This is a genomic window from Pseudomonas sp. Root569, assembly GCF_001427465.1.
In the GTDB taxonomy this organism is placed as follows: Bacteria; Pseudomonadota; Gammaproteobacteria; order Pseudomonadales; family Pseudomonadaceae; genus Aquipseudomonas; species Aquipseudomonas synxantha.
This window is the reverse complement of the sequence record NZ_LMGQ01000024.1, coordinates 1-181,076: the sequence shown is the minus strand read 5'-3', so window position 1 is coordinate 181,076 and position 181,076 is coordinate 1. Positions and strand designations below refer to the sequence as shown.

Below are 181,076 nucleotides of genomic sequence, written 5' to 3'. Positions count from 1 at the left end.
GAATTTGGTGCCCAGGAGAAGACTCGAACTTCCACGACCTTGCGATCACCAGCACCTGAAGCTGGCGTGTCTACCAATTTCACCACCTGGGCATTATCTGACAACGTTGCCGTCGTCGATGGCGCGCACTATACGGAGCGATATTTACGCTGTAAACCCCTGCCATGAAAAAAGCCTGGAAAATTTCGCCAGTGGTCGTGCAAGGTGCGCGCCGGGGGTCGCAAAGGGCTTTTAAACGCTTGTTGATACCTGAAATTTCCCGTTTCAATACGCGTATGCCAAACTAACCCGCATATAGACAAGGTGAAAACTCTCTAATGGCCGATTGGCAGTCCCTCGATCCCGAGGCCGCTCGTGAAGCGGAAAAATATGAAAACCCTATTCCTAGCCGCGAACTGATCCTGGCGCACCTCGCCGATCGTGGTTCGCCTGCTAGCCGCGAGCAGTTGGTCGAAGAATTCGGTCTGACCACCGAAGACCAGCTCGAAGCCCTGCGCCGCCGCCTGCGCGCCATGGAGCGCGACGCGCAACTGATCTACACCCGCCGCGGCACCTACGCGCCGGTGGACAAGCTCGACCTGATCCTTGGCCGCATCGCCGGCCACCGTGACGGATTTGGCTTCCTGATCCCGGACGATGGCAGCGACGACCTGTTCATGAGCCCCGCGCAAATGCGCCTGGTGTTCGACGGCGATCGTGCCCTGGCGCGGGTTTCCGGCCTGGACCGTCGCGGTCGCCGTGAAGGCGTGATCGTCGAAGTGGTGTCCCGTGCCCACGAGTCCATCGTCGGCCGTTACTTCGAAGAAGGCGGCATCGGCTTTGTGGTACCGGATAACCCGAAGGTCCAGCAGGAAGTGCTGATCACGCCAGGCCGCAATGGCGCCGCCAAGGTCGGCCAGTTCGTCGAGGTGAAGATCACCCATTGGCCGACTGCACGCTTCCAGCCCCAGGGCGATATCGTTGAAGTGGTCGGCAACTACATGGCGCCGGGCATGGAAATCGACGTCGCGCTGCGCACCTACGATATTCCTCACGTCTGGCCTGATGCGGTGCTCAAGGAAGCCGCCAAGCTCAAGCCGGAAGTCGAAGACAAAGACAAAGAAAAACGCATCGACCTGCGTCACCTGCCGTTCGTCACCATTGACGGCGAAGATGCCCGCGACTTCGACGATGCGGTCTACTGCGAAGCCAAGCCGGGCAAGCTGCGCCTGTTCTCCGGCGGCTGGAAGCTGTTCGTCGCGATTGCCGACGTCTCCAGCTACGTGAAGATCGGTTCGGCCCTGGATAACGAAGCCCAGGTGCGCGGCAACTCCGTGTACTTCCCTGAGCGCGTGATCCCGATGCTGCCTGAGCAGCTGTCCAACGGCCTGTGCTCCCTGAACCCGAAAGTCGACCGCTTGGCCATGGTGTGCGAGATGACCATCTCGAAAACCGGCGAGATGACCGACTATCAATTCTACGAAGCGGTGATCCACTCCCAGGCACGCCTGACCTACAACAAAGTCAGCACCATCCTGGAAACACCGAAGACCAGCGAAGCCAAGGCCCTGCGCAGCGAATACGCCGACGTGGTGCCGCACCTCAAGCAGTTGTACGCGCTGTACAAGGTCTTGCTGGGCGCCCGCCATACCCGTGGCGCGATCGATTTTGAAACCCAGGAAACCCGAATTGTCTTCGGTTCCGAGCGCAAGATCGCCGCAATCACGCCGACCACCCGTAACGACGCGCACAAGCTGATCGAGGAATGCATGCTGGCGGCCAACGTGGCCACTGCCGAGTTCCTGAAGAAGCATGAAATTCCAGCGTTGTACCGGGTGCACGACGGTCCGCCGCCGGAGCGCCTGGAAAAGCTGCGTGCGTTCCTCGGTGAGCTTGGCCTGTCCCTGCACAAAGGCAAGGACGGCCCGACGCCGAAGGATTACCAGGCGCTGCTGGCCAGCATCAAGGACCGTCCGGATTACCACGTGATCCAGACCGTGATGCTGCGTTCCCTGAGTCAGGCGGTATACAGCGCCGACAACCAGGGCCATTTCGGCTTGAATTACGAGGCGTACACCCACTTCACCTCGCCGATTCGTCGCTACCCGGACCTGCTCACGCATCGGGCGATCCGCAGCGTGATCCACTCCAAGCAGAACACCCCGCACGTCAAGCGCGCCGGTGCCATGACCATTCCGAAGGCACGGATCTATCCGTACGACGAAGCGGCCCTGGAACAACTGGGCGAGCAGTGCTCCATGAGTGAGCGCCGCGCCGACGAAGCCACCCGCGACGTGGTGAACTGGCTCAAGTGCGAGTTCATGAAGGATCGGGTTGGCGAGACGTTCCCGGGTGTGATCACCGCCGTGACCGGTTTTGGCCTGTTCGTCGAGCTGACCGACATCTACGTCGAGGGCCTGGTGCACGTCACCGCCTTGCCGGGTGACTACTACCACTTCGACCCTGTGCATCACCGCCTGGCGGGCGAGCGCACCGGGCGCAGCTTCCGCCTGGGCGATACCGTGGAAGTGCAGGTCATGCGCGTCGATCTCGACGAGCGCAAGATCGACTTCGGCATGCCTGACAAGCCCGCAGAGCCGACTGGCCGTAAGAAACGTGGCAGCGAAACCGCGGCGCCGACTGCCAAGGGCAAAGGGGCTCCTGCGAAAGCGGCAGTCGCCGAACCTGCACCGGCCAAGGCCGGTCGTCGTTCATCTGCCAAGGACAAGGCTCCAGAAGCCTACCGCCCAAGTGATGCCGCGGCGAAAAATGCCGAGTTGCGCAAGAGTCGCGAGTTGAAGCAGCAGTTGCTCAACGAAGCCAAAAGCGGTGGTAAAGCGGCGCCTGGGGGAAAGTCCCAAGGGGCGGAAAAACCGTCGAGCAAGCCGAGTAAACACCGTAAAGGCCCGCCCAAAGCGGGTTCGGCCCCCGCGAAGAGCGGCGGGTCGCGCAAACCTAGGGCCAAGTCATGAGTCTGGAAAAAATCTACGGCGTGCACGCCGTAGAAGCACTGCTGCGTCACCATCCCAAGCGCGTCAAGCAGGTGTGGTTGGCCGAAGGCCGCAGCGAGCCGCGTGTACAGGCGCTTGTCGAGCTGGCCACGCAAAACAAGGTGGCCATCGGCCAGGCCGAGCGTCGTGAAATGGACGTCTGGGTCGAAGGCGTACACCAGGGCGTGGTGGCGGACGTCAGCCCAAGCCAGGTCTGGGGCGAAGCGATGCTCGACGAGTTGCTCGACCGTACCGAAGGCGCGCCACTGCTGCTGGTGCTGGACGGCGTGACCGACCCGCACAACCTCGGCGCCTGCCTGCGTTCGGCGGACGCTGCCGGTGCGCTGGCGGTGATCGTGCCCAAGGACAAGTCAGCGACCCTTACGCCAGTCGTGCGTAAAGTCGCCTGCGGCGCGGCGGAAGTGATTCCGCTGGTGGCCGTGACCAACCTGGCGCGTACCCTGGAGAAACTCCAGCAGCGTGGCTTGTGGGTCGTGGGTACGGCAGGCGAGGCCGAGGTCAGCATTTATGACCAGGACCTTACCGGCCCGACCATCCTGATCATGGGCGCCGAAGGTAAAGGCATGCGTCGCCTGACCCGTGAGCATTGCGATTACCTGGTGCATTTGCCGATGGCCGGTAGTGTCAGCAGTCTTAACGTATCGGTAGCGACGGGTGTTTGCTTGTTTGAAGCTCAGCGCCAGCGCGGTGCCAAGGTCAAGGCCAAGAAGTAATTCTGAGCCTGGCACAGAATCAAAATGTGGGAGGGGGCTTGCTCCCGATTGCGGTGTATCAGTCAGCTGATGTTTGGCTGACACACTGCTATCGGGAGCAAGCTCCCTCCCACATTGGCTTCCGGTGTCAGTAACCATTGTTCAAATAATCACCAATCACCTTGCGCCGCTTCTCCCCCTTCTCTACAATTGCGCCCCTTGCCTTCCTGGCAGGCACGCATGTGCCTCCCCTGCGGCAAGATCCATAAGTGTCATTCACTCCTTGTCTGACCGTTTTTGAGCGGCAGGCTACAACCCGTAAGGAGCATTCATGCGTCATTACGAAATCATCTTTTTGGTCCACCCGGATCAAAGCGAGCAAGTCGGCGGCATGGTTGAGCGTTACACCAAGCTGATCGAAGAAGACGGCGGCAAAATCCACCGTCTGGAAGATTGGGGCCGTCGTCAACTGGCCTACGCAATCAACAATGTTCACAAGGCTCACTACGTGATGCTGAACGTTGAGTGCACTGGCAAGGCCCTGGCCGAGCTGGAAGACAACTTCCGCTACAACGATGCAGTGATCCGTAACCTGGTCATCCGTCGCGAAGAAGCCGTTACCGGCCAATCCGAGATGCTCAAGGCTGAAGAGAACCGCAGTGAGCGCCGTGAGCGTCGCGACCGTCCTGAGCACGAAGGCGCTGATAGCGCTGATAGTGATGACAGCGACAACAGCGATAACGCTGACGAGTAATCCACGGACCTTTTAAGGAGCCTATCAAATGGCACGTTTCTTCCGTCGTCGTAAATTCTGCCGCTTCACCGCTGAAGACGTGAAAGAGATCGATTACAAAGATCTCAACACTCTGAAAGCCTACGTATCCGAGACCGGCAAAATCGTTCCAAGCCGTATCACCGGTACCAAAGCACGTTATCAGCGTCAGCTGGCCACCGCTATCAAGCGCGCCCGCTTCCTGGCCCTGCTGGCCTACACCGACAGCCACGGCCGCTGAGACCGGGCAGTCGACAAGTAGTAAGGGATTGAATGCATGCGCGCCTTAGCTGAGTTCATCATGCGCGGTCGTGTGCAGGCCACTCTGGTAGTGGCTGGCTGTGCGGCATTGCCGTTGCTTTATTGGTTGGGTGCTGCCGCGGGTTGCCTTGTGCTGCTGCGGCGCGGTTTGAAGGACGCCCTTGGCGTTCTTGCCCTGGGTTTGTTGCCGGCCTTGATCTGGTGGCTGCAAATGGGTGATCCACGGGTACTTCTGGTACTGCTGGGGTCATCGAGCCTTGCGTTGGTTCTGCGCGCAAGTGAGTCCTGGGTCCGCACGCTGCTGGTCAGCGTGGCATTGGGGTTGGTGTACTCAGTGATGCTTGGCGCGGCTTTCCGCCCGCAAATCGAGGCGCTGTCGCAGGAAATCGTCAAGATCCTGCCGCTGGCCCTCGGGGATCTCTACCAGCAGTTGTCGGTAGATGAGCGAGCGCGGTTTGCGTCACTGATTGCCCCGGTCCTGACCGGCCTGATTGCGGCATTGTTGCAGGTCGTCAGCGTGCTGAGCCTGATTCTTGGGCGTTATTGGCAGGCGTTGTTGTACAACCCGGGTGGTTTTGGTCGCGAGTTTCGCAGTATCAGAATCCCAGCGGGGCCGGCGATGTTGCTGCTGGCGTGCATGGTTGTCGGGCCGAACTTCGGCCCACAGATGGCCTTGCTGGCGCCGATTTGCAGCGTACCGCTGGTGTTTGCCGGGCTGGCCCTGATCCATGGGCTGGTTGCGCGCAAGCGCCTGGCCAGGTTCTGGCTGGTGGGGTTGTACGTCACGCTGTTGCTGTTCATGCAGCTGATCTATCCGTTACTCGTGGTCTTGGCCATTGTCGACGGCCTGATTGATTTTCGCGGTCGTCTGGCATCGAAAGACGCCGATAACGCGAACGGTGAAGGTTAAAAGTTAGAGGATTTTCACATGCAACTGATCCTTCTGGAAAAAGTCGCCAACCTGGGCAACCTGGGCGACAAAGTGAACGTTAAGGCCGGCTACGGTCGTAACTACCTGCTGCCATACGGCAAAGCCACCGCTGCAACCGCTGCCAACCTGGCTGCGTTTGAAGAGCGTCGCGCTGAGCTGGAAAAAGCCGCAGCAGACAAAAAAGCTTCGGCCGAAACTCGCGCTGCCCAACTGGCTGAGCTGGAAGTGACTATCACTGCCACCGCCGGTGACGAAGGCAAGCTGTTCGGTTCGATCGGCACCCACGACATCGCTGATGCACTGACCGCCTCCGGCGTTGAAGTGCAGAAGAGCGAAGTTCGTCTGCCGAACGGCACCATCCGCAACGTAGGCGAATTCGACGTAGCCGTGCACCTGCACGCCGAAGTTGAAGCCACCGTACGCGTTGTCGTGGTAGCAGCTTAAGTCGCACCTAACTGACTGGCACCTCGCGTGTCAGCCGGTTAACATCGGGCACGATCCTGTTTACAGGTCGTGCCTTTTGTTTTTCTACACACCCCCAAATTTCAAGTGGCCATGAACGAAATCTCCGCTCCTGAGCAATACGATCTGCAAACCGCTGCCCTGAAGGTGCCGCCGCATTCCATCGAGGCCGAACAGGCCGTGCTCGGTGGCTTGATGCTGGACAACAACGCCTGGGAACGCGTGCTGGATCAAGTCTCGGACGGCGACTTCTATCGTCATGACCACCGCCTGATCTTCCGCGCCATCGCCAAGCTGGCCGACCAGAACTCACCGATCGACGTGGTGACCCTGGCCGAGCAGTTGGACAAGGAAGGCCAAACCTCCCAGGTTGGCGGCCTGGGCTACCTCGGTGAACTGGCGAAAAACACCCCGTCCGTCGCCAACATCAAAGCTTATGCGCAGATCGTCCGCGAGCGCGCCACCCTGCGCCAGTTGATCGGCATCAGTACCGAGATCGCCGACAGCGCCTTTAACCCCGAAGGCCGCACCGCCGCCGAGATTCTTGACGAGGCCGAGCGCCAGATCTTCCAGATCGCCGAGGCACGGCCCAAGACCGGTGGCCCGGTCAGCGTCAACGACCTGTTGACCAAGGCCATCGACCGCATCGACACCTTGTTCAACACCGATGCCGCCATTACCGGTATTTCCACCGGCTACACCGACCTCGACGAAAAGACCAGCGGCCTGCAGCCGTCCGACTTGATCATCGTCGCCGGCCGTCCGTCCATGGGTAAAACCACCTTTGCGATGAACCTGGTGGAAAACGCCGTACTGCGCAGCGACAAGGCGGTGCTGGTGTACTCCCTCGAGATGCCAGGCGAATCGCTGATCATGCGTATGCTTTCGTCCCTGGGGCGCATCGACCAGACCAAGGTGCGTTCCGGCCAATTGGAAGACGACGACTGGCCGCGCCTGACCTCGGCGGTCAACCTGCTCAACGACCGCAAGCTGTTCATCGATGACACCGCCGGTATCAGCCCATCCGAGATGCGTGCGCGTACCCGCCGCCTGGTGCGTGAACACGGCGACATCGCGCTGATCATGATTGACTACCTGCAGTTGATGCAGATCCCGGGTTCCAGCGGTGACAACCGCACCAACGAAATTTCCGAAATCTCCCGGTCCCTCAAAGCCCTGGCCAAGGAATTCAACTGCCCGGTGGTGGCGCTGTCCCAGCTCAACCGCTCCCTGGAACAACGGCCCAACAAGCGCCCGGTAAACTCCGACTTGCGCGAATCCGGAGCGATCGAGCAGGACGCCGACGTGATCATGTTCGTGTACCGCGACGAGGTGTATCACCCCGAGACCGAGCACAAAGGCATCGCCGAGATCATCATCGGCAAGCAGCGTAACGGGCCCATCGGCTTTATCCGCCTGGCGTTCATTGGTAAGTACACCCGTTTCGAGAACCTGGCACCGGGCAGCTACAACTTCGACGACGATGAGTAGCCCGCCGTCAATTTGCCTTGCTGAACAGCTGTTTGATCATTTTTTCGTCATAACCGTAGTCCCAGCGTAACTCCGTGCCGGCTGCCAAATCCTCGGTGGCAAAGAAGGCGCTCAGGCGCAGGCGCATCCGCGACTGGTCGGCGGTCAGCACATCGACGATAAACCTGGCGTCTTCGACGTTGTAGCCGGTCTTGGCTTGCCTGACCGGTGTACCGTTGCTGTACTCGAACATCGTGTTAATCCGCGACAGTACGTTATCGCCGGAAAAACTGAGAAAGGCGCTGACCATTTTCGGTGTCTGCGTGCTGCCTACTTGCGCGCCAGGCTGCGCCCATGTGTGCACATCCAGCAAATAGGGATCGCGACGCTGTTGGGCGATTCGCGAGGGCACCAGCTCGCCGCCGTACACCCCCAGCGCTTCGCCCTTGGCAATCGCCTTGGTGGTCACCACTGTGGACTGGCCGAGCAGGCTGGCTTCTTCGGGAAACTTCTGATGTGCGGCGGTGAAGGGCGTTACCGTTAATTTTTCGTCATATAACGCCGCGACTTTCTCAAAGCCTTCCCACTCAATGAACGGCATGATCAGGGCCTTGCTGTAGGCCTTGCCGCTTCTCGTGCGGCCGGTGGCCTGGATCGATTTGATCCGCAGCGGCTGTCCCTCGGTATCGCGCAAGGGGTAGCGGCCATTGTTGGCGCGTTCGAAACTGCCGAGATGATTGGCACTTTGCTGGTAGCTGGCGGATGAGCGCATGTGCTGCAATTCGTCCGCCGTATACACGATGGCGCCTTCGTCGGCCGACTCATAGTCAGTGGCGGGTTCGGCGGATACAAAGGTTTCGCTGGAGTCGCTTGGCGCCGTGCCTTCGAAGTCAGGCCTTGGCACGCCACCGAATGGCGTGGCGACGGTGCCGTCCAGTTCCCAGCCGCTCTCGCTGTGCTTGCGCAGATACGGCTGGTACGCCCTGAAGTGGCTGCGTGCGTCGATCAGTCGCCAACCACTGTCATCGGCCTGCACCCGGTAGTATCGGGCGTTATCCAGGATGTAATAGCGGTAGCTGCCGTCGGGCAGGACGGGCGCCTGATAGATGCCGTCCGCCCTCAGCGTGAGCCCCGCAGGCGGGGCTGGGTCGGCAAATGCGGGTTCGATGCGGTGCCGCTTGGGAAACGAATCGCTGCGTTTGAACGGTGCACGCTTAGCGATTAAACCCTGCGCCATACTTTTTTGGCTGGATTTACGCATGGCCTCCTTGAGGGTGCTTTCCTGGGCTTGGCGCAGCACGGCGTCGAGCTCTGTGGGCGGCAGTACATGGCTGATGGCAGTGGGCAGGTCACTGGGTTCGGCCAGCGTCCGGCCCTGGCTATCCCGTGGGCGATAGTGCTGGCCTTCACGGATGATCAGCAAGCGCTGGCTGGCGTCGCCTGTGCCGCTGCTGCATAACAGCGGGCCGCTGGTGCCGATGTCGCGCACTTCCAGGCGGCGGGAGAGGGGCCAACCGGGCAATTGTTCCAGGGCTGCGAGCATCATTTCCGGCGTTTGCGGCGTGGACATTGACTCCAGGTGCAGGCTGGCGAGCAGCCGGCTGGCCTCGGCTTGTTGCAGGTACTGGTCGGCTTCCCAGTGTTGTTGCCGGGTCAGGCTTTTCTCACGCAGTAACCTGCCACGCTGTTCGGGGCTGAGTACCGAGGCCATTTCTTCGACCTGGCTTGCCGGCAAGTCCGGGACCAGCTTACCGATCTCCTGCTCGACGCCGCTGCCGGGTTGCTTCAAGGTCTGCTCCAGCCAAGTAAACAGACGGTGCGAATGTTCAGGTACCGTTTGGCTCAAACGCTGGGCAAGGTTCTCGACATGGGTCCGGTGCGGGGCGGGCTCAGCGGGCAGCAGCTCGTTGAATTCGGTTGTGGGCAGTGCGCTCTCCAGGCAATACAGCAACTCACCTTTCCTGAAACGCGCCAGCGGTACCTTGATGGCTTGTGTGCCACCGCCCAGGCTGATCAAGGTCTTGCCCTGCTCATCGACAATATTCACCATCCGTCCGCTGGGCCATTCGGGGAGTGAGCAGACCTCATGGAGCTGGATATAAGGTGTGCAGGGCGTAAGCGTCGAACCTTCGGCGCGATCGGCGTCGAAACTGTTGATCTCCTCTTCCAGGTTGAACTGCTTGAGTGTTTCGCGCAGCTGCGGTGGTGGGCGCAGCGATTCCTGGTGCGCCCGGCGCAGGGTGCTGCTGTCGGCCCCCCCACCAGCAGCAGTGGCTCGACCTGGGCCTGGGTGATGTTGGCGGCGTCTGGCCCAAGGCGTTTGATCAGCTTGAGGTCGTCCCAGGCCCGTGGTGTCTCGTGGGCATGCCGCCAACCACCGGTGCCGTTACCGTGCAGTGGTGGGGTGTAGGCGTCGGGATCGCTGGGATGCTGCAGTTGCCATTGCTGGCTGCCCGGGTCGCGCTTGACCGCATGCAGGCGGTCGTCGAGTTTCACATAGGCTTGCCCTGCGTGGTTATACACACCCTCGGCATCGGCGGGTAACCCGCCGGGCAAGGTGCTCTCCAGATGACGGTAAGGCGCAAGGTCCGGGTTCCACAGGCGTTCACGTCCGCCGCGCAGCCTGACCTTGACCAAACCGGCGGAAAACCCCACCGCCTTGACCGCGCCAGCGGTGATGACGGCGGTAGTGGCCGCGTCCACCACATCCATCAGGTCCTCGAGGGCTTCGTCGCTGTCGCCCCGGCTCCAGGCGGCAAACCCGTTATAGACAGTGCCGAGCAACTGCGCCGCACTGACCGCCAGTAAGACCTCGCCGACGATCGGCACGAATGAAGCGGCAAAGAACAGCACCGACTTTCCCAGCTCCAAATAGGACTGCAAGCGCTTTTGCCGGCTGGCCAGGTCCGCATCCGCGGTGGGCACTACCAGTGCGCGTGCGTCTTGTTTGATTTGCTCGATGCGATGGCGGGTAATGGCCAGGAACACATGGCCGCGGATGGCGCTATACGTCATGGGTTTTGCCAGGCTGGCCGGTATCAGTCTGCCGGTAGCCCCTACGGAGAACCAGTCTCGCCAGGCGGGTCGCACCTCGAGCAGGGTTTCTCGGTGACGCAAGGGCACCAAGTGCTTGAAAAACGCCAGGTAGGCGGGCGTGTTGCTCAGCCGATCAGCCAGTTGCTGGTTCAAGTCTTCTGCGTCCGTGTGCAAGCGCAAGGGGGCCGCCGGATCCTCCGGTACGTAGAGCAACTGTTGCGGGTTTTCACTGCCCCATTCGAACACCAGCACGTTGGGCAGCACGACCGCATTGAGGGTGAGGTGACTGCAGCGCACCTGCGGATGGCTGCCGTCGCGCACCAGCGCGAGCAACTGCTCATAGCGTTCTTGGGTAAGCACATTGTTCAGCCGCGCCACGTGCAGTGACACCGCGAGGCTATGCCTTTCTTTTTCGACAAACAGCCTGCGCACGTACGAGGTCATGGTCAGGGTATGGGTGGGGCCCAGTACCTGTTCGACGTGGTACTGGTAATACCGGCCAATATCCAGGTCGCGGCACAGTTTGGCCAATTGCTGCGGCGTCACGGAGCTAAGCTTGCGGTCACCTCCGGCTTGGGTATAGATACCCGAGCCGGCCTCGATGCCCTTGCCTTCGGCCTCGTCTGCTTCGAAGTTTTGTAGCGCCACCTCCAACAGGCTCTGCTCCGTGGTGCCTGCGGCCGTCTTGACCAGGCCCAGCACGTGGTGGTGCTTCCATTTGCGCACCAGGAGCGCGGACTCATTGATCCGCTGGCCGGGAAACTTGCGTTGCAGGGCTTGCCTGAGCATGGGCCGCGCATAGGCTTCCGGGCTTTTGAGGCTGCGCAGATATTCCTTGAAATCATGCCTGGCCTGATTGCTCTTGAGCAGGCTTTCGCGCAGCGCCTTGCGTATCTCCTCGGGCGCCAGTGTCAGCCAGGCCGGCAGTTGGGCGCGGATAAAGCCTGCGTGAGTCGAAAACGCAGGTGTGGGATTGCTGGTCATCAGGGGCTCCAAATGCATCGTTATTTGGGGCCAGCCTATCCACGGTTTTCGCCGCTGGAGGTTATCTACTTGTTACCCGTGCGTGCGCAAAAGCTGGGCGCCTGGCGGGGTAGGAGACGGCCAGGATTAAAGCCGACCATTGCCGTCGGAATTGGTCAAAATTTGTGCTATATTCCGCGCCCGCGATTTTTCATCTCAACACCGGTCACCGTCATGCAAACAGCCAAGCCGTTATTTGACTATCCCAAGTACTGGGCCGAATGTTTCGGTCCTGCGCCATTCCTGCCGATGAGCAGGGAGGAGATGGATCAGCTTGGCTGGGATTCCTGCGACATCATCATCGTCACCGGTGATGCCTACGTTGACCATCCGTCGTTCGGCATGGCAATCATCGGCCGGCTGCTGGAGGCCCAGGGCTTCCGCGTCGGGATCATTGCCCAGCCGAACTGGCAGTCCAAAGACGATTTCATGAAGCTCGGCGAGCCGAACCTGTTCTTCGGTGTCGCGGCCGGCAACATGGACTCGATGATCAACCGCTACACCGCCGACAAGAAAATCCGCTCCGACGACGCCTACACCCCCGGTGGCATGGCCGGCAAACGCCCGGACCGCGCCAGCCTGGTGTACAGCCAGCGTTGCAAGGAAGCCTACAAGAACGTACCGATCGTACTGGGCGGCATCGAAGCCTCCCTGCGCCGCATCGCCCACTACGACTACTGGCAGGACCGTGTGCGCAACTCGATCCTGATCGACGCCACCGCCGATATCCTGCTGTACGGCAACGCCGAGCGCGCCATCGTCGAGGTGGCCCAGCGCCTGTCGTGGGGCCACAAGATCGAAGACATCACCGATGTGCGCGGCACCGCGTTCATTCGCCGCGACACACCGGCGGGCTGGTACGAAGTGGACTCCACGCGCATCGACCGTCCGGGCAAGGTCGACAAGATCATCAACCCGTATGTGAATACCCAAGACACCCAGGCCTGCGCCATCGAGCAAGAGAAAGGCCCGGTGGACGATCCGGAAGAAGCCAAGGTCGTGCAGATCCTGGCCAGCCCGCGCATGACCCGCGACAAGACCGTTATCCGCCTGCCATCGGTGGAAAAAGTCCGCGGCGACGCTGTGCTCTACGCCCACGCCAACCGGGTGTTGCACCTGGAAACCAACCCAGGCAATGCCCGCGCTCTGGTGCAGAAGCATGGTGAAGTGGATGTGTGGTTCAACCCGCCGCCCATTCCGATGACCACCGAAGAAATGGACTACGTGTTTGGCATGCCTTACGCCCGCGTACCGCACCCGGCGTACGGCAAGGAGAAAATCCCGGCCTACGACATGATCCGCTTCTCGGTGAACATCATGCGTGGCTGCTTCGGCGGCTGCACCTTCTGCTCGATCACCGAGCACGAAGGCCGCATCATCCAGAACCGTTCCGAAGAGTCGATCATCCGCGAGATCGAAGAGATCCGCGACAAGGTCCCGGGTTTCACCGGTGTGATTTCCGACCTCGGCGGCCCGACCGCGAACATGTACCGCATAGCCTGCAAGAGCCCGGAAATCGAATCCGCGTGCCGCAAGCCATCCTGCGTGTTCCCTGGCATCTGCCCGAACCTGAACACCGACCACTCGTCGTTGATCCAGCTGTATCGCAGCGCCCGTGCTTTGCCGGGTGTGAAGAAGATCCTGATCGCTTCCGGCCTGCGCTACGACCTGGCCGTCGAGTCGCCTGAATATGTCAAAGAGCTGGTGACCCACCACGTGGGTGGCTACTTGAAGATCGCCCCGGAACACACCGAGGAAGGTCCGCTCAACCAGATGATGAAGCCGGGCATTGGCAGCTATGACAAGTTCAAGCGCATGTTCGAGAAGTACACCAAGGAAGCGGGCAAGGAGCAGTACCTGATCCCGTACTTCATCGCCGCCCACCCGGGCACCACCGATGAAGACATGATGAACCTGGCCCTGTGGCTCAAGGGCAACGGCTTCCGTGCCGACCAGGTGCAGGCGTTCTACCCCTCGCCAATGGCTACCGCCACGGCGATGTACCACTCGGGCAAGAACCCGCTGCGCAAGGTCACCTACAAGAGCGACGCGGTGACCATCGTCAAGAGCGAAGAGCAGCGCCGTCTGCACAAGGCGTTCCTGCGCTACCACGACCCGAAGGGCTGGCCGATGCTGCGTGAAGCGCTGACCCGCATGGGCCGTGCCGACCTGATCGGGCCGGGCAAGGACCAGTTGATCCCGCTGCACCAGCCGGCTACCGACAGCTACCAGAGCGCCCGTCGCAAGAACTCGACGCCGGCCGGCAGCCACAAGGTCGCCAAGGAAACCACGACCAAAATCCTCACCCAGCACACCGGCCTGCCACCCCGTGGCAGCGACGGCAGCAACCCGTGGGACAAGCGTGAGCAAGCCAAGGCAGCGGCCCAGGCGCGTAACAAGCAAGCGGCGAAGGAACGCACCGATGCGGCCAAGGGCAAAGGCGGCAAGCCTGCGCGCAAGCCGGTGGTACCGCGTTGATCGCTGCTTGAACCTACAAAACGCCAGCTTCGTGCTGGCGTTTTGCTTTCTGGTCGGTGGTGAGTCTGTTTGGTAAGGTGGCGCCCATTAGATCGCTATCGGGAGCAAGCCCCCCTCCCACATTTTGAATGTATTCACACATTAAAGTGTGGGAGGGGGCTTGCTCCCGATAGCGTCAGTCCAGTCTCCACCCTTTCAAGGAAGAACACCCCATGGGCAACCCCCTGGCCGGCATCGGCATGGACTCCAACCGCTCCCAGTTCATGGCGCGCCAGCGCATCGAAAGCCAGATCAACCTGCCGCGGCTGTTTGCGGCCATTGACGCCGATCCAGGTATCGTTGGCGCAGGCGTCGTATACATCGACGCCGACTTCAACGTCATTACCCTGCGCGAATTCAAGCCCATCTGCAGCATCAAGCCCAAGCGCATCATTTTGCGTGAAGCGCAGAAGTACATTGCGCCAACGCAGTTTGCTCAACATGTCGTGAACAATCCTCGAGAATCGCGACTGATTGGCGAAGCCGTGAATACCGGAATCTCCTGTTTTGGGGCTGTCATTAGTTGGGCTGCGATCGCCAGTGGAACAATTCTGGTGCCTTTCAGTGCCGGCGCCAGTTCCGTCATCGTCGTGGTGGGGTATGCGGCTGCCGGCGCAAGTTCGCTTCAGTGTTTCAACGGTATTGCCCGGACAGCGCTGGAGGTCGCCAAGCCTGAGGTAAAGGATTGGCTCGACAGTGAGGGCTGGTACCAGAATGCTTCCATTGTGCTGGACGCAGTATCACTGGTAGGCGTGAGCGCTTCGGCCCTGACGACGGTCAAGCTGGTCAGGGCCGCCAAAGCATCGACGGGCAAGAGTCTGCGTGACGTGCTTCGCGGGTTGAATCGCCAGGAAAGAGCCAAGCTCACGAAAGAGCTACTCAGCATCAACCATCCCAGCTTGACTGCGAAGATGCTCAAATTGAAGCAGGCGTCGGGTGAACTCACCAAGCGTTTCACCCCTACGCAGCTCAAGCACAGCACCACTACCCAGATCAAAGACGTCCTGGGCGCAAGCATAGGGTTTGGCGGGAGTGCGTACTCCGGAAACGTCAATACCATAGCGATAGGGTTGTACGAGGAAATAAACGAATGAACGAGTTAATGACGCTACGCGACTTTTTCAGGCAATACTTTCTGACGTTTATGGGCGGCGTATTTGCTGCGTATTTTTCTTTGGCGTTGGCTGTGGCGCTGGCGTTCGTCACTTATTTTCGTGATGTGCCGCTGGCTCAAGTGGGGCTCAAGATCATGTTGGTCGGGGCGCTGCTCATTCTGTTGACGGTCCATAGTAACTTTATGATGTTGCGGGGCCGACCCTCCTGGGTGTGGGTAATGGTCGGTATCTATGTCGCCTGTCTACTGTTTGTCGTTCCGATGGTTCAATTCCGGCCTCACAAAGTTCTTTATGGGTTGGCGCTGTTATTCCCATTGCTCGGATTATTGACACTTAATAGCAAGGTTCAACGAGAGATGCGCACGAAACTCGTGGAAATCCGTCGCATTCGGCAGTCTGTCAAATCAACCCTCAGATCGAGTAGTCGCATGTGAAGGAGCCGCCTTCGTTAAACAGATTCCTGGCGCGCTATTTACCCGTATTCATGGGGACGATTTTCATGGCGATCTTCTCCGGCTCAGCCGCGGTTTCCATGGCTGGCGTGGCCTATTTGCGCTGTTGGGGTTACTGCTGCTCAACAGCAAACGCCACCGCGAAATGCGCAAAAAACTGTCCGAGATACGCCATCTGATACGCCATCTGCGCCAAACCGCAATCGCAAAGCGCAAAGCCCGTTGATTGGGTAGATTCACCATCCATCCTCACACTGACGCCACAAATGTGTGCGGCTCTTGCACCGTGGTACGTATGTTGGCGCCGTTTTGGTGCTGTACTGCACCGGGTCCCACGATAAAGCGCAATGACCGCCGCCCTGGCATAAGTCTTGCGCGCGTTGTGCTTATGCCCTGGCTCGCAGGAGGCCGCCGTGTCGATTCATGTTGCGTTGCACCACGTTACGCACTACCGCTACGACCGCGCTGTCGAACTCGGCCCCCAGATCGTGCGTTTGCGCCCGGCAGCCCATAGCCGTACGCGGATCTTGTCCTACGCGTTGAAAGTGCTGCCCGAGCAGCATTTTATTAATTGGCAGCAAGACCCCCAGGGCAATTACCTGGCGCGTCTGGTCTTTCCGGAAAAGACGGACGAACTGCGCATCGAAGTCGACCTGGTCGCCGAGATGGCGGTGTTCAACCCGTTCGATTTTTTCCTTGAACCGTATGCCGAAAAAATCCCGTTCAGCTACGCCGCCGATGAGCAACGCGAACTGGCGCCGTACCTGGAAACTTTGCCGCTGACGCCAAGATTCGCCGCGTACCTGGCCGGTATCGACCGTACGCCATTACCTGCGGTGGATTTCCTGGTTGGGCTGAACCAGCGCCTGGCCGCCGATATCGGCTACCTGATCCGCATGGAGCCGGGCGTGCAAACCCCGGAATTCACCCTGGAAAACGCCTCCGGCTCCTGCCGCGACTCGGCCTGGCTGCTGGTGCAATTGCTGCGCAACCTGGGGCTGGCGGCGCGGTTTGTCTCTGGTTACCTGATCCAGCTCACCGCCGACGTTAAGGCCCTCGACGGCCCTTCGGGCACCGAAGTCGATTTCACCGACCTGCATGCCTGGTGTGAAGTGTATTTGCCCGGCGCCGGCTGGATCGGCCTTGACGCGACTTCCGGGCTGTTCGCCGGTGAAGGGCATATCCCGTTGGCCTGTAGCCCCGATCCATCTTCTGCCGCGCCGATCAGCGGGTTGGTGGAGCCATGCGAGTGCGAATTTGCCCACGAGATGTCGGTGGAACGCATCTGGGAAGCACCACGGGTGACCCAGCCCTACACCGAAGAGCAATGGCTGGCGATCCAGGCCCTGGGCCGACAGATCGACGCTGACCTGCTCAAGCACGACGTGCGCCTGACCATGGGCGGCGAGCCGACCTTCGTCTCTATCGACGACCCTGACGGCGCCGAATGGAACACGGCCGCCCTGGGGCCGGACAAGCGTCGCCTGTCCGCCGAGCTGTTCCAACGCCTGCGCCGGCACTATGCGCCCACGGGCCTGGTGCATTTCGGCCAGGGCAAGTGGTACCCCGGCGAGCAACTGCCGCGTTGGTCGCTTAACTGTTACTGGCGCCGAGATGGAGTGCCGATCTGGCACAACAGTGCGTTGATCGCCGATGAACAAGAGGATTATGGTGCTGACGGCGCGATGGCAGGGCGCTTCCTGGCCAGCATCGCCGAACGCCTGAAACTGCCGGCGCGCTTTGTGTTCCCGGCCTTTGAAGACAACGTCTACTACCTATGGCGCGAGGGCGCGTTGCCGCATAACGTCAGCGCCCAGGACCCGCGCTTGAGCGACGAACTGGAGCGCGAACGCCTGCGCAAAGTCTTCGCTCAGGGCCTGGGTAACGTCATCGGCCACGTGCTGCCCCTGGCGCGCACCGCGGCCAATGACCGCTGGCAGAGTGGTCGCTGGTACCTGCGCGATAATCACTGCCGCCTGGTGCCGGGCGATTCGCCGCTGGGCTATCGCCTGCCTTTGGCTTCCCAACCGTGGGTGACGGCGGCGGAGTATCCGTTCGTGCACCCGACCGACCCTAATCAGGATCAACCTGACCTGCCGACCACCGAACAACTGCATAGCCACGGCGAGCCGGCCCCGAGCGATGAGCGTGTGCCGAAGGTCGATGAGTCCGCTGACTGGCTGACCCGCACCGCGCTGTGCGCCGAGGCGCGGGAAGGGCGCCTGTACCTGTTTATGCCGCCGCTGGAACGCGTCGAGGATTACCTGGAACTGGTGGCCGCCATCGAGGCCACCGCCGAAGAGTTGCATTGCCCGGTGCTGCTGGAAGGTTACGAGCCGCCCGCGGATACGCGTTTGAGCAACTTGCGGGTCACGCCGGACCCTGGTGTGATCGAAGTTAACGTACAGCCGTCCGCCACCTGGGACGAGTTGGTGGAGCGCACCGAATTCCTCTATGAAGAGGCCCGGCAAACCCGGCTGACCACCGAGAAATTCATGATCGACGGGCGCCACACCGGCACCGGTGGCGGCAACCATTTTGTGCTGGGCGGCGCGACGCCCAAGGACTCACCCTTCCTGCGCCGCCCTGACCTGCTGCGCAGCCTGATCAGCTACTGGCATAACCACCCGTCGCTGTCCTACTTGTTCTCCGGTCTGTTCATCGGCCCGACCTCCCAGGCGCCAAGGGTGGACGAGGCACGCAACGATGCGCTGTATGAACTGGAAATCGCCTTCGCGCAGATGCCTGCACCGGGCGAGGAATGCCCGCCGTGGTTAGTGGATCGCCTGCTGCGCAACTTGCTGATCGATGTGACCGGCAACACCCATCGCGCCGAATTCTGTATCGACAAACTCTACTCCCCCGACGGCGCCACCGGCCGCCTGGGCTTGCTCGAATTACGCGCCTTTGAAATGCCGCCCCATGCACGCATGAGCCTGACCCAGCAGTTGCTACTGCGCGCGCTGGTCGCACGGTTCTGGCGCGAGCCTTACGCGCCGCCGAAACTGGCGCGCTGGGGCACCGAGTTGCATGACCGTTTCCTGTTGCCGCATTTTATCGAGCAAGACTTTGCCGACGTGATCGTCGAACTGAATGCGGCCGGCTACCCGTTGCGTGCCGAATGGTTCGCGGCGCACCTGGAGTTCCGCTTTCCCAAGGTGGGCGACTATGCCGTCAGCGGTATCGAACTGGAACTGCGCCAGGCCTTGGAGCCCTGGCATGTGCTGGGCGAAGAGGGCGCGGTGGGCGGTACGGTACGCTACGTGGATTCGTCCCTGGAGCGCCTGCAAGTGAAGTTGACTGGCCTGCCAGCGCAACGCTACCTGCTGACCTGCAATGGCATCCCGGTGCCGCTGCAACCGACCGGCCGCGTCGGCGAGTTTGTCGCTGGCGTGCGCTACCGCGCCTGGCAACCGGCCAACTGCCTGCAACCGACCATCGCGGTGCATGCACCCTTGGTATTCGACCTGCTCGACACCTGGATGCAGCGCTCGCTGGGCGGCTGCCAATACCACGTGGCGCATCCGGGTGGACGCAATTACGACAGCTTGCCGGTGAATGCCAACGAGGCAGAGAGCCGGCGGATGGCGCGGTTTTTCCGCTTGGGGCATAGCCCGGGCAAGCGACCGGTGCCGGTTGTAGAGGTGAACGATGAAATGCCAATGACCCTGGATTTACGCCGTTTTCCAACAAATAAGGAATGAATGCGAGCCAACTGTGGAAGGGGGCTTGCTCCCGATAGCAGAGTGCAGTCAGCACATTTGTCACTGATGCACCGCCATCGGGAGCAAGCCCCCTCCCACATTGGATCGTAGTGAATTTGAGTTAACCTGACTTCCCTTGCCCCTGCCGAGCGTTCCATGTCCGATTTGCTCGACCGTTACCCGCTCACCGCGGGCACCTACCACGAACTGCTGGACGCCAGCGGCGCGGTGCGTGCCCATTGGCAGCGTTTGCTCGATCACCTGCAACGCAGCACGCCCACGCAACTGGCCCAGCGCCAGGCGCTGCTGACCCGGCAAATCCAGGAAAACGGTGTGACTTACAACGTCTACGCCGACCCCAAGGGCGCTGATCGCCCCTGGGAGCTGGACCTGCTGCCCCATGTGCTGGCCGCCGATGAGTGGCGGCAGCTGTCGGCCGGCATTGCCCAGCGTGCGCGCTTGCTCAACGCGGTGCTGGCCGACCTGTATGGCCCGCAGCGCCTGATCAAGGAAGGCTTGCTGCCCGCTGAACTGGTGTTCGGGCATAACAACTTCCTGTGGCCATGCCAGGGCATCCAGCCGCCCGACGGTGCATTCCTGCACTTGTACGCCGTGGACCTGGCGCGCACTCCGGATGGCCGCTGGTGGGTCACCGCCGACCGTACCCAAGCACCGTCGGGCGCCGGCTACGCCCTGGAAAACCGCACCATCGTGTCCCGCGCGTTCCCGGACTTGTACCGTGATTTGCAGGTGCAGCACCTCACCGGTTTCTTTCGCACGCTCCAGGAAACCCTGGCCCGCCAGGCACCGGGCGACGACCAGCCACCGCTGATCGTGCTGCTCACGCCGGGCCGTTTCAACGAGAGCTATTTCGAACACCTGTACCTGGCGCGCCAACTCGGCTACCCGTTGGTAGAAGGCGGCGATCTCACCGTGCGCGACAGCACAGTGTTCCTGAAAACCCTCAGCGGCCTGCGTCGGGTCCACGCGATCATGCGCCGCCTCGACGACGATTTCTGCGACCCGCTGGAGCTGCGTACCGACTCGGCCCTTGGCGTGCCTGGCCTGCTCGACGCCGTGCGCCAAGGCAACGTGCTGGTGGCCAATGCCCTGGGTAGCGGCGTGTTGGAGTCCCCAGGCTTGCTGGGTTTCTTGCCAAAGATCAACGAATTCCTGTTCGATGAAGCGCTGATCCTGCCGTCCATTGCCACCTGGTGGTGCGGTGAAGCGCCGGTGCTGGCCGAAGCCCTGGAAAAACTCCCGGAGCTGCTGATCAGGCCGGCATTTGCTTCGCAAAGTTTCGCCCCGGTGTTTGGTCGCGACTTGAACGATGAGCAACGCCAGGCCCTGGCCGAGCGTATGTGTGCTCGGCCTTACGCCTACGTTGCCCAGGAGCTGGCGCAGTTGTCCCAGGCGCCGGTGTGGCATACCGAGGAAGACCATCTGCAACACCGCGCCATCGGCATGCGCGTGTACGCGGTGGCCAGTGATGAGGGATATCGCGTGCTGCCCGGTGGCCTGACCCGTGTGGCCGCCGAGGCCGATGCCGAAGTGGTATCGATGCAGCGCGGCGGCGCCAGCAAGGACACCTGGGTGCTGGGTGAACGTGCCAGCGTCGGCGAACAGTGGCGTGCCCAGCGTGCGATTGGCGCCCACGACCTGGTACGTCGCGACCCTTATTTGCCGTCGCGGGTGGTGGAAAACCTGTTCTGGTTTGGCCGCTATTGCGAACGCTGCGATGACAGTGCGCGCTGGCTGCGCATCGTGCTGGCGCGTTATGTGGATGGCGATGATCCGTTGGCGTTGCAGGCAGCGGTCGAACTGGGAGAAAGCCTGCGCCTGCTGCCGGAGGAGGGGGAGCTGCCCGAGCGCCTGCTCGCCGCCTTGCTCGGTGATGATTGGCCTTCGAGCCTGCGCGCCAACTTGCAGCGCTTGCAGTGGGCGGCGTCCCAGGTACGCGGCAAGCTGTCCCGGGAAAACTGGCAGGCGCTGGTGGAGCTGCAACGCGAAGCCATGGAGCTGGAAAGCCAAACCCCTGATTTTGGCGAGCTGCTGGATTTCCTCAACCGCCTGGTGATGTCCCTGGCGGCGCTGTCCGGGTTTGCCCTGGACGACATGACCCGTGATGAAGGCTGGCGTTTCTTGATGATGGGCCGGCGTATCGAGCGCCTGCAGTTTCTCAGCAGCAGCCTGGCAGCGTTCCTGCGTGGTGTGGCGGTGTTCGATCAGGCCGGGCTGGAGTGGTTGCTGGAACTGGGCAACAGCAGCATCACCTATCGCTCGCGCTACCTGGCGGTACCACAGTTGATCCCGGTGCTCGACCTGTTGTTGCTCGATGAGCAGAACCCCCATGCGGTGCTGTTCCAGTTGAAACTGGTGAGCCGCACCCTGCGTCGCCTCAATGATGATTTCGGTGTGCCGCGGGAAACCGGCCTGGCGCCGTTGGTGGAGCGCCTGGCGCGCTTCGACCTGGGCTGCCTGGAGAACCCGTTGTTCGGCGAGGCCAGCGTGCGTGCTGCGCTGGACGGCCTGGCCGACCTGTTGCAAAGGGTCGCCGATGAAAGTGGGCAAGTGTCCGATCGCCTGGCGCTGCGCCATTTTGCCCATGTGGACGATGTCAGCCAGCAGACGGTGTCGGTGTGATGAGCGCGCGTTATCAGATTTTCCACGATACCCATTACCACTACGACAGCCCGGTGTCCCTGGCCCAGCAACTGGCGCATTTATGGCCACGACCGTGTGCCTGGCAACGTTGTACCTGGCAACAGCTGGAGATCAGCCCGCAGCCGTCTTCGCGTCGCGATGAGCTGGATGTGTTCGGCAACCCGATCACCCGCCTGGCGTTCGAACGGCCCCATGATGAATTGCTGGTGAATGCGGCGCTGACCGTGGAAGTGCTGGCGCGGCCTGCGCTGGATTTCCAGCAATCGCCGGCCTGGGACCAGACTCGCGACAGCTTGACCTACAGCAGCCAGCCCATGGCAGAGCAACTGATCGAAGCCTGTCGATATCGCTTCGAATCGCCCTACGTGCATTTGAAGAAAACCTTCGTCGAGTTCTCCGAAAGCTGCTTCCCGCCCGGCGAGCCCTTGCTGCTGGGCACACAGGCGTTGATGCAGAAGATTTTCAGCGAGTTCACTTTCGATGCCGAAGCCACTCAGGTCGCCACGCCGCTGGTGGAGGTGTTGGAGCGGCGGCGAGGGGTGTGTCAGGACTTCGCCCACTTGATGCTCGCCTGCCTGCGCTCGCGCGGGCTGGCGGCACGCTATATCAGCGGTTACCTGCTGACCCAGCCACCGCCCGGCCAGCCACGGTTGATCGGCGCCGACGCGTCCCATGCCTGGGTCTCGGTGTTTTGCCCGGAGTCAGGCTGGGTGGATTTTGATCCGACGAATAATGTACAGCCGGCACTGGAGCACATCACCCTGGCCTGGGGCCGGGATTTCTCTGATGTGTCGCCGTTGCGGGGGGTGATTCTGGGGGGAGGTAGCCATGACCCGGAGGTGCGGGTGACGGTGATGCCGTTGTAGGAGCGAGCTTGCTCGCGAAGAACCTGAGGGCGCCGCGGTGAGTCAGGCACTCCGCGTTATCGTTAACGCCTTTCGCGAGCAAGCTCGCTCCTACAGTAATGCTTATTCCGCCGGGTCTTTCGGGGTTTCGGTCTCGTCAGTCGCCACTTCACCTTCCGCATCCGGGTTCAGTGCGCCTGCTTCTTCGTCTGCAGCGGCTTTCTTGCGTTGCAGTTTTTCCTCTTTCTTCTGTTCCTTGGCCAAGTCTCTCTGACGTTTGGCGAAGGAGTAATTAGGTTTGGCCATGGGCGATCCTCTAGGGTCGAAGGTGAGGGTGGGCGGCGCGCAGCTGCCTTGGGTCGTCATGGTAGCAGCTTCAAGGTGCCTTTCGCCTTCACTTACCGCAGGCGTAGGCGGCCAGCAGGCCGTTGAACAGGTGATTGAGGTGCATGGCGCGGACTCCAGTGGGCAATGGAGCGATCTTAGGCAGCCTGCGGTACTTTGGCTGGTTGATTGTGTTGATCAAGCTGATAGCCTAAAGTTGTATACAATCTGTTGATGCAGATCATAAGAACTTAAGCCTGCTTGAGGCACCCTTGTCGCAATACGCGTTTTCTAACCCTGCCTTGGAGATTCACATGTTTGCCAAACTCGTTGCTGTTTCCCTGCTGACTCTGGCGAGCGGCCAGTTGCTTGCCGCAGAGTGCAAGGTCACCGTCGACTCTACCGACCAGATGTCCTTCAACACCAAAGAAATCACCATCGACAAGAGCTGCAAGCAGTTCACCGTTGAGTTGACACACTCCGGCAACCTGCCGAAGAACGTCATGGGGCATAACTGGGTGCTGACCACTGAAGCCAACATGCAGCCTGTGGCTACTGACGGAATGGCTGCGGGTATCGATAAGGATTATCTGAAGGCCGGTGATGACCGCATCATCGCCCACACCAAGATCATTGGCGCTGGCGAGAAAGACTCGGTGACCTTCGACGTCTCCAAGCTCAAGGCCGATGAGAAGTACAACTTCTTCTGCTCGTTCCCTGGCCACATTTCGATGATGAAAGGCACTGTGACCGTCAAGTAATCAAGCGTTCACTCTTCCTGTAGGAGCGAGCTTGCTCGCGAAAAACGTAATGACACCACGTCCATTCAGAATGGGCGCGTTATCGTTGACGATCTTCGCGAGCAAGCTCGCTCCTACCTGTTTCAAGGCGCAAACGGCATCACCCGCTTGTGCTCCGTCTTGCGGTACGTCTCGCAGATAATCCTGAACGCCTCTTCACGCACGGGCTCACCGTGCAGGAACGCATCGATTTCGGCATAGGTCACCCCGTGTGACGCTTCGTCCGGCTTACCCGGCGACAGGTCTTCCAGGTCGGCGGTCGGGACTTTCTCCACCAACGATTCCGGCGCGCCAAAGTGCCGGGCAATCGCACGCACCTGGTTCTTCACCAGCCCGCTCAACGGGGCCAGATCGCAGGCGCCGTCACCGAACTTGGTGAAAAAGCCCATCACCGCTTCCGCCGCGTGATCAGTGCCGATCACTAAGCCGCCGGCTGCGCCGGCGATGGTGTACTGCGCCACCATGCGCATGCGCGCCTTGGTGTTGCCCAGTACGAAGTCGCGGGACACCGCTGCCTTGCCTTCAAACGCCGCGACTTCATTGGCCAGGGCTTTCACTGCCGGGCCGATATTCACGGTGTGGCGTTCGTCCGGCTCGATGAATTCCACCGCGGCCTGGGCGTCGTGTTCGTCGAACTGGGTGTCGTAGGGCAGGCGCACGGCGATAAAACGATAAGCCTCGTCGCCGCTGCTGGCGCGCAGTTCCTGCACCGCCCGTTGGGCCAGCAGGCCGGCGGTCAGGGAGTCGACGCCGCCGCTGATGCCCAGCACCAGGGTTTTGAGCCCGGAATTGCGCAGGCAGTCCTGGATAAAGGCTACGCGTCGGGCGATCTCGGCTTCAAGGCTGGCCTGGTCGTTGAACGGCGCTTGGACCTTGAGCTGCTGCGCAATCTCACGCTGTACGGCTTGCATGATTCACTCCTTGCTGGAAAGGGCAGGTACTTTGAAAACGTGACGCAAATAGGCGACAAAATTCGGGTCGGTGCAATGGGTCTTGCCCGCTTCATCGGAGATCTTGGCGACGGGCTGGCCATTGCAGGCGGTCATTTTAAGCACGATGCTCATCGGTTCCACCCCTGGAATATCGCAGGTCAGGTTGGTGCCGATGCCAAAGCTGACATTAATGCGGCCACGCAGCGCACGGAAAATCTCCAGGGCCTTGGGCAGCGTCAGGCTGTCGGAGAACACCAGAGTCTTGCTCATCGGTTCGATGCCAAGCTTGTGGTAGTGGGCGATGGCTTTTTCCGCCCACTGGATGGGGTCGCCGGAGTCGTGGCGCAACCCGTCGAACAGCTTGGCAAAGTACAAATCAAAGTCGCCGAGGAAGGCGTCTGTGGTAATGCAGTCGGTCAGGGCAATACCCAGCAGGCCACGGTATTCACGCACCCAGCAATCGAGGGCGGCGATCTGGCTGTCGATCAGGCGCGGGCCGAGTTGCTGGTGGGCCATGATCCATTCGTGGGCCATGGTGCCCAGGGGCTTCATATCGAACTCGCGGGCCAGGTGTACGTTGCTGGTGCCGACAAAGCGCCCGGGGAAATCGTGCTTGAGCACGCTGACCACTTCCTCCTGCACGCGGTAAGAGAAGCGTCGGCGCGTACCGAAGTCGGCCACTTGCAGTTCCGAGAGCTCGTCGCTGCTGGCATTCGCCGTCAGCCAATCGAACTTGCGGTACAGCTGCTCGCGCGCCTGTTCAAGGATCACGGTCTGGTAGCGGTAGCGGTTACGCACTTCGCTGACGATGGCCAGCATCGGCACTTCAAACAGGATCACATGCAGCCACGGCCCGCGCAGGCGGATAAACAACTCGCCGTTCTCGATACCGGTCTGTACGTAGCGCAGGTTGAAGCGGAACAGCCCGAGAAAACGCAGGAAGTCCGGCTTCATGAAGCTGATACGTTCAAGGAAACCCAACTGGTCGGGGCTCAGGCTCAGCTCGGCGAGGCGCTCGATCTGGTAGCGGATCTCCGCCAGGTATGGGCGCAGGTCTTCGCTGTTACGGCAGCGGAACTCCCATTCAACTTCCACGTTGGGGTAGTTGTGCAGCACCGCCTGCATCATGGTCAGCTTGTAGAAGTCGGTGTCGAGCAAGTTCTGCACGATGCGATCGGCAAACACACTCTCGCTCATAACGGGAATCTCCAGACGGGTCGGCGATGGGCGCCGACCTTTACGCACAATTAAAGAAGGGGGCTAGTGGCGCATAGACGTGGGTCGGTTTGCCAGTGATTTTTTTGCCAGGGCCACCGGCGCCATCGAGAGCAAGCCCCCTCCCACAGGTTGAAATGCGTTTCAAATGTGGGAGGGGGCTTGCCCCCGATGGCGGTATTCCAGGCACTAAATAACCTGCTCAAGCATCCATTTCACAAACTCCCTGACCTTCGGCACCTCCGCCGAATGCTCAGGATAAGCCAGGTAATACGCATCCTGGCTCGGCATTGCATGCTGCCAGGGAATCACCAGCTTGCCCTCGACCAGTTCCTCCTCCACCAGAAAGCGCGGTAGCAACGCCACGCCACAACCCACCTGCGCGGCGCGGATGCACATATAGAAGGTGTCGAAACGCGGCCCGTGGTAGCTGTGCTCGGTATGCATGCCCTGGCTGGCAAACCAGTCATGCCAGCCCTGGGGCCGCGAGGCGTTTTGCAGCAGCACCAGGTTGCTCAATTGCGTGGGGTCGGTGAAGGGCAGTGCGGGCAGGCTGTCGGGCGCACAGACAGGTACCAGCTCTTCGCTGAACAGCTTCAAACTCTCGGTGCCGGGGCGCGAACCCTGGCCGAAGTAGAAGGCCATGTCGGCCTTGCCTTGCAGCAACTCGTCAGGTTCCTGCTCGTTGCACAGGTCCAGGTGAATCTGCGGGTGGCGCAGGCGCCAACCCTTGAGGCGCGGCACCAGCCAGCGCGCGCCGAAGGTGTAGGGCGTGGATACCCGCAGCACTTCGGTCTCGCCGCCGTAGGAGCGCAGGTAATGGGTAGACATCTCCACCTGGGTGAGGATCTTGCGCACTTCCACCAAGTACAGATCACCCGCCGGGGTCATCTGCAAGCGGCGACGCACTCGGCGAAACAGCAGGTGTTGCAGCAGCTCTTCCAACTGTGCCACCTGTTTGCTCACCGCGCTTTGCGTAAGGTTCAGCTCCTCGGCTGCACGGGTAAAGCTCAGGTGGCGGGTGGCGGCTTCGAAACACTGCAGGGCGGTGATCGAGGGCAAATGTCTTTTGTTCAGCACGGCATGCCTCTTTTTATTCTTTGCATGAATAAACGGAATGATATCTCGCCTAATCGTCGTTTGTTGGCAAGTCTTGGGCCAGCTACAAATAAGCGCTGGATCGCCGTGTCGGTGGCGGCGCGAATTTTCTGTTTGAGATTGAAGGAGTGACCCATGGTTGCCGCATTGCTTGATCGTCTCGGGGTAAACCCGGCGCTGTACCAATCGGGCAAGCAGCCCGTGCATTCGCCGATCGATGGTAGCCAGATCGGCAGTGTGCACTGGGAAGGCGCCGCCGAGGTGGAGCAACAGGTCAGTCGCGCCGAGCATGCATTCGAGGCCTGGCGCAAGGTGCCGGCGCCGCGACGCGGCGAGCTGGTACGCCAGTTCGGCGACGTGCTGCGCCAATACAAGGCCGACCTCGGCGAACTGGTGTCATGGGAAGCCGGCAAGATTACCCAGGAAGGCTTGGGCGAAGTACAGGAGATGATTGACATCTGCGACTTCGCCGTCGGCCTGTCGCGCCAGCTGTATGGCTTGACCATCGCCTCCGAGCGCCCCGGCCACCATATGCGTGAAACCTGGCACCCGCTGGGCGTGGTCGGTGTGATCAGCGCCTTCAATTTTCCGGTGGCCGTGTGGGCGTGGAATACCACCCTGGCCCTGGTGTGCGGTAACGCGGTGATCTGGAAACCCTCGGAAAAGACCCCGCTCACTGCACTGGCCTGCCAGGCACTGTTCGAGCGCGTGTTGAAGACATTCGACGGTGCCCCCGAGTACCTCAGCCAGGTGATCATTGGCGGTCGCGACGCCGGCGCCGCGCTGGTGGATGACCCGCGCGTCGCCCTGATCAGTGCCACTGGCAGCACGCGCATGGGCCGTGAAGTGGCGCCGAAAGTCGCCGCCCGCTTCGCCCGCAGCATCCTCGAGTTGGGCGGCAACAACGCCATGATCCTCGGCCCGAGCGCCGACCTGGACATGGCCGTGCGCGCCATCCTGTTCAGCGCCGTCGGCACTGCCGGCCAGCGCTGCACCACCCTGCGCCGTCTGATTGCCCATGAGTCGGTCAAGGACGAAATTGTCACTCGCCTCAAGGCCGCCTACGCCAAGGTGCGCATCGGCCACCCGCTGGAAGGCAACCTGATCGGCCCGCTGATCGACAAGCAGGGCTTCGACAACATGCAGGATGCCCTTGAGCAAGCCTTGAGCGAAGGCGGCAAGGTGTTCGGCGGCAAGCGCCAGCTGCAAGACCAATTCCCCAACGCCTATTACGTGTCACCGGCCATCGTGGAAATGCCCGAGCAGAGCGACGTGGTGTGTACCGAGACGTTCGCGCCGATTCTCTACGTGGTCGGCTACACCGATTTCGCCGAAGCCTTGCGCTTGAACAACGCCGTGCCCCAGGGCTTGTCGTCATGCATCTTCACCACCGATGTGCGCGAAGCCGAGCAATTCATGTCGGCCGTGGGCAGCGATTGCGGCATTGCCAACGTCAACATCGGCCCGAGCGGCGCGGAGATTGGTGGCGCGTTTGGCGGTGAGAAAGAGACCGGCGGCGGCCGCGAGTCGGGGTCGGATGCATGGCGCGGGTATATGCGCCGGCAGACCAATACCGTGAACTACTCGCTGGAGCTGCCGTTGGCGCAGGGCATCACATTCGACTAAGTCCTCAAGTCGAAGTGAGGTCAAAATGTGGGAGGGGGCTTGCTCCCGATTGCGGTGGATCAGTTGTACATCTGCTGACTGACACGCCGCCATCGGGAGCAAGCCCCCTCCCACATTTGATTGGGCTCATAACTTAAAAAACTAGCTGTTTGTTAGGTCCTCTACGGAGTCTGGCAATGTCTTTACGCGAAACATGCTTATGGGAACAACTCACCCCCAGCCGACCGGATCGCGCCGCGCTCAAGGGCGCGGTCAAGGTGGATGTATGCGTGATCGGCGCCGGCATCACCGGCTTGTCGGCCGCTATTCACTTGCTGGAGCAGGGCAAAAGCGTTGCCGTGCTTGAAGCACATCGCACCGGCCATGGTGGCTCGGGGCGCAACGTCGGGCTGGTGAATGCCGGCATGTGGATCCCACCGGACGAGATCGAAGCCGGTTTCGGAACGGCGGTGGGCAGCCAGCTCAATCGCATGTTGGGCGCGGCGCCGTCCCTGGTGTTCGGCCTGGTCGACAAGTACCGCATCGATTGCCAATTGCGCCGCGAGGGCACTTTGCACATGGCCCACAATGCCCGTGGCGAGGCGGATTTGCGCAGCCGTGAAGAGCAGTGGAAACGCCGTGGTGCTCCGGTTGAGTTACTGACCGGGCAAGCATGCGAGCAAGCCACCGGGACCAAGAAAATCGCTGCCGCGTTGCTGGATCGGCGCGCCGGCACCTTGAACCCCATGGCTTACACGACGGGCTTGGCGAATGCCGCCGTGGTGCTGGGCGGGCAGCTGTTCGACCATTCACCGGTCACCCAGCTGGAGCGCCAAGGTGCCGATTGGTCAGTGCAGACCGCCGAGGGCGCGGTGCAGGCCGCACAGGTGGTGATCGCCTCCAACGCCTACACCGAGGGCGAATGGACCGAGTTGCGGCGCAATTTCTTCCCCGGCTATTACTACCAAGTGGCGTCGACGCCGTTGACCGACGATGCCGCCCAGCAGATCCTCCCCGGCGGCCAGGGCTCATGGGACACGCGCCAGGTACTGAGTAGCATCCGTCGTGATGCCGATGGCCGCCTGTTGCTTGGCAGCCTGGGCAACGGCAACCAGAAACCAGCCTGGTTCCTCAAGGCGTGGGCTGATCGGGTGCAGCAGCACTACTTCCCCTACCTCAAATCGGTGCAGTGGGAATGCACCTGGACCGGTTGCATCGCCTTCACGCCAGACCATCTGATGCGCCTGTTCGAGCCGGCGCCAGGGCTGGTGGCGGTCACCGGCTATAACGGCCGTGGCGTGACCACCGGCAGCGTGGTGGGCAAGGCGTTTGCCGACTATCTGTGTCACCAGGATCCCCAGGCCCTGCCGATCCCGTTTGCGCCCATGCAACCCTTGACCGGGGCAAGCCTGCGCAGCTGCTTGTATGAAGCTGGATTCTCGCTGTATCACGCCGGGCAATGCCTGAGGATCGTGATCTGATCAGCGAAATACCGCTCAAAAGCCTGCATTTTCTTAGCAGGCTACCCATCTGTATTGGTGCAAGGCGTAGCAATCACGCACTGTAAATGTGCAGTTCCGTTACGCACGTTGTTACAGCAGTAGGAACTGTCGTTTATCCCTCTGGTTGCAGCTGCGACCTGGCAGGGTTGTACTTTTTTGGCTCGTTGGTTGCACCTATCGGTGCTAGACGGTTGCACGTCCTGGCAAAAGGCGTCGAAACGCCTGTAATAACAATGACACCGTGTCTTTTTGAAGAATAAAAACGTAATGGCACGCGGCTTGCTCTGAGCTTTCGGTGAAAGGTTTGAATGCAAGTTGTCGTGCCAAAAATCAAAAATATCGGAGCACCACTCATGTCCCAGACGTTTTACAAGAAAGGTTTTCTGGCCCTCGCCGTTGCAGCGGCGCTGGGTGTTTCTACGTTTGTTCAAGCCGATGTGAAGATTGGTGTGGCGGGCCCGATGACGGGCGCCAACGCCGCTTTCGGTGAGCAGTACATGAAGGGTGCCCAGGCGGCAGCCGACGTTATCAACAAGGCCGGCGGCATCAACGGCGAGCAGATCAAGCTGATTGCCGGCGATGACGCCTGTGAACCCAAGCAAGCCGTGGCCGTTGCCAACCGCCTCGCGGACCAGGACAAAGTCATCGGCGTGGTCGGGCACTTCTGCTCCTCGAACACTATTCCGGCATCTGAGGTCTACGACGAAGCCGGCATCATCGCCATCACCCCGGGCTCCACCAACCCTCAAGTCACCGAGCGCGGCTTGAGTGCGATGTTCCGCATGTGCGGGCGTGATGACCAGCAAGGCATCGTCGCCGGCGACTACATCGTCGACGTGCTCAAGGGCAAGAAAGTCGCGGTGATCAACGACAAGGACACCTACGGCAAGGGCCTGGCCGACGCTACCGCTGCGCAGTTGACCAAGCGTGGCGTCAAGCCGGTGCTGGAAGAGGGCCTGACCCGTGGCGAGAAAGACTTCAGCGCCCTGGTCACCAAGATCCGTTCCCTGGGCGCCGACGTGGTGTACTTCGGCGGCTTGCATCCGGAAGCCGGTCCGTTGGTGCGCCAGATCCGTGAAGCCGGTTTGAAAGACGTCAAGTTCATGTCCGATGACGGCGTGGTGACCGATGAACTGGTGGCGACTGCCGGTGGTGCGCAGTACGTCGATGGCGTGTACATGACCTTCGGCGCCGATCCGCGCCTGCTGCCGGACAGCAAGACCGTGGTGGAAGAATTCCGCAAAAACGGCACCGAGCCCGAAGGCTACACGCTGTACGCCTACGCCTCGATCCAGGCCCTGGCTGCCGGCTTCAACGGTGCCAAGTCCAACAAGGGCGAAGACGCTGCCAAGTGGCTCAAGGCCAACCCGGTTAAAACCGTCATGGGCGAAAAAGCCTGGGATGCCAAGGGCGACCTGAAAGTCTCTGACTACGTGGTTTACCAGTGGGACAAGGACGGCAAATACCATCAGTTGGAAAAGCAGAAGTAAGCCTGAGCACCACAGTGCCAATGTGGGAGGGGGCTTGCTCCCGATAGCGCAGTGTCAGCCAATACATGCATGACTGACCCACCGCAATCGGGAGCAAGCCCCCTCCCACAGGAGAGTGGCGTTGTTATTGAGATCTGTTTTTTCCTCCAGAAGCGCCGCACACCCACTGGTGTGCAGGTGCTCACCGCGTGAGATTGCGTTATGGATGGTATTTTCCTGCAGCAACTGGTCAACGGCCTGACCCTCGGGTCGGTCTATGGCCTGATCGCCATCGGCTACACAATGGTCTATGGCATCATTGGCATGATCAACTTCGCCCACGGCGAGGTTTATATGATTTCCGCTTACCTCGCGGCGATCAGTCTGGCACTGCTGGCTTACTTCGGCATCGAATCCTTCCCGCTGCTCATTCTCGGCACCTTGATCTTCACCGTGGTCGTCACCGGCGTTTATGGTTGGGTGATTGAGCGTGTCGCCTATAAGCCGCTGCGTAACTCCACTCGACTGGCCCCGCTGATCAGCGCCATCGGTATCTCACTGATCTTGCAGAACTACGCCCAGATCGCCCAGGGCGCCAAGCAACAAGGCATCCCGACCCTGCTGGCCGGCGCCTGGCGCGTCGATATCGGCACTGGCTTCGTGCAACTGACCTACACCAAAGTGTTCATTCTCGTGGCGGCGTTCGCCGGCATGGCATTGCTCACCTACATCATCAAATACACCAAGCTGGGCCGCATGTGCCGCGCCACCCAGCAAGACCGCAAGATGGCCTCGATCCTGGGCATCAACACCGACCGGGTGATCTCCTACGTGTTCGTCATCGGCGCGGCCATGGCCGCCCTGGCCGGCGTGCTCATCACCCTCAACTACGGCACCTTCGACTTCTATGCCGGCTTCATCATCGGCATCAAGGCATTTACCGCAGCGGTACTCGGCGGCATCGGCTCCCTGCCTGGGGCGATGCTCGGCGGGATCATCCTCGGTATCTCTGAGTCGCTGTTCTCGGGGTTGATCAACTCTGACTACAAAGACGTGTTCAGTTTCTCCCTGCTGGTGGTGATTCTGATTTTCCGTCCCCAGGGCCTGCTTGGTCGCCCACTTGTGGCGAAGGTGTAAACATGTCTGCTGCCAAATCCATTGATATCAAGAAAAGTGTGGTCGATACGGTCCTCGCCGGGCTGATTTCGCTGATCGTGTTCGGCCCCATCGTCGGCGTGGTGCTCGACGGCTACAGCTTCAACCTGGAGCCGATGCGCGTTGCCACATTGGTCGCCATTGTGATGGCCGGACGTTTTGCCTTGAGCCTGTTCCTGCAAACCCCCAAGGGTGTGAAGATTCTGCAGGGCTTCGAAAGCAGCGGCTCGGGTGTGCACGTGCTGCCACCGGACTACAAGTCGCGGTTGCGCTGGATCATCCCCGCGTTGATCGTGATCGCCATCGTGTTCCCGATCTTCGCCAACAAATACCTGCTCACCGTGGTTATCCTCGGGCTGATCTACGTGTTGCTCGGCCTGGGGCTGAACATCGTGGTGGGCCTGGCCGGCTTGCTCGACCTGGGCTACGTGGCGTTCTACGCCATCGGTGCCTATGGCTTGGCGCTGGGTTATCAATACCTCGGCCTGGGCTTCTGGACGGTGCTGCCATTGGCGGCCATTGCGGCGGCATTGGCGGGGTGCATACTCGGCTTCCCGGTGCTACGAATGCACGGTGACTACCTGGCCATCGTGACCCTGGGTTTTGGTGAAATCATTCGCCTGGTGCTCAACAACTGGCTGTCGTTCACCGGCGGCCCCAATGGTATGCCAGTACCTTCTCCAACCTTCCTGGGCCTGGAGTTCGGCAAGCGAGCGAAGGATGGCGGCGTCCCGTTCCACGAGTTCTTTGGCATCGATTACAACCCCAACATCAAGTTCATGTTCATCTACATTGTGCTGTTCCTGGTGGTGCTGGCGGTGCTGTACATCAAGCATCGCCTGACCCGCATGCCGGTGGGCCGCGCCTGGGAAGCCTTGCGCGAAGATGAAATCGCCTGCCGCTCCATGGGCCTGAACCATGTGCTGGTCAAGCTCTCGGCGTTCACCATCGGCGCATCCACCGCCGGGTTGGCCGGGGTGTTTTTTGCCAGCTACCAGGGCTTCGTCAACCCGTCGTCGTTTACCTTCTTCGAGTCGGCATTGATCCTCGCCATTGTGGTGCTAGGCGGCATGGGCTCGACGGTGGGCGTGGTGATCGCGGCGTTCGTACTGACTGTTGCGCCTGAACTGCTGCGCAGCTTCTCCGAGTACCGCGTCCTGCTGTTTGGCGTGCTGATGGTGGTGATGATGATCTGGCGACCCCGTGGCTTGATTCGAATCAGCCGTACCGGTGTGACGCCACGTAAGGGGGTAGCACCATGAGTAAGGAAGTTGTGCTGTCCGTGGAACACCTGATGATGCACTTCGGTGGCATCAAGGCCTTGAGCGATGTGAGCCTCAAGGTCGAACGCAACTCGATCTTCGCTCTGATCGGCCCCAACGGCGCCGGCAAGACCACGGTGTTCAACTGCCTCACCGGCTTCTACAAAGCCAGCGGCGGCAAGATCGAACTCAATGTGCGAGGCCAGCAGACCAACGTGATCCAGTTGCTCGGCGAGCGCTTCAAGGCGGTGGACTTCGTGTCGCCGAAAAGCTTCCTCAGCCGCGTGTACTACAAGATGTTCGGCGGCACCCACCTGGTAAACCGCGCCGGCCTGGCACGGACCTTCCAGAACATTCGCCTGTTCAAGGAAATGTCGGTGCTGGAAAATCTGCTGGTGGCCCAACACATGTGGGTCAACCGCAATATGCTGGCCGGCATCCTCAACACCAAGGGCTACCGCAAGGCCGAAAGCGATGCCCTCGACCATGCCTTCTATTGGCTGGAAGTGGTCGACCTGGTGGACTGTGCCAACCGCCTGGCCGGCGAGCTCTCCTACGGCCAGCAGCGCCGCCTGGAAATTGCTCGCGCCATGTGCACGCGGCCGCAGATCATCTGCCTGGACGAACCCGCTGCGGGTCTCAATCCCCAGGAAACCGAAGCCCTCAGCGCGATGATTCGCCTGCTGCGCGACGAACACGACCTCACGGTGGTGCTGATCGAACACGACATGGGCATGGTGATGAGTATTTCCGACCACATCGTGGTACTGGACCACGGCAACGTTATCGCCGAAGGCGGCCCGGAGGCGATCCGCAACGACCCGAAAGTGATTGCCGCCTACCTGGGCGCGGACGAAGAGGAGCTGGTATGAGTGCGCCTATCCTCGAAATGAAGGATCTGGACGTGTATTACGGCCCGATCCAGGCCCTGAAAAAAGTCTCGCTGTACATCAACGAAGGCGAAACCGTCAGCCTGATCGGCTCCAACGGCGCGGGTAAATCCACGCTGCTGATGTCGATCTTTGGCCAGCCACGGGCCGAGTCGGGGCAGATCCTCTACAACGGCGTCGATATTACCCACAAGTCGTCCCACTACATCGCTTCCAACGGCATTGCGCAGTCGCCGGAAGGGCGGCGGGTGTTCCCCGACATGACCGTCGAGGAAAACCTGCTGATGGGCACCATCCCCATTGGCGACAAGTTTGCCGGCGAGGACATGCAACGCATGTTCGAGCTGTTCCCACGCCTCAAGGAGCGGCGCAACCAGCGGGCCATGACCATGTCTGGCGGCGAACAGCAAATGCTCGCCATCGCCCGTGCATTGATGAGTAGGCCCAAGCTGTTGCTGCTGGATGAGCCGAGCCTGGGATTGGCGCCGATTGTAGTGAAGCAGATCTTCTCAACCCTGCGTGAACTGGCCTCCACCGGGATGACCATCTTCCTGGTGGAGCAGAACGCCAACCATGCGCTGCGCTTGTCGGATCGGGCGTATGTGATGGTCAATGGTGAGATTCGCCTCACGGGCACCGGTAAAGAGCTGCTGGTGAATGAGGAAGTTCGCAACGCTTACCTAGGCGGTCACTAACTGTTACTCAGTACCCTGTGGGAGGGGGCTTGCTCCCGATAGCGGTGTGTCAGTTTAAGAAGTGCTGACTGACAAATCGCTATCGGAGCAAGCCCCCTCCCACATTTGATTGTGGGGTCCATAAGGCCTTTCTCCAAATTGTGGAAAACAAATCCAGCGACCCTCCAAAGCGCGACATATAGCCGCCGCAAATCCCTGTTTTGTCACAGTTTTGACTTGTCCCCATCCACTGTGGAACCGGCTGTGGGTAACGTGGGAGTAGCTGGCTGAAAGCCTTTAAAAACGTGGCTTACAGCCTCGTGGTTGTTTTTTGATCAGTCGGTTTTTTGCGGCCGTCCGAGGGTTTTGTCAACCTGTTTAAAGACACAGGTATATGACCGGAATGTGACCGTCCAGCCTGTGGATAAGTCTGTGACTAAACTCTGGAAAGACCCCCGAAGGGGCCGGAATGACTGGCCTGGAGCCATCGTTATGCTTTGCCGCATATGTCAGCGGCTACATACGCTTGCATCCAGGTCAAGCAAAAAACTTTCCAGACCTGCCTGAAAGCCTTGTATACAGCGGCTTCAAGCAGTTTGCACTTGCCCCCAAAGACTGTGGGCGCAGTTGTGGATAACCTGCGCGCATATGGCTGCAAGCCACGGTTTATAAGGCTCTACTCGATATGGTTAAAAAATGATCAGTCATGCATGAAGGTGTGTGCATAGCGGTTGCCGCAAGGGCGGCGTAAGGGCATTCTGCTGGCTGCTTTTTTCCCCGATGCCCGCAAGGAGAACACCATGTCCGACACGCTATTTATCACTGGCGCCACTTCAGGTTTCGGCGAAGCCTGTGCTCGTCGTTTTGCCGAAGCCGGCTGGAAACTGGTGCTCACCGGTCGCCGTGCCGAGCGCTTGAGTGCGTTGGTTGAAGAGCTTTCCAAGCAGACCGAAGTGCATGGCCTGGTGGTAGATGTGCGTGACCGCAAGGGCATGGAAGACGCCATTGCCAACCTGCCACCGTCGTTCGCCAAGCTGCGCGGGCTGATCAACAACGCCGGCCTGGCCGTGGGTACCGACCCTGCGCCCAAGTGCAACCTCGACGATTGGGAAACCATGGTCGACACCAATATCAAAGGCCTGCTGACCACTACCAATCTGTTGCTGCCGCGCCTGATCGCCCATGGTCGCGGCGCCGGGATCATCAACCTGGGTTCTATCGCCGGCAACTATCCTTACCCGGGCAGCCACGTATATGGCGGCTCCAAGGCGTTCGTGAAACAGTTCTCGCTGAACCTGCGTTGCGACCTGCAAGGCACCGGTGTACGCGTAACCAACATCGAGCCGGGGCTGTGTGAGAGCGAGTTCTCCCTGGTACGGTTTGGCGGTGACCAAGCGCGTTATGACGCCACCTATGCAGGTGCCGAGCCGATTCAGCCGCAGGATATTGCCGATACGATTTTCTGGGTGATGAATACGCCGGCGCACGTGAATATCAACCGCTTGGAGCTGATGCCGGTGAGCCAGACCTGGGCTGGGTTTGCGATTGAGCGTGGGACTAAGTAAGGCTTTAGACCGCGTCGCTGCCATCGGGGGCAAGTCGAATCGTCGCACCGCCCCTCCCACACTTGAATGGGTTAACAAATCAAGATCTATGAACCCGATCCAATGTGGGAGGGGGCTTGCCCCCGATGGCGTCAAATCGGCCAAAACAGGACATAAGGTACACTCCGCTCCTGAAAGCCCTCCGCACTGTGCGGTTTAAAGGTTTTGACAGGAGGAAATGTGAGTAACCGAGGTGAGCAGGCACTGCTCAAACAATCGACGATCCTGATGTTCGCTGTAGCGATCGCCGGGATTGTCACGGGTGTGATATCCGGCGCCCAATCCATTCTGTTCGACGGCTTTTTCTCGCTGATCGCCACCGCCATCAAGGTGCTGATGCTGATCACGGCCAAGCTGATCGCCAAGAAAAGCAACGAGCGTTTCCAGTTCGGCTATTGGCACCTGGAGCCGATGGTGCTGTTGATCGAAGGCAGTTTCCTGCTGTTGATCGCCATCTACGCGTTCCTCAATGGTGTGTTCGGCATTATCAATGGCGGGCGCGAGATCGAGTTGGGGTTGGTGATCGTTTATGCGGCGGTGTTTACCGTCGTGGAGTTCGCCTACTTCTTCTATGTGCGCTACCGCAACCGCAGGCTCAAATCATCGCTGATCCAGTTCGACAACATCAGTTGGCTGGTAGACGCGATGCTCTCGGTGGGCTTGCTGATCAGCTTCCTTGCCGCGCTGTTGCTCAAGTCCCAGGGTTATGGCGAGTGGGCGGTGTATGTCGACCCGTTGATCCTGATCCTGCTGGCCCTGAGTATGCTGGCGCCAGCATTCAAGATCCTGCGCCCGGCGTTGCGCGAGGTATTGGGAATCGCCCCGGACCATCTGGACGACAAAGTGCGCGAAGTAATGGACGCGGCGCAGGCCAAGCACGGTTTCGACGATTACGTGTCCTACGTGCAGAAGCACGGGCGGGCGCGGTTTATCGAGATTCATGTGGTATTGCCGGCGGATTACCCGGTGGATAAGGTTGCGACGTTGGATGGGCTGCGCGAAGAGATATCCACAGGGCTGGGCACGCCGGATGCGGCGCGTTGGCTGACGATCAGTTTTACGGGCGACCGCAAGTGGATTGCGTGAGGTCAGTCAGACCGAGTTGAGGCCATCGGGAGCAAGCCCCCTCCCACATTAGACCGAGTTCCCACATGAAAACGCGGACAAAGGTGGGAGGGGGCTTGCCCCCGATGAGGCCCTGAAGGTCACCCAAGCTGCTTGATCAAACCCTGGTAGCAGGTCGCCAAGTGATACGGCGTAGTCGACGGCATATCCCGTCGGCTCACGGAGCCCTGGGCATCCAGGCATTCATGCCAGCCCTTGGCATGCAGAAAATGCTCTTGCAGCGCCAGCAATTGGCGCTGCAGCACCGCCTCACTGCCTGGTCGTAACGTCAGCGCACGCAAGTACTCGGCCTGAGCCCAGATACGTTGGGTGCCGTCGCGCACCGTGCCATCCAGCGCAAGCATGCCACTGACCGCACCGCTCGATTTATCCACACCCATTTCTTCGGCATAGGCAAACGCCCGTGTCAGTGACGCATGCAGCGGTGTGCCGCGCAGCACCTCTGACGATTCCAGCAAAAAGAACCATTCGAACTGGTGCCCTGGCTCAAACCAGTTATCCACAGCCCCCAACGGTTTTTCCATCATCACGCCATGCTCGCGGTCGATGAAGCGTTGCTGCATGGCCGTCGCCAACGCCAGCAGGGCCGCCTGGACGTCGGCATCCTCACGCACTGCGAGAGTCGCAAGGAAGCCTTCGGCCAGGTGCATTAACGGGTTCTGCAATGGCCCTGAACCCAGCGAGGCCCAGTTACGCTCCAGCACTGCCTCATACAGGCCATCGCCCGTGGCAAAGCGCTGGGCGACGACTTCCAAGGCGGCATTGAGCACCGATTCCACCAGCGGTTCACGCACCTTGGCCCAGTAATGGGCGCAGGCAAAGATGATGAAGGCATGGGTGTAGAGGTCTTTGCGTTTGTCCTGCGGTTGGCCGGCGGGGTCGATGCTGTAGAACCAGCCACCGTGCTCGGCATCGTGGAAGTGCCGTTGCAGGGAGCGGAACAGCGCCGCTGCACGCTCTTCGGCAAAGGCCGCGCCGGGCTCACCGATCAGGTTGGCGAACAGGTACAACTGCCGGGCACAGGCCATGGCGCGGTAGCGTTGCGGGGGCAGCGGCTGGTGATCGGCGTCCAGCGCCTCGAAGGGCAGTGCCAGGTCGGCATTCCAGCCTGGGCCTTGCCAGAGGGGCACGATCAGGTCGTGGAAGTGCGTGAGCACGGTGTTCAGGGAAGGGGGGGAAGCGATGGGCATTGGCTGGCGTCGTCACGGCAGGGGTGTAGGCGCGCATGGTAGCAGGCTTGGCAACTGTGGTGTCTGCACCAGCGCTATCGGGGGCTTGCCCCCGATGGCGCCTTCAGCCGCGCCGCAAATCACCCCGCCAACAACCAAACCCCAGTTGCCGCCGAAGCCGCCCCGGCCACTCGCACCAAGGGCGCCGCCGCAACCGGCAGAAAGCGCACCACCGCATAACCTGCGGCATGCAACACCGCAGTCGCCCCCACAAACCCAGCGGCATACGCCCAAGGGCTGGTCATGTCCGGCAATTCCAAACCATGGGCTACACCATGGAACAACGCAAACAACGCCGTGGCACCCACGGCCACAAAAAGCGGCGGCCGCACTGCCAACGCTACAGCCAGGCCCAACGCCAGCACCGACGCCGCAATCCCGCTCTCCAGCGCCGGCAATTGCAGCCCTTCAAAACCCAGCACGCCGCCAATCAACATGGTGCCAACGAAAGCACAAGGCAGCGCCCAGCGTGCGTTGCCTTTTTGCTGCGCCGCCCATAGACCGACCGCTACCATGGCCAGCAAGTGATCGAGGCCACCCAACGGGTGGCTGATGCCGGCCACCAGGCCATTGTCGCCGTGGCCAGGATGGGCGAAGGCCAGGGCAGGGACGAGCAGCAGCGTGGCCGCGGCGAAGAGTTTGTTGAGGCTCATGGACAGGTTCCTTATAGGTTGATCAGGCGGCGGTCAGCAGGCCCTGGCGTTCGATAAAGGCGACGATTTCTTCCAGGCCGACCCCGGTTTTCTGGTTGCTGAACACAAAGGGCTTACCGTTGCGCATGCGCTGGGTGTCGCTGTTCATCAATTCCAGCGAGGCGCCCACCAGCGGGGCCAGGTCGATCTTGTTGATCACCAGCAAGTCGGATTTGCAAATTCCGGGCCCGCCCTTGCGTGGCAGCTTGTCGCCAGCGGACACATCGATCACATAGATGGTCAGGTCCGACAGTTCCGGGCTGAAAGTGGCCGACAGGTTGTCACCGCCGGACTCCACCAGGATCAGGTCCAGGCCCGGGAAGCGGCGGTTGAGCTGGTCGACGGCCTCCAGGTTGATCGAGGCGTCTTCGCGAATCGCCGTGTGCGGGCAACCACCGGTTTCCACGCCGATGATGCGCTCGGGCGCCAGGGCCTGGTTGCGCACCAGGAAGTCGGCGTCTTCGCGGGTGTAGATGTCGTTGGTGACCACCGCCAGGTTGTAGCGATCACGCAGGGCCAGGCACAGGGCCAGGGTCAGGGCGGTCTTGCCGGAGCCCACCGGGCCGCCGATGCCGACGCGCAGGGGTTGGGTGTTCATATCTGATTCTCCAAAAAAACTAGGAACGGAACAGGCGGCTGTATTGGCGCTCGTGGGCCATGCACGCCAGGGACAGGCCAAAGGCGGCGCTGCCCAAATGCTTGGGGTCGATGCGCTCGGCGTTTTGCTGGGCTTGTTGCAGCAGCGGCAACAGTTCGCTGGTCAGGCGTTGTGCGGCTTGCTGGCCGAGGGGCAGGGTTTTCATCAACACCGCCAGTTGGTTTTCCAGCCAGCTCCACAGCCAGGCGGCGAGGGCGTCCTCGGGGCTGATATTCCAGGCGCGGGCGGCGAGGGCCCAGCCGAGGGCCAGGTGCGGTTCGTCGCGTTGTGCAAGGAACTCACGGGCGGCGCTGTCCAGTTCCGGCAAGCCGTTGAGCAGTTGTTGCAAGGAATAGCCCATTTGCCGGCTCTCCTGATAAAGCTCGCGGGTCTCGCGGCTGGCACGGTGTTCTTCACACAGCTGCGCCAGCCTCGCCCATTCCTGATCGACAGCCGCGCGGCAGTGAGCGAGCAGCAGTGGCGCTTCGAAACGTGCCAGGTTGAGCAGCAATTGGTCGCTGATCCAGCGCCGGGCACTCGCGGCGTCCTGTACGCGGCCATTGTCCACGGCCATTTCCAGGCCTTGGGAATAGCTGTAGCCGCCAATCGGCAATTGCGGACTGGCCAGGCGCAACAGCGCCCAGGCTGGGTTCATGCGCGCACGCCGAACTGGTGCAGCTTGGGCGCGTAGTTGAAGTCTTCGTCGCCATGCCGCGAATGATGATGGCCACCGCCGTACGCACCATGTTCCGGCTGGAACGGCGCTTCGATGGTCTGCGCGTCGGCACCCAGCTGTTCAAGCATGGCCTTGAGCACGTAGTCATCGAGCAGACGCAGCCAGCCGTCGCCGACTTGCAGGGCCACATGGCGGTTACCCAGGTGGTAGGCCGCACGGGTCAGTTCAAACGCGTTGCGGCAAGTGACGTGCAGCAGCTGTTCAGGTCTGGCGCGAACGCGTACGACACGTCCGTCTTCGGCTTGTAGGAATTCGCCATCGTGCAGCGGCGGCTGACCACGCTCCAGAAACAGGCCGACGTCTTCACCCTCGGCACTGAAACAGCGCAGGCGGCTTTTGCTGCGGGCTTCGAAGTTCAGCAGCAACTCGGCGGCCCAGAGGGCTTGCGGGGCGATTCGGCGGTGTATCACCAGCATCAGGAGGCTTCCAGCTATGAGCGATGGATGAGCTAGAGCAAGGGGCTTGCCAATCCGCAGATTGAGTAGGAATTCCCTGTAGGTAGGCATGGGCATGCTGCCCAATAGGGCGTCAGGGAGTTCTCCAAGTGTATCGATTTGGTGCGTGACGGGATTTATAGCACCGGTGAGGGGCGTTTTACGTTTAAGTCGGTGCGGACTTTGATGAAGTTTCTTTCATCATTTTCTTGTTGGTGTTTTTTCGGATTTGTCCTACGCGTTATCAGGATTTGGAGTTCATGACATTACTCGCGGCTTATTTAGGCTGTGCGCCGTGTTTAATTCCACCGCGACGTTCATCATGTTTAGATCAATTTTATTCGTATGCCTTGCCAGTCTGACCTTTGTCATTTCATCGGCCTCGGCCAGTCTTCAACCACGCGCTACTCTCGGTACTTCCCTGCAGGCCATCAAGCCTGCGTCCATCGACGGCGTGATCGATCGCGCCCATGAGTTGTTGGGCACGCCTTATAAATGGGGCGGCACGTCGGCGGAACAAGGCTTCGATTGCAGCAGCTTCCTGGTGTATCTGTTCAAGACTGAAGCCAATGTGCTGATACCCCGCACTACCGCGGCCATGCACCGGTCCTCGGCGGCGACTATCAAGCGCAATGCCTTGAAGCCTGGGGATGCAGTATTTTTCAAAGGCAACGGGCGTGGCCAGGTCAGCCATGTCGGCCTGTATATTGGTGAAGGCAAATTCATCCATTCGCCGCGCACCGGCAAAAAGATCCGTATCGATTCACTGAGCAACAGCTATTGGAATAAAAACTACACCACTGCCAAGCGCTTCCACACGGCGGGCTGACCGGCTTATTCGGTGCTGCCCAGCCCCTGCCAATGCTTGAGGCCGATAAAGATAAAGCGAAGTTGCTGGGTTATTTTCGCCTGGGGCGTGAGGTGGGGCGGCAGGGCATGGGCCGGTGGGTCGATGATGTCGGGCAGGGTGGCGAACACACTTTTGACGATCAGGTCGGCCATTACATGCAAACCCTCTGGGTCCAGGTGCTGCAACTTCGGCATCAGCGTCAGGTCGGCCGCCAGGTCGCGGGTGATGTCTTCGCGCAGGGCCGCGATGGCTTGGCGTACCGCCAGGCAACCGCCGTACTGTTCACGGGCCAGGAACAGGAATTGTGAGCGGTTGGCCGAGACCACATCGAGAAAGATCCGTACGGAGGCATCGATAATGCCACCCATCACGAACTCGTTATGGCGCACCAGGCGAATCGTGGCGCGGAAGGTCTGGCCGACTTCACTGACCAACACCAGCCCCAACTGGTCCATGTCGGCAAAATGGCGATAGAAACCGGTAGGCACGATACCGGCGGTCTTGGCCACTTCGCGCAGGCTCAGGCTGCCAAACCCACGGCCACACTCCATCAGATGGCGGGCTGCGTCCATTAAGGCGAGGCGGGTCTGTTGCTTCTGTTCGGCACGGGGCAGCATGAGCGAATGGGCTTTGTCGGCGAGTACAGCGACGCACTCTAGCAAAAGCGCTTTGCCGGCGTCGAACTTGGCGGGGGCGAGGCGTGACGCGGTCTATATAAAAGCAAAAGCCCGATCGGCGGATCGGGCTTTTTTCTGGGCCACCACGGGCTTAGCTCTGTGCTTGATGCAGTTCTTGCAGACGGTCGGCACCGCCTTCAGCAACACCTTCGGTGTAGGCGCGTTTGTTGGCTTGTTCAGCACCGCCTTCTACCAAGCCTTTTTCTTGCAGACGGTTATAGCCATTTTCAGCCACGGCACCTTTGGCATAGTCGCGGTTTTCGTCTTCTTGCGAACCGCTGCGGGCCACGGTCTGGCTGGTTTGCACGGATTGGGCTTTATTTTGTGGGGTGGCCTGTTCGGCAGCTGGCAGGGCAAAAGCGCTGGAAGCCAGGACAGATAACAGGACGGTAGCGAGTAATTGGCGTTTCATGGTGGTTGCTCCTCGGAAGGGCGTTAAAGTGGGTACAGGGCTAATGCTACTCTTGATAAGTCGATATAAAAGTTCATAAACACAATGGTAATAATCAACAGAATTGATTGTTCCCTGCGGAGGCTCTAGATCGAGCCTCTCAAGCACGCGGTTTTGCACCGAGGTGGGTATTTTCGACACGAACATGGGTAACAATGGTGCGCCAGTGATGATCGAAATCTGTCTGTTCGATCAGGAAAGTGGCTTTTTGCGACTAAATTACGCGTCGGGTTAAACCCCCGGGCGGTTTGCCAGTCGTAGTCTTATAGGCTGCTCTAGAGGGGTAGCTCTGCCAGTCGTATTCAGGAGTCCTGTGCAATGACGCGCACTCGTAAAATCGTCGCTTGGAGCTGCGCCAGCTTCGTTCTGTTAATTGCCATCGTGGTGCTGATCCTGGTGTTCTTCGACTGGAATCGCATCAAACCGCCACTCAATGCCAAGGTCTCCGAAGAACTGCATCGCCCGTTCGCTATCAACGGCAACCTCGCGGTGGTGTGGCAGCGTGAGCCCGATGAAGGCGGCTGGCGCGCCTGGGTGCCGTGGCCCCATGTGATTGCCGAAGACTTGACCCTGGGCAACCCCGACTGGTCGAAACAACCGCAGATGGTCACGCTCAAGAAGGTCGAGCTGCGTATTTCGCCCCTTGCCTTGCTGGTGCAGCGCGTGGTGATCCCGCGCATCGACCTCACCGAACCGAGTGCCCAGTTGCAGCGCCTGGCCGACGGCCGCGCCAACTGGACCTTCAAGTTCGATCCGAAGGACCCCGACGCCGAACCCTCCAGCTGGGTAGTGGATATCGGTGCCATCGGCTTCGACAAGGGCCATGTGACCCTCGACGATCAAACCCTCAAGACCCAGCTCGATGTGATCATCGACCCGTTGGGCAAACCGATCCCTTTCGGCGAGATCGTCGGCGATGCCGATGCGAAGAAGGCCTTGGAAAAAGGCTCGGCACCCCAGGACTACGCGTTCGGCCTCAAGGTCAAAGGCCAATACCACGGCCAGCAGCTCGCCGGTACCGGCAAGATCGGCGGCCTTCTGGCTTTGCAGGACGCGGCCAAACCGTTCCCTCTGCAAGCCCAGGTGAAAGTCGCCGACACCAGCATCGCCCTGGCCGGCACCCTGACCGACCCGCTGAACCTCGGCGCCCTGGACCTGCGCCTGAAACTCTCGGGCAGCAGCCTGGGCAACCTGTACCCGCTGACCGGCGTCACGCTGCCGGACTCGCCGGCCTACTCCACCGATGGCCACCTGATCGCCAAGCTGCATGAAGCCAGCGGCGCCTCATTCCGCTACGAAAAATTCAATGGCAAGATCGGCAACAGCGATATCCACGGCGACCTGGCCTATGTCGCCAGCCAGCCGCGGCCCAAGCTCAGCGGCGCGCTGGTGTCCAACCAGTTACTCATGGATGACCTGGCGCCCTTGATCGGCGCTGATTCCAATGCCAAGCAAAAGGCTCGAGGCGGGGAGAGCAAGCAACCGGCGACCAAGGTGTTGCCGGTGGAAGAGTTCCGCACCGAGCGCTGGAGTGCCATGGATGCCGATGTGGAGTTCACCGGCAAGCGCATCGTGCACAGCGCCGACCTGCCCTTCACCGACCTCTATACGCACCTGGTGCTCAACGACGGCCAACTGAGCCTCGAACCGCTGCGCTTCGGCGTGGCCGGTGGCAAGCTCGATGCGCAGATTCGCTTGAACGGCCGCACCACGCCGATGGAAGGCCGCGCCAAGTTGACGGCGCGTAACTTCAAGCTCAAGCAGTTGTTCCCGACCTTCGAACCGATGAAAACCAGCTTCGGTGAACTCAACGGCGACGCCGATATATCCGGACGTGGTAATTCCGTGGCCGCGCTGCTGGGCACCTCAAACGGTGACCTGAAGATGCTGATCAACGACGGCGCCATCAGCCGAGGCCTGATGGAAATCGCCGGGCTCAATGTGGGCAACTACGTGGTGGGCCGCCTGTTCGGCGACAAGGAAGTGAAGATCAACTGCGCGGCGGCGGACTTCGGCATCAAGACGGGGTTGGCGACCACGCGGTTGTTTGTGTTCGATACCGAGAACGCCATCATCTACATTGATGGCACCGCGAACATGGCCACGGAGCAGTTGGACCTGACCATCACGCCGGAGTCCAAGGGCTTTCGCTTGTTTTCGCTGCGCTCGCCGCTGTACGTCAATGGGCCGTTTATCAAGCCCAATGCTGGCGTGAAAGCCATTCCCCTGGCCCTGCGCGGCGCCGGCATGGTGGCCCTGGGCGTTATTGCCGGCCCGGCTGCCGGGTTGCTGGCGCTGGTGGCACCGAGCGGCGATGAGCCGAATCAGTGCGCACCACTGCTGCAACAGATGAAAGAGGGCAAAGCGCCGAAAACCGTGAAATAACTGACTACACCTGAAACCAAATGTGGGAGGGGGCTCGCCCCCGATAGCAGCGGTTCAGTCAATATCTAATTCGACTGACACTCCGCTATCGGGAGCAAGCCCCCTCCCACAGGGGGACTGCTGTGTTGCTGATTACAGGTCCTGCAGAATATCCGCCATGTCATCGGCGTGTTCTTCTTCCTGGGCCAGGATGTCTTCGAAGATACGGCGGGTGGTCGGATCCTTATCACCGATGTACTGGATGATTTCACGGTAGCTGTCCACCGCGATACGTTCGGCCACCAGGTCCTCGTAGACCATCTCTTTGAGCGAGTTGCCTGCCACGTATTGGGCGTGGGAGTTCTTCGACAGCAGGTCGGGGTTGAACTCCGGCTCGCCGCCCAGTTGCACAATGCGCTCGGCCAGTTTATCGGCGTGCTCGGCTTCCTGGGTGGCATGTTCGAGGAACTCATCGGCGGCGACGCTGGCTTTCAGGCCGCTGGCCATGAAGTAGTGACGCTTGTAGCGCAACACGCAGACCAGCTCAGTGGCCAGCGACTCGTTGAGCAGGCGGATGATCTCCTGACGGTCGGCGTCGTAGCCTTCGGTCACGGCACCGTTTTCGACATTCTGGCGGGCGCGGCTGCGCAGGGTCGCAATGTCAGTCAAGTGTGCTTCAGTCATTTCAATCTCCTGGGGCTAATCCGGTTGTACGCCACGCTCTGCCGGCGTGATCGCTATAGGTTGTGAGTCCCGGGCCAGGCGAAAAGTTTTATCGGATTTAACAGGATGTGTCATGAGTGGCGCTGACCGGCGTGGTCCAGCGCTCCGAGAGGATCACCCCACCCAAGGTCAGCAAGCCGCCCACCAAGTGATACGGCGCCAACTCTTCCTTGAGGACTACCGCTGCAATCAGTGCGGTAATCAACGGCAGTAGATTGAAGAACAGCGTGGTACGGCTCGGCCCAAGCGTCTTCACCGAGTGCATCCACGCCAGCGGCGCCAGCATCGAGGCCAGCAGGCAGGCGTACAGCACCAGCGGAATATTCGCCCAGCCCAGGCCCGTCTTGGCCGAGAACAGATACAGCGGGAACAGCACCACCACCGCCACCAGCACCTGTAGATACAAGAGCACCAACGGTGGCAGGCGCAACTGCCATTTTTTCAGCAGGGTGCTGTAGACCGCGTAGGCCAGCGTGGCGACGAGCATCATGCCGTCGCCCAGGTTGACCCCGTGTTGCAGCAGCGCACCGAGGCTACCGGACGACACCACCACCACTACGCCGGCGAATGACAGCACTGCGCCGGTCAGCGCGCCATAGGTCAGGCGTTGGCCCAGGCTGATAATGGCGGCAGTCAGGGCCATCAGCGGCATCAGCGACAGGATGATGCCCATATTGGTGGCGCTGGTCAGCGTGGCCGCGTAATAGGCCAGGCTTTGATACACCGCCATGCCCAGCACGCCGAGGATGAAGATCTTGCCCAGGTTCGGACGGATGAGCGCCCAGTTGGCAACGACCGGCTTGAGCATGAATGGGGTGAACAGCAGCGCGGCGAACAGCCAGCGGTAAAAGCCGATTTCAGCCGGGAAGATCGAGCCCACGGCCAATTTGTTGACCACGGTGTTGCCGGCCCAGATAAGGATGGCCAGCAGCGGATACGCGTATTGCATCGAAATAATCCAGTGTGTTGACGAGGCGGGATTATCCCCTGTCTGGATCGAAGCCTATACTGCGAACCAGACAACCGACCTCTGAATCCAGACAACATGCCCAGACATACCGTACGCCTCGCGGATTTCGCCAGCCTGCCCAGCCCTGTGTACTTCCGCTACTCCGAGTTCGCCCCGGATACCGAGTGCACCCCGCACCGGCATGGCTGGGGCTCGCTGGACTATTCGGCCAATGGCGTGATGCGCATGGAGGTCGCCGGCAACCGTTTTATGTCGCCACCGCAGTACGCGGTATGGATCCCACCGGATACCGAGCACAGCTCCTATAACGCCCAGGCGATCGTGTATCGCTCGGTGGGCTTGGCGCCGACGCTCTGCGAGCAACTGCCGCAAACCCCATGCACCCTGGCGATCAGCGACATTCTCAAGGCTATCCTCAGCGATTTTGCCCAGCGTGACGTGAATATCCCGCAAACGGACGCCGATATTCGCCTGGCCCAGGTGCTGGTGGACCAGCTCAAACAGGCGCCGATTCACGACGGCTTCTTGCCCTACGCTCGCCACCCAGGGCTGCTCGGTGTCCTGGAAGGCATGCAAGCGCAACCGAGCGACAATCGCCCGCTGGTGCAATGGGCGGAGCAAGTGCATGTCAGCGAGCGCACCCTGGCGCGCCAGTTTGTGCGCGAACTGGGCATGAGCTTTGGCGAATGGCGCCAGCGCTTGCGCTACCTGGCGGCCATTGAAGCGCTGGACAGTGAACGCAGCGTGCAGCATGTGGCGTTTGATTTGGGTTACAGCACCGCCTCGGCGTTTATCGCCATGTTCCAGCGTCACGCCGGTTGCACGCCGGAGCAGTACCGGCGTTCGAACATACGTGGTCGCTGAAGTTGTAACAGGTTTTGACTACACTGGCAGGTAGGCCGTGCCCGTCGGCACGGTAACAGGGAGAAAACTCCATGAAGATGCTGCGTATTCCGTTGTTGATGATGGGCCTGCTGCTGTGTTCCCAGGGCTTTGCCGCTACCGCCCAGCAGAACAAAATGACCACCTGCAATGCCGAGGCCACCACCAAGACGCTTAAAGGCGATGAGCGCAAGGCCTTCATGAAGACCTGCCTGTCCGCCCCTGCCGCCAACGACGCCAAGACCCTGACGCCGCAGCAGCAGAAGATGAAAGATTGTAATGCGTCGGCTAAAACCAAAGCGTTGACCGGCGATGCGCGTAAAACATTCATGAGCACCTGCCTCAAAGGTTAATCACGATTTCGCAGGCGCCGCAAAACAAATGTGGGAGGGGGCTTGCTCCCGATAGCGGCAGGTCAGCTACAGATAAGTTGACTGACATAATGCAATCGGGGGCAAGCCCCCTCCCACACTGATCGCATTCGCAACCAACCTCCTCGCTTGATTGCCGCAAGGCTGGCAGACTGCCCATCCTTTAACGCCGTTCGTTTTGAGGCTGTATGCCAACGTTTTCTCAGCGTCATGTGTTGTTGCTGTCCAGCTACATCATCATTTTCGGCGGGTTGCTGCTGGTGCTGCCGCTCAAATTGCTGCCCAGCCTGCTGGCCGGCCTGTTGGTCTATGAACTGGTCAACATGCTCACCCCGCAACTGCAACGCCTGATCGAAGGCCGGCGTGCGCGTTGGCTGGCGGTGGCCTTGCTGGGTACCCTGATCGTCAGCGTGCTGACCCTGATCTTCGCCGGCGCCATCAGCTTCCTGCTCCACGAAGCGGAAAACCCCGGGGCGTCCCTCGACAAATTCATGGGCGTGGTCGACCGCGCACGCGGCCAATTGCCGCCGTTTATCGACGCCTACCTGCCCGCCAGCGCCGCCGAGTTCCGCGTCGCCATCGGCGATTGGCTGAGCAAGCACCTGAGCGAACTGCAGTTGGTGGGCAAAGACGCTGCGCACATGTTCGTCACCTTGCTGATCGGCATGGTCCTCGGCGCCATCATCGCGCTGCAGCGCGTGCCGGACCTGACCAAACGCAAACCCTTGGCCGCCGCGTTGTTCGACCGCCTGCACCTGCTGGTCCAGGCGTTTCGCAACATCGTCTTCGCCCAGATCAAGATCGCTGCGCTCAATACCGCTTTCACTGCGATTTTCCTCGCGGTGGTGCTGCCGTTGTGCGGCATCCACTTGCCGTTGACCAAGACCCTGATCGTGCTGACCTTCCTGCTCGGCCTGTTGCCGGTGATCGGCAACCTGATGTCGAACACCCTGATCACCATCGTTGCGCTGTCGCTGTCGATCTGGGTGGCGGTGGCGGCGTTGGGGTATCTGATCGTGATCCACAAGGTCGAGTACTTCCTCAACGCACGCATCGTTGGCGGGCAGATCAGTGCCAAGTCGTGGGAGTTGTTGTTGGCGATGCTGGTGTTTGAGGCGGCGTTTGGTTTGCCGGGGGTGGTGGCGGGGCCGATTTATTATGCCTACCTCAAGAGCGAATTGAAGCTTGGCGGCATGGTTTGAGGCCGGGTACTGGGGCAAATAGCCGATTGCGATAAACCTTATGCCGAAGATGTCTTGAAACTGTAAGTTCTCACAGTGGTGCTTTGCACCTGCTTGGATGAGGCTAACTCCCGAGGTAGGTTGTCTGAACCAGGGAGGGTGACGCGTGAGCAAGCACATTGTAATTGTCGGTGGCGGCGTTGGCGGCACGATGCTCGCCAACCAGTTGGTCACCAAGCTCTATCCGGAAATCCTGCGCGGCGAGGTATGCATTACCTTGCTGTCGAACTCGCCCGATCATTTCTATAAGCCTGCATTCATGTACGTGGCCTTCAATCAGTTCTTCGACGAAGAGTTGAAGCGCCCCGAACGTTCATTGCTGCGCCCGGAAATCGACTTCCGGGTTGATGAGGTCACGCGCTTCGACTTTGCCAGCCAGCACCTGCATACCCGCAGTGGCAAGCGCTACGGCTACGATTTCCTGGTGATCGCCACCGGTTGCGTGCCTGCACCCGAACGTATCGAGGGTCTCAAGGAGGCGGGTGACCATTTCTACCAGTACGCGGCGGCCCGGCAGTTGGCCGAGCGCCTGAATACGATTGAGCGCGGGCGGATTTTCATCAGCGTGTCTTTTCCAAAGACGCCAAACGTACCTCACCAATGCGGCATCGCCCCGGTGGAAACTACCCTGATGCTGGACGACTTGCTGCGGCGTCGAGGTGTGCGCGACAAAGTTGAAATCATTTACACCTACCCCAGCGTCGCCCAGCTCTTGCGCAATTGCCTGTTCATGCAGCGTCCGGTCGGGGAGGCGCTGCCGGGTATTTTCGAGCAGAGGAATATCCGTTTCCAGCGCGACTTCACCTTGGGCAGGGTCGACCCCGAGCGTCGTATCGCCTATTCCGAAGAGGGTGAGGAGCAGCCGTTCGATATCCTCATGGCGACCCCGCCGATTCGTGCCGTGGATGTGGTGCTCGAGAGTGGCGCCTCCCAGGCTGCAAATGATGAAGGCTGGCTGCCGACTAATCATGAAACGCTGCAGGTCTATGGGTTGCAGGGGGTGTATGTCATCGGGGATACGGTCGACTTGCCCATCAGCAAGGCCGGAGGCGCCTGTCATAACCAGGCGCCGGTGATCGCCAATAACATCACCGCCGAGATTCGCCTGGGCGCTCCCAACTCGGTATACGAAGGGCGCGTGCAGGCGGTGGCGCAGATGGGGCTGAATGCCGGGATGCCGCTGTGGTACGACTACGCCCACGACGTTCTGCCAACTCCGCCGAGCAAGCTCGGCGGCCTGCTGCGCACTGGCTTCAATCGTGGCCTGTACTGGGCCGTGGCGCGCGGAATGCTTTGATCTGACACACGGAGGTTCTAATCGTCATGGATGTTGCTGATACGTTGCCCGGGCATAACGCCGGGCTTGAGGCGTTGCTTACCAAGCTACAACCGCTGCTGGACAGTGGCCGTATGGACAATGTTGTCGATGTGCTGGCGTTGGTGTCCGACCTGGTGGACATGCTCGATGGCGCCATGGTGGAGAAACTGGCGCTGCTGTTTGAACAGGCCACGGCTGTGTCCTGGAACGTCGGCAACGCGGCGCGCATGGCCACGGCGCAGACCCAGGCTGAAGAGACTCCGCCCAGCCTCTATGGCTTGCTGTCGTTGCTGCGTGAGCCAGACACCCGGCGCGGTGTGGCACTGGTACTCAGGACATTGAACGTCCTCGGGCGACAATTGTGAGCTGATACAGGCTAACTTGCCTGCCTGAGCCTTACGCCCTAACTGACCTAATGGATTAAGTCATGATCAACAAACCTAAGCCGTCAACGGCAGGGCCTTCTACAACTCGGTGGGATCCACAGGCCTATCTTCAATTCGCCCGCCTGCGCGAGCGCCCGGTGCTGTCGCTGGAGCGTTACTACCGCTTGCTGTCGCCGCTGACCACCGGCCTGGATATCTGGGAGACCGAGCATCTACAGGTCGTCGAGGGCCAGTCGTCGATTTTTGACTGGGTCAAGGTCTCAGCGCTGCGGCCTGTGCTGCTGGCATTGAATGAGCAGGAGCGACGACGATTCCTGGAGCAATACCTGGCGCGAGTGCACCAGCGTTACCCGCCGGAGAGGGATGGGCATACGCTGTTTCCGTTCAAACGGATCTTCATTCTTGCGACGGTATAGCCAACCCACGCTTCGAAGGTGGGGAAGTGATCGTACGTCCTCAATGCCCGCATAGCTGGGCGGGACGGTTTAGCGAGTGGAGTTATAAAAATGATCGCCAAACCGTCTAAGAAACTGTCAGCTTTCACAGGTTGCAGACAGGACAGGAGCTTTTATCTTTTCTTGAGCGCCAATGAGAAGTAAGGAAAATCATGGGGTTTTCCTGCTTTTCAATTAATTGAAAAGGAAAAGGTGAACCTATGAGCAATCCAAAAGTTTATTTCGACATGAGTATTGATGGTGCTTCCGTTGGGAGGATTGTCATGGAACTCTTCACTGACGTTGTTCCGAATACCGCCGAGAATTTTCGAGCCTTGTGTACGGGTGAGAAAGGGTTTGGGTACTCGGGGTCGAAGTTTCACCGGGTAATCCCAGGGTTCATGCTTCAAGGTGGGGACTTTACCCGAGGCGATGGATTCGGAGGAAAGTCGATCTACGGTGAGAAATTCGCAGATGAAAATTTTAAGTTGAACCACGACGGGCCAGGCATGTTGTCCATGGCCAACGATGGCCCGAATACCAATGGTAGCCAATTTTTTATTACCACCGCTGCGACTTCTCGCCTTAACGGCAAGCATGTGGTGTTTGGTAAGGTCGTTGAAGGTATGAATGTAGTTCAGTCGATAGAATCGGTGCCGACGCTGGGCCGCGACATACCTCAAAAGGACGTTAGGATTTACGCTTGCGGTCAACTGTGACAAGCAGGGCGACGGACTAATACGCGTCATCACGCAAATCCTGCAAGGTTGGATACAACATTCATCTGGTAGGGTGGTGGTACAAGATATTGGGTGTACGCAGGCCAAAATGTGGGAGGGGCGGTGCGACGATTCGACTTGCCCCCGATTGCGGTATGTCAGTCAGCTTATCTGTAGCAGAACCGCCGCTATCGAGGGCAAGTCGAATCGTCGCACCGCCCCTCCCACATTGGGTTTGCAGCGCCTGCGAGATTGGGGCAGGTCAGTTGCCGTAGCGCTTGCTGGCCTCGATCGCCAAACCGCTGCCGATACTCCCGAAGATATTGCCTTCCACATGCCGCGCATTCGGCAGCATTGCCGAGATGCTGTGGCGCAGTGCCGGGATGCCGCTGGAACCACCGGTAAAGAACACCGTATCCACCTGGGCCACGTCTACCGAAGCATCGGTGAGCAACTGGGTCACGCTGTTGCGCACACGCTCGAGCAGGCCGTCGATGGCGGATTCGAACAAGGTGCGACTCAGGTCCACGCTCAAGCCCGGCTCGACCCGATCCAACAGCACATGGCGGCTGTCTTCGTGGGTCAGTTGGATCTTGGTTTCTTCCACTTCCATCGCCAACCAATGCCCGGCGCGCTGTTCGATCAGCTTGAACAGGCGGTCGATGCCGCCGGTGTCTTCGATGTCGTAGCGCATGCTGCCCAGGGCCAGCTGGGATTTCTGCGAGTACACCGAGTTGATGGTGTGCCAGGTGGCCAGGTTCATGTGGTGGCTGGTGGGCATGTAGGCACCGCTTTTCATGCGGCTGCCATAGCCGAACAGCGGCATTATGCCGGCCAGGGACAGTTGCTTGTCGAAGTCGGTGCCGCCGATGTGCACGCCGCCGGTGGCGAGGATGTCGCTCTGGCGGTTGTCGTTGTGACGGCGGTCCGGGGACAGGCGCACCAGAGAGAAGTCGGAGGTACCGCCGCCGATGTCGACAATGAGTACCAGCTCTTCTTTCTCGATGGTGGACTCGTAGTCGAACGCCGCCGCAATCGGTTCGTACTGGAACGAGATGTCCTTGAAGCCGATCTTGCGCGCCACGTCCACCAGGGTGTTCTCGGCTTCCTGGTCGGCCATCGGGTCGTCATCGACGAAGAACACCGGGCGGCCCAGTACCACTTCCTCGAACTCACGGCCGGCTGTAGCCTCGGCGCGGCTCTTGAGCTGGCCGATAAACAGCGCCAGCAGGTCGGTAAACGGCATGGCCGTGCCCAATACGCTGGTGTCGTGCTTGATCAACTTGGAGCCCAGCAGGCTCTTGAGCGAGCGCATCAGCCGGCCTTCGTAGTTTTCCAGGTATTCGTGCAGGGCCAGGCGGCCATACACCGGGCGACGCTCCTCGAAGTTGAAGAACACCACCGACGGCAAGGTGATCTTGTCGTCCTCCAGCGCGATAAGCGTCTCCTCGCCGGGGCGGATCCAGCCGACGGTGGAGTTGGACGTGCCGAAGTCGATACCGCAGGCACGGGCTGGGGATGGGTTTTTCATGTCTATCGGGTTCCGGTTGAAAAACGGCCGCGCAGTGTATGTCAGTCGCAGGCGCTTGCGTAGGCCGACTATCCGTTAAATCACGCTTGAAAGTGCGGGATTTGCCCCCACATCTGGTGCATACGGCTGATGCCGATAACACTTTGACGTACCCCCAGGTCACCACCCTCCACAGGTGCAAACCAGCGCACGTGGTGCCCCGGGCAGTGCGATCTCGATAAAGGATGGTGAACCGCCGATGGATTTCAAAGATTACTACAAGATTCTGGGTGTAGAGCCGACGGCCGATGATAAGGAAATCAAGGCCGCCTATCGCAAGCTCGCACGCAAATATCACCCCGATGTCAGCAAGGAAAAAGACGCCGAAGCGAAATTCAAGGACGCGTCCGAAGCCTATGAGGCGCTTAAAAGTGCTGACAAGCGCGCCGAGTACGACGAGCTGCGCAAATACGGCCAGCACGGCCAACCGTTCCAGGGGCCACCGGGCTGGCAGAGCCGTGGTGGGTTCGCCGGTGGCGGCGCGGGTACCGAGGACTTTTCCGATTTCTTCAGCTCGATCTTCGGTGGTCGTGGCGACGCTTTCGGTGGCGGCCAGCGCCGTCCTGCGGGGCGCAAGGGCCAGGACGTGGAGATGCAACTGACGGTGCACCTCGAGGAAACGCTGTCCACCGAGTCCAAGCAGATCAACTTCCAGGTGCCGCAATACGACGCCTCGGGCCGTCACGTCAGCAACACCACCAAAAGCCTGAATGTGAAGATCCCCGCCGGCGTGGCCGACGGCGAGCGCATCCGCCTCAAAGGGCAGGGCGCACCGGGCATTGGTGGGGGCGCCAATGGCGACCTGTACCTGATCATCAAGTTTGCGCCGCACCCCAAGTTTGAAGTGGACGGCGAAAACCTGATCATCCATTTGCCCCTGGCGCCTTGGGAACTGGCATTGGGCGCGGAAGTCGCAGTGCCGACGCTCACCGGCAAGATTAACCTCAAGGTGCCCGCCGGCAGCCAGAACGGCCAGCGCATGCGCGCCAAGGGCCATGGCTTGTCGAACAAGGCCGGGCAGCGCGGTTATCTGTTCGTGCAGCTCAAGGCGGTCATGCCCAAGACCAGCGACGAAGAGGTCAAGGCATTGTGGCAAGCGCTGGCGCAGAAGGCCGCGTTCAACCCGCGTGAGCATTTTTGAGCGGCGATACATAGCTAGGGCTTGCCAGGCCGGGCGATTCGATAGGTTGGTGTTTTCGCAACCCGTCATGGATGGCCCGCTATGTCAGAGCAACCCGTCACGCCTCCCCCCGAAGGTATGTTCAACGTTGACCTTCGGGGTGTGCACTACGACTTCCTCAAGGAACGTGTGCCCGCCTGGTTCAACCAGGCCACTGCCCAGCGTCAGCAAGAGCTCGCCGATCACGAACTGGAACTGCCCGGCTGGTACTTGATTGCCACGGCCCAGCAAAAGGCCGACCTGGCCGACAACCATCGTCGCTATCGCGAGACCTTGAACCAGGTAGAAGAGCACCTGGGCGAGATCGAGGATGTACTGGCCTTTGCCGAACAGCCGCTCAAGGACGCGATCAAGACCCGCTTCAAAATGGAACTGGACGTCAGGAACGTCTACTTCGCACGCAAGTACGGGTTCAAAAGTCGCGACGACTTGTACGGCGCCTTTGTCTTCGATCAGCAAGGTGACCCGGCGCAGCGCTATGAATACCGCGGCGTTTCCCTGCTGGAAGCGGCCCTGGCCAACTTCGCGCCTGACGAAGAGCGGGCCGGTGCCTGCGCCGATTGCCAGGTGATTACCACCTGGGGGGGCTTCGACAGCGACATCATCCCGACCCCCAGCGTGATCCAGGCGCATGCCCTGGCCATCCCAGGCCATGAATTTGCCCGACTGTGCCGCAGCCTGGACTTAGGCAAGCGGTATCAGCAACACATCAAAGACATCGTCCAACCCACGGACGACACCCAGCGCAGCGCGCTTGAACGCCAGCTGGAAGAGCATCACCGCCAGCAGTTGGCGTTGAGTGCCGAGGTGGCGGTGCAAACGCGGGAGTGGGGGATCGGTGCCGACGCCTATCGCATGCTCAAACACGTCATCACCGACCCCGGCAGCGCCAGGCTTGACGGTAAACCGGTGACGTTTGCGGCGCTGAAGATCTTTGGCTGCGTATTGGTCGGGCCCTTGCTGATCGGCCCTGGACGCAAAGACAGTGATCGGGTCGAGCGGCTGGTAGTGTTCATCCCCAACGACCCCCAGCAGCCGCTCAAGGAATATGCCTCCAGCGGCGATTTCATGGCTGACCTGCGGACCCGCTTGCACAGCCTTTCCTACCGGCGTTTTTTCAGCCGCTTCGTGCCGCAGCGCGAACAGGGCATGTTCTTTCAACAGTTCGATCGGTTGTACAAGCCCGCCAACGGCAATGGCGCGGCCGGTGACTACCCATTGGCCGCCAAGCCGGCGCGCTTACCTCTGGATGAGCTGGCGATCGGCGCAAGCCTGTGGCAAGCGTTGCGCGACGCCCATGTGCGCAAGATCCTCGCCGATGCCCGCGCCGTAGCGGTGCCCACCGGTGACGAAGACCGCCAGGCCCGCCTCGACCGGCTGGCCAGCTACCTGGATGCCGTGATCAGCGCGTTCAACCTCGCGGCCTTTGTGGTGCCGGGTCTGGGGCCGACCATGCTCGCGGTGGCGGTGCTGCAGATGTGCGCCGAAGGGTTCGAAGGGATCGAGGCTTACGAGCAAGGCGACCTGAAGACGATGTGGGCACACTTTTCCAGCGTGGCCCTCAATGCGGTCTTTATCGGCACCGGGGCCAAGGTACTGCCCGAGGTCAAGCTGTCGAGTGTGGTCGACAACCTCAAGCCGGTCACCCTGCCCACCGGTAAACAGGTGCTGTGGAACCCCGATCTGACCCCCTACAAGATATCGGTCCAATTGCCCGCAGACACCCAGCCTGACGCCCTTGGCCTCTACCACCATAATGGGCAGGCGTTGTTGCCCCATGAAGGTGATCACTATCAGGTCCGCCAGGAACCGGAGACAGGGCGATACCGCATCCAGCACCCTAGCCGCCCCGGCGCCTATGAACCACTGCTGGAGCACAACCACGCCGGGGCCTGGAGCCATGAAGTCGAGGAGCCGCTGACCTGGGACCTGCCGACCCTGATCCGTCGCCTCGGCCTGCAACAGCGCGGGTTCGACAGCGATACTCTGGAGCAGGCGCGCCTTGCCAGTGGCGTCGAGGAAGACACCTTACGGCAAAGCTTCGTCGAGCATGAACCGGTGCCATTGGTGCTCGAAGACACCCTCCAACACTTCAAGGCCCATCAACACCTGAGCACCTTCGTCGAGCAAATGCGCAGCAGCGAGCCGGCACTGCAGGCCCAGGCTGACCCGGTGCTGCAACTGCAGATCATGCGGCGTGGCGGCATGTTGCCGGTGGATATCGCGCTGCGGGTGGTGAGCGATGGCGCCAGGGTGGTATGGGAGGAACCGCTCTGGGCAGGTGCGTCCCGGCACGTGGTCGTGGTCACTGAAAACCAGTTGGCCGGTGGTCAATTGCTCAAGGAAGTCCTGCACACCCTGCAAGGCGTCGACCCGAACCTGGAGACGATCCCCGGCAGCCCTGAAGAGTCGTTGGCCGTGCGGGCCGACAAGGTGCGGGAGTCCATTGCCACTATCGTCGATACATTCAAGGGTTCGCTGGTGGAAGAACGCTACAAAGCGCTGACCGCGAGCGATGACCCTGACGTGAGACTGGTCCAGGGTACTTACCCGAAGCTGCCGACGTCGATAGCCGCCGAGTTGCTCACCAGCCTGACCGATGAGCAATTGCAGGCGTTTCGCAACAGCGGGATTTTGCCCGAGGCGCAGCGCGAACAGGCGCGTTGGTTCGAGCAGGAAATTCGCGTTTCGAGGGCCTATGAAGGGCTGCACCTGGACAGCCTGACCGACCTCGACAGCCAGCGCCTGGCCCTGCGCACCCTGGAGACCTTGCCCGGCTGGCGGCGGGGCACGCGGGTCGAACTACGTCAGTATTCAGCCGAAGGCAGCCTGCTCGACGCCATCGGCTCGCCGGACTCGACGCAGCGCAAGACCCTGGTGCTCAAGGCCAACGGCGTGTTCGACGCACCCATGCCGAGGGATTTCTACACCGCGACCTGGGCCCAATTGTCCAGCGTGGAGCGCCAGGCCCTGGGCTTCACTGAGGCCTTGCAAATGAAAGCCGCAATCCGGCATGCGCCGCTGCCGCGCCAGCCGTTGCGCACGGTGTTGCTGGAGCACCCGCTGCGCAAGCCGACCGTTGAGCCGGGGTTGCGCCTGCTCGGTGGCGGGCGCGGTTTTCGCCGGCTGCTGGAGCGTATGACGGGGCCTTCGCAAGCCTCGGCAAAAGCCCGGGCCAAAGTGTTATTCCCCTCCATGGGCGATGACGAACTGAACACGTTTATCCAGTCGTTGGGCAGTGATGTGCGCGGCGGGCTGGCTCGGCACAAAGTCCAACTACAGACGCTGCAGAAGGAGCTGGCAACGTGGGTGCAAGCCAATGCATCGTCGGCGACCGCGCATGATCAAACCCCGGCCTATCGCGTATCCCAGGAGATTGAGAGGGCCTGGCGTCGCATGGGGTCTGGCACCCTGCGCCTGCTGATGAGGGATCTGGAACTGCCGCCATTGAGCGCTGACTTCAGCCATGTGCAGAGGCTTGACCTGTATGGGGTCAAGTGGTCAAGTCATGGGGATACCTTCCTTCAAACATTTACCGGGCTCAAAGACCTGAGCGTTCGCAAAAGTGGCCTCACCGAGTTGCCCGCTGCCATCGGCAACATGCCCGACCTGACCTCGCTGGACCTGAGTGCCAACAACATTCGCCTCACCGCTCAAAGTGCTCGGATGCTCAGTGGCCTGGGCAAGCTTGAAACGCTGCGGCTCACTGGCAACCGCTTGGGCATTGCCCCGGATTTCAGTGCGATGCCGCGCTTGAAGCAACTGAACCTCAGGGGCGCGCAACTGGAGCAGTGGCCTGCGGGCCTGACCGCGTGCCCCGAGCTGGAGGTGGTCGATTTGAGCCATAACCAGTTGCGTGAGGTGCCCGTGCAATACCTCAACCCGGCTCCCGAGCAGCTTGAAGAGACTGCCCGAGTCAACGGGGTCACCTTGCTTGAGGGCAACCCATTCCCGCCCGGTTACTGGAAGCAATTCGATAACTATTGGAAACGCCTGGCGGAGGCTCGATCGCCAGTGGTGACAAGCGCTCGTGAAGGCGCGTTTGACAGTGGCAACCCCAGGCTTGCAAAGGTGCGGCGTATGTATCCGAACAAGCGCACGCACGAAGCCAGGGCGTGGATGTGGCTGCTGGGCGAGGAAGCCGATGTGACGCTGGCCAGGCTTGAAGGGGAATTCAATACCCTGGAGCGACAGTTGAACGCCTGGACGTTTTCGGGCGGCGCAGAACGCCAGCGCTACGTGCGGGCAGGCGAGCGGCGAGCCAACACCGAAAACCTGGATGATCGTTTCCAGGCTCAGCAACGGATCCTCGCCTGCTGGCGTGGGGAGACCCCGCAAAAGCTCAGCAATGACGGACAACCGATTGGCTTGGAGCTGGACTTGAGTAGGTTGACACTGCCGAGCTTGCCGGACCTGGACGTGGATTTCAGCCAGGTAGGCTCGCTAAAGCTGAGCAACATGCAACTCAGTGCGTCGCCGGAAGGGTTCCTGGCGCGCTTCCGGCATCTGCGCTGGCTGGACCTGTCCAGCAACCAGTTGCGCGAACTGCCGCCGGCCCTGGGTGAAATGCCCAACCTGACCCGCCTGTTCCTGAATAACAACCAGATCCGCCTGACGCCCGACACGGCGCAGATACTGTCTGAACGGGTGACGTTGCGTGCGATATGGCTGCACGACAATGCGTTGGGCATTGCGCCGGACTTCAGCCGCATAACCGATTTGCGCACCCTCAGCATGAACCACGCAGGTCTTGAACATTGGCCCGCCGGCTTGGCGCAGCAGCCGGACCTGGGCCAGGTGGACCTGAGAAACAACAACATTACGACCATCCCAGCCTCGGTCACCGTACCGGCAATGGAGCGGGTCAATAATGTCACCACGGTGTCCGGTAACCCTTTGACTGAGGACACTCTGCGGCAGGTGAGGGATTACAGCCAGCAACTGGGCGGGCGGCGCAATCTTCTGGTGTACACGGCATTGGTCACCCGGGTGCCAATCGGCCCTGACTTGGCCACCCGCCAGGCATTTGGGCGCTGGGTCCAAGACCTGCCTGCCACACAGCTGCCGGCCAGAATGGCTCAATGGGTCAGGCTCGGCCGCGAGGAAGGGGCGCACCCATTCTTCGACATCCTCAACCGCCTGGAACCTGCGGGCGCTGGCCACGCCGACCTGCAACGGCGGGTCTGGGAGGTGATTGACAGCGTCACTGAAAATACCGCGCAATCGGACAGCCACCGCAAGGAAGTGTTCGACCGGGCTGGCGCGCCGGGTTGCTGTGACCTGGCGGCGTTCTCCTTTAGCAACCTGGAAACCCTCACGCTGGTCTACAGAGCCCGTGCCCAGGCCGCAGGGCAGATGCAAGCGGCACAGCTGGCAAGCCTCTCCAAGGGCCTGTTGCGTCTGCACGAAGTTGACAAGATCGCTTCTGCGGATATCCAGCGCAGCGAGGCTATCGTCAATGATCCCTCGATGTCGATGACCGATAAGTTGCCCCATACCCAACGCCTGGCCGAAGAGGTGGAGATCCGGCTGGCCTATCGCTTCGGCCTCAAGGACCGGTTGCAATTGCCGGGGCAGCCGCAGAAGGTCAGGTTCACCAGTATGGGCGGGGTTACCCCGGCGATGCTGGATGCCGCCTACGAAAAAGTCATCGCCCTGGACAACTCCGCCGAGGAGTTCCAGGCCCTGTTGTCCCGTGAGTTCTGGCAGGACTATGTGACGCATAAATACAGGGCGCAATTTGACCGGCTCAGCGAGCCCTACCAGCAGCAGTTGGCTGCCCTGCATGATCAGAGGGTGGCCGAGGCATTGTCCGACGCCCTGTATGAGGCCAGGGCCGATGAACTACAGGCTCGGCTGGTGATCGAGGAAAGCGGGTTGATCGAGACTCTGAGCCGGCGGGAAATCGCTGAGGCGTTGTTGCCCCGTGGTCCGCTCGAAGGGTTGGTCGAGCCCGGCGTTGGCCCTGCCGCCGGGTTGCAGCTCAACCAGGCGCAAGCCATTGATCTGGACGGCAAGCAATACTTTATCGCGAGCATGCCCGATGCCCGGGATGGCGAGTACTACGTATTGTGGGTGCAGGCAGCGCAGAATCCATTTGCCCTGGTCAGCAGCGGTATCGTTGCCAAGCCCGATCTCGACGGCGTGTGGAAGCGCAGGGGCTCGGCGGGTGGCATGCGCTCCGGCAGCTCCAGCGATGAGCTTGAAGAGGCCTCCGAGTCCATGCCGGTGGAGCCCTACACCGCGCTCGAACTGAGTGCCATGAAGCGCGAAGTGCATTTCACCCAACTGCGCAACGTACCCGGCAGTTATGACCGCGTTAACAACGGCAGGTACCCGCTGAGGAACCTGCAAGGCAAACCGATGCGTATCCGAAAACTGCAGAGAGAAGTCGTGACCGACTCGGGCGTCAAGTACAGCTCAGAGCAGATCAAGCCTTACATCCAGTTTGAAGGCTACGAAAAGGTGGCAGCGCGTTATGACGAGAAGCTGCAGCGGCGCGTGTTCACTGCCCAGGACATGCAAGTGCCCGAGGAAAAAGTGCTGATCGGACAGTCCATGGTGATGGCCAACCGGCGTATTGCCAAAGGTGAAATCCTCGGCGTCTACGGCGGCACCGTGCTGCCCTCTCAGGTCGCAAGCCCAGGTGGGCAGACCTATATCATGCTTGCAGGCGCCAGGCCGACCCCTGGAAAACTCGGCATGGAGCCGATCGAAATCTCGGGGGATAACATCCTCTCCAGGATCAATACCCACTTTGAATATGACGCCAACGGCAAGCCCGTACGCCAGGCCGCCAGCGGCTACAACGTTGAAGGGGTAGGGTTCGACGTCGAAGTGGAGGAGGGGCAGGGTGCCAAGAGCACCAGGAGCACTATGATCCTGACGGCGATATTTGCCATTGAAGATATCCCGGCGGGCGTCGAGCTGCGCATGGATTACCAATACAGCGAAGGCATGATCGCGACGTTGTTTGCGTAGTCTCCACTCCCTGCAGGCGCGAGCTTGCCCGCGCCTGCAGGGGCGGGTTCAAAACAGGAAGTAACGCTGGGCCATCGGCAGTACATCCGCCGGCTCGCACCACAGCAACTGGCCGTCGGCCTTGACCTGATAGGTCTGTGGGTCAACCTCGATCTCGGGCAGGTAGTCGTTGTGGATCAAGTCGGTTTTCTGCACATCGCGACAGCCCTTGACCACCGCAATCTGCTTCTTCAGGCCCAGGGCCTCGGGCAACCCGGCGTCCTGGGCGGCCTGGCTGATAAAGGTCAGGCTGGTGGCGTGCAACGCGCTGCCGAAGCTGGCGAACATCGGGCGGTAGTGCACCGGTTGCGGCGTGGGGATCGAGGCGTTGGCGTCGCCCATGAGGCTTGAGGCAATCGCACCGCCCTTGAGGATCAACGTCGGCTTGATGCCGAAGAACGCCGGGCGCCACAGTACCAGGTCGGCCCACTTGCCCACTTCGATGGAACCGACGATATGGCTGATGCCGTGGGTGATTGCCGGGTTGATGGTGTACTTGGCGATGTAGCGCTTGGCGCGGAAATTGTCGTTGCCGGGACCATCGCCGGGCAGGGCGCCGCGCTGTTTTTTCATCTTGTCGGCGGTCTGCCAGGTGCGCGTGATCACTTCACCGACGCGGCCCATGGCCTGGCTGTCGGAGCTGATCATCGAGAACGCGCCGAGGTCGTGCAGGATGTCTTCGGCGGCGATGGTCTCGCGGCGGATGCGGCTTTCGGCGAAGGCCACGTCTTCGGCAATGCTCGGGTCCAGATGATGGCAGACCATCAGCATGTCCAGGTGTTCATCGATGGTGTTGCGCGTGAACGGCCGCGTCGGGTTGGTAGAGCTGGGCAGCACGTTGGGGTAACCGCAGGCCTTGATGATGTCCGGCGCATGACCGCCACCGGCGCCTTCGGTGTGGTAGGTGTGGATGGTGCGGCCCTTGAGGGCAGCGAGGGTGGTCTCGACAAAGCCGGACTCGTTGAGGGTGTCGCTGTGGATCGCCACCTGCACATCGTATTGGTCGGCCACGCTCAGGCAGTTATCAATGCTAGCCGGCGTCGTGCCCCAGTCCTCATGCAGCTTCAAACCAATGGCGCCGGCCTTGACCTGCTCGATCAGCGGCTCGGGCAAGCTGGCGTTGCCCTTGCCGGTGAAGCCTATGTTCATCGGGAACGAATCGCTGGCTTGCAGCATGCGCGCCAGATGCCATGGGCCGGAGGTGCAAGTGGTGGCATTGGTGCCGGTGGCCGGCCCGGTGCCGCCGCCGATCATGGTGGTGACGCCGCTGGTCAGCGCTTCTTCGATCTGCTGCGGGCAGATGAAATGCACATGGGAGTCAATGCCGCCGGCGGTCAGGATCATGCCTTCGCCGGCAATCACCTCGGTGCTGGCGCCGATGGCCATGGTCACGCCGGGCTGGATATCCGGGTTGCCGGCCTTGCCGATCGCATGGATGCGGCCGTTCTTGAGGCCGACGTCAGCCTTGACGATGCCCCAGTGGTCGATGATCAATGCGTTGGTGATCAGGGTGTCCACCACCTCATGGGCGAGCAACTGGCTCTGGCCCTGGCCGTCGCGGATCACTTTGCCGCCGCCGAATTTGACTTCTTCGCCGTAGACGGTGAAGTCCTGTTCCACTTCGATGAACAGGTCGGTGTCGGCCAGGCGGACCTTGTCACCGACGGTGGGGCCGTACATGTCGGCGTAGGCTTGGCGGCTGATTTTCATGTGTGGTTGCCCTGATAAAGATGTGTTGAATGTGCGATCGCTATCGGGGGCAAGCCCCCTCCCACACTTGGAATGCATTCCCCTGTGGGAGGGGGCTTGCCCCCGATGATGCCCTAAAGGTCACCCATGACCCGCCCTGCAAACCCAAATACCCGCCGCCCCCCGCTTAAATCCACCAACTCCACCTCCCGCCGTTGCCCCGGCTCAAACCGCACTGCCGTGCCCGCCGGAATATTCAGGCGCATGCCACGGCTTGCGGCACGGTCAAACTCCAGCGCGTCATTGGTCTCGAAAAAATGGTAATGCGAACCCACCTGAATCGGTCGGTCACCGCTGTTGGCCACGTCGAGGGTAAGGGTACGGCGGCCGACATTCAGTTCGATGTCGCCCGGCTGGATCTGGTATTCGCCAGGAATCATGCAGGTTGCCCCAGGGTCTTGAAGTAGATGGCGGTCGGGCTGTAGCGCCCGTCCGGGCTTTGGCAGTAGTCGGGCAGCTCACCGACCTTGGTGTAGCGCAGCGACTGGTAGAAGGCTTCGGCGCCGGAGCCGGCCTCGGTGTCCAGGTACAGCAGGCCGCGCTTGTGCTGGCGTGCGGCGAGCTCCAGGGTGTTCATCAATTGCTGGCCCAGGCCGTGGCGGCGTGCGCTGCTGTGCACCAGCAGCTTTTGCACTTCAGCGCGGTTGAGGCCATTGGCTTTTTGGCACAGCGCCAACTGCACGCTGGCGATCACCTGCTCGTCACGCACCACCACCCACAGCAGCAGGCTGGCGTCTTCGATGCTGGCTTGCACGCCGCTCAAATAGGTGCGGGCCTGGGCTTCGTCGAAGTCGTCCATGAAGCCCACCGAAGCGCCATGCTGCACCGCATCCAGCAACAGCTCGATCAAGCCCAGGCGGTAATGGGCAAAACTTTCAGCATTGACTCGACGCAGTTGTGCAGCGTTCATCGATCTTACTCCTTGGGCGGTTCGGCGCCCGGGTTCAAGGTCAGTTGCATAAAGGTCAGGTCCAGCCAGCGGCCGAACTTAATGCCCACTTGCGGCATATGCCCGGTAGTGATGAAACCCAGGCGCTCATGCAGGTGGATGGACGCCTGGTTGCCGCTTTCGATGGCTGCGACCATTACGTGCTTGCCGCCGCTGCGCGCACGCTCGACCAGCGCTTGCATCAAGCGTGGGCCAAGGCCCTTGCCACGTTGATCGTTGCGCACGTACACCGAGTGTTCGACGCTGTAGCGAAAGCCTTCGAAAGGCCGCCAGTCGCCGAAGGAGGCGTAGCCGATGACTTCGTCGTGTTCCACCGCCACCAGGATCGGATACTGCTGGGCCTGGCGCGCACTGAACCAGGCTTGGCGGTTGGCCAGGTCCACCGGTTGTTCGTTCCAGATCGCCGTGGTGTTGAGCACGGCGTCGTTGTAGATGTCGCGGATCGCCGGCAGGTCGTGTTCGGTTGCATCACGAATCATCGCAGTGCCTCACGCAATGGGCTGGTGGACGGTGACCAGCTTGGTGCCGTCGGGAAAGGTGGCCTCCACCTGGATATCCGGAATCATCTCCGGGATGCCTTCCATCACCTGTTCGCGGCTGAGCAGCGTGGTGCCGTAGTGCATCAGGTCGGCTACCGTGCGGCCATCGCGGGCGCCTTCCATCAGGGCGGCGGAGATGTAGGCGATGGTTTCCGGGTAGTTGAGCTTCACCCCGCGTGCCAGGCGGCGCTCGGCGACGAGGCCTGCGGTGAAGATCAGCAGTTTGTCTTTTTCCCGTGGGGTCAGGTCCATGGTTCAAGGTCCTTCAAAGAATGCATTCTTGAATTTGACAGAGATCAAGTGTGGGAGGGGGCTTGCTCCCGATGGCGGGGTGTCAGGCATACATCTGTGACTGGCCCACCGCCATCGGGAGCAAGCCCCCTCCCACATTTTGATCTTCATGTGCTCCAGATTCTTGGTGATATTGCTTCTCTGCCGAGTATGGCCGGGCGCAGCAATCGCCATAGATCTATCAACCACCCTCGCGCCAGCAGTGCTTCACTGGCCAGGCAGCGGGCGACCAGCAAGCCCGGCAATTGGGTCAAATCGCCGCGCACTGCGTGGGGCAGCGAGCGGCAACGCTCAAGCAATTCAGGCTCAACCTCACCCGTCACCAGCAATGTGGCAAACACCGGCTGCCCATTCAGCCCGATAGGCGAATCCAGCAGCCCATCGGCGCCCACGATGCGCTGGCGCTCATGCCAGAGCAACTGCCCGTCGCGGCGAATATCCAGGTGTGATTGAAAGTGGCCGAGGTCGAACCGTTCGCCGCTGGCCGGGCGCCCCAGGGCGACCACATCCCAATAGAACAACCGCGCATCGCCCAAGAGCTCGATGCGCGTAGTGAGTTCGGCCTGGGCGGCGCTGAACACGATGGTTTCCTGGGGCAGCCATTCCAGCGTCGCGCCGGCCTCGACGGTCAACTCGACTTGCTGAAACGCCGGGCCGCTGGCGCGGTACCACTTGGCGGCGCCGGGGCTGGTCAGTTGCGCCCAGGCCCCAGTGCCGACATGGGCGCTGATGTCCAGGCGATCACCGCCGGCAATTCCGCCGGGCGGGTGCACGATGATGTGCTGGCACACCCCGGGGCCTTCGGCGTACAGGTGCTTTTGCACCCGCAGCGGGCCAAGGTGGCGGCGCAATACCGGGCGGGTGGTGTCGCCGAAACGTGCATAGCCGAGTTCCAGCTCGGCGTGCCAGCTGGGGGTGAACAGGGCAGGGGATATGGGCAGGTTCATGGCTGGTTGCTTATCGTCAGGAGGCTACAGATTAGATGGTTACCAGCCCACGCACACCTTCGCTTTCCATATTTTCACCGCGGCCTTGCTGCACGATTTCACCTCGGGACATCACCAGATACTGGTCCGCCAGCTCGGCGGCGAAGTCGTAGAACTGCTCCACCAGCAGGATCGCTATATCGCCGCGTTCCGCGAGCTTCTTTATCACCGCGCCGATTTCCTTGATCACCGACGGTTGGATGCCTTCGGTGGGCTCATCGAGGATCAGCAGGCGCGGGCGGCTGGCCAGGGCGCGACCAATCGCCAATTGCTGTTGCTGGCCGCCGGACAGATCGCCGCCACGGCGATGCTTCATTTGCAGCAACACCGGGAACAGCTCGTAGATGAAGGCGGGCACTTCCTTGGCTTCGGCGCCGGGGAAGCGCGACAGGCCCATCAGCAGGTTTTCTTCCACCGTCAGTCGGCCGAAAATCTCCCGACCCTGGGGCACATAAGCGATGCCAGCATGCACACGCTGGTGAGGCTTGAGTGTGGTGATGGCCTTGCCTTCCCAGGTCACCGCGCCTTCCTTGGCCGGCAGCAAACCCATCAGGCACTTGAGCAGGGTGGTCTTGCCCACGCCGTTACGCCCGAGCAGGCAGGTGACTTCGCCGATCTTCACGTCGAAGGACAGCCCGCGCAGGATGTGGCTACCGCCGTAGTACTGGTGCAGCTTGTCGACTTGCAGCATTCTCAAAACCTCCTCAATCCCCTGTAGGAGCGAGCTTGCTCGCGAAAAACCTGAGGGCGCCACGTGCATTCAGGATGCCCGCGTTAGCGTTAACGATCTTCGCGAGCAAGCTCGCTCCTACAGGAAAACCATCTTAGCGACCGAGGTAGACCTCGATCACCCGCTCATTTTCCTGCACCTGTTCCAGCGACCCTTCGGCCAATACGCTGCCCTGGTGCAACACGGTGACGTGGTCGGCAATCGAGCCCACAAAGCCCATGTCATGCTCCACCACCATCAAAGAATGCTTGCCCGCCAGGCGCTTGAACAACTCGGCGGTGAACTCGGTTTCGGCGTCGGTCATGCCCGCCACCGGTTCGTCCAGCAGCAACAGTTGTGGGTCTTGCATCAGCAGCATGCCGATTTCCAGGAACTGCTTCTGGCCGTGGGACAGCAAGCCGGCGGGCCGCTGCACCGAGGTGGTGAGGCGGATGGTCTCGAGTATTTCGTCGATACGGTCCTTCTGCTCGCCGCTCAGGCGTGCGCGCAGGCTGGCCCAGACCGACTTGTCGGCCTTCTGCGCCAGCTCGAGGTTTTCGAACACGCTGAGGGCTTCGAACACCGTAGGTTTCTGGAACTTGCGGCCGATGCCGGCCTGGGCGATCTGCACTTCGCTCATGCTGGTCAGGTCCAGGGTTTCGCCGAACCAGGCCTTGCCGTGGCTGGGCCGGGTCTTGCCGGTGATCACGTCCATCAGCGTGGTCTTGCCCGCGCCGTTGGGGCCGATGATGCAGCGCAATTCACCGACGCCGATGTAGAGATTCAGGTCATTGAGGGCCTTGAAACCGTCGAAGCTGACGCTGATGTCTTCCAGGGTCAGGATGGTGCCGTGGCGGGTGTTGAGCCCTTTGCCTGCCGCCTGGCCGATACCGATCGCATCGCGGCCGCTGCCGGCATCGAAAATAGGTTCAAGCATGACGTTCCTCATTTTTTCAGCAGGCCGATAACGCCCTTGGGCAGGTACAGGGTGACGATGATGAACAGCGCACCGAGGAAGAACAGCCAGTACTCCGGGAAGGCTACGGTGAACCAGCTCTTCATGCCATTGACCACGCCCGCGCCGAGCAACGGCCCGATCAGCGTGCCGCGCCCGCCCAAGGCCACCCACACGGCGGCTTCGATGGAATTGGTCGGCGACATTTCGCTGGGGTTGATGATGCCCACCTGCGGCACATACAGCGCGCCGGCAAGCCCGCACAACACCGCACTCAACACCCATACGAACAGCTTGAAGCCACGTGGGTCGTAACCACAGAACATCAGGCGGTTCTCGGCATCACGCAGCGCCGTCAGCACCCGGCCGAACTTGCTTTGCGCCAGGCGCCAGCCGATGTACAGGCTCGCCACCAGCAACAGCACTGTCGCCACGAACAACACCGCCCGCGTAGCGGGTTCGGTGATGCCAAACCCGAGGATGCTGCGGAAATTGGTAAAGCCGTTATTGCCGCCAAACCCGGTCTCGTTGCGAAAGAACAACAGCATCCCGGCAAAGGTAAGGGCCTGGGTCATGATCGAGAAATACACGCCCTTGATCCGCGAACGGAAGGCGAAGAACCCGAACACCAGCGCCAGCAATCCAGGCGCCAAGACCACCAGGCACAAGGCCCAGAGGAAGTGGTCGGTGCCGGCCCAGTACCAGGGCAATTCGGTCCAGGACAAAAAGGTCATGAACGCCGGCAACTGATCCCCTGACGCCTGGCGCATCAGGTACATGCCCATGGCATAGCCGCCCAGGGCAAAGAACAAACCGTGACCCAGGGACAGCATGCCGGCGTAGCCCCATACCAGGTCCAAAGCCAGGGCGACGATGGCATAGCAGAGGATCTTGCCCACCAGCGTCAGGGTGTAGGCGGAAACATGCAAGGTACTGTCCGCCGGCAGCAGCGACAGCAGCGGCAATGCCAGCAGCACGCTGAGGATCACCACGCCGACGGCAATCGTCACCTTGGGGCCGGCCTTTTGCGTGGCCGTGAGCATCAATGGCTGATTCATCAGTCGATCACCCGTCCTTTCAGTGCGAAGAGTCCTTGCGGGCGTTTCTGGATAAACAGAATGATCAGCGCGAGGATCAGGATCTTGCCGAGCACGGCGCCGATCTGCGGTTCGAGAATCTTGTTGGCAATACCCAGGCCGAACGCCGCCATGACGCTACCGGCCAGTTGGCCGACACCGCCGAGCACCACCACCAGGAACGAGTCGATGATGTAGCCCTGGCCCAGGTCCGGGCCGACGTTGCCGATCTGGCTCAGCGCCACGCCACCAAGGCCCGCGATGCCGGAGCCGAGGCCAAAGGCGAGCATGTCCACCCGTCCGGTGGGCACGCCGCAGCAGGCGGCCATGTTGCGGTTCTGGGTGACGGCGCGCACGTTCAGGCCCAGGCGCGTCTTGTTCAGCAGCAGCCAGGTGAGCACTACCACGAACAGCGCGAAGGCGATGATAACGATGCGGTTGTACGGCAGCACCAAGTTGGGCAGTACCTGGATGCCCCCGGACAACCAGGCAGGGTTGGACACTTCGACGTTCTGCGCGCCGAACACCAGGCGCACCAGTTGGATCAGCATCAGGCTGATGCCCCAGGTGGCGAGCAGGGTTTCCAGCGGTCGGCCATACAGGTGGCGAATCACTGTGCGCTCCAGAAACATGCCGATGGCGGCGGTGACGAAGAACGCCACCGGCAGCGCGATCAACGGGTAGAACTCGATAGCAGCAGGCACATAGCGCTGCATCATCAGCTGCACCACATACGTCGAATAGGCGCCGAGCATCAGCATCTCGCCATGGGCCATATTGATCACCCCGAGCAGACCGAAGGTGATCGCCAAGCCCAGCGCCGCCAGCAACAGGATCGACCCCAGGGACATGCCGCTGAACGCCTGGCCGAGGATCTCGCCCATCATCAGTTTGCGCTTGACCTGGGCCAGGCTGGTTTCGGCGGCGGTGTGCACGGCGGCGTCGGCTTCCACCCCTGGCGCGAGCAGCGCTTCAAGACGGGTGCGGGCCAGCGGGTCGCCGGTGCTGCCGAGCAAGCGCACGGCAGCCAGACGCACCACCGGGTCACTGTCCACCAGTTGCAGGTTGGCCAGGGCCAGGCTCAGGGCGGTGTGCACACCCTCATCGGTCTCGGCGGCGACCTGCTGGTCGAGGAATTTCAACTGCGCAGGTACGGCGCTTTTTTGCAGGGTACGGGCTGCTGCCAGGCGCACCTTGGGGTCGGCGGCGAGCAACTGCTGGCTGGCCTGGACGTTATTGATCAAGCCGCGCAGGCGGTTGTTCAGGCGTACGGTCCTGGTCTCGCCGTTGAGCGTGAGCTGGCCTTGTTGCAGGGCGTCCACCAGCTCGATGCGCGCCGGGTCGGGCTGGGCGGCCCAGTCCTGGAGCAGCTTGGCTTGTTGCGTCGGGTTGGCGGCGAGGAAGTCTTCTGCGTCGCCTGCATATGCCGCCAAAGGCAGCAACAGCAGCAATGCCAACAAGCAGCGTGGGAGGGCAGTAGGCATAACACAATGTCCTAGTCATGCGCGGTCAACACTGTGGGAGGGGGCTTGCTCCCGATGGCGGTGCGTCAGGCAATGCATGTATCACTGACCCGCCGCTATCGGGAGCAAGCCCACTCCCACATTTTTGATCTGTGGTGGGCTTTAGTTGCTCTTCACGGCATAGTCCGGCTTTTTGTCATTGCCCGGAATGTAGGGGCTCCACGGCTGCGCCCGAATCGGCGCTTCGGTTTGCCACACCACCGAGAACTGCCCGTCGGCCTGGATCTCACCGATCATCACCGGCTTGTGCAGGTGGTGGTTGGTCTTGTCCATGGTCAGGGTGAAGCCCGACGGTGCGGCGAAGGTCTGGCCGCCCAGGGCTTCACGCACTTTGTCGACGTCGGTGGACTTGGCTTGTTCTGCGGCCTGGGCCCACATATGGATGCCTACGTAGGTGGCTTCCATCGGGTCGTTGGTCACGGCTTTGTCCGCCCCCGGGAGGTTGTGTTTCTTGGCGTAGGCTTTCCAATCGGCGACGAACTTCTGGTTCACCGGGTTTTCCACGGACTGGAAGTAGTTCCACGCCGCAAGGTTGCCCACCAGCGGCTTGGTGTCGATGCCGCGCAGTTCTTCTTCGCCCACCGAAAACGCCACCACCGGTACGTCGGTGGCCTTCAGGCCCTGGTTGGCCAGCTCCTTGTAGAACGGCACGTTGGAGTCGCCATTGACGGTGGAGACCACCGCGGTCTTGCCGCCAGCGGAGAACTTCTTGATGTTGGCAACGATGGTCTGGTAGTCGGCATGGCCGAACGGGGTGTAGACCTCTTCGATGTCTTTGTCGGCCACGCCCTTGGCATGCAGGAACGCTCGCAGGATCTTGTTGGTGGTGCGTGGGTACACATAGTCGGTGCCGAGCAGGAAGAAACGCTTGGCGCCGCCGCCTTCTTCGCTCATCAGGTACTCCACCGCCGGGATCGCCTGCTGGTTCGGTGCCGCACCGGTATAGAACACGTTGGGCGACATCTCTTCGCCTTCGTACTGCACCGGGTAGAACAGCAGGCCGTTGAGTTCCTCGAACACCGGCAATACCGATTTACGCGACACCGAGGTCCAGCAGCCGAACACCACGGCCACCTTGTCCTGGGTCAGCAGTTGCCGGCCTTTCTCGGCGAACAGCGGCCAGTTGGAGGCAGGGTCCACCACCACCGGTTCGAGCATCTTGCCGTTCACACCGCCCTTGGCGTTGATCTCGTCGATGGTCATCAGCGCCATGTCTTTAAGCGAGGTTTCGGAAATCGCCATGGTCCCGGACAACGAGTGCAGGATGCCGACCTTGATGGTCTCGGCGGCCTGTACGGTCCAGGTCAAGCCCATGGCAACCAGGGATGCCGACAAAGTAAAAGCCTTGATCAAGCTACGACGCTGCATGGTGCGATCTCCGTAAACCGATATTTTTATGAGGGCAGATACACAGGACTTTGCAAAGGCTGTGCCTGCGGCGCAAACCACCGGTGTCGTTGATCGATTGCTGCGGGCGTTGGCAAGGGCGTGCACTAGCTTGGCGCCGCAATACCCGCAAAGTGCATGCAGAGCGCTAAAACGGGGCATGGAGATAGATATGCAGCGCAAGCACCGTGCAGGGATGTTCCAGCATGAGGGTTCAGGTAAGGCGTACGCGATGCGCCTTCGCTCCTTTTTCGCGAGAGCTTTTATGGACAAGACCCCCGGTACAGCAGCCCACCCGTCAACCCAGGCCGTTCATTTGCCGCCTCTGAGCCCGCCTTTTATCAGTGCAGACGACGCCGTCTACTGGGCGCACCGTCAAATCCTCCATGGCCTGGAATGGGAATTCGGTGGTGTGATTTTGAAAGACAAAGAAGGTTATTTCCGCGCGACCGCCCCCAAACACGGTGAAGCGTTCATTTTCCGTTTCGAGGAGGTGCTGCCGGCAGACAAGGTTGGTTACCCTATCGCACCCGCTGGGTTCGAGGTGGTTGCGATTTATCACTCTCATGCTGCGCGGCATGGTCAAGTGCGCGCAACGGGGTTGACAGATGCCGAGACGCGCTTCCTCCTGGGTTCGTTCCTCCCCGAGGAAATGCTGTTTAACCTCAACCTGGGCGCGGGGGTGCCGGTGCATTATTTGTCGGGGCCGGACGGGTCTCTGATCAAGTATGTCTGCAGCGGTAGTGCCACCGAACATGCGTTGTTTGAGCGATTGTTGGAAGACATCCAGGGCACCGCGCGCGACGAATATGTACATACGTTAAGCCAGGAAAGTGCCGCTGCGGGCGAGCTGTGGGTGGTGGTGCCCAATCAAGAGTGGGGAGGCGTACGGGGCCGGGTCAAGCCTGGGTGGGAGATAGGTACTGCCGTGACCTCAAGGGTTGAGGCGTTACCTTTGTGTACCCGAGTGTTTGCACTGGCCGACAAAGCGGCCATGGCTGCTTTGGACAACCGCGCGCCAGCCGGGGCGGTGACCCATGGGTTTATTCTCAAAAGTACCCAGGGCTATGTGGCCACTTGGCCGGAGCCGGCAACTCCACCGTGGTTCTCGCCAGCTGTACTCTTTCCTGTCGATGATAACGGCAGTCTCAGGCTGCCTGAGCATTGCGCTCTACAAGGTGCCTACGTCGTGGTGCCAGACAAGGTGGGAGGGCTATCCAGCGTGCCCGAGCCCTGGTTATACAAGTCGATGTTTTCGGCGTTGCAACTGGCGGTGGGGATCGGGCAGCTAAAGGTCAATGCCGACTTGGGCGACCAGCATTCGCCGATGGACCTGTATTTCAAAACCAGCGACCGCGCCGTATTGCGTTACCGGCTTAGCGGGTCGGCCCAGGAGGCGACGCTGTTTACCGAGCCTGCACCTGGCCGCTTCAGTGATGACGGCAGCGAGCAGCGCATGGCCTCCGGTGCCCTGGCCTCGCGCGATTATGTCCTGCGCGTTGCCCAGGCCGGCCAGTTGGCGGTGATCCGCACCAGCCAGGTCTGGGACGAAAAAACCACGCTGACCCAGGACTGGCAACCGTATTCGATCAGGCAACAGCCATTGAGCCCGGCGTTTGTCACGGCGGACGATGCGGCGCGGTATGCCCATGCGCAAGTGGACTACGGACGCTTGAGCAACTACGCCGCATTGATCCTGCAGCGGGCCGACCAGCGCTTTATCGTCACGCAGCCTGTAAGTACTCAGCGGCCGCGTTTTGCCTTGGATGCGGTCTATCCGTTGGATGAGCACGGTGCTCTGATCATGCTGACCCCAGGCTGTCGACTGCACGCGTTGTTCTGCTCCAGGGCTATGTCCGAGGCGCCGCAGGGCCTGAGTGCCAGCGAGGCCCAGGTTGCGCAGCAGATGTACATGGACACCGATATCCATGCCTTGCTCTCGAACCGCCAGGCGGTAGCTTGCGGGTACCTGTCTGGCTCGGTCGACAGCCTGCTGGCCTACACCACGCAAGACCTGCAGACCTATACCGAACGTGAGTTGCTGGAGCGGGTGACACCCGTGCAGGGCCACAGCCCGGTGGCCCGCGCCTTGTCGGGCGGTGAGCTGTTGCCCAGCGCCTTCGTGCGTGAACAAGCCTATCCCGGGCGACTGCGTGTTGTGGTTGCCGGACGCCTGTGGGGCGCCGTGGGACCCTTGCCCGAGGATTGGCAACCGGGTGACACCGTCGATATCACGCGACTGCCGCAAACCCCTTTGCTCAGTCAGGTTTTTGCCTCGGCGGTGGACGCCGTGCGTAATGCCCACAAGAGCATCCTGGATCGCTATGGTCGTCCCCCCAGCGGCCTGGGAGTGGTGCTAAGGCATCGCTCACTGGCGCAGTACGTGACCACACAACAGGTTGCCCCGCAATGGCTCGATCAACTGCTGCATACCTGCCGCTTTGCCGAGTCGCTGCAACAGGCTGGGTTTGAAGTCGACAGCTTTTACCTGTCCAGCGTGCGTGTGCCTGATTCGGCAACCGCTTCGGGAGGCTGGCTGGCGCGGCACTTTATCGGCCCTGGGGATTTGCAGGCGGCCATTTACGACAACGTTGGGGCCAGGCGCTTGCCGCTGGCGCAGCGATTAACGCTGCACATTGCGACACTTGAAGGCGCCTTGCTGGCGTATGACGCAGGTTCCGATGACCGGCTGTTCGGTGCCGATGCGCAAGCCGGCCAGGCGTCGTTCAAGCGCCGCCTCGACAGTGACGAGCTGTCCACCACCGATTTTGTCCGGCACGTTGCGAGCGCGGGCGCGTTACGCGTGGTCGATGCCAGTGAGTGCTGGGACCAACCCGGTCAGATTAACCCCAGTTGGGCGCCATTCTCTGGCATGACGCGTCGGCGCCTGAGCCCGGCGTTTTCCTGTGCCGATGATGCGGCGCGGTATGCCTCCACTCGCTTGGGCGACCGGCGTGACCAGGTGTATGGCGGGCTGATCCTGCGCTCGACCGCAGGCCTGTTTGTCGCCACCGAGCCTTTGGTGGTGCATGTGGAAAACTTTGACGTGCAGTGGGTCCGCTCCAGGGAGCTGGTGGATAAAGGGCTGTTTCTGGGGGGCAGTACCGTGGTCGCCTTTTATCATAGTTGCAGCGCGTATGAGCCGCAGTTTCCGACCACGGATACGCAATGGAATGTCTACCGCAACATGTACTCCACGGCGTTTGTGGCGGATGTGCTCAGGGACCCGTCGCAGCAGGCGGCGTCGCCGCGCACTGATTATCTGTTGTGCAACGATGGCGCGCTGCTGCGTTATCGCTTCACCGGCAATGCAGCGCAAAAGGCGTTGGCGGCTGAGCTCAACGTGGCTCCCGCTGAAGCACCATGGCACCTGTATAACCCGATCGAAGAGCAGATTCGGGCCGGCATCTTGCAACCGGCCGAATGGGTCAATCGTCTGGCCTACGCCGGGGAGTTGGCCGTCTTGCAGGGCAGCCAACTGTGGGGTAACCCGCGACCTGTGGTGTCGTTTTTACCCTATGAGGTGCGGTTGGACTTGTCGTCCGGCAGCCCTGTGCAAGCGGATACCGGCTTGACCCCCTTGTTCACCCAGGCGGCGGACGCCGTGCGTTACGTGCATCGCCTGAGCCAGGAGCGGGAGCAGCACACGTGCGGGTTTATTTTCAAGGCGGCAAGTCATGCGCATTTCATGGCGAGCCTGCCGATGTCCATGGAGGCTGCCGCCGGGTTCTCGCTCAATCGTGTATTGCTCGATGGGCAGCAGCCCCAGGGGTTTGTAGTCAACGGCCTGTATTTGCGCGCGCGCATTGAGCCGCAGGCCAAAGGGCCAAGCTCGGTACACAGTGGCTTGCGGCCCCAGGACTTGGCGGCAGGGGCGGCGACTGCAGCCCGCTATGGTCATGTACCGCTCTATGTCCTATGTGCCGACGGCACGCTTTTGCAACTCGATGGCTCAAGGCCCGCAAGCGAGCGGGATTCTGTTGAGGCGACCCTGCGCAGGGCGACCCCTGTGCCGGCTTCCAATGATCATCGTCTGGCGTTAAGCCCAGTCTTTGTGCATTCCGACGATGCCGCCCGTTACACCCAGCGTCTGGTCGGGCCGTACCAGGGCGATGATTTCCTTGGGGCGATTCTTGAGGATCTGCAACGCCGCGCCTATGTGGCCGTCGAACCTCTGCCAGACAACGACCCCGACGCGGTGCCCAGCGCCGAGGAACGCTTGTTCTGGAAAGTCAGCAGGGCCTCGACCAGTGACCATGAAGTTCCGCTGCCTGAGTACCCCGAAGGCCATCGGGTGGTGATGACTCACCAGTTGTACAAATCCGACTTTGCCCAAGGCAAGGAGGACGCCGCCACGTCTCTGGGCGTCAACTTCATTTCCTGGAGCTACATCCATCGCTACACCCGGGGCCTGAGGGGCTATTTCGACATTCAGAACTATTACCTCTCGACCCGCGATGGTGCATTGCTCAGGTATACCCCGGACTACAGCGTCGATTCGCAGGAGGAGACGATGGTCCACCAGTTCAATCACATAGGTGTTTATGACGCCCGCGAGATGCTGCGGCTGATGGCACCCTACAAGACCTTGAATGTGGTGCTTGCCGGTCATTTCTGGAGGCGCAAAGGGCTGATCGGCGATGAGCTTGCGGCACCGGTCGCCAAGGCTTCACCTACGGTGCAGGATGCGCCGCCGGGGGACGGTTTTCATCGGGAGAAGGATGAGTTTTAACCGCAATAGTTGAGACTGGACAGCCTGTCGGCGGTATCGGTTTTTAAACCATGCGATAACTATGTTGTGCCTGTGCGTCTTGCTGACGGTTGAAAATTTCCAGCTTTCATTCAACCGTTTTCAGGGAGATCCGCCATGACGGATAGCACGCAATCAGCTGATCCACCGGCACCGCCGCCGCCGACGCTTACCTCTCTCAGCGCAGCTTTTATCAGTGCCGACGACGCCGCGTACTGGGTGCATGAGCAAATAGGCCGTCAGCGCGACAGAGAATATGGCGGGGTGATTCTCAAGCACAAGAACCGTTATTTCGCGACCACACCACAGCCGGGTAAGGCCTCGTCATTTACCCTGAACGAGGTCTTCGATACGGCAAATGACGGCACGCTTATCTTGCCGCCGAGTTATACGTGCACGGCAATCTATCATTCCCATCCGCTTGATTACGCGGCGTATGAGGGCACGCACTTTACCGCTGATGAGCGCACGCTCCTGCTCGGGTTTTTTTCGCCTCCCGACATGAAAGTCATGATTGGCTTTCGTCACATCGCCGGCACCCATTATTTGTCCGGGCCCGAAGGCTCGCTGCTCAAGTACGTGGCCAGTGGTTCGCCCAAGGAGCTGGCGTTTTTAAAGCGCTTGGACGATGGCGACCCCAGGGATATGGATGTGCACGAAGACGTCATCCCACAGTTGGCCGAAGCGGGCGAGTTTTCAGTCCTGGTGGCCAACGCCGTTTGGGGCGGTGTACGCGGGCGTGTCGACAAAGACTGGCGCATGGGGGACCGTTTGGTCGGGGGGCAGGCACTGCACCCGTTGTTTACGTCGGTATTCCCAGGTCGGGACCTGGAAAAGCTGCTGCCGGTGAATACCGCCGCGTCGGCCCAGCCCGTGTTCGGGTATGTACTCAAGGCCATCGGCAAGGACGAATACATCGCCCCTGTTCCCGCCTGGGAACAGCAACGTCTCGTGGCACCCGAAGCGTTGTTTATGAAACGCGCCGAGGGCCGCGTACGCCTGCCGTCCAACTTTCGGATTGATAGGGTTTATTGTCGGATACAGCCGAAAGAAACGTGGCAGCATCGGTATTTTTTCACCCCCTCACTGTTGGCTGCCACCCTTGCCCAGTGGCGTGCCGACCCTGCGTTATACGACTCGCACCGGCGTCTGACGCTGATGTTGCGAAGTGCCGATGACGCGTTATTGTCCTACACCTTTTCCGGTTCTGAGGCAGAAGCCCAGTTCCTTTCTGATGCCGGGGACGTGGTTGAAACGCGAATGAAAGAGGCCAGGTTTACCCCTGCCCAGTTTGTCGAGAAAATGGCCAGTTTGGGTGAGTTGACCGTGGTGCAGGCCGGGACAGTATGGAAACGGGCGGGACGGTTCGCTGTTGAACCCCCGGCTGCTGAAACGCTGCCACTAAGCTTGAGCCCGGCCTTTATCAGTGCCGACGACGCCGCTTGCTGGGCACACGCAGCCATCGGCCAGCGTCGCGACGTCGAGTACGGCGGCGTCATTCTCAAGCGCGGCGGCCGCTATTACGCTACCGATCCTGTGGCGGACCAACGCAACAGCTTTGATCATGGGCTAGTGTTGGCCAAGGACGATGAAGGCCACTTCATCGCCCCTGACGATTATGTCGCCGAGGCCTTCTACCATTCCCATCCTGCCGATGCCGCGCAAATCCAGGGTATGTTTCCCAGCTTCACGGCTGACCAGGTGCAGCTGTTCAACAACTACTATTCGGTGGCGGACCAACTCTTCAGCTTCAGGCAGCGGGCGTTTGCCAAGACTCACTATTTTTCCGGGCCGGATAACGTGTTGCTCAAATATGTCAGCAGCGGTTCTGCGACGGAAAAAAAACTGGAGCAGCAGTTGCGTGATGGGACGCTTGAGCCCAGCAGCGATTTCGAACATCTGATCTGGAAACTGGCCGAGGCCGGCGAACTCTGGGTGGTGATCGCGAACCCTGTGTGGGGCGGCGTTCGCGGCCGCATCAACCACGGCTGGCGGATCAGGACGGCGGCGATGACCGGGCAACAACTGCCGTTTTTCACCGCGGTGTTTCCAACCCCTGAAGCGGCCGTGTTGCGTGCACTGTTGCTCTCCGGTGCGACCGACCAAGGCACCAAGGTAGGGTTCGTGCTCAAGCACAGCCGTGAGGAGGCCTACGTTGCGACCTTGGCGTTGCCCAAGCGTCACCCGCTGTTCTCGCTCGACGGGGTGTTTCCTAAAGGCCCCGACGGCAAACTTCGATTGCCTTCCCACTACCGGCTGGAGGCCATCTACTTCACCAGTTTTTACGAGACCCATGAAGTCGCGGCGCGGGAAAAGTGGCTGGCCAGTACTTTCTTTACACCGGCGCAGGTGGTGGCGGCGACCCGTCAGGCGCGGGCGACCCTGGAGTTACAGAACACGGGCCGTGGATTGTCCCTGTATATGCAAGCCTCGGACGGTGCCCTGCTGGCATTCAAGGTGCCCGAGGCCACACCCGCCAGTGAGTTGGTCCGGCAGGGCAGCGGTGGCGAGTTGAACGACAACGGTGCACAGGCCGCGCTGCTCAGCGGCACCCTGAGCCCGCGCGACTATGTGCGCAGGGTCATTGCGGCAACCGAACTGTCGGTGGTGCAGGCCGGTGGCTTGTGGCGCAAGGTGGGCAGTGTGGATAACCGCTCCGACCTGTTGACGTCGTTCTACACGGCGACCTTGAGTCGCTCGTTTCTCTCGGCACGGGATGCGGCAGTGTATGCCCATGAGCAAATTGGTAACTGGCGTGATCGCTACTACGGTGGTTATGTGCTCAAGGGGGAAGACGGACGTTTTGTCATTACCGAACCCATCGCCAGCGCCGCCAACCCCTTTGCCTTTACGTTGTTTTTTCCTCTGGGCCACGCCGGGCCGTTGATCCCACCGGAACCCTATGTGCTGTATGCGCGCTACGGCTCGCACCTGGCGCTGTCTATGGCTGACCCGGTGGCGGTGGCACAGCGCGGCTGGACTCGCGATGAAGCGCAGATCAACCAGCAAGTGTTCAGCACTGCCGAAATCTACTCGATCATCCCGGCTGGCCGGCCCGCGTATCTGTCGGGGGCGCAGGACTGTCTGTTGGAATACACCCCGAACAACTCGTCCCAGGAAATGTTGCTGTTGGCCAACCTCAGCCCGCAGGCCGGTGAAGACAGCCTCGGTAAACGCCTCGACAGTGGGCGTATCAAACCTGCCGATTGGGTCTGGCGCCTGGCCGAGGCGGGAGACTTCAGGATTATTCAAGGCAATGCGTTGTGGGGGCCGCGCTCGGTGGTCTACAACGACTGGACGCCCAACTATACCTACGCCCCTCGATCGGGCCCACCTGACTACGTCACCTACGGTGCGGTGTTTGCCAGCGCCGATGAGGCCGCGCGCAACCTGCATGGGCGCGTGCACGGGCGCAATTTCGCCTATTCGGCCTGCTTTGCGTTCATCCTCAAGCACAAGGACCAGGAACAGTACATTGCGAGTGAGGTCGTGGGTGTCGCCGCTCAGACCAAGCTGTTCAATCTCAATCGCTTGTTTGAGCTCAAGGATGGCGGCGGCTATCGGCTGCCCGACGGGTTTGAAGTGCACGGGCTGTTTCGCTCGCAGCAGTGGTCGCCTTCCGGGTTGAACACGTCGAACGCATGGCTGACGCTGTTTTTTGTCACGCCGGATGTGCTGTATAGCGCGCTCTATGCCGCTGATCGAGCGGGTGCGAAAAAACCGTCGATGTATTTTTCGACTCTTGATGGTGCGTTGTTGCGGTATGTGCCCGCGCCCCTTGATGTAAGCAGCGGCGGCCCGGCAGATACGTTATTGACCCAGGCGCAGGAACTGTTGAACTCAGGTCGCAAGCTCCCCCTGGATTTCCTCAGGGAGTGGGCGCTCAAAGGCATGCTTGATGTGGTGCGTACCAGTCAGTATTGGGATAAAAAAGGCTTGGTCTCCATCACATGGAGCGGTTACGAAACTTTGATGCCGCGGCGTTTGAGCCCCTCCTTCGCCAATGCCGATGATGCGGCCCGCCACGCTGCGGCGAGGCTCGATAATGGCTATCGTCGGGCTTATGGCGGCGTGGTCCTCAGGCTGGTCAATGGGCTGTTCGCAGCGACGGAACCCCTGGCGCTGCCGCCCCAGGGGTTTGCGCTGAATTGGATCTACCCTGGGCAGGCGGTCGCGGCGGGGTTGTATCCGGGAGGCAGTACGATTGTGGCGCGGTATCGGTCCCTGGTGGATCAGGAGTTACCGCTGCTGCTGTCCGCGACTCAAAAAGCCATCTACCAAACCATGATACCGAGTGCAGTGCTGGGATCCTTCTTGCACCGTGAGCGCCATCTCAACCGGGAGTACGTATTCGGCGCAAGGGGCTCGATCCTCAGTTACCAACTGTCCAGCGCCGCCGAGGAGTCGTTACTCATGCAGCGTCTGGCACCCCTGAATCCGGTGAGGGCGGATTACGGCGATAACCTCATCGAACAGCAAATACGCAGCGGGGCACTCTTGCCGCAGGACTTTGTGACTGAGGTGGCAAAGGCTGGTCAATTGCGTGTGGTAGAGGGGGGTCGGGTATGGGGGCCGCCAAGAACGATCATGGCGAGATTTTTACCGAATCAACTTCAAGTCAACGCCAGGGATATTCGCGCGGTGTTCCTCGATCCGCCCTGCGGTCCCCTCTTCACCCAGGCGTACGATGCTGTCCGTTACGCCCAGCGTTTGGGCAAACCGCACACAGACGTGGCGTTCGGTTACGTACTGAAGTCAGTGAACAAGCCGCTGTACATGACAACCTTGGCGCTGGTTCGAGAAAACTTTGCCGACTTCAGGCAGGTATTTGTCGACGGGAAATTGCCTCAGGGTTATGTGATTGATGGCCTGTATCTTTACGCTTCCAACGTTGCCATCGCCCCTGCGGATGATGAAATGGCGCACAGTTTCTTCCCACCCCATCGCATCGCCAGCGCGCTCAACTTCCTCACTTATGCACGCAACGGTAATATTTTGCCGCTTTATTTGTTGTGTGGTGACGGTGCGTTGCTCAAGTATGTGTTTCCCAAAAGTGCGCCATTGTATCCGGTGACCGGTGAGGCACATCTGGATCGCACGAAGCTGCTTGAAGGTACTCTCAAAGTGCGCGATTACGTGCGCCGCCTGGCGAGTGCCGGAGAGCTGGATATCCGAGTCACCAGTGAAATCTGGGGCAAGGCAGAGCGGGTCACTGGCGATTGGGAACCGAAGAAAGCCCCCCATGTGTTTGCCGATGCCCCCTATTTTCATTCGTTTTGCGGGCCGCTGTTTCTTTACCCCGATGACGCTGCCCGTTATGCCCAGAGCTTGGTGGCACCGTTCAAGGCCAAGCAGTACCTGGGCGCGGTATTGACGCCGGAGAGTACGCAGGGGTATGTGGCGATCGATCCGGTGGAGGACCAGGATGCAGGCGGTATAACGACCCTGGTGCGGTTATTCCGCGGCGCTCATGCCGGGTTGGAAGTACCTGTGACCAATGTACTGAGCACCTACAAGATTGCCGCTGTGCAGTTCTTCTATCAGTCCATCCGTTCAGCTTCCAGCTTTGAACAGATAGACCAAGCGCTTTTGCACAACTTCGTTTCCAAGGACGACCTGCGCAACGCTGTGTCGGTGATCAAGAATAATGTTCCCGATGCCAAGAGTTGTTATCTCTCCTGCCGGGGCGGTGCTTTGCTCAAATATGTACCGGCCTTTACCCAAGCTGAAACCACGCTGCTCAGCCCGGGTTTACCGCCGGACCCGAAAGTGCTGATCAGTCGGCTGAGGGCCCAAGGCAGTCTCTCTGTGCTGGTCACCGATTTTTTCTGGTCGCGGGCGGGCGTGCTGGGTGAGCACTGGAGCGTTAACGAGGAGCGGGTAGAGTCACAAATCGACGAGTTCTGGTATGCACGGGAAAAAGATGAGCTCTGATTTCAGCGCCTGCGCATCAGACCGATAAAAAACAGCCCGCCGATCGCTGCCGTCGCCACGCCAATCGGCAGGTCTTCAGGGGCGATCAGGGTGCGTGCCGCGACGTCGACCCACACCAGGAACACACTGCCCAGCAGTACACACACGGGTAGCAAGCGCCGATGCTCGGCACCCACCAGGCGCCGGGCGATGTGCGGCACCATCAGGCCGACAAAGCCGATGGAGCCGCTGATCGATACCAGTACGCCGGTCATCAGCGACGCGATCAGGAACACCTTGAGCCGCACGTTGCGTGCGTTCAGGCCCAGGGTCACGGCGGTCTGTTCGCCAGCCATCAAGGCATTGAGCGGGCGGGCCATACCCAGCAGCAGGGCCAGCCCCATGACTACCGTGGCGGCGGGAATCGACAGCAATTCCCAGCGTGCCAGACCCAGGCCGCCGAGCATCCAGAACATCACCGCCGAGGCGGCGCGGTGGTCGCCCATGAACAGCAGCAGGTTGGCCATCGCCATCATCACAAACGACACCGCTACACCGCACAACAGCAGGCGATCACTGTCCAGTCGGCCGTTGCGACTGGCCACCGCCAGCACCACCAACATGCTCAGCAGTGCACCGACGAACGCGGCAATGGGCAAGGTCAACAGGCCGATGATCTCACCCACATGCAGCACCACGATCACCGCGCCGAGGGTGGCGCCGGAGGTCACGCCGAGCAGGTGCGGGTCGGCCAGCGGGTTGCGCGTGACCGCCTGCAACACCGCGCCGATCAACGCCAGCCCGGCGCCCACCAGCGCCCCCAGCAGCATGCGCGGCACACGAATCAGCCACACGATATGTTCCTGGCCCATGCTCCAGTCTACGGCACCCATACCGAACGCCTTGTTCAGCAGAATCCGCCACACCATGTCCACCGGAACCCGCGCCGAGCCGAACCCCAGAGAGACTACGCAGGAGACCAGCAACAACGCGCCAAGGGCGCCCAATAACAGCAGGTAGCGACGGGTAATCATTCGCCGTGGAACCCCTTGGCCAGAGCTTTGACCGCCAGCACATTGTCGATACCTGGCGTGGCCTGCACGTAGGGGATCACGATAAAGCGCTGGTGTTTGATCGCGTCCACCGCTTGCAGGGCCGGGTTGTTCAGCAGGAACTGCTTTTTCTGCTCGGCAGTGATTTGGCTGTAGTCGACGATCACGATCACCTGCGGGTTGCGCTCCACCACGGTTTCCCAGTTGACCCGGGTCCAGCTGGCGTCGATGTCATCGAGGATATTGCGCCCGCCAGCGGCGTCGATCAGCGCTTGTGGCATGCCCAGGCGGCCCGAGGTCATGGCGCGGTCTTCGCCGCTGTCATACAGGAACACTCGTGGCTTATCGGCAGGCAGGTTTTTTCGCACCTGCGCCACCTGTGCCTGCATCTGCGCGATCAAGGTATTGGCGCGCTCCTGCACGTCGAAAATCCTTCCCAGGTTGCGCAGGTCGTTATAGGTATCGTCCAGGCTCGCAGCCGGGCGCTTCATCACGAACGCGCATGACTCGGTCAGCTCATACACATTGATGCCCAAGGGTTGCAGGGTGTGCGGCGTGAGATCGCCGCCCACGCGCATGCCGTAGTCCCAGCCGGCGAAGAAGAAATCCACGTTGGCGTCGAGCAGGGTTTCCACCGACGGGTACTTGCTTGCCAGTTCCGGCAGGCCGTCGAGTATGGCTGCCATTTCCGGTGGCACCGACTTCCAGCCGCTGACGCCGCTGTAGCCGGCCATGCGTGGCTTGAGCCCCAGGGCGAGCATCATCTGGGTCATGTTGATGTCGTGACTGACCGCGTGTTGCGGGGCTTGCTGGAAGGTCACGTTGCGGTTGCAGCTCTGGATGGTCAGCGGGTAACGGGTGGCTTCGGCGAACGCTGGGGCAGTGGCGAACAGCAGGGTGAGCGACAGCAGGGCGCGCAAGATCATGGTTGGGTTATCCAGGTGATTCGGGGGTAGCCGGACAAGGGGTGAGTGTCGATCAAGGCTTCGACGCCAAACACCTCGCGCAGCAAGGCGCTGGTCAGCACGTCGTGGGGCGTGCCGGTGGCGACGATGCGCCCGTGGTTGATCACGTATAGACGATCACAGAAGGCCGCCGCCAGGTTCAGGTCGTGAATGCTCGCCAGGGTGCCGATGTCCAGGCGCTTGACGAGTTTTAACAGCTCCAGCTGGTAGCGTGGGTCGAGGTGGTTGGTGGGTTCATCCAGGATCAACAGTTGGGGCTGCTGGGCCAGGGCGCGGGCGAGGATGACGCGCTGTTTTTCGCCGCCCGAGAGGGTGACGAAGGCATGGTCTGCGAAATCCAGCATGCCGACCGATTCCAGCGCGTGCCGGATCAGTTGCCCGTCGTGCAACGTGTCGCTGTCAAACAACCCCTTGTGGGGCGTGCGGCCCATGGCGACCACTTCATCCACCCGCAAGCCGAAGGCGTCAGGGAATTCCTGCAGCACTACGGCGATACGTTGTGCGCACCACTTTGCGCTTTGCTTCCAGACGTTCTGGTGTTCAAGCGACACATCGCCATGCTCCGGCCGGGTGAACCGGTAGGCGCAGCGCAGCAGGCTGGTCTTGCCACTGCCGTTAGGCCCGATCAGCCCGACAAACTCCCCGGCAGCGACGCGCAGGCTGGCGTCACGCAGTTGGAACTGGTGATGGCAGTGATCGTGACCGGGAGGGGTCCAGCCCAGTTCGCTGAGGGTGAGTGAGGTCATCAGTATTCTCAAGTCCACCATAGATCAACATGTGGGAGGGGCTTGCCCCCTTCCACATGGGGTTTGTGTTTTATTCAGTCAGAAGGTGTAGTCAGCGGTGACGAAGAACGAGCGCGGTTCACCCAGGATCCACTGCTGCCCATCGTTGTACTGGCTGGCCGCATACGTGCGATCGAACAGGTTATTGAGTTGCAGGCCCAAGGTGGTATTGCGCATGGCCTTCCACGACAGCGTGGCATCCACCACGGTGTAGCTCGGCAGCTCATTCTGGTTGGCCATGTCGGCATAGCGCGCGTCGACGTAACGTACACCGGCACCGGCACGAACGTTGTCGGTCACGGCCTTGCTCAGCCACAGGTTGGCGGTGCGGCGCGGCACGTCCACCGGGCGATTGCCATCACGGGAAACCGGCACACCGCCGACGTCCTGCTCGAAGTCGTCATACTGCGCCCGCACGATGGCGGCGTTGGCTTGCAGTTGCCAGGCGCCGGGCAGTTGCAGGTCGAGGCTGGCTTCCAGGCCGTCGGAGGATTGTTGACCAACTTGCTGCTTGACGTTCGGCTCGCCCGGCACGTCAGTCAGCAGTTTCTTCTTGACGATGTGGTAAGCCGCCAGGGTCCATTCACCGCGTGCGTCCCAGAACGCTTGTTTGATACCGATCTCGGTCTGCCTGGCAGTGGACAGGTCAAACTGCTGCTGGCTCGGGCTCAGGGAAATCAACCCGCCGACGCCATCGGTGCTGGTGGCGTACTGGCCGTAGACCGAGGTATCCGGGGTGATGGCGTAGACCAGGCCGGCTTTCCAGTTATTGCCGGTGAGGGTCTTGTCGGATTGGCTGCCGGTACGCAGATCGTCGCGGTCGATGTGTGCGTAGTCGCGGCGGATGCCGGTGATCAGCGCGAGTTTATCCGTGAGCTGCAGGCGGTTTTCCGCAAAGCCGGCGACCGTCTTGGTAGTGGTGGCGAACACCGGTTTGAACGGGTCCTGGCTGGCAAACGGCGCAGGCGTGGGGTGATGCAGGTCGATGGGCTGGCCGTTTTCCAACACGTCATTGAACGGCGTATTGCTCGCCAGGCGGAAGCGGATGCGGTTGTATTCCACGCCCGCCACAGTCTGGCTTTCGAGGCCGAACAGGCTGTGCTTGAAGGTGAAGGTCTGTCGATCACCCACCTGTTCCTGATTGTGCTTGATGCCGAAGTTGCCGCTGCGGGTCAACTGGCCGTTGGCGAAGTTGTAGTTCTCGGCGTTCTGCCAGCGACGCTGGTTTTTCAGGTAGTAAAGCTCGTTGGTGGCGCTGAGGTTATCACTCAGTTGCCACTCGCTGGTCAGGCGCGTCCATTGATCGTTGTAGTGCTGGGTGTCGTTGCTGACGTTGTAGTTCTTGTCGCGCAGGCCCTTGTGCAGTTGGCCGTTAATCAATGGCGTGCCGAAGTAGTTTTGCGGGTGCTGGTCGCCGTAGTCGCTGGCCAGGGTGAAACTCAGGTTGTCGGCTGGCTGCCAGCGCAGGGCGCCGCTGATGAAGTCGCTGCTGGACTCGCCACGGTCGATAAAACCGTTGCTGCGCAGGCGGTTGAGGTTCAGGCGGTAGCTTAAGGTGTCGGTCAGCGAACCGCCGCTGTCAAGGGCCTGCTGCTGGCGGTCGTAACTGCCGTAGCCGAGGCGGATATGGTTTTCGATCTCGCCTGCGAAGGGTTTTTTCGAGATCGTATTGACCACCGCGCCGGTAGCCCCTTCGCCGTAGAGCACCGAGGCCGGGCCGCGCAGTACGTCCACCCGTTCCACGGCCCAGGTATCCACCGGGAAGGTCGAGGTGCCCATACCGGTGTACATGCGGTTGCCGTCGTAGAGCTGCATCACCGAGCTTTGGCCGGTAAAGCCACGGGCCTGCAGCGTGGTGCCGCCATCCCCTGGCGTGCCGGTGCGGCTGATACCGGTGGCGCGAGAGATAGCGTCTTGCACGCTGGCATCGCCCCGTTCGCGGATCTGCGTGCCGGTCTGGCTTTCCACGCTGCCGGGGGTTTGCAGTGCCGTCAGGTTCAGGCGCGATCCGGTGGTGGTTGGCGTGTTCAGGTCGACACGTTCGTCATCCACCGCCGGCGCGGTGATGGGGCTGGCGGGCAGGGTCAGGGCTTGGGCGTTGGCATGCAGGGCGAGCAGGCACAGGCCGCTCGCAAGGTAGTTGTTCATCGGTCGATCAATCGCTTCTTGGCAGGTACTCGCCGCAGGGCGCGGCGAGTAACGATAGCGCAGAAAATGTTATAAGTTAACACTTGTTGGCTGCGGGACGAAAGTCCGCAAGACTACAGAAGCCTTGTGGGACGGGCATCTCGCCTATTTCATGCTGAACCTGAGGCAGATTCACCTTGGCCAAAAAAGCGCGACAGCACCAGGCGATCCAAGACCCACACCAGAATCAACGACGCCCCCACCAGCGGGAAAACGATCGCCAGCCCGAGCATGATCACCATCGCGGTCTTCCACTTAGGCAAGTCATGACGCAGTGGCGGCACACCCAGCCCGCCCTGTGGCCGGCGCTTCCACCAGATCACCACGCCGCTGACAGCACTGAGCAGGATCATCAGGCAGATCAGCAGCACGATCAGTTGGTTGACCCAGCCGAACATCTTGCCTTCATGCAACATCACCCCGGTCTCGGTGGCGCGAGCGACCAGGTTGTAGTGTTGCCAACGCACATCGGCGAGGACCTTGCCGGTGTACTGGTCGATATGCAGGGTGGCGTCATTGCGCGGGTCGTTGGCGAACACCGCGACGGTGAACACGCCGGTGGCGGTGGTCGGGAAGGTGATGCTGTAGCCGGGCTCGACCTTGTGTGCGTTGGCCAGGTCGACCACCTGTTGCAGGCGTACGGTCGGTGCGGCAGGGCCCGAGTGCATGGCGCCATGGTTCATGTGTTCGGCGTGGTCGCCGGACATCGGCATCGGCGTGTTTTCCATGGCCCAGGGCACGGTTTGTTGGCTGGCGCTGTTGAGCATGCGCGCCTGCTGGTCGGATTGCGGCACGTCGGCCCACATCGCCGCCGGAAAAGTGTTCCACAGCGCAGCATATTGCTTGCCCCAGAAGCCGGTCCAGGTCATGCCGCTGAGCAGCATCACCAGCAAGAAAGCCGCGCCCCAGAAGCCGACGACAGCGTGCAGGTCGCGCCAGAGCAGTCGGCCCCGACTTTGCAAACGAGGCCACAGCACACCGGCCGATGACTTGCCGCGTGGCCACCATAGGTACAGGCCGGAAACCACGAGCATCACGCCCCAGCCGGCGGCGAGTTCGATCAGGCGGTCACCGAGGGTGCCGATCATCAGCTCGCCATGCAGGGCGCGGGCGATGGCTTGCAGGTTGTATTGGGCGTCCTGTTCACCGAGTACGTTGCCGCGATAGGGGTCGATGAACAGCGTGACTTCGCGCCCGTTTTTTTGCATGACGAACTGCGCGCTGCTGTTAGCGTCGACCGGGGGCAGGTACTTGCTGATCGCCGCCTGAGGGTTAGCGGCCCTGGCCCGTTGCAGCAGCTCGTCGGCACTCAACGCGTGTTCTGCGGCAGGCACGTTGAGCAGGTCGGCGTACATCAGCGGGTCGAGCTGGGGCTTGAACAGGTAGATGATGCCGGTCAGGGCCAGCAGCACCATGAAAGGGGCGACGAAGAGGCCGGCGTAGAAGTGCCAGCGCCAGGCCAGGTTGTAGAAGGAGATCTTTGGTGTGCTCATCAGGGGCTCCGCAAGGCTTTGGTTTTTTTGTGTCAGTTACACCGCCATCGGGGGCAAGTCGAATCGTCGCACCGCCCCTCCCACATCTGACTGTATTCACAAATCAGAGGGTGGGAGGGGGCTTGCCCTCGATGCTTTTAGAAGCTCATATCCACCTTGGTCCAGAGCGTACGCCCCGGCTCCTTGATGGCCTGCGGGTCGTTGGCCGGGTAGCCGAAGCCGGCATTACCGGCCAGGTTCAAATGCTCGGCGTAGGCTTTGCCGAACAGGTTGTCGACGCCCGTGCTGACCTTGAAGTTTTTATTGATGCGGTATGCGGCGTTCAGCGAGAACACGCCAAAGCCACCGCTCTTGTCGTAGTCCTTGCCGACCACGTTGCCCTTGTTCTGGTCGATGCGGGTTTGCGCCGCCACCACGCGCCATAAAGCTCCGGCACTCCAGTTGTCTTCGCTGTAGGTCAGGCCCAAACGTGCATCCAGCGGCGGCATCTGCGGCAGGGGCTTGCCATCGCTGCTGTTTTTGCCCCAGGCGTAGGCGAGACTGGCGTCGGCTTTCCAGTGAGTGGTCAGCTTGTAGGCCGCGCCCAATTCGCCGCCCATGATGCGCGCGTCGACATTGCGCGCCTGGGAGGTGGTGCCCATCATGCCGGGCCGGTAATCGAACAGAATGAAGTCGCGCACCTGACCAACATAACCCGAGGCCCAGGCTTCGAGATCGGCGGTTTTGTACTGCGCGCCGAAATCCAGCTGGGTGGTTTTCTCGGGCTTCACGCCGTCGAAGGCATTCGCCGAGCCGGCCGTACCAGTGTTGGGGGAAAACAATTCCCAGTAATCCGGGAAGCGTTCGGCGTGGCCCAGGCCGGCATAGACCGTGGTGGGCGTGTCCGCCAGGTCATGTTCGTAGCGCACGAAGCCCGATGGCAGGGTGTCGGCGCGGGTGTCGTCGGCGGTCGGATTGGGGCGCGACATCATCCCCGAGCCGGCGCGTTGACGAAAATCCTTGGCCGAGGCGCGGTCCAGGCGCGCGCCGGTGATCAGGCGGTCATTGTCGGCGGCGTACCAGGTCAGTTCGCCGAACACGCCGTAGTTGTGGAAGTTGGCGTCTTTGTTGCGCGGCAGATCCTTATAGGTGTCGATGCCCATGCTGCTGCGTGCACGGTGTTCGTTGGTCTGTGCATCCAGGCCGCCGATCAGTTGCACATCGGCCCAGCGCCAGGTCGCCTTGATGCGCGCACCGAGGGTGCGGCGGTCGACGTTGGACGCCATGGGACCTGCCATCATGCCGGTGCCCGAGGGGACGCGCAGGCTGTAGTTGTCCATCACATGGTCGGCATAGTTGTAGTAGACCTGGGCCTCGACCTTATCCAGCACCTCGCCGATATTGGACTTCTCGAAACGCAGCCCGAGGCTTTCGCGCAGGAACTGCGAGCCATCCATGCCGCGGCCGGCGTAGCGTGCCTCACCATCGCCACGGCCAGCAGTGAGCTCCAGCAAAGTGTCGGCGTCAGGGGTGAAGCCCACGGCCACATCGCCGTTCCATTTGTCGTAGCGCGAGGCGACGGTGTCGTTATTGCCGTCCTTGTAGTCGTCGGCATGGGCCTGGTTGCCGATCACCCGCACGTAGCCCAATGGCCCACCGGCAGCGGCATCGATGACCTTGTCGAAACGCCCGTTGGAGCCCGCCAGCACACTGGCGTTGACCCGCGTACCCAGCTCGCCGAATTGCTCCGGCTCACGGTCGAACAGGATGGTGCCGGCTGACGCACCCGGGCCCCAGAGCACGGTTTGCGGGCCTTTGATCACGGTCAGCTTGTCGTAGGTTTCCGGCGAAATGTACGAGGTGGGTGCATCCATCCGCCCCGGGCAGGCGCCAAGCATCATGCTGCCGTTGGTAAGGATATTCAGGCGCGAGCCGAACATGCCGCGCAGCACCGGGTCGCCGTTGGTGCCGCCGTTGCGTACCAGGGCGAAGCCGGGGATGGTCTTGAGGTAGTCGCCGCCATCGCTGGCAGGCACCGGTTGGCGTGGGTCTTTGGGGTTGGTGACAACAGTGAGTGGCGAGCTGGGGGCGATCGCAGTGATTACCGTGGGGCTCAGCTCGTGTTCGTGCGCATGGGCGCAGGGGGTAAGCAGTGCGCCGCACAGAACGGCGAAAACAGGAGCAGCGCCCAAACGGGTGTCAACAGAAAACCTGGACATGACAAATTCCATCAATCAATCGTAAACAACACGGCCAGCAGCCTGCGGCTGTCTGTCTAGAGTCGGCCGGGGTGAAGTAACGCTGTGAAAGTGTTTACGCAGTGATGGGTGGCGCGCGGCTGCGGGCGCCGGGGAAGATGCTCTGCCGGGCATGTCCCAGGCGGGTGGCGGGGGTGAGGGCATTGGCCGGCGGCGGGGTGCCGAGGCTGACGTAGGACACGCTGCCGGGCAGGGCCGGGCAGCTGAAGAGCAGGCTGCAATAGCCGCACTTTTCCCAGAGTACGTGGTGCTCGTCGGGTGCTTTGCTGGGCTTGGGCTCGCCGTGGCACTCGGGCATGTCCATGGACATACCGGCGTGATGATCCATCGGCATCGCTTGGGAAATCAGCGGACCGATAAAGATCATCAGCATGGCGAACAGGCTGATCCAGCTGCCGCGCATCAGGCGGCGGTGTGGAGATAACCTGGCGCGAGGGGCGCCCATTGAATGGCGGCCTACTGAGCGTGCATGTGCTCGTGTTTAGCCATTGGCGGCGCCTTTTGCACCGATACTTCCACCTCGACCTTGCCGGCTTTCTCGAAAGTCAGGGTCAGTGGGAATTGCTTGCCGTCGGTCAACAGGCTGCGGTCTTTAAGGCCCAGCAGCATCACGTGATAGGCCATTGGCGCGAAGGTCAGCTCACCCTTGGCGGGTACGGCCACGCTGGGCACTTGCTGCATCTTCATCAGGTCGCCTTGCATCACATGCTCATGCAGCTCGGCTTTGTCTGCCACTGGCGTCTCGACACTCAGCAGGCGATCCGGTGTGGCCCCGGTGTTATGAATCACAAAGTACGCCGCGACAGTCGGCGCATTGGGTGGCAACTCCTGGGACCAGGGTTCGCTCACCCTCAGGTCGCCGACCTTGTAGTCTTCGGCATTGGCAGCACCAAACACTGGCAGCAACAACGCAGCCAGAAGCAGGGAAGATTTGAGCATGGCAGTTCTCCAGAACGGTTCTAAACGCAGTTCACTTGCGAAGAAGATCAGGCCGTTGGAGACGCTCGGGGATTAAGACTTGGCCATTGCTGGCGCGGAGTTGGATTCTGCAATGAGGGGGGAGGCAGGCTTTGCACCGCGTCGAACCGCATCACATACAACTGCGGCACATGCCCCGGCAGCGCCACCAACGGCGCCGAGCCCGAGCAACACCAGCAATGCTGCATGGCGGAGTGATCGTCTGGCGGTGCCGGAATCTCCAGCTTGCCCAAGGCAATCGTCTTCAGGCTGGCGCCATTGGATGAGCAGAAACTGCCCCATATCAGGCGCTTGACCGGGTCATCGGTCTGCTGCATCGCACTGGCCAATGGCATGGCAAACGCATTGAACAGCACTGCAAGGCAGGCGATCCAGGCAATTGCAAAGCGTTGACGGGCCATGGCGGATAATCCGTAGGGTTAAACGATCAGGGGGTATTTAGCCTGATCGAGGGTGATAAGTAAAAAAGGGCGGTGTGGTTTGGTGTCGCAGGGTTGAGGATAGACGGGGAATCGAGTGGGTGCCGGATCTTCAAGGCAATGCATTCCAAATGTGGGAGGGGGCTTGCTCCCGATAGCGGCGTGTCAGCTACTCAATTGCTGGCTGAACCACTGCCATTGGGGGCAAGCCCCCTTCCACATTAGGTCCGTGTTGCTCAAAGGGTGTGTATTGCCTGTAGCGACGCAGCTACGGTGGTGAACTCTCGATCTACGGCAGGCAACACCGGCCGCTTCAACACCAGCACCGGCACCCCACGCTCCCGCGCCACTTCCAGCTTCGGCTCGGTGGCGGTGCTGCCGCTGTTCTTGCTGATCAGCACATCAATTGCGCGCCGTTCAAACAGTGCGCGCTCGTCCTCGATCAGAAACGGCCCGCGTGCGCCGATCACTTCACACCGGTCATTGCCCGGATACACATCCAGCGCTCGCAGCGTCCAGAATTGCTCGGCGGGAATCTCATCGAGATGCTGCAACGGTTCGCGACCCAGGGTGAACAATGGCCGTTTGAAGGGTTTCAACGCCTCGATCAGCCCGGCCCAGTCGGAAACTTCCCGCCAGTCATCCCCCACTTGCGGCTGCCATGCCGGACGCCGCAACGCCCAGCAAGGCACACCGCACAACCGTGCCGCCTGGGCAGCGTTGCGGCTGATCTGCGCCGCATACGGATGTGTGGCGTCGAGGATCAGGCTGATACGTTCATCGCGAACAAACTGCGCCAACCCCTCATGACCGCCGTAGCCGCCGACACGCACCTGGCAGGTAAGGTCGGTCGGCACACGGCCCACGCCGGCCAAGCTGTAGATGTGCTCTGGCCCCAAGGCACGGGCAATGGCCAGCGCTTCCGTTACGCCACCGAGCAGCAGAATCCGTTTCATAGCGGCTTGACCACTTCCAGCAGGGTGATCGGCAGCGCCTGGCGCCAGGTATCGAACTCGCCCAATGGCTGCGCCTGGGCTACATGGATGCGGGTCAGCTCGCCGCCATGCTCGGCGCGCCAATTCATCAAGGTCATTTCGCTTTGCAGGGTCACGGCATTGGCAACCAGTCGGCCGCCGGGGCGCAGGTGTTGCCAGCAGGTGTCGAGCACGCCGTCGCGGGTGACGCCGCCACCGATGAAGATGGCGTCCGGGGCTTCCAGGCCAAGCAACGCATCCGGGGCCTTGCCGCGAATCAGTTGCAGGCCGGGCACGCCGAGGGCGTCGCGGTTGTGTTCGATCAGGTTTTGGCGGCCCGCATCCGCTTCAATCGCCAAGGCGCGGCAGCTGGGGTGGGCGCGCATCCATTCGATGCCGATGGAACCGCTGCCCGCACCCACATCCCACAGCAGCTCGCCGGGCATGGGGGCAAGGCGGGCGAGGGTCATGGCGCGCACATCGCGTTTGGTCAGTTGGCCGTCGTGCTTGAACGCCGAGTCGGGCAGGCCCGCAAGGCGCGACAGATGTAGAGTGTTGGCATCCGCCAGGCAGTCGATGGCGACCAGGTTCAAGTCGGCCACCGAAGCCTGCTCCCACGACTGCGCCAACCCGTCGATACGCCGTTCGTGCTCGCCACCCAGGTGTTCAAACACGCTCAATCGGCTGGGCCCATACCCAGCCTCAAGCAATAGCGACGCAATCGCAGCCGGGCTGCTGCCGTCATTGCTCAACACCAGCAAACGCACACCACTGGCCAGATGCGCATTGATCGCCGCGATTGGCCGGGCCACCACCGATAACGTCACCACCTCCTGCAACGGCCAGCCCAAACGCGCCGCCGCCAGCGACACCGAAGACGGCGCGGGCAAGATCAACAGTTCCTGCGCCGTCACCTGCCGCGCCAGGCTGGCGCCCACGCCATAGAACATCGGGTCGCCGCTGGCCAGCACGCACACAGGCTCGCCACGCCGCGACAGCAACGGTTCCAGGGAAAACGGGCTCGGCCACAGTTGGCGCTCGCCACGGATACACACCGGCAACAGGTCCAACTGGCGCTGCCCGCCTATAATCCGCGAGGCGCGCAACAGGGCATGCCGGGCATTCCTGCCCAGGCCCTTGAAGCCGTCTTCACCAATGCCTACAACCGTCAGCCAGGGCGACATATCAATTCCTTGAACGACATCCGACGGGCAGGCTTTTCATGCCGCCGGACAAAGCAGGCATAATACCGCGCCTTTACCCGTCAACCGGTAGCCCCGTGAACCCAACGCCCGCTGTGAATACCTTGCGCCCCTCGGCTTGTCCGGGGTTGCTGCGTATTGTCCAGGCGTTGGATGGCGGCATTTGCCGGATCAAATTGGCCGGTGGTTCGATCAGTGCCGCCCAGGCCCATGCCGTGGCGGACGCAGCCCAGGCCTATGCGGGCGGAGTGATCGAGGCGACCAACCGCGCCAACCTGCAGATCCGCGGCATCGGCGCCGAGCAGCAGGCCCTGATCGCCATGCTGCTGGCGGCCGACCTTGGGCCGAGCAACGCCGCGGGTGACGACGTGCGCAACCTGATGCTCAGTCCCAGCGCCGGTATCGACCCGCTGATGCTGTTCGATACCCGCCCATTGGCCGCGCAGATCCTCGCCACCTTGCAAACCCATCCGCGCTTTCATCAACTGTCGGCCAAGTTCGCCGTACAGCTCGATGGTGGCGAAGCCCTGGCGATGCTTGAACATCACCATGACCTGTGGCTTTCGGCGTTCGTGCGCGATGGCCAGACGCTGTTGGCATTCGGCTTGGCTGGCTGCCCGGGGCTGGATGCGCCCGTGGCGGCGGTGCCGTTGGACCAGGGCCATGCCTTGGTGGTGGCGGTGCTGGAAGCCTTTCTCGACCTGGCGACGCCCGAGCAAACGCGCATGCGCCATCTGGCTGTGGATAACGTAGTGAGCCGCCTGGGCCTGCCGCTGCTGTCGGCGGAGGGCTTCCAGCGCCCGGCCAGTGGCGCGCTGCTGCACCTGGGAAGTTATCCACAGGCGCAGAAAAACCAGTTCTACGTCGCGGCCGTCGCACCATTGGGCCGCCTGGATCCGTTGATGCTCAAGGGCGTCGCGCAGCTGGCCAGCGAGTACGGCGACGGAACGTTGCGTTTCACGCCCTGGCAGGGGGTGTTGCTACCCAATATCGAACGCCCTGTCGCGGTGACCGAGCGCTTGGCGCAGTTGGGCTTTCTCTGCTCTATCGACCAACCCCTGGCCCGCATGATCGCCTGTACCGGTTCCAGCGGCTGCGCCAAAGGCCTGGCCGATACCAAGGTCGATGCGGTGCAATTGTCGGCCCTGCAACCCGGCGTCGAGGTGCATCTGTCCGGCTGCCCGCGCTCCTGCGCCGCGGCGCACACCGCATCGGTCACATTGCTGGCGGTGAGTCCCGGCCACTACGACCTCTATTTTCGCGACGCAGCCCAACCCGGTTTCGGCCGGCTGCACGCGCGCACTCTTTCCATTGAAGCGGCGGGCGCCTTGCTGCGCGCTCGCCCACGGAGCAACACCGATGATTGATTACATCCGCGACGGTCAGGAGATCTATCGCAACTCCTTCGCCATTATTCGCGCGGAAGCCAAGTTGGAGCGCATTCCGGCTGACTTGGAAAAACTCGCGGTGCGGGTGATTCATGCGTGCGGCATGGTCGAGGCTATCGATGGCCTGCAATTCTCCGCAGGCGCAGGCAAGGCCGGGCGCGATGCATTGGCCGCTGGTGCACCGATTTTGTGTGATGCGCGGATGGTGTCCGAAGGCGTGACCCGTGCGCGCCTGCCGGCCAATAACGAGGTGATCTGCACCCTGCGTGACGATAGCGTGCCGGAGTTGGCACGCACACTGGGCAACACCCGCTCCGCCGCCGCCCTGGAACTGTGGCGACCGCACCTGGAAGGCAGTGTGGTGGTGATCGGCAACGCGCCGACCGCGTTGTTCTACCTGCTGGAAATGCTGGATGCCGGCGCGCCGAAACCGGCATTGATCCTGGGTTTTCCCGTGGGCTTCGTCGGTGCCGCCGAATCCAAGGCGATGCTGGCGGCGGATAGCCGTGGCGTCCCGTTCGTGATCATGCAGGGTCGCTTGGGCGGCAGTGCCATGGCCGCAGCGGCAGTCAATGCGCTCGCCACGGAGGTCGAATAATGCAGGCACGCGGACGTTTGATCGGCCTGGGGGTAGGCCCCGGCGACCCGGAACTGATTACCCTCAAGGCCCTGCGCCTGCTGCGTGAATCGCCAGTGGTGGCGTACTTCGTGGCCAAGGGCAAGAAGGGCAACGCCTTCGGCATCATCGAAGATCACCTGGTCGCGCAGCAAACCCTGATGCCGCTGGTGTACCCGGTGACCACCGAAGTGCTGCCGGCGCCGCTGTCCTATGAACAAGTGATCAGCGACTTCTACGACAATGCCAGCCTTGATGTGGCGGCGCACCTGGATGCGGGCCGCGATGTGGCGGTGATCTGCGAAGGCGACCCGTTCTTCTACGGCTCCTACATGTACCTGCATGATCGCCTCGCCGAGCGCTACGAAGCCCAGGTAATTCCGGGCGTGTGTTCGATGCTCGGGGGCGCCTCGGTGCTCGGTGCGCCGTTGGTGTATCGCAACCAGAGCTTGTCGGTACTATCGGGCGTATTACCCCATGATGACCTCAAGCGCCGCCTGGCGGATGCCGACGCCGCGGTGATCATGAAACTGGGGCGTAACTTCCCGAAGGTGCGCCAGGTGTTGGAAGAACTGGGCCTGGCCGGGCGTGCGCTGTATGTGGAGCGCGCCACCATGGTCAACCAGAAGATCGTGCCGCTGGATCAGGTCGATCCGGCGTCTTCGCCGTATTTCTCGCTGATCATCGTGCCCGGTGAAAGGTGGCAAGGTTGATGACTCCGGCGATTGTGATTCTGGGCCAAGGCAGCTTGGCCACCGCACGCAAGATCCAACAGGTTTACCCAGGCGCGTTGATCCACGGTCTGGCTGGAAGGGTGGACGGTGCAGACCAGGTTTACAGCGAGTTCGGCGCGACGTTGCGCCAGCTCTACCAGCAAGGCACGCCGCTGATTGCCTTGTGCGCCGCCGGTATTGTGATCCGTACCCTGGCCCCTCTGCTGCTGGAAAAAGGCGAGGAGCCCGGCGTGCTGGCCGTGGCTGAAGATGGCAGCGCTGTGGTGCCTTTACTGGGCGGCCTGGGTGGCGTGAATGTAATGGCACGGGACATCGCCGCGGCACTGGGGGTATCCGCCGCAATCACCACCAGTGGTGAGCTGCGTTTCGGCACCTGCCTGCTCAACCCGCCGGCGGGTTATCAGTTGGCCGACATTGAACTGGGCAAGGGCTTTGTCTCGGACCTGCTGGCTGGCGAAAGCGTGCGCATCGAAGGTGACGCGCCGTGGCTGGACCAGGCCAACCTGCCACAGGACCAGCAGGCGCGCCTGGCGATTCACGTGGGCAATGCCGAGCGCATCCCGGCGGCCAATGAACTGCTGATTTACCCGCGCAATGTCTACGTGACCTGCAAGCCCGGCGAGCAGTTGGTCGAACGTGTGCGTACGGCGTTGCATGAAGCGGGAATCGCCGTGCAAGCCCTGGCATGCCTGTTGGCCAGCGACCTGCAAATGGCCGAAGGCTCACTGCATGAGGCAGCGTTGGCGTTGGGTGTGCCGTTGCGTTTTACGCAGGTGACCCCAGTTGCGGATATCAGCATCACCGTGGCCGAGCAGCCCTTGGATCTGTCACAGGTGGGGCGCCCCCGTGGCCGTCTCTCCGTGATCGGCCTGGGCCCGGGGGCTGCCGAGCTGATGGTGCCGGCGGTCAAGGCCGAACTGGCGCGTTGCACTGACGTGCTGGGTTACGAAACCTACGTGCGCATGGCCGGGCCGTTCCGTGAAGATCAGGTGCAACACTGCACTGACAACCGCGAAGAAATGCAGCGCGCACGCCACGCCTTCGAGCTGGCCGCGCAGGGGCGTTCAGTGGTGGTGGTGTCGTCCGGCGACCCGGGCGTGTTCGCCATGGCCGCTGCGGTGATCGAGGCGCTGCACGAATCCGGCGACCCGGCCTGGCATCAGGTCGACCTGGAAATCCTGCCGGGGGTTTCCGCCTCCCTGGCCACCGCCGCCCAGGCCGGCGCTCCGCTGGGCCACGACTTCTGCGTGATGTCGCTGTCGGACAACCTCAAGCCCTGGTCGATCATTGAAAAGCGCCTGGACCTCGCGTCCCAGGCTGATCTGGCCCTGGCGTTCTACAACCCGATCTCGCGCTCGCGGCCCTGGCAACTGGGGCGTGCCCTGGAGATCGTCGCGCTGCATCGCACACCGGAAACGCCAGTGGTGCTGGGCCGCGACATCGGACGCCCCGGCCAGACGCTGCGCGTCACCACATTGGGGCAATTGACGCCCGAGCAGGTGGACATGCGCACCATGGTGCTGGTCGGCTCGTCCACTACCTGCACATTCCCGCGTGCCGGTGGCGGTGAGTGGGTGTACACACCGCGCTGGTACGGCGAAAAACCCGTCAGCTGAAAACGCTCCATTGGCTGCCGGAAAGCTCCGAATGACCCAGGGATTTACCTGGCGTTGTCCGGAGCTTTTTCTTTTTTATGCGATGAAAACCGCAAGTCCCGTGCCCGCGCCCTGTCATTGCTGGTCGGTGGTTTTTAGTGGGTGCGGCCAAGGAATGTTTGTCCCATGGAAAACCCTCCCTGCACTGGACTAGGGTGCAAGTAAGCCCCATGTGGGGGTGCTTGTGGAGAACTGGAAATGGAGCGACGTCACAGAAGGATCAACAGTAAAAAAAGGCGCAAATTGATTGCCGCCTACAAGCTGCCGGGAGCCCCTGGCAAGCAGCTCGCTTCAAGGTTGGATCGCGAGGACGACTGCAATGCGGCGGTGGTCAACAACAGTGTGATTTCGTTTGCCGAGGGGCTGTCTGCGCTGAACCGCGAGTACATTCGCAAAAGCTACCTGCTGGCCAGCAGTTATGTGAGCGATGTGTTGAAGGTCCAACGGGGGACCGAGGCGTGGTACGACGAATTTATCAAGGTCATGGTCAGTCTGGGTTGGTTGCCGGTGCGCAGTCGTTTTGAGCGGGTCTCGCGTGCGGGCAAGGGCCTGACGGTGCAACTGGCGGCCCTGAATATCATCGCTGCGATGCTGGCGTCGACGTCGCTGTCGGGGCCATTGGTCAGCGCCTTGCCGAAGTTGGCTGCGGATGCACTGGAAGCGTTAAAGCAGCGGCCTGCGTGTTTCGATCTGTTCAAGCGCAACACGACGGTGCAGGAGGGCGGCGATTTTGGCCTGGCTTCCTGTACCGAAAACAACGGTGAACTGATGATGGTGCTGGTGACCTACAGCACCCACGGCGTGGATAAACACCTGGGCGTGCCCTTCCTGGAGTGGGACAGCTCGTCGTTCGAGGCATTCAGCGGGCAGACCTGCCTGGTACTGAATACCTCGGTGGTCAATGAAAAAACCATCCAGCTGATGCGTGAAAGCGCCGGCGACAAAGTGCAACTGGCCATTGCCAAGTACCGGATCTAAGGCACCAGGTAGCCGCGTACACCGGTAAAAATGATTTGTGCGGCCAGGGCGCAGACGAACAAGCCCATCAGGCGGCTGACAATCTGCAAGCCCTGGTCGCCGAGAATGCGTTCGATACGGTTGGACAGGTACAGCACCACACCCACCGTGAGGCTGGCCAGGGCAATGCTGAGAATGGCGGTGAGCTTGTCATCCCAGTGCGGTTGGCTGACGCCCATCACCAGCAATGCGCCGATGGTGCCGGGGCCGACGGTGAGGGGGATGGTCAGCGGCACGATGGTCACATCCTGCTGCACGTTGTCGGTCTGCACCGCTGCCTTGCCTTGGGCCATGCCCAGGGCGGAAATGAACAACACACTGCCGGCGCCGATCCGGAATGCGTCCACGGTAATGCCGAACACACTGAAAATCACCCGACCGAACAGGTAGAGCAGCACGCTCGATACCAGGGTCGCCAGGGCCACCTTCCAGGCCAGGCGCCGACGTTCCTTGCTGGAATAACCACGGGTCAGGCTGATAAAGCAGGACAGCACGAAGAACGGGCTGTAGAGCACCAGCATCTTCAGGTAAACGCTGAATAACACATGGAGCATGGGGGTGGCTCGCGGGCGGTGGAAGTGTGGGCAGTCTATCAGGCGGCAGAGATCAAATGTGGGAGGGGGCTTGCCCACGATAGCGCTGTGTCAGTAACAAATATGCTGACTGACCCACTGCTATCGGGAGCAAGCCCCCTCCCACATTTGATCGCATTTTAGATCATGAGGGCGCATGTTCCGGACGCTGTTGGCGCTGCGCTACCCAATAGTCCACCAGCTCACGCAACTGCGACAACTCCACCGGCTTGGCCATATGTCCGTCCATGCCGGCCTGGCGTGCGCGCTCCTTGTGTTCCGAGAGGATATGCGCGGTGAGCGCCACCACTGGCGTACGTACGCGTTGGTGGCTGACTTCCCACGCCCGCAGTTGCTGCGTGGCAGAGAAACCATCAAGGATCGGCATCTCACAGTCCATCAACACCAGGTCATAACGCTGGGCTTTCATCGCTTCGAGCGCTTCTTCGCCATTGCTGGCGGTGTCCGGGTTGAGGTTGAGCTTGCCGAGCATGCCGCGTATCACTTTGGTGGAGATGCTGTTGTCTTCGGCCACCAGGATGCGGAAATCGCTGGGCACGCTCACGGCTGCCGGTGCGCTGGGGACCGGGCGTGGAAAGGCCGCGCCTTTGCTGCGCTGGGTCAGTTCGTCGGCCAGGGTGGTCTTGAGGGTATAACCGGCCACCGGCTTGGCGAGGATGCGCTTGATCCCGCAATTACGCGCAATGATTTTGCTCGGCGCGTTACTGATGCCGGTGAGCATGATCAGCAGGATGTCATGGTTCAGGCTCGGGTCTTCCTTGATCTTCGCTGCCAGTTGCATGCCGGTCATGCCGGGCATGTTCTGGTCGAGCAGCACCACGTCGAAGTAATCGCGCAGGTGCGCCTTGGTGCGCAACAGGGCCAGGGCCTCCTTGCCGGAAGGCACGGCGCTGACGTTCAGGCCCCAGGCGGTACATTGCTGTACCAGCACTTTGCGGCAGGTGTCGTTATCGTCCACCACCAGCACGCGCGCGTCCTTGAGTGGGCCGTCGAGGTCGGAGGTCGGGTGTTCCAGGCGTTCCGGGTCCAGCGGCAGGGTCAGCCACAAGGTGCTGCCCTGATGACTGCCGCTCTTGATACCGAACTCGCCGTTCATCAACAGGATCAGTTGGCGAGCGATCACCAGGCCCAGGTGGCCGCTCAAGCGCGTCGCCGAGAGGAAGTTCTTGCTGTGCAGTTCACTGTGCAGCAGGGCGTCGCGTTCGGCGGCTTCCATGGGCAGGCCGCTGTCCTGCACGGCAATGCGCAGGCGTGGCTTGGTGCTGCGCTCGTCCAGGGCGACAACGATCAGTACTTCGCCTTCATCGGTCTTGTGCAGGGCGTTTTCCAGCAGGCTCAGCAACGCTTGGCGCAGGCGCGTCGGGTCACCGCTGATCACCCGCGGCACCTGGGGCTGGATAAAGCTGATCAGCTCGACATTCTGCTGCTCGGCCTTGGCGCGGAAGATACTCAGGCAGTCGTCGATCAACGCATTGAGGTCGAATTGCACATCATCCAGTTCGATCTGGCCGGACTCGAGCTTGGAGATATCCAAGATCTCGTTGATCAGGGTGAGCAATTCGTTACCGGCGCTGTGGATGGTCTGCACGTAGTCGCGTTGCTTGACCGACAACGGCGTGCCCAGCAGCAATTCGGTCATGCCTAGCACGCCGTTCATGGGCGTGCGGATCTCGTGGCTGATCTTCGCCAGGAACTCGGCCTTGGCGGCGATCTCGGCGTTGCTGGCTGCCAGGTCTCGGCTGAGGCTGAAGCGGGTTTCGACAATCGCGCGTTGGCGCTCGCCAAGGGCCAGGCTCATTAGCAGGCCGCTGATGCAGATAAAGCCCAGCAGGGTGACGATCAAGCCTTGCGGCGCCACCAGTGTCAGGCCGAGCAGGGCGGGCAGGATGATCAGCGTGCCGATGTTGAACACCACCATCGCCGCCACGAACAGGCGCGCCGGGCGGTAGCCTTGCTGCCAGTGGTAGGCCGAGACAAACAGCATGCTCAGGCCGGCCAGCGCCACAAGCGCATAGGTGATGATATTCAGTGGCAGGGTATTGACGAACAACAGCAGCAAGCCGGATAGCACGATCAGCAGTATGTCGGCCATCAGCAGTTTGTTCAGTGGGTGCGGGCCCAGGGGCATGAAGAAGCGGTAGGCAAACATCAAGCCGCAGGGGGCGGTCAGCAGCAGGGCAAGGTATGCGCCGGGTGTCTGGATCGCATGCCAGTTCGGCAGCCATGGCCCTACCAGGTTGAGGAGCAGCGCCAGGCTGAGCATCAACAGGAGTTCACAGGCGGCCAGCCACAGGCTGCTGCGCGAGCGATGGTAGGCGAAGCGCGTGAGGTTGTGCAGGATCAACATCAGCAGCACGCCGAACAGCAAGCCATAGATCAGTGTCTGGTTCTGGTTGGCGGCAGCCAGTACGGCCGGTTCCAGGGTGATGTAGGGGCGCAACTCGTGTTCCGAGACCAGCCGCAGGTACACCTCAAGGGGGCGCGGGCTCTGGGGCATCGGCAGCATGAAGTCGCTGCTGGGCAGCGGGCGTTCAGACTGGGGCTGGCGCGTGCCGGTGGTCTGTTGCTCTACCAGGGTGTCGCCGTCCAGCACATACAGGCTCAGGCTGGACAGGTCTGGCGCAAAGACCCGCAGCACTTGCTCGTGCTTGCCCGGCTGCAGCCTGAAGCGCACCCACAGCGCACCGTCCGGCTGCGCGGCAGTGATCCGGTCCAGTTCGATGGGGCTGAATTGATTGGTGTAGCGGGCGGAACGGATGTCGCTCAGTTGCAGGTCGGCCTGTTCGTCAAGCAATACTGCCCAACCACTGCCTTGCGCGGCGGCCTGGGCCGGGAACAAGCAGAGCAGGGTCAGCAGACTGACGGTGAAACCTATGGCGATCCTGAGCCAGCGCACGGCGAAATCCCTTCGTAGGTTGATTGCACGGGTTAACTATGCGCGGGGCGACATGTGTACGGCAAGGGCCAGAGGCCCTTACCTAACCGAACGGATAGCTACTTGAAGTGTAGCTGCTCAGCTGTTCTCACCACGTTCACGGGCAATGGCGCGGTAGCCAATGTCAGTGCGGTAGAAGCAGCCTTTCCAGTCGATTTTCGCGGCCAGCTTGTACGCCTGCTGTTGCGCGGCATCGACACTGGCACCCATCGCGGTGGCACACAACACTCTGCCACCTGCGGTTACAACTTTGCCGTCCTTGAGCGCGGTGCCTGCATGGAACACTTTGCCTTCCAAGCCAGCGGCCGCGTCCAGGCCTTCGATCACATCGCCCTTGGCATAATCGGCAGGGTAACCGCCGGCAGCCAGCACGATGCCGACGCTGGGACGTGGGTCCCATTGCGCTTCGACCTTGTCCAGCGCCTGGGCCAGTGCAGCTTCCACCAGCAGCACCAGGCTCGATTGCAGGCGCAGCATCACCGGTTGGGTTTCCGGATCGCCGAAGCGGCAGTTGAACTCGATGACTTTCGGGTTACCGGCTTTATCGATCATCAAGCCGGCGTAGAGGAAGCCGGTGTAGACGTTACCTTCGTCGGCCATGCCGCGCACGGTCGGCCAGATCACCAGGTCCATGACGCGTTGGTGCACTTGGCTGGTCACCACCGGCGCCGGGGAGTAAGCGCCCATACCGCCGGTGTTCGGGCCGCTGTCGCCGTTACCGACGCGCTTGTGGTCCTGGCTGGTGGCCATTGGCAGCACGTTTTTGCCATCGACCATCACGATAAAGCTGGCTTCTTCGCCGTCGAGGAACTCCTCGATGACCACACGGGAACCGGCGTCACCAAAGGCATTGCCGGCGAGCATGTCGCGCACGGCGTCTTCGGCTTCCTGCAGGGTCATGGCGACGATCACGCCTTTACCGGCAGCCAGGCCATCGGCCTTGATCACAATCGGCGCGCCTTTTTCACGCAGGTAAGCCAGGGCAGGCTCGATCTCGGTGAAGTTCTGGTAGTCGGCGGTGGGGATCTTGTGACGCGCCAGGAAGTCCTTGGTGAAGGCTTTCGAGCCTTCCAGCTGGGCGGCACCGGCAGTGGGGCCGAAACAATCCAGGCCACGACTGCGGAAGAGGTCGACGACGCCGGCCACCAATGGCACTTCCGGGCCGACGATAGTCAGGGAAACGTTCTTCTCGGCAAAGTCTGCCAGTTGCTCCAGGGCCAATACGTCGATGGCGACGTTTTCGCACTTGGCTTCGATGGCGGTGCCGGCGTTCCCGGGGGCAACGAAGACTTTCTGGACCCGTGGGTCCTGGGCGACTTTCCAGGCCAGGGCGTGTTCACGGCCACCGCTGCCAATGATCAAAACATTCATTTCAAAAACCTCAGAGAAACGCTGTGCTTCTCTGTAGGAGCGAGCTTGCTCGCGAAGATCGCCAACGATGACGAGGGGAAACTGACACCCCGTGGCGTTTTTGAGTTTTTCGCGAGCAAGCTCGCTCCTACAGTAGAGAAGCGGTGCTGTTAGTGGCGGAAGTGGCGCATGCCGGTGAAGACCATGGCGATGCCGGCTTCATCAGCCGCTGCAATCACCTCGGCATCACGCATCGAACCACCCGGTTGGATCACGGCGGTCACGCCAGCTTTTGCGGCATTGTCCAAACCATCGCGGAAGGGGAAGAACGCGTCGGAAGCCATGACCGAACCCACCACCTGCAAACCGGCGTGTTCAGCCTTGATCGCGGCGATACGCGCCGAGTTCACGCGGCTCATCTGGCCGGCACCGACACCGATGGTCTGGCGGTTCTTGGCATAGACAATGGCGTTGGACTTGACGTACTTGGCCACTTTCCAGGCGAAGATCAGGTCGTTGATCTCTTGCTCGGTCGGCGCGCGCTTGGTGACCACTTTCAGGTCCTGGCTGCCGATCATGCCGATGTCGCGGCTCTGTACCAGCAGGCCGCCGTTGACGCGCTTGTAGTCCCAGGCAGATGCGCGCTCGGCTGACCACTCGCCGCAGGCCAGCAGGCGCACATTGGCCTTAGCGGCGACGATGGCGCGGGCTTCTTCACTGACGCTTGGGGCGATGATCACTTCGACGAACTGGCGCTCGACGATGGCCTTGGCGGTCTCGGCGTCCAGCTCGCGGTTGAAGGCGATGATGCCACCGAACGCAGATTCGGTGTCGGTGGCGTAGGCCAGTTCATACGCCTGGCGGATACCGCCCTCAGCGTCCGGGCTGACGGCGACGCCGCACGGGTTGGCATGCTTGACGATCACGCAGGCCGGCTTGACGAAGCTCTTCACGCATTCCAACGCAGCGTCGGTGTCGGCCACGTTGTTGTAGGAAAGTTCTTTGCCTTGCAGCTGGGTCGCGGTGGCGATGCCCACTTCGGCAGGCTTGGCTTCCACGTAGAACGCCGCGCTCTGGTGCGGGTTCTCGCCGTAGCGCATTTCCTGGGCCTTGATGAACTGGCTGTTGAAGGTGCGCGGGAACTGGCTGCGATCTTCTGTGCTCAGGGTGTCAGCCGCCTGGTTCACGGTGCCCATGTAGTTGGCGATCATGCCGTCATAGGCGGCGGTGTGTTCGAACGCCTTGAGCATCAGGTCGAAGCGCTGGGCGTAGGTCAGGCCACCGGCCTTGAGGCTTTCCAGAACCTGGGCGTAGTCGCCGGCGTTGACCACGATGGCCACGTCCTTATGGTTCTTAGCAGCCGAGCGAACCATGGTCGGGCCGCCGATATCAATGTTTTCGATGGCGGTCGGCAGGTCGCAGCCTGGCTTGTTGATAGTGGCTTCGAACGGGTAGAGGTTGACGGCCACCAGATCGATCGGCTTGATGCCGTGCTCGTTCATGATGGCGTCGTCGATGCCGCGACGGCCGAGGATGCCGCCGTGGATTTTCGGGTGCAGGGTCTTGACGCGACCGTCCATCATTTCTGCGAAACCGGTGTAGTCCGCCACTTCTACTGCGGCCACGCCGTTGTCCTGCAGCAGTTTGAAGGTCCCGCCCGTGGAGAGGATTTCCACACCCAGGGCTTCCAGCTCCCGGGCAAATTCGAGGATCCCGGTCTTGTCGGAAACACTGATCAAGGCGCGGCGGATCGGCAGGCGGGTAGTCTGGTCGGTCATTTCAATTTCCATCAAAAGCAAAGGAGTCAGCAAAAAAGGCGACCGGTTTTACGCGGGCGCCTTTCTGGTTTGATTGAATGCTTACAGCAAATCGTACTGCTTGAGCTTTTTGCGCAAGGTCCCACGGTTGAGGCCCAGCAGCTCACTGGCTTTGGTCTGGTTGCCCTTGACGTAGTTCATCACGCTTTCGAGCAAGGGCGCCTCGACTTCGGAGAGCACCAGGTTGTACACGTCCGTGACGGAAGCGCCCTCAAGGTGGGCGAAATAATTGTGCAGCGCCTTCTCGACACTCCCGCGAAGGGTCTGGCCTTCTTCGCTAGGCGTATTGAGGTGCTGTTTCAAATTGACGTTGTCGCTCACGGGTGTTGTTCCACTCACTAAAGTCTCGGTCATCGTCGTCATGCGGCCACCCCTTCTCCATCCCCTGTTCCCAGGCTCTTGTCACGTTCGGCAAAAAACTCACGAACGGTGGCGACCTGTGCCTGCGTTTCATCCAAACGATTGAACTGGGCGCGGAATTCCTTGGCGCCCGGCAAGGTGGCGAGATACCAGCCGACATGCTTGCGAGCAATGCGAACCCCCATCACATCCCCATAGAAGGCGTGCAGGGCGGCCAGATGCTCTAGCAGAATATGTTCCACCTCGTTCAGTCCCGGTGCCGGCAATACTTCGCCAGTACGCAGGAAATGCTCGATCTCACGAAAAATCCACGGTCGCCCCTGGGCGGCCCGGCCAATCAACAAACCATCGGCGCCGGTCGCGTGCAGTACGCGCCGGGCTTTCTCGGCGGAGTCGATGTCGCCATTGGCAAATACCGGCATCGACACGGCCTGCTTGATCGCGGCAATGGTGTCGTACTCGGCTTCACCGGTGTAAAGGTCGGCGCGGGTGCGGCCATGCACCGCCAGCGCTGTAATACCTGCCTGTTCAGCGATCTTCGCCACGGTCAGGCCATTCTTGTTGTCCCGATCCCAACCGGTACGAATCTTCAGGGTCACCGGCACATCCACTGCGGCGACAACGGCCTGCAGGATCTCGGCGACCAACTGCTCATCCTTCAACAAGGCGGAACCGGCGGCCTTGTTGCAGACCTTCTTGGCCGGGCAGCCCATGTTGATATCAATAATTTGCGCACCCAACTCCACATTGGCGCGGGCGGCCTCCGCCAGCATCTGCGCGTCACCCCCGGCGATCTGCACCGAGCGTGGCTCGGGATCACCTTCGTGGATCATGCGCATCCGCGACTTGCGGGTGTTCCACAGACTCATGTCGCTGGTAACCATTTCAGAGACTACTAGACCCGCGCCCAAACGTTTGCACAGCTGACGAAAGGGCTGGTCGGTGACGCCCGCCATCGGGGCGAGGATCAAGCCGTTCTGCAATGTGTATGGGCCGATGCGTACCGCCGACATAGGACTTCCCTGTTGTGGGGCCGGATCATTAGAGTTCGAAAAAGGGTTGGCATGATACCCGCTCTCGATGACTGGTTAAAGGCTGAATTGGATAAAATCTGAACAGTTGCTTTTTTATTGCCATCGGTTTGGTCGATGGCGCAAAAGTCAATAATCCGCCGTCAAACCTCGACATATGCGCCGGTTCACTCGGGCGAATGGAAGCTCAGGCTGTAGTTCACGGCCTTGTTACCTGGGTCGAGTATGTCCAGGGAGATGTGGATCGGCGTCTGCGAAGGCATTTCGCTGACGCCGGCCAACTCACCGCTGAGGTATTCGGCAGGTTTGAAACGACGACTGGCAATCAGGCTGCCGTTCAAGTCCGCAAAGCGTAGTTCCAGCAGTGGGAAGGGCTGGGAGAAGGTCGCACGGTTATAGATGATCGCATCCACCACCAGCGCCCCGGCGAACTCCGGATGGCTGCGTACCACCAGGTTGCTGCTCTTGATATGGGCAATATCGACCCGCGATGGCACGGTACAGCCCAGTTTCGGGCACAGTTCCTGGAACCACGGACGGTAGGCGTCCTGACGAGCCAGTTCGTCGAATTGGTAGGCAATGTACTGGCCTGCCAGGGCTGCGGCGGCGAGCACTACCAGCAGTATCCAGATCAAGCGGCGGCCCCAGCCTGACGGACGTTTCTGCGCATACAAGTGCAGCGGATCGTCTTCCAGGTCCTGGAGCAGGTCGTCGTGTAAGGCGACTTCTGGGCGCGGGCGTTTGCGGCGTGACTGTGGGCGCTCGTCGGATTCAGGCTCACCTTCCACATCGGTGACAGGTGTCAGCGGCGGGTCGCGGTCGTCATCGCCAGGGGCGGCGTCCAGCCGCGGCTGGTCGCCGAGGTCGTCGGTATGGGCCGACATGGATGGTTCTGTGCGCTGTTTGGATGCGGGTGCCCTGGTCGGCTCTGCCAGGTCTTCAGGTACCTGGGCCCGCTCCTCGGGTGGTTCGCTGAACAGGCTGGCAGCCCATTTTTCTTCTTCCGCCTTGACCGTATTGCGGCTGGCACTGAAGGACTCTTCCTTTTGCCGACGCTCGGCGCCTGGTTGGCGACGTTCCGCACCCAATGCCTGGGTGTGCTGGATCTCGCGACGCTCCAGCTTGGCCAGTTCCTGGTCAAGGTCCAGGTTGTCCAGGTCCAGCGCTTGGGCCGCCCATTGCTTCTGGCTGATTGCCTGCGCTGGCTCGGGTGTCGCTTCGACAGTCGATCTATCGGCTGGCTCGTCGTCAGCCGGCAGCTCCGGTTGCGGTGCAGGCGCATGGGCGCGTTGCTCGAGCAACTGGCGAGCGGCGTTGAACACTTGCAGGCACGAGCCGCAGCGCACCACGCCACGGGCCACGCTCAACTGGGCATGGTTGACGCGGAAACGGGCTTGGCAGTGCGGGCACTGGGTGACGAAGCTGTCGGTCATGCGGTCATCCGATTCAGGCAAGCGCTCATTCTAGCGCCGACGACCACTGATGCGTACCCAGCCATCACGGTTGGCGATCGGGTCCAGTTCGAAGTCCTGGGCGTAGGCTGCCGCGACGTCTTCACCTTGTTCGGCGAGGATACCCGACAGCGCCAGGCGGCCGCCGGGCTTGACCAGGCTGGACAATTGCGGCGCCAGGGCAACCAATGGCCCAGCGAGGATATTGGCAACCAGCACATCGGCCTGTACCTGCGGCAGATCTTCCGGCAGGTAGAGTGGGAATTTGCCTTCGGGGATTTGATTGCGCCCGGCGTTATCGCGGGAGGCTTCCAGGGCCTGCACATCGATATCGGTGCCCACGGCCTCCTTGGCGCCCAGCAGCAGGGCGGCGATCGCCAGGATGCCCGAGCCACAGCCGAAATCCAGCACATTGCAGTCGGTCAGGTCCTGGCCGTCCAGCCATTCCAGGCACAGGGCAGTGGTGGGATGGGTGCCGGTGCCGAACGCCAGGCCCGGATCCAGCAGCAGGTTGACCGCCTCGGGTTCAGGAGCGGCGTGCCAGCTTGGCACGATCCACAGGCGCTGGCCGAAGCGCATGGGCTGGAAGTTATCCATCCAGCTGCGTTCCCAGTCCTGGTCTTCGATGACTTCGCTGTGATGCTCTGGCAGCGGCGCGCCGGTGAGCAGCTCCATATGGGCCAGAACGCTGGTGGCTTCGGTGCCGTCTTCGAACAGGGCCAGCAAATGGGTGTGGGACCACAGCGGCGTGGTGTTGAGTTCAGGTTCGAAGATCGGCTGGTCTTCGGCATCCATGAAGGTCACCGATACGGCGCCCACTTCGAGGAACGCGTCTTCGTAGGTTTCGGCTTGTTCTGGGCTGATGGCGAGACGGACTTGCAGCCAAGGCATGGCGGGCACCTTTGAAAAAAATGAATGTGCAGCGAGTAGGCCGCGAAAGCGCGCAAGTTTACGCGAGCGGACGGCAGAAGACGACATTACTGAATGAGCGCGGACCAAATGTGGGAGGGGGCTTGCTCCCGATAGCGGTGGATCAGTTACAGATACTGAGGCTGACACACTGCAATCGGGAGCAAGCCCCCTCCCACATTTGGACAGTGTCCATCCTGGAAAACAGGTGTGCAGAAACAACAAAACCGCCCGAAGGCGGCTTTGTTGGGTGGAGCACTTACTGGTTGGCCAGCTTGTGTTCCAGGTAGTGAATGTTCACACCACCTTCGCAGAAGCCTTCATCGCGTACCAGGTCCCGGTGCAGCGGGATGTTGGTCTTGATGCCGTCGACCACGATTTCGTCCAGGGCGTTGCGCATACGGGCCATGGCCTCGTCGCGGGTGGCGCCCCAGGTGATCAGCTTGCCGATCAACGAGTCGTAGTTGGACGGAACCTTGTAGCCGCTGTACAGGTGCGAATCCACACGTACGCCGTTGCCGCCTGGCGCGTGGAAATGCTTGACCAGGCCAGGGCTTGGGATAAAGGTTTTCGGGTCTTCGGCATTGATGCGGCACTCCAGGGAGTGACCGTGCATCTTCACGTCGTCCTGGGTGAAGGACAGCACGTTACCGGCGGCGATGCTGAGCATCTCCTTGACGATGTCGATACCGGTGACCATCTCCGATACCGGGTGCTCTACCTGCACACGAGTGTTCATCTCGATGAAGTAGAAACGACCGTTCTCGTAGAGGAACTCGAAGGTGCCGGCGCCACGGTAGTTGATGTCGATGCACGCCTTGACGCAACGAGCCAGGACTTCCTGGCGGGCTTTTTCGTCGAGGCCCGGTGCCGGGGCTTCTTCCAATACCTTTTGGTGACGACGTTGCAGCGAGCAATCGCGGTCGCCCAGGTGGATGGCGTGGCCCTGGCCGTCGGACAGTACCTGGACTTCCACGTGACGTGGGTTGGTCAGGTATTTTTCCAGGTAGACCATCGGGTTGCCGAACCAGGCGCCCGCTTCAGAGCGGGTCTGCTTGGCGGCTTCGATCAGGTCTTCTTCCTTGTGTACCACGCGCATGCCGCGACCACCACCGCCACCGGCGGCCTTGATGATCACCGGATAACCGACTTCGCGACCAATGCGCAGGGCGGTTGCCTCGTCTTCCGGCAGCGGGCCGTCCGAGCCTGGAACGGTTGGCACGCCGGCCGCGATCATGGCGTCCTTGGCCGACACCTTGTCGCCCATCAGGCGAATGGTTTCGGCTTTCGGGCCGATGAAGGCAAACCCGGATTTTTCCACCTGTTCGGCGAAATCGGCGTTTTCCGCGAGGAAGCCGTAGCCCGGGTGGATGCCATCGGCGCCGGTCACTTCGGCCGCGGCGATGATGTTCGAGACCTTCAGGTACGAGTTCGCGGCCAGTGGCGGGCCGATGCAGATGCTTTCGTCCGCCAGTTTCACGTGCATCAATTCGGTATCGGCCGTCGAGTAAACAGCGACGGTCTTGATGCCCTCTTCCTTACAGGCGCGCAGGATACGCAGCGCGATCTCGCCGCGGTTGGCGATCAGGACTTTTTGCAGTTTCTTCGCAGGTTTCAACATCGAAGGTGCTCCGCGGTTCAAACGATGGTGAACAGCGGCTGGTCGTACTCAACCGGCTGACCGTTTTCCACCAGGATGGATTCGATGACGCCGGCTTTTTCGGCCGTGATGTGGTTCATCATCTTCATCGCTTCAACGATGCAGATGGTGTCGCCCACTTTCACGGTCTTGCCCACTTCAACGAAGGCTGGCGAGGTCGGTGCCGGGGTGCGGTAGAACGTACCGACCATGGGCGACTTGACCACGAAACCGTTCAGCGCAGGTGCGGCCGGAGCGGCAGGTGCAGCAGCGGCGGGTGCGGCGGCAGCAGGGGCGGCAGCGGCTGGAGCCGGTGCTTGCATCTGCGGCGCGTAGAACTGTTGGGCCGGGGTCTTGCTGTGACGGCTGATCCGTACGGACTCTTCGCCTTCCTTGATTTCCAGCTCGTCGATACCGGATTCTTCCAGCAGTTCGATCAGTTTCTTAACTTTACGGATATCCATGAATCATCAACTCCCAAGGGTCGGTCAGGGGCGCTTGGCCTGTTCTTCAAGCTGTTCCAGGGCGGCCTCCAGGGCCAGTCGGTAACCGCTGGCGCCAAGGCCGCAGATCACTCCTACCGCTACGTCGGAGAAGTAAGAGTGATGGCGGAAAGGTTCGCGTTTGTACACGTTGGACAAATGCACTTCGATGAATGGGATGCTCACCGCCAGCAACGCGTCACGTAATGCAACGCTTGTGTGTGTAAAAGCGGCGGGATTGATCAGAATAAAGTCCACACCTTCGCCACGCGCGGCATGGATGCGATCAATCAATTCGTACTCGGCATTGCTTTGCAGGTAGAGCAAACGGTGGCCGGCTTCACGGGCCCGTTTTTCCAGGTCAAGGTTGATCTGGTCGAGGGTCACTGCCCCGTAGACGCCCGGTTCGCGGGTGCCAAGCAGGTTCAGGTTGGGTCCGTGCAGAACCAGTAAGGTCGCCATCGGCTGTTCCTTGTTATGGGTGTGGGTGCGGCAGAACCCGGCGACTATGCCGCAAAGCCTTTGTGACTGTCCAGTTCTATGCAGTAGGCAGCACGATTAGCGAGGATTGCGCAAAGTATGTGACCAAGTGGCGTGGTCTGGTCATTGGCAACACGATCCATAAAACACAGGAGGGCAAATGTGGGAGGGGGCTTGCCCCTGATAGCGGTGGATCAGCTACAGATACTGAGCCTGACACACTGCTTTCGGGGGCAAGCCCCCTCCCACATTTTGATCTCCACAGTGTGATAGATCGTGCTAAACGCGGAATGCCTGCACAGCTGTGTTGAGCTGCCCACCCAGCACCAGCAGGTGTTCACCCTGGCTGCGCCCCTGCCCAATACGTAGCAGGTTGTCCTCACCTAACTGATGAATCCGCTCACTGTTATCGCGAATCTCACTCACGGCCCCACTCTGCTGCGCGGTCACATCGGCGATGCGCACCGCAGTCTCGGAAATCGTCTGGATCGCCCCGACGATTTCATCCAGCGCGCCATCCGCCGCCTGGGCTTGCTGGGCGGTGGCTTCGGCGTGTTCGACCTGGGCACGCATGCCTTGCACCGATTGATGGGCGGCGGTTTGCAGGCCGGCGATCAGGCCCTGGATTTCGGCGGTGGCGCCGGCGGTGCGTTGGGCCAGGGAGCGAACCTCGTCGGCCACCACGGCGAAACCACGCCCGGCTTCACCGGCACGGGCGGCTTCGATGGCGGCGTTAAGGGCCAGCAGGTTGGTCTGGTCGGCAATCGAGCGAATCACCGTAAGCACACCGCCGATGGTGGCGGATTCTTCTGCGAGTTTCTCGATCATCTGCGCATTTTGCTGCACTTCACCCACCAGGGCATGCAGCCCGGTCAGGCTCAGGCCGATCACCCGCTGGCCTTGCTCCACCGCCTGGCCGGCGCTGCGACTGGCGCCGGCGGCCTGGCTGGCATCACCGGCTACCTGCTGGATGGTGGCTTCCAGTTCGCCCAGGGAATCACGGATCTGCGCGGTGTCGCCGGCCTGGCGTTCGGCGCCGTCGTGCAGGCCGCTGCTCAGTTCGGCCAGAGCGCGGCTGCTGCCGGCGACTTCTTCGGCGTTGCCACGAATGGTGCCCACCAGGTCCACCAGGTAGGCGCGCAAACGGTTGAGGGAGGCTTCAATAGCGTGCAGTTCACGGTTGGTCCTGCCCAAGGCAATGGGCTGGCTGAAGTCGCCTTCGGCCCAGGTAGACAAGGCCGGTGCCAGGTTGGTCAGTACGCGAGCCAGGCGGCGTTGCAGGGTGTCGATCAGCAGGGCGATCAGCAGGATCAGGCCAATCATAACGCCCTGGATGACGCGTACTTCGCCCTGGATCCTGGCGTGTTGCGCGCGCACCACCGGCTCCAGGCCGGCGATGGCTTGCTGCACGCTGGCGATTTTCAGCTGGGTGCCGGCGGCGAGGTCGGCGCGTTGCTGGATCTGCTCGCGGGTGCGCTGGAGTTCGGCAGGGTAGCGGGTCAGCAGGCTGTTGAGTTCGCGCTTGAGGTCGACGCCAGTGTCCTGGGCTTCGGTTTTTTCGGTGTTTTCCAGGCCCATCAGTGCAGAGAAATCGTCGGTGTTGGATTCGGCGCTGGCCTTTACCCCAAGCAACGGCAATTGCCCCAGCAGGTCGGCTTGGGTGCGGATATTGGCGATCTCTCGTTCCACCTCATCGGCCAGCTCGGCGCGGCCACTGCTCACCAGCTTGTCCCGGGCCAGGGACAGCTTGCCCAGATGCTGCGAGGCGGCGAGCAGCGCTGGCAGGTAGCGCGCTGCATCGGCGCTATTGACGCTGCTGGCGTATTGGCTCAGTTGCTCCAGGTTTGCCCCCAGTTCGCGTTCGGCCTGCAACAGCAGCGCTTGCGGGTCGCCGGCCAGTTTGCCGGCGGCCAGAAGGTCTGTCTTGCTGAAGGTTTCCAGGTCCGCCAGGCTGGGGCGCAGGGTTTGCGCCAGCTCGGCCGGCAGCTCGGCGAGTTGCTGCAACAGGCTTTCCAGGCTCTGGCTGGCAGCGCTCAGGCGCAGGGCATCGCCGCTGGCCAGGTAGTCGTCGATATTACGTGCAGCCTGGTTTTGAAACACCTGGGACAGGCCCAGGTAGCGCTCCATCAATAAATACGGACGCTCCAGCGCCCGTTGCGACCACCAAAGCGTCGCGCCGAGGGCCAGGCAAACGGCGACCAGCAGAAGGGTATTGAGATTGGTCAGCAGCTTGAGGCGCATGCAGGGTTTCAACCGACGGCAAAAGATAAGTGCCTGAAGTTATTGCGCCTGCGTTACAGAGTTATGACCGATTCGGTGGATTCTGGTGAAAAGATGGCACTTTGCTTTGATGTGCGAGCCGCTTGTACACGGTTACGCCCGGCGCCCTTGGCGCGGTACAGCGCTTCATCGGCCTGAGCGGCCATCATCAGGCTGTCGGAGTCGTCGCACAGCTCCACCAGGCCGGCGCTGAAGGTGCACCACAAATCCTGGGGTTGGGCGGGGTAGTGGATTTCTGCAAAGCGCCCGCGGATATCGTCCAGCACCTTGCAGGCCGATTCCAGGTCGGTGTCGGGCATGACGATGGCGAATTCTTCACCGCCATAACGGCCTATATAGTCGGTCTTGCGCAGACGCTGCTTGAGAAACAGCGCCAGGCTCTTGATCACGCGATCGCCCATGGGGTGGCCGTGGCTGTCATTGACCCGCTTGAAGTGGTCGATATCCAGCATGGCAAAGCTCAGCGGCTTGTTTTCGCGGCGGGCGCGGAAGCTGCAGTCTTCGAGCAATTGCAGGATATGCGTATGGTTGTATAGCCCGGTCAGGCTGTCGCGCACCATCCGTGCCTTCAAGTTACGCGCACGCGCTGCGCGGTTGCGCACGGTGGTGATCAGGTGGCGCGGCTTGATCGGCTTGGTGAGGAAGTCGTCGCCGCCTTCACTCATCGCGTCCAGTTGTTTATCCAGGTCGTCTTCGGCCGACAGGTAGATGATCGGCACGCTGACATAGCGGTCGTTATGGCGGATCACCTTGGCCAGTTCGGTGCCGGTACAGGCAGGCATATACATGTCGAGGATGATCAGGTCGGGCTGGAAATCCGCCAGCTCGGCCATGGCCTGGATCGGTTCGATCAAGGTGCGGGTGACAATGCCGGCGCTGTTGAGCAGGCGTTCTGTATGCAGCGCCTGGGCCCGCGAGTCATCAATGATCAGCACCTTGTACGGCTCGTACTGGGCAATGCACGTGAGCACTTCGATCTTTTCCAGCAGGCTGGAGGCTTCCAGGGTGCCGGTGAGGAATTCCTCGCCGCCAGCGCGCACGGCGGCCAGGCGTGTCGGGGTGTCGGTTTCGTGCAGGCTGAAAAACAGCAGCGGCAGCTTTTGCTCCAGGCCCTCCTGGGCTTCGGCCGCGAGCTTGAGGCCCAGGCCTGTGCCGCAGAAGTCCACATCCATGACAATCGCTGACGGCAGGCGCTCGGCCATGGAAGCGCGAAAGGCCGCGACACTGTCCAGGGACTGGGCGCTCATGCCAAAGAATTCCAGCTGCTTGGCCAGGCGCTCGGCGCGATCATAGTCAGCGAGCATCACGTAGATGGGCTTGCGCATCGGCGGCAGGAAGGTTTGCTCAAGTTGATCGCCCTGGCGCAGGCCGGTGCGGGACAAGCGCTGCATCAAGCGGTTGAGCTCGGTAATCAACTGGCTGCTCAGGCGGCCGCGGTTTTCGTCCACGGCTTGCAGGGATTCACCGATATGCCGGGCCAGCTGGCTGTGTTCGGGCTGTTCGAAACGCTCGGCAAAGCGCAGCAGGCGCAGGTTGGCTTCGCTGAGCTCGGAGAAATCGGCGTTGGACCATTCGCTACGCTGCAGGCGCTGCCAGATCTCAAGAATTTGACGTGCCTGATGAATTACCCGCTGGGCAAAATGCTGCTTGAGCCGCTCGCGGCTGGGGTCTTCTGGCTCGGTCATATCCTGACTACTGTGAGGGTGCATGCTGAGGTCGACTGATGGCTCTATGCTAGCACCTCTTGTCTATTGCATGAGTGTCATACGTCAATTAAGTACGTGCGCCCGGCATTCGGTTATCGACCTGCTGGTCGCACAGCGTAAAAAGCGTGCATCCTTTATAGTCGAATCGCCGTTGTGCGCCACTTTCGCGGAAAAGCCCCGCACCGATGGGCACGATGGGGTAGGGTTGTGGTCGGAGTGTGTGAACGCACCCGGACAATTGACGTGCATGAACTCAAGTGATTGAAAGGATATCGCCATGCTGGACTGGAAAAACCGTGCAGGCAGTGCCAAAGGCCCCGCCCCTGAGCCCAAGTCGGCCAACCGCAGCTATTTTCGCAACCTGCTGATGAGCCGAGCCTTGCTCAGCGTGATCTGCTTGTACCTGCTGGTCACCGGTGGCCTGGGTTGGTACTGGAGCCAGGAGCCGGCGCTGTTTCCGGTCCAGCAAAACGCCCAGCTTGCCGCCGAGAAGGAAGGCAAGCAGATGGTGGTGGGCTACACCACCGTCGAGACCCTCAAGACCGTGGTCGGCACTCTGCTGAACAAGCCTGGCGGCTACATTTCCAATGATCGTTTCCCACCTGGCTTGTGGATGGACAACATGCCGAGCTGGGAATATGGCGTGCTGGTGCAGGTCCGTGACCTGACCCGTGCCCTGCGTAAAGATTTTGCCCGCTCACAGTCGCAGTCGGCTGAAGACGCCGATCTGGCCAAGGCTGAGCCGCGCTTCAACTTTGATAACAAGAGCTGGGTGCTGCCATCCAGTGAGTCGGAATACCAGGAAGGCATCAATTCCTTGAGCCGCTACGAAGCGCGCCTGTCTGACCCGAACCAGCGCGGCGCGCTGTTTTATGCGCGTGCCGATAACCTGAACAACTGGTTGGGCGATGTCGCCACCCGTTTGGGCTCCTTATCCCAACGCCTGTCGGCCAGCGTGGGTCGGGTCAAGCTGAACACTGCACTGAAAACCGAGGCGCTGGCGCCGGGCGAAGTGCCGCAGGTCGATGAGGAAGTGGTGGAAACCCCATGGATGCAGATCGACAACGTGTTCTACGAAGCCCGTGGCCAGGCGTGGGCCCTGTCCCATCTGCTGCGCGCCATCGAAGTCGACTTTGCTGACGTGCTGGCCAAGAAAAACGCCACCGTCAGCGTGCGCCAGATCATTCGTGAGCTGGAGGCCTCGCAGGAACCGGTTTGGAGTCCTATGATTCTCAATGGCAGTGGCTTCGGTGTACTGGCGAACCATTCGCTGGTGATGGCCAACTATATTTCCCGGGCAAACGCTGCAGTGATCGATTTGCGTCAGCTCCTCAACCAGGGTTGATGATGGATGCTTCCTCAAGGGAAGCCGCACACCGTGCGGCTTCCGACGCTGAACTGATCTGCTGGGTCGACGAGCAGGACAATCTGCTTGGCCACCGCGTCAGGTCTGACCTTCGTAAGCTCGGCCTGATCGGCCGTTGCACCTTTATCTTCCTGTTCAATTCCCAAGGCGAGCTGTGCGTGCATCGGCGCACCTTGAGCAAGGCGTTGTATCCCGGGTTCTGGGATACGGCGGCGGGCGGCATGGTGGCGGCCGGTGAGTCTTACGCGTTGTCGGCAGCCCGAGAGCTGGAAGAAGAGCTGGGTGTCAGCGGTGTGCCATTGATCGAGCATGACCACTTCTATTTCGAAGATGGTGACAGCCGGCTTTGGTGCAAATCTTACTCCGCGGTGTGGGATGGGCCTCTGCGGCTGCAGCCCGAAGAGGTGATGGAAGCACGGTTTTTAACCATCGAAACCATCCAGCAGGAGGCCGCACAAAAGCCCTACTGCCCGGACGCCCAAGAAGGTCTGCGGCGCTATCTGGCCTCGCGTCGCTAAAGTTGCATAAATTGGCGCCATTTGGCTCTTAGCAACCGGGCTTTTTGTCGTTACACTGCGCGCCTTTTCACCCGAACCATTTTGCGGTTCGGTAGCGCTGCCCCTGCCTGAGTGGGGCTTCGCGGTCGGTCACCGTCTTGTGCGGCGCCGATCAGTCTTCATCCTCCGAAGAGGATTGCCGGTGGCCAAAAAAGCCGCATCCTTCGCCGCCCTGGGTGGCCTGGTATTTTCCACCGACGCAGGTCGACACTGCCCGGACTGTCGTCAGCCCGTGGACGCCTGCATCTGCAAACAGACCCTGATCCCCGAAGGCGACGGTATTGCCCGTGTGCGCCGCGAGAGCAAAGGCCGTGGCGGCAAGACGGTGACCACCGTCACCGGCGTGCCTCTGGCTGAAGATGCGCTAAAGGAGCTGGCCACCACGCTGAAAAAGCGCTGTGGCACCGGTGGCGCGTTGAAAGACGGGGTTATCGAGATCCAGGGTGACCACGTCGAACTGCTGTTGGCCGAGTTGATCAAGCTCGGGTACAAGGCCAAGAAGTCCGGCGGCTGAAAGCCTCTTCCCAACCTGTATCTAAACTCTGTCCGGGGAGTGGGGTCTACCCTGTTCACAGGCAAATCGTCATTTTCATTCTTTAGACTGCGCCAGCCTCCGTGAGAGGTAGCGCCTTCGCCTTCATTTATAGGGGACTTCGATGTCCGTACGACGCACACGCAAAGACGATGGCAGCCAATGGACAGTTGCGGACAGCCGCAGTGTTTACGGGATTCGCCATTGGGGGGCCGGGTATTTCGCGATCAATGAAGCCGGTCGCGTAGAAGTCCGTCCGAACGGCCCGAACAGCACGCCCGTCGACCTCTATGAGCAGGTCGATGAGCTGCGCAAGAGCGGCCTGTCATTGCCGCTGCTGGTGCGCTTCCCCGATATCCTGCAAGACCGCGTGCGCCAGTTGACCGGCGCCTTCGATGCCAACATCGAGCGCTTGGAATACCAGAGCAAATACACCGCGTTGTACCCGATCAAGGTGAACCAGCAGGAAGCGGTGATCGAGAACATCATCGCCACCCAGAACGTCTCCATCGGCCTGGAAGCCGGCTCCAAGCCTGAGCTGCTGGCGGTGCTGGCCCTGGCGCCGAAGGGCGGCACCATCGTCTGCAACGGTTATAAAGACCGCGAGTTCATCCGCCTGGCGCTGATGGGCCAGAAGCTCGGCCACAATGTGTTCATCGTGATCGAGAAGGAATCCGAAGTTGAACTGGTGATCGAAGAGGCGGCGAGCCTCAAGGTCAAGCCCCAGGTCGGCCTGCGCGTGCGCTTGTCGTCCCTGGCGTCGAGCAAATGGGCGGACACCGGTGGCGAGAAATCCAAGTTCGGTCTGTCGGCGGCACAGCTGCTGTCGGTGGTCGAGCGCTTCCGCGCCGCCGGCCTGGACCAGGGCATCCGCCTGCTGCACTTCCACATGGGCTCGCAGATCGCCAACCTGGCCGACTACCAGCACGGGTTCAAGGAAGCCATCCGTTACTACGGCGAACTGCGCAATCTTGGACTGCCGGTGGACCATATCGACGTCGGCGGCGGACTGGGTGTGGACTACGACGGTACCCACTCGCGTAACGCCAGCTCGATCAACTACGACATGGACGACTACGCCGGCGTGGTCGTGGGCATGCTCAAGGAATTCTGCGATGCGCAGAGCCTGCCGCACCCGAACATCTTCTCCGAAAGCGGCCGCTCCCTGACCGCTCACCACGCCATGCTGGTGGTGCAGGTGACGGACGTCGAGAAACACAACGACGAAATCCCGCTCATCGAAAACAAGGAAAGCCTGCCGGAAACCGTGCAATGGCTGGTGGACCTGCTGGGCCCGACCGACATCGAGATGGTCACCGAAACCTACTGGCGCGCCACCCACTACATGAGCGACGTGGCCACCCAGTACGCCGATGGCAAGCTGACCCTGGCGGAAAAAGCCCTGGCCGAACAGTGCTACTTCGCCGTGTGCCGCCGCCTGCACAACTCGCTGAAAGCCCGCCAGCGCTCGCACCGCCAGGTGCTGGACGAACTCAACGACAAGCTGGCCGACAAGTACATCTGCAACTTCTCGGTGTTCCAGAGCCTGCCGGATACCTGGGCCATCGGCCAGGTCCTGCCGATCCTGCCGCTGCATCGCCTCGACGAAGAGCCGCTGCGCCGTGCGGTATTGCAGGACTTGACCTGCGACTCCGACGGCAAGATCAAGCAATACGTCGACGAGCAGAGCATCGAGACCAGCTTGCCGGTGCACGCCTTGAACGAAGGCGAGGACTACCTGCTGGGCATCTTCCTGGTGGGCGCTTACCAGGAAATCCTCGGTGACATGCACAACCTGTTCGGTGACACCGACTCGGTGAACATCTACCAGCGTGAAGACGGCTCGGTGTACAGCGCCGGGATCGAGACCCACGACACCATCGAAGACATGCTGCGCTATGTGCACTTGTCGCCGGAGGAGTTGATGACCCATTACCGCGACAAGTGTGCGAGTGCGAAGATCTCCGCGTCTGAGCGTACCCAGTTCCTGGATGCGTTGCGCCTGGGCTTGACCCGTTCTTCGTACCTGTCCTCGTAATATATGTGGGAGGGGGCTTGCTCCCGATAGCGGTGGATCAGTCAATGAATCTGTTGACTGACACTCAGCTATCGGGAGCAAGCCCCCTCCCACATTTGGATCTGCATTCCTTCAGTTTGCTCCCAGCCACAGCCCTTGCCGATTCAAGCGCCAGGCTATCGCCCAGAGTGTCAGGCTGCGCACCGCCATGAACAGCAGGAAGGTTACCCACAACCCGTGGTTACCCAACCCCTGCAACGCCCAGGCAACCGGCAGCACCAACACCACCGTCAGCAACATCCCATTGCGCATCTCCCGCGCACGCGTTGCGCCGATAAACAGGCCATCGAGCAAGTAACTCCACACCGCAATCAACGGCAGTGTCGCGAGGTAAGGCAGGTAGATGTCGGCCGTTTCGCGCACGCTGGGAATGTCTGTTTGCATGGCGATAAACAGATGGCCGCCGAAGGTGAACAGCAGGGCGAAGCCGATGCTGGCGATCAGTGACCAGCCGCAGGCAACCACCAACGAGCGGCGCAATGCCTGGCGGTCATGGGCACCAATGGCGTGGCCGCACAGGGCTTCGACGGCGTGAGCCAGGCCATCCAGCGCATGGGCCGTCAGCAACAGGCCATTGAGCAACAAGGCGTTGGCGGCGACCGTGGCATCCCCCAGCCGTGCGCCTTGCACCGTGATCATGAAGAACACCGACTGCAAGGCCAGGCTGCGGATGAAGATGTCGCGGTTGACCGCCAGCAACGGCCGCCAGCTTTGCCAGCGTTTGAGCGCGGCCCAGGCGATATGACCGGGGTAGGCGCGCAGGGCTTTTTGCGTGAGGGCCAGGCCAAGCAGGGCGCCGGTCCATTCAGCGATCACCGAGGCGCGGGCAGAGCCGACCACGCCCCAGTCCAGGTCGAGTACAAACCACAGGTTAAGTGCAATGTTGACCAGGTTGGTGGTTAGCAGAATCGCCAACGGCGCGCGGGCGTTTTGGGTGCCGAGGAACCAGCCGACCAGTGCGTAGCTGGCCAGGGCTGCCGGCAGGCCGAACAGGCGGGTGTGGAAGAATTCGCGGGTCAGTTGGTTCAGTTCAGGGGAGGGCTGCATCCATTCCAAAGCCAGATGGCTCAGGGGAACACCTACCGTACCCAGCAACGTCGCCAACCCCAGCGCCAGCAGCAAGCCTTGCAACAGGATTTGCCGCAGCGCCGCCCCATCGTTGCGCCCGGCGGCCTGGGCGGCGAACCCGGTGGAACCCATGCGCAGAAAACCCATGGCCCACGCCAGGAAGGTATACAGGCTGGCGCCGACGGCCACGGCGCCCAGTTGATGGGCGTGGGGCAGGTGGCCGATGACCATGCTGTCGACCAGGGCCACCAGCGGCACGGAGATATTCGACAGGATCATCGGCGCGGCCAGAGCCCAGACGCGGCGATGGGTGGGGCGGTGGCGCCAGTCGGCGAGCAGGGCGGTCATGAAGGCTCCTTGGTGGAGCGGGCATTGTACCTGCCCACCAGATTCAATGTGGGAGGGGGCTTGCTCCCGATAGCGGTGTGTCAGTCACTAATATTCTGACTGATCCACTGCCATCGGGAGCAAGCCCCCTCCCACATTTTGATCTCCAGTGGCTGTGGGGTTTGGTTTAGTCTGGAAGGCACTCAGAACCAACCCTCCCTCCGTCGGTCAATGTGATCAGCGCCACAGCGGCTTGGCCTGCGCTGATATATAGTTCACCCCTCGGTTCCCTCTGACTATGAGTGCCTCATGCTTAACAAAGGACTGTTCCTCGCTTGCGCGCTGGCCCTGCTGAGCGCCTGTGATTCTTCCGATAAACCGGCTGCACCGACGGCTCCCCCCGCGCCAAGCGTAGCGCCTGCACCTGCCAAGGCGGTGGTGGACGTAGCGGCGTTGAAGCAGCGCTATGCCGGGCGTGAGCTGAGTGTGGTGGACGTGTCCGAAGTGCAACTGGATGGGGCCAGCACTTTATCGGTGAGCTTTTCCATTCCCCTGGACCCGGAGCAGAAATTCGCCGATAAATTGCACTTGGTGGACAGCAAGTCCGGCAAGGTCGATGGCGCCTGGGAGCTCTCGGATAACCTCATGGAGCTGCGCCTGCGCCACCTGGAACCGCAGCGCAAGCTGGTGCTGACAGTGGACGCCGGGTTGAAGGCGGTCAACGACAACCAGCTCGCCGCCGAATACACCGCCCGCCTGCAAACCCGCGACCTGCAAGCCACCGTCGGCTTCGCCAGCCGAGGTACGCTGCTGCCGACGCGCCTGGCCGAGGGCCTGCCGGTGATCGCGCTGAATGTCGACAAGATCGACGTCGAATTCTTCCGTATCAAGCCCGAATCCCTGCCGTCGTTCCTGGCGCAGTGGGGGCGCAATACCAGCCTGCAAAGCTATGAGTCCCGGGAACTGCTGCCGATGGCCGACCTGGTGTACGGCGGGCGCTTCGACTTGAACCCGGCGCGCAATACCCGCGAAACCTTATTGCTGCCGATTGCCGGCCTCAAGCAGTTGCAGCAGCCGGGCGTGTACCTGGCGGTGATGCGTGCTTCGGGCACTTACAACTATTCGCAACCGGCCACGTTGTTTACCTTGAGCGATATTGGCCTGTCGGTGCACCGCTACGCCAACCGCCTGGATGTGTTTACCCAGGCGTTGGAAGGCGGCAAGGCGCTGAACGACGTTGAGCTGGAAATCCTCGATGCCGAAGGCCGCGTGCTTGGCCAGGGCAAGACCGAAGACGGTGGCCACGCCGAGCTGGCGCTGCCGAAAAAAGCCCAGGTGCTGCTGGCAAAACTGGGTGAACAGACCAGCCTGTTGCGCCTGGATAGCGCCGCGCTGGACCTCGCCGAGTTCGATATCGGTGGGCAACCGTCCCACCCGTTGCAATTCTTTGTGTTCGGCCCGCGTGACCTGTATCGCCCCGGCGAAACCGTGCTGCTCAATGCGTTGTTGCGCGACAAGGATGGCAACGCGGTCAAGCCGCAGCCGGTGAGTGTCGAAGTCCGCCGTCCAGATGAACAGGTGAGCCGCAAATTCGTATGGGAGGCCGATGCCTCCGGCTTGTATCAATACCCGCTGCAACTGGCCGGCGAAGCGCCGACCGGGCGCTGGCAGTTGGTGTTCGACCTGGGCGATGGCAAACCGCAGCTCTATGAGTTCCTCGTCGAAGACTTCCTGCCCGAACGCCTGGCACTGGAACTCAAAGGCAGTGACACGGCACTGAGCCCGGCGGATAACGCGGTTATCCAGGTCAACGGCCGCTATCTGTATGGCGCGCCGGCATCCGGCAATCGGGTCAGTGGCCAGGTCTATGTGCGCCCGCTGCGTGAAGCGGTCAAATCCCTGCCTGGCTATCAGTTCGGCTCCGTCACCGAAGAAGAACTGAGCCAGGATTTCGAATTGGACGAAAGCGTACTCGACGCCAACGGCGAGGAGGCGCTGACCCTGGAAAGCAAATGGGCCGAGGCCAAGTCGCCGCTGCAATTGATTGTTCAGGCCAGCCTGCAAGAGTCGGGCGGGCGGCCGATCACTCGGCGCTTGGTGCAGCCGATCTGGCCGGCCGAGCAATTGCCGGGCCTGCGCGGGCTGTTTGATGGCAAGGAAACCAATGGCGATGGCCCGGTGGAATTCGAAGTGCTGGTGGCCAACCAGGACGGGCAGAAACTCGCCGCCCAAGGCCTCAAGGTGCGCCTGGTGCGCGAGCGCCGTGACTACTACTGGAACTACTCCGACAACGACGGCTGGAGCTACCACTACAACGAGAAATTCCTCAACCTCGACGAGCAGACCCTGGACATCAAGGCCGGTGACACCGCCAAGGTCAGCTTCCAGGTGGAGTGGGGCCCTTACCGGGTTGAAGTTGAAGACCCGCAGACCGGACTGGTCAGCAGCGTGCGTTTCTGGGCCGGCTACCAGGCCCAGGACAACACCGAAGGCGGCGCCGTGCGCCCCGACCAGGTCAAGCTGGCACTGGATAAACCCGCCTATGGCGACGGCGATACCGCCAACGTCACTGTCACCCCGCCGGCTGCCGGTAAGGGCTACCTGCTGGTGGAATCTGCCGAAGGCCCGCTGTGGTGGCAGGAAATCGACGTGCCGGCCGAAGGCAAGAGCTTTGCGGTCAAGCTCGACCCGAAATGGTCGCGCCATGATCTGTATGTGAGCGCCCTGGTGATCCGTCCCGGCGAGCGCAAAGCCAATATCACCCCCAAGCGCGCCGTGGGCCTGTTGCACCTGCCGCTGGACCGCACACAGCGCAAGCTCGGCCTGACCCTCACTGCGCCGGAAAAAATGCGCCCCAAACAACCGCTGACGGTGAAGATCGCCGCCAGGAATGCCGATGGCAGCGTACCGAAACAGGTGCATGTGCTGCTGGCGGCGGTGGACGTGGGCATTCTCAATATCACCGAATACCCCACGCCCGATCCCTACTCCAGCCTGTTCGGCCGCAAAGCCTATGGTGTCGATCAGTTCGACATCTACGGCCAACTGATCGAAGCCGGCCAGGGGCGCCTGGCCAGCCTGGCGTTTGGTGGTGACGCGGCATTGGCCAAGGGCGGCAAGCGCCCGGACACCAGCGTGACCATCGTCGCCCTGCAAAGCGCGCCGGTGACACTGAACGAAAAAGGCGAGGGCGAAGTCAGCGTCAACATCCCCGACTTCAACGGTGAACTGCGCCTGATGGCCCAGGCCTGGAGCGATGATCGCTACGGAATGGCCGAAGGCAAGACGGTGATCGCCGCACCGCTGATCGCCGAATTGTCGGCGCCGCGCTTCCTCGCGGGAGGCGACCAGACCACTTTGGCCCTGGACCTCTCCAACCTGTCGGGCAAGGCGCAGAAGCTCGATGTGCAATTGACCGCCGAAGGGCAGTTGGAGCTGGTCAACGGCGGCGCCCAAGCGGTTGAACTCAAGCAAGGCCAGCGCACCACCCTGCGCATCCCGGTGAAAGCCTGGGGCGGTCTGGGCCAGGGCAAAATCAAGGTCAGCGTGAACGGCCTGGACCTGCCGGGGGAAAACCTGCCGCCATTCAGTCGCGAATGGACCTTGGGCGTGCGCCCAGCGTATCCGGCGCTGCTCAAGCACTACCGCGCAGTGCTCAAGGATCAGCCATGGAGCCTGCCCGCCGGTACGCTGGACCAGTTCGATGCCTCCGGGCGCGAAGCGCTGTTGAGCCTGTCGAGCCGTCCACCGTTGAACCTGGGGGCACAGATCAGCGCACTCAAGGCCTACCCTTATGGTTGCCTGGAGCAAACCGCCAGCGGCCTGTACCCATCGTTGTATGCTGATGACGCACTGCTCAAGCGCCTGAGCATCAAGGGCGAGCCGGATGCCGAGCGCAAGCGCAAGATCGAGCTGGGCATCGAACGCCTGCTGGGCATGCAGCGCTACAACGGCAGCTTTGGTTTGTGGGGCGCCGACGGCGAGGAAGAATATTGGCTGACCGCGTATGTCACCGACTTCCTGCTGCGTGCCCGCGACCAGGGTTTTGCCGTACCGCCTGAAGCCTTGAAGAAGGCCAGCGAGCGCCTGTTGCGTTATGTGCAGGAGCGCAACCTGATCGAAGTCGACTACAGCGACAACGCCGAGCACACGCGGTTTGCCGTGCAGGCTTACGCCGGCATGGTGCTGGCGCGCAGTCAGCAGGCGCCGTTGGGAGCGTTGCGCAGCCTGTTCGAGCGGCGCAGCGATGCGCGCTCCGGGTTGCCGCTGGTGCAGTTGGCCATCGCCCTGCAGAAAATGGGCGATCAACCGCGTGCGGATCAGGCGTTGTTGGCCGGTTTGGCGGCACAGCGCGGTAGCAAAGAATGGCTGGCCGACTATGGTAGCCCATTGCGTGACCAGGCGATGATCCTGGCATTGCTGGAAGAAAATGACTTGGCCAAGGGCCAACGTGAAGAGCGTTTGTTCACCCTGTCGGACCAGTTGGCCGCCAGCCCATACCTATCGACTCAGGAGCGTAACTCCCTGTTCCTCGCCGGGCGCCTCGGGTTTGCCAAGCCGGAAGCCAACTGGCAAGTGTCGCTCACCGGCAGCGGCGGGGCGCATGAGTTGAATAACCAGCAATCGACCCTGGCGTTGGACGGCAAGCTGCTGTCCAGCGACCTGGCCTTGAGCAATCAGGGCGAAGCGCCGGTGTATCAGCAATTGACGGTCTCGGGTTATCCACAAGTGCCGCCGGCTGCCGGTGGCGAAAACCTTAGTATCCGCCGCGAATACCTGGGCATGAACGGCCAGCCGCTCGACCTGCGTAGCCTCGCCAGCGGCGACCTGGTGCTGGTGCACCTGGCCGTCAGCGCCAAGCAGCGTGTGCCGGATGCCCTGGTGGTAGACCTGCTCCCCGCCGGCCTGGAACTGGAAAACCAGAACCTGGCCCAAAGCGCGGCCAGCCTGGAAAACGCCAGTAGCCAGGTGAAGCAGTGGCGCGAGTCGATGCAGAACGCATCGCTCAAGCATCAGGAGTTCAGGGATGATCGTTATGTGGCGGCCATGAGTCTGGACGGTTATGGCACCACGCACTTGCTGTACTTGGCGCGGGCGGTGACGCCGGGAATCTATCGCGTGCCGCCGCCGCAGGTGGAGTCGATGTATCGGCCGAACTGGCAGGCGGTGGGCGAGACGCCGGTGGATATGGTGATCAAGGGCCGCTGAATTGCTCAAGTTGAAATGGGGACTACTGTGGGAGGGGGCTTGCTCCCGATGGCAGTGGGTCAGTCAAAATGTCATTGGCTGACACTCAGCTATTGGGAGCAAGCCCCCTCCCACAAGGGATTGGGGCTGTCAGTTAAATCAGTGCACAACCCAACTGAGCAACCACAGGCCCAGCAGCAGCCAGATGATGCCCATGATGATCGAGGCGCGCATAAAGGCGCGTACCGCCGAGTACAGCAAGAGCAGGCCAACGATCAGGGTGATGATGCTGATGATCGAGGTGTCCATGCCCAAGGTGCGCGACAGGCCATCGATAAAGTTGCCGCCGGCGTGGGTCAAGGCCCCGAACAACCCACTGAGTCCGTCGACGATGAACCGGATGACGGAGCCGAGCGCCTGGCCCAACCATTCGAAAAAGCTTTCTACCTGCATGTGCGTGTCCTGAATAAGAAGGTGGGCGTGACTGTGCCTTTGGTCGTTATTGCCACAGGCTAGTTCCCTACAAGCATAGAGGTTTGCCCGCTTGAATTTGCGTTTTGTTGCCCGCTGGACCCTGGCGAGCCTGCTGTTGGTGATTGCCTTGCTGTGGCTGGCTGATCGGATCTGGCCATTGCCCTTGCCCCAGGACGACCTGGCCCGGGTGGTGTTGGCCGAGGATGGCACACCACTGTGGCGTTTTGCCGATGCCAATGGGGTGTGGCGCTATCCGGTGCATACCAGCGAAGTGTCGCCGTATTATCTCGATGCATTGCTCACTTACGAAGACCGCTGGTTCTACCAGCATCCCGGGGTCAACCCGTTGGCGCTGGTGCGGGCGACGTGGCAAAACCTTACAGGTGCGCGGGTGGTCTCCGGCGGCAGCACCTTATCGATGCAAGTGGCGCGTTTGCTCGACCCGCATTCGCGCACCCTGCACGGCAAGTTGCGTCAGCTGTGGCGCACTGCGCAGTTGGAGTGGCACCTCTCCAAGGACGAAATCCTCAACCTGTACCTGAACAGAGCGCCGTTCGGCGGTACGTTGCAGGGTGTGGCGGCGGCGAGTTGGGCGTACCTGGGCAAGTCGCCTGCACAACTGACTCACGCCGAAGCCGCCTTGCTCGCGGTATTGCCCCAGGCGCCCAGCCGTTTGCGCCCGGATCGTCATCCGCAGCGCGCCCAGGAGGCTCGCGACAAGGTGCTGCGCCGCCTCGCCGAGTTCAAGGTATGGCCGCAATCGGCGGTCGATGAAGCCCTGGAAGAACCGCTGCTGCTCGCACCGCGCCTGGAGCCGAGCCTGGCGCCGTTGTTGGCGCGCCGCCTCAATCGCCCGGACAGTCCGCCGCTGATCCGCACCACCCTGGATGCCACCTTGCAACGACGTCTCGAAGACCTGCTGCTGGGCTGGCGCGCACGGCTGCCGGAACACACCTCGGCAGCGATCCTGGTGGTGGAGGAAGAAAGCATGGCGGTGCGTGCCTACCTGGGCTCGGTGGATATCAACGACACCAAGCGCTTTGGCCATGTGGACATGATCAGCGCGCTGCGTTCGCCCGGCTCCACGTTGAAACCCTTCCTGTATGGCATGGCCCTGGACGATGGCCTGATTCACTCCGAATCGCTGTTGCAGGACGTGCCTAGGCGTTATGGCGATTACCGGCCGGGCAATTTTTCCATGGGCTTTACCGGGGCGGTGCCGGCGAGCACGGCCCTGTCCAGCTCGTTGAACCTGCCGGCGGTGCAATTGCTGGAAGCGTACGGGCCCAAGCGCTTTGCCGCACAGATGCGCATCGGCGGCATGCCGCTGGCATTGCCGGCGCTGGCCGAGCCGAACCTGGCGCTGATCCTCGGCGGCGCGGGCAGTCGCCTGGAAGACCTGGTGAGCGGCTATAGCGCCTTGGCCCGCGACGGCAAGAGCGCCACCCTGCGACTGCAGCCGGACGATACCCTCAGGGAACGGCCACTGCTGTCACCCGGGGCGGCCTGGATTGTGCGGCGCATCCTCAGCGGCCAGGCACGGCCCGATCGCGACCCGCGTGCCGAGCTGGTGCAGCGCCCGGTGCTGGCGTGGAAAACCGGTACCAGCTATGGCTTTCGCGATGCCTGGGCAATTGGCGTAGGGCCGCGTTATTTGATCGGTGTATGGATCGGCCGGCCGGATGGCACGCCCGTCCCCGGCCAGTTCGGCCTGGCGTCGGCGGCGCCGTTGATGTTGCAGGTACATGACGTACTGACCAACCGCGACAGTCAGCGCGGCATCAGCGCGCCGGTCAAACCGGTGCCGGCGAATATCGGCGTGGCGGCAATCTGTTGGCCGCTGGGCCAGCCCATGAGCCGCAGCGACCCCAACTGTCGGCGCCAGCGGTTTGCCTGGACCCTGGACAACACCACGCCGCCGACCTTGCAGGCACTGGACCAACCTTTGAGTGTGGGCTTGATGGAAAGCATCTGGGTCAACGTCAAGGGTTTGAGGGTCGACGCGCATTGCCCTGGCGCACAGGCCAAGCACATTGCCCTGTGGCCGGCGCCGCTGGAACCCTGGTTGCCAAGGATCGAGCGCCGTGAAGCACGCATCCCGGCCCCTGACCCGGACTGCCCGCCACCGGCGCTGGCTGCGTCGTCGCCGTTGTCCATCGTCGGCGTACGCGAAGGCGACCAACTGCGCTTGCCTGTTGCCAGCCAACAAACCCTGCGTCTGAAAATCTCCGCCTTGGGTGGCAGTGGTCGGCGTTGGTGGTTCCTTAATGGCGCGCCGTTGGGTGATAGCGCCAATCAGGACAGTATCAATGCCAGTTTCGAGCGGTTGGGCCGCTATCAGCTAAGCGTTCTGGATGAGGCTGGGCAGACCGCCAGGCTTGAGTTCAGTGTTGTTGATTAGGGCCTCATCGGGGGCAAGCCCCCGATGGCGGCCTTGAGCACATGACCGCTATTCACTTGCCTTCACTCCCCATCCCCCTGAAGCTATACCCATTCAGGAGTCCCCTAATGAACCTCGAACACCTCACCGAACGCCTGCACCGCATCCGCGATACCAACGATTGGAAGCAGTTCCACAGCCCGAAAAACCTGGCCATGGCCGCCAGTGTGGAAATGGCCGAACTGGTGGAAATCTTCCAGTGGCTTACCGAAGACCAGTCCCGCCAGCTTCCCGCCGATAAACTTGCCCATGCCGGCCAGGAAGTCGGCGATATCGTGTTGTACCTGCTGTTGTTGTGCAGTGAGCTGGGTCTGGACATGAACGAAGTCGTGCGTGCCAAGCTGGCCGACAGCGAGCGGCGGTTTGCCCATGAGTGATCGTCATTTCGACCAGTTGGCCACGCGTTTCGCCGAAAAAATCTACGGCGGGGCCAAGGGCGCGATTCGCCTGGCGGTGCTCCAGGCCGACCTGGCCGAGGCCTTGCCGCAGCGCCCGTTGCGCGTGCTGGATATCGGCGCGGGCCTGGGGCATATGTCGCTGTGGCTGGCCGAGCGCGGCCATCAGGTAACCTTGGCCGAGCCCGCCGCGCCGATGCTTGAAGGCGCGCGCCAGCGCTTTGCCGACGCCGGCCAGACCGCGACGTTTATCCATGCGCCGTGGCAAGACTTGCTCGGCCTACTCACCGAGCCTTACGATCTGGTGCTGTGTCATGCAGTGCTGGAATGGCTGGCCGAACCCCATGCCATTCTGCCGGTGCTGCACCAATTGACGCTGCCCGGCGGCTGGTTGTCCCTGGCGTTCTACAACCGTGATGCGTTGATCTACCGCAACCTGCTCAAAGGCCACTTCCGCAAAATGCGCAAGAACGACATGGCCGGTGAAAAGCAGAGCCTTACGCCGCAACAGCCCCTCGACCCACGGGAGTTGGCGGCGCAACTTGAAGGGATGTGGCAGGTCGAAAGCCAAAGTGGCGTGCGGGTGTTTCACGACTATATGCCGGTAGAATTCCAGGCCCGCGCCGATTTGCAGGACTTGTTGGAGATGGAGCTCGCTCACCGTCGTCACCCAAGCTTTGCCGGACTTGGGCGTTATTTGCACTGGGTCTGCCGTCCGGTTTAAGCGGACCAGCCTGCGGAGGTCGAAATGCGTCGTCTCTGTTTGATCCTGTTATCCCTCGGCCTGGGCGCGTGTTCCAGCCCCAACCCCTACGTCGCCTCGTCGGCACCGATGCCGCCGGCCCCGGCCCAGGCGGCCACCACTTTTGATGCCAGCGCTTACCCGGCGCCAGTGCGCGATTATGGCGCTTACCGCAGCTGGGGCTGGCTCAACGGCCAGTTGCCTGCGGGCACGGCCTGGGCCGATTCGGCGCAGATTGCCGAGGCGGTCAGCGGCGCCCTCGACCAGCGCGGCCTGCGGCCCTTGCATGACAAGCGTGCCCCCGACCTGTTGGTGAGCGCCGACGTACGCCTGGAGAAACGCCTGCGCCAGGTGCAGGATGACTATGGCTACGGTTACGGCGGTTATAACCGCTACGGCAACGGCTATGGCATGTACAACAGCGTGCCCGTAGTGCGCACCTATGAAGTGACGGTGGCAGTGGCGCGTATCAGCCTGTTCGACGCCCGCACCCGCCAGCCGGTGTGGAGCACCAGCGCGGAAACCACCAGCCAGGGCAGCTTGAGCGAGCGCGCCGATAGCTTGCGCAAGGCGATGCAGAAAGCAATGGCTGCCTATCCGCCCAGTTAGCAGCTATTCTCATTTCAGGCTCACGTTGTTTTTGGAGAAGTGCCATGTTTCGTCGTATCGCTGCACTTGCTGTCGTTGTGTTGCTGGGCGGTTGCCAGAGCAACCAGGTCAATCACGATTTCGACGCCAGCCGAGACTTCGGCGCCTACCGCAATTGGGCCTGGAAAGACCCGGCGTTGCAGTACCGCCCGGATGATCCGCGAATCAAGAGCGACCTTACCGAGCAACGCATCCGCCAAGCGGTGGGCGAACAGCTTGACCAGCGCGGTCTGCGCCCCGCAGCGGCCGGCACCAAGGCGGACCTGAATGTTCAGGCCTACCTGATCGTCGAAGACCGCCAGCAACAAGTCACCACCAACTATGGAGGTGCTTGGGGCGGCCCCTGGAATGGCTACTGGGGCGCGCCGATGTATAACGAAACGCGCAACATTACCTACAAAGTGGCAACCATCCAGATCGACTTGCTCGACGGCAAGGACGGCAAACTGGTATGGCGAGGCAGCGACGAGCAAATGATGGCCAGCACGCCTAATCCAGAGGATCGCAGCAAGGCTATCCGCAGCACTGTGAGCAGGATCCTCTCCAACTATCCACCGCACTGACCGGCGCCGCTTCACTCCTGTGGGAGGCGCGGTGCGACGGTTCGACAAGCCCCCTTCCACATGTTCCAACATTCACGGGATCTCCGTCAGTCGCCAATGTGGCGAGTTGCCAGCAACCTGCCAAAGCCTTGTCTACACTCCAGTGCAACGCCGGAGAGTTAGCGCAGGAGTGCTTCGATGTCTCCCCGATTCGGTTCCAGGCAGCGTGGAGCAATTGGCTTGATGACGGCAGGCACCTTGGCGTTGGCCCTGGTGTTTACGTTGCTGGCGGTCGACAGCGGGCGTTTGTACCTGGAAAAACGCAAGCTGCAGTCCGTCGCCGATACGTCGGCGCTGGAAGCGGCTGGCCTGGGTGGCCAATGCGGCACCAGCACCACGGCCAACGCCTATGCCACGCAAAATGCCTCGCGTAACGGTTTCGTGGTCGGCAATGGCCGCACCCTGGTCGTGACGTGCGGCACCCTGGCGACCAATGCCGCCAACACTCGCGTGTTTACCGCCGATGCCACCAAGAGCGACGCGATTCGCGTGGTGGCCTCCCACACCGTGATGACCAGCATCGCTAACGGCTTGTGGAACCTGTTCAGTGGCGCGCCGATCACCCCGCAACTCAACCTGAGCGCCACTGCCGTAGCGGCTACACCGCCGCCGGTGGCGCAACTGACGATCCGCAGCAGCCTGGCCAGCGTCGACTCAAGTAAATCCCCCTTGCTTAATCTGGTGATGGGTAACCTGCTCGGTGGAAGCCTGTCGCTCACGGCGGCGAGTTGGAACGGTTTGTTGCAGACCAACGTCAACCTGCTCGGTTACCTCGACCAATTAGCGATCGACCTGAACGTGAAGGCCGGCGATTACGACGCGCTACTCAGCACGGCCGTCTCCGCCACCCAGTTGATCGACGCCGCGGTCAAGGTCTTGCAGAAAAATGGCGCGGCGGTCACCGCGGTTATCAATGACGTGATTTCGATTGAAGCCATTGCGCCGAACACCAAGCTGTTGACGGTGGGCGACCTGATTGATATAGCCACCGGCACCCCGACGGCGGCGCTGAATTCCAATGTGCAGCTGTTTCAATTGCTCGAAGCCGTGGCGCAGTTATCCAGCAGCAAGAACGCCGTGAGTGCGGCGGCGCAGCTCGCTATTCCGCTGGTGGGCAATGTGTCGATCCAGACCAAAGTCATCGAGCCGCCGCAGTTGTCGGCTATCGGCAATCCGGCGCTGGCGAAGAAGGGCTTGTTGAAGAACCCGCCGACCGATCAGATCTTTGTGCGCACCGCACAAGTGCGTACGCTGGTGTCTATTCAACTGCCCGTATTGAATGGCATTAATGGGCTGACATCTGCGGTTTCCGCCATCACCACTCCGGTGACAGGTGTCGTAAATAACTTGTTGCATTTGAATTTGGTGGGCCTGCTGGATCCGGTGTTGTGCCTGATTTTGAAGCCCTGTGATCACACCGATGTTCAGTTGATGAGCGGCCTGGATATCAATATCGAGGTGGCGAGCGCGAAAAGCCATGTCACGGATTTCAATTGTGCGAGCAATGCGACGAAATCGCTGACTGTTCAGGTTGAGACTGCGCTTGCCGATGTTTCCGTAGGAAAAGTGGATGCGGCGCAGGCCTTTTCCTCCGCAGTAAAATCCGAAGTGAATCCAGTAGCCCTGGTGGATATTGGCGTACAGACCTGCAAGGGGATATTTGGCTGTGGTCCACGCAAGGCAGGCGTAGGCGGTAGCCTATCCCTATCCGTCGTCCATGCGACCGTGGGAGGGACGAGTCAAAGTCTGCTGTTTTCTCCGGTCAACGACATGAATCTGGCGCCCACCTATAAGTCTGTTCCTCCCTCGACAGAGGTGGTCAAAGGGCTGGTCAACACATTGGGGGCGATCCAGGTGAATTATGTTGCCCCAACCGGTAGTGCCCCTGGCGGCATCCTACCGGCGGTGTCGGGTTTGCTCGCGACCATTACCAATACGCTGGTCACCGCGATCAAGAACGTTTTGTCGCCAGTACTCGACCCGATTGTGGATGGCTTGTTGAGTGCACTGGGCATCAACCTCGGAAACGCCGACGTCGGTGCCAACCTCACCTGCCACATGGGTCGGGCTTACCTGGTGATTTGATCCGGTACGATGGGCAACTCCACGCAAAATTTCGCGCCTGCCTCGCCATTGCTGACGCTCAGGCGCCCGCCCATGTTTTCCACGATCCCATAGCTCACCGACAGCCCCAGCCCGGTGCCCACACCGATTGGCTTGGTGGTGAAGAACGGCTCGAAAATCCGCTCCAGCAAGCGCGGGTCAATCCCGCCGGCGTTGTCTTCGACCCAGATGCGTACGTGGCGGCCGTCATGCTCGCTGTGCAGCGTAATCCAGGGGCGCAGTCCGGGAGTCTTTTCGCGCTGGCTAAGCAACGCGTCGCGGGCGTTGACCATCAGGTTGATCAGCACCTGTTCCAATTGATCGACATAGCCTTTGACCTGCACTGAGAAGTCCGCAGGGCTGATGCGTACTTCCACACCCTTGCCGCGCAGGCCTTCGCTGAGCAGGGCCAAGGTGCCCTCCAGCGCCTGCGCCGGGTCAAAGGGTTGCTGTTCGATTTCAGAGCGACGGCCGAAGACGCGCATATGGTCGACCACTCGTGCCGCGCGTTGTACCTGGGCGTCGATGCGCTGGAGTTTTTCCGTGAGGTAATCCACTTGTACATCGCCATTGCCCAGGCGCTTGAGCACGTTGACGACGGCCATGTGCATCACGTTCAGCGGCTGGTTGATCTCATGGGCCAGGCCGGTGGCCATTTCGCCGAGGGTGGCCATTTTTGCGCTTTGGGTCAGTTGTTGCTGGGAGCGACGCACTTCGGTGTTGTCGCGGCCCACGGCCTGCACTTCCAACAAGGTGCCGTGTTGATCAAACACGCCACGGTCCGACCACACCCACCAGGCATGCTCACGCCCAGGCAGTTGCAGGCTGATTTCAGCCGTGCTCACCGGGAACTCCGGGGTCAGCCGCGCAATGCGCTGCACAAAGGCGGCGCGCTGTTCATCCGACAGCCATTGGCCCAGGTCGATGCCGGGCAGTTGGGCGGGCAGGCATTCCAGGTAGTTGGCCAGCGGCGTGTTGCCGAAGGTCAGGATCAGGTCGGGGCGATAGCGGCAGATCATTGCTGGCGAATCTTCCACCAGGATGCGATAGCGCTCCTCACTCTGACGCACCTGTTCAGCGGCCAGGGTCGCCTCGGTCACGTCCAGCCACAAGCCTACGGCCTCCACCGGCAGCCCGAGGTCGTCGCGCAACAGTTTGGCTTCGTCGAGCAGCCAGTGGTAGTGGCCCTGTTTGTCACGCAGTCGGTAGCGGCTGCGCACGGTGCCTTCGCGTAGCAATTGGCGAGTGCGTTCAAAGTAGAGTTCGCGGTCGTCGGGGTGGATCAGCGCCGCCAGGGTGTCGAGGTTGCAGTCGGCCAGGGTCCAGCCCAGCAGTGGTAGCAGGCTGTCACTGAAAAACGCCGGATGCAGCGCGCCGTTGACGTAGCGCTGCACATAGATCACCGCCGGTGAACTGGCGATCAGGTTGTCCAGCCGCGCATGGGCGGCGGCGGCTTGCAGTTGCTGGTTCTTGATGTCGCTGATATCGAGCATGAAACCGATCCAGCGTCGCTCATTGCCAACTCCCAGCACTTGTCCCTGTATGCGGTACCAGATGGGCGCCTGCTCGGCCTCTGTCCGCTGCAGGCGCACGCTGGTCAGCAAGGGTTTGCCCAAGGCTTGCAAGTCTTGCAGGCGGCTGTTGAGGGCCTGGCGGTCGGCCGGGTGGATCAGTTCAAGCCAAGTGCCAAGGGCCTGGCGAGTGGGACCCTGCTCCAGGCTCAGGTTGCGCAGCAATTGTGGCGCCAGCTGGATTTCCTGGGTGGCGGGCAACAACTCCCACCAGCCGGTGCCGAGCAGGCCTTGCAGGGCTTCTACCCGTTCCAGTTGCTGGTGATGACGTTGTTCACGCAGGCGACTGAGCAACGGTGCGGCGAGGGCTGCGCAGAGATTAAGCCAGTCGCGCTCACGGGTATGTTGGGCCTGGCCACTGTAGAAGCCACACAGCAACCACGCCGCGACACCTTGGCTGTCGCGGTAAGGCACCAGGAAGCCATCGGCATTGCCAAACACGCTGTGCAGGCGCGGGTTGTCGCTGCGGCCCTGGGCAATGTCCAGGCTCAGCGGCGTGTTGCCGTTGATGCTGTCCAGGCTGGTGCCCAAGTGTTGCCCGGTTTGCCACAGGGCCGGCGCATCATGGGCGGCATATTGACTGTAGATGCGCCAGCCTTGGTCCTCCTCGTCGAGCAGCGCCATAGCCACGCACGGCATGCGCCAGCGCTGAGCGACGGTGCGCAGGTGCTCGTTGAACACCTGGGGTAGGCGGTTGAGGCTGCACACGCGCAATTGTTCGTTCATCAGGCCGGTGATCTGATGGTTCTGTTCGCGCTGCTGTTCCAATGCTCGGTCGGCCAGCAGGTCAGTAATATCCAGCAAGTGCAGGGCCCAGCCGTCGCCCTCGGGCTCCATCCAGCCGCGGGTATGCAGGACCTGGCCGCCGGCACCCTGAAAGTCCAGGTCCAGGCCATGGCGTTGCCATTGCTGCGGTGTGCCTTCGACACTCAATGCGCTGTTGGCGCACAGCAAGGCATGCAACGGTGGGGTGTTTGTGTGGGTGAAATGGTGGGTGAGCAAGGGTTGCAAGGTGCCGGCGATGCTCAGCACATGGCCCAGGTTGTCCAGTTGCAGGTGCAGGCCCAGCGCGGTCATGGCCGGAGCGCTGTGGCGCCCGCGCAGGCGCGCGAACAGTTTATCCCCTGCCGTCAAAACTGCAGGCTCGAGGTGGCGGTGAGGTTGGCGGGCAGGTTCGGTACGCTGCCAACTCCGGGCAGTACCAAGGCCGGCAGCACCGCTTTGATATTGGCCGAGGGGTAGGTGATTTTTACCGTCAGCAAATTATTGGTGTAGGTGGCAGTGATGTAGCCGGGCAAGAATTTCAACGAGCCGGGGATCCAATTCAACTGGGCCTGCGCCGCATCCTTGGCGCGCTGTACCACCAGTGCCGAATAGCCTGCGGTACTTGGGTCCAGGGACACACTGCGGCGCACTCCCTCCGCTGCCGCCTGATGAAAGGACTGCATCAACAGCAGCGGCAAGCTGTAGCTGAGCATGCCGTAGAACACCGCAAAGAAGATCACGAAGACCAAGGCAAACTCGATGGCCGCCGCACCTTTTTGCTTTCTCGGGAAGCCTGATTTCATCACTGCGTCTACCCTGAGGCGAGTACCTGATATCAGCATAGAATCATTCGGCAAAAAGGGATGTTTTTTACGTGATCCACTATGTAGTGATTCTGCTGTGGTTGGGCCTGTGTGCAGTGCAGGATATTCGCCAGCGCCAGATTGCCAATACGCTGACCTTGGGTGCTGGTTTGCTGGCGTTGATCTACCTGCTGTGGGCAGGGTCGACCTGGGTCGGTGCGCCCCGCAGCGAAGGCGGCCTGGCCTTGGTTCTGGCGCTGATACTGACCCTGCCCGGGTATGCGTTGGGCCGCTTCGGCGCGGGGGATGTGAAGCTGCTCGCCGCCCTGGGCCTGGCGTCCAATATCGACATTCTGTTGGGGTCGCTGATCGGCGCCGCGGTCGCCATGCTGGCCTGGACATTTGTGCATCAAGGGCTTAGCTCGAGCCAGTTTGAGCGGGCAGAAAAAGTGTCAAAAAAACAGCCTTTTGCGCCTTTCGTTTTGACAGGTTTCGTCGGGTGTTGGCTTTGGATCCATTAAGCGCGCGCGTTGAATAATGCTATGTACATAGTCAGAAAGTACGTCTACGTTTAATGAGTAGTTGTATAGGATTTTTCGTCAAAAAGGATGGGTCCTCTTTGGCTTGCCAGGCATGGAGTAGCGCGTGAACAAGCTCACATCTGCAGTAAAAGTGCTCGTGGTCGACGATCAACCTTTGATCGTGGAGGAGCTCTGTGAATTTCTCGAAAGCAGCGGGTACCGTTGTGTCCCGTGTGAGTCCAGCCAACAGGCGATCCAGCGCTTCGGCGATGACCCCTTGATAGGCCTGGTGCTGTGTGACCTGCATATGCCGGACATGGACGGCATCGAGCTGGTGCAGGCCCTGCAGCAGGTTGCCGGCAAACATCGTGCGTTCGAAGCTATCATGCTTACCGGGCGTGCCGACAAACAGGATGTGGTCAAGGCCCTGCGCGCGGGGATCGCCGATTACTACCAGAAGCCGATCAATCTCGATGAGGTGCTCGAAGGCCTGAAGCGCCAGGAAGCGGCCTTGGAGGAACGGCAAAAAGACCTGCAACTGGGCACGCTTAACCAGAAGTTGCAGTACCTGTCCGAATCCATCAACGACTTGTATATGGACCTGGACAAGGTGCGTCGCAAGCCAGTGCCCAAAGAGGGTGACGGCGAACCGTTGGCCGATGATGCCGGGCCGCTCGAAGTACCGGCGATCTTCAGTCAATTGTCACCGCGTCAGTTGGATGTGGCGCGCCTGGTGGGCAAGGGCCAGACCAACTACCAGATTGCCTGTGACCTGGGGATCACCGAGAACACGGTCAAGTTGTATGTGTCCCAGATATTGCGCCTTACCCATATGCACAACCGTACCCAGCTGGCGCTGGCGTTGTCACCCAGCAACTCGGCGATGCACCAGCGGGTGACGGCGCACTGAAGGCCCGGCGCCTGCGCTAATAATGTAGGAGCGAGCTTGCTCGCGAAAAACGTCAACGATAACGCGTGAATCCTGCATAAACGCGGTGTCGTGGGGTTCTTCGCGAGCAAGCTCGCTCCTACGGTGGGTTATAGGCTTGGCTATTGGCTCCCACCCTGTGCAGACCCGCCCACCTTCTGATCAAAGAACTCCGGGATCGGGTGCTTGTTGCTGTCCAGCCAGCGCTTGAGTGCCTGCTCGCGTTCTGCCGGCGTGGTCTTCTGCGGGTTGGCCGAGGCTGCGCGGCCGCTTAGTTGCAGCGCCATCCAGTTTTCGGTTTCCGCTTGCCGTGGAGAAGACGGCCCAGCTTCGATGGCCGATGCCATGAGCGGCAGTGTCAACACGGCGAGGCCGGCAAGGTAATGGATTTTCATCATCGACTCCCTATTTCACAGGTACCGGCAGCGTGTCGCTGACCGTCGCGACCTGGTCTTTGGCTGAACGCACCGGTAACGTGCGTGAACCCTTGAGTTGTTGTGCCCGCGCCTGGGCTTCGGTGACCTGCTCGGGGCTCAGTCCGAGTTGGCCGACCACTTTTGCGGCCTGTTCCCAGTTGTCCTGATAAATCAGCAAGGTCACCAGGTTCAACGCCGCCAATTGATCGCTCTGCTTGAGCTCGATGGCGGTCATGAATTCGAAACGGGCGTCTTCCAGGCGCAGTTGATCGAGGTACACCACGCCCAGGTCATTGCGGATTTTCTCGTCGGTGGGCGCCAGCCTTGCAGCACGTTGCAGGTGGGCCATGGCCTGGCCGTTGTCGCCCCTGGCCGACGCCAATTGCCCCAGGCCGTGCTCGCCATCGGCAGCCAGGCAGGTGCCCAACAGGCTGCGGTACAGCGGCTCGGCCTCGCTGCGCCCCAGCAAGCGATAGGCACGGGCCTGGCGCTGGCGCACCTGGGGCAGGGCATTGGGCAGGTTCTGCAGGTTGGCCAGGCTGGCGTGCAGCTTGCCTTCGTTGGCCATGTCATCGGCCAGGTTCAATGAAAGCTCCTGGTCCGAGCTGGGCTTGGGGCAACTGCCGGGCTGCAGCAACCCGGCCCATGGAACCTGGCCATTGCTGGCACAGCCGCCCAGCATCAGCAGGCTCAAGGCGACAATCAGTGGCTTCATGGCAGGCTCCTCAGAAGTTATTCAAGGCCCGGGCGATGGCGATAAAGGCCGGCCCCCCAAGCACAGTCAGCAGGGCGGGAAACAGGAACACCATCATCACTACGGACATCTTCGCCGACATCTTCGAAATGTATTCCTGCAGGCGGGTCAGGCGGCGGTCATCGAGCAATTGCTTGAGCGCCAGCAGTGATTTCATGGCACCGCCACCCTGCTGGATCAATTGCTGGAGAATGATGCAGGTGTCGGTGAACTCATCCACAGCCAGCAGGCGCGCGGTCTTGCCCAGTTCCTCCGACAACTCCAGGCCCGAGTCGACCCGTACCAGAATCAGGCGCAGTTCATGGGTCAGGTCCGGGAGCAGGCGCTGGGCGTCGATACTCAACACCCGCAGCGACTGTTCAACCGCCATGCCGGATTCGAACAGGATGCGCAGCAACGGAATGAATGTGGAGATCTCTCGTGCGATGCGTTCCTGGCGGTATTTCGCGCTGAGGACCAGCACGCGCTTGGGCAACAGGTAACCGACCCCCAGGGCAATGGCCGGCGCGATCCACGGCGAGCCCACATGGGGAAACAGCAGTTGCTGGCCGAGCACGGTCAGGCCCAACAGCACAATGGGCACGCCGACCTGGCAGGCGGCGAACATGGAACGCTGGTTGGGCTTACGCCAGCCGACGCGGTTGAGCAAGGTCTGTGTTTCGTTGTCCAGGCTGACCGAGCGCTGCGCCACCGCGCTGGCGCCCAGTTGGCGCATCAGGCTGCCAAGTTTGTCTTCACGGGCCAGTTGGCCTTGCAGGCGTTGGTTGACCATGCGCTGGCGGCGGCGTTGTTCCAGCAGGCTGCCGGCGATCAAGACGACGGCGGCGAGTAACAGCAGGAGGCTGATCAGGATGGCCATCTCAAATACTCCGCAACATGCGCCACATGACGAAGGTGCCCGTGATGTCGAGCGCTACCGCACCGAGCAGCAGGTAGCGCCCGGTTCCGTCATTCCACATGCTCATCAGGTAGCCCGGGTTGACCATCAGGAAGTAGCCGACCATGGCGATGGGCAACCCCGCCAGCACATACGCGGTCATGCGCGTTTCACCGGTCATGGCCTTGAGTTGGCGCGCACCCTGCTCGCGCTCGCGGATCATCTTGATCAGGTTTTCCAGCAACTCGCTGGCGTTGCCGCCGTAGCGGTGGTTGACCTTCAGGCCCAGGGCAAACAGGCGAAACTCATCGCGCTCGTAGAACTCGGCAAAATCGCTGGCGGACTCCGGCAGGCTCACGCCCATTTGCACATTTCGCTGGATGCGGCTCATCGCTTGCTTGAGGGGCGCCTCGGTGCTTTCGATTGCACCCAGCACGGCATCGGCCAGAGTGCGTCCGGACTTGAGACTACGCACGCTGTGGTCGAGCAACTGCGGTAGTTGTTCGATCATGCGTTGCACACGCCGCTGGTAACGCCAGGCGATGTACAGGCGCAACAGCAACGGTGGTACCAAGAGCATGGCGAGTAGGCCCAGCCAGTCGGCCAACAGGTAGCCCAGCACCATGGCCACCGCCCAGCCGCTCAACCACAGCCCAAGGCGATCGGTGGGCTTGCCCAGGCCGGCGCGCTGGAACATCCGCTCCATGGCGACCCAGCTGCTGTTCGATTCCTGGGGGATGGGCTGGCCCTCGGCAAGGCGTTCCAGCACGCGGTCGGTGCCGGCCTGGCGCAGCCCGCGCTGGAACAGCCAGATGGACAGGCTGACCAGCAGAACGCAGATAAGCAGCAGGATAAGTCCGGTCATGACGCCTCCCTACAACGGCAATGGCGTTTCGCGCCGCAGCTTGTCGCCGGCCGGGTGCAACGCTTCGCGCAGGAAGCCAAAGCCGGCACGGCGGTCGAAGCGGAACAGGGTATTGGTGACATACACGTCGTCGCGCACGCCGACCACTTCCACCACCTCGCTGACGCAGCGGCGCCCATCGGGCAGGCGCGTCAGCTGAATCACCACATCCAGTGCGGCACAGATCATCTGGCGCAGGGTTTTTTCCGCCACCACGCGCCCGGTCAGGCCCACCAGGGTTTCCAGGCGCAGCAGCGCGTCCTGGGCGTTGTTGGCGTGCACGGTGCTCATGGAACCGTCATGGCCGGTGTTCATGGCGGTCATCACGTCGAGTACTTCGACGCCGCGAATCTCGCCGAGGATGATGCGGTCCGGGCGCATCCGCAGGGCGTTGCGGATCAGGTCGCTGGCTTTGACCTCGCCATGTCCTTCGGCATTGGGTGGGCGGGTTTCCAGGCGCACGACGTGGGGGTGGCCCAGTTGCAATTCGGCCACATCTTCGATGGTGACCAGGCGCTCGTGGGGGTTGATCAATTGGCTGAGAATATTCAGCAGTGTGGTCTTGCCGGTCCCGGTACCACCGCTGATTAGGATATTGCAGCGTTTGCCCACCGCTTCCTGGAAAAACTCGAAGATGCTCTGGTCGATGGTCTGCATCGCCACCAGGTCGCTGCTCTTGAGCATGTCCTTGCGAAATTTACGGATCGACAGGCAGGGGCCGTCCAAGGCGATCGGCGGGATGATCGCATTGACCCGGCTGCCGTCGGGCAGGCGCGCATCGACCATCGGCGACGACTCATCCAGGCGCCGCCCGAGGGGCGCGAGGATACGCTGCATCACCCGCTCCACATGGTGCGCATCGATAAAGCGCAGGTCACTCTGGTGCAGCACACCATCACGTTCGATAAACACCCGGTGCGGGCCGTTGACCAGGATCTCGGTGACCGACACATCGCGCAGCAGCACTTCCAGCGGGCCGAAGCCGGTCAGCTCATCGACGATTTCTTCGGCCAGGCGCTCCATCTCGTAACGCGAGATTGCCAGGTGCATACGCGTGATGTACTCGGCCACCTTGTCGATGACAAATTGCGCCAGGGATTGGCGCGAGCCTTCCAGCAGGTTCTGTCCGGTCTCTTCGATGGCATCGATGATGTAGCGGTGCAGCACCATTTTCAGGCTGTCGTGGTCGTTGCGCCCGGCGGCTCCACGCGTGGGGGCGCCGAAAAGCTTTTCACCGTTCATCGACCTGACCCCAGTAGACGTTCGAACCAGCGCGTGGACGGTTTTTCCATGCCCTCGGAACGTTTTGCCAGGCGCTCGCCCAACTGACGCAAAGTGTGGGTAAGGGCTTCGCGCGGGGCCAGGGTGAACAGACTTTGCCCCTGGTTCTTGGCATTCAGGCGCACTTCAGGGCTAAGCGGCAGCACCGCGATGCACTCCAGGCCGAAGCTTTTTTCCAGGGTTTCGGTGTCGGGCGCGCAACCCTTGATATAGCGGTCGACCAGCAGTCGGGCGTGGTCGAGCTTCATGCCTTTTTCGCGCCACAGGTTCAGCACCGCGAGGTTGCGCCGGCAGTCGAGCACGCCTTGGTCGGTGCACCACAGCAGTTTGTCGCAGTGGCTGACAAAGGTGCGCAACGGCTCGCTGTCTGCCTGCCCGGTGAGGTTGACCACGATGTGCTGGAAGTGCTGGCGCAAGGCGCTGAGCAACATGTACAGCTCGGCGGCGCTGGTCATTTCCAGGGGCTCGTCGCTGGCGGCATACGCAAGAATGCGCAGGCCCTCGTCGGTGCTGGTAAAGGCGCTGTTGATCAGTGTGGTGTCAAGGCGGCGCAGGTGGCGCAAGGCGTCACCGAAATTGAAGGTACTCTCCAGGCCCAGCAGCGCCAGGCTGTCGCCCCGCGGCAGGCCGAGGTCGAGCAGCAGTGTCTGTTGACCGCTCTTTTGCACCACCATCGCCAAGTGGCTGGCGATCAGGGCGCCGTCGGTATTGCCTTGGGTGCCGTATAGCACCGTCAGGCCACCAAGGTGGGCGTTCGGCGCGGTAGGCGGCAGGCGCTTGCTCATGCGTCGCACCAACCCGGCCACTTCGCTGGAGCGTGAACCATAGGCGACAAAATCCCGGGCGCCGGCGCGCATCGCGTTGAGTACCAACTGGTTGTCCATGCCGTCACCGAGGGCGACTACGGCCAGCATCGGCTTGGCTTCCAGGGCGCCTTCGATCAGGGCGCTCTGGGCCACCAGGTGTTCGCGGTCCAGGCCCACGAACACCAGGTTGGCGAAGGTCACGTCCACCAGTGCCAGCAATTCATCCAGGCTGCCACCGCCGACGCTGATCACTTGGCCAAGCGGGGCCAGCGCGCCCTGCAGCCACTCCAGGTCAGTGTTGTTGCGAGTGATTGCCAGAAAGGTCTGGCCCAGGCTATCGCTCATTGGGAAAGTCCACTGCGACGGTCGAAGTTGCCGTTTTCAAGAAAGAACAGGCGGAACCAGTTCGGGTCGTAGTTGCGCAGTTTTTCCCCGGGCAACGACGGCAACTGTGCGTTGGCCGCCAATGGCCGGACCAGGTGCGGGGTGACAATCATCAGCAGCTCTTTTTCCTCGCTGCGAATATTGGAGTCGCGGAAAAACGCGCCAATTATCGGGATATCGCCCAGGCCGGGGAGCTTGGCGATGGTGGAGCGGTTGGTGCTGCTGATCAGGCCACTGATGACAAAGCTTTCGCCATCGGCCAGCGATACGCTGGTGTCGGTGCGCCGTACGGTCAGGGCGGGCACCAGGATGCCCTCGATCTGGATCGCGTTGTTGTAATCCAGCTCGCTGACTTCCGGTGCGACTTTCAGGGCGATGCGGTTGTGATCGATCACCGTGGGCGTCAGGGTCAGGCGGATGCCGAACTCCTTGTACTCGATGGAAATGGTATCGCTGCCGGCACTGGGCACCGGGATCGGCACTTCGCCCCCGGCCAGGAAGGTCGCGCTCTGGCCGCTCATGGCCACCAGGCTCGGACGCGCCAGGGTGTAGGCAAAGCCACTGCTTTCCAGGGCGTTGATCAACGCCTTGACCCGGCCACCGCCAAACCCGATGTTGAAACTGTCAGCGCTCACCGGCAGCTTGAACACGCTCTCTGCTGGGGAGAGCAGGTCGGGGCTGCCGAGGAAGAAATTCTTGCCCATGCCGAGGATCTTGGTGCTGGCCTCCTTGAGCTTGGTGCGGCTGACTTCGACGAAGCGGATATCGGTCTGTACCTGGCTGGGCAGTGTCGGGTCTTCCGAAGGCGACAGCGATTGGCTGGTCAGCGCCGAGGTAGCCTTGCCCTTGACGAACACCATGCTCTGGCGCGGCGCGGTCGAGCAGCCGGTCCACACCATCAGGCTGGTGGCGCCGCTGCCGACGCCGGTCAGCAGGAAGTTACGCTCGCCATTGACCCGCACATCGGCGATCTTTGGGTCACCAATGGCCAGGCGCGTGATCGCCACTGACGATTGCAGCTCGGTTTGCAAGCCTTCGCCCACCTCGACCACGGCGGGCAACTGGCCCAAGGTGCTGCAATTGCCAGGTGCTGCCATTGCCAGGCCCACGGGCAGGCACGGTAGCATCAAGGTCAAGGCCAATTGAGCGTAGCGTGGGCTCATTCAAAGCATCCTTGTTCAATCAGGGGTTTGTTGGGCCGCCGAAGCGCCACGAATCACTTCGACGCCCCGACGCTGGCCGGTGTCGGCAACCGTGGGGGCGACTTTTTTCGGCGGGCCGGTGAGGGCCAGTTGGGTGAATTGGTAGAGGTCGCGGTTGGCGCTTTGCACTTTGTCCGGCGTGTCGCTTTCGCCGGCCCAATAGCGGCTGAGCAACTGTTCGTCGGCACTGCGCACAGCCAGGCGCAGCGTGCCGGCTTGGGAGGCGAGCATCAGCCGGCTCAGCAACGGTTCGGGCACCGCCAGCACGACACTGCGCGCTGCGGTACGCCGTTGGGCAGCTTGGGCGCGCTCTTCGGCGGTGGCCGGTGGGGGCACTGCCGGTGTGCCGTCGTTGGCCAGCCCCAATTGGTCGCCGACGCTGAGCAGCCGAATCGCGGGAATGATCACCTGCGCCGATTGCTCGGCATTGGCGTTGTCCTGACGCAGGAACAGAAGGACGTCGACGTAATCGCCGGGGCTCAGTTGGCCGCCAGCACCGATGACCTCATCGACGGCGACCGCCAGTGCGCGTTCATTCGCACGAATCATGCGAGCCAGAGGCCCACCGGCGGTGAAACTTTCATCGTTTAGCCACGTCCCTGCACCCAGCGCGCGCAAGGGCGTACGACCGATAGCCTGGTCGAGGCTGGTCAGGCTGCCGGCCGGAACGGTGCGCAATTTTTCCACGGCCACGTCGGCAGCGGTAAGGGGGGCAAAAGCGGGCACCGCGTGTACCAGTACCACCACCGGTTGGCGGGTTTGGTCTTCCACGGCAGTCAGGGTTTTTTCAACGGAAATGACAGGTTCCGGCGATGGGGCCACTACGGATTCCGGAGGACGACTCAGCACCAGCCCCCAATACCCTGCAATTAAAGCTGCGACAAGCAGCAAGCCAGCCAGGACCATGCTGATGCGACTGTTCATGACGGCTCTCCCTATCCCGTTGCACTGCTTATGCCCGTTAATCCAAACGAGTTAATTTCGCAACTTAGCTGTGATGAACAACTAACGATTTGGCTATTTGAAGGTAGCTCAGCTAGGACGAAATGCCATTACCGTATGAAAAAATTATCTGTAGGCTAAATCTGACCCCCGTAAAATCGGATTTGGGGCGGCAGCGCCGCGACTAATACTTTGTGATTAATTCGTTCTTACAGTTGTGAGTGTCAACTTTGTTGACAATGCTCTAGTGGCACACGGCAATCATCGTGCGGGCCAGCAGTAACGGCGCTTTGTGGCGCATGAAGGAGAAGTCTTATGATCCTTGATCTGTTCTTGAAGTTTTACATTCACGCTCAGTTATTCTTGCGTCGCAGAGACGGAGCATCAGCCATTGAGTATGTGATTATCGTGGCGATAGTTGCGTTGGTGATCATTGGGTTCGGTACTGGGCTGGGCGATAAAATAAAAGGCGTTTTCCAGAAGGTGTCCGATGCACTGCCGGCGGCGACATAACCGTAAGTACTGTAGGTTGTCGTTTCGATGATCTTTTTAATCAGGTACTGCCCATGAGCCCCCCGTCGTCAGCCCGCCAACAAATCCTATTGGTGGACGACGAGGAGGATGCGCTGGTCGAGTTAGCCGAATCCCTCGAAAACGAGGGATTCGTCTGTTTCACATCCACGTCCGTGACTTTCGCCCTGCAAGAATTGACACTTCATCCTGATATAGCGTTGGTCATCACTGACTTGCGCATGCCCGAGGAAAGCGGGATTTCCTTGATCAAGCGCCTGCGCGAACACACATCGCGCTCGCATTTGCCTGTGATCGTGATGTCCGGCCATGCCGAGATGGATGATGTCAGTGACATGCTGCGTCTGCAGGTGCTGGATCTGTTTCGCAAGCCGATCTATCTGGTGCGCTTGATCGATACCCTCAACAGCCTGTTTCCTCTGCCGAAGTCCCGTCGGTAGTTGGCCCGCGCAGTTCCAAAAAAATGTGGGAGAGGGCTTGCCCCCGATGGCGGTGTGTCAGTCACAGATTTGCTGGCTGGCATTCCCTCATCGGGGGCAAGCCCCCTCCCACATTTTTAGTTAAGGCATCGGCTGGGTCAGAGCTGATAACTGAAACTCAACGTATACCGCGGCCGCCGGTTGTAGCTGTCCAGGGCTATGTCCGACATCGGTTTGGCCGCTTCCAGGGCGATGTTGTAGTACTTGTTGTCGCCAAAGCGCAGGCCCACGGCCGCCGATGACATGTCGCTGGCCTTCACCGGCAGCTCGTTGAACCAGGTTTTGGCGCGGTCGAGCACCACATAGGGTTGCAGGACTTTCACCCAGTCACCGGCGCGGTTGTAGCTGTAGTTGACCTCGTAGGCCGCGCCCCAGCCCTTGTCGCCCGAGCCTTGGTCATCAGGGTAGCCGCGGCCGAAGTTCTGCCCGCCGAAGGTGGCGCGCTCGCTGTCGGGCAGGGTGTCGTTACTCCAGTAGAAGGCTCCTGAAAGCACGCCTTGCCAGTTATCGAAGAACTTGTTGCTTTGCACCCCGGACAGCCGCAGGCGGAAGAAGTCGAGGTCGGGCTTTGCCACGTCCAGGTCACTGCGGGCTTTGGCGCCCAAGCCGTCGATACCCCGGTACAAGCCGCCGCTGATAATGCGCAATTGCCGCGCATCAGCCTTGCGCCAATCACCCTCGAACGCCAGCGCACGCAGGTTCGATTCGATATCAAAACGCAGCGGGTAGCCCACCAGTTTGTAGCGGGTGGTCTGGTCCACGGCGTACAGGCGCGTACCCAGGGTCAGCGACTCGGTGGGCGAGGCAATCAGCGGGTGGCTCAGGCCAATGGAGTAGCGGTCCACGGACTGGTGCGGCTTGAGTTGGAAGCCGCCGTCCAGTTGCACATTGGCATTGGGGTCGGCGCGGTAACGTTCGGCGGCCAGTGCGAACTGGCTGCCTTCGGCATTGATGAACTGGTTGTAGTCCACGCGGTAGTAATGCTCTTTATCTTCGCCTGGCGGGAACAGGCCGCTGACGGTGAGCTGTTCGCCCAGGAAGGTTTGCGAATTGCTGGTGGCGCTGAGCAACGCCTGGGTGCCGCCACGGCTTTTCTGCACCAGGCTCATGCTGGTGGTGAAGGGCTTGCGGCTGGCCTGGATCTGCATGTGCGTGGCGCCATCGGTGGTGCCCGGCGGCGGCACTTGCGCCTGCACGGTGAGGCCCGGGATGCGGCTCATCAGAGTGGTGTAGCGTTCGAAGGTTTTGCGGGTCAGGGGGCGTTCGGCCAGGAGTTTATTCGCCAGCTTGTCGACGTAGGCCGACACCGGGCCGATGTCGCCGGTCTGCTGGTAATCCTTGATGTAACCCTCCACCAGGACCACGCGGACCAGGCCGTTTTCGAAGTTCTGCTGCGGCAGGAACGCATAGGACAGCAGGTAGCCGTCTTGCTGGTAGCGGCGGGTGATGCCACGGGTGGCTTCGATCAGTTGCGCGAGGTTGGTCTCACGTCCAATCAACGGCGCGTAGGCCTTGGCAGTCTCGGTGAGCGGGTAGATCGTCCCGCCTTCGATTTGCAGCTTGCGGATGGTGACCTTGGTGTCCATCAGCAGCGGCTGGCCCGCCGTCGGCGGCGCCTCGGGCACCTGGGTTTGCGGGGTGGCCGGGCGGTAGGCGTCGGCGGGCAGGTTGGGGACCGGCAGGGTGCGGATTGTGTCGTTACTGTTCAAAAAGCTGGGAAGGGGCTCGGCCTGTACGTAGGCACTGAGGGTCATCAATAACAACGGTGTCAACACGCGCATAGGACACTCCATGGTCAACTGCAGCAGCGCTTCGGGCCCGCCGGGTTCTAGGACGCGGTTCGGGAGGGCGGCGGTTCATCACCTATGTCGCCGCCCATAAAAAAGACGAGAGACTTATTTAGGGTCTCTCGTCTCAACCAAGCGTAGGCGCTGTAGGGGAGGCCGTCTAATCGGCCAGGTGCAATTCTATTTTCCGGTCAGGCCGTTCAACAAACCGCCAAGACCGCCCGTTGCTGTGGTGCCGCCGGTTGTTGTCGTTGCAGTACCGGTGGTTGTGGTGCTGGCGCCGACGTTCAGGCCGCCAAGCAGGCCACCGCTGGTGCCGCCAGTGCCGCCGGTGACCAGGCCACCTACCGAGCTCACGGTGTTGCCGACCGCCGTAACGGTGGTGCCGAGGGTGTTGGTGACCGGGTTGGCATTGGCTGTGGTGAGGTTAGTGCCCAGGCTGCTCACAGCGCCGCCGACTTGTGTTACCAGGCCGTTGACTGGAGCACCAACGCCAGTGGTGGTACCAATGTTTTGCGTCAGTGCAGTGACGCCGGAAGTCACTGGGTTCAAAGCTGCGCCGACATTGGTTGCGACTGCTGCGACCGGTGCCGTGGCGCCGGTGTTGGCGACGCCGGTACCACCCAGCACGGTGCCTACGGAGGCGATGGTGTTGCCCAGCGCGCCGCCGGTTACGCCGGCTGCACTGACGGTGCCGTTGGTGTTGCCCACATTCAGGCCAGTACCCACGTTACTTACCAGGCCACCCACCAGTTCCGGTATGCCGGGGGCTGCCGTGCCACCCGCAGGTGCGACATAACCGCCGGACTTATCGAGTGTGCCCCCGACGCCAGTCAGCACGCTGCCGACCACGCTGGTGACAGGGTTGCCGGTGCCGCCAGTGCTGGCGACTTGGGTACCCAGGCTGGTGACCGTCGAGCCGACTTTGTCCAGCAGGCCATTGACGGGAGTGCCCAGGCCGGTTGCGGTGCCCAGATTGCCGGTGGTGTTTTCCACCAGCGACACCACAGGCACCACTATTTTGCCACCCAGGGTGTTGGTCAGCGAACCCAGCGGGCCAGTGGTGCTGGCGGTGCTGAGGGTATCGCCGAGCATGGTCACCGTGGTGCCGACTTTATCGACTACGCCGCCGACCGCACCGCCGACACCGCCGGTCAAGCCACCGACCACGGGGACGCCGCCGAGGGTGGTCGACAGCGATTGGCCGGTGGTCGAGAGGCCGCCGCCCAGGTCGGCGACGCCATTACCTACGCCTGCCACGGTGATGCCCAGGGAGTTGCTATTGGTGCCCAGCGAGCCCAGGCCGGTGGTCACGCCGGTACCGATGCTGGTGACAGCAGTGCCTGCCGAGGTCACCAGGCCGCCAGCGGTAACGCCGACGACGGGTACACCGTTCAAGGTCGAGCCAAGATCACCCACGGCTGCGCCTACATTGCCCACGGTGGTGCCGAGGGTGCCAGCGATCTGGCCGGTGATCAGTGGGGTGGTTGTCGAGCCAGTTCCGCCGCCAGTACCACCACCCGTTCCGCCGGTGCCGCCACCTGTGCCGCCAGTGCCTCCGCCGGTCCCACCAGTACCGCCACCTGTGCCGCCAGTGCCTCCGCCAGTCCCACCAGTACCGCCACCGGTTCCACCCGTGCCGCCGCCCGTACCACCTGTTCCGCCGTCAGTGCCGCCAGTGCCGCCGCCGGTCCCACCCGTGCCGCCGTCAGTTCCGCCGGTGCCACCACCCGTGCCGCCGTCAGTGCCGCCAGTGCCACCACCAGTTCCGCCCGTGCCGCCGTCAGTGCCGCCGGTACCACCGCCAGTTCCGCCCGTGCCACCGCCCGTGCCGCCGTCACCACTACCTGTGCCTGCACCTGCTCCGGCATCTGGTGAGGACGCTGCCACGCTGGATTTATGCCCGCCACCTCCGCTGCTGCAGCCACCGAGGCTCAACGCCATGATCAGGGCCAGAGCGGTACTTGCTTTCCAAAACACTACTTGAGTTTTCATGATTGAGTTCCTTGCACCTGGTACAACCTTGGTTGTTTCAAACCCTCGTTACTTCTTGGGGTAGCGATAGGTTTGTCCGTGTGGTTATCACAGGCCCAGGCGCTCTTTCGTGCAACGCTCAACTTGGTATTAACGATTTATATAGATAAGGTCTTAGTCGGCTTAACGACTAATACGAAAGGTGTAATAGAAAAGACTTTGATAAAACTTAAATCTTTTAAATCAGTGAGTTAAATAAAAAAACGGACCTCGTGAGGTCCGCTATAACTTTGGGTATATATATACAATTAAGCAGGGTATTTCAGGCGATCGGCTGCCACTTGCCGAGCATATGCTGAATGTCGCCCGCGCCTTGGAGTACCAGCTCGCCACTGGAACCGGCAGTGCTGCTCATCAATATCACTTCACTGGGCAGGCGCACGGGCTTCTTGAACTCGACTTCTATCTCAATATTGGCAGCCGGCAGATGTGCTCCCAGCGCCGCCAGGGTGCGCGCCTTATTCCACAGCCCATGGGCAATGGCCTGGGGAAAACCGAATAACTTGGCCGTCGGCGCACTGAGGTGGATCGGGTTGTAATCGCCCGACACCCGGGCATAGCGGCGGCCGATATCGGCAGGCGCTTTCCAGCGTGTCAGCTCGCTGGTCGGGCCAGGGGCCAGGAAGGTTTTATCCACGGCTTCGCCTTCAAGCTTCACGCCGCGACATAGCATTTGGCTTTCGGCCTCCCAGAGCAGCCCAAGCGCATCCTCGACCACGGTCACAATGTCAAAGGTCGCGCCCTTGGCGTGGGGCTTCAGGTTATGCGCATAGACGCCGATGCTCAGGTCGCCCACGCCACCCAAGGGGCGATGAATGCGGATGCGATTGCTCAGGTGAACCAGCCCCAGCAAGGGGAACGCAAACGCCTTGTCAGTCAGCAACTGCATCTGCAGGCCGAACGCCAGGATATGCGGATAGGTCGCCGGTAGCATCGGGCCGTCGGCAAACCCGCAGACCTTTCGGTAAGCCGCGACGGCCCTGGGGTTGACGCTGACCCGGCAACGCAAGCCGTGTTCGGGCAAGGTGCTGCCGGTGATCTTGCGCTTGAGCGCCGCTCGCCAATACAACGGCAGTAGAGAGGGCGAACTGTCTAAGGTGTGCCATTGCATGTTTACGCTCCCAGAAGACTTTGCCCACATACCCGCAGCGCTTGGCCGCTGACCGCACCGGAACCCGGCTGACCGAGCCAGGCCACCGCTTCGGCCACGTCCTGGGGCAAGCCACCCTGGCCTAATGAACTCATGCGACGCCCGGCTTCACGCAGGGCGAACGGGATATGCGCGGTCATCTGGGTCTCGATAAAACCTGGCGCCACGGTATTGATGCTGATTCCGCGTTCCTTCAACAGGGGCGCCCAGGCCTGGGCCAGGCCGATCAAGCCGGCCTTGCTCGCGGCATAGTTGGTTTGCCCGCGATTACCGGCAATGCCGCTGATCGAGGCCAGCAGCACCACCCGTGCGTTGTCATGCAGGCTGCCGCTGTCGAGCAGGGCCTTGGTCAGCACCTGCGGGGCATTGAGGTTGACGGCCAGCACGGCGTCCCAGTATTCCGGGGTCATGTTGGCCAGGGTCTTGTCGCGGGTGATACCGGCGTTGTGTACCAGGATATCGAGGCCGTCGGGCAGGTGTTCGACCAGTTGGCTGGCGGCGTCTTCGGCGCAGATATCCAGTACCACCGTGCGCGCATTCAAGCGCGCAGCCAGGGCTTCGAGATCGGCCTTGGCCTGGGGCACGTCGAGCAGAATCACCTCGGCACCGTCGCGGGCCAGGGTCTCAGCGATGGAAGCACCGATGCCACGGGCGGCTCCGGTGACCAGGGCTTTGCGCCCCGCGAGCGGGCGCGTCCAGTCCTCGACCGGGGTGTCGCAGGCCGCGAGGCGGATGACCTGGCCCGAGATATAAGCGCTTTTCGGCGACAGGAAAAACCGCAGCGCACCTTCCAGCTGGTCCTCGGCGCCGTCGCCCACATACAGCAATTGCAATACGCCGCCGCTGCGCAACTCCTTGGCCAGGGAGCGGCTGAAACCTTCCAGGGCATGCTGGGCGCTGGCAGCAAACGGATCGCTGAGGCTTTCCGGCGCCCGGCCGAGGATCACCACGTGGGCACTGTGATCAAGGTTTTTCAGCAGCGGCTGGAAGAACTCGCGCAGTTGCTTGAGCTGGTCGGTGTGCTGCAAGTGGCTGGCGTCGAACACCACCGCCTTAAGCTTAGGGCCGTGCCCGGGGATCCACGCGGTTGCTGTCGAGGCTTCGGTGCCGTAGCTGTAAACCGCGTCGGTGAGTCGATTGGCAAACGCCAGCACCTGGGTCGTCAACGAGCCCCCGCCGAGCAGCAGTGCACCCTCGACCGGGCGCAGTCGTCCGGCCTGCCAGCGTTCCAGGCGTACCGGCGACGGCAGGCCAATGGCGGCGACCAGGCGATGGCCGAGGCTTGAGTTGGCGAAGTCGATATAACGGTCAGACATGGAACGCTCTCCGAAGGCTGGGGTTCAAAGGGTTGACCACCCTGGGGTGGCAGTCGTTCGATTGAGCCTAGGCTAGGCTTGATGATTCCACCCACCTTCAAAAGGGAGCTTTCCATGACTCAATTGCGCCGTGTAGCGATCATTGGCGGTAATCGCATTCCTTTCGCCCGCTCCAATGGCCCATACGCCACGGCGAGCAACCAGGCGATGCTGACCGCCGCGCTGGAGGGCCTGATCGAGCGCTACAACCTGCACGGCCTGCGCATGGGCGAGGTAGCCGCCGGCGCGGTACTCAAGCACTCCCGAGACTTCAACCTGACCCGCGAATGCGTGCTCGGCTCGCGCCTGTCGCCGCAAACCCCTGCATACGATATCCAGCAAGCCTGCGGCACCGGGCTGGAGGCGGCGTTGCTGGTGGCCAACAAAATTGCTCTGGGCCAGATCGAATGTGGGATTGCCGGCGGCGTAGACACCACGTCCGATGCTCCGATCGGGGTGAACGAAGGCTTGCGCAAGCTTTTGCTGCAAGCCAATCGCGGTAAATCCATGGTGGATAAACTAAAAACCTTGTTACAACTTCGTCCCCAACATCTCAAGCCGGAACTGCCGCGTAATGGCGAACCACGCACCGGCTTGTCCATGGGCCAGCATTGCGAACTGATGGCGCAGACCTGGCAGATTCCTCGCGTCGAACAGGACCAGTTTGCGCTTGAGAGTCATCAGAAAATGGCCGCGTCCTACGCCGAAGGCTGGCACAACGACTTGCTCACGCCCTTTCTTGGCCTCACCCGCGACAACAACCTGCGCCCCGACCTGACCCTGGAGAAACTCGCCAGCCTCAAGCCGGCCTTCGAGCGCAGCGCAAAGGGCACGCTCACCGCCGGCAACTCCACGCCGCTCACCGATGGCGCATCCCTGGTGCTGCTGGGCAGTGAAGCCTGGGCCAAGGAGCGTGGCCTGCCTATCCTGGCGTACCTGCGCGATGGCGAAGCGGCTGCGGTGGATTTCGTCAACGGTGCCGAGGGCCTGTTGATGGCGCCGGTGTATGCGGTGCCGCGCTTGCTTGCCCGCAACGGCTTGACCCTGCAGGACTTTGATTACTATGAGATCCACGAAGCCTTCGCCGCCCAGGTGTTGTGCACGCTCAAGGCGTGGGAAGATGCGGACTATTGCAAGACCCGCCTGGGCCTGGATGCGCCGCTGGGGTCCATCGACCGCAGTCGGCTCAACGTCAAGGGCAGTTCCCTGGCGGCGGGCCATCCGTTTGCCGCCACCGGCGGGCGCATCGTCGCCAACCTCGCCAAACTGTTGGATGCGGCGGGCAAAGGTCGCGGGCTGATTTCGATCTGTGCTGCTGGCGGCCAAGGGGTGACGGCGATTATCGAACGCTGATTAACGACAAAATTGGCCCATTGCATGCATTCTTCAGTGGTCAGAGGTCGGTAGCCTCTCCCACCGGCGAGCCGATTGCCGTATAACGAGTGCCACACGCGTGTTTGGTAATACAGGACCCACAATAAAAGCTGATGAAGACTCCTAAACGCATTGAACCCCTGATCGAAGACGGTCTGGTCGACGAAGTGCTGCGCCCACTCATGAGTGGTAAAGAAGCAGCTGTTTATGTGGTGCGCTGCGGCAACGAATTGCGTTGCGCCAAGGTTTACAAGGAGGCGAACAAACGAAGTTTTCGTCAGGCGGCCGAATACCAGGAAGGCCGTAAGGTTCGTAACAGCCGCCAGGCCCGGGCCATGGCCAAGGGCTCCAAGTTCGGCAAGAAAGAAACCGAGGACGCCTGGCAGAACGCCGAAGTTGCGGCGCTGTTCCGCCTGGCCGGTGCCGGCGTTCGCGTGCCCAAGCCGTATGACTTTCTTGAAGGCGTGCTGCTGATGGAGCTGGTGGCCGACGAGTACGGCGATGCGGCGCCGCGCCTGAACGACGTGGTGCTGGAGCCGGACCAGGCGCGTGAATACCACGCCTTCCTGATCTCCCAGATCGTGCTGATGCTATGCACCGGCCTGGTGCACGGCGACCTTTCTGAGTTCAACGTACTGCTCACGCCAACGGGCCCGGTGATCATCGACCTGCCCCAGGCGGTGGATGCGGCGGGCAACAACCATGCATTCAACATGTTGGAGCGCGACGTTGGCAACATGGCTTCCTACTTCGGGCGCTTTGCCCCGGAGTTGAAGAAGACCAAGTACGCCAAGGAAATGTGGGCGCTGTACGAAGCCGGCACCTTGCACCCGGCCAGTGTATTGACCGGTGAGTTCGACGAACCGGAAGAGCTGGCGGATGTGGGCGGTGTGATCCGCGAGATCGAAGCGGCGCGGCTGGATGAAGAGCGTCGCCAGGCGATTCGTGCGGCGGATGATGCGCCACCGAGCAAAGTGCCGGAGGAACCACCGCCGCCGCCTTGGATGCAGTGATCTTCGGGTAGATGAAGATCAAAATGTGGGAGGGGGCTTGCTCCCGATGGCGGTGTGTCAGCGACAGATGTGTTGACTGACACTCCCTCATCGGGAGCAAGCCCCCTCCCACATTTGGATTTGCGTGTAGCCAGTTAGAGCATCAGGCGCAGCAGTTGCCCGCTGCCAACTCCTTGAGTATCGGGCAGTCCGGTCGATGATCGCCCTGGCAGTGCTCCATCAGGTCCTGCAAGGTATCGCGCAGTTGCCCCAATTCGCGAATCTTGTGATTCAGCTCGTCGATGTGCTGGCGCGCCAAGGCTTTTACGTCGGCGCTGGCCCGTTGGCGGTCTTCCCACAGGGTCAGCAGCTTGCCGACTTCTTCCAGTGAAAACCCCAGGTCCCGCGAGCGCTTGATAAACGTCAGGGTGTGCAGGTCGTCATGGCCATACACGCGATAGCCGCTGTCAGTGCGATGGGGCGTTTTCAGCAGGCCGATGGATTCGTAGTAGCGAATCATCTTTGCGCTCAGCCCGCTGTTGCGGGCGGCTTGGCCGATGTTCATGGGCGTTGATCCTCCAAGTCCTTGGGTTTCCAGGTTTTCAACAACAGTGCATTACTCACCACGCTGACGCTGGACAAGGCCATCGCCGCACCGGCCAGCACCGGGTTGAGCAGGCCGAAGGCGGCCAGGGGAATGCCGATCAAGTTATACACAAAGGCCCAGAACAAGTTCTGGCGAATTTTCGCGTAGGTCTTGCGGCTGATCTCCAGGGCCGCCGGCACCAGGCGTGGGTCGCCCCGCATCAGGGTGATGCCGGCCGCGTGCATGGCCACGTCGGTACCGCCACCCATGGCGATGCCGATATCGGCCGCGGCCAGGGCCGGGGCGTCGTTGATGCCGTCGCCGACCATCGCCACCACGCCGGTTTTTTTCAGTTCGGCAACGGCAGCCGCTTTGTAGGCGGGCAGTACCTCGGCGTGCACATCGTCGATACCCAAGGCCTCTGCGACGACCCGGGCACTGCCGTGGTTATCGCCGGTAATCAGGTGGCTGCTGATGTGTTGCGCTTTGAGCTGTTGCACGGCCTCCAGCGCGCCGGGCTTGAGGGTGTCGCCAAACGCGAACAAGCCCAATACGCGGGGCTGCGTGCCTTGCTCGATAAGCCAGGACAAGGTGCGGCCTTCGGCTTCCCAATCCTTGGCGCGCTGAGCCAATTCGCCCGCCTCCAAGCCCGTCTCTTCCAGCAAGCGTCGATTACCCAGCGCCAGTGGCCGACCGTCCAGCGTGCCGGCAATGCCGCGTCCGGTCAGGGACTGGCTGGCACTCACATCGGCCACGTCCAGACCTTTCTCCTGGCACGCATCCAGCACGGCCTTGGCCAATGGGTGTTCACTGCCGCGTTGCAACGCGCCGGCCTGTTGCAACAAGAGTGCTTCGTTGCCATCCACGGCCGCCAGGTGCGCAATTTTCGGCGCGCCGGAGGTGAGGGTGCCGGTCTTGTCGAACACCACGGCGCTCACCGCATGGGCGCGCTCCAATGCTTCGGCATCCTTGATCAGAATGCCGTGGCGCGCGGCGACGCCGGTGCCGGCCATGATCGCAGTTGGCGTGGCCAGACCCAGGGCGCAAGGGCAAGCGATCACCAGCACTGCAACCGCATTGATGATCGCAGTTTCCAGGGATGCGCCGTACCACCACCAGCCCACTACGGTGATCAACGCCAAGACCAATACCGCTGGTACAAACACCTGGCTGACTTTATCCACCAGTTTCTGGATCGGCGCCTTGGCAGCCTGGGCGTCTTCGACCAGGCGGATGATGCGCGCCAGCACGCTCTCGGCCCCCAGGGCCAGGGTGCGCACCAATAAACGACCTTCACCGTTGATGGCGCCACCGGTGACCGGGTCGCCCGGCTGTTTAGGCACCGGCAGGCTTTCACCGCTGATCAGCGCCTCATCGGCATGGCTTTGGCCCTCCACCACTTCACCGTCCACCGGGAAGCGTTCGCCGGGTTTGACCAGCACCAGGTCACCGTGCTTCAACGCATTGATCGCGACGTCTTCTTCGCGGCCATCCTGCACGCGGATCGCCCGTTCCGGACGCAAGGCTTCCAGGGCGCGGATCGCGCTGGCGGTCTGGCGTTTGGCGCGGCTTTCCAGGTATTTGCCCAGCAGCACCAGGGCGATGACTACCGCTGAGGCTTCGAAGTACAGGTGCGGCGTCACGCCTGGGGCGGCGGTGAGCCATTCATAGATGCTCAGGCCGTAGCCGGCGCTGGTGCCGATCGCCACCAGCAGGTCCATATTGCCAGCGCCGGCGCGTACGGCTTTCCATGCGGCAACATAGAAGCGCGCACCGAGGATGAATTGCACCGGCGTGGCCAGGGCAAACTGTATCCAGGCGGGGAGCATCCAGTGCAGGCCGAAGGGTTCCACCAGCATTGGCAGCACTAAGGGCAACGCCAGCAGGATCCCTGCCACCAACGCCCATCGCTCACGGCGCAGGCGTCGGGCCTGGTCGGCTTCGGTGGCGGTTTCGCTTTGGGGCAGGGTGGCGGTGTAGCCGGCCTTGTCGACTGCGGCGATCAGTACGCTGGCGTCCATCTGGCCGAGCACTTCGATATGAGCGCGTTCGTTGGCCAGGTTGACGCTGACACGCTGTACCCCCGGCACCTTGCCCAGCGCGCGTTCGACGCGGCCGGCACAGCTGGCGCAGGTCATGCCGCCGATGGGCAAGTCAAATGTGGTGGATCCATTCATGGGACAGTCCTCCAGGAGAAGTTGCCCTTAGGATCAACCTTAACCTGTGGAGAAGGTCAAGCGTCTTCAGTATTCCAATGCCGCAGGCTTGAGGTACATGCCGTCCGGGCCTTGAGCGATACGCAATTTGCGTACATCGCCAGCCTTCAAGGTAATGTTCTGCGCGGGTGGCGCCAGCAGGCTGGGCAGGCAGCCTCCGGACTGACCTGGTAGCAGCTTGAGACGCAGCGATACATCGCCCGCAGGCAGATTGAACGAGGTGGCCTGTTCCTGGAACAGGCGCCCGGCCAACTGGTCCTGGATATACAGGCCGATCTCGCAGTTGGTCGGCACCTCCAGGCGCTCGCGGGAAATGATCAGCACCGCATAATCTTCAGCGGCAAGGGCTTGGGGCGCAGCAGCAGACAGGCTCATCAGGCCGGCAAGGGCAAAAAACGACCAGCGCATGGCGAATGCTCCGTGGTTCACAGCAAGGAAAGTTGAAGCTTGGCCGACGTTGCCTGCGAATACCAGCCCGGCCGATTTTTTTGAAACTTGACCTTGCTGTCGTGGCAAGGTTGACACTGTGTCCCAACCTCATCAAAGGAGTCATGTCATGCAAATATTCAGTGTTGAAGGAATGACCTGCGGCCATTGCGTTCGTGCGGTGACCCAGGCGGTACAGAGCCAGGATCCGGCAGCGAGTGTCGAAGTGGATTTGGGCGCTAAAGAAGTGCGCGTGGCAAGCAGCCTGCCCGCGGATAAGGTCATCGAACTGATCATCGATGAGGGCTACACCGCTAAGCTGGCGTGATTTTTCTGATCGTTAGCGACCTAACGTAATGTTCATGGCACCCAAGCGCGGCTAGACTGTCGGGCTGCCGACTCACTTGGGTGTCTGATGAACCTTCGCATAATCCTGATTTTGGGCGCCTTGAGCGCCTTTGCGCCGTTGGCGATCGATTTTTACCTGCCGGGCTTTCCGGCGATGGCCACGGCCTTTGCCACCGATGAAAAACATATCCAGTTGACCCTGGCGGTGTACTTCGCCGGCCTGGCTATTGGCCAATTGATCTACGGCCCATTGGCCGACCGCTTTGGTCGTCGCGTGCCGCTGCTCAGTGGCGTCACTCTGTTTACCCTTGCGTCCTTCGCCTGTGCCTACGCACCGTCCCTGGAATGGCTGATCGTTGCGCGCTTCGTGCAGGCCCTTGGCGGTTGCGCGGGCATGGTGATTTCCAGGGCTGTGGTCAGTGACAAGTGCGATGCGGTGGGCTCGGCCAAGGTGTATTCGCAACTGATGCTGGTCACCGGCCTGGCGCCGATCCTTGCACCTTTGGCGGGCGGGTTGATGGTCGGGGTGTGGGGCTGGCAATCGATCTTCCTGGCACTGTCGTTGTTCAGCGTAATGGCGGCGATTGCCGTGGCAGTCGGGTTGCCGGAAACCTTCCCGGCCGATCAGCCGCGCCAGCCGTTGTCTGGCTCGTTGCGCCGCTACGGCTCGCTGTTGTCGGACCGCGTATACCTCGGCTATGCCTTGACCGGCGGCATCTCGATTGCCGGGATGTTTGCCTACATCGCCGGCTCTCCCTTCGTATTTATCAAACTCTACGGCGTGCCTGCCGAGCATTACGGCTGGCTGTTCGGTTCCAACGCCGCCGGCTTTATCCTGGTAGCGCAGTTGAATGCGCGGTTGCTGGCCAAGCGCGGCCCGGCGTTTTTGCTGTCGCGCACGGTATGGGTCTATGTGGCGGCCGCGTTAACGTTGCTGGGTATTGCCGCGCTGCGCACCGAGGCCTTGTGGCCTTTGCTGGTGCCACTGTTTATCTGTATCGCCAGCCTGGGCTGCATTTTGCCCAATACCTCGGCGTGCGCCATGAGCGGGCAGGGCGCCCGGGCCGGCAGTGCGTCGGCGTTGCTCGGTTGCATTCAGTTCGGTGTGGCGGCAGGGGCTGCGTCGTTGGTCGGCGTGTTGCACGACGGCACAGCGATGCCGATGGCCATGGTCATCAGCTTGTGTGGTGTGCTGGCGGTGACGATTGCGATGTCGACCCAGCGCCTGCAACGGGCAAGGGCCGAACAGGCGCAGGTCTGAAATGGGTCAGCCAGCGGCGGAGCGTTGCTGGCCGAGGGGAAAGCGGTGGGGCGCCTGGATACGGGCTTGCAGGGTTTCGGCAAAGGCGCGGGCCTCGGCTTCACTGCGAAAGGTGATGGCTTTGCCGTCGAGACGAACCTGCCATTGGCTGCCTGGGGATTTTGCTAACGCTTTTATCAGGATCTTCATTGCTGACTTCCTCGCGTAAAAGACTCGTGGCAAAGGCGGCCAATATAAACCCGAATCCCCTTAAAAATATGACAAGGGTCAACTCTCAGACTAATGGCGTCGTCCATTAATTACATGAATAACGGACGACACTGACAGTCGTTTTTTTAGAACCCTTCCAGCACGATCTTGCCCTTGGCCTTGCCGCTTTCCAGCAGCGCGTGGGCACGCCGCAGGTTGGCCGCATTGATTACACCGAAGTGCTCGCCCACCGTGGTTTCCAGGATGCCGGCGTCGATCAGTTCGGCCACGCGGTTGAGCAAGTTGTGCTGCTCGATCATGTCCGGCGTTTCGAACATCGAGCGGGTGTACATGAACTCCCAGTGCAGCGACAGGCTCTTGCGCTTGAGCTTGCTCACATCCAGCGCCTTGGGGTCATCGATCAGCGCCAGCTTGCCTTGGGGTTGCAGCGCCTCCACCAGTTGATCGAGGTGATGCTCGGTCTGGGTCAGGCTGGCAACGTGGGTCACTTGCGAGTGACCGGCCTGTTTCAGCGCTTCGCTCAGCGGCTGGCTGTGGTCGATCACCAAGTGGGCACCCAGGGCCTTGGCCCAGGCCTGGGTCTCGGGGCGCGAGGCGGTGCCGATGACTTTCAGCGCGGTGAGCTGGTTGGCCAGTTGCGTCAGGATCGACCCCACGCCGCCGGCTGCGCCGACGATCAGCAGGCTCTGGCCTTGATCTTCCTTGCTTTCAATTATCTGCAAGCGTTCGAACAGCAGCTCCCAGGCGGTGATGGCAGTCAACGGCAATGCAGCGGCTTCGGCAAACCCCAGGCTCTTGGGCATATGGCCGACGATGCGCTCATCTACCGTGTGCAGTTCGCTGTTGCCGCCTGGGCGTACCAGGGAACCGGCGTAGAACACCTTGTCGCCAGCCTTGAACAGCGTCACGTCGCTGCCAACGGCCTGGACCACACCGGCCACATCCCAGCCCAGCACCTTGGCGGCGCCGTTTTCGGGGGCGACGTTCTGGCGCACCTTGGTGTCCACTGGGTTGACCGAGATGGCTTTGACTTCCACCAACAGGTCACGCGGGCCGGCCACGGGCTCCGGCAGTTCGATGTCTTGCAGGGATTTTGGGTCGTGGATCGGCAGTGAGGCGTAGTAGGCAATGGCTTTCATGGTGGCTCCGGTAAAGGGGGCGTGATGCGGACTTGATGTAGGGATCAGGCGAGGAATTTCAGGCGCTTGAGGTCGAAATGTTCGAGCACGTCAGCGGCTTTGGCGCGAAAGCTCTGGATATGCGCGCTCTGGTCATGGTCGGCCAGCGCTGCCTCACTGCTCCAGCGTTCGAGCATGTAGAAGGTCTCGGGGTGTTGCAGGTCCTGATGCAGGTCGTACTGCTCGCAGCCGGCTTCCAGGCGGGTCGGTTCCAGTAGGCCGCGCAGCAAGGGTTCCAGGGTGGCTTGTTGGCCGGGTTTGGCGATCAGCGTGGCGATGACGTTAAAGGCGGTGGGCATATTCAACTCCTGGCACGTGATAACGGAATGCGCAGATGATTGGCTATTTCCCATGTAGATAAAAGCGGCTAAAACAGCAGTCTGTTTCAACCAAATTTTGATAATGGATGGAAGTGCATGCTGCGTTTTGATGATTTGCAGTTGTTTGTGCGCGCTGCGGACTTGGGCAGCCTCTCGGCGGCGGCGCGGGTCATGGACCTGTCGCCCGCGGTGGCCAGCGCGGCGCTCAAGCGTATCGAGCAGCAACTGGGCACGCGCTTGCTGGCGCGCTCAACCCGCAGCCTGCGCCTGACCGCCGAAGGCGAGGGCTTCCTGGAGTATGCGCGTGCGTCACTGGGTGCGCTGGACGAAGGGCGGCGCCTTTTGGCCAGTGGACAAGATCATGTCAGCGGCGTGCTGCAATTGTCGGCGCCATCGGATTTTGGGCGTAACCAGCTGGTGCCGTGGCTGGACGAGTTCCAGCAGCAACACCCGCAATTGAATGTGCGCCTGTTGCTCGGCGATCGCATTGCCGACCTGTTCCGCCAGCCGGTGGACATCGCCTTGCGCTATGGCGAACCCGAAGACTCCAGCCTGATTGCGCTGCCCATCGCCCCGGATAATATTCGAGTGCTGTGTGCCGCCCCCAGTTACCTCGCCCGCCATGGTGAGCCGCGACATCTGGAACAACTGGCCCAGCACAATTGCCTGCTCTACATGCTCGGTAGCCGGGTGCATGACCACTGGGGTTTTTACGACGGCAAGCGTCATGTAAGCCTGACGGTCAGCGGTGACCGGTTCAGTGATGATGCCGATGTCGTGCGCCGCTGGGCGGTGGCGGGGATGGGTATTGCCTACAAGTCCTGGCTGGATATAAGCACCGACGTGCTGGCCGGGCGCTTGCGCTTGATCCTGCCGGAGCTGCAGGGCGAGCGCACGCCGCTCAACTTGCTGTGTGCCCATCGTGCGCAATTGAGCAAACCTATCAATCTGCTGCGGGAGATGCTCGTGGCACGTTGTGCGATATTGACCGCGCAGCGACCGGGGCGAATGGCTGCTAGGCAATAGCCTGCGCCACGGTCGGAAGTTTCACTCATATCCTGTCCTGATCTGCGCTGTCAGACGCCGCGGAACCGCTGGTCTGCGCACCTATACTTTGGCCTCAACCGCAGCAGAAAAATGGTTTAACAGGGAGTGAATACATGGAAGCAGCACCTTGCATCAGTCAGATCGCCAGCTTGCTCGCCGAGCCTAAGCGCTCGGTCATGCTCTGGGCCTTGATGGACGGTTCGGCGAAGTCTTCAGAAGAGCTGGCGACCCTGGCCGGACTATCGCCGGCATCGGCCAATGCACATTTGGCGCGCCTGGCCGGCAGCGGCCTGCTGCGAACCGAGGCTCGACGGGGCAAGCGGTTGTTTCGCGTGGCGGCTGCGGATGTCAGTGTCGCCATTGATGCGCTGGCCAGTACCACCATGGCCAGCGCGGCGCGCAGCACGCCGAATGCCTTGCCGCCGGCGCTTATGGCGCCACCGCTGCTGCGGCGTGCCCGCCTGTGTCACGGCCATCTCGGCGGCGAGCTGGCGGCAGGGCTGTACCGGCGGATGTTGGAGGCAGGCTGGATCCAGCGCCATGAGCAGCGTACCGAGGTCACGGTCAAGGGCGCGCAGTATTTGGCAGGCCTGGGCATTTTTACCCAGGCACTGGCGGCGCCGTTGGCCTGCGATTGCTTCGACTGGAGCCAGCAGCAACCGCATCTGGGAGGGGCGCTGGGTGCGGGGTTGTTGCAACTGTTCCTGCAGTCGGGCTGGATCAGTGTGGTCAACGAGTCGCGGGCTTTGCAGGTTTCCGATCTCGGGCTCGCGCAAATCAACCGGCTGGCGGCAGTGTAGGCGCCTCGTCAGCGGTTCGCGTCGTTCAGGGTTTCAGTCAGGTCGCATCCAGCAATAGCCAGGGATAACGATGTCGCACACTCGCCGAGGGATTTTTCACAAGGGGGTGTGGCATGGGTATACAGGGCTATAGCGCAGCGGAACGGTTGGAGCGGCTGCCGATCAGTGGTTACCACCGAATCATTTTCATCATCATCGCCTTGGCGTTTTTCTTCGACTCCATGGACTTGGCGATGATGACCTTCCTGTTGGGGTCGATAAAAACCGAGTTTGGCTTGAGCACCGCCCAGGCCGGATTACTGGCCAGTTCGAGCTTTTTCGGCATGGTGGTCGGCGCCTCGCTCTCCGGCATGCTCGCCGATCGCTTCGGGCGCAAGCCGGTGTTCCAGTGGAGCATCGTATTGTGGGGCGTTGCCAGTTACTTGTGTTCCACGGCGCAGACGGTGGAGATGCTGACGTTGTTTCGTATCCTGCTGGGCATTGGCATGGGCATGGAGTTTCCCATCGCTCAGTCGATGCTGTCGGAGCTGATTCCGGCCAAGGGACGCGGGCGCTACATCGCGTTGATGGATGGTTTCTGGCCGTTGGGTTTTGTGGCCGCAGGCGTGCTGTCTTACTTCCTGTTACCGGTGATTGGCTGGCGCGACATCTTCCTGGTGTTGGCGGTGCCGGCGGTGTTTGTGTTGGCCATCCGGTTCTTTATCCCGGAATCACCGCGCTGGCTGGAACAGGCCGGAAAGCATGACGCGGCGGACAAGGTGTTGCTGGGCATTGAGCAGAAGGTACGCGAGTCCCTGGGCCGGGCTGATTTACCCGAGCCGGTTGCCCTGCCGAGGGTCGCGACTGTACCGGGGACTTTCTTCTCCGCGTTCCAGCAGCTGTGGTCGACGCAGTACCGCCAACGCACAATGATGATCTGGAGTGTGTGGTTTTTTGCCTTGCTCGGCTTTTACGGGCTGACATCGTGGTTGAGTGCGTTGTTGCAGCAATCGGGTTTTGCCGTGACCCAGTCGGTGTATTACACCGTGATCATTTCCCTGGGCGGGATCCCGGGCTTCCTGATGGCGGCGTGGCTGGTCGAACGCTGGGGGCGTAAGCCGGTGTGCATCGTGACGCTGCTGGGCGGCGGGGTGATGGCGTTTTTGTATGGGCAAAGTGCGGTGTTTGGCGGCAACGTCGGCCTGCTGATTACTTCGGGGCTGCTGATGCAGTTCTTCCTGTTTGGCATGTGGGCCGTGCTGTACACCTACACGCCGGAGTTGTATCCCACTTCTGCGCGGGCGACAGGTTCTGGGTTTGCTTCGGCGGTTGGCCGGGTTGGCTCATTGCTCGGGCCGTTGGTGACCGGGCTGGTCTTCCCGATAACAGGGCAGGGCGGGGTGTTTGCCTTGGGCGCGCTGTGCTTTGCAGTCGCGGCGCTGGTGGTGTGGGTGTTTGGGATGGAGACGAAGGGCAAGACGTTGGAAGAGCTCACCCAAGTCTAAAGCTCAATACAAAACCTATGTGGGAGGGGGTTTGCCCCCTCCCACATTTAGCATGCATTCATTTAATGATGGCTGGTTATGGCTTTACGAGCCGTGCATCCAGGCTGTTTTGCGCCAGGCGTTTGGCCTGGTCCTGGGTCATGCCCAGGGAGGTGTACAGCGCGTGGAAGTTCTCGGTGACATAGCCGCCGAAGTACGCCGGGTCATCCGAGTTCACAGTCACCTTCACGCCACGCTCGAGCATGTCGAGGATGTTGTGCTGGGCCATGTCGTCGAACACGCAGAGCTTGGTATTGGACAGCGGGCACACGGTCAACGGAATCTGTTCGTCGATGATGCGCTGCATCAGGCGCTCATCTTCGATGGCACGTACGCCATGGTCGATACGCTGGATCTTCAGCAGGTCGATGGCTTCCCAGATGTACTCGGGCGGGCCTTCTTCACCAGCGTGAGCCACGGTCAGGAAGCCTTCGTGACGGGCACGGTCGAACACGCGCTGGAACTTGCTCGGTGGGTGGCCCATTTCCGAGCTGTCCAGGCCCACGGCCACGAACGCATCACGGAACGGCAGGGCCTGGTCGAGGGTTTTCTCGGCTTCGGCTTCGCTCAGGTGGCGCAGGAAGCTGAGGATCAAGCCGCTGGTGATACCCAGTTGCTGCTCGCCATCCTTAAGTGCCGCGGCGATGCCGTTGAGCACCACTTCGAACGGCACGCCACGGTCGGTGTGGGTCTGCGGGTCGAAGAAGGGTTCGGTATGAATCACGTTCTGGGCCTTGCAGCGCAGCAGGTAGGCCCAGGTCAGGTCGTAGAAATCCTGGGACGTGCGCAGCACATCGGCGCCTTTGTAATACAGGTCGAGAAACTCTTGCAGATTATTGAAGGCATAGGCCTTGCGCAGGGTTTCGACGTCGTTCCACGGCAGCGCTATCTTGTTACGTTCGGCCAGGGCGAACAGTAACTCAGGCTCCAGCGAACCCTCCAGGTGCAGGTGCAATTCAGCCTTGGGCAGGGCGTTGAGCCAATCGTACATTTTTAAAATCTCATCAGGTGCAATGGCGGCATTCTACAGGCCATGGCTGAAATAATCGGCAAAACCTGACCAGCAGGAGAGTATTTGTCTCACCCACGCAAGGTTGATGTGAACTAAGGTGTAACGAAACGTTAGCGGCTTGGCGCAGTCTGTACCCCATCAATGACTGATTCGCCGTATGAAAAGGCCCGGAATGCTCACATCCCTCAAGCAAGAAAAATTCATGTTGCTGGCGCTGATTGCCGCCATTGCCGCCTACCCGCTGGAGCACTGGATGCTCCACAGCGGGCAACTGGTGGCGCTGCTGGCAGGCTTGGCGCTGATCGCCTTTATCGTGATGGCTTCGATGCGCGTCGCGCACCATGCCGAGCAACTGGCGGAAAAGGTAGGTGACCCCTACGGCACCATGATCCTGACCCTCGCCGCGGTATTGGTGGAAGTGGTGATCCTGGCGATCATGATGAGCAACGAGCCATCGCCCACGCTGGTGCGTGACACCATCTACTCGGCGGTGATGCTCGATATCAACGGCATCCTCGGTCTGGCCGCGCTGATGGGCGGCATCAAGCATGGCGAGCAGTCTTACAACGATGATTCAGCACGCACCTACAGCGTAATGATCCTTACCGCTATGGGTGTGTCGATGGTGGTGCCGGAGTTTATCCCCGAAGCGGATTGGAAAATCTACTCGGCCTTCACCATTGGCGCGATGGTGGTGCTTTACACCTTGTTCCTGCGCATGCAGGTGGGGCCGCACAGCTACTTTTTCAGCTACAGCTACCCGGAAAAGCGCCGCAAGAAAACTCCGGAGGAGGAGCAGGCGCCGCCGGTCAACCTGGCGTTTTCCATCGGCACGCTGGTCTTTGGGGTAATCGTGATCGGCGCATTGGCCGAGGTGATGTCCAAGACCCTCGACCTGGGCCTGGAAGGCACCGGCGCACCGCCGGTAATCACGGCGATTGTGGTGGCGGCTATCTCTGCCGCGCCGGAAATCCTGACGGCACTGCGCGCTGCGTTGGCTAATCGTATGCAGTCGGTGGTGAATATTGCGTTGGGGGCATCGTTGTCTACGGTGATCCTTACGGTGCCGGTGATGGAGGCCATGGCCCTGTATTCCGGCCAGCCGTTCCAGATGGCGATGACGCCGGTGCAGACGGTGATGGTGTTTATCACGCTGATTGTCAGTGCGATCAACCTGAACGATGGCGAAACCAATGCCATCGAGGGCATGACCCATTTTGTGTTGTTTGCGACCTTTATCATGTTGTCGCTGCTGGGGCTGTAACCAGACTTCGAGAACACCCCAGAACCAAATGTGGGAGGGGCGGTGCGACGGTTCGACTTGCTCCCGATAGCGGTGGATCAGCCAACTTATATATGACTGAAACACCTCCATCGGGAGCAAGTCGAACCGTCGCACCGCCCCTCCCACATTTTGGAATGTGTTGGGCTCAGGTGCCGGCGATGAGTTGGCGAGCCGCCTGAGTGTGATCGGCGATCAAGCCTTTCAGGTCCAGGCCTTCCACTTGGCCGTCGATTACCCGCCACTGGCCGCCGACCATCACCCGATCCGCCCGATCCGCACCGCACAACAGCAACGCTGAAATCGGATCGTGGCTGCCGGAAAAGCGCAGTTCGTCCAGCTTGAACAGCGCCAGGTCAGCCTGCTTGCCTACCGCCAGTTCACCAATATCCGTACGCCCGAGCAACTGCGCCGAACCTTTGGTTGCCCAGCCCAGCACGCTTTCTGGGGTGATCTTTTCTGCGCCATAACGCAGGCGCTGAATGTACAGAGCCTGGCGCGCTTCAAGGATCATGTTCGACGCGTCGTTGGAAGCGGAACCGTCCACGCCCAGGCCGATGGGCGCGCCGGCGGCAAGCAGATCCAAGGTCGGGCAGATGCCGGAGGCCAGGCGCATGTTCGAGCTTGGGCAGTGGCAGATGCCAGTACCGGCGGCGCCCAGGCGTGCGATTTCATCCGGGTTGAAGTGAATCCCATGGGCCAGCCAGGTGCGTGGGCCGAGCCAGCCGACGCTGTCGAGGTAGTCCACGGTACGCAGGCCGAAACGTTGCAGGCAGAAGTCTTCCTCGTCGAGGGTTTCCGCCAAATGGGTGTGCAGGCGTACATCCAGGCGGTTGGCCAGCTCGGCGCTGGCTTGCATGATCTCGGGGGTGACCGAGAACGGCGAGCACGGCGCCAGGGCTATCTGGATCTGTGCACCGTCGCCACGCTGGTGGTATTCACGGATCAGGCGCTGGCTGTCGTCGAGGATCACCTGGCCTTGTTGTACGGTCTGCTGCGGCGGCAGGCCACCATCGGCTTCGCCCAGGCTCATGGAACCGCGGGTGAGCATGGCGCGCATGCCCAGTTCGCGCACGCTTTCTACCTGCACATCAATGGCGTTTTCCAGGCCATCGGGGAACAGGTAGTGGTGGTCGGCTGCGGTGGTGCAGCCTGAGAGCAGCAATTCAGCCAAGGCGACTTTGCTGGCCAGGGCAAGTTTTTCCGGGGTGAGCCGTGCCCATACCGGGTACAGGGTTTTCAACCAGGGAAATAACGGCTGGTTGACCACCGGGCCCCAGGCGCGGGTCAGGGTTTGATAGAAGTGATGGTGGGTGTTGATCAGCCCAGGCAAGACCACATGCTCGCGAGCGTCGAACATCTGTGCACAGGGTTGTGCCGGTTCTTGGTCTTGGGCCAGCACTTCGGTGATCACACCGTCTTGCAGCACCAGGCCGCCGCGGGCATCGAGGCCATTGGCAGTGAAAATCGCGAGAGGGTTTTTTAACCAGATACGGGTCGCAGGCATTGGCCGGCTCCTCTGAATGATGGGTTCAGGTTTGCCAGCTCAGTGTTACCCTGTCTGCTGATCCAGGGTCGCCGGGGAGGGCGAGGTGGGCAGTTTACCTCTGTAGGAGCGAGCTTGCTCGCGAAAATCGTCAACGATGACGCGGGCAGTCTGGCTTTAAGCAGTGCCTGGGCGTTCTTCGCGAGCAAGCTCGCTCCTACAGTTGGGGGGGTTACCAGGCGATGGTGTCGCCCTTGTAGTCCACGAAGTGGTGGCCGCCTTTGCCGGTGTAGGCATTCACCTGATCCACCAGGCCGCGCACGCTGGTGTCGACGTCGATATGCGCATTTTCGCCGCCCATGTCGGTCTTCACCCAGCCCGGATGCATCGACAGCACGGTCAGCTTGTGATCGCCCAGTTGGGTGATAAAGCTGTTGGTCATCGAATTGAGTGCAGCCTTGCTGGCCTTGTACAGCGCCAGATCCGAACCGTCGGGAATGGTCACGCTGCCCAGTACCGAACTCATGAAGGCCAGCACACCGGTGTCTTTGCGGATCTGCCCGACAAAGCGCTGGGCCAGGTTAATCGGTGCCACGGCGTTGGTGAAGAACAACTGGCCGACTTCCGCCAGGGTGGCGTGGCCGGGCTCCTGGTTCGCCGGGCCCTTGACGCCAGCGTTGACGAACAGCAGGTCGAAGGTGCGGTCTTTCAGGCGTTGGGCCAGGGCGATCACGGCTTGCTGGTCGTCCATGTCCAACTTCTCGACCTGCACCGGCCCCACGGCTTTCAGCGCATCGGCTTTGCTCGGATCGCGCACGGTGGCGGTCACGTCCCAGCCATCCTGGAGCAATTGCTTGACCAGGCCAAGGCCCAGCCCGCGTGAGGCGCCGATGATCAGTGCGGTTTTTGGCGTAGACATGAAAGGCTTCCTTTGAAATCGCGGTTCAGGGAGTTCAGCAAGTAACAGTAGCAGTTTCAGCGTTGCAGCAGGATGCGCCCACGGCTCAGGTCGGCGAGCTGGGCTTGCAGGGTGTCGATGTGTGCCTCCCCCAGCGCAAGCTGCAGCTCCACGCCGTTGGCGGTGAAGGTTTCTTCCACCACCAGGCCTGCGAGTTCAGCGACACGCAGCTTCACCAGGTTCAGCTCGGAAAACCCACAGGCGCAGCTCAGTGGCACACGGCTGACCAGTTCGATGCGCTCGGCATTTTGCAGGCATTTGTTTGCACCGCCGCCATAGGCACGGGCGAGGCCGCCGGTACCCAGTTGGATGCCACCGTACCAGCGGATTACCAGCACCGCGACCTGATCAAAGCCCTGTGCCTCGATAGCCGCAAGAATCGGGCGCCCGGCGGTGCCGCCAGGTTCGCCGTCATCGTTGCTGCGGTATTGGTCGGCCAGCTTCCAGGCCCAGCAGTTATGCGTGGCGTTCAGGTCGCTGTGTTGCTCGAAAAAAGCCTGGGCGTCCTGCGGGCTGGTGATGGGTGCCGCCAGGGTGATAAAGCGGCTTTTGCGGATTTCTTCACGAAATTCGCAAAGGCCTGTCAGCGTAAAAGACATAACTCGCTTCGTTTATTGGGCTGGCTTGATGCCGCAGCCTTTGAGGATGATCTGGATCAGATTGGTGCCAGCGTCTTCCATGTCCTGCTTGGTCAGCTTGGTGCGACCGGTGACGCGGCAGATCTGGGTGGCGAAGTCGGCGTAGTGCTGGGTGCTGCCCCACAGCAGGAAGATCAAATGCACCGGGTCGACGGGGTCCATCTTGCCGGCGTCGATCCAGGCCTGGAACACCGCCGCCCGGCCACTGAACCAGGCGCGATAGTCTTGGCTGAAATATTCGGTGAGGCATTCGCCGCCGCTGATGATCTCCATGGCGAAGATCCGCGAGGCTTGTGGCTGGCGTCGCGAAAATTCCATCTTGGTGCGGATATAGCGCGTGAGCGCCACGGCTGGGTCGTCCTCGGCGGTCAGCGCGTTGAAGGTGCTGTCCCACAGTTCGAGAATATTGCTGAGTACCGCAATGTACAGGCCCAGCTTGTTGGTGAAGTAGTAGTGCAAGTTAGCCTTGGGCAACCCGGCACTGGCAGCAATGGTATTCATGCTGGTGCCTTTGTAGCCATGGCGGGCGAATTCATCTTCAGCAGCCTGGAGAATCGCTTGTTCGTTCTTTTGCCGAATGCGGCTGGCGGGTTTACCGGCGTGGTTGCTGTGGGCAGGAACTTCGAGGCTCATGGAGGTTTCCGTGCTGATCGATAGAGACGACGTGTGCACAGATAACCCACCCTAAAGCCCCAGACAAGTCCCGATGCAATAAAACCGTCAAAGCAGTTCCAGGCTGTCGCTTTCTGGCGTGTGGTTTGCGGCAGTGGTGCTCGGCTTGGCTTCCGGCAGTAACAGGCACAAGAGGATGGCGGTGAGGCCGCCGCTGGTGATGGCGGAGTCGAACAGGTTCTGCACCAGTGTTGGCATCAGGTGCAGCAGGTTGGGCTGGGCAGCGATACCCAGGCCGACGCCGAACGAGGTGGCGATGATCAACATGCTGCGTCGGTCCAGCGGCGCCTGGGCAAGAATACGCACGCCGGCAGCGGCCACAGTGCCGAACATCACCAGGGTCGCGCCGCCCAGCACTGGTTTGGGAATTTGCTGCAGCACGGCGCCGATCAGCGGAAACAAGCCGAGACAGAACAGCAATGCGCCGATATATAAGCCGACGTAACGACTGGCCACGCCGGTGAGTTGGATCACGCCATTGTTCTGGGCGAAGGTGGTATTGGGGAAGGCGCTGAAGGTGGCGGCGATCATGCAGCTCACGCCATCGCCCAGCACGCCGCCCTTGAGTCTGCTTATATAAGAGGGGCCGCTGATCGGCTGGCGGGCAATCATGCAATTGGCAGTGAGGTCGCCGACGGTTTCGATACTGCTGATCAGATAAATCAGCGCTATCGGCAGGAAGGCGCTCCAGTCGAAGTTGAAACCGAAGCGGAACGGCGTAGGCAGGCTGATCAGGGGCAGGTCAGGCAGGGCCTGGGGAGTGAGTTTGCCGCTGAACCATGCGGCCAGGCTCCCCAGGGCCAGGCCGATGATGATCGCCGAGAGGCGTACCCATGGGGTGTTGGAGCGGTTGAGCAGAATGATCGTCAGCACCACGAACAAGCCGAGCGCCAGGTTGGCGGGGGCGCCAAAGTCCGGTGCATTGAAGCCGCCGCCGAGATCGGTGATGCCCACCTTGATCAGGCTGATGCCGATCAACGTAATCACAATCCCTGTAACCAGGGGCGTGATGACTCGGCGCAGTTGGCCGATAAAGCGGCTCAGCACGATCTGTACCGCCGCGCCGAAGAAGCACACGCCGAAGATCATCGCCAGAATATCTTCCGGGCTACCGCCCCGTTGCTTCACCAGAAAGCCTGCCGACAACACCGCGCCGAGAAATGCAAAGCTGGTGCCTTGCAGGCAGATCATCCCGGCGCCTATACCAAACGGCCTGCGTGCCTGGATGAAAGTACCTACGCCCGAGACCATCAGCGCCATGCTGATCAGGTAGGGCAAGTGGGCGGTGAGGCCGAGAGTAGAGCCGATGATCAGCGGTGGGGTGATGATGCCGACGAACGCCGCCAGTACATGTTGCAGTGCTGCCAACAGTGCGGGCAGTGGTTTCGGGCGGTCGTTGAGGCCGTAGATCAGGTCGCTGGAGCTGGAGGATTCTGGGGGCATGGCGGGTTAACTCGAGGCGGACGGTTCAAGGTCCCTGTGCCTTGCAAAAAGCTGTCCACCTGCTCAGCTTTTACCCTGAAACCCGAGTTAGCGGGTTGCGGCCAGGCTTTCCAGGAAGCTTTCCAGCACCAAATGAGGGCGCCGACCCTTGCGTGTGACCGATGCCAGGCTCAAATCGTAAAAACGTGTAGCTGGTTTCAGTGCGCGCAGTCGGCCTTGTTGCACCCACAAGCTGGCGTAGTGGTCGGGCAAGTAGCCGATGTAGCGGCCGGTAAGGATCAGGAACGCCATGCCTTCACGGTCCGAAGCGCTGGCGGTGCAGTTTAGCGCCTGGTAGTGGGCCTGGATCTGTGCGGGCAGGCGGAAGGTGGGAGCGATGGCGTCCTGGTCGTCGATGCGTTCGTCTTCCAGCTGCTTGTTGTCGGCATAAAACAATGGGTGGCCGACTGCGCAGTAGAGTAGCGAGCGTTCGCTGTACAGCGGCTGGTACTCCAGGCCCGACAGCGCGCTGGCCTGGGGCACGACGCCGACGTGCAGGCGCCCGTCGAGCACACCTTGCTCCACCTCATTGGGGGCGATCATGCGGATCTGGATTTGCACGTCCGGGCCTCGCTCCTTCAACTGTGCCAGTGCATGGGTGATGCGCATATGGGGCAGGGTGACAAGGTTGTCGGTAAGGCCGATGATCAATTCGCCGCGCAGGTGCTGGTGCAGGCCGTTGACCTCAGTGCGAAAGCTTTCCAGGGCACTCAATAATTGCAGGGCTGACTGATAGACCTCGCGACCTTCCTCGGTCAGTGAAAACCCGGCGCGGCCGCGTTGACAGAGCCTTAGCCCGAGGCGCTGCTCAAGGTCGCTCATCTGTTGGCTGATCGCCGAGCGGCCGATGCCGAGCACGGCTTCTGCTGCCGAGAAGCCGCCGCACTCCACCACGCTGCGAAAAATGCGCAACAAGCGAATATCAAAGTCGCTGACTTGCGCCAAAGGGTCGGGACGACGGCTGCTCATAGTTTAGTGAAGTCCTGACTGAAGGTTAGAAGAGTTGGATTTCATCGACTTTAGCCCCGTGGCAATTTAGCTGCAACAACGCTTTTCCGATCCCGACGCTGCCTTTTGCCTTGCGAGGTTTTGCTGATGAACATGCCCGAAAACGCCCCATCGTCCCTGGCCAGCCAACTGAAGTTGGACGCGCACTGGATGCCCTACACCGCCAACCGTAACTTCCAGCGTGACCCGCGCCTGATCGTGGCCGCCGAAGGTAGTTGGTTGACTGATGACAAGGGGCGCAAGGTCTACGATTCGTTGTCGGGGCTGTGGACCTGCGGCGCCGGGCATACGCGCAAGGAAATCCAGGAAGCCGTGGCCAAGCAACTGGGTACCCTGGACTATTCTCCAGGTTTCCAATACGGTCATCCGTTGTCTTTCCAACTGGCGGAAAAGATTACCGACTTAACCCCAGGCAACCTGAATCACGTGTTCTTCACCGACTCCGGCTCCGAGTGTGCCGATACCGCAGTGAAGATGGTGCGCGCCTACTGGCGCCTGAAAGGCCAGGCCACCAAGACCAAGATGATCGGGCGCGCACGCGGCTACCACGGTGTGAATATCGCCGGTACCAGCCTGGGCGGCGTCAACGGTAACCGGAAGTTGTTTGGTCAGGCGATGATGGATGTTGACCATCTGCCTCACACCTTGCTGGCGAGCAATGCGTTCTCCCGTGGTATGCCAGAGCAGGGCGGTATTGCGCTGGCCGATGAATTGCTCAAGTTGATTGAACTGCATGACGCGTCGAACATCGCGGCAGTGTTTGTCGAGCCGATGGCCGGTTCCGCTGGCGTGCTTGTGCCGCCACAGGGTTACCTCAAGCGTCTGCGTGAGATTTGCGATCAGCACAATATCCTGCTGGTGTTCGACGAAGTGATCACCGGTTTCGGCCGCACCGGCTCGATGTTCGGCGCCGACAGCTTCGGCGTGACCCCAGACCTGATGTGCATCGCCAAGCAGGTCACCAATGGTGCGATCCCGATGGGCGCGGTGATTGCCAGCAGCGAGATCTATCAGACCTTCATGAACCAGGCGACTCCGGAGTACGCCGTGGAATTCCCCCACGGTTACACCTACTCGGCGCACCCGGTGGCTTGCGCGGCTGGCCTGGCCGCATTGGACCTGTTGCAGAAGGAAAACCTGGTGCAGAGCGTAGCCGAAGTCGCGCCGCACTTTGAGAATGCGCTGCACGGTCTGAAGGGCAGCAAGAATGTGATCGACATCCGTAACTACGGCCTGGCCGGTGCGATCCAGATTGCCCCGCGTGACGGGGATGCCATCGTGCGGCCATTCGAGGCTGGCATGGCCTTGTGGAAAGCCGGTTTCTATGTGCGCTTTGGCGGTGACACCCTGCAGTTCGGGCCAACGTTCAACAGCAAGCCGCAGGATCTGGATCGTCTGTTTGACGCGGTCGGCGAAGTGCTGAACAAGATCGACTGATTTTTCCTTCTATATAGAACAATTTTTCAGGAGCCCTGCATGAGCCTTATCCAGCATTTGATCAACGGCCAGTTGGTCAGCGACAGCGGCCGTACCGCCGATGTGTACAACCCATCCACTGGCCAGGTGATTCACCAGGTGCCGTTGGCCAGCCGCGAAACCATTCAAAGTGCGATCAACTCGGCAAAGGCGGCGTTCCCGGCCTGGCGTAATACGCCGCCGGCCAAGCGTGCGCAGGTGATGTTCCGTTTCAAGCAATTGCTGGAGCAGAACGAAGCGCGTATCTCGCAGTTGATCAGCGAAGAACACGGCAAGACTTTGGAAGACGCGGCGGGCGAGCTCAAGCGCGGGATCGAGAACGTGGAGTACGCGTGCTCGGCACCGGAGATTCTCAAGGGTGAGTACAGCCGCAACGTGGGGCCTAACATTGATGCCTGGTCGGACTTCCAGCCGTTGGGCGTGGTGGCGGGGATTACGCCGTTCAACTTCCCGGCCATGGTGCCGTTGTGGATGTACCCGCTGGCGATTGTGTGCGGTAACTGTTTCATCCTTAAGCCGTCCGAACGTGATCCAAGCTCGACGCTGTTGATCGCGCAACTGTTGCAGGAGGCCGGCTTGCCTAAAGGTGTACTGAGTGTGGTGCACGGCGACAAGGGTGCGGTGGATGCATTGATCGAAGCGCCGGAAGTAAAAGCCTTGAGCTTTGTAGGCTCGACGCCGATTGCCGAGTACATCTATTCCGAAGCGACCAAGCGTGGCAAGCGCGTACAAGCGTTGGGCGGGGCGAAGAATCACGCTGTGCTGATGCCGGATGCAGATCTGGATAATGCCGTGAGTGCCTTGATGGGGGCGGCGTATGGTTCTTGCGGTGAGCGTTGCATGGCGATTTCGGTGGCGGTATGCGTGGGTAATCAGGTGGCGGACGCGTTGATCGCCAAGTTAGTGCCGCAGGTCAAGGCGTTGAAAATTGGTGCGGGCACCTCTTGCGGTCTGGATATGGGGCCATTGGTGACGGGCCAGGCGCGGGATAAGGTCAGTGGCTACATAGAAGAAGGTGTGGCTGCGGGTGCGGAGTTGGTGGTTGATGGTCGCGGTTTGAGCATCGCTGGGCATGAGCAAGGGTTCTTTCTCGGCGGCAGCCTGTTCGACCGCGTGACCCCTGAGATGCGCATCTATAAAGAAGAAATCTTCGGACCGGTGCTGTGTGTGGTGCGAGTCGACAGCCTCGAAGCTGCAATGCAACTGATCAATGATCACGAATATGGCAATGGCACCTGCATCTTCACTCGTGATGGTGAGGCGGCGCGGCTGTTCTGTGACGAGATTGAAGTGGGCATGGTGGGAGTCAATGTGCCGCTGCCAGTTCCGGTTGCCTATCACAGCTTTGGTGGTTGGAAGCGCTCGCTGTTTGGCGATCTGCATGCCTATGGGCCGGACGGGGTGCGTTTCTACACCCGTCGCAAGGCGATCACCCAGCGCTGGCCGCAGCGGGCTAGCCATGAAGCGTCGCAATTCGCCTTCCCTAGTCTTTAAAGCTTGGTAAGTGGAAAGCCGGCTCCTTAGAGCCGGCTTTCGCGTTTTCGGAGCTTTTTTGATCGATATGACAGAAATGTGAAAAAGAAGGTTGACGACAGATTCCATACGCCTATAATTCGCCCCACTTCCGGCGCAGTCAAAATGGAAAACTCCTTGGTAAACAATGAGTTATGAAGTTTTCGGCAGCAAGTTGCTTCAGTTCATCGAAGCCAAAAGGAAGTTGAAAAAGAGGTGTTGACAGC

Annotated in this window: 146 protein-coding genes, 1 tRNA gene and 1 pseudogene; 66 read left to right on the top strand and 82 right to left on the bottom strand. The window is 61.2% G+C overall.

All coding sequences use genetic code 11. From position 1 onward, the window contains the following. Positions 1 to 5: 5 nt before the first annotated feature. Positions 6 to 92 (bottom strand) — tRNA-Leu (locus tag ASD70_RS18370). Between the two features lie 225 nt (positions 93 to 317). Between ASD70_RS18370 and rnr the strand changes: the two genes are divergently transcribed. The 7 genes from rnr to dnaB all read left to right on the top strand — a co-directional run bounded on the left by rnr (position 318) and on the right by dnaB (position 7,599). Continuing rightward, entirely contained in the window at positions 318 to 2,951 is a 2,634-nt protein-coding gene (gene rnr / locus ASD70_RS18365) for a ribonuclease R (RefSeq protein WP_056847102.1), read from the top strand. Next, complete coding sequence (rlmB, locus tag ASD70_RS18360; protein WP_021493242.1) at positions 2,948 to 3,703, top strand: 23S rRNA (guanosine(2251)-2'-O)-methyltransferase RlmB; 756 nt, start codon at positions 2,948 to 2,950, stop codon at positions 3,701 to 3,703. The genes rnr and rlmB overlap by 4 nt, the downstream gene beginning before the upstream one ends. A 310-nt stretch (positions 3,704 to 4,013) precedes the next feature. After that, positions 4,014 to 4,436: a 30S ribosomal protein S6 gene (gene rpsF, locus ASD70_RS18355; RefSeq protein ID WP_003236224.1), complete on the top strand. Its 423-nt coding sequence runs from the start codon at positions 4,014 to 4,016 to the stop codon at positions 4,434 to 4,436. Positions 4,437 to 4,464: 28 nt separating this feature from the next. Further along, complete coding sequence (rpsR, locus tag ASD70_RS18350; protein ID WP_002551829.1) at positions 4,465 to 4,695, top strand: 30S ribosomal protein S18; 231 nt, start codon at positions 4,465 to 4,467, stop codon at positions 4,693 to 4,695. A 36-nt stretch (positions 4,696 to 4,731) separates the two neighbouring features. After that, entirely contained in the window at positions 4,732 to 5,625 is an 894-nt protein-coding gene (locus tag ASD70_RS18345; protein WP_043047864.1) for a hypothetical protein, read from the top strand. Positions 5,626 to 5,643: 18 nt separating this feature from the next. Continuing rightward, positions 5,644 to 6,090 carry a 50S ribosomal protein L9 gene (gene rplI, locus ASD70_RS18340; protein WP_003171376.1) on the top strand — a complete coding sequence of 149 codons (447 nt, stop codon included), beginning with the start codon at positions 5,644 to 5,646 and terminating at the stop codon, positions 6,088 to 6,090. Between the two features lie 111 nt (positions 6,091 to 6,201). Next, the gene (dnaB, locus tag ASD70_RS18335; protein WP_003188079.1) at positions 6,202 to 7,599 is read left to right on the top strand and encodes a replicative DNA helicase; all 1,398 of its coding nucleotides are present in this window, start codon (positions 6,202 to 6,204) and stop codon (positions 7,597 to 7,599) included. 7 nt (positions 7,600 to 7,606) lie between these two features. On the opposite strand, the gene ASD70_RS18330 is transcribed toward dnaB, so the two are convergent. Together ASD70_RS18330 and ASD70_RS18325 are read right to left on the bottom strand one after the other, a co-directional pair. Then, entirely contained in the window at positions 7,607 to 9,625 is a 2,019-nt protein-coding gene (locus ASD70_RS18330; protein ID WP_156382928.1) for a hypothetical protein, read from the bottom strand. After that, positions 9,622 to 11,598 (bottom strand): dermonecrotic toxin domain-containing protein, encoded by a 1,977-nt coding sequence (locus ASD70_RS18325; protein ID WP_056847100.1) that lies wholly within the window; start codon positions 11,596 to 11,598, stop codon positions 9,622 to 9,624. The genes ASD70_RS18330 and ASD70_RS18325 overlap by 4 nt, the downstream gene beginning before the upstream one ends. 213 nt (positions 11,599 to 11,811) lie before the next feature. Between ASD70_RS18325 and ASD70_RS18320 the strand changes: the two genes are divergently transcribed. From ASD70_RS18320 to ASD70_RS18295, 6 genes are all read left to right on the top strand, one after another. Further along, positions 11,812 to 14,115 (top strand): YgiQ family radical SAM protein, encoded by a 2,304-nt coding sequence (locus ASD70_RS18320; protein WP_046070651.1) that lies wholly within the window; start codon positions 11,812 to 11,814, stop codon positions 14,113 to 14,115. A gap of 212 nt (positions 14,116 to 14,327) precedes the next feature. Beyond that, entirely contained in the window at positions 14,328 to 15,248 is a 921-nt protein-coding gene (locus ASD70_RS18315; protein WP_046070652.1) for a hypothetical protein, read from the top strand. Next, entirely contained in the window at positions 15,245 to 15,703 is a 459-nt protein-coding gene (locus tag ASD70_RS18310; protein WP_056847099.1) for a hypothetical protein, read from the top strand. Before ASD70_RS18315 ends, ASD70_RS18310 begins: the two co-directional genes overlap by 4 nt. Before the next feature lie 431 nt (positions 15,704 to 16,134). Next, positions 16,135 to 19,425 (top strand): transglutaminase family protein, encoded by a 3,291-nt coding sequence (locus ASD70_RS18305; protein WP_056847098.1) that lies wholly within the window; start codon positions 16,135 to 16,137, stop codon positions 19,423 to 19,425. A 156-nt stretch (positions 19,426 to 19,581) separates the two neighbouring features. Continuing rightward, a complete protein-coding gene (locus ASD70_RS18300) occupies positions 19,582 to 22,068 on the top strand; it encodes a circularly permuted type 2 ATP-grasp protein (protein ID WP_056847097.1) in 2,487 nt (828 codons plus the stop codon). After that, on the top strand, positions 22,068 to 22,955 hold the full coding sequence (locus ASD70_RS18295; protein ID WP_046070656.1) for a transglutaminase family protein: 888 nt from the start codon (positions 22,068 to 22,070) through the stop codon (positions 22,953 to 22,955). The genes ASD70_RS18300 and ASD70_RS18295 overlap by 1 nt, the downstream gene beginning before the upstream one ends. A gap of 102 nt (positions 22,956 to 23,057) precedes the next feature. Here the strand turns inward: ASD70_RS18295 and ASD70_RS18290 are convergent, their stop codons facing one another. Together ASD70_RS18290 and ASD70_RS29740 are read right to left on the bottom strand one after the other, a co-directional pair. Further along, a complete protein-coding gene (locus ASD70_RS18290; RefSeq protein WP_034117461.1) occupies positions 23,058 to 23,240 on the bottom strand; it encodes a hypothetical protein in 183 nt (60 codons plus the stop codon). Between the two features lie 88 nt (positions 23,241 to 23,328). Continuing rightward, the gene (locus ASD70_RS29740) at positions 23,329 to 23,460 is read right to left on the bottom strand and encodes a hypothetical protein (RefSeq protein ID WP_269084996.1); all 132 of its coding nucleotides are present in this window, start codon (positions 23,458 to 23,460) and stop codon (positions 23,329 to 23,331) included. A 112-nt stretch (positions 23,461 to 23,572) separates the two neighbouring features. Between ASD70_RS29740 and azu the strand changes: the two genes are divergently transcribed. Continuing rightward, complete coding sequence (gene azu, locus ASD70_RS18280) at positions 23,573 to 24,019, top strand: azurin (RefSeq protein ID WP_056847095.1); 447 nt, start codon at positions 23,573 to 23,575, stop codon at positions 24,017 to 24,019. A gap of 122 nt (positions 24,020 to 24,141) precedes the next feature. On the opposite strand, the gene nadE is transcribed toward azu, so the two are convergent. From nadE to ASD70_RS18265, 3 genes are all read right to left on the bottom strand, one after another. Continuing rightward, positions 24,142 to 24,969, bottom strand: a complete 828-nt coding sequence (gene nadE / locus ASD70_RS18275; RefSeq protein ID WP_056847094.1) for an ammonia-dependent NAD(+) synthetase — start codon at positions 24,967 to 24,969, stop codon at positions 24,142 to 24,144. A 3-nt stretch (positions 24,970 to 24,972) separates the two neighbouring features. Further along, positions 24,973 to 26,187 (bottom strand): nicotinate phosphoribosyltransferase, encoded by a 1,215-nt coding sequence (gene pncB, locus ASD70_RS18270; protein ID WP_003188094.1) that lies wholly within the window; start codon positions 26,185 to 26,187, stop codon positions 24,973 to 24,975. Between the two features lie 207 nt (positions 26,188 to 26,394). After that, the gene (locus ASD70_RS18265; RefSeq protein ID WP_056847093.1) at positions 26,395 to 27,285 is read right to left on the bottom strand and encodes a LysR family transcriptional regulator; all 891 of its coding nucleotides are present in this window, start codon (positions 27,283 to 27,285) and stop codon (positions 26,395 to 26,397) included. Positions 27,286 to 27,438: 153 nt separating this feature from the next. On the opposite strand from ASD70_RS18265, the gene amaB reads away from it, so the two are divergent. The 9 genes from amaB (at position 27,439) to ASD70_RS18220 (ending at position 38,550) form a co-directional block, all read left to right on the top strand. Further along, complete coding sequence (amaB, locus tag ASD70_RS18260; RefSeq protein ID WP_056847092.1) at positions 27,439 to 28,929, top strand: L-piperidine-6-carboxylate dehydrogenase; 1,491 nt, start codon at positions 27,439 to 27,441, stop codon at positions 28,927 to 28,929. Positions 28,930 to 29,105: 176 nt separating this feature from the next. Further along, positions 29,106 to 30,389, top strand: coding sequence for an L-pipecolate oxidase (amaA, locus tag ASD70_RS18255; RefSeq protein ID WP_056847091.1), 1,284 nt, complete (start codon positions 29,106 to 29,108; stop codon positions 30,387 to 30,389). Positions 30,390 to 30,763: 374 nt separating this feature from the next. Then, positions 30,764 to 31,900, top strand: coding sequence for a branched-chain amino acid ABC transporter substrate-binding protein (locus tag ASD70_RS18250; protein WP_046070664.1), 1,137 nt, complete (start codon positions 30,764 to 30,766; stop codon positions 31,898 to 31,900). 201 nt (positions 31,901 to 32,101) lie between these two features. Continuing rightward, positions 32,102 to 33,016, top strand: coding sequence for an ABC transporter permease subunit (locus ASD70_RS18245; RefSeq protein ID WP_003188099.1), 915 nt, complete (start codon positions 32,102 to 32,104; stop codon positions 33,014 to 33,016). A gap of 2 nt (positions 33,017 to 33,018) precedes the next feature. Beyond that, on the top strand, positions 33,019 to 34,296 hold the full coding sequence (gene livM, locus ASD70_RS18240; protein WP_046070665.1) for a high-affinity branched-chain amino acid ABC transporter permease LivM: 1,278 nt from the start codon (positions 33,019 to 33,021) through the stop codon (positions 34,294 to 34,296). Then, positions 34,293 to 35,168 (top strand): ABC transporter ATP-binding protein, encoded by an 876-nt coding sequence (locus ASD70_RS18235; RefSeq protein WP_046070666.1) that lies wholly within the window; start codon positions 34,293 to 34,295, stop codon positions 35,166 to 35,168. Before livM ends, ASD70_RS18235 begins: the two co-directional genes overlap by 4 nt. Then, entirely contained in the window at positions 35,165 to 35,881 is a 717-nt protein-coding gene (locus ASD70_RS18230) for an ABC transporter ATP-binding protein (protein ID WP_046070667.1), read from the top strand. The genes ASD70_RS18235 and ASD70_RS18230 overlap by 4 nt, the downstream gene beginning before the upstream one ends. Positions 35,882 to 36,660: 779 nt before the next feature. Further along, positions 36,661 to 37,425 carry an SDR family oxidoreductase gene (locus ASD70_RS18225; RefSeq protein ID WP_046070668.1) on the top strand — a complete coding sequence of 255 codons (765 nt, stop codon included), beginning with the start codon at positions 36,661 to 36,663 and terminating at the stop codon, positions 37,423 to 37,425. 219 nt (positions 37,426 to 37,644) lie between these two features. Next, a complete protein-coding gene (locus ASD70_RS18220; RefSeq protein ID WP_046070669.1) occupies positions 37,645 to 38,550 on the top strand; it encodes a cation diffusion facilitator family transporter in 906 nt (301 codons plus the stop codon). Positions 38,551 to 38,669: 119 nt separating this feature from the next. On the opposite strand, the gene ASD70_RS18215 is transcribed toward ASD70_RS18220, so the two are convergent. The 5 genes from ASD70_RS18215 to ureE form a co-directional block, all read right to left on the bottom strand. Beyond that, complete coding sequence (locus ASD70_RS18215) at positions 38,670 to 39,779, bottom strand: AGE family epimerase/isomerase (protein ID WP_056847090.1); 1,110 nt, start codon at positions 39,777 to 39,779, stop codon at positions 38,670 to 38,672. Positions 39,780 to 39,898: 119 nt separating this feature from the next. Beyond that, on the bottom strand, positions 39,899 to 40,471 hold the full coding sequence (locus ASD70_RS18210) for a HupE/UreJ family protein (protein ID WP_056847089.1): 573 nt from the start codon (positions 40,469 to 40,471) through the stop codon (positions 39,899 to 39,901). Positions 40,472 to 40,493: 22 nt separating this feature from the next. Next, on the bottom strand, positions 40,494 to 41,108 hold the full coding sequence (gene ureG / locus ASD70_RS18205; RefSeq protein WP_012721947.1) for an urease accessory protein UreG: 615 nt from the start codon (positions 41,106 to 41,108) through the stop codon (positions 40,494 to 40,496). 19 nt (positions 41,109 to 41,127) lie between these two features. Continuing rightward, positions 41,128 to 41,802 (bottom strand): urease accessory protein UreF, encoded by a 675-nt coding sequence (locus ASD70_RS18200; RefSeq protein ID WP_046070672.1) that lies wholly within the window; start codon positions 41,800 to 41,802, stop codon positions 41,128 to 41,130. Next, positions 41,799 to 42,299, bottom strand: coding sequence for an urease accessory protein UreE (gene ureE, locus ASD70_RS18195; protein WP_046070673.1), 501 nt, complete (start codon positions 42,297 to 42,299; stop codon positions 41,799 to 41,801). The genes ASD70_RS18200 and ureE overlap by 4 nt, the downstream gene beginning before the upstream one ends. A gap of 340 nt (positions 42,300 to 42,639) precedes the next feature. Here ureE and ASD70_RS18190 point away from each other — a divergent pair, with 340 nt between their 5' ends. Beyond that, the gene (locus tag ASD70_RS18190; protein WP_046072638.1) at positions 42,640 to 43,146 is read left to right on the top strand and encodes a C40 family peptidase; all 507 of its coding nucleotides are present in this window, start codon (positions 42,640 to 42,642) and stop codon (positions 43,144 to 43,146) included. Between the two features lie 5 nt (positions 43,147 to 43,151). On the opposite strand, the gene ASD70_RS18185 is transcribed toward ASD70_RS18190, so the two are convergent. Together ASD70_RS18185 and ASD70_RS18180 are read right to left on the bottom strand one after the other, a co-directional pair. After that, positions 43,152 to 43,784, bottom strand: a complete 633-nt coding sequence (locus ASD70_RS18185) for a TetR family transcriptional regulator (protein ID WP_046070674.1) — start codon at positions 43,782 to 43,784, stop codon at positions 43,152 to 43,154. Positions 43,785 to 43,935: 151 nt separating this feature from the next. Then, positions 43,936 to 44,256: a hypothetical protein gene (locus tag ASD70_RS18180; RefSeq protein WP_046070675.1), complete on the bottom strand. Its 321-nt coding sequence runs from the start codon at positions 44,254 to 44,256 to the stop codon at positions 43,936 to 43,938. A 357-nt stretch (positions 44,257 to 44,613) separates the two neighbouring features. Between ASD70_RS18180 and ASD70_RS18175 the strand changes: the two genes are divergently transcribed. Next, complete coding sequence (locus ASD70_RS18175; protein WP_056847088.1) at positions 44,614 to 46,680, top strand: AsmA family protein; 2,067 nt, start codon at positions 44,614 to 44,616, stop codon at positions 46,678 to 46,680. Positions 46,681 to 46,812: 132 nt separating this feature from the next. Here the strand turns inward: ASD70_RS18175 and ASD70_RS18170 are convergent, their stop codons facing one another. Beyond that, positions 46,813 to 47,343, bottom strand: coding sequence for a ferritin-like domain-containing protein (locus tag ASD70_RS18170; RefSeq protein ID WP_046070677.1), 531 nt, complete (start codon positions 47,341 to 47,343; stop codon positions 46,813 to 46,815). A 97-nt stretch (positions 47,344 to 47,440) separates the two neighbouring features. After that, complete coding sequence (locus ASD70_RS18165) at positions 47,441 to 48,331, bottom strand: DMT family transporter (protein ID WP_056847087.1); 891 nt, start codon at positions 48,329 to 48,331, stop codon at positions 47,441 to 47,443. Between the two features lie 96 nt (positions 48,332 to 48,427). Between ASD70_RS18165 and ASD70_RS18160 the strand changes: the two genes are divergently transcribed. The 7 genes and pseudogenes from ASD70_RS18160 to ASD70_RS18130 all read left to right on the top strand — a co-directional run bounded on the left by ASD70_RS18160 (position 48,428) and on the right by ASD70_RS18130 (position 53,703). Then, positions 48,428 to 49,216 carry an AraC family transcriptional regulator gene (locus ASD70_RS18160; RefSeq protein WP_046070679.1) on the top strand — a complete coding sequence of 263 codons (789 nt, stop codon included), beginning with the start codon at positions 48,428 to 48,430 and terminating at the stop codon, positions 49,214 to 49,216. A gap of 71 nt (positions 49,217 to 49,287) precedes the next feature. Beyond that, positions 49,288 to 49,587, top strand: coding sequence for a PsiF family protein (locus tag ASD70_RS18155; protein WP_017849707.1), 300 nt, complete (start codon positions 49,288 to 49,290; stop codon positions 49,585 to 49,587). Between the two features lie 206 nt (positions 49,588 to 49,793). Next, on the top strand, positions 49,794 to 50,807 hold the full coding sequence (locus tag ASD70_RS18150) for an AI-2E family transporter (protein ID WP_046070680.1): 1,014 nt from the start codon (positions 49,794 to 49,796) through the stop codon (positions 50,805 to 50,807). 145 nt (positions 50,808 to 50,952) lie between these two features. Further along, positions 50,953 to 52,143, top strand: a complete 1,191-nt coding sequence (locus ASD70_RS18145; protein WP_056847086.1) for an NAD(P)/FAD-dependent oxidoreductase — start codon at positions 50,953 to 50,955, stop codon at positions 52,141 to 52,143. 26 nt (positions 52,144 to 52,169) lie between these two features. Beyond that, the gene (locus ASD70_RS18140; RefSeq protein ID WP_056847085.1) at positions 52,170 to 52,529 is read left to right on the top strand and encodes a DUF1641 domain-containing protein; all 360 of its coding nucleotides are present in this window, start codon (positions 52,170 to 52,172) and stop codon (positions 52,527 to 52,529) included. Between the two features lie 140 nt (positions 52,530 to 52,669). Further along, positions 52,670 to 52,966 (top strand): annotated as a pseudogene (locus ASD70_RS18135) (trans-aconitate methyltransferase); the annotation flags it as partial. 239 nt (positions 52,967 to 53,205) lie between these two features. After that, the gene (locus tag ASD70_RS18130) at positions 53,206 to 53,703 is read left to right on the top strand and encodes a peptidylprolyl isomerase (RefSeq protein ID WP_056847084.1); all 498 of its coding nucleotides are present in this window, start codon (positions 53,206 to 53,208) and stop codon (positions 53,701 to 53,703) included. Positions 53,704 to 53,965: 262 nt separating this feature from the next. On the opposite strand, the gene ASD70_RS18125 is transcribed toward ASD70_RS18130, so the two are convergent. Beyond that, positions 53,966 to 55,234: an Hsp70 family protein gene (locus ASD70_RS18125; RefSeq protein ID WP_056847083.1), complete on the bottom strand. Its 1,269-nt coding sequence runs from the start codon at positions 55,232 to 55,234 to the stop codon at positions 53,966 to 53,968. Positions 55,235 to 55,472: 238 nt separating this feature from the next. Here ASD70_RS18125 and ASD70_RS18120 point away from each other — a divergent pair, with 238 nt between their 5' ends. Further along, positions 55,473 to 56,414: a DnaJ C-terminal domain-containing protein gene (locus ASD70_RS18120; protein ID WP_056847082.1), complete on the top strand. Its 942-nt coding sequence runs from the start codon at positions 55,473 to 55,475 to the stop codon at positions 56,412 to 56,414. An 81-nt stretch (positions 56,415 to 56,495) separates the two neighbouring features. Continuing rightward, on the top strand, positions 56,496 to 63,434 hold the full coding sequence (locus tag ASD70_RS18115) for an NEL-type E3 ubiquitin ligase domain-containing protein (RefSeq protein WP_056847081.1): 6,939 nt from the start codon (positions 56,496 to 56,498) through the stop codon (positions 63,432 to 63,434). Positions 63,435 to 63,482: 48 nt separating this feature from the next. Here ASD70_RS18115 and ureC read toward each other — a convergent pair whose 3' ends face one another. From ureC to urtA, 11 genes are all read right to left on the bottom strand, one after another. Then, entirely contained in the window at positions 63,483 to 65,183 is a 1,701-nt protein-coding gene (gene ureC / locus ASD70_RS18110; protein WP_046070685.1) for an urease subunit alpha, read from the bottom strand. A 113-nt stretch (positions 65,184 to 65,296) separates the two neighbouring features. Then, positions 65,297 to 65,602: an urease subunit beta gene (locus ASD70_RS18105; RefSeq protein WP_046070686.1), complete on the bottom strand. Its 306-nt coding sequence runs from the start codon at positions 65,600 to 65,602 to the stop codon at positions 65,297 to 65,299. Further along, positions 65,599 to 66,132, bottom strand: a complete 534-nt coding sequence (locus ASD70_RS18100; RefSeq protein WP_046070687.1) for a GNAT family N-acetyltransferase — start codon at positions 66,130 to 66,132, stop codon at positions 65,599 to 65,601. Before ASD70_RS18100 ends, ASD70_RS18105 begins: the two co-directional genes overlap by 4 nt. Positions 66,133 to 66,137: 5 nt before the next feature. After that, on the bottom strand, positions 66,138 to 66,650 hold the full coding sequence (locus tag ASD70_RS18095) for a GNAT family N-acetyltransferase (protein ID WP_043047804.1): 513 nt from the start codon (positions 66,648 to 66,650) through the stop codon (positions 66,138 to 66,140). Between the two features lie 9 nt (positions 66,651 to 66,659). Then, positions 66,660 to 66,962 (bottom strand): urease subunit gamma, encoded by a 303-nt coding sequence (ureA, locus tag ASD70_RS18090; protein ID WP_003171437.1) that lies wholly within the window; start codon positions 66,960 to 66,962, stop codon positions 66,660 to 66,662. A gap of 146 nt (positions 66,963 to 67,108) precedes the next feature. Further along, entirely contained in the window at positions 67,109 to 67,948 is an 840-nt protein-coding gene (locus ASD70_RS18085; protein WP_046070688.1) for an urease accessory protein UreD, read from the bottom strand. A gap of 31 nt (positions 67,949 to 67,979) precedes the next feature. Then, a complete protein-coding gene (gene urtE, locus ASD70_RS18080) occupies positions 67,980 to 68,678 on the bottom strand; it encodes an urea ABC transporter ATP-binding subunit UrtE (RefSeq protein ID WP_056847080.1) in 699 nt (232 codons plus the stop codon). A 133-nt stretch (positions 68,679 to 68,811) separates the two neighbouring features. Beyond that, positions 68,812 to 69,645 (bottom strand): urea ABC transporter ATP-binding protein UrtD, encoded by an 834-nt coding sequence (gene urtD, locus ASD70_RS18075; RefSeq protein WP_162252756.1) that lies wholly within the window; start codon positions 69,643 to 69,645, stop codon positions 68,812 to 68,814. Beyond that, complete coding sequence (urtC, locus tag ASD70_RS18070) at positions 69,642 to 70,709, bottom strand: urea ABC transporter permease subunit UrtC (protein ID WP_056847079.1); 1,068 nt, start codon at positions 70,707 to 70,709, stop codon at positions 69,642 to 69,644. Before urtC ends, urtD begins: the two co-directional genes overlap by 4 nt. Continuing rightward, a complete protein-coding gene (gene urtB / locus ASD70_RS18065; protein WP_046070692.1) occupies positions 70,709 to 72,211 on the bottom strand; it encodes an urea ABC transporter permease subunit UrtB in 1,503 nt (500 codons plus the stop codon). Before urtB ends, urtC begins: the two co-directional genes overlap by 1 nt. Before the next feature lie 141 nt (positions 72,212 to 72,352). Next, on the bottom strand, positions 72,353 to 73,618 hold the full coding sequence (gene urtA, locus ASD70_RS18060; RefSeq protein ID WP_046070693.1) for an urea ABC transporter substrate-binding protein: 1,266 nt from the start codon (positions 73,616 to 73,618) through the stop codon (positions 72,353 to 72,355). Between the two features lie 283 nt (positions 73,619 to 73,901). Between urtA and ASD70_RS18055 the strand changes: the two genes are divergently transcribed. Beyond that, positions 73,902 to 78,368: a DUF4329 domain-containing protein gene (locus ASD70_RS18055; protein WP_162252755.1), complete on the top strand. Its 4,467-nt coding sequence runs from the start codon at positions 73,902 to 73,904 to the stop codon at positions 78,366 to 78,368. Between the two features lie 135 nt (positions 78,369 to 78,503). After that, the gene (locus ASD70_RS18050) at positions 78,504 to 84,320 is read left to right on the top strand and encodes a DUF4329 domain-containing protein (RefSeq protein WP_082561448.1); all 5,817 of its coding nucleotides are present in this window, start codon (positions 78,504 to 78,506) and stop codon (positions 84,318 to 84,320) included. Positions 84,321 to 84,322: 2 nt separating this feature from the next. On the opposite strand, the gene ASD70_RS18045 is transcribed toward ASD70_RS18050, so the two are convergent. The 11 genes from ASD70_RS18045 to ASD70_RS17995 form a co-directional block, all read right to left on the bottom strand. Then, positions 84,323 to 85,333 (bottom strand): FecCD family ABC transporter permease, encoded by a 1,011-nt coding sequence (locus ASD70_RS18045; protein WP_046070695.1) that lies wholly within the window; start codon positions 85,331 to 85,333, stop codon positions 84,323 to 84,325. After that, positions 85,330 to 86,277, bottom strand: a complete 948-nt coding sequence (locus ASD70_RS18040; RefSeq protein ID WP_056847077.1) for an ABC transporter substrate-binding protein — start codon at positions 86,275 to 86,277, stop codon at positions 85,330 to 85,332. The genes ASD70_RS18045 and ASD70_RS18040 overlap by 4 nt, the downstream gene beginning before the upstream one ends. Beyond that, positions 86,274 to 87,062, bottom strand: coding sequence for an ABC transporter ATP-binding protein (locus ASD70_RS18035; RefSeq protein ID WP_046070697.1), 789 nt, complete (start codon positions 87,060 to 87,062; stop codon positions 86,274 to 86,276). The genes ASD70_RS18040 and ASD70_RS18035 overlap by 4 nt, the downstream gene beginning before the upstream one ends. Positions 87,063 to 87,140: 78 nt before the next feature. Continuing rightward, positions 87,141 to 89,249 carry a TonB-dependent receptor gene (locus ASD70_RS18030; RefSeq protein WP_056847076.1) on the bottom strand — a complete coding sequence of 703 codons (2,109 nt, stop codon included), beginning with the start codon at positions 89,247 to 89,249 and terminating at the stop codon, positions 87,141 to 87,143. 149 nt (positions 89,250 to 89,398) lie between these two features. Next, complete coding sequence (locus ASD70_RS18025) at positions 89,399 to 90,781, bottom strand: PepSY-associated TM helix domain-containing protein (RefSeq protein ID WP_056847075.1); 1,383 nt, start codon at positions 90,779 to 90,781, stop codon at positions 89,399 to 89,401. A gap of 137 nt (positions 90,782 to 90,918) precedes the next feature. Then, complete coding sequence (locus ASD70_RS18020) at positions 90,919 to 92,979, bottom strand: TonB-dependent copper receptor (protein ID WP_056847074.1); 2,061 nt, start codon at positions 92,977 to 92,979, stop codon at positions 90,919 to 90,921. Between the two features lie 94 nt (positions 92,980 to 93,073). Then, entirely contained in the window at positions 93,074 to 93,463 is a 390-nt protein-coding gene (locus tag ASD70_RS18015; RefSeq protein WP_046070701.1) for a DUF2946 domain-containing protein, read from the bottom strand. Positions 93,464 to 93,474: 11 nt separating this feature from the next. Continuing rightward, positions 93,475 to 93,957: a copper chaperone PCu(A)C gene (locus ASD70_RS18010; RefSeq protein WP_046070702.1), complete on the bottom strand. Its 483-nt coding sequence runs from the start codon at positions 93,955 to 93,957 to the stop codon at positions 93,475 to 93,477. A 47-nt stretch (positions 93,958 to 94,004) separates the two neighbouring features. Beyond that, the gene (locus tag ASD70_RS18005) at positions 94,005 to 94,397 is read right to left on the bottom strand and encodes a DUF2946 domain-containing protein (protein ID WP_046070703.1); all 393 of its coding nucleotides are present in this window, start codon (positions 94,395 to 94,397) and stop codon (positions 94,005 to 94,007) included. Positions 94,398 to 94,651: 254 nt separating this feature from the next. Continuing rightward, entirely contained in the window at positions 94,652 to 95,371 is a 720-nt protein-coding gene (locus tag ASD70_RS18000; RefSeq protein WP_056847073.1) for a cobalt-precorrin-6A reductase, read from the bottom strand. Next, a complete protein-coding gene (locus ASD70_RS17995; protein WP_056847072.1) occupies positions 95,368 to 96,573 on the bottom strand; it encodes a bifunctional cobalt-precorrin-7 (C(5))-methyltransferase/cobalt-precorrin-6B (C(15))-methyltransferase in 1,206 nt (401 codons plus the stop codon). Before ASD70_RS17995 ends, ASD70_RS18000 begins: the two co-directional genes overlap by 4 nt. Positions 96,574 to 96,611: 38 nt before the next feature. Here ASD70_RS17995 and cobG point away from each other — a divergent pair, with 38 nt between their 5' ends. The 5 genes from cobG to ASD70_RS17970 all read left to right on the top strand — a co-directional run bounded on the left by cobG (position 96,612) and on the right by ASD70_RS17970 (position 101,962). Beyond that, the gene (cobG, locus tag ASD70_RS17990) at positions 96,612 to 97,958 is read left to right on the top strand and encodes a precorrin-3B synthase (protein WP_056847071.1); all 1,347 of its coding nucleotides are present in this window, start codon (positions 96,612 to 96,614) and stop codon (positions 97,956 to 97,958) included. After that, positions 97,951 to 98,577, top strand: coding sequence for a precorrin-8X methylmutase (locus tag ASD70_RS17985; protein WP_046070707.1), 627 nt, complete (start codon positions 97,951 to 97,953; stop codon positions 98,575 to 98,577). The genes cobG and ASD70_RS17985 overlap by 8 nt, the downstream gene beginning before the upstream one ends. Next, positions 98,577 to 99,308, top strand: a complete 732-nt coding sequence (locus ASD70_RS17980; protein WP_046070708.1) for a precorrin-2 C(20)-methyltransferase — start codon at positions 98,577 to 98,579, stop codon at positions 99,306 to 99,308. The genes ASD70_RS17985 and ASD70_RS17980 overlap by 1 nt, the downstream gene beginning before the upstream one ends. Then, positions 99,308 to 100,945 carry a precorrin-3B C(17)-methyltransferase gene (gene cobJ / locus ASD70_RS17975; protein WP_056847070.1) on the top strand — a complete coding sequence of 546 codons (1,638 nt, stop codon included), beginning with the start codon at positions 99,308 to 99,310 and terminating at the stop codon, positions 100,943 to 100,945. Before ASD70_RS17980 ends, cobJ begins: the two co-directional genes overlap by 1 nt. 237 nt (positions 100,946 to 101,182) lie before the next feature. After that, entirely contained in the window at positions 101,183 to 101,962 is a 780-nt protein-coding gene (locus tag ASD70_RS17970) for a hypothetical protein (protein WP_056847069.1), read from the top strand. Here ASD70_RS17970 and ASD70_RS17965 read toward each other — a convergent pair. From ASD70_RS17965 to ASD70_RS17905, 13 genes are all read right to left on the bottom strand, one after another. Next, positions 101,959 to 102,555, bottom strand: a complete 597-nt coding sequence (locus ASD70_RS17965; protein ID WP_056847068.1) for a MarC family protein — start codon at positions 102,553 to 102,555, stop codon at positions 101,959 to 101,961. The genes ASD70_RS17970 and ASD70_RS17965 overlap by 4 nt on opposite strands. A 163-nt stretch (positions 102,556 to 102,718) precedes the next feature. After that, positions 102,719 to 105,490 (bottom strand): hybrid sensor histidine kinase/response regulator, encoded by a 2,772-nt coding sequence (locus ASD70_RS17960; RefSeq protein ID WP_046070711.1) that lies wholly within the window; start codon positions 105,488 to 105,490, stop codon positions 102,719 to 102,721. A gap of 117 nt (positions 105,491 to 105,607) precedes the next feature. Beyond that, positions 105,608 to 106,900 carry a phosphoribosylamine--glycine ligase gene (purD, locus tag ASD70_RS17955; protein WP_056847067.1) on the bottom strand — a complete coding sequence of 431 codons (1,293 nt, stop codon included), beginning with the start codon at positions 106,898 to 106,900 and terminating at the stop codon, positions 105,608 to 105,610. A gap of 149 nt (positions 106,901 to 107,049) precedes the next feature. Next, positions 107,050 to 108,657, bottom strand: a complete 1,608-nt coding sequence (gene purH, locus ASD70_RS17950) for a bifunctional phosphoribosylaminoimidazolecarboxamide formyltransferase/IMP cyclohydrolase (RefSeq protein WP_056847066.1) — start codon at positions 108,655 to 108,657, stop codon at positions 107,050 to 107,052. A gap of 81 nt (positions 108,658 to 108,738) precedes the next feature. Beyond that, positions 108,739 to 109,059 (bottom strand): DNA-binding transcriptional regulator Fis, encoded by a 321-nt coding sequence (gene fis, locus ASD70_RS17945; RefSeq protein ID WP_043049474.1) that lies wholly within the window; start codon positions 109,057 to 109,059, stop codon positions 108,739 to 108,741. Next, positions 109,056 to 110,069, bottom strand: coding sequence for a tRNA dihydrouridine synthase DusB (gene dusB, locus ASD70_RS17940; RefSeq protein WP_046070714.1), 1,014 nt, complete (start codon positions 110,067 to 110,069; stop codon positions 109,056 to 109,058). The genes fis and dusB overlap by 4 nt, the downstream gene beginning before the upstream one ends. 185 nt (positions 110,070 to 110,254) lie before the next feature. After that, positions 110,255 to 111,520 (bottom strand): DUF3426 domain-containing protein, encoded by a 1,266-nt coding sequence (locus ASD70_RS17935; RefSeq protein ID WP_056847065.1) that lies wholly within the window; start codon positions 111,518 to 111,520, stop codon positions 110,255 to 110,257. 30 nt (positions 111,521 to 111,550) lie between these two features. Continuing rightward, positions 111,551 to 112,429, bottom strand: coding sequence for a 50S ribosomal protein L11 methyltransferase (gene prmA, locus ASD70_RS17930; RefSeq protein ID WP_046070716.1), 879 nt, complete (start codon positions 112,427 to 112,429; stop codon positions 111,551 to 111,553). 277 nt (positions 112,430 to 112,706) lie between these two features. Then, entirely contained in the window at positions 112,707 to 114,068 is a 1,362-nt protein-coding gene (accC, locus tag ASD70_RS17925; protein WP_046070717.1) for an acetyl-CoA carboxylase biotin carboxylase subunit, read from the bottom strand. A 17-nt stretch (positions 114,069 to 114,085) separates the two neighbouring features. Beyond that, entirely contained in the window at positions 114,086 to 114,550 is a 465-nt protein-coding gene (accB, locus tag ASD70_RS17920) for an acetyl-CoA carboxylase biotin carboxyl carrier protein (RefSeq protein ID WP_056847064.1), read from the bottom strand. Positions 114,551 to 114,574: 24 nt separating this feature from the next. After that, complete coding sequence (gene aroQ, locus ASD70_RS17915) at positions 114,575 to 115,030, bottom strand: type II 3-dehydroquinate dehydratase (protein ID WP_056847063.1); 456 nt, start codon at positions 115,028 to 115,030, stop codon at positions 114,575 to 114,577. Positions 115,031 to 115,327: 297 nt separating this feature from the next. Continuing rightward, positions 115,328 to 117,289 (bottom strand): methyl-accepting chemotaxis protein, encoded by a 1,962-nt coding sequence (locus ASD70_RS17910; RefSeq protein WP_056847062.1) that lies wholly within the window; start codon positions 117,287 to 117,289, stop codon positions 115,328 to 115,330. Between the two features lie 53 nt (positions 117,290 to 117,342). Further along, a complete protein-coding gene (locus ASD70_RS17905; protein WP_046070721.1) occupies positions 117,343 to 119,013 on the bottom strand; it encodes a response regulator in 1,671 nt (556 codons plus the stop codon). Between the two features lie 298 nt (positions 119,014 to 119,311). Between ASD70_RS17905 and ASD70_RS17900 the strand changes: the two genes are divergently transcribed. The 4 genes from ASD70_RS17900 to speA all read left to right on the top strand — a co-directional run bounded on the left by ASD70_RS17900 (position 119,312) and on the right by speA (position 123,527). Beyond that, a complete protein-coding gene (locus ASD70_RS17900) occupies positions 119,312 to 120,379 on the top strand; it encodes a DUF2333 family protein (protein ID WP_046070722.1) in 1,068 nt (355 codons plus the stop codon). 2 nt (positions 120,380 to 120,381) lie between these two features. Beyond that, on the top strand, positions 120,382 to 120,918 hold the full coding sequence (locus ASD70_RS17895) for an NUDIX hydrolase (protein ID WP_046070723.1): 537 nt from the start codon (positions 120,382 to 120,384) through the stop codon (positions 120,916 to 120,918). A 181-nt stretch (positions 120,919 to 121,099) separates the two neighbouring features. Then, on the top strand, positions 121,100 to 121,471 hold the full coding sequence (locus ASD70_RS17890) for a translation initiation factor Sui1 (RefSeq protein WP_056847061.1): 372 nt from the start codon (positions 121,100 to 121,102) through the stop codon (positions 121,469 to 121,471). A gap of 142 nt (positions 121,472 to 121,613) precedes the next feature. Beyond that, positions 121,614 to 123,527, top strand: a complete 1,914-nt coding sequence (gene speA / locus ASD70_RS17885; RefSeq protein ID WP_046070724.1) for an arginine decarboxylase — start codon at positions 121,614 to 121,616, stop codon at positions 123,525 to 123,527. 111 nt (positions 123,528 to 123,638) lie between these two features. Here the strand turns inward: speA and ASD70_RS17880 are convergent, their stop codons facing one another. Next, a complete protein-coding gene (locus ASD70_RS17880) occupies positions 123,639 to 124,982 on the bottom strand; it encodes an MATE family efflux transporter (RefSeq protein ID WP_056847060.1) in 1,344 nt (447 codons plus the stop codon). Between the two features lie 288 nt (positions 124,983 to 125,270). Here ASD70_RS17880 and ASD70_RS17875 point away from each other — a divergent pair, with 288 nt between their 5' ends. Further along, a complete protein-coding gene (locus ASD70_RS17875) occupies positions 125,271 to 130,169 on the top strand; it encodes an alpha-2-macroglobulin (protein ID WP_056847059.1) in 4,899 nt (1,632 codons plus the stop codon). 138 nt (positions 130,170 to 130,307) lie between these two features. On the opposite strand, the gene ASD70_RS17870 is transcribed toward ASD70_RS17875, so the two are convergent. After that, entirely contained in the window at positions 130,308 to 130,601 is a 294-nt protein-coding gene (locus ASD70_RS17870; protein ID WP_043049487.1) for a hypothetical protein, read from the bottom strand. Between the two features lie 91 nt (positions 130,602 to 130,692). On the opposite strand from ASD70_RS17870, the gene pbpC reads away from it, so the two are divergent. From pbpC to ASD70_RS17840, 6 genes are all read left to right on the top strand, one after another. Further along, positions 130,693 to 133,023 (top strand): peptidoglycan glycosyltransferase PbpC, encoded by a 2,331-nt coding sequence (gene pbpC / locus ASD70_RS17865; RefSeq protein ID WP_046070727.1) that lies wholly within the window; start codon positions 130,693 to 130,695, stop codon positions 133,021 to 133,023. A 107-nt stretch (positions 133,024 to 133,130) separates the two neighbouring features. Beyond that, positions 133,131 to 133,439 carry a MazG-like family protein gene (locus ASD70_RS17860; protein WP_003188211.1) on the top strand — a complete coding sequence of 103 codons (309 nt, stop codon included), beginning with the start codon at positions 133,131 to 133,133 and terminating at the stop codon, positions 133,437 to 133,439. Further along, positions 133,432 to 134,181 carry a methyltransferase domain-containing protein gene (locus ASD70_RS17855; protein WP_056847058.1) on the top strand — a complete coding sequence of 250 codons (750 nt, stop codon included), beginning with the start codon at positions 133,432 to 133,434 and terminating at the stop codon, positions 134,179 to 134,181. The genes ASD70_RS17860 and ASD70_RS17855 overlap by 8 nt, the downstream gene beginning before the upstream one ends. A gap of 24 nt (positions 134,182 to 134,205) precedes the next feature. Beyond that, complete coding sequence (locus tag ASD70_RS17850) at positions 134,206 to 134,808, top strand: DUF4136 domain-containing protein (protein WP_046070730.1); 603 nt, start codon at positions 134,206 to 134,208, stop codon at positions 134,806 to 134,808. Between the two features lie 44 nt (positions 134,809 to 134,852). Next, positions 134,853 to 135,410 (top strand): DUF4136 domain-containing protein, encoded by a 558-nt coding sequence (locus ASD70_RS17845; RefSeq protein WP_056847057.1) that lies wholly within the window; start codon positions 134,853 to 134,855, stop codon positions 135,408 to 135,410. A gap of 177 nt (positions 135,411 to 135,587) precedes the next feature. After that, entirely contained in the window at positions 135,588 to 137,534 is a 1,947-nt protein-coding gene (locus ASD70_RS17840) for a pilus assembly protein TadG-related protein (RefSeq protein ID WP_056847056.1), read from the top strand. On the opposite strand, the gene ASD70_RS17835 is transcribed toward ASD70_RS17840, so the two are convergent. Continuing rightward, complete coding sequence (locus ASD70_RS17835; protein WP_056847055.1) at positions 137,519 to 140,257, bottom strand: ATP-binding protein; 2,739 nt, start codon at positions 140,255 to 140,257, stop codon at positions 137,519 to 137,521. The two genes, ASD70_RS17840 and ASD70_RS17835, sit on opposite strands and share 16 nt — an antisense overlap. After that, entirely contained in the window at positions 140,254 to 140,691 is a 438-nt protein-coding gene (locus ASD70_RS17830; RefSeq protein ID WP_046070734.1) for a TadE/TadG family type IV pilus assembly protein, read from the bottom strand. Before ASD70_RS17830 ends, ASD70_RS17835 begins: the two co-directional genes overlap by 4 nt. Positions 140,692 to 140,762: 71 nt before the next feature. Between ASD70_RS17830 and ASD70_RS17825 the strand changes: the two genes are divergently transcribed. Further along, complete coding sequence (locus tag ASD70_RS17825) at positions 140,763 to 141,212, top strand: prepilin peptidase (protein ID WP_046070735.1); 450 nt, start codon at positions 140,763 to 140,765, stop codon at positions 141,210 to 141,212. A gap of 124 nt (positions 141,213 to 141,336) precedes the next feature. Next, positions 141,337 to 142,122, top strand: coding sequence for a response regulator transcription factor (locus ASD70_RS17820; RefSeq protein ID WP_056847054.1), 786 nt, complete (start codon positions 141,337 to 141,339; stop codon positions 142,120 to 142,122). A 140-nt stretch (positions 142,123 to 142,262) separates the two neighbouring features. On the opposite strand, the gene ASD70_RS17815 is transcribed toward ASD70_RS17820, so the two are convergent. From ASD70_RS17815 to cpaB, 8 genes are read right to left on the bottom strand one after another with little or no spacing between them, the layout of a single operon-like run. Then, positions 142,263 to 142,535: a DUF3613 domain-containing protein gene (locus tag ASD70_RS17815; RefSeq protein WP_046070737.1), complete on the bottom strand. Its 273-nt coding sequence runs from the start codon at positions 142,533 to 142,535 to the stop codon at positions 142,263 to 142,265. Positions 142,536 to 142,545: 10 nt separating this feature from the next. After that, the gene (locus ASD70_RS17810) at positions 142,546 to 143,271 is read right to left on the bottom strand and encodes a tetratricopeptide repeat protein (RefSeq protein WP_056847053.1); all 726 of its coding nucleotides are present in this window, start codon (positions 143,269 to 143,271) and stop codon (positions 142,546 to 142,548) included. A 10-nt stretch (positions 143,272 to 143,281) separates the two neighbouring features. Beyond that, positions 143,282 to 144,169, bottom strand: a complete 888-nt coding sequence (locus ASD70_RS17805; RefSeq protein WP_046070739.1) for a type II secretion system F family protein — start codon at positions 144,167 to 144,169, stop codon at positions 143,282 to 143,284. A gap of 1 nt (position 144,170) precedes the next feature. Then, the gene (locus tag ASD70_RS17800; protein ID WP_046070740.1) at positions 144,171 to 145,052 is read right to left on the bottom strand and encodes a type II secretion system F family protein; all 882 of its coding nucleotides are present in this window, start codon (positions 145,050 to 145,052) and stop codon (positions 144,171 to 144,173) included. A 9-nt stretch (positions 145,053 to 145,061) separates the two neighbouring features. After that, complete coding sequence (locus ASD70_RS17795; protein ID WP_046070741.1) at positions 145,062 to 146,333, bottom strand: CpaF family protein; 1,272 nt, start codon at positions 146,331 to 146,333, stop codon at positions 145,062 to 145,064. Then, positions 146,330 to 147,523: an AAA family ATPase gene (locus ASD70_RS17790; protein WP_046070742.1), complete on the bottom strand. Its 1,194-nt coding sequence runs from the start codon at positions 147,521 to 147,523 to the stop codon at positions 146,330 to 146,332. Before ASD70_RS17790 ends, ASD70_RS17795 begins: the two co-directional genes overlap by 4 nt. Further along, on the bottom strand, positions 147,520 to 148,725 hold the full coding sequence (locus ASD70_RS17785; RefSeq protein WP_046070743.1) for a type II and III secretion system protein family protein: 1,206 nt from the start codon (positions 148,723 to 148,725) through the stop codon (positions 147,520 to 147,522). Before ASD70_RS17785 ends, ASD70_RS17790 begins: the two co-directional genes overlap by 4 nt. Before the next feature lie 15 nt (positions 148,726 to 148,740). Next, the gene (cpaB, locus tag ASD70_RS17780) at positions 148,741 to 149,688 is read right to left on the bottom strand and encodes a Flp pilus assembly protein CpaB (protein WP_056847052.1); all 948 of its coding nucleotides are present in this window, start codon (positions 149,686 to 149,688) and stop codon (positions 148,741 to 148,743) included. Positions 149,689 to 150,021: 333 nt separating this feature from the next. Here cpaB and ASD70_RS17775 point away from each other — a divergent pair, with 333 nt between their 5' ends. Both ASD70_RS17775 and ASD70_RS17770 read left to right on the top strand, forming a co-directional pair. After that, positions 150,022 to 150,219, top strand: coding sequence for a Flp family type IVb pilin (locus ASD70_RS17775; protein ID WP_003188231.1), 198 nt, complete (start codon positions 150,022 to 150,024; stop codon positions 150,217 to 150,219). Between the two features lie 53 nt (positions 150,220 to 150,272). After that, positions 150,273 to 150,677: a response regulator gene (locus ASD70_RS17770; protein WP_046070745.1), complete on the top strand. Its 405-nt coding sequence runs from the start codon at positions 150,273 to 150,275 to the stop codon at positions 150,675 to 150,677. A gap of 137 nt (positions 150,678 to 150,814) precedes the next feature. Here ASD70_RS17770 and ASD70_RS17765 read toward each other — a convergent pair whose 3' ends face one another. From ASD70_RS17765 to ASD70_RS17750, 4 genes are all read right to left on the bottom strand, one after another. Then, positions 150,815 to 152,497: a ShlB/FhaC/HecB family hemolysin secretion/activation protein gene (locus ASD70_RS17765; RefSeq protein ID WP_046070746.1), complete on the bottom strand. Its 1,683-nt coding sequence runs from the start codon at positions 152,495 to 152,497 to the stop codon at positions 150,815 to 150,817. A gap of 186 nt (positions 152,498 to 152,683) precedes the next feature. Next, positions 152,684 to 154,498 carry a collagen-like triple helix repeat-containing protein gene (locus ASD70_RS17760; protein WP_082561445.1) on the bottom strand — a complete coding sequence of 605 codons (1,815 nt, stop codon included), beginning with the start codon at positions 154,496 to 154,498 and terminating at the stop codon, positions 152,684 to 152,686. Between the two features lie 301 nt (positions 154,499 to 154,799). Next, complete coding sequence (locus ASD70_RS17755; protein WP_056847051.1) at positions 154,800 to 155,648, bottom strand: MaoC family dehydratase; 849 nt, start codon at positions 155,646 to 155,648, stop codon at positions 154,800 to 154,802. Between the two features lie 2 nt (positions 155,649 to 155,650). Beyond that, a complete protein-coding gene (locus ASD70_RS17750) occupies positions 155,651 to 157,003 on the bottom strand; it encodes a 3-oxoacyl-ACP reductase (protein ID WP_056847050.1) in 1,353 nt (450 codons plus the stop codon). Positions 157,004 to 157,117: 114 nt separating this feature from the next. On the opposite strand from ASD70_RS17750, the gene ASD70_RS17745 reads away from it, so the two are divergent. After that, on the top strand, positions 157,118 to 158,395 hold the full coding sequence (locus ASD70_RS17745; protein ID WP_056847049.1) for an acetyl-CoA C-acetyltransferase: 1,278 nt from the start codon (positions 157,118 to 157,120) through the stop codon (positions 158,393 to 158,395). Between the two features lie 134 nt (positions 158,396 to 158,529). Then, on the top strand, positions 158,530 to 159,429 hold the full coding sequence (locus ASD70_RS17740; protein ID WP_056847048.1) for a PA4780 family RIO1-like protein kinase: 900 nt from the start codon (positions 158,530 to 158,532) through the stop codon (positions 159,427 to 159,429). Positions 159,430 to 159,571: 142 nt separating this feature from the next. On the opposite strand, the gene cueR is transcribed toward ASD70_RS17740, so the two are convergent. From cueR to ASD70_RS17725, 3 genes are all read right to left on the bottom strand, one after another. Then, positions 159,572 to 159,973 carry a Cu(I)-responsive transcriptional regulator gene (gene cueR / locus ASD70_RS17735; RefSeq protein WP_046070750.1) on the bottom strand — a complete coding sequence of 134 codons (402 nt, stop codon included), beginning with the start codon at positions 159,971 to 159,973 and terminating at the stop codon, positions 159,572 to 159,574. Continuing rightward, positions 159,970 to 162,171: a heavy metal translocating P-type ATPase gene (locus ASD70_RS17730; RefSeq protein ID WP_046070751.1), complete on the bottom strand. Its 2,202-nt coding sequence runs from the start codon at positions 162,169 to 162,171 to the stop codon at positions 159,970 to 159,972. The genes cueR and ASD70_RS17730 overlap by 4 nt, the downstream gene beginning before the upstream one ends. A gap of 66 nt (positions 162,172 to 162,237) precedes the next feature. Beyond that, the gene (locus tag ASD70_RS17725; protein WP_046070752.1) at positions 162,238 to 162,618 is read right to left on the bottom strand and encodes a hypothetical protein; all 381 of its coding nucleotides are present in this window, start codon (positions 162,616 to 162,618) and stop codon (positions 162,238 to 162,240) included. A gap of 148 nt (positions 162,619 to 162,766) precedes the next feature. Here ASD70_RS17725 and ASD70_RS17720 point away from each other — a divergent pair, with 148 nt between their 5' ends. Next, positions 162,767 to 162,964 (top strand): heavy-metal-associated domain-containing protein, encoded by a 198-nt coding sequence (locus tag ASD70_RS17720; protein WP_046070753.1) that lies wholly within the window; start codon positions 162,767 to 162,769, stop codon positions 162,962 to 162,964. 87 nt (positions 162,965 to 163,051) lie between these two features. Beyond that, positions 163,052 to 164,245, top strand: a complete 1,194-nt coding sequence (locus tag ASD70_RS17715; protein ID WP_046070754.1) for a multidrug effflux MFS transporter — start codon at positions 163,052 to 163,054, stop codon at positions 164,243 to 164,245. A 6-nt stretch (positions 164,246 to 164,251) separates the two neighbouring features. On the opposite strand, the gene ASD70_RS17710 is transcribed toward ASD70_RS17715, so the two are convergent. From ASD70_RS17710 to ASD70_RS17700, 3 genes are all read right to left on the bottom strand, one after another. After that, positions 164,252 to 164,434 carry a hypothetical protein gene (locus ASD70_RS17710; RefSeq protein ID WP_046070755.1) on the bottom strand — a complete coding sequence of 61 codons (183 nt, stop codon included), beginning with the start codon at positions 164,432 to 164,434 and terminating at the stop codon, positions 164,252 to 164,254. Between the two features lie 146 nt (positions 164,435 to 164,580). Continuing rightward, positions 164,581 to 165,594 carry a zinc-binding alcohol dehydrogenase family protein gene (locus ASD70_RS17705; RefSeq protein WP_056847047.1) on the bottom strand — a complete coding sequence of 338 codons (1,014 nt, stop codon included), beginning with the start codon at positions 165,592 to 165,594 and terminating at the stop codon, positions 164,581 to 164,583. Between the two features lie 44 nt (positions 165,595 to 165,638). Continuing rightward, on the bottom strand, positions 165,639 to 165,932 hold the full coding sequence (locus ASD70_RS17700) for a putative quinol monooxygenase (protein ID WP_046070757.1): 294 nt from the start codon (positions 165,930 to 165,932) through the stop codon (positions 165,639 to 165,641). Positions 165,933 to 166,049: 117 nt separating this feature from the next. On the opposite strand from ASD70_RS17700, the gene ASD70_RS17695 reads away from it, so the two are divergent. The 3 genes from ASD70_RS17695 (at position 166,050) to ASD70_RS17685 (ending at position 169,284) form a co-directional block, all read left to right on the top strand. Then, on the top strand, positions 166,050 to 166,979 hold the full coding sequence (locus ASD70_RS17695) for a LysR family transcriptional regulator (RefSeq protein ID WP_046070758.1): 930 nt from the start codon (positions 166,050 to 166,052) through the stop codon (positions 166,977 to 166,979). A 134-nt stretch (positions 166,980 to 167,113) separates the two neighbouring features. Further along, a complete protein-coding gene (locus ASD70_RS17690) occupies positions 167,114 to 167,800 on the top strand; it encodes an ArsR/SmtB family transcription factor (protein WP_056847046.1) in 687 nt (228 codons plus the stop codon). 113 nt (positions 167,801 to 167,913) lie between these two features. Beyond that, a complete protein-coding gene (locus ASD70_RS17685) occupies positions 167,914 to 169,284 on the top strand; it encodes an MFS transporter (protein ID WP_056847045.1) in 1,371 nt (456 codons plus the stop codon). Positions 169,285 to 169,360: 76 nt separating this feature from the next. Here the strand turns inward: ASD70_RS17685 and ASD70_RS17680 are convergent, their stop codons facing one another. Then, positions 169,361 to 170,314 (bottom strand): adenosine deaminase, encoded by a 954-nt coding sequence (locus ASD70_RS17680; protein ID WP_043051475.1) that lies wholly within the window; start codon positions 170,312 to 170,314, stop codon positions 169,361 to 169,363. Positions 170,315 to 170,507: 193 nt separating this feature from the next. Here ASD70_RS17680 and ASD70_RS17675 point away from each other — a divergent pair, with 193 nt between their 5' ends. Further along, positions 170,508 to 171,599 (top strand): calcium:proton antiporter, encoded by a 1,092-nt coding sequence (locus ASD70_RS17675; RefSeq protein WP_046070761.1) that lies wholly within the window; start codon positions 170,508 to 170,510, stop codon positions 171,597 to 171,599. 166 nt (positions 171,600 to 171,765) lie between these two features. On the opposite strand, the gene ASD70_RS17670 is transcribed toward ASD70_RS17675, so the two are convergent. The 6 genes from ASD70_RS17670 to ASD70_RS17645 form a co-directional block, all read right to left on the bottom strand. Next, the gene (locus tag ASD70_RS17670; RefSeq protein WP_046070762.1) at positions 171,766 to 173,124 is read right to left on the bottom strand and encodes an 8-oxoguanine deaminase; all 1,359 of its coding nucleotides are present in this window, start codon (positions 173,122 to 173,124) and stop codon (positions 171,766 to 171,768) included. A gap of 211 nt (positions 173,125 to 173,335) precedes the next feature. Further along, entirely contained in the window at positions 173,336 to 174,022 is a 687-nt protein-coding gene (locus ASD70_RS17665) for an SDR family oxidoreductase (protein ID WP_046070763.1), read from the bottom strand. Between the two features lie 56 nt (positions 174,023 to 174,078). Next, on the bottom strand, positions 174,079 to 174,660 hold the full coding sequence (locus tag ASD70_RS17660) for an IMPACT family protein (protein ID WP_056847044.1): 582 nt from the start codon (positions 174,658 to 174,660) through the stop codon (positions 174,079 to 174,081). A 12-nt stretch (positions 174,661 to 174,672) separates the two neighbouring features. Then, positions 174,673 to 175,332: a TetR/AcrR family transcriptional regulator gene (locus ASD70_RS17655; RefSeq protein WP_043051758.1), complete on the bottom strand. Its 660-nt coding sequence runs from the start codon at positions 175,330 to 175,332 to the stop codon at positions 174,673 to 174,675. An 87-nt stretch (positions 175,333 to 175,419) separates the two neighbouring features. Then, entirely contained in the window at positions 175,420 to 176,814 is a 1,395-nt protein-coding gene (locus ASD70_RS17650; protein WP_056847043.1) for a uracil-xanthine permease family protein, read from the bottom strand. Between the two features lie 87 nt (positions 176,815 to 176,901). Next, positions 176,902 to 177,822 carry a LysR family transcriptional regulator gene (locus ASD70_RS17645; RefSeq protein ID WP_043051756.1) on the bottom strand — a complete coding sequence of 307 codons (921 nt, stop codon included), beginning with the start codon at positions 177,820 to 177,822 and terminating at the stop codon, positions 176,902 to 176,904. 126 nt (positions 177,823 to 177,948) lie between these two features. Between ASD70_RS17645 and ASD70_RS17640 the strand changes: the two genes are divergently transcribed. Next, the gene (locus ASD70_RS17640; RefSeq protein WP_003188272.1) at positions 177,949 to 179,298 is read left to right on the top strand and encodes an aspartate aminotransferase family protein; all 1,350 of its coding nucleotides are present in this window, start codon (positions 177,949 to 177,951) and stop codon (positions 179,296 to 179,298) included. A 39-nt stretch (positions 179,299 to 179,337) separates the two neighbouring features. Further along, the gene (locus tag ASD70_RS17635) at positions 179,338 to 180,831 is read left to right on the top strand and encodes a CoA-acylating methylmalonate-semialdehyde dehydrogenase (protein WP_056847042.1); all 1,494 of its coding nucleotides are present in this window, start codon (positions 179,338 to 179,340) and stop codon (positions 180,829 to 180,831) included. The last annotated feature ends 245 nt before the right edge of the window (positions 180,832 to 181,076 follow it).

Bases quoted from the DNA above. Each gene is read 5' to 3' on its own strand.
- rnr (WP_056847102.1), top strand. From the start codon at position 318: ATGGCCGATTGGCAGTCCCTCGATCCCGAGGCCGCTCGTGAAGCGGAA.
- rlmB (WP_021493242.1), top strand. From the start codon at position 2,948: ATGAGTCTGGAAAAAATCTACGGCGTGCACGCCGTAGAAGCACTGCTG.
- rpsF (WP_003236224.1), top strand. From the start codon at position 4,014: ATGCGTCATTACGAAATCATCTTTTTGGTCCACCCGGATCAAAGCGAG.
- rpsR (WP_002551829.1), top strand. From the start codon at position 4,465: ATGGCACGTTTCTTCCGTCGTCGTAAATTCTGCCGCTTCACCGCTGAA.
- ASD70_RS18345 (WP_043047864.1), top strand. From the start codon at position 4,732: ATGCGCGCCTTAGCTGAGTTCATCATGCGCGGTCGTGTGCAGGCCACT.
- rplI (WP_003171376.1), top strand. From the start codon at position 5,644: ATGCAACTGATCCTTCTGGAAAAAGTCGCCAACCTGGGCAACCTGGGC.
- dnaB (WP_003188079.1), top strand. From the start codon at position 6,202: ATGAACGAAATCTCCGCTCCTGAGCAATACGATCTGCAAACCGCTGCC.
- ASD70_RS18325 (WP_056847100.1), bottom strand. From the start codon at position 11,598: ATGACCAGCAATCCCACACCTGCGTTTTCGACTCACGCAGGCTTTATC.
- ASD70_RS18320 (WP_046070651.1), top strand. From the start codon at position 11,812: ATGCAAACAGCCAAGCCGTTATTTGACTATCCCAAGTACTGGGCCGAA.
- ASD70_RS18315 (WP_046070652.1), top strand. From the start codon at position 14,328: ATGGGCAACCCCCTGGCCGGCATCGGCATGGACTCCAACCGCTCCCAG.
- ASD70_RS18310 (WP_056847099.1), top strand. From the start codon at position 15,245: ATGAACGAGTTAATGACGCTACGCGACTTTTTCAGGCAATACTTTCTG.
- ASD70_RS18300 (WP_056847097.1), top strand. From the start codon at position 19,582: ATGTCCGATTTGCTCGACCGTTACCCGCTCACCGCGGGCACCTACCAC.
- ASD70_RS18295 (WP_046070656.1), top strand. From the start codon at position 22,068: ATGAGCGCGCGTTATCAGATTTTCCACGATACCCATTACCACTACGAC.
- ASD70_RS18290 (WP_034117461.1), bottom strand. From the start codon at position 23,240: ATGGCCAAACCTAATTACTCCTTCGCCAAACGTCAGAGAGACTTGGCC.
- azu (WP_056847095.1), top strand. From the start codon at position 23,573: ATGTTTGCCAAACTCGTTGCTGTTTCCCTGCTGACTCTGGCGAGCGGC.
- nadE (WP_056847094.1), bottom strand. From the start codon at position 24,969: ATGCAAGCCGTACAGCGTGAGATTGCGCAGCAGCTCAAGGTCCAAGCG.
- pncB (WP_003188094.1), bottom strand. From the start codon at position 26,187: ATGAGCGAGAGTGTGTTTGCCGATCGCATCGTGCAGAACTTGCTCGAC.
- amaB (WP_056847092.1), top strand. From the start codon at position 27,439: ATGGTTGCCGCATTGCTTGATCGTCTCGGGGTAAACCCGGCGCTGTAC.
- amaA (WP_056847091.1), top strand. From the start codon at position 29,106: ATGTCTTTACGCGAAACATGCTTATGGGAACAACTCACCCCCAGCCGA.
- ASD70_RS18250 (WP_046070664.1), top strand. From the start codon at position 30,764: ATGTCCCAGACGTTTTACAAGAAAGGTTTTCTGGCCCTCGCCGTTGCA.
- ASD70_RS18245 (WP_003188099.1), top strand. From the start codon at position 32,102: ATGGATGGTATTTTCCTGCAGCAACTGGTCAACGGCCTGACCCTCGGG.
- livM (WP_046070665.1), top strand. From the start codon at position 33,019: ATGTCTGCTGCCAAATCCATTGATATCAAGAAAAGTGTGGTCGATACG.
- ASD70_RS18235 (WP_046070666.1), top strand. From the start codon at position 34,293: ATGAGTAAGGAAGTTGTGCTGTCCGTGGAACACCTGATGATGCACTTC.
- ASD70_RS18230 (WP_046070667.1), top strand. From the start codon at position 35,165: ATGAGTGCGCCTATCCTCGAAATGAAGGATCTGGACGTGTATTACGGC.
- ASD70_RS18225 (WP_046070668.1), top strand. From the start codon at position 36,661: ATGTCCGACACGCTATTTATCACTGGCGCCACTTCAGGTTTCGGCGAA.
- ASD70_RS18215 (WP_056847090.1), bottom strand. From the start codon at position 39,779: ATGCCCATCGCTTCCCCCCCTTCCCTGAACACCGTGCTCACGCACTTC.
- ASD70_RS18210 (WP_056847089.1), bottom strand. From the start codon at position 40,471: ATGAGCCTCAACAAACTCTTCGCCGCGGCCACGCTGCTGCTCGTCCCT.
- ureG (WP_012721947.1), bottom strand. From the start codon at position 41,108: ATGAACACCCAACCCCTGCGCGTCGGCATCGGCGGCCCGGTGGGCTCC.
- ASD70_RS18200 (WP_046070672.1), bottom strand. From the start codon at position 41,802: ATGAACCCAGCCTGGGCGCTGTTGCGCCTGGCCAGTCCGCAATTGCCG.
- ureE (WP_046070673.1), bottom strand. From the start codon at position 42,299: ATGCTGGTGATACACCGCCGAATCGCCCCGCAAGCCCTCTGGGCCGCC.
- ASD70_RS18190 (WP_046072638.1), top strand. From the start codon at position 42,640: ATGTTTAGATCAATTTTATTCGTATGCCTTGCCAGTCTGACCTTTGTC.
- ASD70_RS18185 (WP_046070674.1), bottom strand. From the start codon at position 43,784: ATGCTGCCCCGTGCCGAACAGAAGCAACAGACCCGCCTCGCCTTAATG.
- ASD70_RS18180 (WP_046070675.1), bottom strand. From the start codon at position 44,256: ATGAAACGCCAATTACTCGCTACCGTCCTGTTATCTGTCCTGGCTTCC.
- ASD70_RS18175 (WP_056847088.1), top strand. From the start codon at position 44,614: ATGACGCGCACTCGTAAAATCGTCGCTTGGAGCTGCGCCAGCTTCGTT.
- ASD70_RS18170 (WP_046070677.1), bottom strand. From the start codon at position 47,343: ATGACTGAAGCACACTTGACTGACATTGCGACCCTGCGCAGCCGCGCC.
- ASD70_RS18165 (WP_056847087.1), bottom strand. From the start codon at position 48,331: ATGCAATACGCGTATCCGCTGCTGGCCATCCTTATCTGGGCCGGCAAC.
- ASD70_RS18160 (WP_046070679.1), top strand. From the start codon at position 48,428: ATGCCCAGACATACCGTACGCCTCGCGGATTTCGCCAGCCTGCCCAGC.
- ASD70_RS18155 (WP_017849707.1), top strand. From the start codon at position 49,288: ATGAAGATGCTGCGTATTCCGTTGTTGATGATGGGCCTGCTGCTGTGT.
- ASD70_RS18150 (WP_046070680.1), top strand. From the start codon at position 49,794: ATGCCAACGTTTTCTCAGCGTCATGTGTTGTTGCTGTCCAGCTACATC.
- ASD70_RS18140 (WP_056847085.1), top strand. From the start codon at position 52,170: ATGGATGTTGCTGATACGTTGCCCGGGCATAACGCCGGGCTTGAGGCG.
- ASD70_RS18130 (WP_056847084.1), top strand. From the start codon at position 53,206: ATGAGCAATCCAAAAGTTTATTTCGACATGAGTATTGATGGTGCTTCC.
- ASD70_RS18125 (WP_056847083.1), bottom strand. From the start codon at position 55,234: ATGAAAAACCCATCCCCAGCCCGTGCCTGCGGTATCGACTTCGGCACG.
- ASD70_RS18120 (WP_056847082.1), top strand. From the start codon at position 55,473: ATGGATTTCAAAGATTACTACAAGATTCTGGGTGTAGAGCCGACGGCC.
- ASD70_RS18115 (WP_056847081.1), top strand. From the start codon at position 56,496: ATGTCAGAGCAACCCGTCACGCCTCCCCCCGAAGGTATGTTCAACGTT.
- ureC (WP_046070685.1), bottom strand. From the start codon at position 65,183: ATGAAAATCAGCCGCCAAGCCTACGCCGACATGTACGGCCCCACCGTC.
- ASD70_RS18105 (WP_046070686.1), bottom strand. From the start codon at position 65,602: ATGATTCCTGGCGAATACCAGATCCAGCCGGGCGACATCGAACTGAAT.
- ASD70_RS18100 (WP_046070687.1), bottom strand. From the start codon at position 66,132: ATGAACGCTGCACAACTGCGTCGAGTCAATGCTGAAAGTTTTGCCCAT.
- ASD70_RS18095 (WP_043047804.1), bottom strand. From the start codon at position 66,650: ATGATTCGTGATGCAACCGAACACGACCTGCCGGCGATCCGCGACATC.
- ureA (WP_003171437.1), bottom strand. From the start codon at position 66,962: ATGGACCTGACCCCACGGGAAAAAGACAAACTGCTGATCTTCACCGCA.
- ASD70_RS18085 (WP_046070688.1), bottom strand. From the start codon at position 67,948: ATGAACCTGCCCATATCCCCTGCCCTGTTCACCCCCAGCTGGCACGCC.
- urtE (WP_056847080.1), bottom strand. From the start codon at position 68,678: ATGCTGCAAGTCGACAAGCTGCACCAGTACTACGGCGGTAGCCACATC.
- urtD (WP_162252756.1), bottom strand. From the start codon at position 69,645: ATGAGGAACGTCATGCTTGAACCTATTTTCGATGCCGGCAGCGGCCGC.
- urtC (WP_056847079.1), bottom strand. From the start codon at position 70,709: ATGAATCAGCCATTGATGCTCACGGCCACGCAAAAGGCCGGCCCCAAG.
- urtB (WP_046070692.1), bottom strand. From the start codon at position 72,211: ATGCCTACTGCCCTCCCACGCTGCTTGTTGGCATTGCTGCTGTTGCTG.
- urtA (WP_046070693.1), bottom strand. From the start codon at position 73,618: ATGCAGCGTCGTAGCTTGATCAAGGCTTTTACTTTGTCGGCATCCCTG.
- ASD70_RS18055 (WP_162252755.1), top strand. From the start codon at position 73,902: ATGGACAAGACCCCCGGTACAGCAGCCCACCCGTCAACCCAGGCCGTT.
- ASD70_RS18050 (WP_082561448.1), top strand. From the start codon at position 78,504: ATGACGGATAGCACGCAATCAGCTGATCCACCGGCACCGCCGCCGCCG.
- ASD70_RS18045 (WP_046070695.1), bottom strand. From the start codon at position 85,333: ATGATTACCCGTCGCTACCTGCTGTTATTGGGCGCCCTTGGCGCGTTG.
- ASD70_RS18040 (WP_056847077.1), bottom strand. From the start codon at position 86,277: ATGATCTTGCGCGCCCTGCTGTCGCTCACCCTGCTGTTCGCCACTGCC.
- ASD70_RS18035 (WP_046070697.1), bottom strand. From the start codon at position 87,062: ATGACCTCACTCACCCTCAGCGAACTGGGCTGGACCCCTCCCGGTCAC.
- ASD70_RS18030 (WP_056847076.1), bottom strand. From the start codon at position 89,249: ATGAACAACTACCTTGCGAGCGGCCTGTGCCTGCTCGCCCTGCATGCC.
- ASD70_RS18025 (WP_056847075.1), bottom strand. From the start codon at position 90,781: ATGAGCACACCAAAGATCTCCTTCTACAACCTGGCCTGGCGCTGGCAC.
- ASD70_RS18020 (WP_056847074.1), bottom strand. From the start codon at position 92,979: ATGTCCAGGTTTTCTGTTGACACCCGTTTGGGCGCTGCTCCTGTTTTC.
- ASD70_RS18015 (WP_046070701.1), bottom strand. From the start codon at position 93,463: ATGGGCGCCCCTCGCGCCAGGTTATCTCCACACCGCCGCCTGATGCGC.
- ASD70_RS18010 (WP_046070702.1), bottom strand. From the start codon at position 93,957: ATGCTCAAATCTTCCCTGCTTCTGGCTGCGTTGTTGCTGCCAGTGTTT.
- ASD70_RS18005 (WP_046070703.1), bottom strand. From the start codon at position 94,397: ATGGCCCGTCAACGCTTTGCAATTGCCTGGATCGCCTGCCTTGCAGTG.
- ASD70_RS18000 (WP_056847073.1), bottom strand. From the start codon at position 95,371: ATGAAACGGATTCTGCTGCTCGGTGGCGTAACGGAAGCGCTGGCCATT.
- ASD70_RS17995 (WP_056847072.1), bottom strand. From the start codon at position 96,573: ATGTCGCCCTGGCTGACGGTTGTAGGCATTGGTGAAGACGGCTTCAAG.
- cobG (WP_056847071.1), top strand. From the start codon at position 96,612: ATGCCGCCGGACAAAGCAGGCATAATACCGCGCCTTTACCCGTCAACC.
- ASD70_RS17985 (WP_046070707.1), top strand. From the start codon at position 97,951: ATGATTGATTACATCCGCGACGGTCAGGAGATCTATCGCAACTCCTTC.
- ASD70_RS17980 (WP_046070708.1), top strand. From the start codon at position 98,577: ATGCAGGCACGCGGACGTTTGATCGGCCTGGGGGTAGGCCCCGGCGAC.
- cobJ (WP_056847070.1), top strand. From the start codon at position 99,308: ATGACTCCGGCGATTGTGATTCTGGGCCAAGGCAGCTTGGCCACCGCA.
- ASD70_RS17970 (WP_056847069.1), top strand. From the start codon at position 101,183: ATGGAGCGACGTCACAGAAGGATCAACAGTAAAAAAAGGCGCAAATTG.
- ASD70_RS17965 (WP_056847068.1), bottom strand. From the start codon at position 102,555: ATGCTCCATGTGTTATTCAGCGTTTACCTGAAGATGCTGGTGCTCTAC.
- purD (WP_056847067.1), bottom strand. From the start codon at position 106,900: ATGAATGTTTTGATCATTGGCAGCGGTGGCCGTGAACACGCCCTGGCC.
- purH (WP_056847066.1), bottom strand. From the start codon at position 108,657: ATGACCGACCAGACTACCCGCCTGCCGATCCGCCGCGCCTTGATCAGT.
- fis (WP_043049474.1), bottom strand. From the start codon at position 109,059: ATGACGACGATGACCGAGACTTTAGTGAGTGGAACAACACCCGTGAGC.
- dusB (WP_046070714.1), bottom strand. From the start codon at position 110,069: ATGTCGGCGGTACGCATCGGCCCATACACATTGCAGAACGGCTTGATC.
- ASD70_RS17935 (WP_056847065.1), bottom strand. From the start codon at position 111,520: ATGACCGACAGCTTCGTCACCCAGTGCCCGCACTGCCAAGCCCGTTTC.
- prmA (WP_046070716.1), bottom strand. From the start codon at position 112,429: ATGCCTTGGCTGCAAGTCCGTCTCGCCATCAGCCCAGAACAAGCCGAA.
- accC (WP_046070717.1), bottom strand. From the start codon at position 114,068: ATGTTGAAACCTGCGAAGAAACTGCAAAAAGTCCTGATCGCCAACCGC.
- accB (WP_056847064.1), bottom strand. From the start codon at position 114,550: ATGGATATCCGTAAAGTTAAGAAACTGATCGAACTGCTGGAAGAATCC.
- aroQ (WP_056847063.1), bottom strand. From the start codon at position 115,030: ATGGCGACCTTACTGGTTCTGCACGGACCCAACCTGAACCTGCTTGGC.
- ASD70_RS17910 (WP_056847062.1), bottom strand. From the start codon at position 117,289: ATGCGCCTCAAGCTGCTGACCAATCTCAATACCCTTCTGCTGGTCGCC.
- ASD70_RS17905 (WP_046070721.1), bottom strand. From the start codon at position 119,013: ATGACCGAGCCAGAAGACCCCAGCCGCGAGCGGCTCAAGCAGCATTTT.
- ASD70_RS17900 (WP_046070722.1), top strand. From the start codon at position 119,312: ATGCTGGACTGGAAAAACCGTGCAGGCAGTGCCAAAGGCCCCGCCCCT.
- ASD70_RS17895 (WP_046070723.1), top strand. From the start codon at position 120,382: ATGGATGCTTCCTCAAGGGAAGCCGCACACCGTGCGGCTTCCGACGCT.
- speA (WP_046070724.1), top strand. From the start codon at position 121,614: ATGTCCGTACGACGCACACGCAAAGACGATGGCAGCCAATGGACAGTT.
- ASD70_RS17880 (WP_056847060.1), bottom strand. From the start codon at position 124,982: ATGACCGCCCTGCTCGCCGACTGGCGCCACCGCCCCACCCATCGCCGC.
- ASD70_RS17875 (WP_056847059.1), top strand. From the start codon at position 125,271: ATGCTTAACAAAGGACTGTTCCTCGCTTGCGCGCTGGCCCTGCTGAGC.
- ASD70_RS17870 (WP_043049487.1), bottom strand. From the start codon at position 130,601: ATGCAGGTAGAAAGCTTTTTCGAATGGTTGGGCCAGGCGCTCGGCTCC.
- ASD70_RS17860 (WP_003188211.1), top strand. From the start codon at position 133,131: ATGAACCTCGAACACCTCACCGAACGCCTGCACCGCATCCGCGATACC.
- ASD70_RS17855 (WP_056847058.1), top strand. From the start codon at position 133,432: ATGAGTGATCGTCATTTCGACCAGTTGGCCACGCGTTTCGCCGAAAAA.
- ASD70_RS17850 (WP_046070730.1), top strand. From the start codon at position 134,206: ATGCGTCGTCTCTGTTTGATCCTGTTATCCCTCGGCCTGGGCGCGTGT.
- ASD70_RS17845 (WP_056847057.1), top strand. From the start codon at position 134,853: ATGTTTCGTCGTATCGCTGCACTTGCTGTCGTTGTGTTGCTGGGCGGT.
- ASD70_RS17840 (WP_056847056.1), top strand. From the start codon at position 135,588: ATGTCTCCCCGATTCGGTTCCAGGCAGCGTGGAGCAATTGGCTTGATG.
- ASD70_RS17830 (WP_046070734.1), bottom strand. From the start codon at position 140,691: ATGAAATCAGGCTTCCCGAGAAAGCAAAAAGGTGCGGCGGCCATCGAG.
- ASD70_RS17815 (WP_046070737.1), bottom strand. From the start codon at position 142,535: ATGAAAATCCATTACCTTGCCGGCCTCGCCGTGTTGACACTGCCGCTC.
- ASD70_RS17810 (WP_056847053.1), bottom strand. From the start codon at position 143,271: ATGAAGCCACTGATTGTCGCCTTGAGCCTGCTGATGCTGGGCGGCTGT.
- ASD70_RS17805 (WP_046070739.1), bottom strand. From the start codon at position 144,169: ATGGCCATCCTGATCAGCCTCCTGCTGTTACTCGCCGCCGTCGTCTTG.
- ASD70_RS17800 (WP_046070740.1), bottom strand. From the start codon at position 145,052: ATGACCGGACTTATCCTGCTGCTTATCTGCGTTCTGCTGGTCAGCCTG.
- ASD70_RS17795 (WP_046070741.1), bottom strand. From the start codon at position 146,333: ATGAACGGTGAAAAGCTTTTCGGCGCCCCCACGCGTGGAGCCGCCGGG.
- ASD70_RS17790 (WP_046070742.1), bottom strand. From the start codon at position 147,523: ATGAGCGATAGCCTGGGCCAGACCTTTCTGGCAATCACTCGCAACAAC.
- ASD70_RS17785 (WP_046070743.1), bottom strand. From the start codon at position 148,725: ATGAGCCCACGCTACGCTCAATTGGCCTTGACCTTGATGCTACCGTGC.
- cpaB (WP_056847052.1), bottom strand. From the start codon at position 149,688: ATGAACAGTCGCATCAGCATGGTCCTGGCTGGCTTGCTGCTTGTCGCA.
- ASD70_RS17775 (WP_003188231.1), top strand. From the start codon at position 150,022: ATGATCCTTGATCTGTTCTTGAAGTTTTACATTCACGCTCAGTTATTC.
- ASD70_RS17770 (WP_046070745.1), top strand. From the start codon at position 150,273: ATGAGCCCCCCGTCGTCAGCCCGCCAACAAATCCTATTGGTGGACGAC.
- ASD70_RS17765 (WP_046070746.1), bottom strand. From the start codon at position 152,497: ATGCGCGTGTTGACACCGTTGTTATTGATGACCCTCAGTGCCTACGTA.
- ASD70_RS17760 (WP_082561445.1), bottom strand. From the start codon at position 154,498: ATGAAAACTCAAGTAGTGTTTTGGAAAGCAAGTACCGCTCTGGCCCTG.
- ASD70_RS17755 (WP_056847051.1), bottom strand. From the start codon at position 155,648: ATGCAATGGCACACCTTAGACAGTTCGCCCTCTCTACTGCCGTTGTAT.
- ASD70_RS17750 (WP_056847050.1), bottom strand. From the start codon at position 157,003: ATGTCTGACCGTTATATCGACTTCGCCAACTCAAGCCTCGGCCATCGC.
- ASD70_RS17745 (WP_056847049.1), top strand. From the start codon at position 157,118: ATGACTCAATTGCGCCGTGTAGCGATCATTGGCGGTAATCGCATTCCT.
- ASD70_RS17740 (WP_056847048.1), top strand. From the start codon at position 158,530: ATGAAGACTCCTAAACGCATTGAACCCCTGATCGAAGACGGTCTGGTC.
- cueR (WP_046070750.1), bottom strand. From the start codon at position 159,973: ATGAACATCGGCCAAGCCGCCCGCAACAGCGGGCTGAGCGCAAAGATG.
- ASD70_RS17730 (WP_046070751.1), bottom strand. From the start codon at position 162,171: ATGAATGGATCCACCACATTTGACTTGCCCATCGGCGGCATGACCTGC.
- ASD70_RS17725 (WP_046070752.1), bottom strand. From the start codon at position 162,618: ATGCGCTGGTCGTTTTTTGCCCTTGCCGGCCTGATGAGCCTGTCTGCT.
- ASD70_RS17720 (WP_046070753.1), top strand. From the start codon at position 162,767: ATGCAAATATTCAGTGTTGAAGGAATGACCTGCGGCCATTGCGTTCGT.
- ASD70_RS17715 (WP_046070754.1), top strand. From the start codon at position 163,052: ATGAACCTTCGCATAATCCTGATTTTGGGCGCCTTGAGCGCCTTTGCG.
- ASD70_RS17710 (WP_046070755.1), bottom strand. From the start codon at position 164,434: ATGAAGATCCTGATAAAAGCGTTAGCAAAATCCCCAGGCAGCCAATGG.
- ASD70_RS17705 (WP_056847047.1), bottom strand. From the start codon at position 165,594: ATGAAAGCCATTGCCTACTACGCCTCACTGCCGATCCACGACCCAAAA.
- ASD70_RS17700 (WP_046070757.1), bottom strand. From the start codon at position 165,932: ATGCCCACCGCCTTTAACGTCATCGCCACGCTGATCGCCAAACCCGGC.
- ASD70_RS17695 (WP_046070758.1), top strand. From the start codon at position 166,050: ATGCTGCGTTTTGATGATTTGCAGTTGTTTGTGCGCGCTGCGGACTTG.
- ASD70_RS17690 (WP_056847046.1), top strand. From the start codon at position 167,114: ATGGAAGCAGCACCTTGCATCAGTCAGATCGCCAGCTTGCTCGCCGAG.
- ASD70_RS17685 (WP_056847045.1), top strand. From the start codon at position 167,914: ATGGGTATACAGGGCTATAGCGCAGCGGAACGGTTGGAGCGGCTGCCG.
- ASD70_RS17680 (WP_043051475.1), bottom strand. From the start codon at position 170,314: ATGTACGATTGGCTCAACGCCCTGCCCAAGGCTGAATTGCACCTGCAC.
- ASD70_RS17675 (WP_046070761.1), top strand. From the start codon at position 170,508: ATGCTCACATCCCTCAAGCAAGAAAAATTCATGTTGCTGGCGCTGATT.
- ASD70_RS17670 (WP_046070762.1), bottom strand. From the start codon at position 173,124: ATGCCTGCGACCCGTATCTGGTTAAAAAACCCTCTCGCGATTTTCACT.
- ASD70_RS17665 (WP_046070763.1), bottom strand. From the start codon at position 174,022: ATGTCTACGCCAAAAACCGCACTGATCATCGGCGCCTCACGCGGGCTG.
- ASD70_RS17660 (WP_056847044.1), bottom strand. From the start codon at position 174,660: ATGTCTTTTACGCTGACAGGCCTTTGCGAATTTCGTGAAGAAATCCGC.
- ASD70_RS17655 (WP_043051758.1), bottom strand. From the start codon at position 175,332: ATGAGCCTCGAAGTTCCTGCCCACAGCAACCACGCCGGTAAACCCGCC.
- ASD70_RS17650 (WP_056847043.1), bottom strand. From the start codon at position 176,814: ATGCCCCCAGAATCCTCCAGCTCCAGCGACCTGATCTACGGCCTCAAC.
- ASD70_RS17645 (WP_043051756.1), bottom strand. From the start codon at position 177,822: ATGAGCAGCCGTCGTCCCGACCCTTTGGCGCAAGTCAGCGACTTTGAT.
- ASD70_RS17640 (WP_003188272.1), top strand. From the start codon at position 177,949: ATGAACATGCCCGAAAACGCCCCATCGTCCCTGGCCAGCCAACTGAAG.
- ASD70_RS17635 (WP_056847042.1), top strand. From the start codon at position 179,338: ATGAGCCTTATCCAGCATTTGATCAACGGCCAGTTGGTCAGCGACAGC.